We start from the raw sequence: 230,686 nt of genomic DNA, 5'->3' as shown, positions 1-230,686 counted from the left end.
GCTGCTCGGCGCCGCTGAGCATTCTGAACAGGGTCGACTTACCGGCACCGTTGGCACCGATAATACCGACGATGGCGCCCTTGGGAACGCTGAAGCTTAAGTTGTCTATCAGAATCCGGTCACCATAGCTCTTGGTGAGATTGCGCACCTCAATCACCTTGTCACCCAGGCGAGGACCGGGCGGAATAAACAGCTCATTGGTCTCGTTGCGGCGCTGATAATCTGAGCTGTTCAGCTCTTCGAAGCGGGCCATACGGGCTTTGCCCTTGGACTGACGTCCCTTGGCACCCTGACGCACCCACTCCAATTCCTTGGCAATCGTCTTCTGGCGGGCGCTTTCGCTGGCGGCTTCCTGCTTCAGACGGGCATCTTTCTGCTCCAGCCAGGAGGAGTAGTTGCCCTGCCATGGGATACCTTCACCCCGGTCCAGTTCCAGGATCCAGCCGGCGGCATTGTCGAGGAAGTAACGGTCGTGGGTAATGGCAACCACAGTACCTGAGTATTCCTGCAGGAAATGCTCCAGCCAGGCAACGGATTCGGCATCCAGGTGGTTGGTCGGTTCGTCCAGCAGCAGCATCTCCGGCTTTTCCAGCAGCAGACGACAGATGGCCACCCGGCGACGTTCACCCCCGGAGAGCACCTCCACCTTGGCGTCCCATTCCGGCAGACGCAGGGCGTTGGCGGCGCGCTCGAGAATATTGTCCAGATTGTGGGCATCCTGGGCCTGAATGATGGCTTCCAGTTCGCCTTGCTCCTTGGCCAGGGCGTCGAAGTCGGCATCCGGCTCGGCATAGGCCGCATAGACTTCATCCAGACGCTTGAGGGCGTTTTTGGCTTCGCTGACGGCTTCTTCTATGGTTTCCCGTACTGTCTTGTTGGGATCAAGCTGGGGCTCCTGGGGTAGGTAACCTATCTTGAGTCCCGGCATGGGACGGGCTTCACCTTCAATTTCTGTGTCCAGCCCTGCCATGATTTTCAACAGGGTGGATTTACCCGAGCCGTTGAGACCCAGGACACCAATTTTGGCGCCGGGGAAGAAACTCAATGAAATATCTTTGAGGATCTGCTTTTTGGGCGGCACTATTTTGCCGACCCTCAGCATGCTGTATACAAACTGAGCCATATTGTTTCTCTGTTGTCCTGAACTGAGTTTTCCTAAACTGGCGGCAGTTTACCAATTTGCCAGAGCTCCTGCCAGATGCGGCCGGATAGCGGCACCATTGTTCAGCAAATGAAACATAGTCATCTGCTGACACAAGGATTTTCATCATCCAGCGACTGGGATATTTGTCACACTCAGAGTAGAATACCGCGCAACCCTACCAATAAGATTTGCCAGCTGGAGTGACAGATGCTGAAGAAAAGTATGAACATTGCCGACTATGATCCTGAGCTGTTCAAGGCGATTGAGGATGAAACCCGTCGCCAGGAAGAGCACATTGAGCTGATCGCCTCCGAAAACTACACCAGCCCCAGAGTCATGGAAGCCCAGGGCTCACAACTGACCAACAAGTATGCCGAAGGTTATCCCGGCAAGCGTTACTACGGTGGTTGTGAGTATGTCGATGTGGTGGAGACTCTGGCAATTGAGCGTGCCAAGCAGCTGTTTGGCGCTACTTACGCCAACGTTCAGCCACACTCAGGTTCACAGGCCAACAGCGCGGTTTATATGGCGTTGCTGCAACCCGGCGATACCGTACTGGGGATGAACCTGGCTCACGGTGGTCACCTGACCCACGGCTCTCCGGTTAACTTTTCCGGCAAGCTGTACAACATCATCCCTTACGGTATCGACGAGTCCGGCAAGATTGACTACAGCGAACTCGAAACGCTGGCGCTGGAACACAAGCCCAAGATGATCATCGGCGGCTTCTCGGCCTACTCAGGCATAGTTGACTGGGCCAAGCTGCGCGAAATCGCCGACAAGATTGGCGCTTACCTGTTTGTCGATATGGCACACGTGGCCGGTCTTATCGCTGCCGGTGTTTATCCTAACCCTGTGCCGCACGCCCACGTGGTGACTTCGACCACTCACAAGACACTGGCCGGTCCCCGCGGTGGTGTGATTCTGTCGGCTGCCGACGATGAAGATCTGTACAAGAAGCTGAATTCCGCGGTATTCCCGGGCGGTCAGGGTGGTCCTCTGATGCACGTTATCGCCGGTAAAGCCGTGGCCTTCAAAGAAGCACTGGAGCCGGAGTTCAAAACCTATCAGCAGCAGGTGGTCAATAACGCCAAGGCCATGGTTGAGGTATTCCTCGAACGCGGTTACAAGATAGTTTCCGGCGGTACCAGCAACCATCTGATGCTGGTGGACCTGATTGGCCGTGAGCTGACCGGTAAAGAAGCCGACGCCGCTCTGGGCCGTGCCAATATCACAGTCAACAAGAACTCTGTGCCTAACGATCCCCGCTCACCCTTTGTGACCTCCGGGGTGCGTATCGGTACTCCGGCCATCACTCGCCGCGGTTTCAAGGAAGCCGAAGCCCGTGAACTGACCGGCTGGATCTGTGATGTGCTCGACAATGCTCACGATGACGCCGTTATCGAGCGTGTTAAGGGCCAGGTGCTGGAACTGTGCGCTCGCTTCCCTGTTTACGGTTAACCTTTTCAAGGGAATAGGATAAACTTCGATGGCCGCTGAATTCAGCGGCCATTTTTGTTTCTGCCATTTAGCAGCATCCGCTGCCGGCAACTGAGCACCAGGAGGCATAATGCATTGTCCATTTTGCAGTGCGACGGATACCAAGGTGATAGATTCCAGGCTGGTGGCAGACGGTCATCAGGTGCGCCGTCGCCGGGAATGTACTCTGTGTCATGAACGCTTTACCACCTTTGAAGGTGCCGAGCTTGTCATGCCCAGAGTGATCAAGCGCGATGGCAGCAGGCAACCGTTCGATGAGGACAAGCTGCGCGGCGGTATGCTGCGCGCCGCCGAGAAACGTCCGGTTTCCATGGATAAGATTGAAGAGGCGATCAGCAAGATTAAGTCTACCCTCAGAGCCACAGGCGAGCGGGAAGTGACCTCGGAAATGATCGGCAATCTGATGATGGATCATCTTATTGAGCTGGATAAGGTGGCCTATATTCGCTTTGCCTCTGTGTATCGTGCCTTTGAAGATGTGTCAGAGTTTGGTGAAGCGATTGCCAAGCTGGAGAAAAAATAGGCTGTCAGTCACAGCCAACTGTTAAGTAACGGAAACCCCCATGTGGTCCAATACTGATATCGCCATGATGAGCCGCGCCATAATGCTGGCTCGCCGTGGCCGTTATACAACCCGCCCCAACCCCAATGTCGGCTGCGTTATCATAGATGCCGATGGCAAGATTGTCGGCGAAGGCTGGCACCAGCGTGCCGGCGAGCCCCATGCCGAAGTTCATGCCCTGAAAATGGCCGCTGACAAGGCCCGCGGCGCTACTGCCTATGTCACCCTCGAACCCTGCAGTCACTATGGTCGCACGCCGCCCTGTGCCGAAGCCTTAATTAAACATGGCCTCAAGCGGGTGGTGGTGGCTATGACAGATCCCAACCCTCAGGTGGCCGGCCGAGGTATCGGTATGCTGCAGGAGGCCGGGATCCAGGTGCAGAGCGGTCTCTTGGCCGAGCAGGCCAGAGAGTTGAATCCGGGCTTTTTATCGCGGATGGAGCGAAATCGCCCTTGGGTCACCCTCAAACTGGCGGCGAGTCTCGATGGCAAGACGGCACTGGCCAACGGCGAGTCCAAGTGGATAACCGGCCCCGAGGCGCGCCGCGATGTGCAAAGGCTCAGGGCCCGCAGCTGCGCTCTGCTCACCGGCATTGAAACCGTATTGGCCGATGACCCCTCCCTGAATGTCCGGCACGCTGAGCTTGGCAGCCTGGGTGAAACCCTCAGCGAGCAACAGCTTATTCAACCGCTGCGAGTGATACTAGACAGCAACTGCCGTATGCCGCTCGATGCCAGGCTGTTGCAAATTGCCAGCCCGGTGCTCTTGGTCAGCTGCCGTCCCTATGAGGATGAATTCCTAGCCGCTTTGCCGCCTTATGTCACTACTTTGGTGCTGGCCGGTGAAGACAACAGAGTCGATATCGCGGCGCTGCTGCAACACCTGAACCAGAGCTGCAATGCGGTGTTGGTCGAAGCCGGGGCAACGCTTTGCGGCGCCTTTATTACCGCGGGGTTGGCCGATGAGATGCTGCTTTATCAAGCCCCGAAACTGCTTGGCGCCGCTGGCCGAAACCTGCTGGCCTTGCCAAACTATCAGCAGATAGCCGATACCCCGGCGATACGGGTAACTGATCAACGTAAGCTGGGCAATGATACCCGGCTTACTCTCAAGATAGGTGATTGAATGTTTACCGGAATAATTGAAGCTGTCGGTACAGTGCGGACGCTGGAGCGCCGTGGTGATGATATTCGTCTGACTGTGGCCAGCGGCAAGTTGGATCTCAGTGATGTGCGTCTGGGCGACAGCATTGCCACCAACGGCGTGTGTCTGACCGTGGTTGAACGCCTGGCGGAGGGTTATGTGGCCGATGTTTCGGCCGAAACTGTCAGTCTCACCGGCTTTGACCGCTACAGCGTCGGCACCAAAGTCAACCTGGAAAAGGCGGTCACGCCAAACACCCGCTTGGGTGGGCACTTGGTCAGTGGCCATGTGGATGGTATGGCGCGGGTCATCAGTGTGACTCCAAGGGGCAAGGCGCTGGAGTTTTGGCTCGAGGCACCCGCTGAGCTGGCCCGTTACATTGCCCATAAAGGCTCCATTACCGTCGATGGCGTCAGCCTCACGGTTAACGAAGTGGATGGCCGCAATTTCCGTCTCACCATAGTGCCGCATACCGCCAGTGAAACCACTCTGCTTGAGCTGCGCCCCGGCGATAAGGTCAATCTGGAGGTGGATCAGATAGCCCGCTATCTTGAGCGTCTGATGCAGCACAAAGAGGAAGCGCAGCCGAGCGAAGGTGTCACCCTGGCTATGCTCGCCAAGGCCGGCTTCATGCGCTAGATGTGCGCCAGCCCACTGGTTATCGCGCGCTAACAGGTTAGAATTCATTGATTACACAGAACAAGAGATAAAGGTCTTACAATGGCGCTACACAGTATCGAAGAGATCATCGAGGATATTCGTCAGGGCAAAATGGTTATCCTGATGGACGATGAGGACAGAGAAAATGAGGGCGACCTCATCATGGCGGCGGAGAAAGTTACCCCGGAAGCGATCAACTTCATGGCTCGCTTCGGCCGTGGTCTTATCTGCCAAACCATGACCAAGGCTCGCTGCCAGCAGCTGAATCTGCCGCTGATGGTCAGCAATAACAACGCCCAGTTTTCGACCAACTTCACCGTCTCCATCGAGGCCGCTGAAGGGGTGACCACAGGTATTAGCGCCCATGACCGCGCCGTGACAGTACAGGCGGCTGTGGCTAAAAATGCCACGCCGTCCGACATAGTTCAGCCCGGGCATATCTTCCCTTTGATGGCGCAGGATGGCGGAGTGCTGGTGCGCGCCGGTCATACCGAAGCCGGTTGCGATCTGGCGCGTTTGGCCGGTTTGGAACCTTCGGCTGTGATCGTGGAGATCCTTAACGAGGATGGCACCATGGCGCGCCGTCCGGATCTGGAAGTGTTCGCCAAGGAGCACGGCGTTAAGATGGGCACCATTGCCGATCTGATCAATTACCGCAATAACACAGAAACCACAGTGGTGCGTGAGGCCAGGTGCAAGCTGCCTACCCGTTTCGGTGAGTTTGAGCTACACACCTTTCGCGACACCATAGATAATCAACTGCACTTTGCCATGGTCAAGGGCGAGATTGTTGACAATATTCTGGTGCGGGTACACCTGCAAAACACCATTAATGACCTGCTGTTCTCTGAGCGCGATGAAGTGCGCAGCTGGCCGCTTGAGCAAGCCATGGCGCGGATTGCCGCCGATGGTGGCGTGCTGTTGCTGCTGGGTAACCAGGAGCCTAACGAGAGCATTATCGCCAAGGTCAAGGCTTTCGAAGCCGAAGACAAGGGTGAAGTGCCGGTGACCGCCAAATGGCAGGGAACCTCCCAAAGGGTTGGCGTAGGCTCACAGATTCTGGCGACGCTTGGTGTCAACAAAATGCGCCTGCTCAGCTCGCCCAAGCGTTATCACTCTTTGGGGGGCTTTGGTCTGGAAGTCACTGAGTATATTCCCGGCGAATGAGCCGACCAAATTAATTAACCATTTCCGAATAATTGCATAGGGCGAAGGGGTAAATTGCGTGCTATCATAGCGCCACTTTTTGCCCCCGGCCGGGTGCTTTAGCTAAGTTAGGTAAGATAATGAACATAGTTCAAGGTAATATCGAAGCAAAAAACGCCAAAGTCGCGATCGTTGTATCCCGTTTCAACAGCTTTGTGGTTGAAAGTCTGCTGGAGGGTGCCGTAGACACTCTTAAGCGTTTCGGTCAGGTAAGTGAAGACAACATCACTGTGGTACGCGTACCTGGTGCTTTCGAGCTGCCTTTGGCCGCCCGTCGTGTTGCCGCCAGTGGCAAGTTCGACGGTATCATCGCCCTGGGGGCAGTGATCCGTGGTGGTACACCACACTTTGATTTCGTTGCAGGTGAATGCAACAAGGGTCTGGCTCAAGTGGGTCTGGAATTCGATATCCCGGTCTCTTTCGGGGTACTGACCACAGACACTATCGAACAGGCCATTGAGCGTTCCGGCACCAAGGCTGGCAACAAAGGCGGCGAAGCTGCCCTGGGTCTGCTGGAAATGGTGAACGTGCTGCAACAACTTGAGCAACAGCTGTAATACAGGAAAAAGCATGAAGCCTTCAGAGCGCCGCAGAGCCCGCCGTTTAGCGGTTCAAGCCATCTATTCATGGCAACTGAGCGGGAACAATATTGCCGATGTGGAGCACGAGTTTCTGACCGAGCAAAACATAGACGGCGTGGATGTCGCCTACTTCCGTGAACTGTTCACCGGAGCGGCAACCAAAAAGGCTCAACTGGACGAGTTAATTGCCCCCCATCTGGATCAGCGTCCCATGGAGGAGGTGGATCCTGTGGAGAAGGCTATTTTGCGTTTGGCGGCTTACGAGCTGACTTTCCGCAAGGATACGCCTTACAAAGTGGTGATCAACGAGGCTATCGAGTTGGCCAAGGCGTTCGGCGCCGAGGACAGCCACAAGTTTGTCAATGGCATATTGGACAAGCTGGTAGCTCGTCGCTGAACCAGAAAGAAATTAGACAAACGGTATCGTAAGATACCGTTTTTTCATTGGAAAACCGGGAGGCTGCGAACTTGTGGCCAAGTCAACAGTGAAAGAATTTCAACTTATCGAGCGCTATTTTCATGGTCGTGGCCAAGCGCGCAAAGATGTCCGCCTCGGCATAGGTGACGATTGTGCCCTGGTGCACCCCGCCGAACACAAATCCATTGCCATCTCCTGCGATACCTTGGTGGAAAATGTTCATTTCTTGCCGGACATGCCGGCCCAGGCATTGGGCTACAAGGCGTTGGCGGTTAACCTATCCGATCTTGCTGCCATGGGGGCCGAGCCCGCATGGATGACCCTGGCACTGACCATGCCCAGTGTCGATGAAACCTGGCTGGAGCAATTCAGTGCAGGTTTATTTGAAGCGGCTGATTACTATGGTATTTCTCTGGTCGGAGGCGATACCACCCGCGGCCCGAGAGCCATCAATATCACGGTTCATGGCCAAGTGCCGGAAGGCAAGGCGCTCACCCGTAGCGGTGCCCGCGCCGGTGATTGGATTTATGTCACAGGTTCCCTGGGGGATTCTGCCCTGGGGCTGGATATCATCCGCGGTGAATTGAAGGCGAGGGCAGAGCACAAGGAATATCTGGTTAACCGCCATTATCATCCCTCCCCCAGAGTTCTGGCCGGTCAATCGCTCAGAGGCTTGGCATCGAGCGCCATAGATCTCTCTGATGGCTTGCTGTCGGATATCAAGCATATCCTCAAGGCATCGGCCGTCGGTGCGGTTATTGAAGTGGATAAGCTGCCGCTGTCCCAGGCGATGAAAGATACTGTCACAGCGGATGCGGCACTCGACTATGCCCTCTGTGGCGGTGAAGACTATGAGTTGCTGTTCACTGTGCCGGAAGCGCAGCGCGGCGCGCTGGAAACCGCCTTGGGCCATGCCGGAGTCAAGTTCTATCAAGTCGGCCAGATACTCGCCGGTAATCAACTCAGGCTGCAATATCATGGCGAGGTATTCGAGCCGCAACAGACAGGATTTGAGCATTTTTAGATGAAGTGGTTTGCTCATGACGAGGCGCTCGCAAGGGTCAGCCTCAAGAACCCGGTGCATTTTCTGGCACTCGGTTTTGGCTCCGGCCTCGCGGCCAAGGCGCCGGGGACCTTTGGAACCTTGGCTGCCGTGCCTGTATATCTGTTGCTGTCCCAGTTCAGTTTGGGGGTGTATATTGCCGTGACACTGCTGGCCTGTATTGGTGGCATCTATCTGTGCGGCAAGACTTCCAAAGATATGGGGGTGCACGATCACGGCGCCATAGTTTGGGATGAAGTAGCAGGGTTACTGATCACCATGATTGCAGCGCCCGCCGGTGTACTCTGGTTGCTGCAGGGCTTTGTGTTGTTCCGCATTTTCGATATCTTCAAGCCCTGGCCCATTCGGGTGCTGGATGCCAAGGTGCATGGCGGCCTTGGCATCATGGCCGATGATATTCTGGCCGGCATCTTCTCAATGTTGTCACTGCAGGCGATTGTTTGGGCGGTAGGCTGAAACAGCCTTGAGCTGAAATATATAAGCCTTGAGCTGAAATATATAAGCCTTGTGGCAGGTTTCAATCTCTTGATTCCTGCCGTTGACTCAGCATAGTCCGCTAACCCTCATTGAATACCAGGCGCCGTTGATTCGGCGCCTTTTTCATTGGTCTCTCCTTCTGCTCATTTTTACCGGCTCGGTTTAAGGCCGTCACATGAGTGCTTTATGCCTAATCCCCAAAGCCGACTATCCTTAAGGTATGGGGAAACCCACCCGGGGGCGTTATGAAAGGCTGGCCGGCCAATACTTTGTTCCGGCGCTGCGGCTGTGTAGGACTCTTGGCTCTGTTGTGGATCTTGCCTGGCTTAGGTGCAGACCACGTCCGGCCAAAGCCTTACTCCCCGGCCGCAGCGCCGACCATTACCCTGCTCAGTGTCAAAGGAGCCATAGGGCCCGGTGTCAGCGACTATCTGATCCGGGGGATAGAGAGTGCAGCTGCAACCCCAGGCAGTCAGTTGGTGTTGATCACTCTGGATACCCCCGGAGGCCTGGTATCCAGCCTGCGGGATATCAATCAAGCGATTCTCGGCTCCAGGGTGCCGGTTGCCTGCCTGGTCTATCCATCCGGTGCCCGCGCAGCCAGCGCCGGGACTTACATCTTATATGCCTGTCATATCACCGCCATGGCGAGTGCCACCAGTCTTGGGGCGGCAACCCCTGTGCAACTTGGTCCCATGGGAAATGAGCCACCGGAGCCCAAGCCGTCAGAGAATGAAGCCAAAAAACCAGTGGGCGACAGCAACAGTCAAAAACTTGAGCGCAAGCAGCTCAATGATGCCATTGCTTATATTCGGGCACTGGCGGAGCTGCGTCAGCGTAATGTCGAGTGGGCCGAGAAGGCGGTACGTGATGCGGCGACCCTGACGGCCTCGGAAGCGCTGGAGGCCAATGTTATCGACTATATCGCCGATACGCCGCAGCAACTCCTGGCCATACTTGATGGCAAGTCGGTAGCCATGCAAGGCGGCATTAGGATACTCAAAACCGAAAACGCCATAGTGCTGGATCGCAGCCCGGATTGGCGTGCCCGTTTCATCAATCTGCTCACCAACCCCAATATCGCTTACATACTGATGTTATTGGGGATCTACGGTTTGCTGCTGGAGTTTTACAGTCCTGGCGCCATGTTGCCCGGCGTAATAGGGGGGATCTGTCTGCTGTTGGCCTTGTATGCCTTCCAACTGCTCCCCATCAGCTATGCCGGTGGTGGTTTATTGCTCTTGGGAATTATTCTTCTGCTCGCCGAGGCCATGCTGCCGAGCTTTGGGATTTTAGGCTTCGGCGGCCTGGCCGCCTTTGTGCTGGGGTCGGTATTTTTGGTGGACAGTGAAGTTGAAGCCTTTCGTATCGCCTGGCCTGTGATAGCCCTGGTCAGCGTCGTGAGCCTGCTGTTTTTCCTGCTACTGATCAGCTTTGTGTTCAAAACTCGCAAATTGTCCGGAGTGGCCGGCGCCGAGGGGATGGTAGGGGAATATGCCAGGGTGATAGAGGGTTTTCCCGGGCGCGGCCGGGTGCATTTTATGGGAGAAGATTGGCAAGGTGACAGCGAACAGGCCTTGAGCCCCGGGCAACGGGTGCGGGTTTTGGGCCTTAAGGGGCTGGTACTCAAGCTGGCCGAGGTGAAAAGTGGTGATATCGAGCCGACTGAAAATCAACGCAGAGGAGACTGACATGGGCGAAGCTATCAGCGGTAGTTTGAATATTTCCTTTGGGGTGTTATTGGTGCTGTTTGCGGCCTTGCTTATCAGCATGTTCCGCATCCTCAGGGAGTATGAACGTGGGGTGATTTTCTTTCTCGGGCGTTTTTACCGGGTCAAGGGGCCTGGGCTTATCATACTGATCCCTGTGGTGCAGCAGATGGTGCGGGTGGATCTTCGAACCATAGTGATGGATGTGCCCTCTCAGGATGTGATCAGCCGTGATAATGTCTCGGTGCGGGTCAATGCCGTGCTCTATTTTCGGGTAGTCGACCCGCAAAAGGCGATTATCAATGTGGAGAACTTCCTCGCAGCCACCAGTCAACTGGCACAGACCACCCTGAGATCCGTGCTCGGTCAGCATGAGCTGGACGAGATGTTGGCCAACAGGGAGATGCTCAATGCCGATATTCAAAGGATCCTCGACTCCCACACAGATGCCTGGGGCATCAAGGTGGCCAATGTGGAAATCAAGCACGTGGATCTCAATGAGAGTATGATCCGCGCCATCGCCCGTCAGGCCGAGGCGGAGCGGGAGCGGCGGGCAAAGGTGATCCATGCTCTGGGGGAGATGGAAGCCTCGGAAAAACTGGTGGAAGCGGCGCAGACGCTGGGGAAAGAACCCAATGCCATCATGCTGCGCTATCTGCATACCCTGACGGAAGTGGCGGCAGAAAACAATTCGACTATCCTGTTTCCGTTGCCGCTTGAGTTACTGAGCAAATTAAATGGTGCATTTAAAGATTTAACCGAAAAATCAAAAAACTAGCCCGAGAGCTGTTTAAAATACCAGCTATTTACAATAAGTTTATATATTGTTACTTTGAGCAGTTATTGGCGTTTGTGATTTGCTCGGCAGTAGGCCCGCCGAGTCAGTGACTTGAAGTCACCAAGCGCCGATTATCCATAAAAGTGCTAGATACTCAGTGTTAAGGAAGACGCGCCATGTTCAACTTCTCGCAATCTACTAAATCTATCCCTGTTTCAGTATCCAAACTGTCGCTGTTACTGCTGCCTCTTATATTCGGTATTGCCCAAGCCGGGTTGGATGAAAGTTATCAGGCCTATCAACAAGCGTTGGAAAAGGGTGACAAGGCTCAGATAATTAGTGCTGCCGAGCAGGCCTATGCCGACGGTAAAGCCAAATTGGGTGCAACCGATAGGACGACTTTGGCGTTGTCGATGAATCTGGCCAAGGCGCTGCAACAGCCGCGTAATCTAATGTTGGATGAGCAGGGAATTGCCAATCAGCAAAGGAGCAAAGTCTTATATCAGCAAGCGTTGCAAAGCTATCAAGCGCTGTATGGCGAACAGGCTTTGGAAGTGCTCGACCCTATGATGGGGCTTGCGCACAGCAGCAATCCCAAAGAGGCGGCTAAGCTTTACCAGCAGGCCATAGCCTTGGCTGATGGCAAAAATGACCGGCTGCTGTCCGCCGCAGTGCGTCTCGAAGCTTTTAACGATCTCGTTGTGACTGAGGTTTATGACCGCGAGGCTCGTGCCTATGCCCTTGATGCCCAGAAGATTTACCACGAACTTGCACCAAAGGATTCATTGCAGAGGGTCAATGCCGATACAGCTGTAGCCGCCATCTATCTGGCGGAGCAAAAGTACGCCAAGGCCGAACCTCTGTTGCTGGAAGTGATAGAGCAGCTCAAGGTATTACCCTTTGATGCGCCTGTCGCGCTGTCGGCTCATGCCTATCTGGTCGAACTCTATTCCCGCAATGGAGAAGAAGACAAAGCGACTCAACACTGTCAGGCGATAGGCAATATGCGCCCCTGGAGTGTGGATCAGGAGCAGCGGCCCTTGTTTCGTGCCGTGCCCGGTTATCCAATTCAGTACGCCAGGATGAGCCGAGAAGGTTGGGTCAACGTGGAAGTGACTGTAAACGAACAGGGCTTTGTCAGCCATGTGGAAGTGCTGGATTCCAAGGGTGGCAAGCAGTTTGAAACCGAAACCGTCAAAGCCGTGTCAAAGTGGCGTTATGCACCCAAGTTTGTCGATGGTAAGCCCGTTAGTGCCAAGACGTGGTCAAAGATTTCCTTCACGCTTTAAGGCCGCAGAGCTGATTGTAGCCCAATAAAAACGCCGGCAGTTGCCGGCGTTTTTGTCTTCCTCATCCTGAGTTAGATAAGGAAGACATTCAGGCTACAGGCGCCGTGGGCACCAACCACCAGGGCCTGCTCAATGTCAGCCGTCTTGGATGGGCCGGCGATAAACACCCCAAACTCACCCGAGTCCAAGATTATCTTGTCGGCCGCTTCATGCATGTTGGCGACAATGGCATCGGCTTCCAGTACCAGGAACAGGTTCTCACAGATAAAGGGCGTGATCCTGTGGGACAGAGATTTCTGACTGACCCAGATGGCACCATTTTCGGCAACACCCACTTGACCCTTGATCACGGCATAATCGATATCACGCAGATCATGGCTGTCAGCGGGCACTTCACGGTTACCTGTTACCCCTTCCACCTGAGAAATCACTTGCTTGCCTTCGGCAATCAAGGCATCGACCTGCTGCTGCAGCTCGGTAAAACCACCACGCTTATGCAGCTTGCCGGCAACGGTTCCCAGATTGGTTTCAAACTGACCAATCAGGTCATCCAGTCGGGGGGCCACATCTATGGCCGGCATATTGTGTCCTTCAAGTGCACAGGACTTGAGGGCATCCAAAATAAGAGATTTGCTGGACATCTGATTAGCTCCTGTTTTTCTTGAACCAGGCCTCGAAACTGGAGGCGGGTGCCTTGGGCAGTTCACGGTACTTACCCCAGGCGCCGGAGAACGGCTTGAGCAGGCTGCCGGGCAGTATTCTCAAGCCCAGTCTTGCCATACTCATGGAGCAGTTCAGCATAGTGGTGCTGGCCATAAACTTACCGACCAAAGGCATATAACTGCCTTTGCCATATGGCAGTTGACCCGACTCGGCCTTGAGGCGACGCTGACGGAAGATGATCTTGTCCAATGGCACCTTGGTGGGGCACACATAGGAGCAAGAGCCGCACAGGGTACAAGCCCAGGCGATGGAGTTGGTGTCATCGTGCTGGGCGCCTACGGCGATGCCAATTGGGCCCGGGATGGTGTAGTTGTAGCTGTAGCCACCACTGCGACGATATACAGGGCAGGTGTTCAGACAGCCACCGCAGCGAATACACTTGAGCGACTCGGCAAGGATCTTGTCCTTGAGCATCTCGGTGCGGCCGTTGTCCACTATGATGACATGCATCTCGCCACCGGCTTGTGGGCCGCGGTAGAAGCTGGAGTAGGTGGTTACCGGTTGGCCCGTGGCGTTACGGGCCAGGGTGCGCAGATAAACCGAGGCACTTTCCACTGAAGGTACCAGCTTGTCTATCCCCATGGAGTGGAGTTGCAGTTTGGGAAGGTTACAGCCCATATCGGCGTTGCCTTCGTTGGTGCAGACCACTACCGCACCTTTGTCGGCGATAGCCATGTTCACCCCAGTCATGGCTGCATCGGCACTGAGGAATTGCTCACGCAGATGGGCTCGGGCGGCACGGGTCAGGTAAGTTGGGTCGCTGGCGCCGGCTTCTGTGCCCAGTTTTTCATGGAACAACTCGCCCACTTCCTCTTTCTTGAGGTGAATGGCGGGAACCACAATATGTGAAGGTGGCTGCTTTTTCAGCTGAATGATACGTTCACCCAGGTCAGTGTCTATAACCTCTATGCCCTTGCTCTCGAGAAAGGGGTTGAGGTGGCACTCTTCGGTGAGCATGGACTTGGACTTCACCAGTTTCTTCACCTGATGGCGGGCCAGAATCTCATGCACTATACGGTTATGCTCGGCGCCGTCTTTGGCCCAATGCACTTGAATGCCGTTCTGGATACAGTTGGCTTCGAACTCTTCCAGATACTTGGCCAGATTGGTCAGGGTATGCAACTTGATAGCCGAACCCAGATCCCTCAGCTGTTCCCACTCGGGCAGGCTGCCGGCGGCGCGGTCGCGTTTTTCCCGCAACACCCACAGGGCTTTGGAATGCCAATCGACTCTGGACTCATCACGGCAGAAGATCTCTGCCTGGCTGGCGTGGGCGTTGGCCCCTTGTGTCTGTGACATGGCTATCTCCCTAAATGGCAGCGTTGAGGATCTGCGCCAGATGGCGGGTTTCAATCGGCAGCTTCTGGCGGCGGATCATGCCATCCAGATGCATCAGACAGGATGGGTCGAAACCGACGGCAAAGTCTGCTCCCGTGGCCGCATGGGCCTGAGCCTTGTCTTTACCCATCTTGGCCGACACTGCACCTTCATCCACCGCAAAGGTACCGCCGAAGCCACAGCATTCGTCGCGGCGATCCGGATAGGTGATCTCTATGCCGGGAATGCGTTCCAGCAGGGCTTCCATCTTGTTGTAACGTGGGCCCATATATTCGCTGGGGCTGGCGAGATCCAGCATACGGATACCGTGACAGCTCAGCTGCAGGCTCACTTTGTGGGGGAAGGCCTTGGGGAAGCTCTCTACCGGGGCGACATCGTGAAGGAACTCGGTCAGTTCGTACAGCTTGGCGATAACGGCTGCGGCTTCCGGGCTGTCGTCAAATTCATGGAAGTTTTCCTTGGCTGCCACCAGGCAAGAGGCGGCAGGACAGACGATAGCGTCGCATTCGACTCCCTTGAAGGCGTTGAGCAGCTTCAAAGTGGTGTTGCGGGCTTCGTTAAAACAACCCGAGTTGGTCATGGGCTGACCACAACAGGTTTGGCCTTCAGGCAGGATCACCTGGTGCCCCAGTTTCTCCAGCAGTTCCAAGGTGGCGATGGCCACATCCGGCAGCATCTGGTTGACCAGACAGGGAATAAACAAGGCTATCTTCATTTGGTGTTTCCTAATTGGATGTTGCTTGCGTTAACCGACATCATCTATGTCCGGTGTGGTCAGATGCTTTCTGACTCTGTATTTGAACATCACCTGACATAGGGTAAATATGCTTGAATATAAGCCTATAACCACACAATAAATAGTGCTAATTCAGTAAATGAGTAAAATCTTTTTTGCAAAAATGAGAATATTGTAAATAGCTGATTTTTATTGATTAAATATCTTGTTTTTTGTTTCGTAATCCGAACGGAAATCCATTATTTGACACAGATGAAAAAAGAGGGAGCTTAGTGCTCCCTCTCTCGGTTATCAGCGGCTGCATTCCTCCAGCAGATAGGCCAGGTGGCGGTATGAGATGCCACTGTGGTGGCTCAGGCCCACCTCACACATACGGTTGGCATAGTAGCCTTCCTTGAAGTCTGTGGGGATGAGTTTCTTGATGTTCCGCAGTGCCGAAGCGTTGATCTCAGGTTTGTAGAGACCTTTCTCACCGGCATAACCACAACAATCGACGCCGGCAGGGCGCAGTACCTTGTCGGAGCAGGCATCGGCAATGGCTTGCATCTTGGGTTCCAGCTTCATTTTGCGCGCCGAGCACCCCAGGTGCAGTGCCACATTGACTTTCTTGGTGAGGGTGAGTTTCGGCAATACCTTGTCGTGCAGGAATTCGACCAGATCCAGTAGTTCAACCTTGGGATTACCGGAAAGGGCACGGTAGGTACAGGAGAGGGCATCGACAACCACGGGCAGCTTGCCGCCTTCTGTCATGGCACTAAGTGTATCGATAAGCTCATCACGCTTCATGTCGGCATTTTTGAAATCCCCTTTGGATTCCCACATCTGGCCGCAGCACAGATTGCGGGTCTTGGCCGGCGTAATCACGTTATAGCCGGCACGCTCCAGCAAGGTCACTACCACTTCAGGTAGGGTGCGGTCATCGGGATCCAGCGGTGTTGGGCCGAAGGTGCGGCCGCCGCAAGCGGCGAAGTAGACCACGGTTTCCTGGTTGGCTTTGGGCGCCGAAGGCTTGGGCAGCTTACCGCCTTTGGGGAAGTCAGGGTTCCAGTAAGGCACTTCTTTGGAAATCGCCCGGCCCATGTTCATCAGCCCTGAGGTGATACCCGTGCCCGTGAGTTTGTGTATTGTGCCCAGGGCATCAAAGCCTGTGCTCAGCACCTGGTTGACGGCGCCCCAGTGCTTGGCCTGGAAGTCCAGAACCTTCTGCTCTGTGGTGGTGATGTAGGGAGTACGCAGCTTGCGGACCAGTTGGCCCATGCTGTTGTCTACCGGGCAGGCAATGGTACAGAGCTGACAGGCGGCGCAGGTATCCACCACATCATACTTGGCGGCGGCACGCATTTTCTCGGCTGCTTCCTTGTCGCCGCTCTGTTCCAGACCCTCGATTTCACGCAAGGTGGCTATCCGCTGTCTGGGTGACAGGTTCAGCGCCGAGGTGGGGCAGGTCTTTTCACAGAAACCGCACTCGATACACTTATCTACCAGGTCGTCCACTTCGGGACAGGGCTTGATATTCTTGATGTGCACCTGCTTGTCGTCGTTGAGGATCACCCCAGGGTTCAGCAGTCCTTCGGGATCGAAGATCTGCTTGATGTTTTTCATCAGGGTGTAGGCGTCACTACCCCATTCCATTTCTACAAAAGGTGCCACGGCGCGGCCTGTGCCGTGCTCGGCCTTCATCGAACCGTCGTACTTGTTGATCACCATATCGGCGACCGCTTCCATAAATTGATGGAACTGTTCGATATCGGCCTGGGAGCCGAACTTAGGGGTAATGATAAAGTGGAAGTTACCGGCCAGCGCGTGGCCGTAGATCACCCCTTCAGGATAGCCGTGCTTATGGAACAGCTCGGTCAGATCGTGAGCGGCACTGGCCAGGTTTTCAACCCGGAAGGCCACGTCTTCGATGATTACCGAAGTGCCCTTGGGACGCTCACCACCGATAATGGGGAATAGGCCGGAGCGCATGGCCCAATATTTACCGTAAACGGCCGGGTCACGGCTGAAGCTGATGGGGCGCTCGGTCTCAATATGCGCCAGCTTGGCGATAACGTCCTGGGTATAGCGTTCCAAAGTTTCATCATCATTGGCGCGGGATTCTATCAGCAAAATCGCAGCGCCTTCCGGCAGTTCGGCCAGCCAATCCGGCATACCCTTTTTGCCTGTTACCGCCTTGATGGAGGCCCAGTCCAGCAGCTCGGCCGCAGCCACGCTTTCGCCCTGAATAGGGGGGATTGCCCGGGCTGCATCTTCCATATTGAAGAATACCGCCATGGCCGAGGCCTTGAATTTAGCTTCGTCCACTGTGTGATAGGTGACTTCGTTAACAAACGCCAGGGTGCCTTCGGCGCCAACTATGATGTGGTTGATGATATCGAAGGGATCTTCAAAATCCACCAGGGCGTTGAGGCTGTAACCTGTAGTGTTTTTAATGGCGAACTTTTTACGAATTCGCGCTGCCAGGGTCTCATTACCGCGAGCCATGGCACCCAAATCTGCCAGTGCCTTGAGCAGTTCGGGGTGTGACTGACGGAAGGCGTCCTTGGACTCTTCGCTGCCGGTATCAAGCTCTGTGCCATCGGCCAGCAGCAGTTTTACTGAGGAGATGGTTTGGTAGCTGTTTTGGGCCGTGCCGCAGCACATACCGGAAGCGTTGTTGGAGACGATACCGCCCACCATGGCCGAAGCCAGAGTTGCCGGATCCGGGCCTATTTTCTTATTCAAAGGTTTGAGGGCGGCGTTGGCGTCGGCGCCAATAACAGCAGCACCCAGGGTGACCTTGTTGCTGTCTTCACTGATATCCAGAGTGCGGAAACCGTCGAACCCCAGGATAAGCAAGATGCCTTCACCTATGGCCTGACCCGACAGACTGGTACCAGCGGCGCGGAAAGTTACCGGAGCGCCGTAGCTTCTGGCCACCGCCAGAGTACGTTTTACCTGCTCCAGCTCTTCGGCATGTACCACCACCTCGGGCACTATTCGGAAATAGCTGGCATCGGTTGACCAGGCAAAGCGGCGCACAGGATCATCACTGACGGCGGCTTCTCCCAACTGTTTACGCAGGTCGCGGATCACGGCTTCATAGTTGATAGACATAAGACATTTCTCTACACATTAAATTTGATAATAAAGGCAGCGCTAAAGGCGGCTGCCTTATCGAAGGATTATTATCGTTTTTAGAATCCGCCCCAGATCACCGCCAGGGTACCGGCCAGTAAAGCATAGCCAAGCGCCACGGGCATAGTCTTGCGGATGATTTCAGATTCGCGACCGGCCATACCGACCACAGTTGCCGCCGCGACCACGTTCATCACGCACATCATGTTACCGGCGTTGGCGCCAATACCTTGCAGTGCCAGGATCAGCGCGTGGTTGGCTCCTATATTATCGGCCACGCTGTATTGCAGGCCGGAGAACATCATGTTGGAGAAGGTAGCCGAACCCGACAGGAAGGCACCGAAAATACCGACTATAGGTGAAATCCAGGCCCAGACACTGCCGAGGCTTCCGGCCAGCATATCCGCCAGTGCTACCGGCATTGACTGCAGACCGGCACTGTTAGTGCCTGAGTTAAGGAAGATTTTCACCATGGGCACAGAGGCACCCAGAGAGATAATGGTTGGCACCATGGACTTGCAGGAAACCGTGACCGATTCTTTAATGGCCTTGGAGTTCATTCTGAACAGGAAGAAGCCCAGAATACACACGGCAACAAAGAAGGCGCCCGGTGCAAAGAAGGTGGCGAAGCTGGCCTTGAGCTCAGTGCCCAACAGGCCGGTCCAACTGATGTTGAAACCGTTCAGCCAGGCTTTCAGTGGCTGTACCACACGTGAAAGCACCAAGAGAGCGGCCATGATCAGGTACGGAGTCCAGGCGGCCAACTGAGAGAAGCGTGCCTTGGTTTCCACTTTGGCTGTTTCTGCTTCCTTGTCGTTTTCGGCAAAGTCATTCCAAGGGGTTTTCGGCAGTAACCAGCCTTTGCGGGCAACCGGGATAACCAGTGCCATACCGACCAGGGCACCAATCACGGAAGGGAACTCTGGGCCGGCGAAGAAGTTGATCAACCAGGCAGGAATGGTAAAGGCCAAACCGGCGAACAGGGCAAATTTCCAGATGGCAAAGCCTTCCTTGAAGGACTTATTGCGACCAAAGAAGCCTGTCAGCACAGACACCATTACCAAGGGGATCAGCGTACCTGTTATCAGATCTATGGTGATCATATGCATGGCAATGAACTGGGCATAATCGCTGAAGTGACCGCCATGTTCGGCAATTTGTGCCGCAGCCATGCTGGTACCGCCTTCGAGCAGACCCTGCTCCATACCAAAGAGTACCGGCAGACCGATAGCGCCGAAAGACACTGAAGTTGAGTCGGCAATCAGGGCTACCACGGCGGCCGCAACCGGTGGGATACCCAAGAGTACCAACAGAGGGGCGCCGATAGCGGCAGGTGTACCAAAACCGGCTGAGCCTTCAATAAAGGAGCCGAACAGCCAACAGATGATGATCACCTGGACCCTGGCATCTGCGCTGATATTGGTAAAACCGGCACGAATGGTATCCATGGCGCCTGAATATTTCAGGGTGTTGAGCAGGAAGACCGCACCGAAGATGATGGTCAAAGGAGTAATCGCCGACAGCAGGCCTTCAACCACGGAGGCGGCCAGCAGGGTAGTGTCCATCTGCCAGATAAAAACGGCGGCCAGGGCGGTGATCACCATGGAGATTGGCATAGCTCTGGATGCGGGCATCCGGAGCAACACCAGGAACAGCATGACGCTGATCACGGGTGTCAGGCTTGCGAGTAACTGTAGAAATGTCATGGTTGCCTCATCATTTCATATGTTGCTTGTGCTTATTGTGGTGTTGAGAAAGTGCTATCGCCTTTCCCTTTTGTTGTTGTGCGTGCTTATCATGGTTAATTTACCCGGAACCAAAATGATCTGGATCATCTTGCCTTTCGTATGCGGCTTAAGTTTTTGGTTATGGGAGCAGTATCTCCGCCACAAAATAGATAAATGTGATCAAGATCACCTTTGATAGGGCTCTTATATAACTTTGGGGAATAGAAATCTTGGAAATGACCCAAAACCCTTGGAATTATGGCTTTGTTTTGCTCAAAACGGTAATAAAGTGATCCTGTTATTTCATTTATGATGGAAACGCAGGCTTATATCGTAAAATTTGAATGTGATTCATGTCACACTAATTGAGTGTTTGGTGAAGTTGGATTTTATGTGATGTTGCTTATATCGTTAATAATCAACAGGTTGTGATTGTTCTGACTTTTGTTTATGAGTGATGCAGATCACTGTTTTATCGAGCGCAGTAAATTGTGATCTTGGTCACGTGAATGATGTTTTACATTTTTTGAAAATAAATAACAAAAAGCACCTTTATTCTCAGGTGCTTTAACTAAGTTGGATTGAGTGGCAAGCTGACATCGCACAAGCGCCGGCTTCAAAAGAGTTTACTGCCCCAGCCCAACTTGTTGCGCAAGACGTGAAAGTAGTTGTGCCCCTTTGGGTGGATGAGTTTGAGCCGTTCCTTGCTGCGCTTCAGGATAATTTCATCGCCCGGCATTACAGATAAGGTGACATGGCCGTCACAGCTCACTTCCAGGTTTTCGCCGTTTTCCGGTGACACCACCAGTTTGATGGTGCTGGAAGCGTCGACCACTATAGGGCGGCAGGAGAGGGTATGGGGAAACATGGGCACCAGGATCAGCGCCTCGAGATTGGGGGTCAATATTGCGCCGCCGGCCGACAGCGAATAGGCGGTTGAGCCGGTCGGTGTAGACACTATCATGCCATCGGCCCGTTGGCTGTACATGAACTGGTTGTCGATATAGACCTCAAACTCGATCATATGGGCTATCTTGCCCGGATGCAGTACGGCCTCATTGACGGCGGTATTGCTGGCTTTGACTTCGCCGTGGCGATAAACCTCGGCTTCCAGCAGGAACCTGTGTTCTGTGGCATATTCACCATCCAGCACCTTGGCCAGAGATTCTTCAAAGGCATCCGGCGGCAGATCGGTTAAAAACCCCAGATTGCCGCGGTTGACACCGATAACGCCGAGATCGAAGCGTGCCAGAACCCGGGCCGCGCCCAGCATATTGCCATCCCCCCCGACGACTATCGCCAGATCACAGTGTTCGCCGATATCCAGTAGGTCTACCGCGCGCACATCTTTCCCGAGTTCGGCCGCGACTCTCTCTTCCACCAGCACATCATAGCCCTGCATTTTCAGCCAATGATGCAGGCGCTTGAGGGTCAGGTTGGTCCCCTGATGGTGGGGTTTTCCTATCAGGCCTATAGTATGAAACTCAGTGGACATAGATTTTGGGAACTCTGGGGGTTGAAACGGTCAATTTGATCCCCATAATATGCCCAGAGTATGCAGAAACAAAGCATTTTTAGCTGGAGTAGAAATGAACAAAGAGTCATTTAAAGCAGAGCAGGAACAGGTCGAAGAAGTGGTTGACCAGGTTGAAACCACTGAGGGCATAGCTGAGGAAGGCGGCATTATCGACGAGCTGACTCAGGCGAACTTCCGTATTGAGGAGCTGGAGCAGGCTTTATCTGACGCACAGGCGACAGTTGAGGAGCAGAAAGATTCTGTCATCCGTGCCGCAGCTGAAGTTGATAACATCCGTCGCCGGGCGGCGCAGGATGTGGAGAAGGCGCATAAGTTTGCCTTGGAAAAGTTCAGCAATGAGCTGCTGCCGGTGATCGATAACATGGAGCGTGCTCTGGTGGGTGCAGATAAGGCCGATGAAGCCACCAAGCCTTTGTTTGAAGGTGTTGAACTGACACTGAAAAGCTTCCTGTCCGCGGTGGAGAAGTTCGGGGTCAAGCAGATAGATCCTATGGGTGAAGCCTTTAACCCTGAGCAGCATCAAGCCATTGGCATGCAGCCAAGCGCCGAGTTCCCGGCCAATACTGTGATGCTGGTTATGCAAAAGGGCTATCAGCTCAATGAGCGTCTGCTGCGGCCTGCCATGGTAATGGTGTCCAAGGGCGGTGAAGGTGTCGATACCCAAGCCTGATAGCGCACTAAAACGCCCATAGCGGCGAGACTAAAAAACCGCAGACTTATCTGCGGTTTTTTATTTGCAAGCAGGTTTCCAGCCATGAAAAAGCCGAGCTAAGCTCGGCTTTCTTGTTCCTGGGTTTTCTGGAGCCTGGGGGCTCTTGAATTCAGGAGCTTACTTCTGGCCAGCGGCCTTTTTGATAAAGTCCACTATCTCCGCCATAGGCACTTCCTGCTTTTCTCCGGTGCGGCGGTTCTTATATTCATAAACACCGGCATCCAGATTGCGATCGCCAATCACTATGGTGTGAGGCAGACCCAGGAGCTCCATATCGGCAAACATCACGCCAGGGCGCTCTTTACGGTCGTCAAACAGCACTTCGATACCTGCATCGGTCAGCTCTTTGTAAAGCTGCTCGGCAGTATCAGTCACTCTGTGTGACTTGTGCATGTTCATCGGCAGAATACCCACTGTGAATGGGGCAATCGCTTCCGGCCAAATGATACCGCGGTCATCGTGATTCTGCTCGATAGCTGCGGCAACGATGCGGCTGACGCCGACACCATAACAGCCCATCAGCAGGGTCTGAGACTTGCCATTCTCGTCCAGCACAGTGGCGTTCATGGCGGCAGAGTAGTTGGTGCCCAGCTGGAAGATATGGCCAACTTCAATACCGCGGGCGAAGGCATAAGTGCCTTTGCCGTCAGGGGTGGTTTCGCCTTCCACTACGTTACGGATATCGGCGGCGCTTGCCAGTGGCAGATCCCGCTCCCAGTTGATACCGAAATAGTGTTTGTCGTCTAGGTTGGCACCGGCGGCAAAGTCGCTCATCACGGCAACACTGTGATCTATGACCACAGGAATAGTCAGACCGACTGGGCCGAGAGAACCTGGCCCGGCTCCCAGCGCGTCACGAATTTCCGCTTCAGAGGCAAATTCCAGCGGCGCGGCAACCAGTTCCAGTTTGTCGGCTTTGACTTCGTTCAGCTCATGGTCGCCACGGACAATCAGGGCTACCAGCGGGGCCTCTTCGGTGGCGCCTTTGACTATCAGAGTCTTAACCGTCTTGGTGATATCCAGGCCAAACTGCTCAACCAGTTCGTCTATGGTCTTGGCATTGGGTGTGTCTACCAAGGTCATTTCCTGAGTGGGCGCGGCGCGCTCTGTGGTTGGCAGCGGCGCTTCGGCTTTCTCGATATTGGCGGCATAGTCGCTGCCATTGGAGTAGGCAATCAGATCTTCACCGCTGTTGGCCAGAACATGGAACTCGTGTGACATGCTGCCACCGATAGAGCCGGTATCTGCCAGTACAGGGCGGAAGGCCAGGCCCATGCGCGACAAGATGTTGCTGTAAGCCGTGTACATGGCCTGATAGGTATCATCCATGGTTTGCTGATCCAGATGGAAAGAGTAGGCATCTTTCATCAGGAACTCACGTGAGCGCATGACACCGAAGCGTGGGCGGACTTCATCACGGAATTTGGTCTGGATTTGATACAGGGTCAGCGGCAGTTGCTTGTAGGAGCTGACTTCTTTGCGCACCAAATCGGTAATCACTTCTTCATGGGTCGGGCCCAGAACGAAGTCACGATTGTGACGGTCTACAAAGCGCAGCAGTTCCGGGCCAAACTTGTCCCAGCGACCTGTTTCCACCCAGAGATCCCCCGGCTGTACCATGGGCATCAGAATTTCGATGGCACCGGCCTTGTTCATCTCTTCACGCACAATGGCTTCGACCTTGCGCAGTACGCGCAGGCCGGACGGCAGCCAGCTATAGAGGCCTGAGGCGTTGCGACGTATCATACCGGCGCGCAGCATAAGCTGATGACTGACTATCTCTGCATTGGCAGGGTTTTCTTTCTGTGTTGATAACAGGTATTGACTGACTCGCATTACCTTGGGTCCGAAATGAATTGAATGGCCGCCATTTTATCACTTGCTTTGATGATGTCACGCGGCCAGGGCGGATAAATTCCCCTTTCCTTGCTCGAATTTAGCCTGTCGGCTACTGATTGGCGCCGGCGCTGCAATTGCCGCCGCGGTTTTGGGCGCTGAGCAGGGCTTCTTCAGCCTGAAATACCAGGGTGTCCCAACCGAGTTGCCTGGCCGGTTGGATGTTGGCCACACCGATAGAGACTGTCAGTCTTGGGCTTTGGGCCTTGGCTCTCAGATTGGCCGCCAGCACAAATTGATTGAGGCTCTGGGCAATGCGGATACAGGCTTCCGGATCCCGGTCTGGCAGTAACAGTGCCAATTGAGATTGTTGTAATCGCGCCAGAAAATGTTCACCGCTAATTTCAAAGTCCAGCAGCCTTTGGGCCAAATGCAACAGGGTTTCGCTGGCAATGGCCTGATCGCTCTGAATGAGCAACAGGCCTATCCTGTGCTGTTTCACTACCGCTTTGTGCCAGGCCTGCTTCAACAGTTGGTTGAAGCTGCGGCGGTTATAGAGCCCTGTGAGTTCGTCCTGTTGTTGCTCGCTGGTCAAGGCACTCATTTGGGCCTCAAGGGACAACAGCGCATGGTTTATCTTGAGTGTTTCCCGATTCACGGCATTTGGGGAGTTGCCACCGAAGTTTTGTTCCGCCAATTCGCTGAGCTTGTGGCTGGTCTGCAACAAGGGTTTGAGCAGGTGGCGGCCAAGTACAGCCCAGGCCACAGTTTGACTCAGAACTATCAGCGCCAGTGATCCGAGCACCAGCCATAGCAAGGTTTGCATCAGCGATTTGCTGTTCTTTTGTGCCTGGGCATCCAGGTGGGTCAGCCCTATGCCGGACAGGCGCAGAGAAAGATTATCTATGGCACTTATCATGCCGGTCATATGTGGTGCTCTCAAAGGCTGACCACTCACCACTGACAGCTGTTGTCCAAGAGCCAGGGCCTCGTCATATTCTTTGGCCGCCAGGGTAAACTGACTCAGGGTGGTTATTATCTGTTGTTGTCTCTGCCTGGTTTCGTCGAGGATCGCCTCCCGCTCGTTGGAGGGATAGGTAGGCCAGTTGTTTTTGAGTTTCAGCAGTGCCAGATGCTGCATCTGGTTGGCTTTGATGGTTTGCAGCAGCAGTTTCTGATCCTGGAGCTCGGCGATATGGGCCTTGCCTGTACGCTCCATCACCCAGAGGCTGGCTCCGCCAAAAAACACTATCAGCCCCGCAAGCAGAAAAAAACTCAGCAGTAACCGGCTGCGGATCCCCGGTAAGCCAAGTGACATGCTTCTTGGTGTTTGTGTGTTTGGGCGGGTTTGGCAATCCATGGCGCTCAACTTCCTCTTATTGATTTTTTTCACTGCCCGTCAGTGGCTTATCGCGTCTATCTCCCACTACTCTAGCAGGATTTCCCGCCATTATGGCAAACGCGGGTACCGACTTTGTGACAATGGCGCCCATGGCAATGACGGCGCAGTCGCCTATGGTAACACCATCGACGATACCGGCCTGGGCGCCAATCCAGACATCCTCACCAATCACAATCCCCTTGGATTGGCTGCTCTGACGATAGATGGGCATATCCGGCGCCATACCATGATTGAAGGCGTAGATGGTGACATTGTTGGCAATACGGGTCTTGTCACCTATCACTATGCCGCGACTGCCGCCATCCAGCGAGCAGCCGTGGTTGATACTGACCTCCCGGCCTATCTGTATCGGCCCATGCAGAAAGCAGTTGGCGGCTATCATGGACTCATCGCCCAGGGTTATCGGCCTGCCGGGTTCGGCAAACAGCTCTGCCTCGGGGGCGATAAAGCAGTTTTGCCCTATGCTGATGGTTTCAAGGGCTTGGAGCCTGGCCTGAATCGCCTGTTGCCAGGGAAGGGCCCACTCGAGATGTTTGGGTTTGAGGCGATACCAGAGCCAGGGCATCCAGGAGAGGCGCCTCTTGTGTTGCGTCTGATAGTCATCAGCTGAGGGGGTAAAATCACTCATGCACCGGCGCCGGACGCTTTGGCACAAAAGGGCTGTATGGTTTCGACCTCAATGCCTTGCTCTTGGGCATGCCAGAAGATATCCAGATCATACAGAGCTACTTGATAGCGTTTGGGGTCCGGCTTGCCTTTCTTGTAGGCGGGTCTCGGATCCTGGGCCAGCACCGCCTGAATGAGCTTATCCAGCCCGGGATAGCGTTTCTCGAGTCGGATCAGTTGTTCTACTGCGAGATGGCTGAAGCTGACCTCAACCTGCTCGGGAGCTTGCTGCGCTATGCCGCCTATCGCCTCGGGTATCGCATCCGAGAAGGGGATGTAGGGCTTGATGTCGATTATCGGAGTGCCATCGAGCAGGTCCATGCCGGAGATCTCCAGGGCCACCTTGCCTTTGCCTTGGTGGATCTGATGCAGCTTCACCACAGATTGGCCAATGCCATTGGGTCTGAAGGTGGAGCGGGTGGCAAACACCCCGAGCTTTTCATTGCCGCCGAGCCGGGGAGGGCGCACCGTGGTTTTCCAGCCCTGGGCCAGATTTTCATGAAAGCAGAACAGTAACCAGAGGTGGGAATACTGCTCCAGCCCACGCACCGCATCAATATGATTGTAGGGCGCTGTCAGTTCGACAAAACCGCGAATAAAATCCACCAAGCCCGGCTGACGAGGAATACCAAACTTCTGTTTATATGGTGTCCGGCAATAGGCAACCGCTTCTATCTGAGTCGAAAACCCCATAACGTCAGGCTTACTCCTTCGGGGTTGCCAGGCGAATAGCCTGGCCGACACACATGGCGCTGGTGTAGCAACCGGCTGCGGCTTCCTGGGTTTCGACACAGTTTTTAATGATAAGACCATTGGCCTTCATGTCGGCGGCCGCCCGGCGCGCCTCAGTGCGGGCATCGGCCATGGAAGCCGGTACACCATCGAGCTCAGACTGACAGGCATTGCCTTCAACCAATCCCAGCACTTCATATTGGCCTGTTGGCCGGCTGCCATCGAACAGCTGTACTTCCGAGGGTTTGAAATACTCCTGGATAGCCTGGCTGTCCAGGTTGGAATTGAAGCTGTATTCCCCGGCGCAGCCGCCAAGCAGCAGTACCAGAGTGGAGAGGAAAATCGGTTTCATGGCCTGGCCTTATAGTTATTCGTCCATGCTCCCGGCCATCCCGGGAGCTGTATGGGAAATTCTATCGCTTCAAATACTTTTGATAAAGCTGCCGATGACGATTGTTGAGATCCACCTGTCTGCCGTTGATAAACATCAGCTCTATCCGGCTGCTCATGGGGTCGAGAATATCGCCGCTGCTGACCACAATATTGGCCTGAAACCCGGGCGCTACCGCCCCCAGGTTGTCTACCCCCAGTATCTTGGCGGCATCTTGTGTAATGGCCTTGAGCGCCTGCTCTTTACTGAGCCCCCAAGCCACGGTTTGGCCCGCGGCCAGCGGCAGGTTACGGCTGTCCCAATCGGAGCTGAAGCCGAGGGCGAAGGGAATACCAGCGCGCTTGAGCAATGCCGGTACTCTAAATGCCTGACCTATGGGCTCATCTTCTCGTAGCGGCAAGTCAAGCGTATGGGTATAGATGACACTTGCCTCTATTTCATTGAGCGCTGCGCCCAGGCGCCAGGCATCATAGCCACCGACCAGGGTTAACTTGAATCCATACTGACGGGCCAGGGCAATGGCAGCCTCTATCTGCTGCTGCCTGTCGGCATGAACAAATAGCCGCGCCTCCTGGCGATACAGAGGCAAGAGCGCTTGCCAGCGGCTGTCTTCAAGCGCGCCTTCACTGCCTTGCTGACTCAAGGCGTAGCGTTTACCCGCTTCAAAGTGTTTGTGTATCTGTGACAGAGCGCCGTGATAGGCCTTTTGTGCCTGCTTATTTGCCTCGCTGGTACCTTGTTTTTGCGGCGCAGTTGGCCAATAGAGGTGGAACTGTGGTTTGGATGGAACCTGGGCATCTTCTATGGTCCAGGCATCCAGTGAGACCAGCGCCGATTGCCCGGCAATGCCTGTGCCTCTTGGCACTATTTGCGCGTGGGTGATACCGTTGGCCCGCACACTGGGCAGCAATTCCGAATCCGGGTTGAAGGCGCTGGCGGCTTCAAGCTGCGGATTGGCACTGCCGACATCGCGGCTGTCGACTGTTGGTCTGGCCATGGCTATCTCTACCAAGCCCAGGGTGGTATCCAGTGCTATGAGGCCGGGATAAAGGTGTTTGCCACTGAGATCAAATTCCCGGGCATTTTCAGCCGTTAATCCTGGGCCTACGGCGCTGATAACACCTTGCTCGAGCAGCACATCGGTATTTTCGAGTGTGCCTTGGCTGACGGTGTGAACCGTGGCGTTTTTCAATAATATGGCTTGCTGCTGGCGCTCGGCCGGGATCAGGTTATGGGCCTTTGCCGGTGCGAACATCAATAGCAAACCACCCAGCAGCAGATGTGCCAGCATAGATGCCATGCGTGGCAATAGAGGAAACTTGGTCACAGGCGGCTCTCCTTATTCTGGCCCCAGGCGTTGAATTGGGTATCGCATTGCCACAAGGGCTCTATGATTTCTGACGTCGTTTCGCCTTGAAGCCGCGCCGGATCACTGCCAAGAATTTTCTGGATCAGCGCCTGGCGCTCGCTGGCGATAGCCTGGGTCATTTGCTTATCCTCAGCGCGGTCGAAGTAGCGTTTGCCGCCAATCCACACTGCCTGGCTCTTGGCATAAACCGATAGGGGGTTGGCATCCCAGAGCACCAAATCTGCCTGTTTTCCCTCTTCAATTGAACCTGTTATGGCGTCTATTCCGAGCTGTTTGGCGGGGTTGATGGTTACCATCTTCCAGGCATCTTCCTGGGACATGTCGCAGTATTTCACCGACTTGGCGGCTTCCTGATTCAGGCGCCGCTGCATCTCAAAGTCATCTGAGTTAATCGAGGTGAGCACGCCGGCATTCATCATCAAACAGGCGTTTTGCGGAATGGCATCATAGACCTCAAATTTATAGGCCCACCAGTCGGCAAAGGTGGAAGCACCGGCACCATGAGCCGCCAACTCGGGGGCCAGCTTGTAGCCTTCCAGTACATGGGTGAAGGCGGTGACCTTGAAATCGTAGGCCTCGGCGAGGCGCAAGAACATCAGGATTTCAGACTGGACATAGGAGTGAATATGCACATCGCGCTCGCCATTCAGCACTTGGGCAATCGCCTGTAAACGATAATCGGGGCGAGGGGAGAGCTGCTTACGTTTCTCCCGTGAGCGCAGCTCGGCATATTGGGCCTGGGCGTCTTTATAGTCTCTGGCGGCATTGAAAGCATCACTCATCAGGGCCTTCACTCCCATGCGGCTTTGCGGGAATCTGCGGGTATAACGCTCGCCCCAGTTGCTCTGTTTGACGTTTTCCCCCAAAGCAAACTTAATCCCCTGATGGGCCCGGGTGAACTTGAGTCCCTCGGCCGACTCTCCCCAGCGCAGTTGAATAACCTGCGACTGGCCACCTATAGGGTTGGCACTGCCATGCAGCAGATTGGCGGTAGTGACGCCACCGGCCAAGGAGCGATAGATGGCAATATCATCCGGGTTAAGCACATCGGCTATTTGTACTTCTGAGGTGATGGCATCGGACATCTCATTGAGGCCGCCGTTCACGGCAATGTGGGAATGCTCATCTATGATCCCGGCAGTCAGGTGCATGTCTGCTCCCTCTATGACCTGATAACCTGCCGGAGTGCTGAGATCTGTGCCAATCTTTTCAATCTTGCCGTTGGCCATAAGCAGGTCGCTGTTGCCAATAATGCCTGCCTCACTTGAAGTCCAGAGGGTGACATTGCGGATATGCAGTTTTTCCGTACCTGGCAGCTCACTGCGGCCATAGGCTTGCAGTGGACTCGTCAAACGACTGAGATACTCGGGTTCAGTCTTTGGCCCGGTCTTTGACACAGTTTTGGGGCTTGTTGCCTGAGTATTTGTCCGCGTATCCTCTTCTGTCTCTTGCATTAAAAGCGCTTGTGGCAATCTTGAGCCGGCCAGTTGAGTCACGGTGCCATCGGCACTCAAGAGTCTTCCTCTCAATCCTTCATCATCTTGCCATAGAGTCAATCTACTGATGCCATTTATGCCGGCACCCTGCAAATTGACGCTGAAACTCAGGCGTTTGCTGTCGGCTTTCAGGTGAGCAAGCGCTATCTGTTGATCGCCACTGCTGAGGTTGCCCCTGAGTTTTCGGGGCGTTTGCTGGGTCAGTTGCAGCTCAAGATCCAATTCCAGTTCAGCCAAATGCAGGCGATAACTGCCTTGCCACTGGAATTCCGGAGCCAGCTGTTTTTGCTCTTCGCCCTGCAACCATACGCTGACTATTTCGCCGTCCTGAAACAGATTGCCTTTGGCTATCACCAGATCGGCCATATAGCCGGGCGCCAGTTTACCGACCAAATTATCTATGCCGGCGGCCGCAGCGGCTTCTGTGGTCAGCGCTGCCAATGCGGTTTCTTCGTCGAGACCGGCTTGCAGCGCCATTCTCAACCTGGGCCAAAAGGCTTTACCGTCCATGCCGTATTGGGTGAAGGAGAAGGGGATATTGTTGGCGGCCATCACAGCAGGATTGCTCGGTGCCCGCTCCCAGTGTCTCAAGGTTCTGAGTGGTACTTCCCTGGCATTGTCTTCATCACTGACCTGAGGGGCAGCGGGGAAGTTCAACGGCAATATCAACACGGGTCGATATTCTTGCAGTTCTCTCACTCTTGCATATTCCTGGCCATTTCCCAGTAAGATTGGCTGGATATCTTCTTGGCTCAAGAGTTTGGCTGCACGCAACTGGTTATTGAGGTTTCGGGTGTCAAATATCGCACCACGATTTTTTATATCGTGCAAGCGCTCAAGGGCGATATTAAATTCCGGTGACAATAAATCCTCGCGGCCGGCTGCTTTCATTTTATTCTGGTTATACCAGTTGGCATCACTGAGAGTCTGTCTTATTAACGCTATGCTTCCCATCAGGGAGTTGGGGTAGTCCTGTGGTGAATTGCCTTTATCAAAAGCCATAAAATGTCGACTTTGGGGATTATATATCAGTTGATTGCTATTCTTGTCCGCCAAAGACAGTGAAACACCAATTCCCCTGAATATTCCGTTAAGATGAGCACTCTGAACGCTGGTAAAGCCATTGCTTATCCAATTTGACGCGGCTTCTTTATCTGCCAATACATAGGAAAACCATTCTTTCTCTGCGTGAATAGCCCCATTTGCAGCCACAGCCCCTTTGGGGTTTATCCGATAGACAGGGCCTTCAATAGTTGCCGGCGATTCTGAATACTCCAAGCCATATTCGGCAAAGGGATCGATAAACCCCGGATAGATGGTGTAACCATTGAGATCTATCTTATAAGCATTTTGTGGAATTTCATTATTGGAAATAACTTGCTTTATCCGGTTATTTTCAATAAGCAGGGTAGCGTTATCCAATTGCTTACCCGGGGAGAGCATGAGTTTGGCGTGGGTTAAGGCGGTCAATCTCGGAGTATTGTCTGTCAGTTGCGTTTCATCGGCGTAGGCGCTGCAGGCCACAAGGCTGATAAACAGCAGTTTTGCGGCGGGGAAAGAGGGTTTCATCTGTTGTGGCTACCTTGTCATTATTCTTTTGGGGAAAAGTCACAGCTATCAGTAAAAAGATATGAACATCAGTATATATTCACTACTTTTTTACCAAAGAGTTACAGATATCCATAATACAAAAAGGTATCTGAGGCCGACGGGATACATGGCTGTGCTGATGTCCATAAAAGTTAACCCAGTCAAAATGTAAATGCCAAGGCGTAATTGTAAGGCTTTTTAACAGATGCCAGACGTCTATCAGACATAAAAAAGCCCCGACACTGTCGAGGCTTAAGTAAATAGATGCCTGATTAGATCAGGAAATCATCCATTGAACGACCTTTGTCTACTTCGTTCTTGAATACAGTTGGCATACGGCCTTGACCGGTCCAAGTAATAGTTTCACCATCTACAACGATTTTGTATTTTGGTGGGCGAGGAGCACGCTTCTTGGGAGCAGCCTTGGCGGCAGCAACATTACCCAGATCTTCAACAGACAGGCCAACGGCTTCCATCTGCTTACGGATATCTTCTATTTTAGAAAGACGTTCAGCTTGTGCCTTTTCTTCTTCCTTGGCTTCCTCTTCACGATCAATAATGATCTTATCCAATTTGGCAGCCAGATCGCGCAGATCTGCAACGCTCAACTCTTTTACTGCGGCCTTAAAACGACGACCGTGAGTCAATATATCAAGAAAATCGCTCATAAGTATTTTGGTCCCACGCTAATTTATAAATTGGGTTATGGTGAACATCGCTATAAATAATAGAAACTATAAGAGTCTGGATCAAATATTTTTACGCCAATTGACATTAATTTCTTTATTTAACTCAATTCTATGACCATGAAAGTTGCCAAGTGTTCAAAAAACTGGCCTTAAAGTGTGACAGAAGTGACAAACGAGCGTTTAAGTTGCTGTTGACGTTAACGTCAACAGCACGTAAAGTTGAGCCATCCTGTACTGATGGCCCTGGTATCATCGGTACGCAACCCACATTAGATACAAGGTGTAGGAAGGAAACCCTATGAAAGTATTGGTGCCAGTAAAACGTGTGGTCGATGCCAATGTGAAGGTCAGGGTCAAGGCCGACAACACAGGCGTTGAAACAGCCAACCTGAAAATGGCGTTGAATCCATTTTGTGAGATTGCGGTAGAAGAAGCCGTGCGTCTGAAAGAAGCCGGCAGTGCTTCTGAAGTTGTCGTTGTCAGCATAGGTCCCAAGGCGGCACAGGAGCAGCTGCGTACCGCACTTGCTCTGGGTGCCGACCGTGCCATTCACATCGAAACCGATGAAGAGCTGGTGCCCCTTTCTATTGCCAAACTGCTCAAGGCGGTGCAGGACAAGGAACAGGCGCAACTTATTCTGCTCGGTAAGCAGTCCATCGACGGCGATAACAATCAGACAGGACAGATGCTGGCGGCGCTCGCCGGTATGCCTCAGGCAACCTTTGCATCTGAAGTGAAGCTGGAAGGCGAAACTCTGCTGGTCACCCGGGAAGTGGATGGCGGCTTACAGACTCTGTCCATGCCTCTGCCTGCCGTGGTCACCGCAGATCTGCGTCTGAATGAGCCTCGCTATGCTTCTTTGCCCAATATCATGAAAGCCAAGCGCAAGCCGCTGGAGACCATGAGCATTGATGACCTGGGAGTGGCGCTCAAGCAGCACGTACAGGTGTTGGAGGTAGCTGCACCGGCCAGCCGTCAGGCGGGTGTGATGGTGGCTTCCGTTGAGGAGCTGGTGGACAAGTTGAAAAACGAAGCGAAGGTGATCTAAATGGCCGTATTAGTAATAGCAGAACACGATAATGCCAGCCTGAAACAGGACACAGCCAAAGTTGTCGCCGCAGCCAAAGCCATAGGGGGAGATATTCACCTCTTGGTTGCCGGTCAGGATTGTAAGGCCGCCGCCGATGCTGCCGCCAAGCTTGAAGGCGTCAGTAAAGTACTGCTGGCCGATAACCCTGCCTATGGTGCTCATCTTGCCGACAATATTGGTGAACTCATCTTGTCTCTGAGTGGTGACTACAGCCACATTCTGGCTGCAGCTTCAAGCCAGGGTAAGGACATACTGCCACGAGTGGCGGCTTTGCTGGATGTGGCTCAACTTTCTGAGATCACCAAGGTGATTGACGCCGATACTTTTGTCCGTCCCGTTTATGCCGGTAACGCCATGGCAACCGTTAAGAGTCTGGACGATAAGAAAGTGGCTACAGTGCGTGCCAGCGCCTTCGACGCCGTTGCCGAGACAGGCTCAGCTGAAATCAATCAGCTCGATAGTGTCTTTGACGCCAAGAGCAGCTTTGTATCCCAGAGCCTGACCGAGTCGGCTCGTCCGGAGCTTGGCAGCGCCAGAGTCATTGTTTCCGGTGGTCGCGGTATGGGTAGTGGCGAAAACTTTGCCATGCTGGAAGCCTTGGCCGATAAGCTGGGCGCCGCCGTAGGTGCATCGCGGGCAGCAGTGGATGCCGGCTTTGTTCCCAACGACCTGCAGGTTGGCCAGACGGGTAAAATCGTGGCGCCAGAGCTTTATATCGCTGTGGGTATCTCCGGGGCGATTCAACATCTGGCCGGTATGAAGGATTCAAAAGTCATTGTGGCCATCAACAAAGATCCTGAAGCGCCTATCTTCCAGGTTGCCGATTATGGCTTGGAAGCTGACCTGTTTGATGTTGTGCCTAAATTGAACGAGTTGATTTAATCTGTGATCTAGGTCACGATAGGCGGCTTTGGGGTAGCATCCTCAAAGCCGCCTATGTTTTTATGTGCCTCACGCCTGACATCAGGCGTCCTGAGAAGTAGAGGCGCACTAAATATCAGTAGCGGTAAGCAGGGTGATTCCGTTTATGTATCGCGAAAGGATTTGGTGCCGAAGTGGTTGCGACTTATCAAGGTCCACCGCTGGGGCTGTTACCAAATAGGGGCAGCACTGCCATAGTATATTCTGTCGGGATGACAGATTGACGTTACTATGGAGCGCTACTGAAAGGACAGGTGCTACTCGGTATGCCATTGCCTTTTCCCACCAGTTCAGTTGCCCTCCATTCGTATTTAACGAAGAACAAGACTCAATGACACTAACAAGTTATGCCGATTCGGCACTCTCTTTGTTGCCGCCGGTTGTGGCAATTTTATTGGCGATCCTCACCCGTCGGGTGTTGTTATCGCTGGGGCTAGGGATATTGATTGGAGCCTTGTTGCTCAATCAATGGTCGGTATTGGACACCGGGGTTTATCTGGGGCAAAGGGTGCTTTCCCTGGTATGGGACGATGGTGCTTTCAATGCCTGGAACCTGTATATTCTGGGGTTCCTGGTGCTGCTGGGGATGATCACTGCGCTGATCACCGTCAGTGGCTCGGCCAGAGCCTTTGCCAACTGGGCCAGACAGCATATCCGTAATCGCCGTGATGCCAAGCTGCTGACCATGTTTCTCGGCTGTGCGGTGTTTATCGATGACTACTTCAACAGCCTGGTGGTGGGCAGTATCGCTAGGCCTCTGACCGACAGATATTATATCTCCCGCTCCAAACTGGCGTATCTTTTGGATTCTACCGCCGCGCCCGTGTGCGTTATCTCGCCGGTATCCAGTTGGGGCGCCTATATTATCGCCCTTATCGGCGGCATTCTCACCGCCCACGGTTTTACTGAAGTAGGACATCTGAGCGCTTTCGTGCAGATGATCCCGATGAACTTCTATGCCCTGTTTGCCCTGGCGCTCTTGCTGTGCGTCACCTTTATGGAGCTGGATATTGGCGCCATGCGCAAACACGAGCTCAACGCCCGCAAGGGCAATCTCTATGATGAGTCCAAGGGGTTGCCCCCCGGTGCCAATGCCGATCTGCCCGAGGCGGAAACCGGCCAGGTGCACGGCCTGTTCCTGCCCATAGGTGTCTTGGTGGTGGCAACCTTCTATTTTATGGTTTCCAGTGGTGCCGATGCCCTGGCGGCAGAAAGCCTGCCTTTCAGTATCATAGGTGCCTTCGAGAAAACCGATGTGGGCTCATCTCTGTTCTTTGGTGCTTCCATCGGTCTGGTGGTGACGCTGCTGCTGGCCTTTATCCAGAAGATTGAAGCCAAGATGATCCTCAAGGCACTCACCTCGGGTGCCCGTTCCATGTTGCCGGCCATCTATATTCTGATGTTTGCCTGGACCATAGCCGGGATCATAGGCTCACTGGAAACCGGCAAGTTTATGGCCAGCCTCGCCAGTGGCAATATTCCCTTTGCCTTGTTGCCGGCCGTGCTATTTATTTTGGCTGGGCTTACCGCCTTTTCTACCGGCACCAGCTGGGGCACCTTTGGTATCATGTTGCCGATTGCCGCCGATATGGCCATGGGCAGCCACAGTGGCATGATGTTGCCTATGCTGGCCGCCGTGCTTTCCGGGGCTGTGTTTGGCGATCACTGCTCGCCGATATCGGACACCACGATTCTGTCATCCACAGGTGCCAGCTGCCATCATATCGACCATGTGTTGACTCAGTTGCCCTATGCGGTCTTGGTCGCAGTTATTTCCCTCGGTGGCTATATAGTACTCGGCTTTACCGAGTCGGTATGGCTTGGGCTTGCCAGCAGTTGTGTGCTGTTCATGCTGGGGCTGGTGTGGCTCAAGTGGCAGCAGCCCAAAAACAGTGCTGCCTAACCGGCCAATTAAAAAACGCTGCCTTGGCAGCGTTTTTTGTTACCTATATTTCAGGGCCATTGGAGTTGGAGGCGTACTCTCGTCTTGGATATTCAGGCTAAATATCTATTGATTCAAACCGGCCTTGCCAATTATTTTTGTGACAGCTCTATTGAGTTTTCCGTGATGACGCGAGCCGATGCCGAGCGGGCAAACAGAGTCAAACTCGTCGCTATGGCCAGAACAATAACCGTTGGGACAATCCAAGCTGCATAGCAAGCGTATAAGGGTAGATACTGGTTCAAAATTGCATCCAGGCTGGCAGGCATACTGCCGAGAATATGCAAGGCGTCCAGAGCGCCAAAAATCAACGCTGCCGCTAAGGTTGCAAGTACGCCAGACATGGAGACAAGGCGCCGTAGCGGCGCAATCAACAACAAGGCAATCGCAATCGGATGCAGGGCTACCACGACGGGTTGGGTGATCTGTAAAAGTTGCTCCAGACCAATATTGGCAACCATCGCTCCAATTATCATGGTGACCAGCACACTGTTACGGTAAGACACTTTACTGAATGTGCGGCTATAAAACTCACTGCCGGCAGTCGTCACGCCGATTATCGTCGTCAGGCAAGCCAATATCATCACAGCCCCCAACAGCAAGGTACCTAAAATACCAAAATGTGTTGTGGTAAAGGTGGTCAGAATATCCCCGCCGTTACTGTATTCACCGACGCTGCTGGCGCCGATATAAGCCAGGGATATATATACCAGTGCCATAGCCACAGCGTACATCAAGGCGGCAATCAGGGTGTACCTGGTAATCGCCTTTGGCTGAGTGACACCCATACTTTTAATCGCGCGGAAGATAACCCATCCAAAACCGATAGAGCCCAAGGCGTCCATGGTCATATATCCTTGAGTCACACCTTCGGCAAATGCGCTGCTTACATAGGCGCCGGTCGCCTGGGAAATGCCTTGACTCGGAAACAACAGTGCGGCGATAGCCATTGCCAGTAGGATAGCCATTAGCGCCGGCGTCAACCACTTCCCCAGGTTGTCGACCAGTTTGCCCGGATACAGGGAAAACAGCACAGCGATAACGCAGAAGATAATTGAAAAAGGACCCAGTGCGTTGTCACCGAAAAACGGGCTAAAACCGAATTGGTAAGCGACTGTGATGGCGCGAGGAATGACAAATGCCGGGCCAATCACGATAAATACCATAATCCAGAACGTGGTAGCCAGAGGGCGGGGAAGTACTGAAGTCAGGTTATCGGAGCCCCCCACCAGGGCCACAATGACCAAAGCAAAGGCGGGTAAGCCCACACCGGCCAGTAGAAAGCCTGCCATGCCCTGAAACAGGTTTTCGCCTGCCTGATAACCCAAAAATGATGGGAAAATAAGGTTGCCGGCGCCCAAGTACATTGCAAAGGTCATAAAACCCAAAGCGGCGATATTGCGTGCACTTAACATAGTCTTCCTCAAGTATGTCAGCTTTGAAGTAACCAGCAAGTGAGCGTTTTGATGACTCTGCCAGCGACTCTCACTGACAGAAAATAAAAGATAATAGCCTGTCAGCCCCGGTTGAGTTCCAGAGAGAGCAGGAGGAGATTGGCGACGGTCACTTGTTGGCGACTAGGCTGCAAACAAATTGTGGAAGCGACCAATGACATACAAAATCCAGGTTGACAGAAAATACGGGAGGAGGCTCCTCCCTGCGTGGATCCCTTATAAACCTATCTCTTGGAACCTGGCAAGCCTTAAATAGTGGGTAGTGTGTATTTCAATATTTTCTCCACTCACAGGAACAAGTCACTAAAAATTCTTTAAAGAAACATTAACGATTCAGTCTCGCAGTGATGGAAATCGGGATCCCACCAGTACTTGGGGATAAATGCCTGCCACTCTCAATTAGGGAAGGTGCGAATAAGTCCTCGTGGCACTCTGGCTTACACAGCAATTGGCATTCAAGGCATCGGACTGAAGGCATGCCGGGGCCTGTCGAAGTCGGATAACGCAGAAAGCCGGCTGCTGTGAAAGCCCCGAAGGGCGTGGCTTACAGACCTGCCTGCTGTGTTGTGCTTCTTGCAAAGGACTTGGCCATTTGCTGCAAATCACGCCTTGCATTCAGGCCTGGAAGCCGACGCAGAGCACACATGGGACTTGTTTGCACCTTCCTTAGGTATCACGTGTCCATTTTCAAGGGGTTGCAAAATAGACCCGGCCCTGATTACGGGGAGAATGAGTGCCGGTGTTGGAAGTCGAATAGCTTGTCATAAAAAAACACCTGAGCCGGAAGACTCAGGTGTTTTTTATGCTTAAGTCCGAGGTGTAATCTCGCACCTCGGACTTAAACGGTTTTCAGCGCTCACTTATCAGAGCAGACCACGACGCTTGAGCAGGGCATCGGTTGTCGGCTCCTGGCCACGGAAGTTTTTGTAAGCTTCCATAGGGGGCACGCTGTTACCCACTTCGCGGATGGTCTTGCGATACTTCATGCCGATATCCCGCTTCAGGCCGCCTTGGGTCTGTACATAGGCAAAGGCATCGGCCGCGAGAATTTCGCTCCACATATAGGCGTAGTAGCTGGCACTGTAGCCACCCGGGAAGGCGTGGGCAAAGTAGGTCGACTTGTAACGTGGTGGCACGGCTTCAATGTTCAGGCCGTGCTTTTCAAGCGCCTTGGCTTCAAACTCGGCGACATTCTGCAGCGGTGCGTTTTTGTCCAGCGAATGCCATTCCATGTCGACCAATGCAGCAGCCATATACTCCAGGGTGTCGAAGCCCTGGTTGAAGCTGCGGGACTTCAGCAACTTGTCCAGCATCGCCTTGGGTAAAGGCTCGCCGGTTTGGTAGTGCTTGGCATAGTTGGCCAACACTTGTGGATGACCGGCCCAGTCCTCTTCGAAGGTGGATGGGAACTCGACAAAGTCACGGGATACCGCAGTACCGGACAGGCTGGGGTAGGTTACTTTGGAGAACATGCCATGCGTGCCGTGGCCCAACTCGTGGAACATGGTGGTTACTTCGTCATAGCTGACGAAGGTGGCTTCGCCTTCCGGTGCCTTCTTGATGTTCATCACATTGACCACCACAGGCTTTTCACCCTTGAGCAGGTTCTGGTTGACGAAAGAGCTCATCCAGGCACCGCCGCGCTTGCCTTCACGGGCGAAATAGTCGCCGTAGAAGATGGCCATGCTGCTGCCATCGGCATCGAACATTTCCCAGGCTTTGACGTCCGGGTGATAAACCGGCAGATCCGGCCGTGGCTTGAAGGTTACCCCATAGAGTTGGTTGAGGGTAAAGAAGACGCCGTCTTCCAACACTCGATTGAATTCGAAGTAAGGCTTGAGGCTGGCTTCATCCAGATCATATTTCTCCTGGCGCACCAGTTCGGCATAGAAGGCCCAGTCCCAAGGCTTGAGCTGGAACTTGCCACCAGTCTTGTCGATCATCGCCTGGATATCGGCGGCTTCTTTCTGGGTGTTGGCGACAACGGCCGGCACCATGGAGCCGAACATCTCATAGACGGCCTCGGGTGTCTTGGCCATCTGTGGGCTCAGGCGGTAACTGGCCCAGTTATCAAATCCCAGCAGGGCGGCGCGTTCGGCGCGCAGTTGCGCCAGGCGGGCCACCAGAGAGGCGGTTTCGTTTTCACCTTCAAGGCCGCGATAGGCCGAGGCTTCCCAAATCTGTTTTCTCAGCTCTCGGTTTTTCAGCTGAGCCAGCACAGGCTGGCGAGTGGTGTTGGTGATGCTGATCAGGTATTGACCATCGAGCCCAGCGGCCTTGGCATCGGCCGCGGCATTGCGAATGGCCGAGTCGGACAGACCTTCCAATTGAGCAACGTCAGTAACAGTTACGGCGATTTCTTTGTTCATCCGCATCAGTCGTTGCTGGAATTCGTTCACCAGCTTGGACTGCTCTTCGTTCAAGGCGCGGATCTGGGCTTTTTCGTTCTCGGTCAGCTTGGCGCCGGCGAGCACAAAGCGTTGGTGGTACACCTCAATAAGGCGCACTTCTTCGCTGCTCAGGCCCAATTGCTGCCGTTGAGAGTAGAGGCTGTCGATGCGGACAAACAGCTCCGGGTTGAGGTTGACGTTGTCTGAGTGGGCCGCCATCTTGGGCGCCATTTCACCCTGAATTTTACGCAGTTCAGGGTTGGAGTTGGAGCCGGTCAGATTATAGAAAACGCTTGAGGCGCGGCTTAGCAGTTCACCGGATTTTTCCAGGGCGACTATGGTGTTGGCAAAAGTGGGTTTCTCTGGGTTGTTGGCAATGGCCAACACTTCCTGGTAGTGCTCGGCAATACCGGCTTCGAGTGCAGGCTTGAAGTGTTCATCTTTGATCAGGCGAAAATCCGGGGCCTGATATTGCAAGGTGCTCTTGGCAAAAAGTGGATTGCTTTGAGTGGCTTCCGCACTTGCCAGATTTGTGTCCTGAGGATTGTGGGCGCTGCAGCCAGAAATAGCCAGTGTGGCGCCAACGGCCAGCGCCAGAAGAGATTTTCGCATTATTATGACTTCCATCTTTAGTTATGAGTTTTTTAGCGCAACTTAGCACTTGTTGCTTAAAAGTGGCTGAATTTAATGTTTATAGCCTACATAATCGCGACGTTTGCAGGCCAGCAGCTTATTGATAAAGAAGTGTAACAAATTGATTTTAATGGGTAGATTCAGCGAATGCTGAATCAATGCTCAAGTTTGGCTGCATGGGGCATGCATCCTGTATTTATGTGGTAAAAAGTGTAAAATTGCGGCCGGAATTTTTCTCAGGGGAGAGCCGTTTTGGCGCAACTTTATTTCTACTATTCGGCGATGAATGCCGGGAAATCCACCTCTTTACTGCAGTCATCCTATAACTATCGCGAGCGCGGCATGCATACCCTGGTGATGACCCCGGCGATAGATGACCGTTTTGGAGTGGGAAAGGTCGCTTCCAGGATCGGTATTGAATGTGATGCACGTATTTTTGCCCATGATGACAATCTGCTCGAGATGATCCGCGCCGAACATGAGCGTCAGCACCTGAATTGTGTGCTGTTTGATGAATCCCAGTTTCTCAGTAAAGAGCAGGTCAAACAGCTGGCCTATGTGGTCGACATCCTGGATATTCCTGTACTTTGTTACGGTTTGCGTACCGACTTCCAGGGCGAGCTGTTTGTTGGCAGTCAGTACCTGTTGGCCTGGGCCGACAAGCTGGTAGAACTGAAAACCATCTGTCACTGTGGTCGCAAGGCCAATATGGTGATCCGTCGTGATGGGGCGGGTAACCCGGTGCGCGAGGGTGAGCAGGTGGCGATAGGCGGCAATGAGAGTTATGAGTCTGTCTGTCGTAAGCACTACCGCGAATTGATTTGGGACTGATGCGAGGCATCGCGTTTGCAAGCCCAAAGTGACAAGTTCAATAGTAAAAGCCCAGGCGAACAGCCAAAGATATAAATAAAGAGATAAAGAAAGGAAGCTTATGTCGTCTATTTCCCCTGCTGGAAGCCGTATATCCAGAAAGCGGTTGCCGGGTTTGTTGCTGTTGTTGCTGGGCTCAGTTTTGCCATTGCAGGCCGTTGCAGATAAAGCCGTTCCCGCCTCAGAAATTAAAGTGATTCAAAAGCTTATTTTTGAAAGGAAGATGGCAGAGGCGGCGCCCAGACTGGATGCGGCCATAGAAAATTACCCGGACTCCGGGCGGCTGGCATTTTTGCTTGGGCAGCTTTATTACTTCAGCAATATCCCCAATTATCCCAAGGCGGTGGCGGCCTATGACAAGGCCGAGTCCGCGCTGTCCAAGGACTCTGAACTGTATTTTTTCCGCGCCGCGGCCAAGGCTCAGGTGCTGTCCGCTTATTCCCAACGCCTGCGTCCGGACTATAGCGGCGCACTGGCCGATTACCGCAAAGCCGAGGCTTTGGGATCGGAGCGTGATCTCAGGTTGGATATTGCCAGGACACTCTATGAAACCCGGGACTATCCGGCAGCGCTGGAGCAGATAAACCGCTATCTCAATAACAAGCCTCAGCTTTGGGCCGATGGCCAGATGCTCAAAGGCAATATCCTGGCACAAATGGGCCAGCATGAGGCGGCGCTCAAGAGTTATAAACGAGCCGCGAGACAGTATGACTATCTGGATAAGCTGCAGTTTTATCAGGCCGTCAGCTTGCGGGCGTTGGGACGATCCGATGAGGCTCTGGCGCAGCTCGATAAGGGATTAAAGCGTCAGGGCCGTGCGTATTTTCAGCTTGTCTATCTCAAAGCCATGCTGAGCTATGAGCAGAAACAATACCAAGAGGCCGCCCTGTTGTACCAGCAGCTGATTGAAAGGCGCCGCGGCTGGGCCTTACCCTTACTGGGCTATTACAACAGCTTAAGCCAGATGGGAGAGGGACCCATCAGCATCAGCCATATACTGGATCTGGCACTCGAGCTTGACCCTGAAGTGGTGATCCACTTTCATCAGCAGGACCTGTTGCGGCTGTAACGCCGGCGGCCAGTTACTCGGGAATATTCAACTGGCGCTGGGAAGATGCTTTGCGCTTATAAGCCAGATCCAGGCTGGCCAGCTCGCCATGAATGGCCAACAGCGCCTGGGCCAGTTGATAGATAAGCCAACTGTAACCGCTGAGTGCGAAACCTTGATGGGCCGATTCCGGCGAGTCGTCGCTCGGCTCAGATGGCAGTTGCTTAAGTAGCTGTTGCTGCAATTGATAGCCGAGTCCCAGGGGGAGTTTGGGGCAGTCGGGTGTGTTGCCGGCCACATAGTCCGCCAGATAGGCAAACTCTCGCTGCAGCCCGCTGGCCACCAGTTTGACTCTGGCATAGGCCTCATCTTCTTCGGCCTTCCAGCGGGTGAGCAGCAGTAGCTCCAAAAGCGTGATCACCCTTATCTGTTTGTTGGCCAGCTCGGTCAGAGTAGCAGCCTCTTTCTTCAAGGTTTGGCTTTCCCATTCCAGCGAAAACAGCAGTTTTTTCTGCGCCAGCACCGCCTTCATCGCTGTTTCCAGAGACTTACGGGCATTTTCCGGCTCTTCCTGGCCGGCATTGAGATGCTGCTCCAGCACTTGGGTCATGATTTTCAGTGAGCTTGCCAGCTGGGCCCGCCAGTCCTGTTTGGCCTTGATTGGCAGCACAAACAGGGATACCAGCACGGCAATCACGCAGCCGATGAGAATATTGGCGGTGCGCCATAAGGCTTCCGAGGTGTCGTGGTTGGCGTCACCTATCACTATGATCATGGTGAACCCAGCCACCAGGTAGGCATAGCTGTAGCGGCCGGCATTGATATAACAGACTATGCTGACCCCGAGGATCAGTAAGCCCATCAAGTCCCAATAGCCGCCCATGGTGATCACCAACAAGACCCCATAGGCCGAGCCCAAGCAGGTGCCTATGGCCCGCTGCAGCGATTTTTCGATAGCGCCGCCCACTTGTGGCAGGCCCATCATGATGATCACTATGGTGACCATGCTCCAGACAAAGTGAGGCAAAGACCAGATGGCGTTGATGGCGGCGGCAATAAACAGCGCCAAGGCCAGTTTTACCGTGTGTACGGCGCGGGAATGGCGATAGATGAAATCGGCGAAGGCGGAGGCTCTGGCAAACAGGGGCATGGCAGTGTCTCAAAAAGCGTATGGGTTGACCGTCAAGGGCAATTATGACAGAGATGAATCGCGATGGAGTCGGCGGTGGCCGCGAAAGGTGCAAACTGGGAGCCACAATTGCTTGACGGCAAAGCCTTTATGCGCTGGATCACAGCTTGTCCCCTGGTGGCATCATTCGAATGTGGTTTTTTGCCTGGGGCAGGTTTACAAGAGGAGGCCCGGGTTAAATCCAGCGTCTGACTCTCTGGCAATAGGTGCGGTAGGGTTCACCAAAGAGCTGCTGCATCGCCCGCTCTTCGGGAAGGATCTGAAAGCGCTGTAAATAGGCAATAAACAGGGCGACCAAGATCAGCAGCCAGAGTGAGTTGAGGAAAAATGTCTGCGCCAGCAGCAAGAACACAAATCCCAGATACATGGGATTGCGTGAGCAGCGATAAATCCCCGAGGTTACCAGCGTTGAACTTTGCTCCGGCACCCTGGGATCCGGTGTCGTCCCATGGCGTTTGAAACTGAGCACTCCCGCCAATGGGATAATCAGCCCGGCCGCCAACAGAGAAAAAGCAAGGCTCAGGCTGAGGGTGGAATGCAGGCCGGAAGAGGGCAGCCAATAGGACGTCAGTTGCAGCAAAAGAGCAAACAGCAACAAGAGAGCCAGGGGCGGCAGTTTCTTTTCCAGTCCAGACATGAATGATGCAGCTGTGAGTATCAGGTGCCGCTTAAGATGACACGGCCCAAGCTGTGAATACAAGCACTAAATACAAGTTGTTAACGCCTGGGGCTCTTGCCAGGGTGATAACACTGCATTCCTTGCTATGAAGCTATTTAGGCGCTGCGGTTTCCTTGCTTGAGCTGTTTCATAAACTGCATAAAGTGAGGCCGAAACTCATCGAAGAGTGGATTTTTACGTTGCTCCAGCATCACTTCACTGAAGAGTTTAAGGCCAACGGCAAAGGCGGCAGCCTGATCTTCATCGAAGTCCTGTCGCTGTTTGATTTTGTCCACTATGGCAAAGATATCGTCGTGATTGCCGACTTCGAATTTGAGCGCCTGTTGATAGCTTGATGGCATACCGTTTTGATCTTCGAGATGCTCGACACTGATACTGTATTTGTGTTGTTTCATTGAGGACTCCATTGACTAGAAGCCGCCGCGCGGCAGCGGCGTGGATATGAACCGGGACAGCATTGCAAAAGCGCTGCGAATAAACACTTTAACTGTCAGGGAGCTCTCAAGGATAAGGGATTTGCCTAAATTTACATGCCAGAGTGCCAGCAGCGGCCGGGCCGCGTGACATAGATTTCCCGGCAGCGGCTCTGAAACCGTTCAGGCAACAATGCTGGCAAGCATTGGCTTGGTGAGCCTGCCGGGATAGGTGCTGCCTATCTGTTTTTCATCGGGGTATCGTAGAGGCGCTTGGTGCAGGCAAAGTTGGGGCCTACGTCTTCCCGGGTGCCGTCTGAGCCGTGATCGTTATCCAGACGCCAACTGAACATGCCCCGCAAGCCATTGTGAATGGCGAACTCAGTCCACTGCTCAACTTGTTCGAGCGGAGTTTGTACCCGGGAGTTTTCACTGCAGACTCCACCCATCAATATCTCGGCTTTTAAACCGGCATCGAGCCAAACCGCAGCATCGCGGGCGGTATTGATGGAGGAGTAGTCCTGCATTTCCACCGCATCGACATTATCGTTAAAGGCCTGGATCGCTCCCTCTCCGTAGAGGTAACTCGGCCCTTCCCCGGGCCAGGGGACTGAAACGGCAATTCCGACACCGGCGGCACGAAACTCAGGCCCCAACTGAGTGACGAATTCGGCCACTTGCTTCATCGCCTCTCTTTCTTCGGCGTCTATGTTTATCCCTGTGTAGTGATTGTCCTTGAGCCAGGAGACAATATTGCGGGTCGAGAGATTGTTGTCACTCTTGTTACTGGCAACGCTTGCCTGTATGCCTTCACTGCCAATTCCGGCATAAAGCTCGATACCCGGCGCTTGAGAGAGCAGCTGATCTTTGATGGCATCGGCATATTTGCCACTCATTTCAATACAGTAACCACCAGAGTGAATTGCCGACAACTGGCCGAATGCCAGGCTGTAGCGACTGGCAAGGTGCAGTGGGACCAGGTTGTTGACCAGATTATTCAGGCCAACAGGATTCCAGGTATCGTACCAGGTAGCGATTTCAAAACCTTGGCTTATTTGTGAGTTCATAGGGTGTCCTCCATGACATGGCTGAAGTGGCGATAACCTTGGGCTTCCTTGTCCTTGTGGTGCTGTCGGTTGCCGGGGATATGCCGGGTCACAAATCTATAGTCGATGCTGTCCATTTAAGCAATCTGGTCCAGCCTGTAAGCCTTGCTTGTCAGTATCTGTGTCAGTTCATGGACTTACACAAAAAGACCCGGCCAAATGGCCGGGTCTGTCATTGATAGCTGCGTGAGTCAAGTGAGATCAGAAGGGGGCGTCGATATCCACCACATTGATCAGCTTGTGGTTGACGAACTCTTTCAGGCCTAAGTCGATCAATTCGCGGCCATAGCCGGAGCGGCGGATACCGCCAAAGGGCAGATCGGCCTTGACCATGGTGGGGTGGTTGACAAACATCATCCCGGTAGAGACTTGTTTGGCTACCGCCAGACCGCGTTGTTTGTCGGCGGTGAATACCGAACCACCGAGGCCGAAGGGAGAGTCGTTGGCAATGGCAATCGCTTCCTGTTCATCTTTGGCCTTGAGGATCATGGAGACAGGGCCAAAGAACTCCCAGTAGTAAGCCGGGTTGTCCGGGTTGACATTGGTGAGTATGGTCGGCTGCACAAAGGCGCCTTGCTCCGGCACTTTGGGGCCGACTTCGGTAGCCGTGGCACCATGCTCAACCGCTTCACGAATTTTCTGCTTCACTTCATCTGCTGCGCCCTGGGATGACAGTGGGGCCAGGGTAGTATTCGGATCCATGGGGTCGCCGGCTTTAAGCTTGGCCACACCTTGGGTATAGCCTTCCATAAACTTGTCATAGATGGCTTCCACCAGGATCATTCGCTTGGATGAAACACAAACCTGACCCGCATTCCAGTGACGGCCGAACACCGCCCAATCTATGGTTTTCTCGAGTTCGGCATCTTCCAGCACGATAAAGGCATCAGAGCCGCCCAGCTCCAGGGTGGATTTTTTCAGCGCCTTGCCGGCCTGGGATGCGATAACGGCGCCGGCACCTTCAGAGCCGGTCAGGGCCACGCCATGCACCTTGGGTGAGTTAATGATCTGTTCGATTTGATCCCGGGTGGCATACAGGTTTTGGAAGGCGCCCTGCGGCAGCCCGGCATCACGCATCAGGCTCTCAAAGGCGGCGGCGCACTGAGGCACATTGGAGGCGTGTTTCAGCAGCAGGGTATTACCGGCTGAAAGCTGTGGTGCCAGGATCCTGGCAATCTGGTAGTAGGGGAAGTTCCATGGCTCAATGGCCAACAATACCCCCAGAGGTTCATTGACTAAAAGGGCTTCCCCTTCGGCGGGATCGGCCACCGGCAGTTTCTGCGGTGCCAGCAGTCTCTCGGCATGCTCTGCATAGTATTCGAGGATTTGTGCCGACAATTCTACTTCGGCCTCCGCCTCTCCAATGACTTTACCCATCTCCAGAGTCAGCAGCTCTGCATAGCGGCGCTTGCTGTCTCTGAGCAGGGCTGCAGCCCGATTGAGTATTTCAGCCTTGGTGGCGAAGGGCGTATTGCGCCAGCTCAAGAAGGCCTGGTGGGCCGATTCAATCGCCTCGGTGACTTGGACGTCAGTGGCGTTGGGGAATTCTTTGATGAGCTCTCCCGAGAAGGGATTGATCGTTGCATATGCCATGTGTTCCTCCCAGCGTTGCAAGTAATAGGGTATTGATGCCAACTCCTGGCATCGGGTGAAAATGTTTGGATTTATCGTGGATTCCGGCCCTCAGAGGCGAGTGGCTGGAAATAAAGCTCAAACCTTTCTACTCCTTAAATGGCGATAGTTGTGTGATGAGTGTCACGCAAATCCCCGGGGTTCCGCCGGCCGGTGATTTTTAATCCTTTTTTGTTAGGTCTTTGTTTTTAAAAAACTTAAAAACATCTTTGACTAACAAAAATGTAACCTTGGGCCTTGCTGTTATTTAAAGAAGGCTGCAAACCAACTCGCGGAGGGTTTGCAGCTCTGGCTGTTGTCAGTCCTGGCGGCGATAGCGCTCGGCCATGGCGTTGGCGGCTATCATCGCCTGATAGACATCATCGGCGCTGATAGCCATAGGCATATTGCCCATGGTATCGCCTTCGGCGCAGGCGATTTCGGCGACCTTGCGCCACTCTTCTTCGCAAAAGTGCTTCAGCCCCATATCTGCCAGAGTCAGCGGCAATCCCGCGGTTTTAATGATGCGGACAACATTGTCTATTTCACTCTGTGGAGCGTTTTCCAGCACCAGTTGGGTCAAGAGGCCAAAGACCACCTTCTCGCCATGTTGGGCGCCATGCAGCTCGGCAACCGCTGACATACCATTGTTGACCGCATGCGCTGCCGCAAGGCCACCGGCTTCGGCGCCGACACCGCTTAAATAGATGGTTGCCTCTATGGTTTGCTCAAGCGCCGGGGTGACTATCTTGTTGTTTACCGCATCCATTGCGGCGGCAACGTTTTCACTCAGCAATTGATAGCACAGCTGCGCCAGTCCAAGGCCGGTACGCGAGGGCTTTTTCAACACCAGGTTAACGCCATCGGCCTGATAACAGGCCCTGGCTTCAAAGTAGGTGGCCAGGGCATCGCCTATACCCGCGGCAAAGAAACGCGCCGGTGCTGCGGCGATGATGCTGGTGTCGGCAATCACGGCATCCGGATTCTGTGGCAGGAATAGATAGCGTTCAAACTCACCCGCTTCGGTATAAATCACTGACAGAGCCGTACAGGGCGCATCGGTTGACGCTATGGTGGGGTAGAGAACGACGGGGTGCTTAAGGTGAAAGGCAACGGCCTTGGCGGCATCCAGTGTCTTACCGCCGCCGACACCCACTATTACGTTGGCATGAGCCTGCTCAGCCAGGGCGGCAAGCCGCTGGATCTCGGCTTCACTGCACTCGTAGTTGAATTTTTCCAGTTGGTTACTGATGTCATTTTGCTCAAGACCCGCCAGGGCTTCATCCTCAAGCCTGCCGAGAATAAACTCATCGGCAATAATAAAAGCATTGTCGCCGAAGTCATGCACATATTCGTGCATTTGCGACAATAAGCCTTTGCCAATAATGAACTTTTTGGGAGATGTGACGGTACGTGGAACTGCTGTGCTCATATGGCCTCCATTACATTCAGACTCGGATCCTTGTTCAAAGAGACTCTATCACAGCCAAGATTTAAAGCTATGGCGCAACTGTCTGGTTTTTGTTGTGTTGGTGGCAATAAAAACTGGCTTTTGGTTTGAATGGCTAATTGAATAACTGGGATTTTTCTTTTATCTGGTGAGTCTGTGGCGCCAGTGGTCAAGTCCTTGGCGGGCAAGGGGAGAGCGGCGGCAAGTTGGTTGCAGCCACCGTCTTTTGCAGGAATGACGTTCGGCCGCTATCCATTTCCTTTAGGAGGGGATTGACGGCATTGGTTCAGCAGGGTTTGCAAGTGGCCACCGAGCTGCTGATCCTTGATATCAGTGCCGTTTTTCAGTAGCTGTTCGACATCTGCCAAAGCCTTGTCTATTCCCTGGGATTCGATAAGTGTGCTGACATAGGCGGCGAGATCCGCTCCCTTATTCAGCAGTGCGGCTGCGTTTTCAAAACTGAAGCCCTGCTCCAGTAATTGCTGAATTTGGCCGAGCAGCTCGCTGACCCTGGCGGGCTCGGCCAATACGCCATCGACCTGGATCAGCTCACCAAGCGGATCGCGGCTGAGCTTTTCAGCGACGCAGGCGGTTACCGAGCTGACCTCGGCGCTGCGATTGATGGCATCCAGACCTTGAGAGCGGATCTGCTCAATGGCTTGTTGCAACTCTTGATCTTTGGCGAGCCACTGCTGCTCCAGTTGCGCCTTTTCATCTGCGGCAAACCAGCCGCAGCCGGAGAGTGTGCCAAGGGCCAGGGCCGAAAGCATCCAGAGAGCGGTTTTGGGGTTAGGGAAATACTTGCCTAAGGTGTTGGCTAGCTTCATCCACAGGACTCCTGAAAAGATTCTCAGAGTTCACAGTATCCGCCATCAGCCTTAAGCCGGGCTGAACAGCTTTGAGTCCTTGATACGGTTTGCGCGAACGCAGGCTTGGCAGTGAGGTCAAAAAGATAGACGGGGAGCCTTGGCTCCCTGCCTTAAAGATTAAAGCCCGGCGAACGTAAAGGGCTTGGCCGTGACAAAGTCCGACAGCGCGTTACCTGAGTAAATGCTGTTGTTGTTGATGGTCAGCTTTTTCACATCTTGCTGTTTATTGAAGTCGATGCCCTTCATATCGACCCAGAAGGTGTTGGGGGTTAAGGCGGTTTCAAAGTAATACACCCGATTTTTATGATCCGAGACCGAGCGCCACCGGGTCGAAGAGATATTCGGCTCAGTCTCGGAAGCTATGCCGAAAGGCACAGAGGCGTTACGAATGACGCTGAAGGCGCCGGCAACCGCCACCCGGGTATTGGCTGTCTTGGGAATGGCATCCATATAGAAAGAGGCCCTGACAAACCTGTCGGCGGCGCGGTTGGTTCCCGGCAACATGGTAAAGCCGCCAATCTGCTGCCAATACTGGTTCAGTGCCAGCTGCTGCTCGAAGATGGGGGAGTTGGTCATAACCCGGTACTTTTGGTCGTGATGGATCACCAGCTTGCCGTCTATGTACTCGAATATGGCACTGTCACCTACGGCATCGGAAATCGACAGATGCAGGGTGGCAAAGCGTTGGGTACCGGGAATATTGGCGGAAACCACTACAAAAGGCTCGGCTCTCAAAGCATCGACGGCTTCGGCGACAGTGGCAAAGTTATCCAGCACATATTGCACCCAGGCGGCGACCGACAGGCCTTTTCGTTTACCCTGGTACTCGGGATAGCTCGACTCTGCCAGCCATAACAGATTGGCCACCAGGCCCTTCTCGTTCATGCCGTCGGTGCTGGAGATATCAAAGGCGCTGGTGACCAGGCTGCCGTAGCGTGAAGTCCAGGCGACTGAGTTGTCGCCGACTGCCCCATGGCGCTGCATGCCGCGGGGAAACAGCCACAGGCTCGCCGGGATTTCGTCGCGCCAGTCCATGGAGCGGGCGGTGATCACCAACTGCTCTTCGCCGTGATAGACGGCGCGGGTGCAGGCCTGCGCCGTAGTGCCGATAACCAGCATTAAGGCGCTGCTGATTAAGGTGATGAGTTTCCGATTCATAGTGACTTCCCTGTTTGATTGCTAAAGAGAGTTAAAGGTGTTGAACGCGTAATGGCAAGCCGGGTTGTTAATCCTGGCAATTATCTCAAGTGAAACAGCGCCTCCAAACCTGGGTTTTCTGTGTCTTCCCCCGGATGATACAGGTAGCAGCTGATGCGGGCATAGTTATCCAGATCGCCGCGCCACAGGCAGCTGGCTTCAATATCCCGCTCTTGTTGCTGAAAACGGATCCTAAGCACCTTGGCATCGCCGTTCAGCACCGGCTCTATGGCTGCTGTTCCTTGAATGCTTAAGCCTTCTATCTCCCGGCGCACCTTAAGTTCGCCGCCCTGCTCATAAATGCTCATCTTGCCCGTGTAGCTGGCATCTGAGTCAATGGCTTTGCCAACCAGCTGATAATTGCCCTGCAGATACTGCTTAAAAAGCTCATCTACTTCGGCAAATGCCGCAGGCGCCAGGCAGAGGGAAAACAATAGTGCCAAACGGCGAATAAACGGGTTATTCATTGACCTTCCTTAGATTTGTATATCTATAGCTTGGTGCATCTTTGCTGCCGCTCTGGCAGCCTTTTTTACTGTTTCAGAGCCTTGTTGTGGTTGAAGTCGGCAGCGGCACGTATCAGTGCCTTGAAAGCCGTTTCATCCAAGGATTGGCCCTCGGTAATATCTATGGCTCTACGCTGTTTGCCCTCAAGACCTGCATTAAACAGCTTGTGGGGATCCGGCAGCGAAGCGCCATTGGCAAATGTCAGTTTCAATTTGGCTTTGTATGACTCGCCGGTACAGAGTATGCCTTGGCTTGACCATACAGGTACGCCGGACGGGTTCGTTGGCTTTACCCATTTGCATTCTTCAACTGCCTCGGGAATAGCTGCCTTGATAAGTTCGCGGATATGGCCAAGCATCTCGGCGCGCCAGCCGCCCAGGGCGGCAATCTTGTGGTCGATAGAAACACTACCGTCGGTTTGCTGCAATTTTTTGTCCATTTGTGTTCTCCCTGGCTCGCTTGCGAGTGCGAGCCTGACTCTGTGTTATTTGACAGCAGGATAGACCAAGATGGATAACGCTGCTCCAGCGAACGTCGATTCAATGGTCACTGCCCAACAGTCTTGCAATCGCCTGCTGCGCCGCCGGTGCACACTTGATGATACCCACCATGTCTATCCAGTCCAGGCTTTCTATCTCGGCGGCGGTAATGATGTCGCCACTAAAGCCCGCGCTGAAACAATGCATGGTCAGCTCAGTGTTCTCGAAGCCGAAGGCCTTATCCGTAATGCTGAACCTGTGGCAAATGGTGTCTTGCTGCAGATTTATGCTGAGCTCTTCCTTCAACTCCCGAGTCAGGGCTTGTTCAAGGGTTTCACCCGGTTCAGGTTTGCCGCCGGGAATAAAGTACTTATCTTTGCCCTTGGATTTGACACACAAGACTTTACCGTCTTTTTCATATAGCCAGGCTACACTTTGCAATTGTTTCATGGGGTTCCTTGTTTACAACTAAGTTTACAACTAAAACCAAATCAATAACTGCCAGACTTTCCCCAGCAGACTCGGGAAGAGTCGCGGCAGTAACAGCGCCGTCAGGGCAAATACTGCCAGTGTCAGCCACCAACCCTGGCTGCCGATAAAGGCTTGGCCGTTGCTCCACAGGGCCAGATGTTTATTGGTTGCCAACCAAAGCAGCGCCGCGGTCGGCACGGCAAACACCAGAGCGGCCAGTTGCCCCATGAGCAGGCCAACAAGCCAACCGGAGTTGGTCTTGCTGCGCGCAGTTGATGACCCTTTGCCGCTGTTTCTATTTCGTGAGCTATGTTTCATGGGCGATGCTTTATTGACCGTGTGTTATGGACAGTTCATGCTCTTTATCTGAGAGCAAGTGCTGTGGTGATTGCCCCTTTGGTGTCTTTGGGGCAGTAAAATACTGCTGCGGTTGGATCAGTTTAACCCCCAACATATTGGCCAAATATTGCTCCAGGAACACCTTGTGACTGGCACCGACTATCACCAGCACCCGGGCTCCAGGGTTAGCTGCCACCACGCGCATGATGTGGGAGCTCATGTTGAGATTGCGTATCTCCCAAAGGGCAACCCGGGAGAGCGCCGCATCCTGGGTTAAATCTTTATCGATAAACAGGCTCCACTCCTGGTCAATGACGGCCCTCTGGTACTCCTGGCTGTTTAGCCAGGAAAAGAGCGGCAACCAGTTGCCTGTCTCAAGCGCCTCTGTCTTTAGCCTTTGTGGCTTGTTGATATAGTCGCTTTTGGCCAGAGCGGCGGCATGAGGCGACTGATTGTAAGACTCCAGCAGCCGCGCTTCGATGGAGCGGTAGAGATCTTTATCCAGATGATCATCTATCGGATAAATGCGCTTGAGCTTCAGGGCCATGGCCAGGTTATTGCCAAGGGTGTTTTTCTCGTTATTGCTCGCGGCAAGTTGCTCCAGATAGTGCTGCAACTCGGTGGAAATAGTCTGGCTTGCCGCGGTTTTGTCCAAATAATGCCAGTGCAGCAGGGCTATCTCTTTGTGATAGGCGGCAACGGCCAACTTGATGAGCCTTGCTCGCTGCACAGGTTCAAGGCTTGTCTCGTCCAATAAGGGCTCCAGACTCTCAAGCGCCTTTTGCGCCGAGAGCCGCAACTCCTGCTGCTCCTTTATCGCCAGCGCCAGAAATCTTTGTCCCACAAAATGATCCAACACAGTTTGATACTCGCCTGAGCCGTTGATCATGGTGGCGATATCCTGTGGCCGCAGTGACTCTACAGCTATGGCCGTAGGCTGGTAACGGGAGAGTGGCTCAAGGATCGAGGATAGAGAGCAGCTGTCCAATTGCTGTTTGATATTGCTCAGGTGCAGGCTGCCAAGCACCATCACCTGGGTTTGCAGCTTACTCTTGGCACTGAGTTGTTGCAGTGCACTCTTTGTACTCTCTGTGCCTAAAGCGGCAGCTTCTGTGGCGGTTGCATGAACTTGGGCAATACTCGATGCCGCCAGGCAGGCAAGAAGAAGCAGTACTTTGGTGGCCAAATTGAGTCTCCAAATTATGATTGTTTTTTTTACCCTATATCCGTGTTGGATACGACCGGCATCGGACTAAGGGGCTTTGCAACATCGGCTGGGCAGTATTTTGGGGTTTCACTAAGAGGGGAGAGAGCCCGACTTTCCCTGTCGCATGCAGCTGCCTGATGTAACAGGCAGAGAATCGAGCCTTAGTCGTAGCATCCAAGCTCTAAAGTATAAAAGCGTTAGCCGCTCTTGACTGGCGTCAGATTCGCGTCAAGCCATCCATTGCCAATGCCGTTTCAGGTTAATGGATAGCCACTGTGTATACAAGAGGGGATACAAGAGGGGGAATACAAGAGGATATAAAAACTGTGGATGCTGGTGGGACAGAACAGTGAAGCTATAAGACTCAGTTAGTGCATTTATTTTCTAAGCGCAGGTGGAACTTTGCCCCTCCGAGGCATGGAGAGTAACGCATCGCGTTGGCTACGAACGAGATGCATGGACGCCGAGCTGGCTCATACCCGGGGAAGTGTATGGCCGAGACATAGCCTCGAGGGATAATGAGCCAGCTCACCCTCCTTGGTTTGTGCTCGAAGCACCTTGCTATGCAACTAGCTATGTAACTAGCTACGCAACTAGCTACGCAACTAGCTATGCAACTCGCGCCGCGTCACAGATGTGCCTGTGCGAAAATTTGCGGCAGGTAATAGGAAAATCCGCCGCTGTAAGCCCTGCAAGTGTTGGTGGGGGGGAATTGTCCCTGTTGACTGAATACAAAAACACCCGCAACGGCGGGTGTTTGGGATATCACATCTCTGCGGGGGCAAAGGGTCTGATTTACAGTGCCATCTCTGGCACATGTTCCGGGACGATAAGCTTGCCGGCGGTTTTGGCAACTATCTCCTCGACACTCACACCTGGTGCCCGCTCCAGCAGGTGGAAGGCGCCGTCCTTGATTTCGATAAAGGCCAGGTCTGTCAGTACCCGCTTGATGCAGCCGTAACCTGTGAGCGGTAACTCACATTTGCTCAGCAGTTTGGAGTTGCCGTGTTTGTCGGCGTGCATCATGGTGACTATGATATTGTCGGCGCCGGCCACCAAGTCCATGGCGCCGCCCATGCCTTTAACCAGCTTGCCGGGGATCATCCATGAGGCGATAGAGCCTTCGACATCCACCTCGAACGCGCCCAGTACCGTGAGATCCACATGCCCGCCACGGATCATGGCGAAGCTCTCGGCGCTGGAGAAGAAAGACGCGCCCTTGACGGCGGTAACGGTTTGCTTGCCGGCGTTGATCAGATCCGGATCTATAGTGTCTTCGGTGGGGAATTCACCCATGCCCAAGAGGCCGTTTTCCGATTGCAGCATCACCTGCATGCCCTCGGGGATATAGTTGGCCACCAGAGTCGGGATACCTATCCCCAGGTTGACGTAGTAACCGTCTTTGAGTTCCTTGGCGACGCGTTGGGCCAGTTGTTCTCTTGAAAGTGCCATTTTGCTCTCCTGCCCTTATGCCTGTTTGACTGTGCGCTGTTCGATACGCTTCTCGAACACACCCTTGATGACGCGATCCACATAGATGCCCGGGGTGTGGATATGATCCGGGTCCAGCTCACCCGGCTCGACTATCTCTTCCACTTCCACCACTGTTATCTTGCCGGCGGTGGCCATCATGGGGTTGAAGTTGGCGGCTGTCTTGCGAAATACCAGGTTACCCATGGTATCGGCCTTCCAGGCGCGGATCAGCGCGAAGTCGGCGGTCAGTGCCTCTTCCAGCACATAGTGGCGGCCATTGATTTCGCGGGTCTCTTTGCCATCGGCCACCGGGGTGCCGTAGCCGGTGGCGGTAAAGAAGGCGGGGATCCCGGCGCCGCCGGCGCGGATCTTCTCCGCCAGAGTGCCTTGCGGGGTAAGGATCACATTGAGCTCGCCGCTGAGCATCTGCCGCTCAAAGGTGGCGTTTTCACCCACATAGGAGGCGATCATTGTGCTTATCTGCTTATGTTGCAGCAGCAGCCCCAGCCCGAAGTCGTCCACCCCGGCGTTATTGGAGATGGCGGTCAGGCCGCTAACGCTCAGTTTGACCATTTGATTGATAAGGCCTTCGGGAATGCCGCAAAGGCCAAAACCGCCCACCATGACTGTCATATCATTGGTGAGACCTGCGAGCGCTTCGTCGTAGCTGCCGACGACTTTATTGAGTCCTGCCATAGTGATGTCCTTGCTGTTTATTATCTGTCGTTATACTGCTTATCTGTTGTGCCACCTGGAGGCCTTAAGCTCCCAGGGCTCTGGCTACTTTTGAACCGGTTTGCCGTCCAAGCTGCTGGCTTATCTGCCGTCCGGCCTGGGCCAGTTTGTTGAGATCTATGCCTGTGTCTATACCCATACCATGCAGCATGTAGACAAGATCTTCACTGGCCAGATTACCGGATGCGCCTTTGGCATAGGGGCAGCCACCGAGTCCGGCGACCGAGGTATCTATTACACTGACGCCGGTTTCCAGGCAGGCGAGAATGTTGGCCAGCGCCTGACCGTAGGTATCATGGAAGTGTAGCGCCAAGCGCTCTACCGGCACGCGCTCGGCCACGGTTTCCAACATTTTGCGGGCCTTGAGCGGTGTACCTACGCCTATAGTGTCGCCGAGGGATATCTCATAGCAGCCCAATTGATGCAGAATGTCGGCGACCCGAGCCACTTCTGCCGGGGCGATTTCACCATCATAGGGGCAACCCAGTACGCAGGAAACATAGCCACGAACCCGAATGCCTTGCTCCTTGGCCCGGCTCAGCAGGGGCTCGAAGCGGGCGATGGACTCTTCGATGGAGCAGTTGATGTTCTTCTGGCTGAAGCCTTCGGAGGCGGCGGCAAATACCGCCACTTCATCGGCGCCGGCATCCAGCGCCAACTCCAGGCCCTTGAGATTGGGAGTCAGGGCGCTGTAGCAGACGCCAGCGCGGCGTGAAATGCCGCGTAGCACCTCGCCCGAGTCTGCCATTTGCGGCACCCACTTGGGTGACACAAAGCTGGCGGCTTCGATGCGCTTCACCCCGGCATCGGCCAAGGCTTCAATCAGGGCTATCTTGGCCTGAGTGCTGACCGAGGTTTCATTTTGCAGGCCGTCTCTTGGGCCCACTTCAAACAGGCTTACCTTGGGAGGCAGCATTTTTAAGCCTCCTTGAGTTGTTCGCTGAGCTCCAGCAACTGGGCGCCATCGCTGACTAGTTCGCCGGGCTGGAAGAAAAACTCACTCACAGTGCCATCGAAAGGCGCGGCTATGGTGTATTCCATCTTCATCGCTTCCATCACCATCAGCCCTTGGCCGGCCTTAACGCTGTCGCCCACAGCCACCAGATGGGTGACTATGGTGCCATTCATCGGCGCCTTGAGCAGATCGGCGTGGTTGGCCTGCTCCTCTTCCAGCTCATTCTGAATGGCGCGAAAATGACAGGCGCTAAGCTCGCCGGAGCGGCCAAGTAGGGTAAAGTCCATGCCCTGGCGGCTGATTCGCTGGCTGCTGATATGCCCATCGACCACACAGCGAAGCGTGTCACCACCGGCTTCATCTGTGCTCAGCTCGCCTTCGATAACCAGGGTTTGGCCATCCAGTGTCAGTTGCCAGCTATCGGCCTTGGCCAGCTCAGTCAGCTGCAGGTGATGAATATGGTGTTCATCGTCCATCAGGGCAATATCGTGGCGCTTGGCGCTGTTGAGTCTAAAGCCACTGGCGCTGCCCCAGGGCGAGGAAGGGTCCTGACTGTTTGCCTGTTTGGCCCGGGAGTCGCGTTTGCGCCACAGCATTTCATACAGGGCGGCTTTGGCCAGCAGTGGCAAGGGCAGGGCACTGTCTTTCGCTTGAGGCAGCAGCTGTGCTTGATAACGCTCAATAAAATCTGTGCTGAAGTCGGCGCCGGCAAAGGCCGGGTGAGCGGCGATTTTACCCAGGAAACCGATATTGTGTTTCAGGCCGGTGAGCTGGAACTCATCCAGAGCCCTTTGCAGGCGCTGCAGCGCTCTTGGGCGTGACTCATCCCAAACAATCAGCTTGGCTATCATGGGATCGTAGAAGTTGGAGATTTCATCGCCTTCACGGACCCCTGAGTCGATACGCACATGGCGCGATGGTTTGGGCTCGCGCAGGAAGTTGAGCTTGCCGCTGGCGGGCAGGAAGTCGTTATCCGGATCTTCGGCATAAATTCGCACTTCAAAGGCATGGCCATTAATGGCAACTTGCTCCTGAGTGAGGGGCAGAGGCTCTCCGGCGGCGACCAGCAGTTGCCAGTGCACCAGATCTGTCTCTGTCACCAGCTCGGTAACAGGATGCTCTACCTGCAAACGGGTATTCATCTCCATAAAGAAGAAGCTGCCGTCTTCCTCTGTGGCATGGGTGTCCAGCAGAAACTCGACCGTGCCTGCACCCACATAGTCGATGGCGCGGGCGGCGGCTACGGCGGCTTCACCCATGCGGCGGCGCAGGGCGTCGCTGAGGCCGGGGGCCGGCGCTTCTTCCACCACTTTCTGGTGGCGGCGCTGAATCGAGCAGTCCCTGTCTGACAGATAGATGGCATTGCCCTGGGTGTCGGCAAATACCTGCACTTCTACATGGCGCGGCTGCTCCAGGTAACGCTCCATCAACAGCTTGTCATTGCCAAAACTGGAGGCGGCTTCACGGCGGGCCGAGTCGATGGCCGACTTGACTTCCGTCAGGCTGCGGACAATCCGCATTCCCTTGCCGCCGCCACCGAAGGCGGCCTTGATCAGCAGCGGGAAACCGATTTTCTCGGCTTCACTGAGCAGAACTTCATCGCTCTGGTCATCACCGTGATAGCCGGGCACCAGCGGCACTCCGGCGCGGCCCATGATGAGTTTGGCGGCGCTCTTGCTGCCCATGGCTTCTATGGAATCGGCCTTGGGACCGATAAAGGCGATATTGGCCCGTTCACAGGCAGCGGCAAAACCGGCGTTTTCCGACAGAAAACCATAACCAGGGTGGATCGCCTCGGCGCCACAGGCCTTGGCGATATCGATAATGGCATCGCCCTTGAGGTAGGAGTCGGCCGGCGCCGAGCCCCCCAGATAAAAGGCTTCATCGGCCATGGCCACGTGGGCGGCATGGCGATCGGCATCCGAGAACAGTGCGACAGTGCGTACACCCAATGACCTGGCGGTACGTATGATGCGACAGGCAATTTCGCCGCGGTTGGCAATCAGAATCTTGTTGAACATCTTACATCCTTCCTTAGTCACGGCGCTGTGGCGGGTTCGAGCTATTGCCTGGATTGCAACTGGAGTTGCTGCCCGTATTGTTACTTGTGCCTTGCCAGTTCGGCGGGCGTTTTTCGAAAAAGGCGTTCAGCCCTTCCTGGCCTTCAGCAGACACCCGGATCCGGGCGATGGCCTCGCCGGTGAGCGCCAGCGTCTGTTCATCTATCAGTCCGTGGCGGATATCGCTTATCAGCTGTTTGCACCAGTTGAGCGCCTGCGGACTGTTGCCCAGCAGCGACTCGATAAGGGGCGCTGCGGCGGCCTCGAGATCGTCTGCTACCTGATGCACCAGTTGCAAAGTCTTGGCGGCTTCGGCATCGAAACGCTCTGCGGTCAACATATAACGTCTTGCCTGACGTTCGCCCATGGCGCGGCGCACATAGGGGCTGATGACCGCCGGGATCAGGCCAAGCTTCACCTCTGACAGGCAAAAGCTGGCCTTGGGCGTCGCTATGGCGATATCGCAGCAACACACCAGCCCAAGCGCCCCGCCAAAGGCCGCGCCTTGTACCAGTGCCAATGACGGCTTGGGGAATTGATCCAGAGTGGCCATCAACCGGGCCAACTCGGCGGCGTCTTTGAGGTTGTCGTCAAAGTCCATCGCCGCCTGTTTGCGCATCCAGTTCAGGTCGGCGCCGGCGCTGAAATGTTTGCCGTTGGCTTTCAGCAGCAGCACCCGGCAGGCGGGATCCCGGGCCAGGGACTCCAGCGCATGAATGAGCTCGGCAATCATCACTTCATCGAAGGCGTTGGCCAGCTGAGGGCGATTCATCACCAGGGATGAAACGCCGCGGGAGTCGGTGGTTAAGGTCAGATATTGATAATCCATACCGGCCTCCATTACATGCGGAACACGCCGAAACGTGTGTCCTCTATGGGCGCATTCAGCGCCGCCGACAATGCCAGGCCGACTACATCCCGGGTCTGGGCCGGGTCGATAATGCCGTCGTCCCACAAACGGGCGCTGGCATGGTAGGGGTGACCCTCTTTATCGTACTGGGCTATCACCGGAGCCTTGAAGGCGGCTTCTTCCTCGGCGCTCATGGTCTGCCCCTTGCGGGCCAGGCCGTCTTTACGCACTGTGGCCAGTACTCCGGCGGCCTGTTCGCCCCCCATGACTGAGATGCGGGCGTTGGGCCACATCCACATCATGGTGGGTTCAAAGGCGCGACCGCACATGCCGTAGTTACCGGCGCCGTAGGAGCCGCCGATGATCACGGTAAACTTGGGCACAGTGGCGCAGGATACTGCGGTCACCATCTTGGCGCCGTGTTTGGCTATACCTTCATGCTCATATTTCTTGCCGACCATAAAGCCGGTGATGTTTTGCAAAAACAGCAGCGGGATCTTGCGCTGGCAGCAAAGCTCGATGAAGTGAGCGCCTTTTTGTGCCGACTCGGAAAACAGAATGCCGTTGTTGGCCACTATGCCTACCGGGTAGCCATGAATACGGGCAAAACCGCACACCAGAGTGGCACCGTAACCGGCCTTGAACTCGTCGAAGTCCGAGTCATCGACGATGCGGGCAATCACTTCTTTGACATCGAAGGGCTTTTTCAAGTCGGTGCCGACTATGCCGTAGAGCTCATGAATATCGTACTTGGGTGGCTTTACCTGGCTCAGAGTCTGGGCAATCTGTTTTTGGTGATTGAGGCGGGAGACGGCATTGCGGGCCAACTCCAGCGCGTGGTCGTCATTTTGCGCCAGATGATCGGCCACACCGCTTATCTTGGTGTGTACCTCGGCGCCGCCGAGCTCTTCGGCACTGACCTCTTCACCTGTGGCGGCTTTCACCAGCGGCGGACCGGCCAAAAAGATGGTGCCCTGTTCACGGACAATAATCGATTCATCGGCCATCGCCGGCACATAGGCGCCACCTGCGGTACACAGGCCCATGACCACGGCGATTTGCGGGATCCCTTTGGAGGACATGCGGGCCTGATTGAAGAAGATACGGCCGAAGTGATCCCTGTCCGGAAACACTTCATCCTGGCGCGGCAGGTTGGCACCGCCCGAGTCCACCAGATAGATGCAGGGCAGGTGACAGCGCTCGGCTATCTCCTGAGCCCGCAGGTGTTTTTTCACCGTCAGCGGATAATAAGTGCCGCCTTTGACTGTGGCGTCGTTGGCGATAATCATGCACTCGACTCCGCTGACCCGGCCGATCCCGGCTATGATGCCGGCGGCGGGCACTTCTTCGTCATAGACTTCGAAGGCAGCGAACTGGCTCAGTTCCAGAAATGGCGAGCCGGGATCCAGAAGTTTCTCTACCCGGGTGCGCGGCGCCAGTTTACCGCGAGACAGATGGCGCTCCATGGCCACAGGGCCACCGCCTTCGACTATCTTGTTGAGCTTTTGTTGGACATCGGCCACCAGGTGGGACATGGCGGCTTGTTTTTCCCTGAATTCATCGCTGCGGGCGTTGATTCTACTGCTGATTTGAGGCACGGCTTGTCATCCTTTTCGACTGAATGGGGGAGCGTGAAGGGCCGCTTGAACGGCCCCGGCATTCGCCATTACTTGGTTTCGTTGAACAGCTCGCGGCCGATGAGCATGCGGCGGATTTCCGAAGTACCGGCGCCGATTTCATAGAGCTTGGCATCGCGCAGCAGGCGACCTGTAGCGTATTCGTTGATATAGCCGTTGCCGCCCAGCAACTGAATGGCGTCCAGTGCCATCTTGGTGGCGAGCTCGGCGCTGTAGAGAATGGCACCGGCGGCATCTTTACGTGTGGTTTCGCCGCGATCGCAGGACTTGGCGACGTTATAGATATAGGACTTGGCGGCATTCATGCCTGTATACATGTCGGCCAGTTTGCCCTGCACCAGTTGGAATTCGCCGATGGATTTGCCGAACTGCACCCGCTCGTGCATATAGGGCATCACTATGTCCATGCAGGCGGTCATTATCCCAAGAGGGCCGCCGCTGAGCACCACCCGCTCGTAGTCGAGGCCGCTCATCAGTACCTTCACCCCCTGGTTGAGGCCGCCGAGAATATTTTCTTCCGGGACTTCGCAGTCTTCGAATACCAGTTCACAGGTGTTGGAGCCGCGCATTCCCAGCTTGTCGAGCTTCTGCGCCTGGGAGAAGCCTTTGAAGCCGCGCTCGACGATAAAGGCGGTAATCCCGTGCGGGCCCTTGTCCAAGTCGGTTTTGGCGTAAATCACATAGGTGTGGGCATCCGGGCCATTGGTGATCCACATTTTATTGCCGTTGAGAATGTAACGGTCGCCTTCCTTGCGGGCATGCAGCTTCATGGAAACCACGTCCGAACCTGCGTTGGGTTCACTCATCGCCAGTGCGCCTATATGCTCGCCGTTGACCAGTTTGGGCAGGTATTTTTCCTTCTGGGCCTGATTGCCGTTGCGGTTGATCTGGTTGACGCACAGGTTGGAGTGGGCGCCGTAGGATAAACCTATGGACGCCGAAGCGCGGGATATCTCTTCCATGGCCACTACGTGCGCCAGATAACCCATGTTGGCACCGCCGAACTCTTCTGGGACTGTTATCCCAAGCAGCCCCATGTCGCCGAACTGAGGCCAAAGCTCGTTGGGGAAGGCGTTGTCCTGATCCACCTTGGCGGCAATGGGGGCGATTTCATTGGCGGCGAAACCGTTGACTGCATCCCGCAGCATATCGATTTCTTCACCGAGTCCAAAGTTGAGGCTTGAGTAGAGAGAGTTCATTGGCTTGATGTCCTGTAAGTTAATATTTTTATTTTATTATTATGGTGTTTGGTCAATGGCTCAGGCTTTTTCCTGCTCCATGTCATCCAGCGCCTGACGGCACTGAAGTTCGGCAGAATTGAGTTCCATCAACACCACCTTGATATCGTCCATCTGCTGTTGCAGTGAGGTTTTCTTCTCTTCGATCAGGGCCAACATGGTATTGAGCTGTGCATGGCTGCTCTTGTCGGCATCGTAGAGTTCAAACAGTCGGCGGGTTTCCGCTAGGGAAAAGCCCAGACGCTTGCCGCGCAGAATAAGTTTCAGTCTGACTCTGTCCTTGAGACTGTAGATACGGGTCTGACCACGACGCCTGGGTTTGAGCAGCCCCTGATCTTCATAGAAGCGGATGCTGCGGGTGGTGATATCAAATTCCTTTGACAGATCACTGATGGAGTAAGTGGTTTGTGGATTGTGGTTTGCGCTCATCGATAACACCATAAAATGGAACTTGTTTGGCAAGATATATGAAGTTTACGTAAAGGTAAAGTTTGTTGTGGCATTTTGCGAACTGTGAGGTGTCAATCCCTGCTGCCATCGGCCTTTGCCCGTATTGAAACACTCGTTTCAGTTGGCTGTTCATTTATCTCACAGCAGCAGATAGCAATGCATGTCGCCCTTCGCTATGCCTATGTTTGCATTCCAATCATTTTGAAGGCAGGAGCGGATAAACAGCAAAATGCCCGCAAGCCAAAAGGCGCAGTTAGAGCAGGGTTTTAGGCTAACGTCTAATTGGGGACGGGGCCAAAAAAGACTATTAATTGTCCCAGGAAGGAAGGGAACGCAGTGCCGTCGCAGAACGGCGTCCTTTGGGAGGACAGATAATGATAGATCCGGGTTTAGCCCTGTATAAGGCGTCACTCGAGGACAAGACACAGTTTTGGGGCGAGTGTGCCCGTGCCATAGATTGGCAACAGCCCTGGGAGCAGGTGCTGGATGAGAGTGAGGCGCCATTTTACCGCTGGTTTAGTGGTGGCATGCTCAACACCTGCTATAACGCGGTGGATAGGCATGTGGCCGCAGGGCGTGGCGAACAGACCGCCATTCAATATGTCAGCCCGGTAACAGATACCGAGTACGGCATCAGCTATAACGAATTGCAGCAGCAGGTGAGCCGCCTGGCGGGCTGGATGCAATCTGTCGGTATCAATAAGGGCGATAGAGTCGTTATCTATATGCCCATGGTGCCGGAAACCGTGTTTGCCATGCTGGCCTGTGCCCGCATAGGGGCGATACATTCAGTGGTGTTCGGCGGTTTTGCCGCCAATGAGTTGGCAACCCGGATCAACGATGCCAAACCCAGACTGGTGTTGTCTGCCTCCTGCGGTATAGAACCCTCAGGCGTTGTGCCTTATAAGCCATTACTGGACAAGGCGCTGGAACAGTCTGAGCACAAGGTGGAAAATTGCCTTATTCTCGGCCGCAGCCAGTATCAGGCCGAGTTACAGCCCGGGCGGGATCATGACTGGCAGAATGCCATCTGTCAGGCGAGCCCGGCCGATTGTGTGGCGGTCGAAGCCACTCATCCCCTGTACATTCTCTACACCTCCGGCACCACAGGGCAGCCAAAAGGTGTGGTGCGCGACAATGGCGGCCACGCCGTGGCTCTGGCCTGGTCGATGAAGGCTATTTACGACATAGACGCAGGCGATGTCTTCTGGGCAGCCTCGGATGTGGGGTGGGTAGTGGGTCACTCCTATATTGTCTACGCACCGCTGCTGGTAGGCGCCACCACCTTGCTGTTTGAAGGCAAACCTGTGGGCACCCCGGATCCCGGCACTTTCTGGCGCACCATATCCAAGTACAAGGTCAAGAGTTTCTTCACCGCACCGACTGCGATTCGTGCCATCAAACGTGAGGACCCGGAGGCAAGCTATGTAGCTCAAAGCGATCTCTCTTGCCTGAAAAATGTGTTTCTGGCCGGCGAACGTTGTGATCCGGATACCCTCAACTGGGCGGCCGAGAAGCTGGCCAAGCCAGTAATAGATCACTGGTGGCAAACCGAAACAGGATGGGCGATTGCCGCCAACCTGATGGGTGTAGCCCCTATTCGGGTCAAAGCCGGGTCACCGGCCAGAGCCGTGCCCGGTTATCAGGTGGAAGTATTGGACGAAATGGGTGAGCAGGTGGCTCCCGGGCAGTCGGGCAATGTGGTGATCAAACTGCCTCTGCCGCCCGGAACCCTGACCACGCTGTGGCAAAACAATAAGCGCTACCATGACAGCTATCTGGCCATGTATCCCGGCTATTATCTCACCGGAGATGCCGGCTATATGGATGAAGAGGGCTATCTTTACATCATGAGTCGCATCGATGACATCATTAATGTGGCCGGTCACAGATTATCGACCGGACGTTTTGAAGAGGTGCTTTGTCAGCATCCGGCAGTGGCTGAAGCAGCGGTTATCGGTGTGGAAGATAAGCTCAAGGGCCAGGTGCCGCTGGGATTGGTGGTGCTCAAGATGGGCAATACCCTGAGCGAGGAGCAGCTACACAAGGAGCTGGTGGCCCTGGTGCGCAAGGAAATAGGCCCGGTGGCGGCGTTTCGTTTGGTAAGCGCCGTGCCCAAGTTGCCCAAGACCCGCTCCGGCAAGATACTGCGTGGCACCATGCGTAAAATTGCCGACAACCAGGAGTTCAAGGCGCCGGCAACCATAGAGGATCCCGCTACTCTGGATCTGGTACGCACCGCGCTGACCCGCATGGGCTATGCCGATTCTCTGGTGAAAGAGCACGCCTGAGGTTGACTTTCTCCTTTTGCGCCTGCCGTCGGCAGGCGTTTTTTTAGCTGTTTTTCATGTTGCAAAGGCGCGCCTCTTACACTTTGCCCTTTTAGTCGGCCTTTGCTAAGATGCCGCTGCTCCGTTCGGGGCAAGTAGTTACATTCAAAGTAGTTGCATCCAAGTTTTACATTCAGGCTTGCAACTTAAGCTACACTATGTAGCCTTATCATTCAGGCCGCAGGGACGACCCTGCAAGCGCCTTATCTATTACCGGGGACGACCCCTTTTTAAAAAGGGAAGGGTCCATGAACTGGATACTCTTAATCCTCGCTGGTTTGTTCGAAATCGGTTGGGCCATAGGCCTTAAATATACCCAGGGCTTTACCAAGTTAACTCCGAGTCTGTTGACCTTGGGCGCCATGGCCATCAGTGTCGGTTTGCTTGGGCTGGCGACCAAGTCATTGCCCATAGGCACGGCTTACGGTGTTTGGGTTGGCATAGGTGCCATGGGCACGGCATTGGTGGGTATCTGGCTGTTCGGCGAGAGCGCCAGCCTGATGAAAATCGGCAGTTTACTGTTGATTTTTATCGGTGTCTTGGGGCTGAAACTGGCCAGCTGAACCCAGAGGTTTGCCTGTTAATCGTGTTTTTCAAACAAGGTTATCGCCAAGGGTGACTGGTAATTAACTTTCGTTAATCAGTATAATTAATCCACTCAAGGCCGGCTGTTTGCTCGCAAAACGGCCGGCTCCTCTGCTACCCGTGGAATTAATAACAATGCAAACCCACAAGCATCTTTCTGACATCGGGGTCATAGGCCTGGGTGTTATGGGCAAGAATCTCGCTCTCAATATCATAGATAACGGCTATCGGGTCGCGGCGTTCGATCTGGACAGTCGCAAAGTGACAGCTGCCGAAAACCAGGCCAAGGCGGAAGTGACCGAGAGGGAACAATTGCTGTTTGGCTGTAATAATCTTACTGATTTGATGGCAAATTTAGCAACACCGCGCATCCTGCTGTTGTCCATCCCGGCCGGTACGGCAGTCGATGCCGTATGCCAATCCCTGCTCGATGCCGGAATTGAGCACGAGGATATAGTCATAGACACGGGCAATAGCCTGTGGACAGACACCATAGCGCGGGAGCAGCGCTATCGCGATCAGTTTATCTTCTTCAGCTCAGCCGTATCCGGCGGTGAGGTGGGGGCCAGATTCGGGCCCTCACTGATGCCAAGCGGTGATATCAAGGCCTGGGAGCGGGTTGCTCCCATTTGGCGGGCGATAGCTGCCAAGGTGGATGGTGACACCGGATTGCCGCTGGAGAGATTCGAGCCCGGCAACCCGGTTACCCAAGGGGAGCCCTGCACGGCTTACATAGGCCCGGCCGGTAGCGGTCACTATGTGAAGATGGTGCACAACGGCATTGAATATGCCGACATGCAGTTGATTTGCGAGGCTTATCATTTGCTAAGCCAAGTGCTGGGCTTTGATGCCTACGCCATTGCCCGGGTGTTCGAGCGCTGGAATACAGGTGTGCTCTCCAGTTATCTGATGGAAATCAGCGCCGAGGTCTTGCGGCAACAGGACCCATTGAGCGACAAGCCTCTGGTAGAGATGATCCTCGATAAGGCGGGGCAGAAGGGTACTGGCCTGTGGACGGCTGTCAGCAGCCTGCAGATAGGTTGCCCGGCGCCCACTATGGCGGAAGCGGTTTATGCCCGCGCCATCAGCACTCAAAAGGTTCTGCGCCAGAGTTTGGCCAGCAAGTTGGTCGGTCCCGAAGCGCGAGACACTCAATCGGCGGCCTCGGAGGAGCAACAAAGCTTTATTGATGGCCTGGAGAGTGCACTCTATTGCGCCAAGGTGAGCTGTTATGCCCAGGGGTTCCAGTTGATGGCGATGCAGGCTCAGGAGCAGGGATGGCAGCTGGATTTTGCCGCCATCGCCAGGATTTGGCGCGCCGGCTGTATTATTCGCGCCAGATTCCTGCAATCCATAGCCGCAGCCTACGACAGCGAGCCGGAATTGGCCAATTTGCTGTTGGCCGATGGCTTTGCTTCAACGCTTTCGGCGCGCCAGCAGGCATGGCGGCAAACGGTTGCCAAGGCGGTGCTTGCAGGTGTGCCTGTGCCCTGCATCTCATCGGCGCTTTCTTACTACGACAGTTATCGCAGTGAAACGCTGCCAGCCAATCTGTTGCAGGGGCAACGGGACTTTTTCGGATCGCATAGTTTTGAGCGCATAGACCAAGCTGCCAACGAGCGTTATCACCTGGATTGGAGTGACCCCAAGCGGCCGCTGATTAAGCTGGATTGAGGTAAAACCGAGTCGGGCAGAACATAATCGCCGAACAACAAAAAGGCTTCCAACTGTATGACAGTGGAAGCCTTTGTTATTGCTTCCCTGGGTTAAATGGTAAACACCAAGCCTAAGCTGAACAGGGCACTGAACATCATGGTCAGTTTGGCTGTACGTCCCAGCAGGGGATTCAGCGCCGCGCCCGATACTTGCGTGAAATCGCTGGACAGCCTGCGGGCCATCAGCAGCGCGAGGCCGGTCAGCAGCACAGGCAGCCCAGGCAGCAAACCCAGCAGGAAGCCTGCGATAATCAGGCCGAAGGGTAAGTAAACCAACGCCTGATACAGCACCTTGGACTGGGCCTCACCTATGCGTACCGCCAAAGTGCGCTTGCCGGCTTTCTCGTCGGTATAGATATCACGGGTGTTGTTAACCAGGCAGATGGCGGCATTGAGCAGGCCCACGGCGCTACCCAAAATCCAGGCTGCGGTGCTGGTATCACCGGCCTGCAGGTAGTAGCTGCCGACAACGGCTACCAAGCCAAAGAAGATAAAGGCCGCCACTTCGCCAAGGCCGTGTGAGGCCAGCGGGTATGGGCCGCCGCTGTAACCCAGGGCGCCCATAATGGAAGCCGCCGCCAGAATGGCGATTGGCCAGCCTCCGTGCCAAATGAGGAAAGACCCCACTACCAATGCCAGCAAGAGGCAAAAAATCATCGCGTTGCGTACTTTCTGCGGATCGAGCAAACCACTCTGGGTGACCCTTATCGGCCCCAGTCGCTCCTCGGTATCTATACCGTTTTTAAAATCAAAATAGTCATTGGCCAGATTAACTGCAATCTGCAGTAACAGGGCACAGACCATGGACGCCACTGCAATGGCCCAACTGAAGCTCTCCAGTTGCAGAGCCAGTATGTTGCCTATCAGCAAGGGTCCTATCGCCGCAGGCAAGGTGCGCGGCCGTGAGGCTAAAATCCAGGGGTTCATCTTGTCCTTTCTTCAGAGTTAAAGACGGAAAAACAAGCTAAGGATACCAATTTTCCACTTGAAAGTTAGCACAATCGGATAAATGCATTTAACAGAGTTTGAGTCAGCGCACATTTGTACCCGTGCGGATTAAAAAAATGCAGCCATAATCAAATTACCCTTGGGTTTTATGTGTTCTTATTGTTAAAGAATACCCGGTATTTCATGGGCTTAATGCTAATGCAGAGGTTAATATGATGGGGTTTGGGGGCAGGACAGCCCTTATCAGCGGTGCCGCCTCGGGCTTGGGGCGGGCTTTTGCCATAGGATTGGCACAAAGGGGCGCCAGCCTGGCGCTGCTGGATATCGACAGCTGTAAAGATACCTTGAATGCGCTTTCTGCTTTGGGGGCCGATGCCAAAGCCTGGCAATGTGATGTTGCCGACGAACAGCGGGTAGCCAAGGTGTTGCAGGAAGCCTGCGACCACTTTGGCACGATAGAGCTGCTGGTGGCCTGCGCCGGGATCCACCATCCCTGCTCATTTGAAAAGATGACTGCCAAACAGTGGCGACGGCAGTTGCAGGTGGATCTCGATGGCAGTTTCTTCCTTTGTCACGGCCTCTGGTCGCGAATGAAGGCACAGGAGTATGGCCGGATCCTGCTGCTCGGCGGTGTCAGCGGTGTTTTCGGCGATCTATTCGAAAGTGCCTGGGCCAGTGCCAAGATGGCTTTGCTTGGATTAACCAATAGTCTCAGTCGTGAAGGCAGTATTCACAATATCCGCGTGAACAGCCTCTGCCCCATGGTCACTACACCCATGACGGAAAAACATCTGGCACTGCCGGTGCAACCCCTGTTTGGGGTGAATGCACCTTTGGCGGCCGGGTTGTTTCTGCTCAGTGAGCAGGCGCCTAATGGCCAGCATCTTTTGGCGGCGGCCGGCAGTATCAGCCGAGTGAGAATGGCTGAAACCGAGCCGGGTTATTTCCATGCCGGCGCCTGTACGCCTGAGCTTTTGGCCAGAGCATGGCCGGAGCTGAGTGTGGCCACTCCGCTGGGATTCAGCGACAGCGGAGAGGCACAAATCGTCAAATGGGCCAGGCAGGCCGCTGCCGAGCATGATATAGAGATAGAATAAAGGCTTCTGGTCACGAAGGGCGGTTCTGGGTTAATCTTTGCGGTATATGTCAGCCAGTTAACAGAATTTTATGAGCCAGGTTTTAGATGATCTCTTGTCACTGCTCGCGCTTGAACAGATAGAAATTGGACTTTATCGGGGCCAGAGCCAGGATCTGGGTTTTGGTCATGTGTTTGGCGGTCAGGTCATGGGCCAAGCCCTCAGCGCTGCCCGTCGCACTGTGCCGCAAGAGCGCCAGGTGCATTCACTGCATTCCTATTTTTTACGGGCAGGCGATGAAAAGTTGCCGATAGTCTACGAAGTCGAAAACATGCGTGATGGCGGCAGTTTCAGTGCCCGTCAGGTGAAGGCGATTCAGAAAGGGCGGCCGATTTTCTACATGACCTGTTCCTTCCAGGAGCCGGAGGAGGGTTTCAGCCACCAGGCAGAAATGCCGGAGGTTCCCGGCCCTGAAGGGATACTCAATCAGCAGGAATTGGCGATGACCATGAGGGACAAGGTGCCCGCCAGAATGCTGGAGAAGTTTATGGCCGATGCCCCCATCGAGATGCGCCTGGTCAATCCGCTCAACCCTGTGGCACCTGCGGCGACTGAACCTGTACGCCATGTTTGGCTGCGGGCCAATGGCGCCTTGCCGCCTGAGCATGAAATGCACGATTACCTGCTGGCGTACGCTTCGGATTTCAACTTTTTGGTGACGGCAGCTCAGCCTCATGGGGTGTCATTTCTGACCCCAGGGATGCGGATGGCCACCATAGATCATTCACTCTGGTTCCATCGTCCGGTCAATATGGGCGAGTGGTTGCTGTATGCCATAGAGAGCCCCAATGCCAGTGGTGGCCGGGGTTATGTGAGAGGGCAGTTCTTCAACCAACAGGGAGAACTGGTGGCTTCGGCCACTCAGGAAGGCCTGATACGTATGACTGCCAAATAAGGGAATGAAAGATGATTAAATATGTAAAAGGGCTGGTCGTTGCCGCCGGGATAGTCTTTCTCGGTGCCTGTGTTACGGTTGACCCCAAGGCACCGGTTATCGTCAACGGGGCGGCGGGCTACCTGGAAAGAGTGGCCTTGCCTCAAGGTTCAAGTATCACAATTGCCATCATAGATTTGGATACCCCAGGGGTAATCGTGGCACAAAAGAGCTTTGATATTGCCAGGGCGCCGGTGCCGTTCAAATTCATTTTGCCGGCGGAAACCGTTGAGTCCAATGTCAACTATGGTGTGGTGGCCATGATCCAGTATCAGGGGCGAGTGATATTCCAGACCTATGACAGATACCCTGTGATCAACAATGACAAATTTACCACCGAAGTGCTGATGAAGGCGGTGCCTTTACCGCAATTGGATCAGCGTTAAGCGTTGCCGCAGGATATGAAAAGGCGCCACTTGGGCGCCTTTTTACTTGTTACACTCTGAAAATACTTATCTGTTTCTTCAAGGCGGCGGCCAGCTCGGTCAACTCTCTGGCGGAGTTGACGGTTTCTGTGGCGCGGATATCGCCTTCGCGGGCCAGATCTGTTATCTGGTGCAGATTACGGGTGACTTCATCGGCCACCGCGCTTTGCTGCTCTGTGGCACTGGCAATACTGCTGACAGATACCGCCAGATCGGCAATCCGCTGGGCAATGGCGGTCAACTGATTGTTGGCTTCCTCTCCCTGCTCGGCGGAGCGATTACCCAACTGATGACTCTGATCCATGCGTGTAGCCGTGTCCTTGACCTTGGCCTGCAGTGAGGTGATGGTCTGGCCGATTTCCGAAATCGATGCCTGAGTGCGGCTTGCCAGAGTGCGCACTTCATCGGCCACCACGGCAAAACCGCGCCCTTGTTCGCCGGCGCGGGCGGCTTCGATGGCGGCGTTCAGTGCCAGCAGGTTGGTTTGCTCGGCGATGCCATTGATAACTTCAGTGATGGTGTTGATGGCTTCACTCTCTTTGGCCACCCCTTCGACGGCGGTATGGCTCTCGCTCAACTGTCTGCTGAGGGTTTCCAGCCCTTGCACCACCTGGGTCAGTTGCTGGTGTCCGGCGCGGGAGGCTTCATCTACCTGTTGGCTCTGGTTGGCGCTTTCACCGGCGTGGTTGGCCACATCGCGTATCGAAGTGGACATCTCCTCAATGGCAGTCGCTATCTGATCGGTTTGAGCCATTAGAGCCTGAGCTTCGTCGCCGTTGAGACGGGCAACTTCCTGGGCCTGTTCGGCCTGGTATTCCAGAGTTTGTACTGAGCCTTGCAATGCCTGGATCAGCTGTTTTAGTCCCTGGGTCATTTCGGTGACGCTGTTGCTTATCCGTACCACTTCGTTTTCGCTGCGGCTGTCGAGCTTGGGCAGGTCATGGCTGAAGTCGCCTTTGCCCAGGTTTTCCATGTGGCGCTGCAAGGTTTGCAGTGGTCTGACAGTGCGTACCAGCACGACAGAGAGCAGGGCGGTGATCACCAGAATACCAATCACGGCAACCAGGGCGTTGATCAGTAAAAGAGTCTGGCTTTCCTCATTTAACTCGGCGGCTTTGACCTGACCGATAAGCTCCCAGTTCCAGCCGGGAATGGTAGCGCTGTAGGCAATCATCTCCACGCCTTTGCTGTTGTGATAGCTCTTGACCCCTTCACTGTTCATCAGCTCATCGAGTGGCAAGCCATCGAGCTCTGCCTCTGTCACGGTTTGTCCCTGAGCCAGGCTGGGATGAGCCACTACCACCTTGTCGGCGCGGCGCAGCAGCAGGTAGTTGCCGCTTTCTTCCAGGCGCAGCTGTTTGACCGACTGCTGCAACTGCACCAGAGAGTCACTGATGTCGAAGCCTATATAGAGAATACCTATCACTGAGCCCTGAACATCCTTGACCGGACGGTAAACCGTCATATAGTCGCGGCCGAACAACTTGGCATAGCCCTCATAGACCTGGCCCTGAATAAGTTTTTGATAGCCCGGGTGTTTTGTTCCCAAATAAGTCCCCAGAGCGCGGCTGCCATCGGCCTTTTTCAGTGAGGTGGCAATACGTAGAAAGTCATCGCCGTCACGAACGAACACAGTGGCATTCCCGCCTGTGAGGTTGGCATATCTGTCGACTTTACTGCGGGAGGAGTTGAGCTGTTCCTTTTCATGCATCAATGCCGGGGTATCTATCCCCAGGACTCTGACAGTTTTGTTTTCCGGTTTATGGAATTGGCCTGGATACATGGCCCTGAATACATCGGCATTGCGACGGGCCAGGGACAACAGGCTCTCGTATTGCAATGCCAGCAGATCATCGACCCCATGGATCTGTTGCTCCATGGCGGTTATCGCTTTCTCTTTCAAGGTCGATGAGGCTGTCAGGTAGGAGATGCTACTCAGGATGCCAAACACCAAAATCGTCAGCACAAAAGCCAGTGTGCCGATCTGTTTGGCGATAGGCCAGTTGCGGTAATTCATTATCGTTATTCCTGTATGACCGGTTTGTTGAACTTTATCTCATTCACGTTAAACAAGTTTTGACCTGAATCTAACTATGGGCTCGCCCCTTTATTTTAGAGGAAGCTTGATTACAGCAGTACAGTTTGGGCAAGTTTTTAGCTCTCTATATTGTATACAAAATAAAGTATGCGATATAAAAGTTGCGGTTTTGTTACCGCTACGGGTTAAAACAAAAGTGGGGCAAGCCAGGGAGTAGAAAGATAAATAGAGCTAACTGATTGATTAATATTAGAGGAAGGGAGAACGAGTATGAGAATGCAGCCATTGGCTATCGCCATTTCCTGCCTGTTGGGGGCTTCGGCATCGGCTTGGGCCGAACAGAGCGCGGCAGAACAGGTGGAACGGATTGAAGTCACAGGGTCGAGGATTAAGCGTGTCGATATGGAAGGCGCGACCCCGATCACCACTATCACCGCCGATGAGCTGGCCAAGTCAGGGTTTGCCACGGTCGGCGATGCCTTGCGTTCCTCCAACCTCAACGCCTTCGGTTCCTGGGGCGGTGGTTCCAACAATGGTTGGGGTTCCCAGGCCACGGTACAACTCAAAGGGGCTTCGGCCTTCAATACGTTGACGCTGCTGGATGGCAAACGTATGGCCAAGTCCCCTGTGCTGGATGGCGGTGCGGCCAATATCAATACTATTCCCATGGCGGCGGTCGAGCGAATTGAGATACTGACAGACGGCGCCTCGGCGATTTACGGTACAGACGCCATTGCCGGTGTGGTCAATATTATTCTCAAGAAGGACTTCGAGGGTATCCAGCTCGACGGTCGTATGGACAGGCCCAGCAATGAAGGCGGTGATTCCTCCAATCTGTCGTTCACCGGTGGACTCAATTCCGATAAGGGCCATCTGGTGTTCACCTTTGAACACTATGAGCAGAAACCCATCATGCAGTCGCAGCGCTGGTTTACCCAACCCTTTGTGGTACCGGGTGGCGATGCATCCGACTATCAGGATTGGGTCAATATTTCGCCCACCGGCAGGGTGCTGACCCAAGGGGCGGCAGGAAACTGGGTTTATTCGGCTCCCTTTGCCAACAGTGACAGAGACTGCGCCGATGTTTATGGTGATAAGTTTGTCGGTGTGCTGAACGACAGCGATTATCCCGGCGATACCCTGTGCGCCTATGACTATACCAAGGCCGCAGCCACTACAGTGGATCAGAGCCGCAACAATACCCTGTTGCACTATACCTATGAGCTGAGTGATTCGCTGCAACTGACTGCCAGAGCCTATTGGGCCGCCAATGAGACCCGGGATATTTCGGCGCCGGTCCCGGCCTGGATCAGCATTCCCAATGGTTTACCCGCCTATACCACGGCCGAGGGGCTCGAGTTGGTTGAGCTGATGGCCGACCCTTCTGCCGGAATGAACTTTCGCTTCGATACCGCGGGTGACAGGGTCGCCGAGCATCATGACAACATCTTTGACTATCTGCTGGCGCTCAACGGCACTGCCTACTTTATCAGTTGGGATCTTGCATTCAACTACAATAAATACAGCAACTTCACTTGGGGGACTGGCTATCAACTCAAGGGCGCCAGCTCAGATCTTATCGGCCATTGGGACACAAACAGCAACAACTTTGTCGGCTGGGACCCCAGAGACCCGAATTCCCCTATGCCCGGTGGCGCTACCGCCAACTATGATAAGCGCATGACGGCTACCTATCTGGATATCAATGGCGGCGCTTCCATGGATTTGTTTGAGTTGCCCGGTGGCTTCAGTGCCTTGTATGTCGGCGCTTCCTATCGTGAAGAATCACTGGATTCCAAGGTGGATGCCTTGGCTGAGGCCGGCATGATAACCGGCGGCAACGGTGGCAGTGGCGGCGAGGGTGAGCGTGAAGTTTGGGCTACCTACTTCGAGCTTATGCTGCCATTATTTGACTCGCTGGAGTTGAATCTGGCCGGGCGCTACGATGATTACTCGGATTTCGGCGGTACCTTCAACCCCCAGTTGTCGCTGCGTTATCGGCCGCTGGAGTCCTTGATGTTGAGGGCATCCTGGGGCACAGGATTCAGAGCGCCGACTCTGTCGGATCTCTATCAGGGCACCAGCGAAAGCTATGGCGATATTACCAACTACCTGAGTTGTTACGATAATCAGGAAGATATCGACTCTTGCAGCCGCACCGACAATGCACCGACCTTGACAGGCGGCAATCTGGAACTCAAAGCCGAAGAGTCTGAATCCTACAACCTGGGGCTGGTATGGGATATCAATGACAATTTCAATGTCTCGGTAGATTATTGGTCGCTGGAGATCACCAATATGATCGAAGAGTTGTCGGCCAGTGAAATCGTCCGCACCCAGGCAAGACTCTGGCAGGCGGCAGATGCCCAGGGGCAGCCCAGACCCGATGTCAGCGATATCTATCCTGGCACTGCGATTTCCCGTTTGGGTAATGGCCGTATCGATTATGTGCAGAGTCAGAAACTCAATCTCGGCCGCAGTGAGCGTGAGGGGCTGGATCTCAGCTTCAGTGGCACCCTGGAAACAGAGTTTGGTGACTGGAAGTTGGGCCTCGGCTGGTCACACTACTTCAAGTATACCTATACCTATGCCAGCGCCGGAGAACAGGTGCTGGGGGATGATGTCGCCGGGCGAGAGGGCACCCCGGAGGATAGATTGAATCTGACGCTGGACTGGAACTATGGCGACCATGCCGTCAGCTATTTCAGTAATTTTATCGGTAGTCAAACCAGCTGGGATGTTCTTGATGACAGTTGGGATCCGGCGACGGGGCAAACTATTGATGACGGCAAGCTCTATGAACTCGACAGTATCTGGTATCACAACCTCAGTTACACCTATACCTTACCCTGGAACAACAGCTTGTCGCTGGGGGTAACCAACCTCACCGATGAGGGCCCAGTGCTGGCCTACGACGGCAGCTATAACTCCAACCTGTACGATATCCGGGGTCGAACCTACTGGGCCGGCTTCCGTCAGGCGTTTTAACGCCGCTCCCTTGATCCTCGTTGGATCTTCAGGCACACCCGTTTGGGTGTGCCTTTTTTGATCAAAATTGGTTCGCCATTGCCAAATCGCGGGAGCATTCTGGCCGAGGTTTCAGCCATAGAGAGTAGACCACAGGTACCCAAACCAGAGACAAGAGGGTGGTCAGTGCCGTGCCTCCGGCAATGGCTATGGCAAAGGGGGGCCAAAAACCGCCGCCGCCCAGAATAAGTGGCAGAAAGCCGCCTACTGTAGTGATGGTGGTTGAACCTATATGACGACTGCAACTCATCACCCCGGCGAGAATGACTTCGGTGTCGCCGGCGCGTGCCATAGGCTCGGACTCGAGTTCGGCCAGGATCACTATCGCGGCATTGATAGCCAGGCCCATCAAGCCCAGCAGACCTATTATCACGGTAAAGCCAAAGGGATAACCCAAAGCCCAGACCGCCAGCAGCCCGAGCCCCGCCGATTGCAGGGCGCTGAGCAGAATGATTCCCGTCAGCCTGAAGGAGTTGAAAGAGAGTACCAGCACTGTCAGCAATGCGGTGATCACCAAGACGATATTGGAGAGCAGATTACCCACGGCTTCATCACGCTTGGCACTCTCACCGCCTATCTCTATTCGGTAGGAGGCGGGCAGTTTAAGCTCGGCCAGTTTGGGTTTGACTCGCTCCAGCACTTTTTGCGGCAGCACGCCAGAGGCGATATAGGCTTCGAGAATATTGACCCGCTGGCCATTATAGTGAGGAATGGCGCCGCGACTGGCATTGACATGGCTTTGACTCACGGCCGAAAGTGGAATCGACTCACCATTGGGCGACAGCAGACTTATCTGTGACAGCCTGGATTGCTGCTCGCCGACACCGGCACCCAGCTTGACTCTCACCGGCAGCGATTCGGTTTGCTCCAGCAGGCTACCGCCTGTGATGCCTGTGGTGGACATCTGAATCTGCGAGGCGATTTCTCCCAGATTCAGGCCGGCCATCAGGCTGGCATCTTCATCGAGCTGCAGCCACACCTTGGGCGCCCCCGGGCTCAGGGTTGCCCGGGTGTGGATCACATCCCGGGTCTCGGCCAACATTCGCCGCACCTCATCCCCAAGCTCGGCCAACCTGTCGAGGTTGGGGCCATAAAGCCTCAACTCCACAGGGGCGTTGAAAGGAGGGCCCTGCTCCAGTTTACGCACCAGGATCTGCGCATCCGGATAGTCCTTATCCAGCCGCTGTTGCAACTCGGGGATTAAGCGATTGGCGGTGCGAAAGTCGCGGGTTCTTACCATTGCCTGGGCGTATTGGCTGGCGCCTTGCTGCTTTTGAGTCAGGTTGTAGTAGAAGGAGGGCACGTTCCCGCCTATGACCCAATTGACGCTTTCTATGCCGTCAGTACTGCGCAGCTCACTATCGAGTTGTTTGACTCTCTGCTCTGTTCTCGCCAGGCTGGCATGGGGCGAGAGGTAGAGCTCCAGCTGGAACATGTTTCTGTCCGATGGCGGGAAAAACTGCTCTGTCATCTGCCCGGAGGCCACAAAGCCTGTCAGCGGCAAGATACCAATCAGCAGCGCGGCAGTTTTCGGGTAATCAAGCGCCAGTTGCAGAGTCTGGCGATAGGCTCTGGCAAGCCTTGGCAGATTCACTCCGTGGTGGTACCAGCGGTTGTTGTCCCTGGCGCGGCTAAAGCGCCCGGCGAGACCGGCTATCAGGGTGTGGGAGATGAGGTAGGAGCCGAGCAGGGCAAAGATCACCGAAATGGCAATGCCACCGACAAACTCGCCGGCGGCGCCCGGCATCAGCACTATCGGTGCGAATGCCAGCATGGTGGTGATGGTAGAGCCGGCGAGCGGCAGCCACAGGTGCCTGATGGTGGCATTGACCGCCTGCAGCTTGCTCATGCCTTCGCGGCGACGCTGGGCAATGGCATCGACAATCACAATGGCGTTATCCACCATGATCCCCAGGGCCACCACCAGGCCGGTGACCGACATCTGATGAATGGGCAGGCCGGTAAACTTCATGCAGGCCAGAGTAAACAGTGCTGTCAGTGGCAGCGACAAGGCGACAATAAGCGCATTGCGCATGCCGACAGTCACCAGTAGCACCAGGAGAATGAGCACAAACCCCTGCAGCAGGTTGACGAGCAACTCCTGCAGACGCTCATTGGTATACCCCTCTTGCTCAAACAGCCATTGCATGCGGATATTGGCGGGGAAGCCCTGTTCCAGCTCGGCAGCAACCTGGCGGACTTGTTCACTCCAGATATCCACCCGAGTGTTGTTGAGCATGCGGGCGGCCACCATGATGCCGGGCTCACCGTCCAGCAGCGCCAGATTATCCGGCGGATCCTTGGGCTGGCGGCTGATAACGGCGATATCGCCAAGGCGGATCAGTTGCCCGAAACTGTCGGTCTTCAGCGGCACCTGGCGGATACGCTCCAGCGAGTCCAGTTCACCGGAAACTTCCACCAATGCCCGGAAGCTCTGGTTGTTGATTTCACCGGCCGACACCTTGGTATCGGCCTGATTGAGAATTCCGGCAACGGCTCCCGGTGTCAGTCCGAGACGATTAATACGCTCGCCATCCAGCGTTACCAGAATTTCCTCCGTCGGCGCGCCATAGAGTTTGACAAAGTCTGTACCGCTCAAGAGCCGCAGTTTGCTTTGCAACTCTTTGGCGTAACGGCTGATAATGTCGGGGCGCGCTTCACCGCCGCCGTGCCATCCCAGGCCTATGATGGCGGTGTAGGCGTAACCCAGCTGATCGTCCAGTACCGGCGGATTGACACTCTGTGGCAGGCGGCCGCTGCTATCGGCCAGCAGATCTCTGGCTCTCGACCAGACCGGCTCGGTTTCTATGACGTTATCTTTGAGCTCGAGTTGAATCACCGAGACCCCGGGTCTTGAGGTAGACTGGATAAGCTTGAGTTCCTCAAGTCGCCTAAGCTCATTTTCCAGTACTTCAGTCACCAGTGCCTCGACCCGTTCGGCGGAAGCGCCCGGATAGCTGGTGATCACAGAGGCAAAGCGGTTGGTGATATGGGGGTCTTCGGTGCGTGGCAGGCTGGAAATGGCGCCGAGTCCGGCAACCAACAACAGGGCTATCAACAGGCTGGCGAGGCGGCCATTCTCGACAAAAGCCTTGATAACAGCGTTCATTGTCCACCTCTTGCGGTCAATGCCGCTCCCGGTGAGACCCTTTGCCCGGCAACCAGTTTATGCAGGCCTGTGGTGACAAACTGCTCTCCCGGGCTGATGGCACCGGTAATAAAGGCGTTGTCGCCTTCGGTATAGAGAATTTCCACATCGCGGCGCTGCAGTTTAAACCCTTCGACATCTTGCTTGAGCACGTACAGATTCCACAGACCGCGAATACCGTCGGTGAGCGCCGATACAGGAACCCAGTAGCCTTCACGGGGAACTTCACGGCGGTACTGCAAATAAGCCAATTCGCCATTGATAGGTGTCGTTTCCGATGTGGGGGTGATGCTGAACCTGAGCTGCACTGTGCGGGTGACGGGGTTGATTTGGCCGCTGATCCCTTGCAGTTTGGCCTGATAGTAGTGTTCGGCGACTCTGAGACTGAGAATGGCTCCCGGTTGCAACTGCTCGGCAATATTCAACGGTACACCTATCAGTGCCTGCAGATTGTCGCTCTGCACCAGGGTAAAGACCGGGCTGCCCAGGGCGATGACTTCGCCGAGATTATGCTCTCTTGCGGCTATCACACCGGCAAAGGGGGCGATGAGAAGCGATTTCTGCCGCTTAAGCTCATTGGCCTTCAGTGAGGCTTCCAGCCTGGCGTGCCCGGCTTCCAGGCTGGCTAGCTTGCCTTTGAGCTCGTCGAGTTGCTGCTCGGAAAGATATTGTTTAGCACTGAGCTCCAGTGAGCGTTTCAAGGTTGCCCGGGCCAGCGAGATATCGGCCTGATTCTGATCCAGTGCCGCCTGTAATTCGGTCTGCTCGGCTTCCAGCAAGCTGGTATCCAGCTGTGCCAACAATTGTCCGGGTTTAACTCTGTCACCTGTATCTACCAGGAGTTTTTGCAACTTGCCTGCGAGTTCGAAACCTATGCCTGTGGTATTGCCGGCCCGCACGCTGCCACTGAATTGCTGCAGCTTGGTGTAACCTGGCTTTAACACAAGATTGGCACTGTTGACCACTGGGGGTTTGGTTTCACTGTGCTCAGATGGCTGTGGTTGGCAAGCGGATAGGGATAATAACAAAGTGAGGGTGGCAACCAGCGCACCTTTGCCCAGGCTCCTGTGGCTGACGTATTTGGTTTCAGGCCGGGGTACCTTGGGTTTTCCGGCGTCCTTGATGGTCTGTTGCAACGTCCTCTCCCTGCTTTGACTGATAATTGTTATTGATAGGTTAAACTGGACTTACTAGTCTAGTTTGGTGGAACTGGACTGTCTAGTCTATTTTGTGGTCTAATGCATGCCAAGGCGTTGCCGAATTAGGTACTAGTTATAACGATATGAATACTCAGCAATTAAGTCGTAGTGAACAGAAGAGGGCTCAGATACTGGAAGCCGCAATCGAGCTCTTCTGCGCTCAAGGGTTTCCCAATACCAGCATGGATGAAGTGGCTAAAACCGCCGGGGTGTCGAAGCAAACGGTTTACGCTCATTTTGGTTGTAAGGATGAGCTGTTTGTGGCGGCCATTGAATCCAAGTGCGTGGTTCGCCAGATTGCTGAAGTGCTGTTGGCCGACGCAGCCCGGCCGGAGCAGGCGCTGGCGGTGTTTGCTGAGTATTTCGGCGAGCTGATCGTCAGTGAGGATGCCATTACGGTTTATCGCGCTTGTGTTTCCCAGGTGGATACTCATCCAGAACCGGCGCAGCTTTATTTCGATGCCGGACCCGAGTACATGTTGGGTCTGTTGGTGGATTTCTTTACCCAGGTTGAGCGTCATGGCGGGTATCACTTCGGCAACAAGCGTCAGGCCGCGGTGAGGCTGAGCCTAATGTTGTTTGGTGAGCTGCGGCTCAGAAAAGAGTTGGGGCTGGATACAGGGCAACTCGAGGCACAGCACAGGGATTATTGCATTGAGACGGCGAGATTGTTTCTCAAAGCGCACAGCTTGGAATAGCCTACGGTTATGGTGACTTTTCTTCAACGGCAAAAGGATATGAGATGAAAAAAACGGTCGCACTTATCATACTGGGCGCTATCAGTGCCAGCACCGGATTGTTGGCGGCAGAAGCACCAACCTCCCGCTATACCCTGAGCCTGGCGGCCATTGAAAATGCCGATTCGGATATTGACGGTGGTGGAGAGTTGGGGCGCCGCAGTTATCTTCTGGGGGTGCGGGGAGACTGGCAACTGGATCAACGTTGGGGACTGGGTGTCAATCTCAGCTATGACAAACTGGACTGGGATTTCTCTGCCTTGCCAACCAGTGGCGCTGCGGATATTGCCTTTGCCGCCAGCCGGTTTGATTCGGCCCAGCGTTACTCGGCTTCTGTCAGCCTGAGATACAGCCTGAATCGACATTGGAGTTTGATGCTGGCGCCTCAGTTGCAGTACGCCTACAGTGATGAGGTCTCCTCTTCAGACGCCAGGAGCTATGGTGTCATCGCCGGTGCGGTTCACAGGTTTGATTCGGGTAACATGTTGGGTTTTGGGGTTGCTTATCTCAATGATATCAATGAGGTACGTACAGTTCCTTACCTGCTTGTCGATTGGCAACTCAGTGACAGATGGCGAGTGGGTAACCCCTTCCAGGCCGGATTTACCGGTCCGGCAGGAATAGAGTTCAGTTATCGGATATCGCCGGAGATGGAGTTGGGATTGGGTACCTCCCAACGCACCGAGCGATTTTTGGTCGGGGAAGATGAGCAGACAATGGAACTGACCCAGATCAGCAGCTTTGTCCGTTTGGGCTGGCGGTTGGGGCAGGGGCTCAATCTCAATGCCTATGTGGGCTACTTCATCAACCCCGAGCTTGAGTTGAGTGAGCCTGAGATCAAGCGAGAGCTGGATAACTATCCGGCCGGGGCGATCCACCTCAGCTATCGTTTTTGATTGACCTGCCCGCGGTGGCGGGCAAGTTGTATTTCTCAGCTTATTGGTTTGAGGCGTTCAGGAGGCTCAGTTAGCCAACATCGCCTTTTTCAGGCTGCTCTGGGCCGGTTCATCGCCGAGCCAGATATTCAGCAGTGCGCGGCGAAAGTTCTCTCCGGCGATAGTGTCTTGCAGTTCGCCGTTCTTGTAGGCGCTGACGCCGTTTTTCTGGCTGGTATACAGGAGGAAGCTGTCACCCTCTTTGATCTCTTCCTGAAACAGGCTCATAAAGCGGTCGATATCGGCCTGTATGGCTTCGGTTTTACCGCCTGTGGCGTCATGAAAACCTTCGGTGATGGCCGAGCGCATCTTATCTGCAGTGATGAGACCCGAGACTATCTTCAAGCTGACCGCCGCCTGCGGCTGCTCCAATACTGCGGCTGTGGTCTTGGCTTGGGTTGGCAGATAGAGTCCCCCTATGTAGAGATCCATAAAGAACTTGCTGCGTACCCCGGCACCATTGAGCTTAAGCGGCGCGGCAGCTTGAATGCTGAGGGTTTCCGGGATATTTTCACCGGCAATTTCACGGGCATCGATTGTGGTGGATAGGGACAATCCCAACAGCAGGGCGGTTAAGGTTATTTTTTTCATCTTGTTCTCTTTGGTATTGGTCGTTTGTAAGTCAATGGTTCGACAACGGTTTATTCGAACATAGACGGCTGGTTGTTAGCTCCGCAGGCCCATTTTGAAATTGCCATCCTGACTGAACCAGACGGCTTGCTTGTGTTTCGGGCTTATCAGTAATGGGCCATCGTCGAAAAACAGAAAGCATTTCCAGTTACGGGCGAAGACTTCCCAGCGTGTTTGGATCACCTGATACTTTTCATAACAGAAATACACAGGGGCATCCGCCGGCCAATTGATAAATTCGGCCAGGGTTTCCGGTAGGCTGTTGTCTTCGCTGTCCCAATGGCTTTGCCAGTATTCCGTTTGGTGCCAGGTGGAACTACGGCTGGCCCAGTCTCCTTTGGTAAAATCCTCGGCACAGCTGCTTTTATTGCTTATCCAGCGATTCCACACTTCCATGGCACTCTTCTGATCCAGCGGCAATATGGCTGTCTTGTCCTGCTCACTCACTGGCAGGTCCTTATGATTGAAGATCCATTTACGGCGATACTGTTCGAGTGGAATATAGCTGTGATTCAAGTTCTGTCCTCCGGGACTGCGCTTATTTGCCGGGGCATTATAACGGGGGTGAAAGAGGAAAATAAAGGCCGCTTGCAGCGGCCTTTGGAGACTACTGACTGGTTTGCAATTCGCTCAAGCCTTGCTTGGCACCGAGATTGTCCGGATCGAGTTCCAGTACTTTGCGAAATGCTGTGACCGCCGCCTCATTTTGCTGCACTGCCCGCATAAACAGTGCCAATTTCAGCCATACCTGTTGGTCTTGCGGGTATTTACCGAGGTAATCCAGATAGATGTCCAGTGCCAGTTGCCCTTTACCGGCGAGGCGCAAAACATGGGCGTATTGCGGCAGAAAACTATCATTCAGCTGGCTGATTTCCGCCAGCGTGGTTTCGGCCAGTGGCAGCATGTTGAGCTGCAGCGCCAGCACTGAAATCATTCTGAGCTCGGTTTCGGTTATTTGTTGCTGATCTATCTGTTGCAGCGCATGCAGTGCTTGTTCAGGGGCTTGTTTAAGCACCTCCAAATTGGCTTTGGCCAGCCAATAGAGGCGTTTGAGCTCGGGTTTTTCCGGCAGTACGAATTCGAGGTTATTCACCATTTGCTGCAGACCGTGTTGATGCCGTTGACTCTTAAACAGCATTATCTTGTCAAATACTCTTTCCTGAGTATTACCATCATTCAGCACCTGATGATAGGCCTGACGTGATTCAGTCAACATCCTGCGAAAACTTTTCTCAAGTTCATCTGCCAGTTTTTTTTCCTGAGGTAATAGTGGATGATTTTTTTGCCAAATCCGCACTCTGCCGGGGGTGTTGTCCTGCTGCCACTGCTTGGCAAGTGACTCGAGCCTGGCATCCGGGTTGAGTTCTTCCTGACGGGATTTCACTCTGGTCAAGGCGTTGCCAACAAGATCTCTCAAGTGCCTGGCGATGACACAATAAGCCTGATAGTAGTCCAGGTTCATCTGTTGCATCTGGGCTTGAGTCCATTCGTCGCTGCTGCGAGCGGTTAAAAATGCTGAAAATTCCCGGTAACCATAGAATTTGATCAGTTGCCCCATGTCACTGAAGTCTTTGTTGAGTTGGGCCTCAGTTGTTTGCAGCTGTTTAAGCAGTTTTTTTGACGGATTTGGTGAGTTGATTTCAACTTGGCAGGCCTTGAATGCCTTATGGGTGATAGTTTCAATCCGGGTCAGTTTTTGCTGTGCCTGTTGCAGTTGCCGGAAGCACAAACTCAGGTCGGTGCTTTTGTCTGCTTGCTTTAATTGTTGGCTTGAAAGTAACTCCGACAGGGGTTTTTTATCCTGCGGCAGCTTTATCTCTTCACTGGCACTAAAGCCAATCCCCTTTATTTTTGCGGCGTCCTCAGCCAGGTTGATGTATTCAAGCTGAGGATGAGCGGCGACTTCATCTTCAATTGCCTGTTTGGCATGGAGTAATTGAATGGGAGTTTCCGCCAGATAGCCGCTGTAGGTTTCTACCCATTCACAGATATGTCCCAAGCTGGGTCCCAGCTTGGCTTCCTGAGAACCGGCTGCGTGGGAAACCCCTTGTCTTGAGTAGCACAGATCCATACCGATAAACAGAATTCGGCGAAAGCCCATCTCTATTGCCAATAACAGCGAACTGTTGGTCACAGTGGGCCCTTGAGTGATGATATTGCTGTGCTGGGTTTGCCAAGGGAAACGGTCTCCCAGATAAAGGGTTTCTCCGGCCCATTGAGCCACTATCCACGGGTGGGCGTGGTAGGAATGAACCAGAAGAAAATCCCGATAATATGGCATCATCTCTTTACTGACATCGAAGCTGAATGCCTGTGGATCCACGGTCACGACTATGTCCGGTTTTATCCCATGAGATATGAGTTTGGCGGCAATGCGGGAAACCGCCAGTATGGTCATTTTTGACTGATTTGCCTTGAGCCAGTCGAGCTGTTGATCCATTGATGGGCCGCCGGCGACTATGATGGCGGTTTCCCCTTCAAATTGCCCCCTCAGCACCTTGGCCGGTGAGTGATTGTCGCAGATATTTTCCAATTGGCGCTGGACAAACTCTTTCTGGTTGTAGTTGACGCCTTGATTGAAATACTCATGCTCCAGTGCCTGAGCGATGGCACTTTTCAGCAAGGAGTACTCGGGAAGCGTCTCGGCGGCCGCAGCCTGAGAGTGATAATGACGGTATTGGCCTTTGGCGATACAGATATCGTTACCCGCCTGCTTGAGGATGTTCGGCAACTCAGCTTCAGTGATAACCCAAAGCTTGCCTTCGAGCGACTCAGGAAGGTCAATATTCAGCAGGGTTAATATTTCGGGCAGTTCGACGAAAATGAAACGACTTCCGGCTGGCATTTCCATGGATAATACATAGTTGGCCAGTAGACCTGAATCCATGCCGGTGAAAATGTACAGGGTATCTTCGGCGCTTAATAGGTTGGCGAACTTATTGCGATATTGGCTCGCCGAGTTGAGTTGCTCAAACATCTGCCGGTTGATTGCCGGCAGATAGGTTTCGTTGAAACGACTAACGGCAAAGGTATTGAGCATGGCTGAAGGAGTACTTTGCATCCGGGCTCCTGATGGCTTGAACGTCAATTGTCTGACGTTTTACTGTGCTTGAGTCCATAGTCTCAAGATATGTGCCAGTTTTCAAAGAGGTGAAGTGATCTCGGTATTGAAAGCCGCTTTTAGAGTTTATGTGCTAAGTTTTTGTTATACAATGAAACCTGCACTGTGCATACTTTAAGTTATCTGTTAATGGCTTGGTTTGGCTCAGATTTTGTATATTGACCGGGATAAGAGAATGACGTTAAGCCATTTAGGGAAAGGTGCGAACAAGTCCCATGTGTGCTCTGCGTCGGCTTACGGACCTGGATGCAAGGCGTGGTTCGCAGCAAATGGCCCTAGTCCTTTGCAAGAAGCACAACACAGCAGACAGGTCTGTAAGCCACGCCCTTTGGGGCTTGCACAGCAACCGGCTTTCTGTGTTATCCGACTTTGACAGGCCCCGGCATGCCTTCAGTCAGATGCTTTGAACGCCAATTGCTGTGCAAGCCAGAGTGCCACGAGGACTTATTAGCACCTTCCTTAGGTTTATCGTCAGTGTAAAAACAGAGGACTGGATAATATATGTTCAACAACCAAACAATACTCATTACCGGTGGAACCGGGTCTTTCGGGCAGAAGTACACCAGAACTCTGTTGTCTCGTTATAAACCCAAGCGTTTGATCATTTTTTCCCGTGATGAACTGAAGCAATTCGAGATGCAGCAGCAGTTCAACGATCCCTGCATGCGCTATTTTATCGGAGATGTGCGCGATAGTGACCGTTTGATGCAGGCGATGCAGGATGTGGATTATGTGATCCATGCTGCGGCAATGAAACAGGTCCCGGCCGCTGAATACAATCCGATGGAGTGTATCAAGACCAATATCCATGGCGCCGAGAATGTGATTAAGGCAGCGATCAGCAATAAAGTGAAAAAAGTGATTGCGTTGTCGACCGATAAGGCTGCCAGTCCTATCAACCTTTATGGTGCCACCAAATTGGCGTCCGATAAGTTATTTATTGCCGCCAACAACATAGTCGGTGGCAGCAAGACCCGCTTTGCGGCGGTGCGTTATGGCAATGTGGTGGGTTCCAGAGGCTCTGTGGTGCCTTTTTTCAAGAAGTTGATTGCCGATGGTGCCGAGTCCTTACCGATAACCCATCCCGAGATGACCCGTTTTTGGATAACCCTGCAGCAGGGAGTGGATTTCGTGCTGAAGAATTTTGAGCGGATGCAGGGCGGTGAAATCTTTGTGCCTAAAATCCCTTCTGTGCGTATTACCGATCTGGCCAAGGCATATGCTCCAAACCTTGAGCATGACATTATCGGCATTCGTCCGGGGGAGAAAATGCACGAAATCATGTGTCCAGCAGATGACTCCCATCATACAATTGAATTTACTGATCATTTTGTTATATCTCCAAGTATTAAATTTTTTGGTATGGATATGGATTTCCGTACCAATGCGCTTGGCGAAAAAGGGCAAGTTGTTGCGCCTGGATTTGAGTATCACTCGGGCAGCAATCCTAGATTTTTAACGGCAGATGAGATTTTAAAAATGGAATCTTCAGTATGATTCCCTATGGCCAACAAGATATTAACCAGGATGACATCAATGCTGTCATTGAAGTATTGCAATCTGATTGGTTGACACAGGGCCCCAAGGTACCGGCGTTTGAGCAGGCGATATGTGGCTATACTGGCGCCCAATTCGCCGTTGCGGTAAACAGTGCCACCTCGGCTTTGCATATTGCTTGCCTGGCACTCGATGTCGGGCCTGGCGACAGGGTTTGGACATCCCCCATTACCTTCGTGGCTTCTGCCAACTGTGCTTTGTATTGCGGCGCTAGAGTAGACTTTGTCGATGTTAATCCCGAGTCCGGTAACATGTGCCCCGGGGCATTGAGGGCCAAACTTGAGCAGGCCAAACTTCAGGGAACCTTGCCCAAGGTGGTTATTCCGGTTCACCTCTGTGGTCACAGCTGTGATATGGCTGCTATTGCCGAGCTTGGTAAAGCGTATGGATTCAAGATCATCGAAGATGCCTCCCATGGTATCGGTGGCAGTTATCAAGGCCATCAACTTGGGAGCTGCGTTTACTCGGATATCACGGTTTTCAGCTTTCATCCGGTCAAGATCATCACTTGTGCCGAGGGGGGCATTGCACAGACGAATGATCCCGAATTGGCGCTTAGGCTGGGATTGTACCGAAGCCATGGGATTACCAAAGATCCACTCAAAATGCTGCGCCCGGACGAAGGGGGGTGGTACTACGAGCAGCATGCACTGGGTTTCAATTACCGTATGACAGAGTTGCAGGCAGCGCTTGGGCTTTCGCAACTCCAGCGATTGGATGAATTTGTCTGTAAGCGCAATCAGTTGGCCGCTTATTACACTCAAGAACTGGCTCAGCAGCCGGTAGTGAGTGTTGAACCCTTACCCAATAGTGTCAGCGCCCGTCATCTATATATGATACGTCTCAAGCAAGCCGAGCGGCGCCGAGAAGTGTTCGATGCCATGCGAGAGCAGGGGGTGCAGGTGCATGTGCATTACTTCCCGGTACACTTGCAGCCCTATTACTTGTCTCTTGGCTTCAAAACAGGAGATTTCCCCAAGGCCGAGCAGTTTTATGGACAGATCCTGACGTTGCCGCTGTATCCATCTTTAGCAGGGAAAGAGCAGGATTATATTGTCAAAGTCTTGGTTCATTCATTGGCATAATAGGTATGAATATGGGTCGATAACCTCTACTTTCCAGTTCATTGATATTCGCTTCATTTTTTCTCTGGTAGGGCCATAGATTGGGAGTATGATAACGGGATATTTGACATATTTGATTTCTGAACTGGACAGTATCTCCGCACCGGCAAAAATATGTCCAGCTAACTCATAATCATAGAGAGTGACTCTGTTACATGTTATCCACTGGATAAGTTCTGGGTAGCTTTGAGTCAGTTGATAAAAATCTCCACCCACTCCCCATAGGCCTATTTTTTTATTATCAATCAGTGCCTGCTGGAGCTGTTTAAACAGTGATGTCTGATAACTTTGATAGTCGTTAAAGCGTTTAGTGACTGCTTTTGACGCATCATGCTCTATGGATGATATAGCTCTTGGGGAAGCTGAGTTTGATTGCTTAAGCAACAATAACAGTCTTGGGATATCCCCGGTTGTAAGTTGCTGCTGCTTTACTACGCTCAAGCCTGCCAATCTTACTATTTGTGCCAAAGACTCTTTAGAGTAATAGTGAATGTGTTGTCCATGAACCAGATTGGTAAATGCTAAATGATCTGTGTAAGCGTCAGGACTACAATCCGGGACTTCAATAAAAATATATCCATTTTCGGCCATCATTTTTGCAATTTGTGATAGAAAGTGGATCGGTTCGACCACATGTTCCAGCACATGAGTGCTGATTGCCAGTGAAATTGGCTTAGCATCAAATTTGCCCTGTATGGCTTCAAGTTTATTCAGATCGGCGCCTAGGTATTTTATTGTCTCCGATTGAATATGGTTGTGAAAATCAACACTTGCTAAAGTCAGTGAGTACGCCTTACAGGAATCCTCAATGTATTTGAGTGTTATACCGGCACCCGCCCCAAAATCAACAATATGAGCTCCCTCTTTGATACTGGGTCGAATAAATTCAAGCATCTCCTCATAGGGAGATTTCTCACCTAAAGGGGTGTCACACCACATGTCCGGTTCAACTTGATTGGAAAAGTAGAGTGCTGCGAAGATTTCCTGGGTGTAATTTATGCTGACTTGTACATGGTGGCAATATCTACATCTACCGATAGGGAAGTGAAGTACTTGTCTGCATAACGCTGTCTGGCTTTTATCCCATATACCGGACATCAAGGTTTCTATCTCTTGCCATGACGATTCTCCGCATACTTTACAGCTTGTCTGTTGTTGCGTTTGATGAGTTGGCATTTAGTTACTTCCGTTGTAAAAGGGATCTATGACATTGGACCAATAACGACTGATGGCTCGCATCTTAATCCTGGTTTCTGCAAGTTGGGGAACAATAAAGACCGGATGGGGGAAGTGGGGTATTTCATCACTGCATAGAATGGACTGATGCTGAAAAGCTTTGCCTTTGAGAGCATAGTCAAATAACACCAACTTACCATTCGTGATGAACTCACCTAAAAGAGGATGTTCGTTTAGCAGGTTATAAAAATCGGCACCAAGCCCCCAAAGTCCGACCCGATTGTTTTCTTTAAGTGAGGAGCAGACTCTCTGTGCCAACTGACTTCTCAGGCTCCGACAGCCACTCTGATAGTGACGAATAACCGCTGCTGCATCATATGTTGAATTGACTTGGGCGGTGGATAAAACTCTCTCTGGTTTTAGCAGCACCTGCAGCCTGGGAATATATCCTGTGGTAACTTGAGCTTGCTTGACAACCGCCAGACTTGCCTGTTTGGCGGCAAAGGTTAAAGTGTCGATTGTATAGTAGTGAATGTGCTGAAGGTTAACTAAGTTACTCATGCCTATTGATTTTTCATCATGGTGATGCGTGAAATCAGGCACTTCAATGAATATTGCGCCGTTATCGCTGAGTCTGGATTTCAGGTGGCTCAAAAAGCTGACGGGGTCAATAAGATGTTCAAGCACATGAGAGGCCAGAGCCAGGTCGATCCCCTCTGGCCAATGGTCATTGGATAGGCTGCTCAGTTGATTGAGATCTAAGGTAAGATAGGTTACGTCTTCTTGCGTGAATCTGTTATTGAAATCTATTCCAATCAAGCAACTGCCTGGGCTTTTAGCTTTTGCTGCCGCCAGTAGTTTGCCTTCTCCACAACCAAAATCGACTATGGTCTGTGGTTGTTCACCATTGAGGGCAAAGTTCATCATCTCCTCGTAAGGGAGCTCGCTGCCAAGAAGGGATTCATGCCACATCACGGCTTCTTGAGTAGAGTGAAAGTAGAGCTGTTCAAATAGCTCCGGCGTATAAACGACATTGACCTGTACGTGCCCGCAGTTTTGACACCTCCCAAGTGGGTAGTCAGAACTTTGCCGGGAAAGCTGCATGCTTTGTTTATCCCAGAGACCAAAGGAGATTGTTGAAAATGTGAGCCAGTCTTGTTGTCGGCAAAGTTGGCACAAAGCCTTTTCCATAATTCTTCCCTAAGTGGTTATCCCGCCGTCTATGGTGAGGGTCTGCCCTGTAATAAAAGCGGCATCATCCGAGAGTAGGAAGCTGATTGCGGGTGTAACATCTTCAACCCTGCCGAGCCGATGCATTGGAGTGCGGCGTATGATCTGGTCACGCTTCTTATCTGACAGGGTTGATGACATCTCAGTATCCAAATAACCAGGAGCAATTGAATTAACGGTAATGTTACGACGGCCATTTTCTCTGGCTAAGGCGCGAGTCAAGCCATCCAGCCCGGCCTTGGACGCTGAATAGGCTGCAAGACCAGTGTAGCCGCGGCTTCCTATGATTGAACTGATGTTGATGATTCTGCCGGCACTGTTTTGTCTAAGAAAAACACGGAGTGCTTCTCTGGCCATATAGAGAGCACCGTGTAAGTTTATTTGTAGTAGAGTGTCAGATTCAATGTTGGGAAAGGTCGCCAATACTCCCTCTTTTGCAATGCCCGCATTATTGACCAAGCCCCAAAGTGATGAATCACCAGCCCAAGCGCAGGCCTCTTTGACAAACCATGATGTATGCTCCGGATTACCGATTTCGCAGGGAAACCATTTAAAATGAGGATTGTCCCGTTCCAGAGCCTTTAATGCCGGTGTTTGAGTCCGGCTACAGGTTGAGACTTTGTACTCCAGAGTCAAAAGGTGGTTGACTATAGCCAAACCCAGTCCCCGACTCCCACCGGTGACAATGATGTGCTTCATTGGCGTGTTCTCACTTTTTTGCCACTTTCTGACAGCGTAATCTGTTCGCGGAAGATTACAATACGTGGTGTTGCGGCAGGTTCTCGATTTGCCGACCAAGCTTTGAGTGCGAGCCTGGCTTTTGTTTCATCTTTTGCACAACACTCCAAACAGACTAGGGTACCTGTTATGGGGTTGGCTTTCGCAAACACCCTGGCATCCATGATATCTTCAAGGGCCAGGATCTCCTGCTCCAGTGTTTCAAGATTGACTTTAACGCCACCCACATTGACTAAATGATCTTCTCGACCTGAAAACAGAACTCTATCCTGGGTCAATTCGACACTATCACCTGTATCTATCTCAATATCATCTCTGTTCAGGTGTAGCGTGTTATTTACCGATATTTGCCAACCATTGATGGGCTTGTCTAACCAATTCAGTGGAAAGCCCGCCAGACCATCCTTTACTGAAAAAACCACGCCGGCCTCGGTTGTTGCATAGATGTGCCTTAATTGCGCTTCGGGAAAAGCTTGCTTAATGGCATTCAAGGTTTGCTGATCGGCTATTTCGCCCCCAAGGCTAATGATGGCAAGCGGTGGCCGCGTATCGTTCCAGCTCATTAACATGGCGCGCATCATGGATGGCGTTGCGCTGATGGCATTGATATCCAGTTCAATTGCAAGTTGTGCTTTAACGCGTAAACTTGCCTTGACATCAGCTACCAGAATATCTGAGCAAACTATAGCTTGTAAGATTACCTGTAACCCGGCAAAGCTCATGGGATGATAACAAAGCAACCAACGAGAGACTTCCCTGGCCCGGCTTTTTACATTGTGGGGGAGTAATCTGTCGAGTCGATGAAAAACCAGTTTGGGTTTACCGGTTGTGCCTGAGGTGAGTAGCCCTATTGCAAAATGTTCCGGCAGCGTTGCAATATCAATCTCTTGTTGAGTACGATTGAATATCACGGGAATATTGGCCGCTTGTCCGGTTATTATTGCCTGGATCATATCTTTAACCAGATACTGCCGAACTTCGGTGGCTTGTGCGGTGATCTCGATGAATTTAGGTGCCTTGGGGCATTGCTGAGAGTGAAACTTCTTACTGTCGAAGCGAGTTCCTTTTTCAATTAATGTGAAATCACGGGGGATAGTAAACATTAAACACTCGCACTTTCATATAGGGCAATTAGTTCGGCGACACTGTGAAATTGCTTGAAACCATCCCGAAATGGATCGATTCCTGTATTGAGTTCCAGACTGACAATCAGGGTGGCCAGATCCAGCGAATCCATCGGCAGGTCGGAAAGAAATTTGGCACTCAAATCAAAGTCAGGACAGGTTTCTCCTTTATTTTCGATGAGCTGCCTGGTTTCATTCATTATGATATCTGCGATTTTACTCATGCTTTATTCCAATCGTTAAAGGCGGCTGATATTTTTTCCAGGCTAAAATGTTGCTTTTGGTTGAGCCAGTCTTGCTTTAGTTGTTCAAAAATATGGACATCCAGAAACTCGCCATTCTTATAGATATGCTGCTTCAGGTAACCAACGAATCTTGTCTTGTGTAAGGCTTGGAGCTTGACCACTTTCTCATTGGCATCGAGCACATAGTTCACTATCTTATTGAGTTTCAGTTGGTGAAACACGTAGTTGCAGATATAAGTGTGCATGGTAACGCCATACTTCAATCTGGCTTTTCGCTCGTAGATATAAGAGCCAGTGCTGCAACGCTGATGAAAACGGTCGATATCAGAGAAACACAGGAAGCCGATAGAAATACCGTCGTCTTGTATCATATATGCACGATAGTCATCACGGGTTTCCAAAGATCTAATCCAAGCACGTTGTTTTTCGATCGAGGGGGTTTCCAGATCGGTAAACATATGTTTGGTGATCTCGGGTGTCGTACGCCATTTCAATAGGAGTTCGGCATCATTGATGTCTAAACGTTTAAAATTTAATGCCATATTCTCTTCTTAGTTTGCTAAATATCCACCTTCTACTGGTAAGGTCACCGCATTTATCCATTTGGCGGCATCACTCAACAGAAAGGCTACTGCATTGGCTACATCTTCCGGCTGACCTAAGCCCATGGGATGTTGATCCAACATATGCTGAAACTGTTCTTCAGTCATGCTGACTTGAGTACGCTTGGCCATCTCTGTCGCCACCAATGCCGGTGCAACACAGTTGACTCTGATATTGTCTCTGAGCAGTTCCATCGCGAGTCCTCTGGTCAGGGACATCAGGCCTGCCTTGCTCGCTCCATAGAGGGTATTACCTGTTTGGCCTATTAGTCCGGCGATAGAGGAGACAAAAACAATCGCACCTTGTTTTGAACGATCACGTTTAAGTCTGAATCCTTTACTGATGGCCATGGCACTGGCGAGATTGATGCGCATGGTTTCGTCAAAGAAGGCTTGATCGAAAAGACGTATGGGTTTGGTAACTTGTATGCCGGCGCAGTGTACGAAGCCATCTAAATAGCCATGCTCTTTAGCCAGTGCTTTGACCCACTCGCTAAGCTTGTCAGTTGCTGCCATGTCAAAAGGTGCGCATACATGTCCGTCACCCGATAGTTCTGCAGCCGTCTGTTCAAGTGCTGCGAGGTTACGACCATTGAGAATAACCTTGGCCCCGAGTTGGGATAGAAGTACAGCACATGCCCGTCCTATGCCTGCTGATGCACCAGTGACAAGGACACGCTTGTCACTGAGATCCATTGGATTAACATTTATCACAATAGCGATACCTGTTTATGCCGTTAGATGTTCTTCGACCAGGCTGATCAGATCGCCAACGGTATTGATCTCTTCTAACTTATCGCCTTGGATCACAATGTCAAAATGCTCGTCAGCCATTGCTATGACACTCAGAAAAGCCAGTGAGTCCCATTGTTCAATGTCCATTAATACTTCATCGCCTTTGAGAGTATTTTCATCCAGCTCAAGGATTTCTTCCAGGGCATTTAAAAATTCTTGTCTGTTCATCTTAGTTACCTCAAGTTACTTGTATTTTTAATATGATATCAGCCGTTATCAGTGTATCGGCAGTCGGGGAAAATGGTTTACGTTAATGTGCAATGCGTTGTGCTACATGCTTGTTGATGTTGGCTAATTGCGGTTGTTCTATCAGTAAATTACAAATTTTTTCAGGCCCGGCAGTGAGCCAATCTTCTCCTAAAAGGTAAATAAGCTGCTCTACCAGCCTTAGATCGTCTATTTCATCGACACAAAGCCTGAATGCCCCCCAAGACGTTTGGCCTGTTTCGATTGGAACTATTTTTGCACCGGGTTGACTATACAGATAAAGCGTAACGTGTTCGCGCTGGGCTTGACAATGGGCTTGATGATATGCCCGTTTCAGGTTGGCCATGCTAAAAACCTCTACATCGAAGCCCCTTGGGTAATAGGCCAAACTGATGTGAGTATATTGTTCGGCATCCCCTGCCTGATGTTTGCGAACCGCTTGGTCGATTAGTTCCGGGCAAATGAGTGGACAGTCACCTGTGAGGCGGATGATGAGATCATCATCTTTGGCCCCCACCGACATTGCGGCTTGGTAGAAGCGCTTCAGGACATCCTGCTCATCCCCTCTAAAACAGGTTAACTGCTTGGCTCGACAATAATCCGCAATTGCCTGATCGCTCTCTTGTTCTGTGGTAGCAATGATATGAGTATCAATGAGGGTCGATTGGGCAACCCTCTCAACGTGATATTCAAGCATGGGCTTACCTGCAATAGGTGTCAGTACTTTGCCCGGTAAGCGACCGGAGTTCATTCGTGCTTGGGTGATACAGATTACGCGCATTCAATCCTCCCGTTTTACCAAAGGCGTGGAGAGATATGCTTCTCTCATTGGCTCACCAAAGGCGATATCCTGTGAAGCTTTTTGCCCCAGAACCTGAGGAAGATAACGGGTATGTAATCCGTGAGCGGGTCTGACGGAGCGAATATTATCGGTGCTGAAAACTTCACCTTTCTTAATGGCCCGACTAACGTAAAGGGAGCGGCGAAAATCACGTCCACCCACTTCGCTTGGTTTGATTTCATAACCAGCAGTACCCAAGGCCAGGTAAGCTTTGTCCGCTTCTTGCTTTAGCTTGCTAAAGGCATCCGGTTCTAAAGAGAAGGCTGCATCTACAGAGCCATCATTTCGATCCAGTGTGAAGTGTTTTTCAATAATACTGGCTCCCAATGCAACGGCGGCAATTGCCGCTGTCGTCTCCAGAGTATGGTCACTCAGACCAATTGGGAAATCGAAGCGTTGGCGAAGGTCTGCCAGTGTGCGCAGGTTACAATCTTCAATAGGGGTCGGATAACCACTAATACAGTGGAGCAATGCCAGTTGATACCCTCCTGCATTGGCAACTGTCTCTACCGCCTCTTCAATCTCGGCCAAGGTGGCTAGTCCTGTGGAGATTATTATCGGTTTACCTGTTTTGGCAGCCGCAGTGATAAGGCCTATATCATTGATCTCGAAAGAGGCAATTTTATAGGCCGGACAATTAAGGGATTCAAGCAAATCAATCGCAGTCAGATCGAATGGTGATGAAAATAGAGTGATGTTATTTTGCCTTGCCCTTTCAAATAACGCCTCGTGCCATTCCCATGGGGTATGCGCCTCTTGATAGAGGTCGTACAGGGTTCTGCCCGCCCATAATCCCCCTTGCAGCAAAAACTCAGGGCCGTCATGGTCAAGCGTAATAGTGTCAGCACTGTATGTTTGGATCTTGATGGCATCGACCCCCGTGGCCGCTGCAGCATCAATCATCTTCAACGCCCGGGGAAGGCTCCCCTTGTGGTTACCCGACAATTCAGCAATCACATAAGGCTTCTGCTGAGGGCCAATTGACCGTCCGTTAATTGAAATACTGGGCGTAAACATCTTAGTCCCTTATTGATAAGTGGGGTTGAACATCGCTGCGCCAAGCGTTGTGAAAGTGATGGATCCTTTCTTCGCATCTGCCTAAAACCCCCGGCTCATCAATGTATTGCATATTTGCCTGACAGGACTCGGCAACGATGCGATCCTCTTCTAAGATAGTGTGGTTAAATTCAGTAAAGTTTGCCTGAATGGCTGCTTTGACGGCATCGCTGATCCTGCTTCCGTCGCGTCTTTGCATCATTCGCAGTTGAAAATTCAATTGGGATTGGGTTGCACCTTTAGGCTCATAAGTTTGCAATGACATAAGGGAACCATTGGTCAACCCTATGGCCAAATTCGGATAGATAAAGAAATGGTTGTACTCAGTAAAAGATTTATGTTGTTCAATTTTTAAGTGTTTTCTGGCACCCGCCCACCATTTTTTTGGTGTATCCAGCAGTGGAGTATGGCCTGTTGTGTGGCCATTAAAATGTGCCATTTCGACTTCAGGCTTGGCAAATTTTGCAAAGGTTTCCGGGTGGGTGCCTGCCACGTGGTAAACTTCGAGTACGGTTTCGCAGGCTAATTTCCAATTGGTATTCCAGTGAAAACTACCTTGCTGAACCGGATCCAGAAATGCTTGGGAGATCTCTTCCAGGATATTGAAGTAAGGCCCCAAAAAATCCTCTAATGTTGGTCCTTGATGCTTGATACGAACGAATAGCAAGTTCCCACAATGGGCCAACTGAAACTGTTTTAAGGCCAGTTTTTTCTTGGCTTCATCGTCTAAACCAAAGTCGGTACGATTTTGTGGTACACCGCTAAGAGCGCCATTACTCTTGTAACTCCAGCAGTGATATGGGCAAAGCAAGGGCCGATTGCCTCTGGATGCTGACTGCAGTTTTGCCTTGCGATGGCTACAGACGTTGAGTAGTGCACTGAGTTCACCATTAAAGTTCTGCACTACCACAGGGGTGTTGCCTACTTGCAAAGTAATAAAATCATGGTGTTGAGAAAGCTGATCTTTAAAACCAACGAATATCCAGTTTTTTTCGAATACCTGGGTGTGCTCGATGTCCAGGATCGCCGTTTGGTAGTAATGCTCCGGATGTATGGATTGTTTTGCGATCATTGATGTTCCGATTTCTCTTTCAGGCCAATGACAAGTCTCTTTATTATTCTCTGGCATCCATGGCTGTCAATCAGTTGACGTGCCTGGTCACTCATCTGTTCTCTTAAGCATTTATTATGCCAAATACTCTTGGCCTTTAAGGCTATTGTGTTGATGATATCTTGATTACTCTGGGTATCCCCCTCTGCCGGTGCATAATGCCGACAATCTAGCGTTTGGTACCAGGTATTATTCAGTGGTGAGATCATGGCAGGTACCTGATTGTCGACCGTTACCAGTGATAATGTTGGAACGCCTTGGCTGGCCAATTCTCCCAGAGTTCCTCCGGCTGCGGATACGGCTAGACCCGTTTGCATCATGACTTCGGCAACTGATGGAGGATCACATACAAGTGTGAAATTCCCATATTGTCCGGAGAGCCTCTGTAAGGAAGCTTGATCTTGGTGGGTTGTACCCAAAAGTAGCTTAATCTGACACTGAGGGAGAACTCTTAGCAGTGCTTGGGATAGTGGTAGTGCCAGTGATTTTACATCTGTACCACCTAAAGTGAGCAATAGCTGAGGGCGTTGAAGTACCGGAATGAATTGAGGCAATGCAAACTCTTTTCTCAAATAGGTAAATTGCGGTCCCAGACAGTAATTGGCCTGGGGAGCCCTCAAGCGGTAATCGGCAGACGTACAATTTGGCGCAGGATTAACAATTAAATCGGCTATAATCGGTGAATCATCAAGGGCATCATCGAGCTTGACAAGATAGGTGTTAAGTTCAGAAAGCTGGTGCCACTCACAGGGCGTTAATTCATAGTCATCGATGATAATTGCTTTAAAATCATGATGTTTTATTTCATTCGCCGTTAAAGTGTTTGAGACTTGAATGCTATTGAAATTTGCTTGCTTAAGCTTGTTCAGTAAAGTTTCGCTGCAAGTTTTATAGAGAAAGTTGATTTCGAATCTGTCCTCAGCCGCCTGAGCCAAGGCATAGAGGCGCATGATATGACCAGCGCCAATTTTGTCCGAGTTATTACCATAGAAAGCAATTTGGGGTTTAGCCTGCAAGGAATCCACCATCTACGGCGAGCGTGATGCCTGTTGTATTACGACTCAAGTCACTCAAAAGGAAGTAAACACTGTTGGCTACATCTTGTGGTTTACTGAGCCCCAGAGGGTGTGCATCTTTTAGTTTCTGGCTCTGTTCTTCGCCCAATGTGGCAAACTGTTGTTCGGCTTTTTTGCCGCTGACGACGGCAGGAGCAACACAGTTAACCCGAATCTGTTTAGCCGCCAGCTCCAAGGCTGCCGATTGTACCATTGAGGATAGTGCTGCCTTTGATGCGGCATAAAGAGTACGTGCCTTTAGCCCCCTCTGTCCTGCCGCCGAACCAATAAAGACAAGGCTGGCTCCCGGATTAACATGTTTAGCCTTCGATACGGCAGCCGTCAGCATCACGGCGGCAGAGAAATTGATATCAAAATATTGATTAATCTGTTTGGGGCTAATGCTTCTGAGCGGGCTGTAACCTTGATAGCTGGCACTGTGTACCAAACCATCTAGGGCACCGTGTTGTTTTATCAGTTCTTTTACCCAAGCGGCGATATCTTGGAGATGACTCAGATCAAAAGGGCTTACCACATGGTCTGAACCCTTGAGCTGATTAAGCGTTTCATTTAAGGCCTGTTCCCGACGTCCGACGAGAATAAGCCTAGCGCCACATTCATCCAGTTTTTTGCAGATTGCCAAACCTATATCTGAATCTGCAGCGGCGCCGGTAATGAGATAGCGTTTATTGGCTACACTCATCACTGCTGCACCAAGGTTAGCGGGGCAAAGTCGTCCGGGATCTCTATGATCTCAGGCACTATGATAGGACCTATATCTGTTATGATTGCCCCCCAGGACCAGCCTACACCGAACCCGCCCAGCATCACCTTCTTGGGACCATTAACGAAAAAGTGGGTGAGTTTATGACAGATGGCCAAAGGAACCGACGCGCTTGAGGTGTTGCCAAAGTCGGTCATGTCAATCAAGTATTTATCCTCAGCAATTTTGGCTTTTTTCCGAAGGTGTTCGAGAATAAATTGGTTAGCCTGATGCATCACTACCATATCTAAACGATCAGCTTCGAGCTGAGCCAAGGCTAAGGTTTCCTTGATGAGTTTGGGAACAACTTTTAGGGTAAATGAGAATACCGCAGCACCATTGAGATATAGCCGGGATTCTTTGTAGAGTCGCTCTTCCTCTTCTTTTGAACGAGGTTGTAATTCGGGCATGGTAGGTACCCGGCGCCCCCCTGCTTTGACTGCAATATGCTGACCACCCGTACCGTCAGTGCCAAAGACGGCATAAGAATCTGGCCAGTTTTCATCGTATTGGAGTGCGGTGGCGACACCCGCATCTCCAAACAGGGGGAGGGTGCCGCGATCGTCCGGCAGTAAGTGACGACTGGAAGTATCGCCGCATAAAACCAAGGCTCGTTGGCCGTTGGAACCATTAAGAAGTTGACTGGCTATCCAGGTCGCATAAACAAACCCTGAACAGCCCAAACTGACATCCAGGCAGGCTGCTGTCTGTGGCAGTCCTAGTCTGTGTTGCATCAGGCAAGCTGTTGCCGGCAGGGCGTAATCAGCATCCTGCGAGACATAAATAAGCACATCGACGGATTCCGGTGCCCAATTGAGTCGTTCGAGTAATCTTTGTGCAGCAGCGATGCACATGTCGGATGCACAGAGGTGTTTGGGAAGTATGCGTCGACTGTGGATGCCGGTACTGGCGTAAATTTTATCCGCTTCTTCCTGGGTAAAAATATCGGGCGTTTCTACATATGAATGCCTATGGGGAGGGACAGCGGCTTGCATACCTGCAATTTTGACTGACTTAATCACAGCTTCCATAAATAACCCTGTTGAAATAACGAATAATGTTGGTTTTGACTATAACATTGAATAATATAGCTTGAAAGTGTCATCCTTATGTCTAATGTAAGCTAACCTTTTGCTATTATAGTGAAAAATCCGGGATAAGAAATGGCTGTAACTACCGTGAACAAGGTGTCTATCACAGGCATTGTTTCTGTCTTACCTGAAACCTGTTGTGAAAATGTCGATGAATCCTCGGTAAGCGCCGGAGAGGAAATGGCTCGAATTGTTGCTTCAACAGGGATACGCTCAAGACGTATTGCATCTATGCAGCAGACAGCGTTGGCCCTAGGCAACATAGCTTGTGCATCTTTAATTGAAGAGATTGGATGGCAGCCTACGGATATCGGCCTTATCGTCTTTGTGACTCAAACCCCGGATTATCCATTGCCTGGCAATGCGGTGCAGCTGCAGCATAAACTTGGCCTAAGCAAGGAAACTATCGCCTTTGACGTCAACCTTGGGTGTTCCGGTTTTGTTTATGGTTTATGGCAGGTATCGCAGTTATTGAGCGGGTTATCAAAGGGCCGAGCCCTCTTGGTCGTTGGCGATACGACGAGTCATCAGTACAGCAAAAACAATCGTGCCGTTTCTTCGCTTTTTGGTGATGCGGTAAGTGCCATAGGGATTGAAAAAGATCCTCACGGTGAAGAGATGGTTTTTTCGCTTGGCACTGATGGTGCCGGTGCCCCTTATCTGATCCAACCCCAGGGCGGGGCACTGGCTCCCGGTGTTGCGCCTGAACTCTTTATGGATGGCATGCAGGTTTTTGTCTTTACTCTGAGGGAAGTCCCTTCATCCATAATGGCTTGCTTGGCTGAAAAGGGATGGCAGATCCAAGATATAGATTACTGTGTGTTGCATCAAGCCAATGAAATGATGCTCAAACGACTAGGGGATAAACTCTGCCTGAGCCCGGAACAGCTAATCATCTCCATGGGAGAGGTGGGGAATACCAGCTCTGCCTCTATTCCCTTGGCTTTATGTCTTAGCCTCAGTAAAAGGCTTTCGAGCGACAGGACAAAGTTGGTGTTATCTGGGTTTGGTGTTGGCTGGTCATGGGGGACGGTTGCCCTGACTTTGCCAAAATTGAAAGTCTGTAAGGTTATTGATCTTAAATTAGCTTAGAAGGGCTTTCAGTTCATACTCCAGATAGTCAGCCAATCCCAGCCAGTCATGTCGTTCCTGTGCCGCCAGCATATGGGGAAGTAATTGAATTATTGCCTCTGAATGAGGAAGTTCGGTGAGCAAAGGCTCTAATTGATCTAAACATTCGCGTAGCAGTTGGGAGCCTTCCGCCTCATGGCCCAACCGAAAGGCGTGCGCTGCAGTGATGAATTGATCCGTTAAGGTGACAGAGGCTTTACGCGCGATCATTTTACCTCCTTGTATTGGGCACCTGATATTCTGGCACTCTCTAAACTTGATTGATAGAACTTTACGTTAGGGTTGGCACAGATATAGTGCTCCAAGTTGCGAAGGTAAGCCCTAAAATTCAGATCTGTAGCCACCCGTTCTCCATGACCATTGATCACCCAATGTTTTTTATCTAACTGAGTGGAAGGTCCTAACAGACCCTCTTGCCAATGAGCGTGAGTCTTGTTATTGGGATAGCAGAAGTCGCAGCCGAATAGAATTATTTCCCTGATCCCCAAATGTACGGCTAAATCTATAGCGGGATGAATGACGCTTCCATTGGTATATAGCCTCAATTTGGGGTGTTTACGGTTCAATTCGTCATAAATAGGACTGGGGGAATAAGCCATGAACCTTGGACCTGGCCAGGCCGTGATGACCTCGCTCGACAAGGTTGGAAAGTAAACCAAGGTGAGGTTATTTGGCAGATCTTCAGGGAAATGTGCCAATGTGATCTTGCTATCGATGGAAACGACTATATCCGGTACTATCCCCTGCGCGAATAATGCCCTTACCGCAGTGTCAACGGCGATCATTAAAGGAAGTTGCTTTAAAGGCTGGCTCTGCTGTTGCAACAGGTATGGGTAATGCTCTTCAAGACTCGGGCCCGCGCCTATGATGTGTGCTTGAGGTTGACTGTGAGTCATGCGTAAAGCTGCGGCATCTGGATCTTGCTCAATGAAGGTGAGGTTTTCATCCAATCTCTGTCTAATCTCAGGATTGTCGATACCATGATGTTTATTGGCATATTTACGATTGTTTTCCAACACCAAGAGGTCTCTTAACTTAGCATTCTCATCTTTAATCAAGAGTAAATCTGGGGTTATAGCGATATAATCTTGCGCCAGTTTATTTGGTTCAAGTCGGTGTACCAAGGTAACACGCTGATCGAGCAACCATTCACTCTGATCCGTGTAGGAGAGCAGCAGTACAAACAAGTCTATATTCAGTGGACAGACCATAATTTTGCTAAATTGAGGTTTGTCGATGAGTAAACTGGGAACATCCCCCATTCCAATACCATACACAGTCACTTCTTTACAGTGCTCGGGGAGTTGAGTGATAAGGAGTCGAGCCTCTGCCAACCTGTCATATCGGCTACTGAGTTGAATGCCATTGACACTGATAGTCTGGTTTTGAGCGGTAACCAGACAGGCATCCAGATACTCAAAAGATGCATGTTTAAGCGCTGAAGCCACAATAGGCCATCTGGACTGGATAATTTGCAGATTGGCTGCAAACAGCTCTGTCATGGAGAATACCTCGTTGAAGAAATGTTTCAATTTTAAAAACGGGTTTGGTAACTCGTATCGGCATTGCCACTGAGCGTTTGGTTCGCCTCTAACCAGACTAGTGACTAAGACCATGATTTTAAAGTTTTACACTGAAGCTCAAAAAGCTTTTGGCCCCTAGGGCCATCATCCGGACAACAATAGCGTTAACCTGCCGCAAGGGTTGCAAAAATCCTCCCGCAAGCTGCCCAGCGACTGATTAACTTGGGTTCAAAGACTAAGCAAGTCGCGTTCCAGTTTCCACTTTGGTGGCCATTGGGTGGCTAGGATGCTTGCAATGGGAAGGTGGATCATCTTGCCGCAACCTGCTGCAATCCCCCTGGGTATGGGGTTTTAAGGCTGTTATTCGGCGTCGGTGGGGAAGGGATTTTATCTGTGCGCCTTGCTGTGGCCGGCTAGAGTAAACGCCAAAAAGCTGGCGCTGTCCAGGGATGGGTGAACTAAGGAAGATACGAACAAGTCCCATACGCGCCTTTCGGGACTTTCACTGCAACCGGCTTTCGGCGTTATCCGACTCAGGCATGCCTTCAGTCAGATGCCTTGAACGCCAATGGCTGTGCAAACCACTCTCTACATTAAGAGAAGGCCACGAGGACTTATTCGCACCTTCCCTAATACATTTGAATGCTGCTTGGTTTTTGTTATAGGCCTTTCTTGGATTTCAAATAAATTTCGTGAATTTTTTCTTTTCCTTGGATTGTTTTAGCCTATTACTTTTTGAAGCGCTGGCGGGGGCGCAGACCTTTTTTGCGCACAATAGGGACAAGTTTGCTCGTTTGCTGAAGTATCAACATTACGGCCTCGATCTCCGTCATGAATTCGGTCGGCAGGGTGTTCAGGTCGAAGTCCCCGGTTGTCCTTAACTGCTTATGCAAGAATTTTCTGATCTTGGCTTTGGGATAGCGTAGCCGCGCGTTCGTGACTTGTTTCAGAAGTACCCTACGACTATCCTCGTCATTGATTTGATGAATCTCCATAGTGACCAGCTCCAGCTTGCGTTCTATGCTGTTTCTGTTGACCTCGGATTCGATGGCGGCGAGATCGTCCTGCTGCTTTAAAGTGTTCCGGAGGTTTTCTACGAGGTCGTCGAGTTGGTGCTGGCAGGTCAGACAGGAGCGCACGTCTTCGTCACCACTGTATTCCTTCTCATGGCCGTCCACGTCCGGGATACTCGGCCCTCCTTCATTCGCTGAGACCCAGAGTTCCGTGATGGACAACGGGGTCGAACCCTTGAGAGAGCTGACCTTGATTGCAGAATTGCCCAAGGCTTGGGGAGCGGCACATATGCCAGCCTTCATGCCCGACAAAAAACAGGACAGCCATATCTTTTTGATGTTTCGCCCAGCCTTGACTAGGCTTTGAAATACCCATCAAAACTCAGTCGAGGTTGGTTATGACCACAGCCCGCCGCCAGTTGATAGATGCTGAAAGTACGTAATGCCGTTCACTTAGTGTGAACGGCATTTTTCTTAGGCTTAATGGGATACTTGTTTTTACTCATTTTTAACGCACGTGGATAGGCTCTATCCCGTTTCCCATCAAGCTTGAACTGCCTCGCATTACGCACTATGTCCAAGACCTCTCTCGGAACATTCCCAGGCATTTGAGATGACAGCTGAGTCAGTTTAAAAATGATATAACTCGATGCATCTCTAAAGCTTAATTGGTTCGGATGTAACGACGGTAAGCTCTTAGCCATCAACACCATCTTGTATCTGATGAGGTTATAGGCCAATAGTACCCCCCACAATTCTTGGATAACCAGCTCTGGCAATTGACTGCGTAACGTAAAGCGACTCTCCAGAAGATGCTGCTTCATCTCCCGATAGCCCACTTCTATCTCCCATCGATGGGCATATAAATCCGCTATCTCTGCCCCCGGATAACGCAGGGGGTCTGTTAATGACGTCAAAATGGAAACCGACTTACCTTTTATCGTCTTCGTCAGTAAGCGAGCTTCAATAGTGTCAGGCAGCATAGGCCACTTCTTTCTGGCTTGAGGCGTGGTGGCTAACTGCACCAGTTGGTCGTGTTTTCCTAAAGAGCGTACCACTTCATATTGTGTCCCTTTCTTCAATGGCAGCAGCCAGTGACTGTTCGGTTGAGCCTGCTGCCAGGCGTGCAAAAGTCCCAACGAATAAAAGCCTCTGTCAAACAGCGTCAGACTGTTATTGGGTATACTTGATATCAGTTCAGCGGCTAAATTCATTTCACTGACAGCAATAGAATCAAAGGCACTGTTCAATACCAAGTGGCTGCTTAACTCCATCATGCAAACCATGCGAATTTGAGGATAGGCAGCATCACCAGAAGCGTTGGCGGTTTTGGCGAACACCTGATTGTTTTGCTCACTATCAGGTGTTCGCCATACGATACCATCGACACCGTAGAGGTTGAGCCCACACCAATGCGAATGTTCTGCTCTTTCATGCCAGGTCTTGGCACTTCGCTTAAACACATCCTGAACAACGTCAGAGCCCAATCGCTTACGCGCTTGCGTGACAGCACTGCGCGCAACGTAATCCACCTCTTGCGGTAAGACGATATCAAGCTTATTGATGAGTGAACGGACGGACTCGCCTCTGAACAGAGCCATACCAATCACCGCCCAAATCATGGCATCCATAGGTAACTTACGTCGTCTTAAACTGGCAACACCATGTGAATCAAGGCACGACTGAATTAACTCAGGCTCAAGTACATCGGCCAGACAGGTGAATTCGGTAAGACGGTTGATATGAGTACGCGCCAAAGCTTCTGAAAGTTGCATAAAAAAATCCGATGACATGGGGTCATCGGATTTTGATCCTTTCAGTGAGATCGTCAAGCGATCTGTCTTAACTGATCGGCATTACTGAAAGTACGCCCTTTTACCACGTGATTAACCGTTGCGTGAGAAGGGCATTTTTGTGTGGTGAAGATGCACTGTCGGGGCGCAGTTACGAACATAGGCGTGGCTGGATAGTGGATAAAATCAGGCAGTTGTCGTCAATATTCTGCATCGACGTTTGCGCTTATGCGGTCATGAATAATCACTACCATTTGGTGCTCAAAATCGACCTTGCTGCGCAACAATCGTTGTCGCCATTTGAAGTCATTGAGCGTTGGACATTGCTCTTTAGTGGCAATCCTGTGGCGGCAAAGTTCCTCAAGGGCGATAGTCTCTCAGAAGGTGAGCGAATACTGTTGGATACGCTGATTAGCGATTGGCAGGAACGTCTTGGCAGTATTAGTAGGTTTATGCGCTGTTTAAACGAAGATATCGCTCGCAAGGCCAATCGAGAAGATGGTTGCAAGGGCGTATTCAGGGAAGGACGCTTTAAGTCGCAGGCGCTGCTCGATGAACAGGCGCTACTGGCCTGCATGATGTATGTGGATTTAAATCCCATTCGCGCCGGTATTGCAGATTCGCTGCAAACTTCTGATTACACATCCATTCAGGAGCGCATAGAAGAAGTAGCTGAGCCTGCAACTGCCAACGCTTCACTTAAGCCACTGCTGCAATTTGACGGTGCAGCAACTACCGCCGAACAAAGCGGTATCCCGTTTCACTTTGCCGACTATCTGGAGCTGATTGATTGGACAGGCCGGGCGGTGCGGGAAGACAAGCGTGGCTTTATTGCCTCTTCCAGGCCCAAACTACTGCTTGAGCTTGGTATCAGTGACGATGCCTGGATAACTTCCGCCAAGGAGTTTCGCCGTCAGTACAGTGGCATGAGTGGCCGATGGGATGCCATGTGTGCCATGAAGGCCAAATATGGCGGTAAGTGGTGCCGGGGTAAGCAACAAAGCCAAGCAATACATCCCCATTAACCTTAATCCGTTGGTGATGTTGCAGAAACAGGCTTAAGCCTGCCTTAGGCATGCCTAGCAACCGCAGTTTTTGTATGAAGCACGCAGATTACTCATCTCAGAGAGTCTCATTTCCAAAAATCCGTCGTTATTTATCAGAGACTGACCCCTGCAACGAGCTTCCTTGCAGCTCAGAAAGTGGTTTGGATGTTCTGTCTATTTAGATGGCCAAATTCACTATGCCACTACAGTTTTGGGCTTTAAAGCCACGATGAACACATCACCAACTCAACGTTTTCCCAAAGAGGAAACTATCAGAGAACAAAATCATTAATTTGAAGTGCCTGAATCGGCAGTGGATGGGTTCCAAAAAAGCTTGAGATTTGTGCTAGCAAGCACAAGAAGAAAGTAGTGGTCTCCCCACAGGGACTCGAACCCCGATCGGTCGCTTAGGAGGCGACTGCTCTATCCTGTTGAGCTATAGGGAGACGCCAGTGATTATACTGGTTTTCACCCGGATGAAAAGGCTTTGGATTTAATTGCTTAAATCTTAATCGCGATGTCATTCACCTGAATGTTGAGGGCGGCATTTTCACCGCTGAGCACTGCGATGGCACTTTCCTCTGTGACTTGATCTATGGTGATTTTTGCCCGGGTTTCTCCGGCCACGGCGCGCATCTGGTTCATGCGGTCGGGCAGGTTTTGTTGCAGCACGATTTGGAACTGATCGCCCACGCGGATGCCGTTGCGTCGCCCAAGGTTGAGTATCACTCTATCTTGTTGACGCACGACTATCTGTGCCAGCAGCGGTCTGCAGGCCAGTGCCATATCGATATCTTTACTGGCATTGGCCAGCACCTTATCTATGGCCTGCCCATAACTGGCACGCCAGAATCTGTCGCTGTTGGGGGCGACGGATTCATTTTTGGCAAACTCCCAGGGCGCGGAAATGCTGTAGTTCTGATACCAGATCTGCTCGCCGCTGATCCCATGATAGAGGCTGAGCTGCAGCTGAAACAGTCGCTGAGGCTCGCTGTCCCACAGGCCCATAAAGCCGGACTCGGCCGGTTCGGTGGAGATATCTATGATTTGCGGCAGCAACAGATACTGGCTGTCGGTAATTTCACTTATCCAGGTCGGCAAACGGTAACCCCGGATATTGATAAGCTCTTCTTTGATATCCAGCCGCTCTTTGGCATGCAGGTGGGCAAAACTGGTGGAAGATTGCTTATCCAGCGTTGCCGCTATCCGCTCGGACAGGCTTCGCTGGAAATTTTCCAACTGACCATAACGCAGTTGGCTTCTGTCCTTAATGCTGGCCTGTGGCACCAGGATAGCGGCCTTGATGGCTGAGCTTTGGCACTTGTTATCCGGGCCGTCGAGAATATCGAGCCGCATAACCACCTTGAGCTTGTCTCCCTGGCGCATTTCGCTGACCAGTTCGACACTGCTTATCTGCGCCTGGCTGGAGAGGCTGAAATCGTTTTGGGTCAAGCGCCCCTGGCTGACACTCTGGGTTGATTGGAAACTGCCGCCACGGGAGAGCAAGGCCATGTTGATGGCGTTGTCCATTGCCGCTTCCCGTGCCTGGGTCAGATTGCCATTGATTATTTTGGCTTCACCTCGGGCCTCGGTCCACTCTGCCATGGCGTTCAGGCTGATGCCTAGCAGCGGCAGCAAGAGCAAAGGGCGCAATCTCATAAGACGGTTCCTCAAAATAAGAGTCAGGGTGACGGAATTTTGCCGCCACTTAAACTGGTATCGCTTGCTATTCAAATTTTATGCCAGCGCCATCCATTCACAGCTGATGCAGCGCAGTTTGCGACCATGACTAAAGCGCGGCAAGAGTTTGCCGATAAGGGAACAGAGAATATAAGTTCCCATTGCCCGCCAGTGGATAAATTGAAGGGGCAAATGAAGGTGTGGGAAATGAAAAGGCGTAGATAAGCCCCTTAAACATCTTCGTAAAAGCCTGTAATAAGCTGCCAGGCAACCGGGTTTGTTCGCCGGTGTCATCTGTTTGTACTTGGTCTGCAGGCCTAACTTAGGTTGGTATTTTATTTGCATAGCTTTACCCCAGTGAAAGGAACTTGGCGCTAATCGAGTTAGCCGTGGTGCTTAATGACAACCTCGGAGAAAGCGCGGCATAAGTCAGGTAGGTCAAGGTTCACGCCAGGTCCAAGAGTCGCCAGGTTCCTCAATAAAGCAAGTGCCCGCCAGGGTACCAGTGGGATGGATATTATGTATAAAGCCCTGTGTATATTGCCTTTACTCTTGCTGCCTGCTTGCGGCATGACTTCGCCGCAACAGCAGGCCGAGGTCAAGTCTCAAGCGGCGCCAGTCAATCTATTGGCGCAGCAGTTGGTTGACGAGTTGGTAACTCATAATGACGCTCTCAAGCCGACCCAGCCGCTATTGGTGATGACACCAGTGATGGTGGAAGACATGCAGAGCAGCAATGCGCTCGCTTCACAACTGCAGCAGGGGCTGATGACGGCCTTTCATCAGCGCGGTTTTAACCTGGTGGATTTGAACCTGGCCGATGCGGTGCGGGTAACGCCACAGGGGGATTTCATCCTTACCCGTGATTGGCAGCAACTGCCGACCGATATTGCGGTGGAGCATGTACTGGTCACCAGCATGAGTCAGGCGAAAGGTGAAATGCTGTTCAACAGCCGAATTGTCAACGTCAACAACAACCGGGTGCTTTCGGCAGCCGGTGTGCGGGTACAGGAGCAAGAGCTGCCCGGCTACTTGGCGCCTTCCAATAAGGTGGTGTCAAAAGAAGGGCTGCTTTATCGCTACGAAAGCCGTGGTGAGGATAAGGGCCGGATAGTGGGAGACAAGTAATGAAGCATTGGAACAAAACACTGTCATTGGCCACGCTGGCGCTGGCGTTAATTCTGGGTGGCTGCGCCGATAAGGACAGATATGTGCAGTGGGAGACTGAGGCGCCGAGCAGTTTTCCCAAGTTGACGGCAATAGGCTATGCCCCGCTGGCCAGCCAACCGGCCAAGGAACAGTCGCAAAAGGTGCTGATGGCGATGCAGGCATCCAAGATTGCCGCTTATCGTGAATTGGCCGAACAAGTCTATGGTCAGCGATTGTCGGCCGACAGCAAAGTCAGTGACTGGATGCTGAAAGGCGATAATATCCAGGCCTCGGTTTCCGGGGTGATCCGCGGTGCTAAGGTAGTGCGCAGTTATCCGGCCGGAGATCATTATGTGACCGAACTGGAGCTGGATTTCGCCCGGGTGTGGGATCTGTATCAGCAGCAAAATCGCCCCCAGCGAGTCAAAGAGATCACTTATTTTTAGGAAGGTGAGAATAAGTCCCCGCGGCGTTCACTTTTGTAAATTTTGTAGAGAGTGGCTCGCACCTTCAATTGGCATAAGCAAAAAGCAGCCTTGTTTGGCTGCTTTTTTGTGGCCTTTTATGGCTTAAGATGCGTTGCTGAATTGAGGGCTGAGCTTTGCGTTCTGGGCTGAGCTTTGCGTTCCGGGTCGAGTCCCCTGAGTAACCACCTTGAGTTCAGACTAGGGCTGGGGGCCACAGGCGGTGATTCTGACTAAAGAGTTGAGCTTACACAATAAGCTATAAGCAACAGCAGTCGGGTCTTAATCAAGCCTTGAGATCGTTGCCCAGGGTGGCGATGGTTGAGGTTTTGCCCTTTCCATCATAGGTCAGGCTGGAGGCGTTACGGCTGACCTGCAGCGCTTGCGCCAGGCGATTGATACTGGCCATGCTCAGTTCTATCAGGCCGGCATTTTCCTGATTGCGTAGTTGGCAAGCGGCCAATAGTTCGCGAGCTTCACTGACCTGTTCGGCCAATGGTGGCTGACTGAGTTTGGCTTGTTCAGGATGAGAGGAGAGCGCTTCATCTACCGCCTTGACCTCATTGAGCAGGTCGCCCTTGTCTTTGGCCAGTTGCAGCAGATTATCGGCATTGCGATCCAGCAGGGCGTTTTTTTCCTGCTCGATCAAGTTCAGCAGACGCTCGAGTTGAGTCGTCTGCTGTGCTATCAGGCTGGTGATATCCGGGGTATCAGGCATCAGGACCCTTTATTGAGTTCGTTCAGTTCTGATTCGAATTGAGATATGTTGGCTGCCAGTTTTTCCGGGTCAACCTTATATCTGCCTTCGGCGATCGCTAATTTAATTTCGGTGATCTTCTTTTGATCTATTTCCGGCAGGGAGGCCATTTTACTCTGTACTCCTTGCAGTTGCTGCGCCTGTTGTGACACCACAACAGAGTCAGCTTTCTGCGGAGCAGCACCTTGCTGAGCTGTTTGGCTGCTCTGAGCTGTGTTCTTGTGGACTGAACCTGTGTTCACCCTGGGTTGATTTTGCAGTTGTTTAATATCCATAGCCATCTCGGCTCCAGCCTTTTCTCTGATTACCTTGCTGTCTTATCGGCACCGCCAAGGGGAACTTTAGCATTTTTTACATTCGAACTTCCACTTCGCCCACATTGGTGACAGTAGCCTCCAACACTTTGTCTGAGCGAGTGTTTTTTACCCGAATCTGTTCCCCAAGGTTACCATCATGCAGGGCTTCACCAACAGTTTTTATTTGAAACTTCTCGTTACGGGCATAGATGGAGACTCTGTCACCTTTGCAGACAAAGCAGAGATTGGCGGCAAATACCGGATAGTCTTTGGCTATGCGCCGCTTGAGGCGGGTACCTGTGACTGTGGCTATATCGTCAAATTGCGCGCCGCGCAAACTGGTTTCATCTATGTAACGCAGCGCCAGATTTTCCGGCCCAAGCACAGTGCCCGGGGCCAGTGTCTGGGTAGCCACTACCACAGGGTAACTGATATCCACCCGCACCGAGACATAGATTTGCCACGGGTAGCTGAGCTCCGGACTGTTACAACCTATGCGTACCGTATTGTTGCGGCTTATCTCTCTGTCGCTGGCAAGTTCGGCCGTCAAAGGCGAATTGCATCTGGGGGGCGTGAGCCTGGAATCCAGTCGCTGCGGCGTGATGGTAATTTGAGCATTCTCGGCCGCCAGCACTTTTTTGGCAACTGCCTCTTTAGCCAAGCTTTCTACGGCCGATATACTGGGAACAAAGCTATTCTCTGCCGCCACCGCTGGGATGGGCATTAAAATTGTAGCCAAAATGTACGCAAAATTTACTTTCATAATGAACGGGCTAGCTTGTCTCGCCAGATTACACCTATACTTTCAATGATTCGCGGATCCCAGTGCTGGCTTCACCACAGGTTTAGTCAGAAATTTGACTGAGACCCAGTGTCTTGGACAAAGCAAATAGTATGCCTGTCTGCGTGACAGCAGGTATTTATCAATACAAAGACAACAAGGCAGCCTTATGTCGAGCATTCTTGAATCAGTCAACAAGCGCACTCAACTGGTCGGACAAAACCGTCTCGAACTTCTGTTGTTCAAACTCAACGGCAGGCAAAGGTTCGGGATCAACGTGTTCAAGGTTAAAGAGGTTCTGCAGTGTCCACCGCTGACGGCACTGCCCAAGTTGAACTCCTTCGTTAAGGGCGTGGCCCATATTCGCGGCACCACAGTGTCGGTTATCGACCTCAGTGCGGCGACCGGCGGCAAACCCATAGATGATGTCAAGGATTGCTTCATCATTATTTCCGAGTACAACCGCAGCGTGCAGGGCTTTCTGGTGAAGTCTGTCGAGCGGATCATCAATATGAACTGGGAGTCCATCATGCCGCCACCGGAAGGGGCAGGGCGATACTCCTACCTGACCGCGGTGACCGAAATCGAAGGTGAGTTGGTTGAAATTCTCGATGTTGAGAAAATTCTCGATGAAATTTCGCCGGTTAAGACAGACATCAGTCAGGAAATCGATGAATCTCTCACAATCGACAGAGAGCAGCACTATCATATTATGGTGATTGACGACTCTTCGGTGGCCCGTAAGCAGATCATTCGGGCGCTGTCTTCGTTGAACCTGCAGATAGATACCGCCAAAGATGGTCGGGAAGCGCTGGATAAGTTGAAAAGTATCGCGTCGGAGATGGACAATGTCGCCGATGAGATCCCGCTGATTATTTCAGATATTGAGATGCCGGAAATGGATGGCTACACCCTGACCGCCGAGATCCGTGATGATCCCAAGCTGAAACATATCAAGGTGGTGTTGCATACCTCGTTGAGTGGGGTGTTCAACCAGGCCATGGTGCAAAAAGTGGGCGCCAACGATTTTATTGCCAAGTTCAACCCCGATGAATTGGCATCGGCAGTTAACAAGCATCTGAGTTTATAGTCGCTGTCTGCTGTGGATTTTTATGACTATAGTGAGTTTGATGTCTTGTGTTGCAAATGGGGCTGGGGTATAACGCTGACCCAGTTTTTAAATGGCGCTGCATTGAGTTGCAGCGACGTTTTCACGGATAGTTAGGACACTAAGGTGCCAGATAAATCTCTCGCAGAAACTGAGTACAATCAATTCAGGCTGTTTCTTGAACAGCACAGTGGCATTGTATTGGGTGAGAACAAACAGTATTTGGTTCGCAGCCGTTTGGCGCCTTTGATGGGGAAATATGGCTTGCCATCCCTGTCGGACGTAGTTAAGCAGTCGATGCGGCCCACCGAGCGTCAGTTACGCGCTGAAGTCGTCGATGCCATGACCACCAACGAAACCCTCTGGTTTCGGGACAAGTATCCTTTTGACCTGCTCGGCAATACATTGTTGCCCGGTTATGCCAAGCTGGGGCGGCCGTTGAAGATTTGGTCGGCAGCCTGTTCATCCGGCCAGGAACCCTATTCACTGGCGATGACAGTGCTTGAATATCAGCAGCGTAAGCCGGGTGCTTTGCCGGGTGGCGCCATGATCCAGGCTACAGATTTGTCACCGTCCATGCTGGAGCGTTGTAAAAACGCCGAATACGATAAGCTGGCGTTGGCCCGCGGCCTGTCTGAAGAGCGCAAGCGTCAGTTTTTTGAAGCCCTGCCCAACGGCAATATGCGGGTTAAAGACAATGTGCGCCGTTTGGTGAGTTTTCGGGCTCACAACCTGCTTGAAAGCTACACCTTGCTCGGCAAGTTCGACATTATCTTTTGCCGCAACGTGCTTATCTATTTTGCGCCGGAGGCAAAGGCAAAAATACTGCGGCAATTTGCTGCCGCCCTTAATCCCAAGGGGATACTGTTTTTGGGCGCCAGTGAATCGATTGCCGGGTTGACCGATGAATTCGACATGGTGCGCTGTAACCCAGGCATCTATTATCAAAAGAAAAACTAACCACCTAATCATTTGATTTTTAATTAGATAGTTTGAAAGGCTCGTCAACTTGGACGGGCCTTTTCTGTTTTACCTTTCACCCTAACGGCCATCATCTTCTTATCTGTTATCCTCCACTCTATATCTGGCACAAAGCTTGCTTTGTTTTTGTCGAGTCATTGGAGGAGGCGGTTTTATGGCGATCAGTTTCGATAAGGCCCTTGGCATACATCAATACACTCTGGGCATTCGCGCCCAGCGTGCCGAAGTGCTTGCCAGCAATATAGCCAATGCCGATACCCCACATTATAAGGCTCGGGATGTTGATTTTTCCTCGGCGTTGCAGGCGGCAAAAGGGCGGCAACAGGGGATGAGCATGGCGGCAACTTCTGAAAAGCATTTCGACCTCAAGGCGCTGACAGCCCAGCATGTGCAATATCGGGTACCGGATCAGCCGGACACGGGTGACGGCAATACTGTCGATATGCAAAAAGAGCAGCAGGCCTTTATGCAAAATGCGCTTGAATATCAGATGTCGCTTGGGTTCCTCGACGGTAAGTTCGCCGGGATGAAAAAGGCATTGAAAGGAGATTAATCATGAGCTTGTACAATATCTTCAATGTTGCGGGGTCGGGAATGTCGGCGCAGTCTGTGCGCTTGAACACCACCGCCAGTAACATAGCCAACGCAGATTCCGTCTCTTCCAGTATCGATAAGACCTACAAGGCGCGGCATCCCATTTTTGAGGCCGAGCTGGCCAAGGCCAATGGTCAACAGCAGCAAGGCGCTGCGGTAAAGGTCAAGGGCATAGTGGAAAGCGATAAACCCTTGTTGAAAGAGTATTCGCCGGATCATCCCATGGCCGATGCCGATGGTTTTATCTACAAACCCAATGTCAATGTAGTGGAAGAGATGGCCGATATGATTTCCGCCTCCCGCTCCTACCAGATGAACGTCCAGGTGGCCGATGCAGCCAAGTCCATGCTGCAGCAGACCCTGAGAATGGGCAAATAAAGGGAGACATAGCCCATGAGTGTAAGTTCAGTTAACCCCTTCCTCGACAGCATAAGCGTCAAAGGGGATTCGGAGACCAAGAAGAGCAACAATCAGCAGCTTACCCAGGAAGATTTCTTCTCGCTGCTGAGTAGGCAGTTGTCGATGCAGGATCCTTTCAAGCCTGTGGACAACGACCAGATGATTGCCCAGATGGCGTCGTTTTCTACCGTGGATGGTATCTCCAAGCTCAACGAGGAGATAGTGAATCTCAACACGGTAATGACCTCGAGTCAGGCATTGCAGGCATCAGGCCTGGTGGGGCAGAAAGTGTTGATCCCGGCGGGCACCGGCTATGTTTCCGAGGAAGACCCGACCCTCAAAGGGGTGATCACATCGCCAGAGAAAATGCCTTCCATCAAGGTGACCGTTGAGGATGAAGCCGGCCAGGTAATCAAGACCTTTGATGTTGATGGCAGTGCCGGCGGCAACATAGACGTGGAATGGGACGGCCTGGATAAGGACGGTAAACCCGTTGAGGCCGGTATCTACACCATGAAGGCCAGCGGGGTTGTCGATGGCAAGTCCCAGGATCTTATTGTCAGTGCCTATGCCCACGTGACTAGTGTATCGCTCAACTCGGCCAGTGGTGCCGTGTTGAACCTAAGAGGTATTGGCGGGATCAGACTGGCCGACGTGCTGGCTGTTTCCGAAGTTTAATTCTGTTTCTGCCCCGGCTGCGCCGGACAGTATCTGAAAATCATGAGGTGAATTATGTCTTTTAACATTGCTCTGAGTGGGATTGCTGCGGCGCAGAAAGATCTCAATACCACAGCCAACAATATTGCCAACGTCAATACCGTCGGCTTTAAAGAATCCCGGGCCGAGTTTGCCGATGTTTACGCCAGCTCGATTTTCTCCAACGGCAGAACTACAGTGGGCGGCGGTGTGACCACCACTCAGGTGGCGCAGCAGTTCCACCAGGGTAACCTGAACTCCACCAACAATGCGTTGGATTTGGCGATCAACGGTGGCGGTTTCTTCGTGACCTCTCCCAATGTGGGCAGTCAGGATTACTCTTTCACCCGCGCCGGTGCCTTCAAGCGTGATGAAAACGGTTTCCTGGTCGATGCCGCAGGTAACTTCCTGCAGAGCTTCCCTGTCGATAAAGACGGCAACTCCACCTCTGTGAGTTTGACCACTACCAAGCCGGTGCAGATCCCGGATACTGCCGGTAGCCCGCAGAAGACCAATAATGTCGGCATCAGCATGAACCTGGATTCCACCCAGACCACCAAAGATCCGGCGCTGTTTGACCCATCCAAGTCAGACACTTTCAACAACTCAACCGCAGTGACCATTTATGACTCCCTGGGTAACTCCCACACCTTGACCACCTATTTTGTGCGTCCGAACAATGGTGCCTACACGGGCGAGAGTAACTGGGTGGCTTATTATGCTATCGACGACAAGCCGGTCAATCTGGGCGGCGGCGCTGGCAGCTACCAGACAGATACTGATGGTGACGGTAACCCGGATGGTACAGGCACTGCGCAAACTGCTGGTGGCTGGACTGGCGCCGTGCTCAAGTTCAACGATGTCGGCGGTTATATAGGTTCAGATCCTGCGGTGATCACCACAGAGCAGTTGGGTGTTGGCGGTGCCAATGTTCTCGGCCCTGCGGCGGACGGAACCCAGACAATAACCATAGACTTCAACAACCCGACCCAGTTCTCGGAAAAGTTTAACGCCACTGAATTGACGCAGGATGGGGTGACTGTGGGTCGTCTGACCAATGTGGAAGTGGGTACAGACGGGTTGATCTCAGCCAAGTACAGCAATGGCTCGACCGTACCTTTGGCGCGGGTGGCTCTGGCGCGATTCTCCAATGAACAGGGTCTGAGCCAGGTAGGTAACACCTCCTGGAAAGCGAGCCTGGATTCAGGTGCAGCGCTGGCCGGTGAGGCCAACAGTGGCGTGTTCGGCAGTATCCGTTCCTCAACGCTGGAACAGGCCAACGTCGACCTGACCACTGAACTGGTGGACCTGATTTCGGCTCAGCGTAACTTCCAGGCCAACTCCCGTACTCTGGAAGTAAACAACACACTGCAGCAGACAGTACTGCAGATCCGCTAATGCTTCCTGCGCAAGACATTGCCGCTACGGCAATGTCTTGCCGCTTCTCCCCGTACATACTCCCAAGTTACTGAAGTTCTTCTGTTGTCACTGCGCTCGATTGCTCATTTTATTGGCACGATGTTTGCTTTTACCTGGATAGGTAAAAAGATTGACGGAGCAGCAGGTGGACAAACTTCTCTATGTCGCCATGACTGGCGCCAAACAAAACATGAATGCGCTGGCGGTTCGGGGTAACAACCTGGCCAATGCCAACACAGATGGTTTCAAGTCAGACATGGCTCAGGCCCGTGCGATGCAAGCCTTCGGTGAAGGATTGCCTACCCGGGTGTTTGCCATGACAGAGTCGCCCTCGGCCAACTTTCAGTCCGGCCCTATCAAATCGACCGGGCGGGATCTGGACATAGCCATCAAAGATCAGGGCTGGATTGCGGTGCAGGCAGCCGATGGCAGCGAGGCCTACACCCGCTCCGGCAGTCTGAGTTTTGACACCACAGGTTTACTGCGTAACGACAGGGGCAACCCGGTAATGGGCGATAACGGCCCGATAGTGCTGCCGTTGCCGATAGACAAAATCCAGATTGCCACCGACGGCACCATCTCCATTCGTCCCCAGGGCGCAACCGCCGAGGTGATTGAAGAGGTGGGCCGCATCAAGCTGGTCAACCCGGGCAATCAGAACCTGATGCGCGGTGAAGATGGCTTGTTCCGCACTCTGGACGGCAATCCGGCTGCCGCCGATCCCTTTGTGAATGTGGAAAGCGGCGCTGTGGAAGGCAGCAATGTCAATGCCGTGGATGAAATGGTCAACCTGATTGAGCTGCAACGTCAGTTTGAGCTGCAGGTAAAAATGATGAAAACCGCAGAAGAGAACGACAAGTCGTCCGCTTCATTGATGCGCATTAGCTAGGAGTAATTGATATGCATCCCGCGTTATGGATAAGTAAGACTGGGCTAGATGCCCAGCAAACAGACATCTCGGTGATTTCAAATAACGTCGCTAATGCCAGCACCATAGGCTACAAAAAGGGCCGGGCGATATTTGAAGACTTGCTGTACCAGACGGTCAATCAGGCCGGTGGTATCAGTGCTTCCAACACCAAGCTGCCCAATGGCCTTAACCTGGGCGCAGGTACCAAGGTGGTGGCCACCCAGAAGATTTTCTCCCAGGGTAATCTGCAAACCACAGATAACGCGCTGGACATGATGATTGAAGGCCCGGGATTCTTTGAAATCCAGCTGCCCGATGGCACCACAGCCTACACTCGCAACGGCCAGTTCACTCTGGATGATACCGGCCAGATAGTGACATCCGGCGCCGGCTATGTGCTGCAGCCTGCCATTACCATTCCGGACGATGCCACCAGTATTACCGTTTCCGCCGAAGGTGAAGTATCGGTTAAAACTCCGGGCGCCGCCGAAAACCAGGTGGTGGGCCAGCTGACCATCTCTGATTTCATCAATCCGTCCGGCCTGGATCCCATAGGGCAAAACCTCTATCTGGAGACGGGCGCCAGCGGTACCCCAATTCAGGGCACAGCTTCGCTCGACGGTTTGGGCTCCATTCGTCAGGGCTCGCTGGAAACCTCCAACGTTAACGTGACCGAAGAGCTGGTTAACCTGATTGAGAGTCAGCGGATCTACGAAATGAACTCCAAAGTCATTTCGGCCGTAGACCAGATGCTGGCCTACGTGAACCAGAATCTGTGATGAGGTGATGTGATGAAACCCTTGTTCCTTATCATTCCGGCTTTGTTTCTGGGGGCTTGCACTGCTACCCAGAATAAACCCATAGCCGATGATCCCTATTATGCGCCTGTGTATCCCGAAGCACCGCCAACCCGGATAGCGCCGACCGGCTCTATTTATCAGGATAGCCAGGCGTCTTCGCTTTACTCAGATCTGCGGGCGCACAGGGTAGGGGACATCATCACTGTGGTGCTGGTGGAGTCAACCCAGGCGAAGAAAAGCGTCGGTAACAAGATCAAGAAAGGCTCGGACATGTCGGTGAACCCGCTCTATATGGGCGGCAGCAATGTCACCATCAAGGGCAATCCGCTGGATTTCCGTTACGGCGACAGCATGGATACCAATCGTGAGGCCGATGCTGATCAGAGCAACAGTCTCTCCGGGCAGATCTCGGCCAATGTGATGCAGGTGCTGGGCAATGGCAACCTGGTTATTCGCGGTGAAAAGTGGATCACCATCAATAATGGCGACGAGTTTATCCGGGTAACCGGCATTATTCGGCCGCAGGATATTACTCCCGAGAACACCATAGATTCGCCCAAAGTCGCCAATGCCCGTATTCAATACAGCGGAACCGGCACCTTTGCCGATTCGCAAAAGGTGGGCTGGCTGAGCCAGTTCTTCCTCTCTGACTGGTGGCCTTTCTGAGGATAAGCTCATGAAAATCAAATTAATCATGGCACTTGCCTGTTTGCTGGTTTCCCTGCCGGGACAGGCCGAGCGCATCAAGGATATCGCCGATATCCAAGGGGTCAGGGATAACCAGTTGATAGGCTACGGTCTGGTGGTCGGTTTGCCGGGCACCGGGGAGAAGACCCGTTACACGGAGCAGACCTTCAAGACCATGCTGAAGAATTTCGGCATCAATTTGCCGGATAACTTCAGGCCCAAGATCAAGAATATTGCCGTGGTGGCAGTGCATGCCGATATGCCACCCTTTATCAAGCCGGGACAAACCCTGGATGTGACGGTATCGAGCCTGGGTGAAGCCAAGAGCCTGCGCGGCGGTACTTTGCTGCAGACTTTCCTTAAAGGGGTGGATGGCAATGTTTACGCCATCGCCCAGGGCAGTCTGGTGGTCAGCGGTTTCAGCGCCGAGGGGCTTGATGGCTCCAAGGTGATCCAGAACACGCCAACCGTGGGCCGCATTCCCAACGGCGGCATAGTCGAGCGTGAAGTGGCCAGCCCCTTCGGCAATGGCGATCACCTGACTTTTAACCTGCACAGAGCCGATTTCTCCACCGCCAAGCGCACCGCCGATGCCATTAATGGCTTACTCGGCCCGGGTATGGCACGGGCGCTCGATGCTTCTTCCATTCAGGTCAGTGCCCCCAGAGATGTGTCGCAGCGGGTATCGTTTCTGGCCACCCTGGAAAATATTCAGGTTGAGCCTGCCGATGAATCGGCCAAGGTGATAGTCAACTCCCGTACCGGCACCATAGTGGTCGGCAAGGACGTTAAACTCCTGCCGGCGGCAGTGACCCATGGCGGCCTTACCGTCACCATTGCCGAAGCGACTCAGGTTTCCCAACCCAACGCCCTGGCCGGTGGCCAGACTGCGGTGACCAGCAACAGCACCATAGATGTGGCTCAGGACAATAGACGTATGTTTATGTTCAACCCGGGCACTTCCCTCGATGAGTTGGTGCGGGCGGTGAATATGGTCGGCGCGGCGCCATCGGATGTGTTGGCCATCCTCGAAGCCTTAAAGATGGCAGGGGCTTTGCATGGTGAACTCATCATCATCTGATTAATGGCACATTGGTTTATCGACTATGAACAAAATGGCTGATGCTTCGCAATTTCTGGATCTCGGTGGGCTGGACAAGCTCAGAGCCCAGGCGCAGCAGGATCAAAAGGCGGCGCTTAAAGAAGTCGCGCAGCAGTTTGAAGGCATCTTTGTGCAGATGTTGATGAAAAGCATGCGTGATGCCAATGCGATATTTGAATCAGACAGCCCGATGAACAGCCAGTACACCAAGTTCTACGAGCAGATGCACGATCAGCAGATGTCGGTGGAGCTGTCCTCCAAAGGAATGTTGGGGCTGGCGGATCTCATGGTGCAGCAGTTGTCACCTGAAAACTCCGACATTACCCCGGCCTCAGTGCTCCGCGGTGATGTCGATAACCGCAGTGTCGCGGCCTTAAACGGCGGCCAAACGGAGAAGATATCCGGTGTTGAAGCAGCAGCGGCCAAAGCCTCCGCGCTGCCAAGCAATGACAGCCTGCAGCAGGTATTGAGCGGCAAAGTATTGCCGTCATGGCGGCAGGCGCGGCCGGCAATTGGCAGCCAGGAAGAGTTTGTCAGACAGCTTTATCCCCATGCCAAGGCCGCTGCCGATGCTTTAGGGACTCAACCCGAAGTGCTGCTGGCGCAATCGGCTCTGGAAACCGGTTGGGGCCAGAAAATGGTCCGTGGCCATAAAGGCGAGTCCAGCAACAACCTGTTCAACATCAAGGCCGACAGGCGTTGGCAGGGCGAGAAAGCGGCAGTGTCGACCCTGGAATATGAGCAGGGCACAGCTGTGCGGCAAAAGGCGGACTTCCGGGTGTATGACAGTTTTGAGCAGAGCTTTAACGACTTTGTCAGCTTTATCTCCGACAACGATCGTTATAGCCAGGCGCGCAAGATGGCCGCCAATCCCGGCGAATTTATCAAGGCACTGGCCGAGGCGGGATACGCCACGGATCCTCAATATGCCAACAAGGTGATGAAAGTGCTGGATACCATCAAGGCTGATTTTGGCCAATTGTTGCAGGAGTTCGGCTCAAAGCCGGGCCAGTAAAGGTGCAGGAGCGATAACCCATGTCTATGGATCTGTTCAGTATAGCCCGCAGCGGGATCCTGGCCGCCCAATCACAATTGGGGGTGACCAGTAACAATATTGCCAACGTCAATACCGAAGGCTATCACCGTCAGGTGGCAATTCAGGGCACCTCCACCTCAATGCGTCTTGGCAATAACTTCTATGGCACAGGTACCTATGTGCAGGAAGTTAAGCGTATTTACAACGATTATGCCGCCAGAGAGCTGCGTATCGGCCAAACAGGGCTCAGTGCCGCCGAGGCCAGTTACACCAAGCTCAGCGAGCTGGATCAGCTGTTTTCCCAGATAGGCAAGGCGGTGCCAGCCTCATTGAATGACTTTTTCTCCGGCCTCAACAGCTTGGCTGACTTGCCCTCTGATCTGGGGATCCGTGGCTCTGTGCTCAACTCGGCCTCGCAACTGGCGCAGAATCTCAATCAGATGCAGAGCCATCTGAGTGGTCAGGTGCAGCAAACCAATGATCAGATTGAAAGCATTACCACCAGGATCAATGAGATCAGTAAAGAGATGGCGCAGATCAATCTTGAACTGATGAAGACGCCGGGTAACGATGCGCAGCTGTTGGATAAGCAAGATGCCCTGATCCAGGAATTGAGCCAATATGCCGAAGTCAATGTGATCCCGCTGGAAAACGGTGCTCGCTCCATCATGCTGGGCAGCTCCTTTATGCTGGTATCCGGTGAAGTGGCCATGACCATGGGCGTGACCACAGGCGACCCCTTCCCTAATGAGCCTGAGCTGACCTATAGCCTTGGTGGCAGTGAATTGAAGGCAGACCCCGCCAAGCTTGGTGGTCAACTGGGCGCCTTATTTGATTTTCGTGACAATACCCTGATGCCCGCCAGCCATGAGCTGGGGCAGTTGGCGCTGGGGATTGCCGATGCCTTTAACGAGATGCAGTCCCAGGGCTTCGATCTCAATGGCGAGCTGGGACAACCTATTTTTACCGATATCAATGACCCTGTGATTGCCGCCGGCCGTGTCGGCGCCTATTCGGGTAATCCGGGCACAGCTTCCTTGAGCGTTAATATCGATGATGTCGGCGCCCTGTCCGGCAGCAGTTATGAGCTGAACTATACCAGCGCCGGTACTTATGAACTCAAGGATATGAAGACAGGAGCCGTGACCAACTTGACGCTCAACGGCAACACTTTGGAAGGCGCCAACGGTTTCAGTATCAATATCGACGCCGGTGCCATGGCCGCCGGTGACAGGTTTGAAATACGGCCAACAGCGAATGCGGCAGCCAACATAGGTGTAGTGATGTCAGATCCCAAGGGGATTGCCGCTGCGGCGCCGAAAATCACCGCCGGGACAGGTAATTCAGGCAGCACTTCAGTGAAGTTGGTCAGCATAGATGATAGAAGCGCGGCTAACTTCCCCGTGACTGACAGTGAGCTGACATTCACCCTGGATACCAGTGTCAATCCGCCTACCTATGAAGTCTTTGATGTCAACGGCGCTTCTTTGGCAACCGGGACGGCTGCGGGCACTCCGCCGCAAATCAGTGCCTTTGGCTTTACCTTCGAAGTTGATGGCAGCAGTGGCGGCAGTGAGAGTTTCACTTTTGATCTCAGCTTTGCGCCGGGGGATAACACCAATGCCGTGGCCATGGCCAAGCTCAGTGACAGCAAGATAATGAACAATGGTAAGTCGACCCTGGGAGATGTGTTTGAAAAGACCAAGCTGGATATTGGCAGTCAAACCAAATCCGCCCAGGTGAGGGCCGGTTCGGCGGAGGCCATTTACAACCAGGCCTATGCCAGGGTGCAGTCGGAATCCGGGGTTAACCTGGACGAAGAGGCGGCCAACTTGATGCAGTTCCAGCAGGCCTATCAGGCATCGGCACGGATCATGACCACGGCCAATACCCTGTTCGACACTTTGTTCAGTTCGGTTCGATAGGAGCTTGAGAGATGCGTATTTCAACTTCACAGATGTACCAACAGAACTTAAACAGCATTCTGCAGAAGCAAACGGATACCAACAGGATCCTCGAGCAGCTCTCCAGCGGTAAAAAGGTCAACACTGCCGGTGACGATCCTGTGGCGGCTATTGGCATAGACAATCTCTATCAGCAAAACGCGCTGGTGCAGCAGTATCTCAAGAATGTGGACTACAGCAAGAATCATTTGTCGATGGCGGAAAGCAAGCTCGGCAGTGCCGAAACTCTGGTTACCAGCATTCGAGAGCAGATGTTGCGTGCAGTAAATGGCACCCTGGCACCGTCAGAGCGGCAAATGATTGCCGACGAGCTGCGTGGCAGTCTGGATGAACTCTTGAGTATTGCCAATACCCAGGATGAGTCAGGCAACTATCTGTTCTCCGGATTCAGCACAGACAATCAACCCTTTGCCTTCGATGCCAGCGGCAACATGGTTTACAGCGGTGACAGCGGCGTTCGTGACGCCTTGGTGGCTCAAGGGGTTGCCATGGGCACCAACATCCCGGGGGACTCGGCCTTTATGAAGGTGCCCAATGGTTTGGGTGACTATGGCGTCAATTATTTGGCCTCTCAAACCGGGGACTTCAGGGTGCTCAGCGCCAAGATAGATAACCCCGCGGCCCATGTGGCCGATACCTACACCTTTAACTTTACCGACAATGGTGCCGGTGGGGTTGATTTGGAAGTGTTGGACTCGGGCGGCACTGCGGTGGCTAATGTGGCCAACTTCGATGCCAGTAATCCCGTGAGTTTCAATGGCATTGAGGTGAAGCTGGACGGCACGCCAGCTGGCGGGGATTCCTTCACCATGGAGCCCGATGCCGAGGTACCTATTTTCGATACCATTCAGCAGGCAATCGATCTGCTGGAGGATCCCAACCGGGTCAATACCCCGGAAGGAAAAGCTGAGTTGGCACAGTTATTGAATAACGTTGATAGCGGCTTGAATCAGCTCAGTGTGGCCAGAGGGGTGGCCGGGAATAATCTCAAAAGCCTCGAAAGCTACAGCTCCAATCATACAGAGGAAGAGCTGGTGAATAAGTCGGCATTGTCACTGCTGGAAGATCTCGATTACGCCTCGGCGATAACCGAGTTTCAAAAACAGCAGCTGGCGTTGAACGCCGTTTCAAATGTGTTCAGCAGAGTGGGTTCTGTTTCCCTGTTTGACTTTATTTAACAGAAAGCAAAGACCTACCCGTCTGTCAGATAAATTGTTAACAAATTTAGCCAAGCTCCGAGTCTTGGCGCTAAAACTAGGAAGAGGAACTCAACATGGCTATTACCGTTAATACTAACGTGACCTCGATGAAGGCACAGAAGAACCTGAACATATCCAGTGGTAACCTGGCGACCTCTATGGAACGCCTGTCCAGTGGTCTTAGGATCAACAGCGCCAAGGATGATGCCGCGGGTCTGGCTATCTCCAACCGGTTGAACTCTCAGGTTCGCGGCTTGGAAGTGGGCATGCGTAACGCCAACGACGCGATTTCCATCGCCCAGATTGCCGAAGGCGCGATGCAAGAGCAGACCAATATGCTGCAACGTATGCGTGACCTGGCCATCCAGTCTGAAAACGGTGCCAACAGTACTGCTGACTTGCAGGCGCTAAAAGATGAAATGGATCAGCTGCGTGATGAGATCACCGCTATCGGTAACAGCACAGCCTTTGGTAACACCAAGCTGATGACTGGTGAATTCTCCGGTGGCAAGCTGTTCCAGGTCGGTCACCAAGACGGTGAAGATGTGACAGTGACGGTCAAAACCAATAATGCCGCATCAATGTCGGTAAATGCGCTGACGGTGCTGACTTCTGCCGGTCGTGACTCTGCCATTGGCAAGATTGACGCCGCCATCAAGAACATAGATACCCAGCGCGCTGAATTGGGTGCGGTGCAAAACCGTCTGGCCCACAATATCAGCAACAGTGCCAACACTCAGGCCAACGTTGCCGATGCCAAGAGCCGTATCGTGGATGTGGACTTTGCCAAGGAAACTTCGGCCATGACCAAGAACCAGGTACTGCAGCAAACGGGTTCCGCCATGCTGGCTCAGGCCAACCAATTGCCACAGGTCGCGCTTTCCCTGCTTGGCTAAGCGAGAGGAAAGGGCAATATCGTCAGTGGTTTCATCACCACTGGCGATATTATTTTTCTCAAACAATCATTGAGTTAAGAAGAATTGATGATTTTTTGAAAAAAATGACTAAAGATCAAAACAGGGGTGCCGTTAAAGATACTGTAACCAGTAAGACCCGCCTGGCTCAAACGAAGACAGGCTAGTTTTCCAAGCCAGGTAAAGAGGAAATCATTATGGCTATTACAGTAAACACCAACGTAACATCACTGAAAGCTCAGAAAAACCTGAACATCTCCAACGGTAGCCTGGCTACTTCAATGGAGCGTCTGTCAAGTGGTCTGCGTATCAACAGTGCTAAAGATGATGCTGCAGGTCTGGCGATTTCTAACCGCCTGAATAGCCAGGTGCAAGGTCTTGAAGTCGGCATGCGTAACGCCAACGACGCTATCTCCATCGCCCAGATTTCTGAAGGTGCGATGCAGGAGCAGACCAACATGCTGCAACGTATGCGTGACCTGGCCATCCAGTCTGAAAACGGTGCCAACAGTACTGCTGACTTGCAGGCGCTGAAAGACGAAATGGATGCGCTGGCAACTGAAATCACAGCTATCGGTAACACTACCGCCTTTGGTAACACCAAGCTGATGACAGGTAGCTTCTCTGCCGGTAAAAAGTTCCAGGTAGGTCACCAGGATGGCGAAGATGTAACAGTTAAAGTGAAGACCACCAACGCTGGTACTCTCTCTGTTAACTCTCTGACTGTACTGACTTCTGCTGGTCGTGACTCAGCTATCGGTAAGATCGATGCCGCTATCAAGAACATCGACTCACAACGCGCCGAGTTGGGTGCCATCCAGAACCGTCTGGCACACAACATCAGCAACAGCGCCAACACTCAGGCCAACGTTGCCGACGCCAAGAGCCGTATCGTGGACGTGGATTTCGCCAAAGAAACCTCTGCCATGACCAAGAGCCAGGTGCTGCAACAGACAGGTTCGGCCATGCTGGCCCAAGCTAACCAGCTGCCACAGATTGCACTGTCACTGCTGTAATCTTTCAGGTTAGCTATCGCGTCAGTAAAAGGGAGGTTCGGCAACGGATCTCCCTTTGCTGCATTCATGGAAGGAAGATATTGAAGGCAGTTAGGTCAACTGAGTGGAGAATAGGCGATGGAAGTTACTACCTTATCCAATGCTGTCCCAGTGAGGACAGAAGTGAAGCCGGGACAGTTGAAAGAAGCTGCCCCCAAGAACGCGGAAACCGAGGCGACAGCCTTGCTCAAGCCGGTCGATGAGGCGGAGCAGAACAAGGAGGCGCAGCAAGATCCCGAGCAGCTGCAGCAGGTGGCGGAAGAACTCTCCAATACCATGTCTATGATGCGCAAGGGACTGGCATTCAAAGTGGACGAAACATCCGGCACTCACGTTGTCAGCGTGATGGATGTAGACTCAGGGGATGTGATAAGACAGATCCCCAGCGAGGAAGCTTTGGAGCTGGCTGCTAAACTTTCAGAAGTAGCAGGACTGCTGATGAAGACGGAAGCCTAAAAGGCTTAAGGTGAGATAGAGGTTGATATGGCATTAACAGCAACAGGTTTGGGGTCGGGGCTCAATATTACCGAGATCGTCAAGGTCTTGGTTGACGCCGAGAAAGTGCCTAAAGAGGCGATTTTCAATAAGACCGAAGATACGATAGATGCCAAGGTTTCTGCCATAGGAACCCTCAAGAGCCAGCTGTCCAAGTTCCAGGATGCGCTGAAAAAGCTCCAGGACGGCGGCGCCTTGAATCAACGTACTGTCACCTTGGGCAACGAAGATTTCTTTACTGCCACTGCAGGTAAAAACTCTTTGCCCGGCTCCTACAACATCAAGATTGAGGCCTTGGCACAGCAACACAAGGTTGCCGGTGCTGCCACCGCCGATGCCAGTGCCGCGGTCGGTGAAGGAAGCCTACAATTTGCGGTCAATGGCGAGAATTTCAGCGTCGATGTGGAAGCCACAGATTCGCTCGAAGATATTGCCAAAAAAGTGAATGCCAATGCTGATAATTCGGGGGTTACCGCCACTGTCATTACCAGTGATGCCGGCAGCCGTTTGGTATTCAGCTCCGACAAAGAAGGCACGGATAACCAGATAAGCGTAACCGCAACTGATACTTCAGGTACCGGGCTTTCAGATATGTTTGGTGCCGGTAATCTTGAAGAGATCCAGGCTGCCAGCAACGCCGTACTCTATATTGACGGCCAGAAGCTGACTTCCCAATCCAATGAAGTGAAAGACGCCATCCCCGGCGTGACGCTCAACCTCACTGATGCTGATGTCAACAAGACCACCAAGCTGACCATAGCTCAGGATACCGATGCGGTTAAAGAAAACGTCAAAGGTTTTGTTGATGCCTACAATAGCCTGATCACCTCGATAGAAAAGCTCTCGGCCTATGATGTAGACAAAAAAGAGGCTGCCGCGCTGCAGGGTGACTCCATGATCCGCTCACTGGAATCTCAGTTACGCTCCGGGATCAGTGACAGGGTGGCGACGGCCGACGGTACTATTGCACTCTATGATATTGGCATTAAAACCGACAGATATGGCAAACTCTCGATTGATGATGCCAAGCTTGATGAGGCCATCAAGACCAATATGGACGGGGTCGAAGCGCTGTTTTCCACCAAGGATACCGGCCTAGCCAACGCCATGGATGAATTGGCCACGACCTACGTCAAGGCCGGTGGTGTAATAGACACCCGCAATCAGGCCTATACCGGCGATAAGCAACGTCTTGCGGATCAGCGTGAGGCCTTTGCCCTTAAAATGGAGTTGCTGGAAGCCAGATTGACCAAGCAGTTCAACGCCATGGATCTGGTGGTTGGCCAGTTGTCAGCACAGGGACAGAACGTAATCGGTGCCCTGAACTCCTTGCCGGGTGTCGTCAAGAAGAGTAGCTGATTGGGATAAAAGATGCAGGTAACTGAAGAACTGAATCAGATCAACGAATTGTTGCGCCGGGCTCTGGATTGTTTACTGACAATTCCCGCCGAGGATGAAAAAACTGACGAGTTGGTCTCTAATTTGCAAGAGCTGGTAAGCAGGCGTCAAACTTTGCTCCAGACCCTGATAGAGGAAGTGCAGAGTCCTGAGTTGCTAGAGGAGCAATTGGAGCTGACTGCCACTTTTGAGCAGCATGCCAAAGCGATACGCCAACAAAGGCAGGAGCTATTGGCGCTCAGGAGTCAGAACAAACGTCAGGTCAATGTTTACAAGTCTATAGATGCAAATAGGTAGGTATTTATGAGAGGGTCGCTACAGTCTTATCGTAAGGTGTCATTGGAGAGTGAAATCTCAGTTGCATCACCGCACAGGATCATTCAGTTGATGTTCAACGGCGCATTGGAGCGTATTGCCCAGAGTCGTTACGCCATAGAACAAGGCGACCAGTCGTCCAAGGGAATTTTCATCAACAAGGCGATTGGTATTATCACAGGTCTCAGTAATAGCCTGAATATGGAAGCCGGTGGTGAGATAGCCAAGAATCTCAGCAACCTTTACGACTTTATGCTGCGGCGTATCTCTGAGGCCAATCTGAATAATGATGTTCAGGCGCTGGATGATGTTGCGGCCGTGCTGCGGGACATCAAAGAAGCCTGGGATGCCATTCCCGCTGATAAACATCACCTTACGGCTCACGAAGAAAACCGTTGAGTTATTAACCATTCGAGATAAAGGCGCCTTTGGCGCCTTTTTGACTTGCGCCATTTAATTGACGATATTGGCTCTTAAGTGCTGAATTTGGACTAAAATCAGGAAGGGTTAGGCAGAAAAGCCATCCTAGGCTTGCTTATATCGTGCCGATAATACAATATTCAGCATTGCTACAAATTTAGCTGAGTATGTGAAGAAAGCATTGCCAGACTTTCCAGAGCAACTAACACTAATAATTAATGCGAATCCATAATTGCCAAAGCTTAGCGGCCCACTGAATGATGCATACAGATCAACGAATTTTACTTGTCGGAAACCCCTCTGAGCGCATCAGTCGCTTATCTTGTGTTTTAGAGTTTATTGGTGAGCAAGTGGAAGTTGTGGCTCCCGAGGCTATCGACGCGCAATCTCCGGAAACTCGATGTCGGGCCATGATATTGGTCAGTGACGGCATAGAGGACGAGGCGCTGCAGTCACTGATGCTTAAACTGCCATGGCAGCCTATGTTGCTGTTGGGGCACAGCAATGCCAATCCTTCCAATCTACTCGGCAAGATTGAAGAACCTCTCAGCTATTCCCAACTGACCGAACTGTTGCATTTTTGCCAGGTCTTTGGTCAGGTCAAGCGGCCACAGGTACCAACCAGTGCCAACCAGACCAAGCTGTTCCGCAGCCTGGTAGGGCGCAGCGATGGCATTGCCAATGTGCGCCATCTGATTAACCAGGTTTCGGGATCTGATGCCACTGTGCTGGTGCTCGGACCCTCTGGTACCGGCAAGGAAGTGGTCGCCCGTAATATTCATTATCTTTCAGAGCGTCGCGATGGCCCTTTTATTCCGGTCAACTGCGGTGCCATTCCACCAGAGCTGTTGGAAAGTGAACTGTTTGGCCATGAGAAAGGCTCCTTTACCGGTGCTATCAGTGCCCGTAAGGGACGTTTTGAGCTGGCCGAAGGCGGCACCCTGTTCCTCGATGAGATAGGTGATATGCCGCTGCAGATGCAGGTCAAGCTGCTGCGGGTGTTGCAGGAAAGAGTATTTGAACGTGTGGGTGGCAATAAGGCGATTACCGCCGATGTGCGAGTGGTAGCTGCGACCCACAGAGATCTGGAAACCATGATTGAAGGCGGTGAATTCCGCGAAGATCTCTTCTATCGCCTCAATGTGTTCCCCATCGAAATGCCACCTCTGTGTGAGCGTCGGGATGATATTCCGCTGCTGCTGCAGGAGTTGGTCAGTCGGGTATTCAACGAAGGCAAGGGACGGGTGCGCTTTACCCAACGCGCCATCGACTCTCTCAAGGAACACGCCTGGTTGGGCAATGTCCGCGAGCTGTCCAATCTGGTAGAAAGGTTGACTATCCTCTATCCGGGCGGCCTGGTCGATGTTAACGACCTGCCGGTCAAGTATCGCCATATCGATGTGCCCGAGTATTCGGTCGAGGTCAGTGAAGAGCAACTGGAACGTGATGCCTTGGCATCCATCTTCAATGACGAAGAGCCGGTCGATTTGCCAGAGACACGTTTCCCCAGTGAGCTGCCTCCGGAAGGGGTCAATCTCAAGGATCTCTTGGCCGAATTGGAAATCGATATGATACGTCAGGCGCTGGATCAGCAGGACAACGTCGTTGCCCGCGCCGCTGAAATGCTGGGTATTCGCCGCACCACCTTGGTGGAGAAAATGCGCAAATACGGCATGAGTAAAGACTAAGCTACTGATAATTTAGATTTTTAAATTGGCATAAACTCTGCATTAACCCTGTCAGCATCGTATTTTTGACGGGGTTAATATGTCTGCAAGCCCACTGGCTCAGCTCGAAACCATCTCTCATCATGGCCGCGAATGGATCCCGGTAAGGGAAGCCGCCAATATGTCCAATCGTATGGAGCATATTCTGCAGGCCATGCCTTCGGGCGTCGTTATCCTCAATGGTGACGGCTTGGTCAGTGAAGCCAACCCGGTTGCCGAATCTTTGTTGGGTGTTCCTCTGGTTGGCCAGCGCTGGCTGACTATCATCAATCGCGCCTTTGCGCCGCAAAAAGACGATGGTCATGAAGTCTCCCTGCGTAATGGCCGCCGGGTGAAGCTGGCGATTACGCCTCTGACCCCGGAGCAGGGGCAGCTGATTATGCTGACCGATCTCACCGAAACCCGACTGTTGCAGCAAAACCTTTCCCACCTTGAACGCTTGTCTGCGCTCGGGAAAATGGTCGCCACTCTGGCGCATCAAATACGCACTCCTCTGTCTGCCGCTTTACTCTATGCCGCCAACTTGGGCAGTCCAAGGCTGGATGCCGGCTCCAGAGAGCGTTTTCAGGGCAAATTACTCGACCGGCTTTCCGAGCTGGAGCAGCAGGTCAATGATATGTTGTTGATTGCCAAAGGTAAGCAAGAGGAAGCCTGCGATAGAGTGCCGTTCTCGACGGTGCTGGAAAAAGTCATGGCCAACTGTGAGCCCATCGCTGCCAGGCAAAATGTTGAATTGAGCCTGCAAATTGAAGGCGATAGCGAGATGCAGGTCAATCTTCATGGCTTGAGTTCTGCCATCAATAATCTGGTGATCAATAGCCTGGAAGCCGGCGCCACAAGAGTCATTTTGCGCCTGAGCTGCGATCAGGCTCTGCGCCTCGATGTGATAGATAACGGCAAGGGCCTGGACAGCAAGATGCAAAAGCAGGTGCTGGAGCCTTTTTTCACCACCAAGCGTCAGGGCACAGGGCTTGGGCTGGCTGTGGTGCAGTCAGTGGTGCGCAGCCACGGCGGCAAATTGGACCTCAGCTGTAAGCTGGGTGCAGGTTGTACCGTCACGCTGACATTCCCGTTAACGACAGACTCTCAAGGAGGCGTGGCATGAGCGAAGCAAAAATTTTGTTGGTGGAAGACGATGCCGCGCTTCGGGAAGCACTGCTCGATACCTTGCTGCTCGCCAGTTATGAGTGTGTCGATGTCGCCAGCGCCGAAGAAGCGATAACCGCTTTGAAAGGTAATCGTTTTGATATGGTGATAAGCGATGTGCAGATGGAAGGTATCGGCGGTATGGGGCTGCTGGATTATCTGCGTCAGCAACATCCGCAGCTGCCGATCCTGTTGATGACAGCCTATGCCACCATCGACAATGCCGTCAGCGCAATCAAGCTGGGGGCCGTGGATTATCTCGCCAAGCCGTTTGCCCCTCAGGTATTGCTCAATCAGGTGAGTCGCTATTTACGTCCCAAGGTGGTTAGCGGCGGCCCAGTGGTGGCCGATGAAAAGAGCCTGGCCTTGCTGGCACTGGCGCAGCGGGTGGCCGCCTCAGAAGCCTCTGTGATGATAAGTGGCCCCAGCGGTTCGGGTAAAGAAGTGCTGGCTCGCTACATTCATCAGCACAGCCAAAGGCCTGACGGGCCTTTTGTGGCGATTAACTGCGCCGCCATCCCGGAAAATATGCTGGAAGCCACCTTGTTTGGTTACGAGAAAGGCGCCTTTACCGGGGCTTATCAGGCTTGTCCCGGTAAGTTTGAACAGGCTCATGGCGGCACTCTGTTGCTCGATGAAATTTCCGAGATGGAGCTGGCATTGCAGGCCAAGCTGCTGCGGGTGCTGCAGGAGCGTGAGGTTGAACGTTTGGGTGGGCGCAAGACCATCAAGCTCGATGTCCGGGTGCTGGCAACCTCCAACCGGGAGCTGAAAGAGATGGTGGCCAAGGGCGAGTTTCGCGAAGACCTTTATTACAGGATCAATGTGTTTCCGCTTGCCTGGCCGGCACTGAACCAAAGACCGGCGGATATCATCCCGTTGGCCAAACATCTGTTGGCGCGTCACGCTGAAAACGCGGCGATTAACCCGGTGCCAGCTCTCAGTGATGCTGCAGTGCGGCGTTTGTTGGCCCACCGCTGGCCGGGGAATGTCCGTGAGCTGGATAACGTGATCCAGCGGGCGTTGATCTTGAGTCAAGGGCAGATAGAAGCGGGCGATATTATTATCGATTTGCAGGATGTTGCTTTGGGAGATACCACAGCCCCGGAAACACCGGAGGCGCTTGGTGATGAGCTCAAGGCTCAGGAGCATGTGATTATTCTCGAGACTCTGGCCCAGTGTCAGGGCAGTCGCAAGCTGGTGGCCGAGAAATTGGGGATCAGTGCCCGCACTCTCAGATACAAGATGGCGCGCATGCGCGAGATGGGCATAGAGGTGCCCGCCTGAGTCATCTCCAAAGCGGCCGTTAGGCCGCTTTCCAATTCCAGTGTTTTTCCTCAGGCCCTGGGTGAATTCAGGGCGTTTACCTAGCTTAACTTTGACTATTCCATTTTTGGCAAACTAATTGCATAGAGTCTGGTAACCCAGATTTTTCGTCAATTCGCTGACGACAGGAGTGAGAAGATGCAAATAGGTGCCAATTCTTTATTGCAAGAAATGCAATCACTTAAAGGTGAAATTGCCCCAACGGGATTTCAGTCTTCGCCTGTACGCCAGGTGGGTAATACCACAGGAACTGATTTCGGCCAATTACTGGCCCAGGCCGTAGGCAATGTCAGTGAGTTGCAAAGCACATCATCCAATCTGGCCACCCGGCTGGAGATGGGCGACACCACAGTGTCTCTGTCTGACACTGTCATTGCCCGCGAGAAAGCCAGCGTCGCATTCGAGGCCACAGTGCAGGTGCGCAACAAGCTGGTCGAAGCCTACAAAGAGATTATGAGCATGCCTGTTTAAGGCCTGCTTGCATCACAGATCCCGGATAACAGGAACGCACCGTGAGCACAGAATTAGTAGCAGGATCCAATGTTTCCGCCGGTGGAACAACGCTGGAAGGGGTCCAACAGGAAAACAAGTCGGGTGTATTGGGCTCCCTCGGTGGAGTGGATATGCTGCGGCAGATCACCATGATCCTGGCATTGGCTATCTGTCTGGCTCTGGCGGTATTTGTGATGATCTGGGCCCAGGAGCCAGAATATCGGCCACTGGGCAAGATGGATACCCAGGAGATGGTGCAGGTACTCGATGTGCTGGATAAGAACCGGGTACCGTACAAGATTGAAGTCGATGTGATCACTGTGCCTGAAGACAAGTATCAGGACGTGAAGATGATGCTGAGCCGCGCCGGCATAGATTCCAGTGCCGAGGCCAAGGATTATCTGAGCCAGGATTCCGGCTTTGGTGTCAGTCAGCGGATGGAACAGGCCAGGCTGAAGCAGAGTCAGGAGATGAACCTGGCGCGGGCGATTGAAGAGCTCAATAGTGTCAGCCGTGCCAAGGTGATCCTGGCGCTGCCGAAGGAAAATGTGTTCGCCCGCAATCGCGCCAAACCCAGTGCCACAGTAGTGGTCAATACCCGTAGGGGCGGTTTGGGACAGGAAGAGGTTGATGCGATAGTCGATATCGTTGCCTCAGCGGTTCATGGCATGGAACCCAGCCGGGTTACAGTGACAGACTCCAACGGCCGCTTGCTGAACTCAGGCAGTCAGGATGGGGTGTCAGCCCGTGCCAGACGCGAGCTTGAGCTGGTACAGCAAAAAGAAAACGAATACCGCACCAAGATTGACTCGATTCTGATGCCGATCCTCGGTCCGGAAAACTTCACTTCCCAGGTGGATGTCAGCATGGACTTCACCGCGGTCGAGCAAACTGCCAAGCGTTTCAACCCGGATCTGCCATCACTTCGCAGTGAAATGACAGTGGAAAACAACAGCGTTGGTGGCAGCAGTGGCGGCATCCCCGGAGCCCTTTCCAATCAGCCGCCGATGGAGTCCAATATTCCTGAAAACGCTGCCGATGCCGCAGAAAGCAGCAGTGTTACTTCAGGCAACAGCCATAGGGAAGCGACCCGTAATTTTGAGCTGGATACCACCATCAGCCATACCCGTCAGCAGATAGGTGTGGTACGCCGGGTCAGTGTCTCAGTGGCGGTTGACTACAAGGCAGGTGCTGCCGGTGAAAATGGGCAGGTTGCCAGAGTGCCTCGCACAGGTGAAGAGATGGCCAATATCCGCCGCTTGCTGGAAGGCGCCGTTGGCTTCAACAGCCAAAGGGGCGATATGATAGAAGTGGTGACTGTGCCCTTTATGGATCAGCTGGTTGAAGACCTGCCTGAGCCACCGCTGTGGGAGCAGCCCTGGTTCTGGCGGGCGATGAAACTCGGCATAGGTGCCTTGGTGATTTTGGTGCTTATCCTGTTCGTGGTGCGTCCCATGCTCAAACGCCTCATCTATCCCGATGGCCAGAATATGCCGGACGAACCTGCGCTGGGGCACGAGCTGGCAGATATTGAAGATCAGTACGCTGCCGACACCCTGGGTATGCTCAACCGCCCTGAAAGTGAATACAGCTATGCCGATGACGGTTCGATTCTGATACCGGATCTGCACAAAGATGATGATATGATTAAGGCCATACGTGCTCTGGTGGCCAATGAACCTGAACTGTCCACCCAAGTGGTGAAGAACTGGTTGCAAGAAGATGCCTGAAAAAAAAGCGGATAAACCAGCCGAGAGCGGCTTCGACGTCAAGAATCTCAACGGGATTGAGAAGACCGCCATTTTGTTGCTGAGTCTCAGTGAAGCCGATGCGGCCTCTATTCTCAAACACTTGGAACCCAAACAGGTTCAAAAGGTGGGTATGGCCATGGCGGCCATGCAGGAGTTCGGCCAGGAGAAGGTGGTTGCGGTTCATAAGCTGTTTCTGGATGATATCCAGAAATACTCCTCCATAGGCTTTAACAGCGAAGAGTTTGTGCGTAAGGCACTGACTACCGCATTGGGTGAAGACAAGGCCGGTAACCTTATCGAGCAGATTGTCATGGGCAGCGGCGCCAAAGGCCTCGACTCGCTCAAGTGGATGGACGCCAGACAGGTGGCGACTATTATCCAGAACGAACACCCGCAGATCCAAACCATTGTTTTGTCCTATCTTGAACCGGATCAGGCGGCGGAAATCTTTGCCCAGTTCCCGGAAAACACCCGTCTCGATTTGATGATGCGTATCGCCAACCTCGAGGAGGTGCAACCTGCAGCACTGCAGGAGCTGAACGATATCATGGAGAAACAGTTTGCCGGTCAAGGTGGCGCCCAGGCGGCCAAGATGGGTGGCTTGAAGGCTGCTGCCAACATTATGAACTACCTGGATACCGGGGTGGAGAGCCAACTGATGGAAACTCTGCGCGAGTCCGACGAAGAGATGGCGCAGCAGATCCAGGACTTGATGTTCGTGTTCGAAAACCTGATCGATGTCGACGACCGTGGCATTCAGACGCTGCTGCGGGAAGTGCAGCAGGATGTACTGATGAAGGCGCTCAAGGGCGCTGACGAGCCATTGAAGGAAAAGATCCTCGGCAATATGTCCAAACGTGCCGCCGAATTGCTGCGTGACGATCTCGAGGCCATGGGGCCAATTCGTATCAGCGAAGTGGAAGTGGCCCAGAAAGAGATATTGTCCATCGCCCGTCGCTTGTCCGATGCCGGAGAGATTATGCTCGGTGGCGGCGGCAGTGAAGAATTCCTCTGACAGGCGAGTTTGAATGACAGACAAAAAGGTGTCCCACAACATTTTGCCGCCGGATGAAGCGGACGAGTTTGTTAATTGGCAGTTGCCCGATGTGGGTGACGCCATGCCGCTTAAGCCGAGTAATCTGTTTGGCTATAAGCCTGGACGTATAGAGCCCAAGACCGCCGAAGAGGCTGTATCACCACCGACTTTGGCTGAAATCGAATCTATCCGCGAGCAAGCCGAGCAGGAAGGTTTTGCCGAAGGCAAGGAACAAGGGCTGGCCAAAGGCCTGGAGGAAGGCCGTCTTCAGGGCTTGGAGCAGGGCCACAGTGAAGGTTTTGCCCAGGGACTTGAGCAAGGCCGGGAAGAAGGCTTGCAACAGGCCGCCGTCATGATAGAGCGTTTCGACGCCTTGCTTGCTCAGTTCGAGGCGCCGCTGGCGCTGCTGGATACCCAGATAGAAGAATCTTTACTGACCTTGGTCGACACTTTGGCGCGCAACCTCATAGCCCATGAGCTGAAGACCCACCCGGAACATATACTGGCGGCGCTCAGGCAAGGGATAGATGCCCTGCCACTCAAAGAGCAGAAAGTGAATCTGCGTTTGCACCCGGAAGATATGGCTTTGGTCAGCGAGCTCTACGGTGAAGAGCAACTGACACGTAACCGCTGGACACTGGAAGCCGATCCCGGCCTCAATCGTGGTGATTGTGTGGTGGATAGCCAACGCTCGCAAGTGGATATGCGCCTGGAAACCCGTTTGGAAGGGGTGTTTGCCAATCTTGAAGCCGAACAATCCATGTTGGCGAAAAAGGCCGCCCAGCAGCAGGCCGCAATAGACGATAGGCCAAGCCCGCCGCCACAGGACAGCGAGCAGGAGCAAACCCTTGCATATGAACAAACAGCCGCTGTGAGCGACAAGGCCGAGACCGCAAGCCAAGAGGGCGAACAGCCCAGCGAAGGAGACACTCATGATGCAGCAGCGCCGAAGCCAACTGCTGAGTGAACTCAAACACTTGGCCGAAAAGCTGGCGCCGTTTCAAGCGGTTGCCAGCGGCCAGTTGGTGCGGGTGGTTGGTCTGACGTTGGAAGCCAGTGGTTGCCGGGCGCCGGTCGGCAGTCTCTGTGCCATAGATACCATGGCGGGTAAGCTTATTGCCGAGGTGATAGGTTTTGACGATGAGCTATTGTATCTGATGCCGGTGGAAGAACTCAGGGGCGTGCTGCCCGGAGCCAAAGTGATGCCGCTCGGTGAGCAAACCGGGCTCAGCGTCGGTTTGAGTCTTCTTGGTCGGGTGCTGGACGGTAATGGCCAGCCACTCGATGGTATGGGCGCCCTGCACACAGACGAACAAGCCTCGCGCCATAGCCCGGCAATCAATCCCCTGGCCAGACGGGCGATTACCGAACCGCTCGATGTAGGCGTCAGAGCCATCAACGCCATGCTTACCGTGGGCAAGGGCCAACGTATGGGGCTCTTTGCCGGCTCCGGCGTGGGTAAGAGTGTGCTCCTTGGCATGATGACCCGTGGCACCACGGCCGACATTATTGTGGTTGGCCTAGTGGGGGAGCGTGGCCGGGAGGTGAAAGAGTTTATCGAAGAGATTCTGGGCGCAGAGGGGCGGGCCCGCTCTGTGGTCATAGCTGCCCCGGCCGATACCTCCCCTTTGATGCGCCTTCGTGCCTGCGAAACCTCGACTCGGATAGCCGAGTATTTTCGCGATCTCGGCTATGACGTCCTGCTGTTGATGGATAGCCTGACCCGTTATGCCCAGGCACAGCGGGAAATCGCCCTGGCGGTCGGTGAGCCGCCTGCAACCAAGGGGTATCCGCCTTCAGTATTTGCCAAGTTGCCCCGTTTGGTGGAGCGCGCCGGTAATGGCGGTGAAGGTCAGGGCTCGATCACTGCCTTCTATACTGTGCTTACCGAAGGGGACGATCAGCAAGATCCCATTGCCGATGCCTCGCGGGCCATTTTGGACGGTCACATAGTGTTGTCACGGGCCTTGGCCGACTCAGGGCATTATCCGGCGATAGACATTGAAGCTTCGATCAGTCGGGTGGCACCTATGGTGATAAGCGAGGCGCACCTGGAAGCGATGCGGCGCGTCAAGCAGGTTTATTCGCTCTATCAACAAAACCGGGATCTGATCTCCATTGGTGCCTATTCCCAAGGCTCGGATCCGCGTATCGACAACGCCATACGCCTGCAACCCGCCATGAACGCCTTTTTGCGGCAGGGGATGCGCGATGCCATTAGTTTCAGCGATTGCCAGCAAATGTTGGGGCAGCTTGCTGCCCAATGTAAGGTGTAATGCAATTCAGTGCGGGAGTTTGCGTGCTCGACAAAAATGCAGTGACAATAGGGGAGCCTGATCTCAATAGAGCGCCGGGTTAAGGCCCGTAAGGCAGGCAATTTTAAGGAATAATACTACAGATGGCGAAACCCGATCCTTTGCACACAGTGTTGAAACTGGCGGTCGAAGCCGAAGAGCAGGCGGCGCTGCAGCTTAAAGCCGCGCAAATGGAATGCCAGAGGCGTAAATCTCAGCTGCAGGCGCTGCAGGAATACCGTCTCGACTATATGAAGCAACTCGATGCCCAGCAGGGGCAGAGCATTGGCGCCTCCTATTACCAGCAGTTTCATCGATTTGTGCGTCAGGTAGATGATGCCATAGGGCAACAACTTGCCGTGGTCGCCGAGGCCGATAAGCAGCGGGGTTATAGACAGCAACATTGGCTGGAGAAGCAGCAAAAGCGTAAGGCGGTGGAGATGTTGTTGGAGAAAAAAGCCCTGCAGGCCGAAGCCAAAGCCGCCAAACAGGAGCAGAAACTCATCGATGAGTTTGCTTCCCAGCAGTTTTTCCGTCGCAAGCTCAAACACTAATTCCGACATCCATTCCCGGACAATTCCTTGAGAATCCATTCTATATTTTTATTGGCGTGAATTTTGCTTTGTTTGAGACAGAGACATTAATTCTGACTCGGCCTATCTTTATCTATTGAGGGCCTAGGTGCTGGAGGAAGGCATGCAGCAGTTATCCAATATCCTGATCGGCAATGCGGGCGGCAAGGGAGTTTCCGCCACAGATGCACTACAATCTACTGATAACGAAGCTTTTTTCGCCGCTTATCAACAGGCGCAGGCTAAGTTCTCGTTCGACTCGCAAGGCGCCAAGCCGGGATTTACCGGTGGCAGTCTTATCAGAGAAGGTGCCCAAGCTGAGCAGGCCGTCGATGTCTCGCTTATTCTGGGGCAAATAGCCATGGGCAAGAAATTGCCGTCTGAAGACGGCACCATAGTCACCGAAGTGGATGAGGTGAGCCTGCTGAAACAGATTGCCGCTCTCACCGGGCTCAAAGAAGATGAGATCAAGGCCATGTCTCCCGAAGAGCAGATGAAGCTCTTGGAAAACCTCAAGCAGGGGAGTGCCGAGCTTGGCATGGTAGTGACAGATAGTCTGGAAGGCGCAGAGGTGATTGCCGCTGACGAAGGCGACGAGAGTGAAGAAGACAGTGCCAAACTGGCCGATACTGATGATAAAGCGGCAAGCAAAGGCGATAGTAAAGCAGAGGATGAAACTATAGATGCTCCTTTGCTGGCTCTCGACAAGGCGGCTGCAACAGCGGAAAAGGCCAAGTCTCAGGAAGCCGAGCAACAAATGGGTTGGCCGGATGCTGATAAGTCAGCGCGTAAGGCGGCGACTCAGGATGGTATGGCTGCTGTGGTTCGTGAAGCTGTGCTCAATGCCGCTGAGGAAAAGAGTGACAAGATCTTGGCGCAAAGCGCAATTGCCGATAAGGCCAAGACAGATACTGCCGGTAAGTTGGGTGCTGCGGTGGCCGCGGCGGCAACGTCTGTTGGCGCTGACGGCAAGAGTGACAAAGCTGCAGCCAAGGATGTTCTCGCCAGCTTACTCAAGGCTGAGGTGAAAGGTGCTCAGACTGTTGCCGAGGTACGAAGCCCCGTGAGTGACGCCATACATCAGGCGCTCAAGGGCGATGCTGCATCAACCCAGACAGATATCAGCCCATTCCAGCAACAGCTGCATCAACAGGGATTACAGCCTCCCCAGAGGGGAGAGATGGCCCAATATCAACTGTCCTTGAGGCAGGGGATGGAGCAATCACTGCAAACCGCCGATATGGTGCAGCGTTTTGCCCCCGTGATGCGGCAGCAGTTGATTACCATGGTCAGTAATGGTGTGCAGCAGGCTGAGATTCGTCTCGACCCACCAGAGCTTGGAGCCATGATGGTCAGGGTTCAGGTGCATGGTGATCAGACTCAGGTGCAGTTCCATGTCACCCAACCACAAACCCGGGATATGCTGGAACAGGCCATGCCCAGATTGAGAGAAATGCTGCAGGAGCAGGGAATGAACCTGGCCGATAGCCACATCTCTCAAGGTGGTCGGGAGCAAGGCGAGCAGCAAGGTGGCAATGGCGGTGGTTTTGCCCAAGAGGGTGCCAATGGTGAAATTTCAGCCGAAGAAACGGCACAAAGCACAAATCACACAACAAGTTATGGCTCGGGTATAGATTATTACGCCTGAGCAGGTAACCTATAGGGATGGTATTTTCCGCGGGCATTGCGGTTGATTAAGGGAAAGGGTAGAGAATGGCAGAGCAAGAAGAGCTTGAGCTGCAAGAGGCGCCGGCGCCCAAAAGCAAAAAGAAACTCTTTATCTTCGGCGGCATTGGTTTGGTGGTGTTGCTGCTGGTCGGTGCTGGCTTGTGGTTTTTCCTGGGCGGTTCAGATGACACTGCGGTCGATGCGGCCGAAGGTGAGCAGGTAACCGAAGAAGCTCAGGCCAATAACAGCAGGGAAGCCTTCTATGTGGCCATGCCCAGACCATTTCTGTTCAATCTGCCGGGGGCTAACCGCTCCAGGCTGGTGGAGATAAAGGTACAGCTCATGGTGCGTGGCAGTGATGACGATGTCACTCTCAAGAAGCATATTCCCTTGATTGAAGATGCACTGCTGACCACTTTCAGCGGTGCCGATGTTGAAAAGCTCAGCAGCCAGGCAGGCAAGGATGAGCTCAGACAGTTGGCGCTGCTCAATGTACAAAACACACTGCAACCGGTTACCGGCCGTAAAGTCGTTGAGAAAGTGCTGTTCACCGGTTTTGTGATGCAGTAACAGGGACAAGAGGCGAAGGCAATATCGTGAGTGATTTATTAAGCCAAGACGAAATTGATGCGCTGCTTCATGGCGTGGACGACGTCGAAGAAGAGGATGCCCAGGAGTCGGGACACGACGCCCAATCCTATGACTTTTCTTCCCAGGATCGTATCGTCCGTGGCCGGATGCCGACCCTGGAAATTGTCAACGAGCGCTTTGCCCGTCACCTGCGGATCAGTATGTTCAACATGATGCGCCGGGCAGCCGAAGTCTCCATTAACGGCGTGCAAATGCTCAAGTTTGGTGAGTATGTGCACACTCTGTTTGTGCCAACCAGTTTGAATATGGTGCGCTTCAGTCCACTCAAGGGGACGGCGCTGATTACCATGGAAGCCAGATTGGTGTTTATTCTGGTGGATAACTTCTTTGGTGGCGATGGCCGCTTCCATGCCAAGATCGAAGGGCGGGAATTTACCCCGACAGAGCGGCGCATAGTACAGCTGTTGCTGAAGATTATCTTTGAAGATTACAAAGATGCCTGGGCGCCTGTGATGGATGTCGAATTCGACTATCTGGACTCAGAAGTTAACCCGGCGATGGCCAACATTGTCAGCCCGACCGAAGTGGTGGTGGTCAATTCTTTCCATATTGAAGTGGACGGCGGCGGTGGCGATTTTCACATTACCATGCCCTATTCTATGATTGAACCCATCCGGGAACTGCTGGACGCCGGGGTTCAAAGCGACAAGCAAGATACCGATATGCGCTGGTCTCAGGCACTGAAAGACGAGATCATGGATGTCGAAGTGGGGCTGGATGCACGTCTGCTTGAAAAAGAGATGACTCTCAGGGAAGTAATGGAGTTCAAGGCCGGTGATGTGATCCCGGTTGAGTTGCCTGAGCATATAGTGATGAAGATTGAGGACTTGCCTACCTACAGATGTAAGCTGGGGCGGGTAAGGGAAAATCTGGCGCTGAAGATCTGCGACAAGATCCCGCGTCCGGAAACGGTCAAGACCGAACTGCAGCTGGTAACCCGCAAGGGTAAATCCAAGGATATCTCGGATATATAAGGTGATAGAAAATGAGTACTGAAGAGATGGACGATTGGGCTGCCGCCATGGCCGAGCAGGCTGAAGAGGAGGCCAAGGCGGTTGATTTGGATGAGCTCAAGAGCGATGCCAAACCCTTGTCTGAAGAGGAAGCCGCCAAACTGGATACCATTTTGGATATCCCCGTGACTATCTCCATGGAGGTGGGGCGCAGTTTTATCAGTATCCGCAATCTGTTGCAGCTCAACCAGGGCTCGGTAGTGGAGCTGGATAGAGTCGCCGGTGAACCTCTGGATGTGATGGTCAATGGCACCTTGATTGCCCACGGCGAAGTGGTAGTGGTCAACGACAAGTTCGGTATTCGTCTGACAGATGTGATAAGCCAGACCGAACGTATCAAGAAACTCAAATAAGCCGGTGGCCATGACTCAAACGACGACCCAGGCGGCAACCGCCTTGACTCACGACGGTGGCAGCAGCCTGGCGACCATGGCCAGCATGATGGGCGGGCTTATTCTGGTGCTGGCGTTGATCTTTGTGCTGGCTTATCTGGTGAAACGCCTCAATCTGGTGCCGGGCAGCCAATCGGCTATCAAGACGCTGGCAGTTACCCCGCTCGGGCAGAAAGAGAAGCTGGTATTGGTAGAACTGGATGGGCAGCAATACCTGCTGGGAGTCACCGCGGCGCAAGTCTCCTTGGTCGATAAGCTGGAGCGGCCGGTGACCATAGACAATGAGAGCTTCGCCGCCAAGCTCAGGCAGGCCAGGGTGAAACCATCATGAAATATTGGCCACTGCTGCTATTACCTCTGATGCTGCTACCGGGCTTTGCCCAGGCTCAGGATGCACTGTTTCCGGCGGTAACCGTGACTACCGGGCCGGATGGCTCGACTCAGTATTCGGTGACCATGCAGATCCTGCTGCTGATGACCGCCATGAGTTTCCTGCCGGCCATGGTGATCATGCTGACCTCTTTCACCCGTATCATAGTGGTCTTGTCTATCCTGCGGCAGGCTATAGGCCTGCAACAAACCCCTTCCAATCAGGTTCTTATCGGTATGAGCCTGTTTATGACCTTCTTTATCATGGCGCCTGTGTTTGACCGCATCTATGATGACGCGGTGCAGCCGTACATGAATGACAGCATGACCTTGCAGCAGGCATTCGATGCCGGACAATCGCCGCTGAAAAAGTTTATGTTGTCACAAACCCGCACCACGGATCTCAACTCCTTTATTGAGATCTCCGGCTACCAGAACATCAACAACCCTGAAGATGCTCCTATGACAGTGGTGATCCCGGCCTTTATCACCAGTGAGCTCAAGACCGCATTCCAGATAGGTTTTATGCTGTTTGTGCCTTTTCTGGTGCTGGATTTGGTGGTGGCCAGTATTCTGATGGCCATGGGTATGATGATGTTATCCCCCATGATTGTTTCCTTGCCGTTCAAGATCATGCTGTTTGTACTGGTTGATGGCTGGACCCTGGTGATGGGCACTCTCGCCGGCAGCTTCGGTTTATAGGAGGCGCAGATGACCCCCGAGTCACTGATCGACATTTTCCGCGAAGCCCTGGCGGTGATCGTGATGATGGTTTCGGCCATAGTGGTGCCCGGGTTGATCATAGGCTTGATTGTGGCAGTGTTTCAGGCGGCTACCTCCATTAACGAACAGACTCTGAGTTTTCTGCCCAGGCTCTTGATGACCCTGTTTGCACTGATGTTTATCGGTCATTGGCTGGTGCGCACCATGATGGATTTCTTTATCGAGATGGTTCACAGGATCCCGCAAGTGGTGGGCTGAGCCATGGAGATACTGTTCGACAGCATTCAACAAACTCTGGCCGCCTACCTCTGGCCATTGTTTCGGGTGGCCAGCATGTTGATGGTGATGGCGGTTTTCGGTGCCAATACCACGCCTGCCAGAGTCCGTTTGTTGCTGGCGCTGGCCCTGACTGTGGCAATAGCGCCTGTCTTGCCGCCCATGCCCGGAGTGGATCTTTTCTCTCTCGCAGCAGTATTTATTACGACTCAACAGATTCTTATCGGTACCGCCATGGGGTTTGTTACCTTGCTCATTATGCAAACCTTTGTGCTGACCGGGCAGATAATCGGCATGCAAACCAGTTTGGGCTTTGCTTCCATGGTGGATCCCAGCTCAGGGCAGCAAACGCCTGTGATAGGTAACTTCTTTTTGCTGCTGACCACCATGATCTTCCTGGCGGTCGATGGCCACCTGGTAATGATACGTATGCTGGTGGCAAGCTTTGAAACCTTGCCGGTATCCAGCGAAGGGATCAAAATTGCCAACTATCGCACCCTGGCTGAGTGGGGCAGTTATATGTTCGGCGCCGCGTTGACCATGTCTATCTCGGCCATTATCGCACTGCTTACCGTTAACCTCTCTTTCGGGGTGATGACCCGGGCGGCACCCCAGCTGAACATTTTTGCCATAGGTTTTCCCGTTACCATGATAGGTGGCCTGATTATTCTTTGGTTGACACTGGGGCCTGTGATGGCTCACTTCGATGAGGTTTGGCATGCGGCGCAGCTGTTGCTGTGTGACATGCTGGAGCTGACCTGTAATCTGGATGGAGTCCCCTGATGGCAGAGAACGAAGACGGGCAGGAAAAAAGCGAGGAGGCAACCTCCAGGCGCTTGCAACAGGCCAGAGAGAAGGGGCAGGTTGCAAGGTCAAAAGAGTTGGGCACCTCGGCGGTATTGTTGGCCGCAGCCCTGGGTTTTGCCATGCTGGGGCCAAGTCTGGCCGCCAGTCTGGCCTCTGTCATGAGCCGTATCTTCTCCATGGAACGGGATCAGATATTCGATACCAACAGCATGTTCAATGTCTGGGGTATAGTTGCCGCCGAGCTGGGTTGGCCTATGGCCGGTTTTATTCTGTTTCTCGGTTTCGTGGCCTTTGTCGGTAATATTGTTCTTGGCGGTATCAGTTTTTCGACCCAGGCATTTATGCCCAAGGGCAGTAAGATGAACCCTATGACCGGCTTTAAAAGGATGTTCGGGGTACAGGCGCTGGTGGAGCTGGCCAAGGGGATCGCCAAGTTTTCCGTTGTGGCACTGTCAGCCTATCTGCTGCTGAGCTTCTACTTTGAAGATATTCTCAGATTGTCGCAGGATCACCTGCCGGGCAATATACGCCATGCATTGGATCTCTTGGTATGGATGTTTATTCTACTGAGTGCGTCCACCCTGGTGATAGTGGTCATTGACGTGCCGTTTCAAATTTGGAACCACGCCAAGCAATTGCGGATGACCAAGCAGGAAGTCAAAGACGAGTACAAGGACACCGAAGGAAAGCCAGAGGTCAAAGGCCGTATTCGCCAGTTGCAAAGGGAGATGGCCCAGCGGCGAATGATGAGTGAAGTGCCCAAGGCCGATGTGATAGTGGTTAACCCCGAGCACTTCGCGGTAGCGATAAAGTACGATGTCGACAAGTCACCTGCGCCCTTTGTGCTTGCCAAGGGCGTCGACGATGTGGCCTTTAAAATTCGTGAAATTGCCAGAGAGCACCAGGTTGCCATAGTGTCGGCGCCGCCTCTGGCGCGGGCGATTTACCATACTACCAAGCTCAATCAGCAGATCCCCGAAGGCCTGTTCACCGCTGTAGCCCAAGTGCTCGCCTATGTGTTCCAGCTCAGGCAATACCAAAAAGGCAAGGGCACTCGGCCCAAACCTATCCCTCTCAATCAACCCATCCCGGATGAATACAAGCAGTATTGAAGCTAACTTGGCGCGAAACTTGCTGAACTTGGTCTAAGTGTCAAACTTCAGGCTGATAGTGAATGGATGTTAAAGCGACGCTCGGGCAACTGAGGCAAGTAAAACCGGCAAACTTCAAGGGCGTAGGCACGCCGCTTCTGGTCCTGGCGACGCTGGCCATGATAGTTTTGCCTATGCCGGCCTTTCTGCTGGATATCCTGTTTTCCTTCAATATCGCCCTGGCGCTGGTGGTGCTGCTGGTGGCTGTTTACACCCAAAGGCCACTGGATTTTGCTGCTTTCCCGACCGTTTTGCTGGTAGCCACTCTGCTCAGACTGGCACTTAACGTCGCTTCTACCCGGGTGGTATTGCTCGAAGGTCATAACGGCGGTGATGCTGCCGGTAAAGTGATTGAGGCCTTCGGCTCAGTGGTGATCGGCGGTAACTATGCCGTAGGTCTGGTGGTGTTCCTCATTCTGATTATCATCAACTTTGCCGTGGTAACCAAAGGTGCCGGGCGTATTTCGGAAGTGAGTGCCCGCTTTACCTTGGACGCCATGCCGGGCAAACAGATGGCGATTGATGCCGACCTCAATGCCGGTATCCTCAATCAGGAGCAGGCCAGGGTACGCCGCGAAGAAGTCACCCGTGAGGCCGACTTCTACGGCTCTATGGACGGTGCCTCCAAGTTTGTGAAAGGGGATGCGATTGCCGGTATTTTGATCTTGGTGATCAACATCTTGGGTGGTTTCATCATAGGGATAGTTCAGCACGGACTGAGCTTTTCCCAAGCGGTAGAGATTTACACCCTGCTGACCATAGGTGATGGCCTGGTAGCGCAGATACCCGGGCTGTTGTTGTCCATCGCTGCCGCGCTGATGGTGACCCGTCAAAATGAGTCCGGCGATATGGGACAGCAGGTCGTGCAGCAGATGTTTGACAACCCCAAATCATTGCTCATCGCTTCTGCGGTACTCTTTGTGATGGGTATAGTGCCCGGCATGCCTCATCTGGCGTTTTTAACCTTTGCCTTGCTGGCCTCAGTGGGCGCCTTCTTTATCTACAAACGTAATGAAAAGAACAAACAGCAAGCGCTGGAGCTCGCCAAGAAAGGGCCCACCGAGAAGAGCCTCAACGAACCCAAAGAACTCAGTTGGGACGATGTACGTCATGTGGACACCATTGGCTTGGAGGTGGGTTATCGCCTTATTCCTTTGGTGGATAAAGGTCAGGGCGGCGAGCTTCTCGGCCGTATCAAAGGGGTGCGCAAGAAGCTGTCTCAGGAACTGGGTTTCCTGGTGCCGGCGGTACATATCCGCGACAACCTCGACCTTTCTCCCAATGCCTATCGCATCTCTTTGATGGGGGTGGCAAGTGGTGAAGCCGAAGTACGTCACGATTGCGAACTGGCGATTAACCCGGGACAGGTATTCGGTAAGCTGGATGGCATAGAAACCAAAGATCCCGCCTTTGGTCTGGATGCGGTATGGATTGCCCCCGAGCTCAGAGAGCACGCCCAGACTCTGGGCTACACGGTTGTGGATGCCGCCACAGTGGTGGCCACTCATCTCAGTCAACTTCTGACCAACAACGCCTCCAAACTGCTGGGCTACGAAGAAGTGCAACAGTTGCTGGATATGCTGGCCAAGCATTCGCCCAAGTTGGTCGATGGCTTTATTCCCGATGTGATGACCCTGGGTAATGTGGTTAAGGTGATGCAGAACCTGCTCAACGAAGGGGTATCGATCCGCGATCTGCGCACCATAGTCCAAACCCTGCTGGAGTACGGTCCCAAGAGCAATGATACCGAGGTGTTGACCGCCGCGGTACGTATTGCCCTTAAACGCATGATAGTGCAGGAGATAGCCGGTCCTGAACCGGAAATCCCCGTCATAACTTTGGCGCCAGAGTTGGAACAGATGTTGCATCAGTCAATGCAGGCGACAGGGGGCGAAGGTCCGAATATCGAGCCGGGACTGGCAGAGCGTATGCAGCAGTCACTGGCCGGAGCGGCCCAGAAGCAGGAAATGGTAGGTCAGCCCGCCATATTGCTGACATCCGGCATGCTGCGTTCTACTCTGTCACGTTTTGTTAAGCACACTATTCCCAATCTGCGGGTGATCTCCTATCAGGAGGTGCCCGATGAGAAACAGATACGCATAGTGTCAGCCGTTGGCCAACAGGGGTAACCGAAAGTGAAGATTAAACGTTTTTTTGCCAAAGATATGCGTGCTGCGCTGGCTCAGGTGAAAGAGACTCTGGGGGCAGATGCCGTAATCATGTCCAACAAGAAGGTTACCGGCGGCATAGAGATAGTGGCGGCGGTTGATTACGACTCTCCCAAGCCTGCTGCGGCGCCAACCGCATCGCCTTTTATGGAGCTGGGTGAGGACAAAGTCTCCCTCGGCAGTGGTCATGTGCGCAGCAATAGTAAGACCAATCCGGAACCTGTTGCCGATTCTCTGCAAGCTTTGCTTGAGCGGCAGCAGAGCCGTTTGAATGAACAACTGGGGCAGCAAAACAGTGCCAAAGATTTGGATATGCCTGCTTGGGCCAAAGGGCTTGCTGAAGAGCACAAGCCAGCGCCACAGCTGCGTGAAAAAACGCCTGAGCGGGCAAGCAAGGGCAACAGCGCCAAGCAACAGCAAGAGATGGAAGCCATGCGTGAAGAGCTGGCTTCCTTGCGTGGTTTGTTGACCCATCAGCTTTCCAGTTTGATGTCGGATCAGCGTAGCCGTACAGATCCTGTCGGTGCCATGTTGAAGCGTAAATTACTGGAAGCCGAGTTCTCCCCTGATGTTGCCGAGCGCCTGGCATCTTTAAGCCAGCACTATCAAAGCGCTGAACTTGGCCGCGCCTTGCCGCAAAGTCTGGCAAACCTGCTTGATAATCAAGGTGATGATTTAATGCGCCAGGGCGGCATTGTCGCGTTGGTCGGTCCTACCGGTGTTGGTAAAACCACAACATTGGCCAAACTTGCGGCCCGTTTCATTGCCCATCATGGCCCGGATTCTGTATTGTTGGTCACCATGGACCATTATCGCATCGGAGCCTTTGAGCAATTGGCAACTTATGGCAAAATAATGGGATGTCCGGTGAAGCAAGCTCATGATCTCAATGAGTTGGAGCAGATACTGTATCAGTTCCGTAGCCGGAAACTGGTTTTGATAGATACCGCAGGTATGGGACAAAGGGATATGCGCCTGTACCAACAACTGGATAACCTTGCCGCCAATACCCGTTTGCCTATTCGTAGCTATCTGGTGCTCTCGGCAACCGGTCAACGCCGGGTGCTTGAAGAGGCGGTAAGTCATTTCCAGCGAATTGATCTCGCAGGGGCGGTTTTAACTAAACTTGATGAGTCCGTCTCTTTGGGCGCCGCGCTGAGCGTGTTGATCCAAAGTGGGTTATCATTAAGTTATATTACTGACGGTCAAAGGGTTCCTGAGGATATGCAGGTAGCCGATACCCTGACCTTGGCCAAGCAGGCATTGGCCGTATTGAACAAGACAGAAGCAAGCCATTTTAATAATAAAGCCAGGTCAGAAGAGATGACCTATGCATTTGAGTAAAGCTATGACCCGGGACCAAGCGAGCGGTTTACGAATGATGAATCAACCAAATAACGAAAAAGTAAAAGTGATTGCCGTGACCGGAGGCAAGGGTGGGGTGGGTAAAACCAGCGTCTCCATCAATACTGCGGTTGCTCTGGCAGAGAAAGGCAAACGCGTCCTGGTATTGGATGCTGACCTTGGGTTGGCCAACGTGGATGTGATGCTCGGGCTGCGCGCCGAACGTAACTTATCCCATGTGCTCTCGGGTGAGTCTGAACTCGATGATATTATTGTTCGTGGCCCAAAAGGAATTGGCATTATTCCCGCCACCTCTGGCACCCAGGCCATGGTCGAGTTGACTGCGGCCCAACACGCCGGTCTTATCCGCGCCTTCAGCGAAATGAAAACCCAGTTTGATATTTTGGTAGTCGATACGGCCGCCGGGATCTCAGATATGGTACTCAGCTTCTCTCGTGCATCACAGGATGTACTCGTGGTTGTCTGTGATGAACCCACCTCAATTACCGATGCTTATGCACTGATTAAGATACTCAGTCGTGAGCATGGTGTGTTCCGCTTCAAAATTGTCGCAAATATGGTACGTAGTTTGCGGGAAGGTATGGAGTTATTTGCTAAGCTCAGTAAAGTAACCGACAGATTTTTGGATGTGGCACTGGAACTTGTAGCAACTATTCCGTTCGATGAGAACCTGCGCAAGTCGGTGCGAAAGCAGAAACTGATAGTGGAAGCTTATCCCAAATCTCCGGCCAGCATCGCCTACCATGGGCTGGCCAACAAGATTATGAGCTGGCCTATACCTCAGCAACCGGGAGGCCACCTCGAGTTCTTTGTCGAACGTTTGGTACAAAGAACTGAATACCAGGAGGAAGGTGCGAGTGAATAAAGCGGCTGCATACTCAGGTTTAAACGATAAGACACAGATCGTTGAGCAATATGCACCGTTGGTAAAACGAATAGCCCATCACCTGCTCGCGCGTCTGCCTGCATCGGTTCAGCTCGATGACCTGCTGCAGGCCGGCATGATGGGACTGCTGGAAGCTTCATCCAAATTTGATGGCAGCAAAGGTGCCAAGTTTGAAACCTTTGCCGGGATCCGTATACGTGGTGCCATGATAGATGAAATACGCCGTGGCGACTGGGTGCCACGCTCGGTTCATCGCAACAACCGACGTGTAGCTCAGGTGATGGATGAGCTCGAACAGGAGCTGGGCCGGGATGCCCGTGATAGTGAAATTGCCGAGCGACTGGATATGTCGCTGGATGAATACCATCATATTCTCAATGATGTTTCTACCGGCAAAATCATAGGGATAGAAGACCTGGGGGTAGCGCCCGATGTACTGGTGTCGGAAGATATGCCGGCCGACGACACTTTTGAGGATCTGGCCCAAAGCCAATTCCAATCAGCCTTGACCGATGCAATTAAGCGCTTGCCAGAGCGCGATGCCTTGGTTTTGTCGCTATATTATGATGAAGCACTGAATTTAAAAGAGATTGGTGCCATTCTTGAGGTAAGTGAGTCCCGGGTGAGCCAGATCCATAGTCAGGCCATGCTGAGGCTGAAAGCCAAACTCAAGCACTGGACACAAGCGTAATTAATGATTGAGCAACTTTTAAGTATGTCAGCTCACCGGAGGAAACCTTGGACAAGAATATGAAGATTCTTATCGTTGATGACTTTTCAACGATGAGACGGATCATTAAGAACTTGTTGCGAGACCTGGGGTTCAACAACACCCAGGAAGCAGACGACGGTTCAACAGCCCTGCCTATGTTGCAAAAGGGCGATTTTGATTTCGTCGTAACCGACTGGAACATGCCAGGTATGCAGGGGATTGACCTGCTCAAGGCGATTCGAGCCGATGAGCACCTCAAGCATATCCCTGTATTGATGGTGACAGCCGAAGCAAAACGCGAACAGATCATCGCGGCTGCTCAGGCCGGTGTGAATGGTTATGTCGTTAAACCTTTTACTGCCGCTACGCTGAAAGAGAAGTTGGATAAGATCTTCGAACGGCTCGGTTGAGTGGGGTGATGCGATGAAAGCAGAGACATCCGGGCTGGTGACACTGGAGCAGGCGCAGGAATTAGTGGCCTTGCTCAGTCAGGGCGAGCAGGAAAAGGCCGATGAATTACTTCGGGAACTGGCGGCTCCCCTGCAACGGGATCTGTTTGATGAAGTTGGCAAGTTGACCCGCCAGTTGCATAGCGCCTTGGTGGATTTTCAAGTGGATAGCCGGCTTATTGAGCTTGCCAATACTGATATTCCCGATGCCAAAGAACGACTGACTTATGTCATAGATATGACAGAGCAAGCCGCCAACAAGACCATGGACGCGGTTGAGGAATGTCTGCCGCTGTCGGATGCTCTGAGTACCAACCTGCAAAATGTTAAGCCCGCCTGGGACAAGTTGATGCGCCGCGATCTGGCCTTGCATGAATTCAAGAGCTTGTGTCATGACGTACAGCACTTTATGCAGCAGAGCGAAGCCGATGCCTGTCGCTTGCGGGAATTGCTGAATCAGATTCTGATGGCCCAGGATTTTCAGGACTTGACCGGACAGATGATTCGCCGGGTCATAGAACTGGTTCGGGAAGTCGAAAACAGCTTGGTTTCTATGCTGACAGTATTCGGTGAGCAGCCGCTGGATGAAATTCGCGGCAAGGAAGAGAAGAGCATAGAGGCAGAAGGGCCTATCCTGAACGCAGAGCAACGCGAAGACGTGGTGAACGGTCAGGATGAAGTAGATGATCTGCTTTCGAGTCTGGGTTTCTAATAGGAGTCAATTTAATGGCCTTTGATGTTGATGAAGAGATACTCCAGGATTTTTTAATTGAAGCAGGCGAGATCCTAGAGCTGTTGCAGGAACAGTTGGTGTCTCTGGAAAACAATCCGGAAGATACGGATCTGCTCAACGCCATCTTCAGGGGATTTCACACGGTCAAAGGCGGTGCCGGATTCCTGGGATTGGCCCCCATGGTGGATGTATGCCACGAGGCAGAAAACACCTTCGACTTGTTGCGTACCGGTAAGCGCAGCGTCAGCTCTGAATTGATGGACATCATTCTGCAGGCGCTCGACAGTATAAATACCATGTTCGGCCAAACTCAGTCCGGTCAGGAGCAAGAGCCCGCGGATGAAGTCTTGCTGGACAAACTCAAGTTGCTCAGTTCAGGGGCGCCTTTGCCCTCCGAGCAGGTTCAGGAGGAAACTCCTGTTGTAGCAGAAACCAGCGATGAGAGTGTTGATGAGCTGTTTGACGGCATGCTCGACAGCGCCGGTGTGGAACTGTTTGATGAGCCGGCCGCGCCAACTCCTGAAGCACCCAAGGCCTCGGCCCAAGGGGCTGAAGGCAGCATAGATGAAATCGATGAAGCCGAGTTTGAAGCCCTGCTGGATGCCCTGCATGGTTCAGGCAAGGGACCTTCTGCCAATAGTACACCGGCCCCGAGTGGTGATGCTCCCAAGCCCAGCGATAGTGCACCTGCCAACACCTCTTCCGATGACATTACAGACGATGAGTTTGAAAAGTTGCTTGATGAGCTGCACGGCAAAGGCCAGTTTGCTGCCGCACCCGCGGCCAACAGTGCCGTAGAGGAAGCGCCTGCTGCCAGTGTCGATGCCGATGAAATTTCCGATGATGAGTTTGAAAAGCTGCTCGATGAGTTGCACGGTAAAGGCGCCGGTCCTGGCGCTAACACCAGTGGTTCAGAGCCTGCTGCGGGTAATGCAAGTGCCAAAGCGCCTGCTGCATCTCAAGCATCCGCACCCAAAGCACCGGCAGCGAATGCCGCTGCTACGCCGAAGGCGGCTCCAGCAGCTGCCAAAGTCGAGGCACCTAAAGCGGCTGCCAAACCTCAGGCCAAGGCTCCTGCTGTTGCCAAAGACACAGCTCCAGCCAAGGCTGCGACCAGTGTGCCTCAGGGGGAAACCACTGTTCGGGTAGATACGGCTCGTCTGGATGAGATCATGAATATGGTCGGTGAGCTGGTATTGGTACGTAACCGCTTGGTCAGCCTCGGGATATCCCGCGAAGATGAAGAGATGTCCAAGGCGCTGGCCAACCTGGATCTGGTGACCTCCGATCTGCAGGGTGCCGTGATGAAGACCCGGATGCAGCCGATTAAGAAAGTATTCGGTCGTTTCCCTCGGGTGGTTCGCGACTTGGCCCGCAGTCTCAATAAAGAGATAGATCTGCGGATGATAGGTGAAGACACGGATCTGGATAAGAACCTGGTTGAAGCCCTTGCCGACCCTCTGGTGCACCTGGTGCGTAACTCAGTGGATCACGGTATTGAAATGCCTGATGTGCGCGAGGCCAATGGTAAGCCCAGAACCGGGGTTATTACTTTGGCGGCCAGTCAGGAAGGTGACCATATCCTGCTTAAAATTGAGGATGACGGCGCCGGTATGGACGCTGCCAAACTCAAAGAGATTGCCATAAGTCGTGGTGTGCTGGATGAAGACAGCGCCGCCCGAATGTCCGATCAGGAAGCCTATAACCTGATCTTCGCTCCCGGCTTCTCAACCAAGGTGGAGATTTCTGATATCTCCGGCCGAGGTGTTGGGATGGATGTAGTCAAGACCCGTATTACTCAGCTTAACGGCTCTGTGCATATCGACTCGGTCAAGGGTAAAGGCACCCGTCTGGAGATCAAGGTACCTTTAACCTTGGCGATTATGCCCACTCTGATGGTGGAAGTTGCCAAGCAGGTGTTTGCCTTGCCGCTCTCCAGCGTGAATGAGATTTTCCATCTGGATCTGACCAAGACCAATATTGTAGATGGGCAATTGACAGTGATCGTTCGGGACAAAGCTGTGCCACTCTTCTATCTTGAGCGTTGGCTCAGCCGTAAGCCGATGAGTTTCCAGCATGGTGACAAGAAACATGGCCATGTGGTCATAGTTCAGCTTGGCACCATGCAGATAGGTTTTGTGGTAGATGCCCTGATAGGTCAGGAAGAGGTGGTAATTAAACCTCTTGGCTCCATGTTGCATGGCACACCGGGCATGGCCGGGGCCACAATTACGTCGGACGGCGGAATCGCGCTGATCCTCGATGTACCAGGATTATTGAAGCACTACGCCAAATCCAAGCGTTGAAGTGCCGTATAAGGATTTAAATGACCATTAAAGTTTTGGTTGTCGATGATTCGAGCTTCTTTCGACGACGTGTCAGCGAGATAGTCAATCAGGATCCTGAGCTTGAGGTGATAGGTATGGCCAATAACGGCGCCGAAGCCGTTAAACTGGCCGCCGAGCTCAAGCCTCAGGTGATTACCATGGATATTGAAATGCCTGTCATGGACGGGATTACCGCCGTGCGGCAGATAATGGCCTCTCATCCGACACCTATCCTGATGTTTTCCTCCTTGACCCATGATGGAGCCAAGGCGACCTTGGATGCGCTGGACGCCGGGGCTCTCGATTTTCTGCCCAAACGCTTTGAGGACATTGCTACCAACAAGGACGAGGCGATTCGACTGCTTCAGCAAAGAGTCAAGGCGTTGGGACGCAGGCGTATATTCCGCCCTATAGTCCGTCCGAGTGTGGCGCCTACGCCGGCAACCACCCCAAGCCGACCCACGGCGCCAGGCACTCTGCAGCGTCAAGCCGTCACAGCTGAAAGTGCTGCCGCCAGTCGCCAGCCGGTGAGGCGCAGCGGCGGTGCGGCCCCTGCCAGAGCCAGTGGTAAACAATACAAGCTGTTGGCTATAGGCACATCCACTGGCGGCCCTGTGGCATTGCAGCGAATTTTGACCCAGTTTCCGGCAGATTATCCGCATCCCATCTTATTGGTACAGCACATGCCTGCAGCCTTTACTCCGGCCTTTGCCAGCAGGCTCAATGGCTTGTGCAAGATAGAAGTCAAAGAAGCGGTCAATGGCGATATGCTCAGACCAGGCTGCGCCTATCTCGCGCCCGGTGGTATGCAGATGATGCTCGAGCGCTCCGGCGCCGGAGGCCGGATTAAAATTCTTGCCGGCAATGAAGAGATGAACTACAAGCCCTGTGTCGATATCACTTTTGCTTCAGCCTCCAAGGCCTTTGGCGGAGATGTACTGGCGGTTATTTTGACGGGGATGGGTGCCGATGGCCGAGAAGGTGCGCGCATGCTCAAAGGTGTTGGTGCCACCATCTGGGCCCAGGATGAAGCCTCTTGCGTCGTTTATGGCATGCCACAGGCAGTGACGGCGGCCGGTATCTCCAGCCAGTCTATCTCACTGGATAATATGGCAGAGGCGATATTGAGAGAATCGGCTCGTGGCTGACAAAGAGACGCGCCTGCTGGGATACCGGTTGGCGCTGTTTTTGTTTTTGGTCGCCTTGGTGGTAGTGGCGGCGCTTTACTGGGACTTACGACAAAAAAATCGGCAACTGAGTGAGAAAGTCGCCCAGCTTGAATCGTCCCAGGTCCTCTTGATGGTGCCGGATGAACAGGCCGCGGTTATTGCCGATTGGATGAGTCGTCACCCACAACAGACCGCATCCTTATTGGATGTGATTCGACCTAAGGTGACATCCGGGACGGGGCCAGAGGCTCCGACTTCAGCCAAATTGTCAGTCCCGTCGGGTGATATTTCACCAGAGAGAACCCCGGGCGACGCTGGGGCCGCAGTGCCACTGCCTGCTCAGACTGAAGATACCAGGGTGACAGAGCTGGAAAATGGCGTAAAAGTAATACGTTTACCTCACGGTGGGATCCGTGTCACTACCCGTGAAGAGGGTAATGAGTAGCCGTACAAGACAAGAACGACAATAATAGTGGCTCGTTACACTAGTTGGCCGATAAGGCGAGAATAAGGGGCGGAAAGTGAAAGTCTGGACCATTGCAAACCAAAAAGGCGGAGTGGGCAAAACCACAACAGTTGCCAGTTTGGCGGGCACACTGGCCAAGCGTGGTCAGCGGGTTCTGATGATAGACACAGATCCCCATGCTTCGCTGGGTTATTACCTGGGCATAGATTCGGAAGAGGTGCCCGGTTCACTGTATGATCTCTTTCTGGCTCATAAGAATCTTGATACCTCTTTGGTAAAGCAACACGCGGTTCCCACATCTGTTGAGGGAGTCGATCTTTTGGCGGCAACCATGGCGTTGGCCACTTTGGATCGTGCCCTTGGTCATCAAGAGGGGATGGGGCTGGTGCTGCGTAATATTCTCAAGTCGATTGAGGATGACTACGATGTTGCCTTGGTCGACTGTCCCCCGGTGCTGGGTGTATTGATGGTCAATGCTCTGGCGGCCAGCCAACACATAGTGATCCCGGTTCAGACCGAATTTTTGGCGATTAAAGGCCTGGATAGAATGATTAAAACCATGGAACTGATGGGGCGCTCGAAAAAGACCCGCTACAGTTATTCCATAGTGCCAACCATGTATGACAGACGTACCAAGGCTTCACCTGCGGCGCTGCAACATCTTGGTGAGGTTTACGGCGACACGCTTTGGCCGGATGTGATCCCTGTGGATACCAAGTTTCGCGACGCCAGTTTGGCCCATCTGCCGGCGTCCCACTATGCCCCAAGCTCGCGCGGAGTGAAGGCCTACGAGCGTTTGCTGGATTATCTGCTGGCGGGGGAGTTTGACCATGTCAAAATCGGTTGATGAAACTGTTTTTGATTATTTCAGCATTCTGCTGACTGAGCCGGCACCCGAGGTTAAATCCGAGGCGCAATCTGCGATTAAGCCTGAACAAAAAGCGCAAGCTGTAGTTGAGGCAAGAACTGAGCAGACTCCGCCGGCAACGTCTAGGTTACGGGACGATATCGCTGTGCCAGTTGATACGGCACCCAAGAAAGCGCCGCTTTCTCGACCGGACGGTACTGCCAAGCAATACCCGGCAGAGCCAGATAAGCCGAGACTCGACCGTAATGCGCTGGAACAGCTACTGGCGCCGGTGTTTAAAGAGCAGGTTGCCGAGGTAACGCATACAGAGATGCCGACAGAAACTCAGTCGGAAACCATCTCAGCTGCCTCGCTGCAAAGCGAGGCCATAACCGGACAGGTGGATACTCAGACCGATGCGACTCAGCGCGAGCAGACTCAAGTCCAAGAGGTGACTGAGCCTGAGGTTCTGGAACAGGTTAAGCTCGAGACACAAGTTGGCGCGCCGGCGGCACCTATAGAACCGCTCAAGGAACAACTGGAAGATGAATTTCAAGTATTGTTCTTCAAGGTGGCGGGACTCACGCTGGCCGTGCCCCTGATAAGCCTGGGCGGCATAGTCAGAATAGAGCGCATCAATCATATCTTTGGGCGGCCAGGATGGTTTATGGGGGTTCAGGGTTATCGGGACTCTCAGCTGAATATCGTTGATACCTGCGCCTGGGTTATGCCGGAAAAATATGATGATAAACTGGCGCAATCCGTAAATTATCAATATCTTGTAGTATTAGAGAACAGTAATTGGGGTTTGGCTTGTGAATCTTTGGTCAATGCGGTCAAGATTGACAAGTCACAGGTCAACTGGCGTGGCAGTGAAGGTAAGCGCCCCTGGTTGGCCGGAGTAGTGAAAGAACAAATGTGTGGCATTTTGCACGTGCAGGCATTGATTGAAATGCTCAATGCCGGGTTAGGTTGTCAGGATCCGATAGACTGAGGTAAATATGACTGATTCAAGAAATGTAGCAGCGGTATCCGGAGGCAAGGACGATGCCGTTCTCCAGTGGGTAACCTTCAGGCTGGATAACGAGACCTATGGCATCAATGTGATGCAGGTTCAGGAAGTATTACGTTATACCGAAATAGCTCCGGTTCCGGGAGCTCCTCATTATGTGTTGGGGATCATCAATCTGCGCGGTAATGTGGTTACCGTTATTGATACCCGCTCACGTTTTGGTTTGCCCTCCTCTGAAGTGGACGATTCTACTCGAATCGTGATTATTGAAGCGGAAAAGCAGGTGATAGGTATTCTGGTCGACAGTGTGGCCGAAGTGGTTTATCTGCGCCGCTCTGAAATCGATAACGCCCCGAATGTGGGAACCGAAGAGAGTGCCAAGTTTATTCAGGGTGTCAGCAACCGTGGCGACGAACTGCTGATCCTGGTGGACTTGGATAAGCTGCTGTCAGATGATGAATGGGCCGAGTTGGCGCAAATCTGATAGGCTTTTGCGGGAAAAGGAGTTTTAACCGATGATGGGCGATGTTTTTTTTATCGCTGCGCTGGTATATGTCATTGCCTGTCTCGGACTGGTGCTGTACCTGCAAAAACAAAGCAACAAGCTTAGAAGCAAGGTTGAGGCGTTAACTGTTCTGGTCAAGGAAAGCGACAGGCAAAGAGATGCCTTCAAGCGGGAGTTGCAAGAACTGCGTAGTGGCACCATAGGCGTTGGCCGGCGGGTGTTGGAGCTTGAGAAACGCCTCGCGCAGCAAAATGCCCGTCTCGATGAATCGATGCAGCAGGACCCTCAGGCCAAGCTTTACAGCAGGGCCATGAAGATGGTGCAGTTGGGAGCCGGTGTCGATGAACTGATCCGCGAGTGCGAGTTGCCCAAGGCGGAAGCTGAACTCTTGATCCGTCTGCACGGTAAAACGGCCCGGGCTTGATATTTTGTCTGAGTAAAGAAAGAGCGCATTGAGATGCGCTCTTTCTGTTTCTATTTGAAAGGAATGCGAGAAACCTCAAGCCGTTTTGGCTCTCAGGGTAACGGCTTGTCTGTGTTATCCGTTACTAAAGGAAGGTGCAAAGCAAATAAGTCCTCGTGGGGTTCTCTTGTTTAGAAAGTTGCTTGCACAACAATTGGCGCTCAAGGCATCTGACTGAAGGTATGCCGGGGCCTGTCGAAGTCGGATTCCCTAAGGAAGATGCGAATAAGTCCTCGTGGTACTCTGGCTTGCACAGCAATTGGCGTTCAAGGCATCTGACTGAAGGCATGCCGGGGCCTGTCAAAGTCGGATAACGCAGAGAGCCTGTTGCTGTGAAAGCCCCGAAGGGCGTGGCTTATAGGCCTGCCTGCTGTGTTGTGCTTCTTGCAAAGGACTAGGGCCATTTGCTGCGAACCACGCCTTGCATCCAAGCCTGTAAGCCGACGCAGAGCACGCATGGGACTTGTTCGCACCTTCCCTAAGCCTTGTCGACAATTCTCTGATGCAGGTTATTCCACTGCTCGGGAAATTTCCCGTCCAACATATAGACAAAGGCTATCAATTCGGCGATTAGTTGATAGAGCTCCTTGGGGATCTCTTCCCCCAGTTCCAACATCTGCAGAAAGTCACTCAGGTAAGGGTCTTGATGTATATGAACCCCGGCCTCTTGTGCTAACGCAATGATCTCTTCTGCAAGCAGATCCTGGCCCTTGGCCGTTATCTTGGGCGCAGTTTTGCCATCATAACTCAGGGCCACTGCCTGACGAGGTTTGGCTTGCTTGTCGTTTGAATCCATGGACATAGTCTTTCCTCAGGCTTTCAGTTGCACCAGATAGTGATCGCCGGGCAACAGGGTGGCCGGCACAGGGGCAACGTGGGCGTTCAATTCATTGGGAGTGAGTCCTAACTGAACCAGCTTTTGTGACAAGGGGGGCAGGAAGTTGCTGACCCTGCTGATCAGCGCCTGGGTGCTGCCGATAAACTGCAGGTCGACCTTGGTATCCTTCACCTGCGCCTTGACGAGCAAGGAGCCCATTCCCAGATTAAACTTGAGTTGCAACTGCCAGGCCTTGTCTTTGTCTGCGTCCTTATCCTGATTGTTGTGTTCGAATTTGCCTTCCAACTGTTCGTTTCTTTGGTTGAGATAGTAGGGCAGCATGAAATACCAGCATTGGCCACTATTGTCTGTATTGGCTTGCTGGTATAGGGCGACAGCCTGGGACATCTGCTGCAGCGCGTCCAGAGTGCCGCTCTTCTCCAGTGAAGCTAACTGATGAGTTTGCAGGCCAGACCGGCTCTGAAGTCCTTCCAGGTATTGCTTCAGGCGTTGCGGAACACTCAGGTTTTGGTTACCAGCCCTAACGCCAAGCAACAGCTGAAACAAGGTGGTAATGGCACTGGCTTGAGTTGAAGGCTGGGATTGCGTTTGCTGACCGGTCAGTTGCAACCCTGTGAGCCCAAGCAGTTCACTTCGAAGTTGGGACGGCTCTGTCAGCTCGCTCAGGGGCACAGGCGACAGTGCCGGCAATTGCTTGAGCAGTTCAGCGGCCAGGTTATGTTTGACCTCCAGTGTCATAGCCTCAGCCCTTGGCATGGCGCCGGCCTTATTGAAGGCGCGCTGGAGAAAGTTCAGCTCGGGCGCTTTGGCCGTTTCGCCGGCAACTTTATTGGATGCACTTGTGCCAACAGGCTTATCTGCATTGGCTTGAGCCGCCTGCTGAAGTACTTGGCTACTGAATTTATCTGTCCCCGGCAGCGGGGCATTTTTCGGTTGCTGCAACTGGGCATTATCAACTGTTTGTGTTGACTGAGATAAGACAGAAGCTGGCAACTTGCTGCCGCTGGCAACTGTTTGAGACAAGCCTGCTTTGAGATCAACCGCCGTTTCCCTCAATGGTGCTGATTCCCCTTTACTTTGGGTTTGCTGCGCTTGGGATTGGGGTTGCTGCTCAAGGAGTTTTATCAACCTGGCGTAGGTTTGGGCGACTTCCGGCTTGGTTATCAGTTGCTCACTTTCCTGTGTTGGGGCAGCGGGTTGCAGATTTGCTACTGGCGTCAGTTTTACTTCCAATCTGGCATTGATGGGGCTTAATTGCAGCTGTAGCCCATGATTGTTGCTGACAACTTTGGCAACGTATTCTCCGGCAGGTAGTTGTAACTGCGGTGGGAAGGCTATGCTTGTACCATTGGCAAAACGCATTTCACCCTGGGAAACAGTCAACATGGGTAAGGGATAACCTTGTGGCCTGGCTGCCAACTGCTGCAGTGCTGTTTGACTGATGCCATTTTTGGCTGCCAGCTGCATCAAAGCGTCCGGCAGTTTTATCTGGACTTCACCGGCCAGCAACAGCAATTGGGCTGTTTTGCCCTGAACGATTTCCGGTAAGGGGCGAGTCAGCTCCAGCAGTGTAGTATTGGCCTGATGCAACAGGGCTTTGGCTTGAGCGTTGGACTCTTGATTAGCAAGCTGCAATTGATACTGTGCATTTTGCAGTTGTAGTCTGAGCTCGCTACCCACATCGACTGTGGTTACCGGAAGCAGAGGGATGGATGCATTTGCTTGAGGAGTTGGGCTTGACCCTGAGGGGGGGATTGTACCATTCACTGGATCCATTGTTGCAAACCCCACTCCTCAAGTTGCTTTATCTGTAGGCAATCGTAAATTTAAATTTGATCTATTTCCACAGCGAAGTATCCTTATCCGTCCAAATCGACATTAGACAGAAATTTGACTGTCGCCATAGGTATACTCAGGTTATCGGCCTATGGTAATCAAAGCTTTAACTGTTTTTCGGTTGGATTACAGCGGTACTTTTACAAAGAGAGCAATATGAAGTTTAAATGGATTCTGATGGTTATGGCTGCCCTGAGTGCGCATTCGGCAGTGGCTGCAGGGAGTGGCGAAAGCAACAATACACAGGATGTGCGCATCAGTTATAACGACCCGCGAGATCCGATAGAAGGGTTCAACCGTGTCATGTGGGACTTCAACTATCTGTATCTGGATAGATTTCTCTATCGTCCGGTTGCTCATGGTTACAACGACTATGTGCCTATGCCGGTCAAGTCAGGTCTCAACAATTTTGTTCTCAACCTGGAAGAGCCCCACAGCTTGGTCAACAACACATTGCAGGGCAAGTGGGGTTGGGCCTTGAATGCCGGTGGCCGTTTTACCGTTAACTCGACAGTGGGTTTGCTTGGTTTGATTGACGTCGCCGATATGATGGGGATGCCCCGTAAACAAGATGACTTCAACGAAGTGCTCGGTTACTACGGAGTGCCCAATGGTCCTTACTTTATGGCGCCATTCTTCGGCCCCTACGTCACCCGTGAACTCGCTTCAGATTGGGTGGATGGTCTATACTTTCCATTGTCAGAATTAACTATGTGGCAGTCAGTTATCAAGTGGGGCCTGAAGAATCTCCACGCCCGTTCTGTTGCCATAGATCAAGAAAGATTAGTAGACAACGCGCTCGATCCATACACTTTTGTTAAAGACGCTTATATACAGCACATGGACTATAAGGTGTACGATGGCAATGTGCCTTCGAATGAGGACGAAGACGAGTTGCTTGATGAATATATGCAGGAACTGGAGTAACCCACCATCTGTTTGCTTACCCGCAGGTGGTTGATACGGTCACTCGTTACCGGCGATTGAAACCTGCGGGGAATTGACCATGGCGCTGAACAGTCTCAATGTACTGCTGGTTGAGGATGATCCCGTCTTTCGCAATATCGTTGCCGCCTTTCTTACCGGGAGAGGCGCTAATGTTGTTGAAGCCGAGGATGGTGAACAAGGACTGCATAGCTTTAAAAGCCAAAAGTATGATGTGGTTGTAGCCGATCTCTCCATGCCCAGAATGGGGGGATTGGAAATGCTTAAAGCCATGTCGCGTATCAACCCTGCCATTCCTTCCATTGTGATTTCCGGAAACCAGGTTATGGCCGATGTTGTCGAGGCGCTGCGGATTGGTGCCAGTGACTATCTGGTTAAACCCGTATCGGATCTCTACAGCATAGAGCACGCCATTAATCAGTGTCTTACGGCTCCTGAGCAGGAACAAAATACTCTTAATCGAGATGTGGAAGAGCTCTCCTTTATGGAGTTGAACGAAAACCTGGCACTGCTGGAGCAAAACGCTGAAGCGGCCAGGTGTGTACAGCAACAGCTATTCCCCGCAAGCCGTATTGAATATCCCAAGGCCAGGTTGGACTATAGCTTGTTCAAACATGAGCAGGTAAGCCCTTACTTCATCGACTCGGCTATGGTTGGGAATAACCACCTCATCATGTACATGGCCCACTTTCACCCGGAAGACAACAGGGCCGCCTTTGCCAGCGTGTTGATGCGCAGTTTCGTCAATCAAAAGCTGAAACTGAATCGCAACGGTGTCAGTTCTGTGGTGATAGAACCTTTCAATATGCTCAGCTATTTGAATGATCGTTTGGTCAAGTCGGGGCTGGATCTCTATTGCGATATGATTTACATCGCGATTGAGCTTGATAGTTATCGGGCGGCTATTGCCCAGGCGGGCAGGGGGCTGAGATGCTACATTCGTAACCAGGATGGTCTTACACCTCTGGCGTTGGCAGATTCACTGCAGCTGGGGTTATTGGAGTGGGGCAAGCCGACGACTCAGTTCCGGAGTTTAATGCCAGGTGAAAGGCTCTGCATTGTTACCAGTGAGGCAGAGCACAGACAGCTGCTTCAGCAAGATAAATTCCTGGGGCTGACTTTTAACCCTAAAACACCTCAAGGTGGATTCCTGCAACTGGCCTTTTAATGGCCTTAATGCCTACTAGGTATTTCTCTGGCCTCCGTTTAAAGTCGTTTTTGAATGGAGAGCCGATGCTTGTCTCACTACTTTTAGTTTTGTCTCGACATTGTAAGAGTGCCATTTTTCATAGTGAGAGAAAGCACCTTCTGGTTTTCAAACTGAGGCTTAATTGGCTTGAACTTAAAACTGTGAAAAATTCCAATAAAAAAGGCTGCAGATTTTGCAGCCTTCTTTGTATATATCAGAATTAGCGTTTAATGGCTTCGTGCTCGCCGGTTACAGCCATTTCCTGTTCCAGAGCTTCTTCTTCAGAATGATCATGGATTTTGCTTTCAGCGCCGTGCATCCAGTCAACCAGCTTGTCAGCCATGAAATAAAGGATCACACCGGAAATAGCTGCGGTGATGGCAATGCCGGAGAAGATAGACATGGCGTTGGCCAGCTGTTCTTCTTTCTCGCCACCGTGGCCGATAAAAGAACCAACATAACCTGCTGTTAAGTTGGCGATAAAAATAAAGCAGAACCAAAAGCCCATTAATAGTGACATGATACGCAAAGGGGCCAGCTTGGTTACCATAGACAGGCCAATAGGGGATAGACAAAGCTCACCCATGGTGTGGAAGAAGTAGGCACCAACCAGCCACCACATGCTGGATTTGGCTGAGGCGTCGCCACCCATTTCCAGTACGGCACCAATCATAAACAGGAAGCCGATAGCCAACAGAACCAGACCAAGGGCAAATTTCACCGGTGAGTTAGGCTCCTTATTACCCAGACGGATCCAGATAGACGCAATAACCGGGGCAAAAACCACAATGAAAATGGCGTTCAGCGACTGGAAGTAGGTTGTCGGCACTTCCCAGGCACCGATAAAGCGGTCGGTAAACTCATTGGTGAATAGGTTCATCAAGCCACCGGCCTGTTCAAAACCCGCCCAGAAGATGATGGTAAACAGACCCATCACCATGATCACTTTAATGCGGTCACGTTCGACTTTAGTTAGTGGTTCTTTTCTTACTTCTCCACGCTCGGCAGCACGTTGTTTTTCAATCTTTGCCGCAGGTACTGTACCTATATCACCTAAAAGCTTCTGAGCAAAAAGGAACTGGATGAGCAGAGATATCAGCATACCAACACCGGCACAGAAGAAGCCGGCTTGCCAGTTATTGACAGTAATTTCAACACCATCGATGACTTCTTTATGGCCAAAGTTGGTATAGGCCCAGGCAACGACAAAACCAGAAAGCGCCGCGCCTAAGTTGATACCCATGTAGAAGATAGTAAAGGCGCCATCGCGACGATGATCACCTTCTTCATACAGATCGCCCACCATAGTTGAAATGTTAGGCTTAAACAGACCGTTACCTATGATGAGAGTGCCAAGACCAGCATAAAATACTATGGTTTCTATTCCCGGTACCCAGCTGTGCGGTGCCGCCAAGGTGAACTGGCCTACGGCCATCAAGGCACCACCGATATAAATCGCTTTACGTTGACCGAGAATGTTATCTGCTAACCATCCGCCTAAAAGTGGTGTCAGATAGACTAAACCTGTAAACCAAGCATAGAGTTTCAGAGCGTCGGCTTGACTCCAGCCCAAACCCCCGGCGCCTTGGGTCCTTACTTGATCAACCAGATACAGTACCAGAATGGCTCGCATCGCATAATAACTGAATCGTTCCCAAAGCTCTGTTGTAAACAGCAGGAACAATCCCTTGGGATGCCCGAGCATCGTCCCCTTGGGTTTTGCTAAGCTCATGAAGTCTTCCACCTTAAATTGTTAATTGGCCGTGTGACAAAAGTCGACACAGAAAGCGATTGTTTTTATCCCAGCTGTATTGCCGTTAACATCACACTGTTTTGTAAAGTGTTATGGGCATATCTTTTAATGCGCTGTGATTGAGGCTTTGGTTTTCTGTATTGTAATTTGTTCATCAAAAGCAACAAAGCCCACCCTATATACTCTGGATTCAACAACAAAGTCAATTTTAGGCCCCCGAGGCGGCTGCTTTGTGAACAATTGTTAGGCTAGTAGTGGTCGGAGCTGTCCTGGAATAGTTCACAATTTCAATTAGACTAAAGTGGGGTAAAGGCGCGGTCTGAAATTCGCTTTCAATCGCAAACTCATGTCTGATATGATTGCCCGCTGTGATAGGACGTCACCCGACGGAAACCAAGTAGTGAGAACACCATGAAGGCCTGGTACCTTTTGTACTGTAAACCTCGCAGCGAAGTGAGGGCACAACAGAATCTAACGCTCCAAGAGCTGGAGACTTATTTGCCGATGGTGCGGAGCGAAAAAAAAGAGAAAAACAAGACTGTCGTTCGTAAGCAACCTCTGTTCCCCAACTATATATTCATCAAGTTTGATCCTGAGCAGACCAGTGTTCGTCAGCTCAGATCTACTCGTGGTGTTGCTGATTTAGTCAACTGCCGCGAGAAACTACTGCCAATAGATGAACAACTGATCATTCAGCTTAAACAACGTGAATTGGCTACGCCTTTGATCACAGAAAAGCCCCTGCAGTCTGGTGATAAAATACAGTTCACCGAAGGGCCATTCGCAGACTTTGACGGAATTTTCGCAGAGAAGTGTGGTGATACCCGCTGCAAGGTATTGTTCACCTTCCTTGGCCAGCATAAGAGCATCACCGTTGAACAAAGTGCAATCAGAGCCGTATGTGCGTAATCAGCCATCTGGTATGTGAGATATTTGCCGTTGTTACACAAATCCAACGTTTGTTGATCTTGAAACCGGATTTCGTTTTATATGGAAATCAATTTGTTATGGATTCTGGTTGAGCAAGCCATTCCTGTTTTAGAATACAAATTGAATAATTACTCAGCGCTCTGAGAGTTGGGCATTTTTCGATCTGTGTCACACCTTGGTGTGGGGTATAATCCCCGGTTAAAGTAAGAACCGGTACAGGGTAGGAATGTTATTTTATTTGAATGGCATTCCTAACTTACTAAAAAATATAAATTTTTGCATTGCAAAGGGCAGTTTGGAGGCCGAAATCCATGGGCGGTAGCGTGTCTGAAAGACAAGAATATGAATAGTTTCATATTCTTAGTGAACGCCGAAGCCCTCTGGGCGCCACGCGGATCGGTAGCGTGTCTGAAAGACAAGAATATGAATAGTTTCATATTTTTAGTGAACGCCGAAGCCCTCTGGGCGCCACGCGGATCGATAGCGTGTCTGAAAGACAAGAATATGAACAATTTCATATTCTTAGTGAACGCCGAAGCCGTCTGGGCGCCACGCGGAACGGTTGTGTCTGAAAGCTATCAGTATGGACAATTTCCATACTCTCCAGCTGGCAACAAGTCCTATCTAATTACCAATGCTTGATATACAGAATCCACTTTTGGGGAACATTGACCTGAGATGAAGGCCTGGTTGGGGGAGTTACTACACCCGAACCGGTTTTTATTGTTGTAGCAAGGTTCATTTGATTTTTAGTGTTACTCACCATTACGGAGACAACTGGTGTTACAGAAAACCAAAAAACTCATCATAGCGAGTATAGGAGCACTGGCTTTGCTTGGCTCGCAAGCTCAGGCAATTACGCCATCTCCTCAGATGATTGAACAATTCAAAAATTTGCCTCGTGCTGAGCAGGAAAGGTTAGCCAAACAGTATGGTATTGATCCCGCCATGCTTAGAGGTAGCAGTAACAGCGGCAGTCAGAAACTGGAAAACCCACAGTTGGTTTACCCCAGAGGACAGCAGAATTTTCAAGGTAATGAGCAGGAAAATTGGCAATATCAGAATGGCCAAGGGCGAGAGGCGAATAATCGCCGCGGTCAAGATAAGCACAGCTTGGATTTTACCGCTGCGGCAGACAAGGCTGAGCTAGAACGATTTGGCTATTCCCTGTTTGAAGGTGAGCCTAGCACTTTTGCCCCCGTTTCAGATGTACCTGTTCCCAGTGAATACCTTATGGGGCCTGGAGACACTCTGAATGTACAACTCTTCGGTAAAGATAATCGGGAGTTTACTCTTACTGTTAACCGTGACGGTACAGTGCAATTCCCTGAGCTTGGCCCAATTAGTGTGGCGGGTTTGAGCTTTGCGGAAACCAAAGACACGCTGCAAAAGCGCATCAAGCATCAGATGATAGGCATTGAATCCAATATCACCATGGGAGAGTTGCGTTCTATCCGTATCTTTGTGGCCGGTGATGCCTATAAACCAGGCTCTTATACTGTATCCAGTCTGTCAACCATGACACAGGCGCTGTTTGTCTCCGGCGGCGTCAACGAAATTGGTTCATTACGTAAAGTGCAACTCAAGCGTGGCGGTAAGCTGGTTGGTACTCTTGACCTCTATGATTTATTGATGCGCGGCGATGCCTCCGGCGATATGCGTCTGCAATCTGGTGATGTGGTTTTCATTCCTCCAGTAGGTGGCCTGGTCAGCGTGGCCGGTGAAGTTCGCCGTCCGGCAATTTATGAGCTCAAAGGGGGAGAAACCCTTGGCGATGTCGTTAATATGGCTGCCGGGGCTAAACCGGGTTCCTATCCTAAAGGCAGTGTGGTTGAACGTTACAATGACCAGGGGCTTAAGTCGCTGCTCACGGTTGATTTGACGTCTGCTAAAGGGCAAAAAACGCTTGCCAAGGCCGGTGATGTTATTCGGGTTAAAGGCACCTCGGGCCAATATGATAATGCAATTACCTTGGTTGGTGCTGTGGTTCGGCCAGGGAAATATCAATGGCATGAAGGCTTAAAAGTCAACGACATCCTCAAGTCTATTTGGTCCGATTTACAAATTTCAGCAGATCTAGATTACGCCATCCTGCTTCGTGAAGTAGATGATTATGGCAATATTGAGGTCTATCAATTCGCACCTGGTAAAGCAATAGTGCATCAGGACGCCGGTGAGAACCTGGCACTACAGCCAAGAGATAAGTTGATCATCTTTAACTTTAGCGATGACAGCATCAACAGATATGAGCTGAACAAGCTGGTTAAAGAAAGAGTTGCTAAAGTCACTTCGCTTACCGGCGATTCGTTGCTGGGTTCTGATCTGTTCAAGGCGGGTTTCAACGACCTGCAAAACAAGCGCCTCAACAAGCGTACTGAACTAGCCGGCGTCGTAGTTAATGATGGAGCGACCGGTGATACAGAATTAGAAGAAGCACAAAAGGCTGAACAGGCAGCTGTTACAGCAGAAGTGAGCAAGATGCTTACCAATCTTTTTGATGATAGAGATCTGGTTAAGTACAGCTACATGATGAACCGCAGTGAACTCTTGTACCCGGTTATCAGCAAACTTAACGCCCAGGCTCGTGCCGGCAGCAGTGTTAAGATAGTCGCTGTCAGCGGCCAAGTGCGCCACGAAGGAATGTATCCTTTAAGTGTCAATGCATCTGTCAGCTCTTTAATTGAAGCCGCTGGCGGCCTAAAGGAAGGTGCATACACAGCCAGAGCTGAGTTAACCCGCACGATTACAGATGCTACTGGTTCATCAATAGTGCATAAGACTGTAGATCTGACTTCGGCTCTACAAGGTAACAAAGCAGCTGATCTGGCTCTCGAAGGGCGGGATATTTTGACAGTGATGACTACGCCTGATTGGCAGGAACATCAAACTGTTGAAATACGCGGTGAAGTGAAGTTCCCTGGCGTATACAACATCCGCCGCGGCGAAACACTGCAGGATGTTATTCAACGAGCTGGCGGCTTTACTGAATACGCTTATCTTCCATCAGCCGTGTTTGTGCGTGAGTCTGTTCGCAAACAAGAGCAGATGGAAATTAAAAAACTGGCCGATCAACTTCGGCGTGATATTGCCACTCGAGGCGTTTCCAAAGATGGCAATGTGGTCAACTATGCAGATGCTCAGTTGATGCTTAAAGATCTTGAAGGCATTAAAGCTGTTGGCCGACTGGTTGTTGACTTACCTGCTATCTCCGTGGGCATTACCCAAGCCGACCTTCAGCTCGAAGATCAAGATATTCTCTATGTGCCTTCAACCAAACAGACCATAGCTGTTATGGGAGAAGTTCAACATGCATCGACCCACAGATATAAGGAAGGTCTCACGTTAGACCAGTATCTGAATATGTCTGGCGGAGCCCGTAAGCGTGCCGACGAAGATAGAACTTATGTGATTAAAGCAGATGGTTCTGTGATGATGCCGAAGCGCTCCATGTGGTTTAGCAGTGAAGATAATCTGCAACCAGGAGATACCATCATAGTTCCGCTGGACACTGAGTATAAGGATAATCTGACGCTCTGGAGTCAAGTCACCCAGATCATTTACAACACGGCTGTGGCAGTAGCGACAATTTCAGGGTTGTAATTTTTAATAACAAACTTGTTCTAGAGCCGTGATTTCAGGCTCTAGAACAAAATTAATACAGTATAAAAATAGACATAAATATGACCTCACAAATTACTCCTCAACAGCATCCGGATGCACAGTTCGCTGTGAACACGATGAGAGATGACGAAATAGATCTCCGTGAGCTCTTTTCGGTAATCTGGCAAGGGAAATGGTTAATTGCCGGAGTCACTCTGGTATTTGCCGTTGCTTCTGTAGCTATCGCACTTATGCTGCCGAATATCTATAAATCGGAAGCTCTATTGGCGCCAGCATCTGAAGAACAGGGGGCTGGTGGGTTAGCCGGGCTTGCTTCTCAGTTTGGTGGTCTTGCCAGTATGGCTGGAATCAACTTAGGTGGTAAAGGCGGCACCGATAAGACGCAACTGGCTATTGAAGTACTCAAGTCAAGGCAATTTATTGGTGATTTTATTGAAAAACACCAAATACTGCCTGAGCTAATGGCGGTCGATAAGTGGAATATGACAGATAATGCCCTCTCTTTTGAGCCGGACATTTACAATAGTCAAAGTAAAACTTGGGTTCGGAAAGTTAATCCTCCATTTCAACCTAAACCTTCACTTCAAGAAGCTCATAAAAAATTCTTAAAAATTTTCAATGTGAATAAAGACAAAGAAAGCGGGATGGTAACTATTTCAATAGAACACCAATCGCCCTTTGTTGCTAAACAATGGGTAGATTGGTTAGTTGCAGATATTAACCTAACCATGAAACAGCGGGACGTAGCCGAAGCAACCCGTAGTACTGAATTTCTAAATAAACAGATTGAACTAACCAATGTTGCCGATATTCGAGCCATTCTCTACAAGCTGGTAGAAGAACAGGCTAAAACTATAATGTTCGCCGAGGTGCGGGATGAATATGTGTTCAAAACAATCGATCCAGCTTTTATCCCCGAAGAAAAGGCTAAGCCAAAGCGAGCGTTAATTTGTGTGCTAGGTACCATGTTAGGCGGTATGTTGGCCGTGATGATGGTTCTAATCAGACATTTTTTTAGAAAAGACTCTGAAATATAGCTAGAAAATGCGAAGGGTATATTGGGACTACTGCTGTTAAACAAAAAAACAGAAAAACGGTAAAACCTAGTATCCTCAAGAGATGACGAAGATTCGATGGTCATAAAATGGATAAAAAGTATCTCAGCTAGGTTTAAAAGGCTGAGGTTGTAAAATTGTAATCTAGTAACTTAATTCTAGGTAGAAGGTAATAAAAAGGTCCGATGTAATGACAAAAAAGAAAGTGCTTACCGTTTTTGGTACCCGGCCAGAAGCAATCAAAATGGCCCCTCTAGTTCATGCCTTAGCATCCGATGACCGTTTTGAAGCAAAGTGTTGTGTAACTGCCCAACACAGGGAAATGCTAGATCAAGTACTTGAATTATTCGACATAACACCGGATTACGATCTTGATCTGATGAAAGCCGGTCAGACACTTAATGATGTCACTGCTGGTATTATTCAAAAGTTAAAACCTGTGCTTCAAGAATTTAAGCCAGATGTCGTGCTTGTGCATGGTGATACAGCAACGACGTTTGCTGCGAGTCTTGCTGCATACTATGAACAAATAGCAGTTGGGCATGTAGAGGCAGGCCTTCGTACTGGTAATATATATTCTCCCTGGCCAGAAGAAGCAAACCGCCGTTTGACGGGAGTATTGACTACGTACCATTTTGCGCCGACAGAAACTTCGAAGAAAAATCTTCTCAAAGAGAACTTTGAGCCAAGCAATATTACAGTAACAGGTAATACTGTAATTGATGCGTTATTGATGGTGAAAGATAAAATTGATTCAGATACAGATCTCAAAAGTACAATAGCGGAACAGTTCCCTTTCTTAGATGAAAACAAAAAGCTGATCTTAGTCACCGGCCATCGTAGAGAAAGTTTTGGTGGTGGATTTGAACGTATTTGTGAAGCGCTCTCGACGGTTGCTAGAGCGCATCCTGAAGTACAAATCTTATATCCAATGCACTTGAACCCTAATGTTAGAGAACCTGTAAATCGTATTCTAGGTGATGTTGATAACATTTTATTGGTTGAACCTCAGCAATATCTTCCTTTCATTTATCTGATGGATAGGGCGCATATCATTCTTACGGATTCTGGCGGTATTCAAGAAGAAGCACCATCTCTAGGTAAACCTGTTTTAGTAATGCGGGATACTACAGAACGCCCAGAAGCTGTTGAGGCAGGGACTGTTAAGTTAGTTGGTACTAATGTTAACCAAATAGTATCCAATCTAGATGAGCTTCTGTGTGATGCAGATGCATACCAAAAAATGAGCTATGCACATAACCCTTATGGTGACGGTAAAGCATGCCAAAGAATTTTAGAAGAATTAGTTAAATAAGAATTTAGGAAAGAAAATGTCATTCGAAACGATTTCAGTCATTGGACTTGGTTATATCGGTCTTCCTACTGCAGCAATGTTTGCCTCCCGCAAAAAGAAAGTTATTGGTGTTGATGTTAACCAACATGCTGTAGATACAATCAATCAGGGAAAAATTCATATCGTAGAACCTGATTTAGATATAATTGTGCATTCAGCTGTTACAGATGGATACCTGAAAGCGGTTACTACAGCCGAACCTGCAGATGCGTTCCTTATTGCGGTTCCTACGCCTTTTAAACCGTGCAAAGAAGCTGAGGTTCCTGAGCCTGACTTAAGTTATATTCAATCTGCTTGTAATGGAATTGCACCAGTATTAAAAAAGGGTGATTTAGTTATTTTAGAATCTACATCCCCTGTTGGTGCGACAGAGCAAGTTGCAGAATGGTTGGCTACTGCTCGTCCTGATTTATCTTTTCCACAAAACGCAGGTAATGAAGCTGACGTAAACATAGCTCATTGCCCCGAACGTGTTTTACCTGGCCAAGTGGTTCGTGAGCTTGTTGATAATGACCGTGTAATTGGCGGCATGACGGCTAAATGCTCTGAGCGAGCAATTGAATTGTACAAAACTTTTGTAGAAGGTGAGTGCGTAGTTACTAATGCTCGTACTGCTGAAATGGCAAAGCTAACAGAAAATTCATGTCGCGACGTACAAATAGCTTTTGCTAATGAACTTTCTATTATCTGCGATAAGCTGGATATCAATGTTTGGGAGCTTATATCTCTTGCCAACCGTCATCCACGTATAAATATCCTCCAGCCAGGCCCTGGTGTAGGTGGGCACTGTATAGCCGTTGACCCTTGGTTTATAGTCAGTAAAACGCCTGACGAAGCAAAAATTATTCACACCGCCCGCCAAGTCAATGATGCAAAGCCAGAGTGGGTAATTAATAAAGTTAAGATTGCGATCGCTGATTTTTTACAAGCCAATCCTGGAAAAAGCGTTGAAGATGTAACAATTGCTTGCTTTGGCCTTGCATTCAAACCGGATATTGATGATTTGCGTGAAAGCCCTGCAATGGCAATTACGCGAAAAATCGCGCAAATGCACAAGGGTAAAGTGATAGCGGTAGAACCTAATATAAATGCCCTCGATAGTGAAACATTTGAATTAGTAAACTTAGAGGACGCTCAAAGAAAGACTGATATCGCAGTCCTGTTGGTTGATCACAAAGAATTCAAATTAATCGAAAAACCACAAGTAAGCTTTATTGTTGATACAAAGGGAGTTTGGTAGTGAAGATCCTCGTAACAGGTGGGGCTGGTTTTATTGGTTCAGCGGTGATTCGGCACATAATTGAGTCTACACAAGACTCGGTTATAAATGTTGACAAGTTGACCTATGCAGGAAACCTGGAGTCATTATCCATTATTGATAAGTCAGAACGGTATGTCTTTGAAAAAGTTGATATTTGTAACTCCGAAGAGCTAGAGAGGGTCTTTGAGACACATAAGCCTGATGCGGTGATGCATTTGGCTGCAGAGTCTCATGTCGATCGTTCAATTGATGGTCCTTCAGAATTTATGCAAACCAATATTATTGGTACATATAACCTCTTGGAAGCTTCCCGCAAATATTGGTCTTCGCTTGATGAGATAGATAAAAAAGCATTTAGATTTCACCATATCTCGACTGACGAAGTTTATGGTGACCTTGAAGGTACGGAAGATTTGTTCACCGAGACAACACCATATACACCTAGCTCTCCTTACTCAGCATCCAAAGCGTCAAGCGATCACTTAGTTCGGGCTTGGAGTCGCACATATGGCATGCCGACCCTTGTAACCAATTGCTCCAATAACTATGGGCCATATCATTTTCCTGAAAAATTGATTCCTCATATGATCTTAAATGCCTTGGATGGCAAGCCATTACCAATTTATGGAGATGGGCAGCAAATCCGAGATTGGCTTTTTGTTGAAGATCATGCCAAAGCACTGCACCTTGTGGTGACAAAGGGGGAAATCGGGGAGACATACAACATTGGTGGCCATAATGAGAAAGCCAATATTGAAGTTGTACATACGATATGTAACTTGCTCGAAGAACTTGTGCCTATTAAGCCACTAGGTGTTGAAAAGTATGCCGATCTCATTACCTTCGTGAAGGATCGGCCAGGTCATGATGTTCGCTATGCCATCGATGCTAGTAAAATAGAACGTGAGCTCGGTTGGACTCCTGACGAGAGCTTTGAAACAGGTATTCGTAAAACCGTTGAATGGTACTTAGATAATAAAAACTGGTGGCAGCGAGTTTTAGATGGCAGCTACAGCCTTGAGCGAATTGGTGGGAAAGTATAATGAAAGGAATTATATTAGCTGGAGGTTCAGGAACGCGCCTTTACCCTATTACCATGGGAGTCTCCAAGCAGCTTTTGCCAGTCTATGACAAACCAATGATTTACTATCCTTTGTCAGTATTAATGCTCGCTGGCATTCGCGAAGTTTTAATAATTACTACACCTGAAGATACCGATTCTTTTAAACGATTGCTTGGTGATGGCTCCCAGTTTGGTATTGCTCTTGATTACGCTGTTCAACCCAGTCCAGATGGCCTGGCTCAAGCTTTTATTATTGGCGAAGGGTTTATCGGTGATGACGACGTCTGCTTGGTTCTAGGTGACAACATTTTTTATGGTCAGTCGTTTTCTCAAACTCTTATAAGTGCAGTAGATAAAGTTAAAACCAAGAAAGAAGCAGTAGTTTTTGGCTATCAAGTTAAAGATCCAGAACGCTTTGGTGTTGTGGAATTTAATGAGGATAAAAAAGCGTTATCAATTGAAGAAAAACCGAAGTCACCAAAGTCGGACTATGCAGTGACGGGCCTTTACTTCTATACAAATGACGTTATTCAGCATGCTAAAAATGTGAAACCCTCTGAAAGAGGTGAGCTTGAAATTACATCTATAAATCAGATGTATTTAGAAGAAGATAAATTAAATGTGGAGCTATTGGGGCGGGGGTTTGCTTGGTTAGACACGGGTACTCACGCGAGCTTACATGAAGCTTCTTCTTTTGTTCAAACTATTGAAAATGTTCAAGGCCTTAAAGTTGCTTGCTTAGAAGAAATTGCCTGGAGAAATGGTTGGTTAAGTAACTCTGATATTAGCCGACTAGCAAAGCCTATGTTGAAAAATGATTATGGGCAGTATTTGAATAACTTGATAAGTACTGACAGGTAACTTAATGCATATTTTTGTTTTTGGCTCTAATGGTCAGATTGGCAGCGCTCTTGTATCCCTGTTAGAACAGCAGACAGAGTTTACATTTGATGCTTTTAACCGCCAGCAATGCGATGTAACTGATGAACAGAAGGTTAGAGAGTTAGTGCTTGCGAGACGGCCTGACATAATCATTAACGCGACAGCATATACCGCAGTTGATAAAGCAGAAGATGAGCCCGAAAAAGCTTTTTTGGTGAATGAAAAAGGCGCGTTATGCTTGGCCCTAGTCTCGAAAGAAGTTAATGCACTTCTTCTCCATATATCAACTGATTATGTATTCGATGGTGAGTCAGAGGGAGAATATAAAGAGAGTGATATCGAAAGTCCATGCAGTGTATATGGAGACTCTAAACTTGCCGGAGAAAGGGCAATATCAGGTGTGTGGAGTAAGCATATTACTTTACGTACAGCTTGGGTTTTCGGTGAGCATGGTCAAAACTTCGTAAAAACTATGCTGCGCCTAGCTGAAAATAGAGACGAACTCGGCATCGTTAATGATCAGTTTGGTGGTCCTACTTATGCAGGTGATATCGCAGCTGCGTTAGTGCGTCTTGCCCATCTATATTCGAAGAAAGAGCTGGATTTATATGGAATTTACCACTTTAGTGGTCAGCCATTTGTTAGTTGGTTTGAATTTGCCGAAGAAATTTTTAATAAAGCACTAGAACACAAGGTGCTAGAGGCAAAACCAGTTTTGAATAAGCTAACTTCCGCTCAATTTCCAACAAAAGCTAAAAGACCAAAGAACTCTCGTTTGTCATTGCAAAAAATTGGTAGGGATTTTTCAATCAGCCCTAGTAATTGGCAAAAAGCTCTCGATAATATTGCCTTATATAAGTAACGAATATGAAACTAATTCAGACAAAAGTACCCGATGTTGTAATTATTGAACCTACAGTGTTCGGAGATGAACGTGGCTGGTTTATGGAAAGCTTTAATGAAAATAAATTTCATCAGGAGCTTGAGAAACTAGGATTACCAACCCCACGAAAGTTTGTGCAAGACAACCACTCCATGTCCAAACAGGGTATATTGAGAGGGTTGCATTACCAAACAGAAAATACCCAAGGAAAATTGGTGCGAGTGGTTTCTGGTGAAGTGTTTGATGTGGCTGTGGACATTCGCAAAGATTCACCAACATTTGGTCAATGGGTTGGAGTTGTCTTATCTGCTGAGAATAAGCGGCAGTTATGGGTTCCTGAGGGGTTTGCTCATGGTTTTTATGTGATGTCAGAAAAAGCTGAGTTTTTATATAAAACAACAGATTATTATGCCCCTGAATTTGAGGAAAGTTTGGATTGGGCTGATAGTAAGCTGGCCATAGATTGGCCAATCACAAGAACCCCAGAACTTTCTAAGAAAGATATAGAAGCCAAGTCTTGGGCTGAATGTAAATTTTTATGAGTAAATATTTTGGCCTGCTAAATACGCTCTTTTTTAGAGGGGCTGGGGCGTTATTCAGTGTTTTGGCTATTTATCTCGTTCTTAATACTACAAATCAAAAAAACGCATCAGAATACTTTGTAGTGCTAAATGTTATAACTTTTTTAACTATGATTTGCTCTTTAGGTTTTGGTTCATTTTTAACTAGAGTGATATCAATATCAAAGTCAAAAATAGATGTTAAGAGATATAGCATAGGTGTTTTTTATCGAGCCGCTAGCTTTTTACTGTTATTTTTCTTTTTATATTACCTAGCAAAGGATGAGGTAGCTGAATATTTTGACAAACCTGTTATAAGTCAATTTTATATTTATATAGCTGTTTGTGTGGCTGTTTGGGCTTTTTTGCAGGTTTATAGTGGTGCTTTAGTTGGATTTGGGAGGGCGAATCTAGCCGCAGTTGTACAAAATATGCTGCCTTATGTTTTTATAATTATCGTATGCTCCATTGGTTACTTCTATGGTGTGGAGTTGACTACAGAAATTACATTGTCACTTTTAATTTTAGGTATCTTAATAGGTCTTATTAGTTCGATAGCTATAATAATGAAAGCTACTAAAGAGCTTCCAGAAGGTGAAAATAAAGATGTAGATTTTAAAGGAATTAGTCATTATACGTATGCACATATAACTCAATACCTTCTTTTTTCAGGTGTGTCATTTATAAATATGCGACATATTTCCAACCTAGATGTAGCTGCCGTGTATTCAATGCAGAAAGTTATTGGCGTTCTAACACTTCTGCTAATAGTAATAAATATGGTCGCTTCTCCTTATTTTGCTAGATTTTGGAGTGAGAATAAGTTGGATAGGTTGAAAGAAGTCGTGACTTTTTACTCTCGAGTTTCATTTTATTTCAGTTTGCCTTTGTTTTTTATCTTTGTTTTTTTTGCAAAAGAGGTTTTAAGCTTTTTCTCTGCGAGTTTTGTTTCATATGTTTATGAGTTTAGGGTTTTGCTCGTAGGAGTTTTTTGCTCTGTTTTATTTGGTCCAGTGACAGTTATACTCCAAATGATAGGAAGGGCAAAAGTTGTTTCTCAAATTAATTTCTACTTAGTCTTTCCTATTTTGTTAGGGTCATATTTTCTTACTCAAGAGTATAGTGTTATGGGGCTATGCTTTTCAATTTCATTTTTATTTTTCATTCAGAATTTTATTCTTGTTTTATATGTTAGGAGGACGTTGGGCTACTTCCCAATACTAGGACGTTAATTATGATAAGTGTATGTATGGCAACCTATAATGGTGAAAGTTATATTGAAGAGCAGTTGAACTCTATTCTAGAACAGTTAGGTGAGTTTGATGAGGTTGTTATATGTGATGACTGCTCGAGTGATAATACTATAAATGTAATTAATTCAATTGGTGACTCTAGGGTTAAGGTTTTTAGTAATGAAGAAAATCTAGGCTATATACGAAATTTTATTAAGTCTATCACCTTGGCTAAAGGGGAAGTTGTTTTTCTTGCCGATCAGGATGATATATGGATAAAAGGAAGGCTGGCTTTAATGCTCAAAGAGCTTGAAGTTAGTGGTAAAATGGTTGTTGTTGGAAACTATGATTGCTTTAACCAGTTGGATAGTGAGATCTTTAAACCAAATATAAGCCTTTCATCCAAAAGCAATGGGAGTTACCTTAAAAATATTCTTACTATGTTTAAAGGTGGAATCCCATATTTTGGCTGCTGTATGGCTTTCACCAAAGATTTTAAGGAAATTTTTTTAAATAAGTGCTCTTATGAAATTAGCCATGACATAATGATAGCCCTTATAGGAAATAGATTTGGGTGTATTCACCATATCGAAAGACCTGTTCTTTTGAGAAGGGTTCATAGTTTGAACGTAACTAACTCGAATAGGCCTTTACGTGATAAATTAATGACGCGATTGAAGTGGCTTAGCTTTATTTTACGAGTTTAGATATGAAACCATACTTGCTCATCCTATGCTTATTGTCAGTTATTATAGATACAAAATTAACATACCTTATTGTTTTTATTGTTCTATTATTTAATGCGCCAAAGGTTTTAATTAAAGCGAGGAAGGGAAGCTTTCATAACAAAGAGGCTGTTTTTGTTTTCTTTTTGCCTTTTTTAGTATTTCTTAGTTGGCTTTATGGAGGGCTAGTTGGTCTTCTCAATGGAAACGAACCAGCTTATGTATTGAGTAACTTTTTTGGATTGGCTGTTTACTTGTTGTTTTACACTTTTTGGGTTGCTAGTTATAAAGAACAAGATCTTAGTGAGGTTTATAATTGGCTGTCCCTTCTTGTTGTTGTATTAATTCTATTCAATGTTTACCTTTTCTTCGCTAAAGGATTTACTGTTGGTGAAGGTGATAGCTTATCATCGGGAAGAATTTATATGACATCCACGATGATGTATTTATATGTGCCTATAGCTTTAATTTTATTTAAAGTTAGGTATGGCTATTCTTATATTAAAGGTAGCAATACCAAGCTAGTATTTTATTTCTCAATTATTAGCTTCTGCTTTATAGTTCCGGCTCTATCTAAAGGGTTTATTCTTCTTTATGCGGTAGCTCTTTTGGCGTTTTTATCTTCGTTTTACTTTAGGAAGGTTGGGGTTAGCGGGGTGCTCTTTAATGTCTCTTTACTTTTTATGATTTTTATGTGTGTATTTTCTTTCTTTCAAAGTCAATACCTTGAAGTGTTGCAGGCAACATTTGGGTCAAGCAATGCCAGTAATAATCTGAGAAATGAGCAATTTCATTATCTTGTTAATGAGCTGACAATACATGGCTCAGGGCTTGGGGCTACCTTGGAATCTGGTTATAAACGTGATGAGACCGGTTATGGGTTTGAGCTGACTTATATTAACCTTGTTCATAAATTAGGTGTTTTTGCTTTGTTCATCTTTTTGACTCAGTTTTATACGGTTTTGAAAGGAGTTCAGTACCTCTTCTCTGGTGATAAGCTTTTTGGAGTGCTTGTTTTAAGTGCTATGGCATATCTTATTCCAGGTGCGGCTAACCCAATGTTACTTTCTCCAAATTTTGTTGCTATTCATTGCTTAGTGTTAGCTTTGATTTTTAATCGAGTAAACAAAAAACCATTAATAGGTAGGTAATTAAGCTATGTTATTTCTTGGCGATGTCGCCCATCCGTTTAGTGAAAAGCCCAAATGGCCGGAACAGTTAAAAGTCGGTAATCCTGTAGTAGTTAATTTGGAAGGGCCTATCCCAACAAAAGGCTGTACACCTGCACTGCATGAAGGGATTCTGTTCAATCACTCTTCCGTATTGGAAGAGTTGGAAGAATGCAATGTAGTTGCTGTTTGTTTAGCAAATAATCATATCACCGATATCGCCGGTGGTGTTGATTCAACTTTGAGCTACTTAAGTAGCAAAGAAATTTTGGGATTTGGTGCTGTGGTTAGTAAAGCACTCGATGTTGTGCCTAAGCCTGTTACTTATGGCGGTTTTGAATACGTCTTTTTAGGTTTTGGGTGGGAAGTTATTCAGTGTAAAGGCTATGGTAATAAGAAAGAAGGCGTGGTTCCTTTCAATAAATCCAGTGTTATTACTAAAGTTTGTGAGGCTAGATCTCTGTATCCAAATGCGAAAATAATTTGTAATTTTCACTGGAATTATGAACTTGAGTTATACCCTCAGCCCGCACACAGAGAATTGGCAATGCTAGCCGTTGATAATGGCGCTGACTTAATTATCGGCCACCATCCTCATATTGTTGGAGGAATCGAGTTATACAAAAATGTGCCGATAGTATACAGCCTTGGTAACTGGTGGTTGCCTCAGGGGGTGTTTTTTGACGGGAAAATTAAGTATCCAGAAGAGAGTTATCAGCAACTGGCGTTTGAATTTAGGCTCGATGGAAATCACCAATGTCATTGGTATAACTATCATCCCGAAATGCACGATTTAAACTATGAATTTGTAGAAAATTTGGCAAATTCTCAGCGAGTTGAAGCGCTAACCCCTTTTTCAGGTATGAACAGCCAAGAGTATTATGCTTGGTTTAAGGTTAATAGAAAAAAGAGCATAGCTCTCCCAATTTACAAGTCCATCGATTCAGTAATTACTAACAAGTTTAAAGATCTTTGGGTTCAAATTCGACATCCACTTATGATTTCAGCGAAAGCTATGATTTCTCTTTTTAGGAGGTGATGTGGTTCACCGTATTTATCTTGCTTTGCCTTACTTTTTACAAAACGTACTGCTCACTTTCTTTGCTTTTTTTAACGATAAAAGGAGGTATGGTGGGCGTTATAGGCATATTGAAGAAGAAGTTTTTAACCGTGGTAAATTTTCACCGAAAGAACTAAAAGCATATCAAATTAAAAAATTAAAGGAAGCTTTAGAACATGCTCAAAATTCTAAATATTGGGCTAAAAGATTTAATGAGTTTGGGGTGGATCCGAGTAGCGAAAATCCAATATCTGAATTACTGAAATTGCCAATTCTGACGAAGCATGAAGTCAGAAATTGTGCTTCTCAAATAAGAATAGATACAAATAACTCTATAAAAGTACACACTAGTGGTACAACAGGTGCCGGGCTTATATTTTATGAAACTCAGCAATCAGAAGCGGAACGCTGGGCTACATGGTGGAGATATCGAAATGATTTAGGGATCTATCGTGGTGACTGGTGTGTTTTATTTGGTGGTCGTTCAATTATAGCGCCAGACTATAAAGGTAAAAATTTCCATCGGGTTAATTATTATAGCAAGCAGGTTTTGTTTAGTTGTTACCATTTGAGTAATGAGAATATAAAGTTTTATATTCAGGAACTAAATAGTCGAAAGATAGAATGGATTCATGGTTACCCATCTGTCATTTCTGAGCTTGCGCACCTGGCTTTGGAGAATAATTACAGGCTGGATTATAAAGTTAAGAGTATTACATTGGGTGCGGAGAGTTTGAGTGCTAATCAAGCTCGAGTAATTGAAAGCTTTTTCGGTGTTCGGCCTAAACAACACTATGGACTTGCAGAGTCTGTTGCAAATTTGTCGCAGAAATCTAATGATGCACAGTTACATGTTGATGAAGACTTCGCCTATGTCGAGTTTATTCCTGTTGATGGTTCTGAAGGCTTAAGCAGAATAGTGGGAACAAATTTTACAAACAAATCCTTCCCTTTGTTTAGATACGATACCGGTGACTTAGCAAGTGGGTTAAATGAAAATACGTTTCCAAGGGTTGTAAGGGATATTGATGGGCGAAAAGAGGACTATGTACTGTTACCTAATGGCAGTAAAGTGGGGCGTTTAGACCATATTTTTAAAGATGCAGTGTATGTGGATGAAGCTCAAATAGTGCAACTTGAAGACTTTTCCTTAGAGGTGAAACTGGTTGTCAACCAAGCTTGGGATGATGACATTCACTTTCCAGAGTTAGAAGGCGAATTCCGAGAACGGCTAGGACGAGATATTAAAATTGTATTAAACAAAGTTGAATCTATAGAAAGAACTAAATCTGGCAAACTAAGATTCGTAATTTCAAAGGTAAAGAAATGAAACAAATTCTTCAAGACATGGCTGCCGGTGGTTCAGCTATAGTCGAAGCACCAGCGCCACAAGCTTCAAAAAATCATGTGGTTATCAATACCACTACAACACTTATATCCGCTGGCACTGAACGTATGTTGGTTGACTTTGGTAAAGCTAGCATGTTGGAAAAAGCACGACAGCAGCCGGATAAAGTCAAAATGGTTCTAGAGAAGGTTCAAACGGATGGTTTGATGACCACCGTTGATGCTGTGAAGTCAAAACTAGCACAGCCACTTCCTTTGGGTTATTGCAACGTTGGAATTATCGACTCTGTTGGTAAGGGAATAGACAACTTTAAAGAAGGGGATCGTGTCGTATCAAACGGCCCTCATGCAGATGTTGTTCGCGTACCAAAAAACTTATGTGCTTTGATTCCCGATAATGTATCCGATGAGGAAGCATCGTTTACAGTGGTAGCGAGCATTGGTTTGCAAGGTATTCGCTTGGCGGAACCTACGTTGGGTGAAGCGTTTGTCGTGACCGGAGTAGGTTTAATTGGTTTGCTGACGGTTCAACTGCTCCGTGCTCAAGGTTGTCGTGTTCTGGCCATTGATTATGACGATTCGAAACTAGAACTGGCTAAACAATTTGGCGCCCAAGTTTGCAACCCGGGCAGGGGCGAAGATCCTGTCGCCGCTGGTATGGCATTCAGCCGTGGAAACGGTGTTGACGGGGTTATTATTACAGCCTCAACAAAATCTAATGATCCAGTGACACAAGCTGCACGCATGAGCCGTAAACGCGGCCGTATTATTCTTGTTGGTGTGACAGGCTTAGAGCTCAATCGTGCCGACTTCTATGAAAAGGAATTGACATTCCAAGTTTCTTGTTCTTATGGTCCTGGCCGCTACGATGCAGACTACGAAGATAAAGGCAATGACTACCCTTACGCGTTTGTGCGTTGGACCGAGCAGCGTAACTTTGAAGCCATCTTAGATATGATGTCTTCGGGCCAAGTGGATGTTAAGCCTCTTATTACTCACCGATTCAAATTTGAAGATGCAGCTCAGGCATATGAGCTCCTGACTTCTGATAAATCGGCACTTGGCATTTTGCTTCAATACCAGAGCGAGTCCAGTACTCGCCATGAGAAATCCGTTACGCTCAACAGTGGAGTGATATTTGAGGCATCTAAGCCTGTCGTTGGTTTTGTCGGCGCCGGTAACTATGCTTCCCGCATGTTGATCCCGGCGTTTAAAGCGGGAGGCGCTCAATTACATACTATCGCCACTTCTGGTGGTATTAACGGTGTAACTCATGGTGAAAAAGCAGGTTTTGCTAAAACGACCACAGATACGAGTGCGATGATTTCTGATCCAGAAATTAATACTGTCGCTATTGTTACGCGTCATAACAGCCATGCTCACTTTGTATCTGAAGCGCTAAGCGTAGGCAAAAACGTATTTGTCGAAAAGCCTTTAGCTGTAACGCTAGAAGAACTAGCTAAAGTTGAGGCCACATATTACTCAAAGGCATCTACCGCTACTGCGCCAAAATTAATGGTTGGCTTTAATCGCCGTTTCTCCCCTCAAGTTCAAAAAATGAAAGAATTGCTTTCGTCGGTTAAAGAGCCAAAAAGCTTCATGATGACTATGAATGCAGGAGCTATCCCGGCTGATCATTGGACACAAGACAATGAAGTCGGCGGTGGTCGTATTATTGGAGAGGCGTGCCATTTCATTGATCTAATGAGATACCTAGCTGATTCAGAGATTGTTTCTGTACAGTGTCGTCGTATGGGTGACGTTGATAGTGTTGAGATCACTGAAGATAAAGCTGCGATTATTCTTGGTTTTGCTGATGGTTCTTTCGGCACTATTCATTACTTAGCTAATGGGGCTGCGAACTTTCCGAAAGAGCGCGTAGAAGTTTTTGCGGCAGGGAGAGTGCTTCAATTGGACAACTTCCGTAAGCTAAAAGGTTTTGGTTGGCCTGGTTTTAGTAAAATGAATTTATGGAAACAAGACAAAGGCCAAACAGATTGTGCGGCTGCTTTCCTTAGTGCTATTGAATCAGGTAAAGAGTCGCCGATTCCAGCTCGAGAGTTGTTTGAGGTAGCAAGAATTACAATTGAAATAGCAGAGCAATTGCGTAAACAACAATGAGTCTCAAACTAAAAGCACAGACTGCAATGAACTTAGGTGTTTTTAATTTAGCCAGAGTTGCAGTTTACCAACTAGGTGTACGTACTGGATTAAACCCAGTAAAGCGTCTTAACCAAGCCGCGATATCGGGGCTTTTGTTTCGTCCTTTGTCCGCTTCTGTTCAATGTAAGTCTAGTCAGCTGTACAAATTATCCCCTTTTGGTTGGAAGCCGAAACGATTAGTTGGTGAACTAAGATGGGCGGAAAGTACACTAACCGGACAAAGCTACTCCAACATGGAAAAGCCGTGGTTCTGTTTATCTGATTTTGATTCTAATGTTGGTGATATTAAGGGCATCTGGGAAGCATCTAGATTTGATTGGGTATTAGGCTTAGCGAAGGATTATCTTTCTGGGAGAGAGCAGGCACTTGACGAGCTGAATACAATAGCGAATGATTGGCTAGAGCATAATCCTCCTTATTTAGGGCCGAATTGGAAGTGTGGTCAAGAAGCCTCAATAAGAGTTATGCACTTGGCTATGGCAGCTAGATTACTGAATCAAGTGGAAAGGTCTGAACCCGCACTGTTGGCATTTGTTAAAGCTCACCTAAAACGTATTGCTCCGACGATCTCTTATGCCGTTGCTCAAGATAATAACCATGGAACTTCCGAAGCAGCCGCACTATTTATTGGTGGAAGTTGGCTTGTTTCTAATGGCGATAAAAGCGCTATTCGTTGGCAAAAAATGGGGCGTAAGTGGTTAGAGAATCGAGCAAAGCGTTTGATTGAAGGTGATGGAACATTCAGCCAGTATTCAGTCAATTATCACCGAGTTATGCTAGATACGTACTCAATGGCCGAGCTATGGAGGCGGGAACTCGATCTCAAGTCTTTTAGTCTGTCGCTATATAAAAAAATTGGCTTAGCAACTCAATGGTTATTTCAGTTGACTCAAGAAGTTAATGGGGATGCGCCAAATTTAGGACATAACGATGGTGCAAGGTTATTACCTTTAAGTGACTCTGATTATCGAGATTTTCGCCCAACGGTTCAGCTTGCGTCAGTCCTGTTCTTGAAGTCATCGGCTTGGGGAAAAGCCGGTAGCTATGATGAACCACTTGAACTTCTGGGGTTAAGCAAACCACAGCAAGTACTTAACAAACCAAGTTCATTCCATTTTGCGCAGGGGGGGTACGCTGGGTTAAGAAACAAAACTGGAGCGTTTGTACTATTTAATTACCCAATCTTCCGTTTTCGACCTGCTCAAAACGATGCCCTGCATGTGGACTTTTGGCTTGATGGCGTAAACCTGTTAAGAGACGGTGGTACCTTTAGTTATAATGCTGGTCAAGCATACATTGAATACTATGGTGGGACGCAAAGTCATAACACCGTTCAGTTTGATAATCATGAACAAATGCCTCGTTTGAGCAGGTTTCTCTTAGGAGCTTGGCTTAAGGCTGAAGATGTCCATTGGGATGAGGCTCGACAATATTGTGCTGCCAGTTACCGTGACTATCTTGGGTGCCATCACAAGAGGGAGGTTTCTCTTTCAGAAAGCACATTGCGAGTTGTTGATGATATCCACGGTGTGCAGAAAAAGGCGATACTACGTTGGCGCTTGAGTCCTGGGGAATGGACTATAGAAGGCAAGAGAATTACCAACCATATTCATTCTATAACGATAAATAGTAATACCTGCATTAAACGGCTTGAGTTAGTTGAAGGAAAAGAGTCGCGCTATTACTACCAAGAAACTTCCATTCCCGTTCTGGAAATAGAAGTTACGTCTGATGGAATGATAACGACAGAGTATAATTACAGCTAATGAATATTCTTTATTTTCACCAACACTTTTCAACACCTAAAGGTTCTACCGGAATACGTTCCTATGAGATGGCAAGGCGTCTTATATATCATGGGCATAGTGTTACTATGGTATGTGGTACATATGGCGGGGGAGCGACAGGCTTAGAATCAGAGTTTATTGCTGGAAAACGTGAGGGTGTGGTCGATGGTATCCGCATTGTTGAGTTTAATTTGGCGTATTCTAATTCCGATGGCTTTCTTAAAAGAAGCATGACTTTTGTTAAATTTGCACTTAAAAGTATCGGCTTAGCTTTTACGGAAAAATACGATGTATTGTTTGCAACAACAACACCATTAACAGCGGGTATTCCTGGTGTATTTGCACGTTGGTTACGTGGGAAACCTTTTGTATTTGAAGTGAGAGATTTGTGGCCTGAATTACCAAAAGAAATGGGAGTAATTAAGAACCCCTTAATTTTGGGTTTGATGTCATTATTAGAGTGGGTTTCTTATCGGAGTGCGCATCGCTGTATTGGTCTTTCTCCTGGCATTGTTGATGGAATTAAGAAGCGAGGTGTCGCGGAAGACAAGATCACAATGGTACCCAATGGTTGCGACTTGTCTATCTTTACTCAGCCTAGCGAACCCTGGAGACCAGACGGGGTTGCCGAAGAAGATCTCATGGCTATTTTTACTGGTACTCATGGTATGGCTAACGGTCTGGATGCTGTCTTAAACGCGGCGACAGAGTTACAAAACCGTGGTCGAGACGATATTAAGCTAGTTTTGGTCGGACAAGGTAAGTTAAAGCCGCTATTGGAGGCTAAAGCACAAGAGTTAAAACTCAAAAATGTGATCTTTCACCCTCCAGTCAACAAACAAAAGTTAGCGGGTTTAATGGCAAGTGCAGATGTAGGTATGCAGGTGTTAGCAAATATTCCAGCTTTTTATTACGGGACATCACCTAATAAATTCTTTGATTACATATCCGCAGGACTGCCTGTTATTAATAATTATCCAGGTTGGCTTGCTGGTATGATTGAAGACTTGCAGTGTGGTTTTGCCGTTGTTCCAGACAGCCCTAAGGCGTTTGCGAATGCGCTAGAGTTGGCAGCAGACAACCGAGAAGCACTTGTTACGATGGGGGAATCGGCTCGACAACTTGCTGAAAGTCAATTTGACCGTCAGGTGTTAGCTGATAAGTGGGTTCAGTGGGTAGTAGGGACGGTTCAATCAGATGAGAAATCTGCAGAGGTGAATGATGAAAAGATTATTTGATATCTTTGCCTCTTTATGCGGCCTCATTTTACTTTCACCTATTATCGCGTTTGTTGCGTGGAGAATACGTAAGAACCTAGGTGCACCCGTATTGTTTCGTCAAATACGTCCTGGTTTAAATGGTAAACCGTTTGAAATGATTAAGTTCCGTACCATGAAGGATGCGGTTGACCAGCAAGGGAATTCACTTCCTGATTCGGCGCGAATGACCCCGTTTGGAGACAAGTTAAGAAATTCAAGCCTCGATGAGCTTCCGGAGTTATGGAACGTGTTAAAAGGTGACATGAGCTTAGTCGGGCCACGTCCGTTATTGATGCAGTATTTACCACTTTATAGTAAAGAACAAGCAAGGCGTCATGAGGCAAGACCGGGGATCACTGGCTGGGCTCAAATCAATGGGCGTAATGCAATCAGTTGGGAAGAAAAATTTAAGCTCGATGTTTGGTATGTTGATAACCATAGTCTAATGTTGGATGTTTGTATTTTATTTAAAACAGTTAAAAAGATAATTGTGAAAGAAGGGATTGCTGCAGAAGGACATGTAACTATCGAGCCATTTAAAGGAAACAAAGATGATTAAGCGTTGTGCTATTTTTGGTGCAGGTGGTCACGGTAAAGTTGTTGCTGAGTTGGCTGAATTGAATGGGTATCAAAATGTCGTTTTTTTTGATGATAATTGGCCAAAATTGAAATCTGTTGAGCACTGGCCCGTTGTAGGTTGTTATGATTCTCTTTTGTCTACAGCCAAAAATTACTTATTAACAGTTATCGCTATCGGCGACAATCGTGCTCGATTAAAGATTCAAAATAAATTGCTTTTAAGCGGAGCGTGCTTTGGGGTGCTAGTACATCCTTCTGCCAGTGTAAGTCGTTATGCTAGTCTAGGGATAGGTACTGTAGTAATGGCTAATGCTGTGGTAAATCCCTTCGCGACGGTAGGTTGTGCGTGCATTATAAACACCTCTGCTACCGTTGATCATGATAGTAATCTAGCTGACGGAGTTCATATAAGCCCAGGAGCTAATCTCGCGGGAGCGGTATTCGTCGGCAAAAGAAGTTGGATTGGAATTGGAAGTCAAGTAAAACAGAGAGTTGAAATTGGAGATGATGTAACTGTTGGTGCTGGTTCCACAGTTATTAATAATATTCCAGAGCTTCAAATCGTAGTTGGTTCTCCAGCAAAACCTATTGCTGGCTAATTTTTAATATAGTTTCAGGTGATATCGTGCTTAATACTTCATTTTCTCCATGGCCTTCTTTCACTCAAGAAGAAGCTGATGCAGTTAGTCGTGTACTACTTTCAAATAAAGTGAACTACTGGACGGGTTGCGAGTGCCGTGAATTCGAAAAAGAATTCGCTGCTTGGGTTGGGTGTGAATATGCGGTTGCGCTTGGCAACGGGACTCTCGCGCTGGACGTGGCGCTTAAAGCATTGAGTGTTGGGGAGGGGGATGAGGTCATTACGACGCCTAGAACCTTTCTTGCTTCGGCATCATCTATTGTTACTGCTGGTGCTAACCCTGTGTTTGCAGATGTGGATCTTAATAGTCAAGCCATTACGGCAGAGTCAATCGAAGCGGTATTAACGCCCAAGACTAAAGCTGTGATTGTAGTGCACTTGGGGGGCATGCCTGCTGAAATGGATGCCATTATGGCACTTTCAGAAAAACATGGCTTTTATGTTATTGAAGATTGTGCCCAGGCGCATGGTGCAAAATACAAAGGTCACAGTGTGGGGACTATTGGTCACATCGGTGCTTGGAGCTTTTGCCAAGACAAGATTATGACTACAGGAGGCGAAGGTGGTATGGTCACCACAAACTCAAAAGAGCTTTGGGCCAAAATGTGGAGTTATAAAGATCATGGTAAAAGCTACGATGCTGTTTATAACGCGCAACACCAGCCAGGGTTTAGATGGTTGCATGAAAGCTTTGGTACTAACTGGCGTATGACTGAGATACAAGCTGTTCTTGGTCGAATTCAACTTACTCGTATGGAACAGTGGACAACTAATAGACAGTCGCACGGTAAAATGTTGGATGATGTTGTTAAAGGTTTTGCTTGCATTCGCGTGGTAGAAGTACCCGATTATATTGAACATGCAGAATATAAACACTACTTTTTCGTTCGCCCTGAAAAGTTGAACCTAGGGTGGGATCGTGATCGCATTGTAAATGCGGTGGTTGAGAAAGGCGTACCATGTATGCAAGGTAGCTGCGCAGAGGTTTACCTGGAAAAGGCATTTGATAATACGCCATGGCGACCAGCTGTAAGACTTGAAAACGCCAGACTTCTCGGCGAAACCAGTATTATGATGTTGGTTCATCCAACATTGGCCAAGGATGAGATGAGTAAAGCCTGCAAAGTGTTGGATGAAGTATTATCCTTGGCTTCTAAGTGAAGTTTTTGCCTTATCGATGGGGTCATAGGGCCCTTTTTAACATTAAACCAAGGTGTTGAAATGGACTTTTTTCAGTTTTTATTCTCACTTAAGCGGCCTCATAAGCGTATTGTGAGTGTCGCTGTTGATTCAGTTTTTCTTATCTTGGCATTTTGGTTTGCACTCTTCGTTCGACTGGACTCTGTTGCCATCGTATCTAAGGGACAGTACTGGTTGTTAATCGCATTGGTGTGCCCGGTAAGTATTCTGGCTTTTATTCGACTCGGTCTTTATCGAGCGGTGCTTAGATATTTGGGGAGCCAAGCGATGACGGCAATAGTGGCTGGCGTGATATTGAGCACGCTTGCTATGGTTACTCTCGCTTATTTCCTCAGTGTTGATTTGCCAAGAACCGTGCCTTTTATTTACGCTTCATTTGCCTTAGTCTTTGTTGGCGGTGCAAGAGCCTTAATGCGCTCCATGGTCGGTAGTGGTCTCAATCGTCGTGGTGAGCCGGTGATTATTTATGGGGCGGGTGTCAGTGGGCGCCAAACCGCGATCGCTTTGGCTCAAAGCCACGAATATCACCCTGTAGCTTTTGTTGACGATGATACCTCCTTACACGGCATTAATATGCAAGGGTTATATGTTCATTCACCATCAATTCTTAGAAAGTTAATTAAACAAAAGCAGGCATCAAAAGTTTTACTCGCGCTTCCAAGTGCTAGCAGAGCTAGGCGGCAAGAGATTATTCAATCACTCGAGCAACTAAGCGTTAAAGTCTTAACTTTGCCTGCTATGGCCGATTTGGTTAGTGGGGATAAGTTATTTACCGATGTTAAAGAAGTTGAAATTGAAGATCTCTTGGGACGTGACCCAGTTGCTCCCAGAGCAGACTTAATGGCAGCCAATATATCGGGAAAAGTAGTGATGGTAACCGGAGCCGGAGGCTCAATTGGTTCTGAGCTTTGTAGGCAAATTTTACGGCAGTCGCCATCAAAATTGGTTCTTTTTGAACTTTCAGAATTTGGACTTTATTCTATAGAAAGGGAACTGTTGGCGACTAAAAAAGAACTCGGATTGACAGTTGATATCTATCCAGTTTTGGGTTCTGTTCAGCGTCTGAATAGGGTCCAAGCTGTAATGGAAGCCTTTAAAGTACAAACTGTTTATCACGCTGCAGCCTACAAACATGTTCCCTTAGTCGAACATAATGTGGTTGAAGGTGTGCGTAATAATGTATTTGGAACCTTATATACGGCACAAGCGGCTATTGCTGCGGGCGTAGAAACTTTTGTCCTTATTTCAACTGATAAGGCGGTTCGTCCTACCAATGTAATGGGCACGACTAAACGAATGGCTGAACTGGCTTTGCAAGCCCTATCCCATAAAGATAGCTCGACACGTTTTTGCATGGTGCGTTTTGGTAATGTATTGGGCTCTAGTGGCTCGGTTGTTCCATTATTCCGAAAGCAGATAGCAAATGGTGGTCCGGTTACCGTCACTCATGCGGAGATAACACGTTTTTTCATGACAATACCGGAAGCCTCTCAATTGGTTATCCAAGCTGGCGCTATGGGTAAAGGCGGTGATGTTTTCGTATTGGACATGGGGAAATCCGTCAAGATTGTTGATCTCGCCAGAAAGATGGTTCGTTTAAGTGGCTTTGAGGTTAAAGATGAGCACAATCCAGGCGGTGACATTGAAATACTTTTTTCTGGTCTTCGACCAGGGGAAAAGCTCTACGAAGAACTCCTCATTGGCGACAATGTTGAAGGTACAGGGCACGAACGAATAATGACTGCCAATGAGGTATTTTTAACCTGGGATGAGCTCAAGCCAATTCTTGATAGATTGGATAAGGCATGTCATGACTTTGACCACGAGGCGATTCGAGATTTGTTGCTCAAAGCACCAACTGGATTTAACCCTTCAGACGGTATTTGTGATTTGGTTTGGCTGAGTAAGCACAAAGCACAAAATTCAAATGTAGTTCCTATCATCGCTTCCTAGTGATGTGAGCTGATGTAAATGAGTTTCACCAAGAACGGGTACATAATGTACGTTATCTAAGCGTGCTGTGCTCGTTTTTTATTTACCAAAATTGCGTACAGCATAAACCATTGGGCAATAAAATGAAGATAGTGGTTGTTGGTACGGGTTATGTGGGCTTGTCAAATGCGGTGTTGTTGGCACAACATAACCAGGTGTGGGCGTTGGATGTCTCCTCGAAGAGGGTGGCAATGGTCAATGCCGGGCACTCGCCCATCGCCGATGAGCTTATTGAACAGCACTTGGTGAGCAATAAGTTGCAGTTAACTGCCACAACGGACAAAGAAGTCTATCGCGGTGCAGATTATGTCATCATTGCAACACCAACGGATTACGACCCTAAGACTAACTACTTCGATACCAGTACCGTCGACGAGGTGACGCGGGACATTGTCGCCGTTAATCCCTCTGCTTGCATTGTAATTAAATCAACTGTGCCAGTTGGTTTCACCAGAGCATTACGTGAGAAGTACAACTCGGCCAATATCATATTCTCACCTGAGTTTTTGAGAGAAGGCAAAGCTTTATACGATAACCTCTATCCTTCGAGGATCATTGTCGGCGAACGTTCTGAGCGGGCAGAGCGCTTTGCTCATCTGTTAGCCGGAGCCGCGCTAAAACCAGATATTCCGGTACTTTTTACCGGCAGCACAGAAGCCGAAGCCATTAAGCTTTTTGCCAACACATACTTGGCCATGCGTGTGGCTTATTTTAATGAGCTGGATACTTACGCTGAAACCCATGGGCTGGATACCCGCCAGATAATCGATGGTGTGTGTTTGGACCCCAGGATTGGGAGTCACTATAACAACCCATCATTCGGTTATGGTGGCTACTGTTTACCGAAAGATACCAAGCAACTGCTTGCCAATTACAACCAGGTTCCCAACAATCTGATTGCGGCCATAGTGGATGCCAATAGAACTCGTAAGGACTTTATTGCGGACTCTATTATTGCCAGAAAGCCCAAATTGGTTGGCGTATATCGGTTGATAATGAAGTCAGGCTCAGATAACTTCCGCGCTTCTGCAGTGCAAGGCGTGATGAAGCGGATTAAAGCCAAAGGGATTGAAGTGGTGGTTTACGAGCCGGTACTTGAGGAGAATGAGTTTTTCCGTTCGCGAGTGATAAGCGACTTGGCAGAGTTTAAGCAGATCTCTGATGTGATTATTTCCAATCGCATGGTCGATGAGCTAAAAGATGTGGCCGATAAAGTCTATACCCGGGATCTGTTTGGAAATGACTGAATACGCCGCATAAGGGCTGCAAGTTGAATGAGACCAACAAAATGAAATATCTGGTGACCGGCGCAGCTGGCTTTATCGGTGCCCGAGTTTGCGAACGGCTTTGTGAGGCAGGGTGCGAAGTGGTTGGTATCGACAATCTCAATGATTACTACGATGTCAGTTTAAAACAGGCCAGATTGCAAAAGCTGGTTGACTTTAACCATTTCCAATTCCAAAAGCTTGATCTTGCCGACCTGGAAGCCATGGCTGAACTCTTTGCCAAAGGCAGTTTCAAGCGGGTTATCCACTTGGGTGCCCAAGCCGGCGTCCGTTATTCGATTGAAAATCCCTATGCTTATGCAGACAGTAATCTTGTTGGCACTCTTACTGTGTTGGAAGGTTGTCGCCATCACGGCATAGAGCATTTAGTGTACGCCTCTTCCAGCTCTGTTTATGGCCTCAATAAGAAGATGCCGTTTGCGACAACGGATTCGGTTGATCATCCGGTTTCTTTCTATGCGGCGACCAAAAAAGCCAATGAGATGATGGCTCATAGCTATGCGCACCTATATGGCTTGCCAACAACGGGACTGAGGTTTTTCACCGTCTATGGCCCATGGGGGCGCCCGGATATGGCGCCTATGCTTTTTGCCGATGCCATTACCTCTGGCAGGCCCATCAAGGTGTTTAATCAGGGGGATATGAGCCGTGACTTCACCTTTATTGATGATATTGTCGAAGGCATTATCAGAGTGGCCGATAAAGTGCCAAAGGCACAAAGTGATTGGACGGTAGAGCAGGGCACTCCGGCAACAAGCAGTGCTCCATATCGCGTGTACAACATAGGCAATGGCAGCCCGGTTCGTTTATTGGACTTTATCAGCGAGCTTGAAGTAGCGCTCGGGCAAAAGGCCGAAAAAATTATGCTGCCTATGCAAGATGGTGATGTCCAGGCCACTTGGGCAGATACCGAAGATTTATTTAAAGCTGTGGCTTACAAACCACAAGTTGGGATCAGTGAAGGGGTGAAGGCTTTTGCTGATTGGTATAAAGCCTTTTATTGATAAAAGAGTCATAGTGCACTTCAGATCTGAAGCGCACTATGACTTGACTTGGCTGTATTAGCTTAACTATGCGGCTCTACACTGTGCCAATTACTGTTCTTTACTCAACCTATAGTTATCCGCCAGGCTGCCGGTGATGCGGTTGCCTTCTCTATCCAGCATAAACAGCTGATTTTCCCCTACCAGATATTTACTGCCATCCTCTAGGGTGATTTTGCCGCCGCTGGCATCCCAGGTGAACTTGCCGCTTTCGCTGAATATGCTTTCGTCCTTACCTTGATACACTTGCTGCAGGCGATAGCTGTTGTCTCCCTTGAGCGTCAGCGTGGTTTCTATTCCTGAGCAATCTGCACAGGGCAGCAGCCCTTTATAACTTCCTTCCCAATCCAGCGCATTTTGGCTGGTATCACCCATTGGTACTTGCGCTGTTTGCTCAGCGGGGGCTGTAGCCGTTTCTGTTTGGCCGTTAGTGGCCGGAGATTGTGTCTCCTGGTCTTGGCAAGCCGCCAAGCCAAGCGCCATACCACTCGTCATCAATAACGCAAAAATAGTAGACTTGTTCATGGTTTATTCCCTTAAGTTACCTAAGTTGGCCTTCAGGCTAGCACAGCTGTTTTGGCGGGAGTAAGGCTTTTGTCACACCATCTGGGTTACGGTTCAGAGCATATTCAGTCACGTAACCGGCTTGTTTACGCAATGCAATGGAAAGGCTATCGTCCTATGACTGCGACTCCTGCTACAATCCCTCCAATTACCGTTTTTTGTGTCTCTTGATGAAAGCTCAATCTCTCCCTTTATCCGGTCTGATATTGTTTACGCCCGAGATCTTCAGCGATACCCGGGGCTATTTTATGGAGTGCTTTCGAGCCTCCGGTTTTGAAAAAGCCTTGATGGATTCCGGTCAGGTTGCTGTCACTTTGGTGCAGGAAAATCACAGTTGCTCTGGCGCGGGAGTGCTTAGGGGACTTCATTTTCAGCGCCAATATCCCCAGGGTAAGTTGATTCGGGTTATCAGCGGTGAGATCTACGATGTCGCCGTCGATATTCGTCCCCAATCTCCCACCTTTGGGCAGTGGCACGGTTTGTATTTATCGGCACAAAATCGCTGTCAGCTGTGGATACCACCGGGGTTTGCCCATGGTTTTTATGTGACCAAGGGGCCGGCCGAGGTGATATACAAGTGCAGCGATTATTATCAGCCCGACGATGAAGGTGCCATTGTCTGGAACGATGCTGACTTAGCGATAGACTGGCCGCTGAATACCGCACTGGGTGAGCCATTACTCTCTGCCAAAGACAGACAGGCCAAGCCCTTTTGCGCTCAAAAGTGGGGTTGAAAACGAATACTTGATAGCAATTACTGACTTCCAATCTTTGGCTTAGAGAATGGTTAAGCAGAATGGCTTAATAGCAGGTTTGTGTTTTTGAGATGGCTGAAATGGCGTCAATCTCACCGGGTTAGGAATGTACCGGAGATAGTTGGGTAACTACAGAATACCATTCTCTAAATTAGTTGATACTTCTTTTTAGATTACGATAATCTGATTTAATCGTTAGTCGCGAATAAGTTTTCTCACTACCTTGGAGTGAACAGCGGCAGGCCGTATTCGCCGCTGTTTAACTGTGCCCGTTTGTTAAGGCGCGCTAACCAAAGGCGCCGGCATTCGCGGCACCTGAATCGGGAGAGTGGCTTATTCCACGCCCTTCACCAAGGAAGAGGACTTCCAACATGAAATCAAGTATCCCATCCCTGACCGCGGTGGCGCTGTCTGTTGCCATGGTTTTTGGCGCAGCCGCTACCCAAGCGGCGCAGACGCAATCGGCTGCTGCTCAGCCTCAGGCCGCAACAACCAACGCCTATTGGTGGCCACAGCAACTGGATCTATCGCCACTGCGCCAGCACGGCGCTGAATCCAATCCCTACGGCGCCGATTATGATTATGCCAAGGCTTTTGCCTCTTTGGATTTGGACGCCGTCAAAGCCGATATCAAAACCACGTTGACCACTTCCCAGGACTGGTGGCCCGCCGATTATGGTCACTATGGCCCTTTCTTTATCCGTATGGCCTGGCACAGTGCCGGTGTTTATCGCATCTTTGACGGTCGCGGTGGTGCCAGTGGTGGCCAGCAACGTTTTGAACCTCTCAACAGTTGGCCCGATAACGTCAGTCTCGACAAGGCTCGCCGCCTACTTTGGCCAATTAAACAAAAGTATGGCAGCCAGATCTCCTGGGCCGATCTCATGGTACTGACGGGTAACGTATCCCTGGAGTCCATGGGTTTTAAAACCTTCGGGTTTGCCGGTGGCCGCACTGATGACTGGGAAGCCGAAAAGGTTAACTGGGGCGCCGAAAAACAGTGGCTCGACAATAAACGCCGCAATGAAAAGGGTGAGTTGGCCAAACCCTTGGGAGCCACCCAGATGGGGCTCATCTATGTGAACCCTGAGGGGCCCAACGGCGTGCCCGATCCCTTGGCATCCGCCCAGGAGATCCGCGATACCTTTGGCCGTATGGCCATGAATGATGAAGAAACCGTGGCGCTGATCGCCGGTGGTCACACCTTCGGTAAGGCTCACGGCGCCCATGATCCTGCCAAATGTGTCGGCGCAGAACCCGCTGCCGCCGGAATAGAGGAGCAGGGCCTTGGCTGGAAAAACCGCTGCGGTAAAGGTCATTCGGAAGATACGGTTTCCAGCGGCCTTGAAGGTGCCTGGTCTTCCAACCCCACCAAGTGGACCATGGAATACTTAACCTGGCTCTACACCTTCGATTGGGTACAAACCAAGAGTCCGGCCGGCCACATTCAATGGATCCCTGCCGATGGCAAGGCCGCCAATTTGGTGCCTGACGCCCATATCCCCGACAAGCGTCATGCTCCTATCATGTTCACCAGTGATATCGCGCTGAAGGAAGACCCGATTTACCGCGAAATCACGACCCGTTTTCTCAATAATCCGGCCGAGTTTGAGCTGGCCTTCGCCAAGGCCTGGTTCAAGTTGACCCACAGAGATATGGGGCCGAAGACCCGCTACCTGGGCAAAGACGCGCCTGCTGAAGATCTGATCTGGCAAGACCCTATACCAGCGGTCGATCATGTTTTGATCGACGCGGCCGATACCAAACAACTGAAAGCGGCTATTTTGGATTCAGGCCTCAGCGTGCCTGAGCTGGTGAAAACGGCTTGGGCCGCGGCGTCATCTTTCCGTGGCACAGATATGCGTGGCGGCGCCAATGGTGCCAGAATCGCCCTGAAGCCCCAGAGCGATTGGGCGGCAAATGACCCCAAGGCATTGGCGAAAGTCATTGGCAAGCTTGAGAAAATCCAAAAAAATTTCAACAAGAAAGCCGAGGGCGGTAAAAAGGTATCGCTGGCCGATCTCATTGTATTGGGCGGCAGTGCAGCCATAGAAAAAGCCGCGGCCGATGCCGGGGTTAAAGTCAATGTTGCCTTCCATCCCGGGCGGATGGACGCGACTCAGGCCCAAACAGATGTGAACTCCTTTGCCGTGCTTGAGCCCAAGGCCGATGGCTTCAGAAACTATTTCAGTGAACAAAGCCCGGCATCACCGGCCGAAGCTCTGATCGAAAAGGCGAACTTCCTTAACCTGACGGTTCCTGAAATGACGGTATTGGTCGGCGGTCTCAGAGTGCTGAATGCCAACAGCGGTGGTAGCAAGCATGGGGTGTTCACCCAAAGCCCTGGCAAGCTCAGCAACGACTTCTTTGTAAACCTGCTGGATATGTCCACTCGTTGGGAAAAGGGCAAGGGTCCAGGTCTCTATCAGGGCCTTGACCGTCAGTCCGGCAAACTCAAATGGACGGCTACGCCGGTCGACTTGGTGTTTGGTTCCCATTCAGAACTCAGAGCCGTCGCTGAAGTGTATGCCGCAGACGATGGCAAGACCCGTTTCGTTGAGGACTTTGCCAAAGCCTGGACCAAGGTGATGGAGCTGGATAGGTTCGATTTGCAGTAATCGTTGACGGCTGATGTAAATGAGTAAGAGAAGGGGATAATCCACCCCATGAAATTGGCGCAGGCTTTGGCTTTGCGCCGATTTTTCTTGGTGCTTTCCCAAGCGCTATTTCTATTGGATTTTGGGATAAGGTATTCGGCCAATAGAACAACTTCAGCTGCCGGCTCGTCGCATACGCCGTTAATTGTTTGGAACGAGACTCTATTGATTCACATATCAACTAGCGTGCAATCGAGTCAGATAAAGTTTAGCCCATGGCCAAACAACCAAATTGGCTGATTGGATTGATAAAAAGGGCATAAACCGTGTGGATAAAGCCATTCGCCGCTATTGAGCCAGATTGGGGGATTGCCTACAATATCGCGAGTTTTATTTACCCAAGATGAAGATTATGACCGATACCAAAGTACCACCCGCTCTGCCGGATCGCCTTTCTATCAACCCACGCAGCCCACACCATGTGGCCGAAGTGTTTGAGTTCGATGTGGGCATTCGCATCAATGGCAAAGAGCGCAATGACGTGGAAGAATACTGCATCAGCGAAGGCTGGATTAAAGTCGCCTCTCACAAAGCGCTCGACCGCCGCGGCCAGCCTCTGCTGATGACCATCAAAGGCACAGTCGAAGCTTTTTACAAGTAAACTTATCTGCTAATTAACCCCTGAGGGCTATCCGTAAGGATGGCCTTTTTTATCACTTGGAAATTGAACTGCCAAGGTCACAGACCTTCGGGAGTGCTGCCAAACCGTGAGCAGGAAGCGGTTGTAGCGGTCAACTAATTCCGGAACGAATGTTTGAACCAGCACTGGTTCAGAATCTTGGACGAGGCCAGATACGAAATCGAGAAGTGGCGTGAACACTACAACCATGTTCGCCCTCATAGTTCACTGAACTATATGCCGCCTATTGCGTATGCCAAGCAAGCAGCATAAGCTGGAAAATCTCATCAAGGGATTGGTACTAATCTCGGGGAAAGGTTACAGCCAAACCATTCGAGACGGGTAGTTTCTGGGATAGTAAAATCCCCCTGGCTTTGGCTTTATGAATGGCATATCCACGTCCCTGTAAACACTGAAAACCGTAAAAGAAGAACGATAATATAGTGGCTGAAGTGAATTTTGAATTAAAGAAGATAGATGTCTGTGAAGAAAACATTGTGAAGAAGTCTAAACCACGCTTTTAAAAGTAGGTGATGGGTTCAATCTGGCTTGCTACTGGGAGGTCAGAATTGCTATAGGTAGTTCCAAAAGTGTTTGTCCCATCAAACTAATACGCTGGCGAAGAAAGGATTTGTTGTGGCAAAATCACGACTTAACCTCATACCGAGTTTTGATTGGGAGTGCGCCCGGGATGGCCGACGAAAAGGATACTTTCAGTAACTTCTCTTTTCTTAAAGAACACGAAGGTGTTTTTTTTGAACTCGCCTATGGTGCCGAGCGCTCCTTCTCCTCCGATCCCAACGCTACCCTGGTCAAACTCAGGCAGCTGGCCGAAGCCTTCACTCAGGATATCGCTGCTCGTTGTTGTCTGACTTTCGATCAACAAACCACTCAGGCCGACTTGTTGTTTCTTGTCGGTCGGGAACTCCAGCTGGAACCTTTAGTGCTCAAACTGTTCCATGGTCTGCGTAAAGCGGACAATGTGGCGGTGCACCAATTAAAAACCCAACACAAAGAAGCGCTGGCCGGGCTTAAAGTGGGCCGTGATTTGGCGGTTTGGTTTCATCGAACCTTTGGCGCGGGAGGAGAGTCTTTTACGCCGGGGCCCTTCGTTACGCCTAAAGATCCCAGTGAAGAACTCAGCGCGCTGCAGGACCAAATTGCCCAGCTGAAAAACCAGCTGCTGGAAGCCAACTGCCAACTTGAGCAGAGTACCGAGCTGACAGGACTGTTACAGCAGGAGAAAGCAGAATACCAGCAACTGGCGGAATTGATGGACGCCGAGTCAAAAGCACTTGAGCTTCAGGCCAGGACTCACGAGGACGAACTCAAACGCCAACAACAGCAATTTGAGCAACGTTTAGCACAGCTGCAAAAGCAGCTGAAAACCCAAACTGAAGAGGCTGCTTCCCAGCAACAAAAAGACTTAAAGCAATTAAGCTACAAAGTTAAACGGGTAACTAAGTCCATTGATTTGGATGAAGAAAGTACCCGAATGCTCATAGACCTGCAGTTAATTGAAGCTGGCTGGGAGGCGGACACAATACAGCTGGACTACCGAAAGGGAGCTCGTCCGGAGAAAGGTCGCAACATGGCCATTGCCGAGTGGCCAACCAAGTACCAGGGTAAAAATGGCCGGGCCGATTATGTGCTGTTTATTGGCCTCACGCCCGTCGCCGTGGTCGAAGCCAAACGCGAAAACGTTAATGTTGCTGGTGCAATCCCTCAAGCAGAGCGCTATAGCAAGGGGTTTACCCTTCGCGGCCTATCAGAACCATGGGCACTCGAAGAGAGCACAGTGCCCTGGAGCGTTGATACCGACACCTTTTTTGTTCCCTTCGTTTATTCCTGCAATGGCAGGCCGTTTGTAAAGCAGTTAGCCGAGCAGTCCGGTACCTGGTTTCGGGATGTGCGTAGCGGGGCAAATATCGCCCGAGCGTTGCAAAGCTTCCACTCGCCGGACGGGCTTATCGATTTGCTCACACGAAATAGGGCAGATGCCGAAGCCAAACTCAAGCAAGAAGGCTTTGGTTACCTAAAGCTGCGTCCCTACCAGCAAAAGGCCATCGAAGAAGTTGAGATAGCGCTTGAGGCTGATCAGCGTGAATGTTTGCTGGCAATGGCTACAGGTACCGGTAAAACCCGTACCATCATTGGCCTCATGTATCGCTTTTTAAAGACCGAACGGTTCAAACGCATTCTGTTTTTAGTAGACAGAACCGCCTTGGGTGAGCAGGCCACCGACGCCTTTAAAGAAGCAAAGCTTGAGCAGAACAAGACTCTTTCCACCATCTACAATATCGCCGAACTCGAAGATATGGCTGCTGAGGCCGAAACCCGCGTTCAGGTCGCGACTGTGCAGGCCATGGTCAAGCGCATTTTTGCCAGTGATGAGCCGCCCACTGTGGATGAGTTTGACTGTATCATCGTCGATGAAGCACACCGCGGTTACACTCTCGACCAAGAGATGACCGACGGCGAAATCGAAACCCGTGATGCCGACCAATATCTGTCAAGTTATCGGCGGGTACTGGAGTATTTCGACGCCATCAAGATAGGCCTCACCGCCACGCCGGCAAAGCATACCAGTGAGATTTTCGGCAAACCCGTTTACCTCTATTCCTATCGTGAAGCAGTGGCCGAAGATTGGCTAATCGACCATGAACCGCCCATCCGTTATCAGACTCTCCTCAGCCAAAATGGCATCAATTTTGAGAAGGGCGAAACTGTCTCTTCAATCGATATGGCCACAGGCGCTATCGAGTCGGCAGAGCTGGAAGATGAGCTGAACTTTGACGTAAACGCCTTTAACAAGAGGGTGATTAACGAGAAGTTTAATCGGGTTATCTGCCAGGCGTTGGTGAAGGAGTTGGACCCCTTCGGTGACGAAAAAACCATGATTTTTTGCGCCACCGATCTGCACGCAGACATGGTTAAACGTATTCTGGATGAAGAGTTTCACGCCATCTATAACGGTGATTATAACCAGGCTGCCGTGGCAAAAATTACTGGTAAGAGCGATAAGGTCACCGAGCTAATCCGTCGTTACAAAAATGAACGTTACCCCAACATTGCTATTACGGTAGATCTGCTCACCACAGGTATCGACGTCCCCAAAATCTGTCATCTGGTGTTTATGCGTCGGGTTAAGTCACGCATTTTGTACGAACAAATGGTTGGCCGCGCCACTCGTCGCTGCGACGAAATAGGTAAAACCGTATTTAAAATCTATGACCCGGTAGACATCTACGCAGCGCTTGCCGAAGTCAACACCATGAAACCACTGGTGAAGAACCCCAATATCACGATTGAGCAGCTGATTGACGAGTTAACCGATGACACCCTGCTTACCAAGGCTATGTCGGTGCCGGGAGATATCTCGGGTGAATCCCAGGCTGACACAGTACTCAGTCAGCTTAGCCAAAAGCTGATGCGGGTACTGCGCAAGGCTGAAAGCAAGGCCGAGCGTTATCCAGCGCTGAGGCAAAAACTCGCAGACCTAGGCAATAGCTGGGGTGTTGAGCCCGGCAAACTACACCAACACCTGCACCAGATGGGGCCGAAACAGGCCAGTGATTTTCTCAAACAGCATGGCAGTCTTATCGCACAGCTCGAGCAGGTAAAGGCATTGGTTGGTAGCGAATATCGCCCAGTGCTGTCAGAACACGAAGACGAATTGACACTGCGCGAACAGGCCTACGGCACCTACAGTAGACCCGAAGACTACCTGAGTGCGTTCGATAACTACATCCGCGAGCAAGTGAACCAGCATGCCGCTTTAATGACAGTGGTTAACCGCCCCAAGGATTTGACCCGAGAGCAGCTTAAAGAAATCCGTATGCTGCTCGATGGCGCCGGTTACAGTGAGACAAATCTCAAAACCGCATGGCGCGGCAAAACCAGCCATGAAATCGCCGCCGGCATCATAGGTCACATTCGCCGCGCGGCATTAGGCGAGCCGCTTATTCCGTTTGACGAGCGTGTGTCCCGTGCGATGAAGAAAATCCTTAAGGCACATGACTGGAACCCCAATCAGCGCAAATGGCTCGATCGCTTGGCGAGGCAATTAGTCCACGAGATGATTATGGATCGCGAGACCATTAATCAAACTCCGGCATTTGAGGGTGGTGCCAGAAGGCTCAACCAAATATTGGACGATCAGCTCGATACCGTACTGCAAGAGTTGGGTGAGTATCTCTGGGAAGCCGTATGATCCAGCCGCTGGTCGTTCTGATGGCTTCGCGGCCGACGCTGGAATACTTGGTTTCGGCTTCTTTGCCGAGTGTTATCAGCCAATCCTGCCTGCCGGACGAAGTGGTTATCGTTGCTGACAAGTTGGCCTTTACCGATGTTCAACAGCAGGTTATAGCGCAATGCCTGCCTGGCATTCCGGTTTCATTCCTTCATAATCGCAGAGCCCCCGGGGCCGCAGGCGCCTGGAATACGGGGCTCGATTATTTGCAGGCCAACCATCCAGAAGCATGGGTCGCCATTCTGGATGATGACGACCTGTGGCAGACAAACCATCTGCAGAGCTGTGCTGAGCTGGTGGCTGATAATGTGGATGCCGTTATCTCGGGTATTGAAGTTCGCAGGCACGGTGAAACGCTTGCGTTAAATACCCCCAAAGATCTCAAATACACGGATTTTCTGGTAAAAAACCCCGGTTGGCAGGGCTCGAATACCTTCGTCCGCTTAAGCGCCATTCAGGCTGTTGGGGGCTTCACCGATGGTTTGGTGAGCTGTAACGACCGTGACCTTGCCATTCGTATGTTACTGCGTGCACCAGAGCGCTTCAGGTACACAGATACAGTCACAGTGGTATGGCACTGTAATCAATCTGAAGAGGCATTATCAGCACCCAATTCGCCGCAAAAACGTAAAGGATGTGCCCAGTTTTTAAGGTTGCACGAACATCGGATGTCGCCTGCTGATAAGCAAGCATTCTTCGGTCGCTTACAAACGCTGTTTAAGATTAGCGAGGCCGACATCATGGAAGAATATCAATCAATGGATAGATCAATTGTCACACTTTCAGCCCAAAGCTCCTGCGACGTTTCAAGAAATCCTCTGTAATCGCAATCAAAGCATTCGTCGGCAGGCCGAAGCCGAATACCGTGCTGCGCCGGTACTGATAGCTATCGCCCATAAGAACCAACCACTACAGCTGGTTCGGGCGCTAAAAAGTGCTGTTACGCAAACCCTCATCCAGCAAAAGAAAGCACAGATACTGGTGTTGGACGACAGCTCAGAACCCAACTGGCAAACGCATGCAAAGGCGTATCTGTTGCACCCGGCGGTCACCCTCATCAGCGCCGAGTGTGGCTCGCCCGCTCGGGCGCGGAATCTGATGCTTGATTGGGCCGACGACAATCCGGCAGTTCAATGGGTGGCAAGACTCGATGCCGACGATGAACTGGCTTATCCCGACAGTCTTGAACGCCTTTGGCTATCGGCCCATCGGGAGCAGTGCGTTGCCGCCATTGGCAGTAACTACCTGCGGATAGGCGATACAATCCTGGATAGCGCCAATATTGCAGACCCATACGAGCTTTTGTCACCCCAAGCTCTGGCGGGATTTATCGAGAGCTTTGCAGAAGGCAGGCAGCAACGGGAATTGCCTTCTTGTAATTTACTCCTCAAAACCGGACTTGGTCTCAGGTATCCCAATATTCGCAGCGCCGAAGATCACTGGTTACTAACCCGCCTACTGATGCGCTTTGGTAATCAAGTGGCGATCAATCCTTCACCCGTTTATGCCATCTATTCGCTGTCAGGTAACGATACAGCGGCAAATAAACAGCAATCGATTTGGCAGGAGCAAAGAACCCGTCTGGCCAGTGCTGCCAGTAGCTGGGCTGCGCTTATCACTCACCAAAGAGACTTGCTTGGGGTCGGTATGGAAGGCGCAGTCTGGCGCCAGCATAATCAGGTGGTAAAGGAATTTTATCCCTGGGCGATTGATGACGCCGAAGTCAGCCGCTTACAGCAACTCCTTAACCAAAAAAGCGTGCCTATTCCCAAGGTTCGCTGGCGTAAATGCGATGGACGCTGGCAGTATCAAACCCCCTATGCACCCGGCCATCATCCCGGTAAGCGCCTTACCGAATCACAGGTCCTTGGTTTTCTCTTGGCCATGTACCAAAACGGTATCAGCGCTCTCAACATCAAACGGGAAAACCTGCTGCTTACCCAATCCGGCGAGCTGCTCTACATCGACATAGGCAAAGACATTCAGCCCCTCACCAGCTCCAATTTTCAGGACATGTGTGCCCGTCTGTATTCAATCGGGATACTTGGCAATAAAGATGAAGAATGGGGGCGCAGGCACAGCTTTCGCCGCCAGGATGAAGCCCTTGAAGCCCTGCCGGGCTTTGCAACCTTCTACGCAGAGTTGGTGGCAAGTTTGCACCCGCATTGTCAGGTAGACTCCCAAAGCCACGATGCCCAATTCCTGAATATCCGGCAGCCCGATGCCCGGGCAACTGCTGACAATGTCAGTCTGCTGATAAAAGCCTGTGGTCAGGATGCCGAAAGCCTCACAGCGCAGGTTCAGCACATCGTCACTCACCTGCAATACCCGGTTCGGTTTGCCAAAAAGCTGCTGTTGATAGACACCCATGAGGGCGATTTTTTGAGGCAGTATGCGTCGGCAAACCTTACCGCGGTTATAGCGCAGGCCGAAACCCTAAAACAGGCCGGGCTTATAGATGAAATCCTGCTGTCTCCCAAGTGTCAGCGCACTATTCGGGCAAGCTATCAGCGCTGGTTTGAGCCCGAAGATAAGCTGGAGCAGGGCAGTGCAGAGGTTCTCCATACTCACACTAAAGATAATGCGCCGCTCTTTCCCCAAGTCTGGGCCTTTGAGAAAATTGATACCCGATATGTGCTCCAGTGCGATCTGGATGTCATCATAGGCAAGCGAGACTGGCAGCACGACTACCTGGCTGACATGCTCTATGCTGCCGAGCCCGCGTCTGTGTTGGCCGTAGGCTTTAACATTCCCAAATCCACCAACCAGTTTTTGCCTTACCACGGTGAGCCGGGCCAGTTTGCGCCAGAAGTCAGGTTGGGGCTGCTGGACCTTGAGCGAATCAAAGCACTGCTGCCCATAGCCAATCCCGTCAGTAATGGCAGGTACACAATGACCTGGCACAGGGCGCTGCAGGCCCACATGAAAACCAACCATCTTCGCGCTCTTCGTGGCGGCGATCCGGCAACCTTCTACGTCCACCCGCGCAATGAGCACAAACATCTGCCTTATATCGCCGTTGCGGCCGATATCATTGCCCAGGGCCGTGAGCCGATGGTCCAGCAAGAAGCGTTCGATTGGCAGCCGCAGGCTGACTGGCAATATTCCAAACGCAGCGAACCCCTGGTGTTCCTGCTCAAAGGCCGCTTTACCGACGTAAACCTGCTGGCTCGCTGCCTAAACTCCCTGCGAGCCCAGCACAATCAAAACTTCGGCGTCATTGTTATCGATGATGCCAGCACCTGGGCCCACAACTGGTGTTATCCGCTCCTGTTGAAGGAGCTTTGGCCGCGCACAACCCTGGTGCGTCATTTGAACCATCAGGGCCGCATGCCAAACTTTCTGCAGGGCATCAATGACCTGTGTGAGCACGACAACAGCCTGATAGCGGTATTGGATCAGGATGACTGCCTGATGCACCCAAGAGTGGTGGATTTGTTGCTGAAGGCGAGGGCCGAAGGGGCCGATTTGATTCAAATGCCCATGTATCGCCCCAACAAGCCACTCAGGTTATACCGGCCGGATTATCGTGCGCCAAGGCAGGCTGCAGGGGCCAATGTCTGGAGCCACCTTAGAGTGTTCAACAGAGGTTTGTTCCGTCAGGTGCCCTTAGCCCGTTTCAAACGGTCTGATGGACAATGGTTCGATACCGTCACCGACTATCTCACCATGTTGCCCATGGCAGAGCTTGCGTTAAACCCTCAGTATCTCGACGATGGCTACGCCTGTTGGCACCTGCGCCGTGATTATGGCAGCGAGGAGAAGGCGAGGGAGCAGCAGCTTATTGAGGAGATCCTGGCAAAGCCATCACTGAGTCCGGCGCCGCAAGACCCCGGGAGCGAGCCGACAGCGTCTGCCACAGCCAAGCCAGTGTGTAATGTACCTGACTGACCCAGGCCGACACCGCGTTATCGTAAAGCCACCACAGTGAGGTCTCTTGCGTATCCCGCGGCAGAACAAACAGCCTTTCTGCCGCAATCAGTTTATTAAGGCCCGAGTCTTTGTCGCCAGAGCCGTTCCCGTATGAAGCCGGAGCGTCTGAGCCGTTCTCGAATGAATCTTGGTCGCCGCTAACTGCCTCAAGCCATTGGTTGGTGTTGGTGTCGGCGAGTTGCTGCCACAGCTTACGGCCTTCGGCTTTGCTGCAGTGCTCAAGCTGAGCAAGCGCCTCAAAAGGGCATGTTTTGATAGACGGTCGCCACATATCGGGCGCTTGGCTTCTCGGCGCAGGCAACCAAAAGTCGGGCCAATCGATAACAGCATGGTCATTACCCTTGCCAAACAGCCATGCCATTGCCAGCCGCCGCTCACCCAGCCAGTTATGGAACACTGCTGCCAGCGGCATGCGCCCACTTAGCTCCGGTGCTCTTACCAGTGAGGGCAACAGGTTCATCTGGCATACGTGCACCTTAAGCCCCGCTTGGCCGTATAGGCACCCCAGCACTGCAAAGCCAGATGAGGGCCAGGCGCCAAGTATCCGCTCCTGCCTTTGCGCCACCCTGCTTAAGTCCCCAAGCAGCGCCATATCCCTGGCATCGGCGCCGACTGCTCTGAGTGCAAAGTGCCGTTCACTCGCTAATGCGGGCTCGGCCTGGGGTCTGCCAAATTCCCACTGCTCTTTAAGGTTAGGCTGACTGAGGTGCTTGTTCTTGTGTCCGGTGGACCTGGTATCGTCGATGGCCGCAGCGTCTGCTGGATTAGCCAGATATTCACGGGCAAGTTTGCCATTAAATACCGTCATTGCTCTGGTGCCGCTGAGCTGTTGCCGGCCGTTGAAACGGATACACAAGGCATCTTCCATGTGGGGGGCTTGCCCCGGGCCATTGCCAATGAGCAAAACCTGTGCGCTGTCTGTCAAAATCGGCTCCTGCAGAGGCAATTCCAGCTCCTGTATCGTTCACTTTGCCCAGCCAAAGGGATACCATAGCATCCAACGGATTTATAAGCACAATTCATCAGTTAAGTGCTCATTATTTACAAGCCATTATTTTAGTAGCCAGGGCAGGCCACCTGTCGCCTGTCCCGCCCGGGAAGTCCTCATGACCAATAACGATATCGTTCAGAAACTCTGGAACCTCTGTGATGTGCTGCGAGACGACGGCATCAACTACTCAGATTACGTCACCGAGTTGGTGCTCTTGCTGTTTATCAAAATGGTGCACGAGAACGAAGAGTCAGGCTCCCTCGCGGCCCACACCCTGCCGGAGCATTGCCGCTGGCCGCAGCTTTCTAAACTCTCTGGCCTGAACTTGTTGAACCACTACCGTCAGATGTTGCTCGATTTGGCCAAAGATGAAGACCCGCTCATTGCTGCCATCTATGCCGACGCCCAAACCCGTCTGCGTGAGCCGCGCCATCTCGAACAGCTTATCCGCTCACTGGATCAAATCGACTGGTTCAGTGCCAGCAAAGATGGCCTCGGCGATCTCTACGAGGGGCTCTTGGAGAAAAACGCCGGCGAAACCAAATCCGGCGCCGGTCAGTACTTTACCCCTCGGGCGCTCATCAACAGCATGGTGCGCTGTATCCGCCCTCAGGCGGGCGAGCTTATCCAGGACCCGGCTGCCGGTACCGCCGGCTTTTTGATTGCCGCCGATCAGTACATCAAGGCCCACACCGATGAGCTGTTTGATTTAACTGCCGACCAGCAGCGCTTTCAGCGCCAAAAAGCCTTTGTCGGCATTGAGCTTGTGCCCAACACCCGCCGCTTGGCGCTGATGAATTGTCTCTTGCACGGCATGGAAGGCGACGATGAAGGCGTGGTGCATCTGGGCAATGCCCTCGGCGATGCCGGTAAAAGCCTCAAAGCCGCCGACATCATCCTCGCCAACCCGCCCTTTGGCACCAGCAAGGGTGGTGAGGCCAGTATCACCCGCGACGACCTCACCTTCGATACCAGCAACAAGCAGCTGGCATTTTTGCAGCATATCTACCGTAATTTAAAGCCAGGTGGCCGCGCCGCGGTGGTGCTGCCCGACAACGTGCTGTTTGAAGCCGGCAAGGGCACCGATATTCGCCGCGACTTGATGGATAAGTGCAACCTGCACACTATCCTGCGCCTGCCCACCGGTATCTTTTATGCCCAAGGCGTTAAAACCAATGTGCTCTTCTTCACCAAGGGCAGCGCCACTGATAAATACCAACAGGAAAACTGCACCGAAAATGTCTGGGTCTATGACCTTCGTACTAATATGCACAGATTCGGCAAGCGCACGGTATTTGGCAATGCAACGATTGGATTTGCTCCAGAGGGTTTTGGCACAGATCCGCACTTGGGCCCATTCGAAAAGGTCTTTGGTGCTAATGCCGATGGCACCAGCAAGCGCACAGAGGGTGAGTACAGCTTCGGTGCCGAGCAGGTTGAAATTGCCGACGCGGACGAGAATCAAGGCGTAGATAACAGGCTGGCACATTCCCGTTGGCGCTGCTTCAGCCGCGACTGGATCCGCGACCACAAAGGTGACTCACTGGATATCTTATGGCTGAAAGACAAAGACAGCGTCGATGCCGCCAGCCTGCCCGAGCCCGATGTGCTGGCGCGGGAAGCCAAACAGGAGCTCAATGCCGCGCTTAAAGAACTGGATGCATTATTGGCTGCTCTAGAAGGAGCTGAGTGATGGCGCTAGATACTTTGCCCCAAGGTTGGTGTGTAACAACGCTTGAAAATGTTGCAGATTGGGGTTCTGGTGGAACACCGTCTAGGAAAGAGTCAGCATACTATGATGGGAAAGTTCCATGGATAAAAACTGGGGATTTAGGTCCAAAAACTCTCCATTCCTCAAGCGAATATATATCAGAGTTAGGCGTTAGGAACTCAAGTGCAAAATATTTCCCCAAAGGGGCTGTAGCAATAGCAATGTACGGTGCCACTATTGGAAAAACCTCAATTCTTGGTATCGATGCAACGACGAATCAAGCCTGCGGTGTCGGTAAACCAATACTAGGCCTGACGTTTAGTGAGTTTCTTTACTATTTCCTGCTAAATGAAAAAGATAGCTTTATTGCTAAAGGAAAAGGCGGGGCACAACCTAATATTTCTCAAACTTTGATTAAAGAGCATGAGATTCATCTCCCCCCCCTAGCCGAACAAAAAGTCATCGCCGACAAACTGGATACCCTGCTGGCGCAGGTGGAAACCACTAAAGCCCGCCTCGAGCGAATCCCCGAGATGCTAAAAAGCTTCCGCCAATCCGTCCTCTCCGCGGCAGTCAGCGGCAAGCTGACGGAAGAGTGGAGAGAAGGCCGTGGAATCACTTGGCAATCTTTGACGATTGAAGATATTGGCGAGGTAAAAGGCGGTAAGCGGTTACCAAAAGGCGATGAACTTTTGGAGGAAAACACAGGTTATCCTTATATTCGTGCCGGCCAGTTAAAGCTTGGTACAGTAATCAGTACCGATGATGCTCGTTCCAAGCAATTATTTCTCAAGCCTGAAACTCAAAAGAAGATCAGTCGGTATACTGTCAATTCCGGTGACCTTTATTTGACGATCGTTGGTGCATCAATTGGTGATGCGGGAGTAATACCAGCGAATTACGATAAAGCAAATCTAACTGAGAATGCAGCGAAAATTACAGATTTCAAGAGGCCGATTAACAGTGAGTTTGTATCTTACTGGCTTCGTTCACATCAGTTACAAGATCTAATAAAGCTTGAAATAAAGTCTGGTGCTCAAGGTAAACTGGCGCTAAAGAGAATAAAAGACCTTCCCGTACCCTATACAGATATTGAGGAACAAACCGAAATTGTCAGCCGGGTGGAGGAGCTGTTCGCCTTCGCCGATTGCATAGAGCAAAAAGCCACCGCCGCGCTGTCGCGGGTGAATAACCTGACCCAGTCGATTCTGGCCAAGGCTTTCCGTGGAGAACTCACTGCCGAGTGGCGCGCCGCCAACCATGAGCTTATCAGCGGCGATAACAGCGCTGCGGCCTTGCTGGAAAAAATTAAAACCGAGCGCGCAGCCTTGGCTCCCTCAAAGAAAAGTCGCGCCAGTAAAAAGGTTTGATGTTTTTATCGCGATAGCGGTGTTAACAAGGAGGTTATGTGAAGCTTATCAATGACAAATATCGCGCAATTTTACCGATGCAGGAGTATTTGACTGACGAAGTTGTGATGGCTCAGGCATGGAAAAAGACCCATGCCTATGTGCGCTCCTTTAATTGGTATGCCGATACCCTTGCACTTGATATTTCCGCATTAACGATAGAAGAGAATGCCAAAAAGTGGGCCCAGGCAATTGACGATGGCGAAGAGCTCTACGAGCTTGAGTTAGTGCCTGCGGCAAAAAGCGAGCCTTGGCGGCTGGATGAAAAAAAAGGATGGAGCCCTAAGCAAAGTAGGGATAAGGAAAAGCCGCCACTTAGGCCGCTGGCACACATATCCATTCGCGATCAAACCTGGGCAACTGCTGCAATGATGTGTTTGGCCGATGCTGTTGAAAGTCAGCAGGGTCGATGTGATTTGAGCTTTGCAGAAGCCCGCCGACAGAAAGTATACAGCTATGGCAATCGCTTGGTATGTGACTGGAAAGGCGAGCGCGAGGCTTGGTTTCGCTGGGGAAACAATGAAACTTACCGCAAATTCTTCACCGACTACCAAAGCTTTTTAAGACGGCCTCTGGAGCTGGGAAGGGAAGTTGCGGTCACAAAAGGTGTCAGTGAAGATGTGTATGTGGTCAATCTCGATATCACCCAGTTTTTCAATTCGATTGATAATCAGCTGCTGATTGAGCGGTTGCAGAAAATTGTTAAGGCACAGAAAAAGCTTACTGATGAAGCGTTTTGGGATAGTTTCAAGACGCTAAGCGATTGGCGTTGGTCCGCTGGTAGCGAACAACTGGCGAAAGAAGCTGGCTTGTTGAATCCCGCCCTCGAATTGGGGTTACCGCAGGGGCTGGTGGCTTCGGGCTTTTTTGCCAATGCCTATATGTGTGATTTTGATGAAGCCTTGGGCCGTGACATTTTTACAGAGATAGGGGGCAATAAAGGCATTGTATTGCACGACTATTGCCGTTATGTCGATGACTTGAGACTGGTGATCTCTGCGGAGAATATCGAGCCGGAAAATCTGAAAAAGCTTGTCAGTGAGTACATAAATAAAAAGCTGAAAGTATTTGCAGGCACAGCGTTGGAAGTAAATGCGAAAAAGACAAAAGTAACACTACTGCAGGATTTGGATAACGAAGGCAGTATGTCCAACCGTATTAAGGCCATTCAGTCTGAATTGAGCGGGCCCGGTGACAGAGATTCTATCGAATCGGTAACGGCTGTATTGGAAAATTTACTTGTCACCGAAGAGGCCGATTTACCTTCATATTCTGCAAGTTCGCCCGACGTAGATCTTCTGCAAATTGTTAGTTTTGATCATGATGTTCGAACTGATACCTTAAAGCGATTTGCTGCGAATCGACTCGAGTCCATCGCCAGAAGTAAACGTAAAATGTCGGCGTTCGAGGGCAGTGAGTTTTTACGAGAGGAAGCTGAAAACGAGTTACTGGCAAAGAAACTGATTTTTGCCTGGATGAAGGATCCCTCGCTCGGCCTGGTACTGAGAAAGGCGATGGAAGTCTATCCGGATTCAGACCTGTTCGAGCCTATTCTTAATGCGGTGTTCAATCGCAGCAGTTTTGCGGCCACCCCCAAAAGAGATAAGATCTCAAAAGCTATCATGGACTACTTACTGGCTGATATTTTTAGATCGGCCAGTGACTTTAATGGTTATTTTCAACGGGCAGATTACCCCGAGTCTCTGAAACCTGAACGACTGATAGAGCTGATTTCCCGATTTGCACAAAAGGCATTGGTAGCAGATAAAAATAAGGTCTTTGTTACCCGACAAGCTCTGATGCTATTGGCTGTGGTTAATAAACCGACACCACATCATAGTGCTGTGCCATTGCTGAAAATGCATCTTACCTTGCACAGGATCCTTGCTAACGATTTACCACGCTATCAGCCACAGCAGAGTGCATTGTTTGAAGTGGCGAGCCAAATTACCGGTAACTTTGACTCTTATGCATCACTTTATTTGGATTTTATAAGGCAACGCCGAATTGCAGTAGGTGTGGGCTTGGCCTTGTATGCCAAACGTGGCGGCCCATTTTGGTTGGCGCTGTGGAAACAGCTGAAAAAGCAGCAAGAAAAGCAAATGCTGCAGAAGTTTAAATGGGCTGAACCAAGCACTCCTGCAGTTTTGAAATCTTCTAGCCAACAGTTGTCACGGGTACTTTCATCGTCAGCAAATAGCTTTAATCTCGAGCATGGGTTATTGAAGCTGGCGCTAAAGCTGATAGAACTTGTGGACAGTAAGAACGAGGTGGTCGGCCAACCTCCGGCAGCTATCATCACCAAACTGGAGAAGGGCAGTTCATGGGAAGAATTGTGGAAGGGAGCTATTGCGAGTTGTTCATATGGCCGGAATAAAGCAGTAAATGACCCCCGGTTTGCGTTACCCGAGTGGATAGTAGACGACCATGATTATCAAGCGATTTACTGGATTGGCTGTATCCTGCGCACAGCGGTATTGGGCGGTGCCGATTATACCGGTACAAGATGGCGACAGTCAGCGACAGTGACTTATTCTGGTCTGAAAAGCAGTTGGTACAAACGCCGGATGGGGATGTTACACGCCCCAGAAGCGCTGGTTGGGGAATATGCCACTGTAAGCCAATGGACAAGTGAGCTTTTGATGCATTGTCTTCAGTGGCCGGGCTTTGAGTCAACGTACGTTAAAAACGAAGCCATTGCCGCTATCGCCAGTATTACAGATCTGAAAAAATGCATCGAAAGCAGATTGGATACTTTGCATCAACTCACTTGTACCATGTCTGATCTTCCTGCAATACCAACCGAGATTTACCGCCCGAAAAAGCAACGGGAGACATTCAGAATTGTTACCGTTCAGCAGCTTCATCCATCCGCCAGCATGTTCAGACGCCACGGCCCAACTCTCGATGACAGGGCTGCCAGAGTCGTGCATAGAGAGCATCTGGCGGCTATTTGTAAGCTGACACTGCGAACTCTGGAAACTAAAGTGAAAGCCGATGGAAACCATGAAAAACCCTACTGCGATTTGATAGTTTTTCCAGAAGTGGCCGTGCATCCCGATGATGAAGATTTGCTGAGAAGGCTGGCGGATAAGACAAATTCAATCATTTTTGCTGGGTTTGTTTTCACGGAGAAAGATGGGAAGTTGGTTAATTTTGCGCGCTGGTTGATCCCCAGTTATCGGGACGGCAAACGGCATTGGATTATCCGAGATCAGGGCAAGGAGCATATGACCAAGCCCGAAGTGAAAATGGGTATTTCACCTCATAGACCCTGCCAGCATATTTTGGAGGTTCACGGCTACGGTGAGGCACCTTTTAAGATGACGGGGGCTATTTGCTATGATGCCTCAGACATCAAATTGGCCGCAGATTTGAGGGACAAAACCGATTTGTTTGTAGTTGCAGCATACAACACCGATGTGAAAACCTTCGACAATATGGCGGCTGCATTGCAATGGCACATGTATCAGCATGTGGTGATTTGCAACATCGGTGAATATGGCGGTTCAACGATACAGGCGCCTTATAAACAGCACCATGAGAAGGTGATTTCCCACGTCCATGGTTCGGGGCAAATTTCTATAAACATGGCTGACATAGACCCTCTGGCATTCACCCGAGTCACGAAGACGTATAAAGAGGTAAAGACTCCGCCAGCTGGTTTTAGAAGGTAGGATGGTGAAGGGTAAATCTAAGGGATGTGACGTCGCATCTCAACTGGGTATGAAACCAGAGAAACTGAAAGCACGGATGGATGCGGCGGGGACGCTGATAACCAAGCCGGCGTGATGGGATAAACCTTGCTCAAGGATGGCAGAGATGAAATTTGGTGTACCCTTCGGAAAGGATGAAGCGACCGGCGACTGGAAGGATGTTGCCGAGGTTGAGCGCGGCCTGGCGTGTGGCTGTATTTGCCCCTCCTGTGGTTTGAGCTTGTCAGCCCGCCATGGCGATGAGCGCGAATGGCACTTTTCTCACCATACCCGCAATATCCCTAAAGAAGAGATAGTCGATTGCGAGTACTCGTTTGAAGTGTCGCTCAGGATGATGGCCCACCAGCTGCTGAATGATGGCGCAGGGTTAACCGTGCCTGAGTATCAAATTCCGGTCACCATCCCAGCCGTATTGCAGCACCGTTTCAAGCCTGAGGTTAAGTGTGCCAAAGAAGTCATGTTAACCTCTGCCATGGGGAAGCTGACCGTGGATGCCGACTTTATGGGGCACAAGGTTGATGCTCTGTATGAATTTCCCAAATCGTCTTTGATAGTATATTTCGTCTACCAGGGCCGTACTTTCCCGATCGAAAAAAGTCTGCTGCGGCAAATGAGGGCTGGGGCAATACTGCTGGATCTTGAGGCTTTATCCCACCACTTTTATCGCGACCCCATGGCCGAAGGGAGCGTGCTTGGCACTGCCAAAGCCCAGTTGCTCGGCTGGCTCAACACTGGCACCCGGGCCAAGTTTTGGCAGTACCATCCCAGAGAGGATGAACGCCTTGCCAACAAGCATCAACTGATACAAGCCGCACTCGAAGAGCAGAAATTGACTGACAGTCATATCCAGGAATCATCGGATTTGGGTGAGCTGATAGCGGAAGTGGCAGAGCAATCCAGTAATGGTTGTAGCATTGATCCTAAGAAGTTGGTGCGGTGCACCTGTGCTTGCGGCAAGAAGTTCACCGGCTTTAAAGGTAAAACCAATGCCTGTCCCATCTGCTGTACTCACCTATATGTTAGCCAACAGCGCTTTGGTCCCCCGAACTTTGGGCATTAAGGAGCTTGCAGGATACCGATAAAAATCAGTTTTAGTTGATAAGGAAATCACTACAGTGGAATAGCCATAGGTACTCCGTAATGTGCCATTATCTATCCTGCCACTAGGGCCATTTGTTGGTGTGAGGTTCTCAACTGGGCAGTAGTTAACCAGCAGAGGCAAACATAACTAACGGTCATCCCGCCGATAGTAATGCCACTTGCAGCAACTTATTGGAGAACATTGGGAACTAAAATTGAACACGTGGGCAATCGGTGGACAAAACCAAAATAAAAAGGGTTAGCATTTCTGCTAACCCTTTGTTTTATTTGGTGGGGCGGCGTCATCTGAATTTGCTTTTTATCTTTTTGTTTTTTAATGATTTATATTGATTTGACTTTATCTTTGGTACACCATTTGGAATACCAAGTCTTAATGTGCACTACTCTTTAAAATTTCTATTGATTTTTAATTAGTTATGAAGAATTCTCCTTTTGGAGTTGAGTTCAGCATCCTAAACGTTGATTTGGTTACTTTGGGGCTACTTGCTGAAAGCAGAGTAGTATAGCTTTGTTGCCTCAATCAACTTTTGAGTATCAATATATTGGTCTCGCTCATTTGCTAAATAGATAAGATCGTAAAGTGTGGTGATGCAGTGCTTTAGATCGTCATTTTGCACTTGTAATTCTTGGATTGCTTGAGAGTCTTTCTCTGTAGTTGGTGGCCTTTTCAACCGAAGCTCCAGTTTCTTATGTTCAAGGGCCATTTGCTTGATTAGATTTTTTTCTGCCTTTTTGGCTTTTAGCTCTTGTTTAGACGCTAAGAACTTTTCATACCCACCGTTTATCAACAGTGTAAGGATTTCCGCTTTCTTCTGCCCACGGCACATTTCGTCAAGTTGATTTAACACGGCTTTGGGCATGCTGACTGACAGAGTACCAATTTTCTTTTCCTTGCGATGTAGCATTACACGCCAAGCGTTCCCCATCGCTCGGGAAAGATTCTTGATGTCACTGGCACTTAAATGATGAGCCTGAATGTGATTTAAGAGTACAAGTTTAATGTTCTCCATACTGGGCGAGCACTCAGTAATCTGGATTTGTTTTTGCTTTAACAGATAGCGCCTGACCCACTCTCGCGCAGCAGGCGTGTCTACGTTGAGAAAATCGAATCGTTTAAGGATATCTGGAGGTGATAATTGGTGGTCTTTCAACATAAAAAGTAGCCCAAACTGAGTTATTACATGTAACATAACATGTGTTACATTTGCTGAACAATGGCTGTTTTATTGAGTTTTATGTGGTATATCTGACCAAATTCATAGGTAAGTGATAATTCAGTTAATGTATCTCCTAAGCTCAATGACTGGTGCTTCACCAGAAACTAGGTTTGTCCTGTTCGCTTGGGCTGCTCGCCTCGGCAATGGCTTTCAATCTGGGACTATGGAGGTACTCGCAACTCACCTGGGAATCTCAAAACGCCATCTTGGTGTGGCTTTGGATTACTTGGTTCGTGAGGGGTATCTTTGGAAAATTAAGAGCCCCTTGGAAGCGCTCAAAGGTGACAAAAGGAAAGTTCGCTTTGACTATTGCCTCACGCCTGAAGCGTGGCAAATGTGGTCTGATTGGGCTTGTGCAGAGTGTAATTGGAAGGACGAAATTGACCATGTGCTCAGGCTGCCACAATCAAATGAGGTAGTTGGATCTAAAAAACGGTCAGCCATAACAGCGCAAATGCGGTTGGTCTGGATAGCACTATTAATGGCGTCCAACAGGGCTGGATATGTTGTCGGTGTTGACTTTGGTACCTTAAGCAAGATGCTGGGAATGTCAAAAGAGCAGTTTTACCGAGCGGCTAAGGCATTATCCCGCAAAGGTGTAGTATCAATTGCAGTAAGCCACTTAGCACGCACTCCTCTGTTTGGACCAACACCTCCTGTATACAAACTCCAACCTCAGTCGACAAAATGGAAATTAATAAAGTTAGGGGTTTCGCTCGGGGATAGTCAATTAGCCCCTCTTAGATTCTTATTTAAGCTTGAGGATTTTTATCTGAAGGCTGCAAAGCATTCGCGAAAAGGACGATTGCCTTCCCAGTCATCTGATTTGCCAGATCATAGTTATTTTGAATTAGCGAAGATTTTTCATAATCAGAAGCTTCGGGCCTTGGTTTACCATGTTTGCAGGTCGGCAATTTTTTTACTCGCCCCATGCTATTCATCGATTAGTGAACGAGCTGATTTACAGGATGAGCCTAATCAGACGAGGAGATACTCGGAAGTAGCGCTACGTGAGCGGGTTAAGTCTATATTAGAAAATGGCTTGTCTTCCATGGATATGAAGAACTTTGCAAAGGCGAACAAGAAGCAGATAGTAGATGAATCATCTGATGTTGACGGCGCTGATTGGCTTGGAGTGTTTACCCTCCGTGAGTTGACGAACGAGGTGGCCAATTTAGTCCAACTAGTCTCACGGCAATTGCGAGTATTTGTTGGCTGTTTGGGTGGCGAACTACGTGTGTTGGAACACCAAAAGAATGAGCATATGGCCACTATATTACACGATCAGGCTGTATCTTTTTTGGAGCTTCACACAGAGCCAGGAAAAGAGGCGAAGCAGGTCTGGGTCACTTCCTGCGTGTTGAGTGTGCTTGTTCCTAATGAAGAAAAATACGACAACTGCTTGGTGCTAGGTGATGTGTTGTTGATGACTAACTCCAGAGTGACTCATCCTTCCATTCAGCAAGTGGACAAGCTCATTTGTTACTGATTTAGTGAGCTTCCCAAGCTTTGCTGATTCGGATTAGTAGTATATTAACAATAAAGGGGGATTCTATTTAGTATGCGTTTATTGGAAAGGGTATCTAGCAAGCAACAGTAAAACTCTACTGGCAGTAGTCATCATGTGAATCAATCACGAAGGATGACTATCATGTTCCATTTAAACGCTTTCTCAGCCATAGCCAATCGCTCCCTTTGGATTCCCGAGTACCTTGAGATTATTGAAAGGACACTGGATTTATCTTTGGCGCAATTTAACCGAGTGTGTGTGCTGAGATTTGACCTAAGGTTTCCTGAGTCAGAACAGTACTGTGACCCTAGGGTAATCTCCCGTTTTATTGACTCATTCAAAGCCCATATGACGCCATGGGATCGACAGCGAGCCAGCGAACATCCAATAGGTTTTGGCTATGTTTGGTGCCGGGAGAAAGAGACCTCGCAGAACTGGCATTATCACGTGGCATTCGTTTTCAACAAGGATGCTGTCTGTGGCTTTGGACAGACAGTGTTTGGCAGGAGTAACACCTATAACCGAATATTGAAGGCTTGGGCCAGTGCGATTGGGGTTCCAGTGGATAATGCTATTGGGCTGGTTCATGTCTGTGAGAACGGCGTGTATTGGCTAGATAGAAATTCAGATGAGTTCCCTCTGCAATACCAGGCTGTGATGCAGCGCTGCAGTTACCTCGCAAAGGCGGCTACCAAGGACATCTACGATGGTTGCCGCAATATAGGTTCGAGTCAGCAGTTGTTTATGGGATGAGCCGTATTCAGCATTGATGCTGAATACGCAAAGATGATTGCTCAATTTTATAAGTGGAGCATTCCATTCAGTACCGGTTATTGTTTTGTTGGCTTTGCTAGTGTTTTTTGCAGACGTGACGATAAAGACGTTGTTGATCATCTTTTCGTTATCGAAGAGCCATTATTGACCTAACAATGTTTACCATCCCCATGTCATCGACACAAATATTGAAGTGGCTCTAGGGCTTGGATATCCAAGCCCTAGAGCCAAAGTCTCAATGACGTAGCCAGCTCCAGATATCCTTGCCAATATCCACTATTGCCACAATACCGTCTCCGGTAACTTCAAGGGGTTTGACTATGGTGCAATCTACAGCCGTTTCCAATGAACCTTTGACGAGTGATGTTGCAGCTTCACTATAGTTTCCTGCTCTTAAATGCCTGGAGGACGTACTGAGTGTTTCACCGGTGCCATTGATAAAAGTCTCAAGTGGTTTGGCTACTAAATCGCCAGGGGTCCCAATGGCTCTATTCACTGCATCCGGTAACCCAATGTATTCACCGAGGGCTTTGGCTGCTGTTGATGCAAGGGCAATATTGGCCAGGCTCCCTTGTGCTGCACGTTGAGCGGCATTGCCAAGCAATCCGGCTCGTGCTGTCACTTGTGCGGTGAAATGGAGGTTGTTACTGACCTGGTTGGACGTTTCTGTTTCATCGATACACCAGTTGACGAAGTGTTCACAGTTATTGCTGAGCAGGTGATAGGGCCGATAACCGAGTAAGCTCTTTGCTCGCTCCACAGAGCTGTCTCTATCATATGCAATCGCTTTGCGACGAACCTTGGCCCCACCCGAGAATTCACTCAGACTGAGTTGCTCAACAAAACCATCTTTACGTTGGTGGATAACTTGGTCATTCCCAACACACAGACCATGGTGTTCAGTCAGTCCAAGCGGATCGATATTGGTAACCAGATGATCACCGGCTTTGAATTTCTTCATGTTGTACTCCAAATAAAAAGAGAGCAGCGCCCTTTTAGGCAACTGCTCTCAAGTGGGAAAGGTTTAGGGTTAGATTTCCAGTTCAATAAAGTCGCGGTCTATCTGTTGTTGGGTAATGCCGATGTAACGCAGCGTGACCGCTTCCGATTGGTGCCTGAGCATACGCATCACTCGGCCAATATCCTTGCAGGATTGGTACAAGTGATAACCGCGAGTTTTACGCATTGAGTGGGTCCCTAACGCAAGCCTGATGTCTTCACCAACGAAGGCAAAGGCTTTGGTCACGGCTCGACGACTGAGCGGCCTAGGCGCTGCATGTTGCATCTGCTGGCTACGATAGGATTGAAACAGATAGATGTGGTCAGGGTGACGCTGGCGGATAGCGTCGATCAAAGCCTTGGTTTTGGCGTTGAGTTTAATGTCGGCTCTTTTACCGGTTTTTTGCTCAATGATGCTGAGCCTGTCACCTTGGATATCACTGAATCTGATCGCCAGTAGATCTGAGATCCGCAGTGCCAGATTAAGACCGATATTCCAGACATCAGCCATCTGCTGACCAAAGTGACGTTCAAGCAGGTAGCTGATAAGCTTGATGGTATCGCGGCTTTTCACCGCCTCGACTTCTTTCATGGTGAAGTTCCCTCATTTGGCTATTTGATGAATATGGGAACCAGCCTCTTGCCAACCCCTATCGGGCCTGGGTTTGCTGGTGCCCACAATACCTTTTTGAGAACCACTTCAGTGGGCCTGCACTTTGACGACATAAGCGTCGATGGCGACATAGCTGAGGAAGTTCTTGAGCAGCAGTTGCACCAACCCCGCAACTTCCCGCAAAGGCCGAGTTCCGTAGAAGGTGCTGTAAACCTCCTGAGCCTGAAAATGTACGTCAATCTCCCGCTCCAATTCCGGCATGACCCGACCATAGAAAGCGAAGTCGGTAAAGTAGCTGAGTGCCCAGGCATCGCCCTGACGACTCAAACCTATCTCCACCGGATGGAAACCACCCCGCTCGGCGTTGTAATCCGGATCGGCAAAATTGAGGGTGATAAAGCGGGCTTCCTGGGTTTGATAGTCCTTGGCGTGCATCTTTAGCAGTTCATAAAAGTCGGCGGGTAAGGTCAGAGCCTGGTACTGGATAATGTTCATATCGATTCTCCAAAAACAAAAAGCCCGCTTGGTGGATGCCAAGCGGGCAGGGGATAGATAAAAGGTTTGGGATTCAGCTGTGGGCGCTCCAATTGGGTTGGGTATTGGAGCCGTGATTGAAATAGCAGCCGTTGATCACCTTAAGCCAAGGACCAAACGGCACGCCGTAAGTGTCGCAGCGCTGCAGGTAGCGACAAAAGCCGATTTCCCTGGGAATGTGACCATCCATATCTTTGTGAGACACATACAACACGGTTTTGCGCAGTGACGTTAATGGCATCACCTGGGGATCACCAATTACCTCGCCTGTGTCATTCAGCGGTCGCTCGAACGTGGGCAGGGTAAGCTCTCTGAGTATATACGCCCGCAATTCAGGGAATGCCTGACAGGCTTCAGCCACCGCAGCCTGCGAAAAGCTGTCGGTAAACTCAATCATGGTGCCTTCCCTCCAGCCAACCTCGCTCCGCAAACGACACACATTGGTCGCCCACCACAATGTGGTCCAGCACTGGCACATCTATGGTACTGAGAGCGTTGATTAACCGCTCGGTGATACGCCTGTCGGCCTGAGAAGGTTCGGCAACACCGGAAGGGTGGTTGTGAGTGAGGATAACTGCCGCTGCATTGCAGCTCAGTACCGCTTTAACAACTTCCCTGGGATAAACACTGGCAGCATCAATCGTGCCGTAAAACAGCTCGGTGAACTCAATTAATCTGTGCTGGCTGTCCAGCATCATGACCGCGAATACCTCGCGCTCATGTTGATGCAACTTGAAGCGCAGAAAGTCCATGGTTGCGCTTGGGTTGGTGAATACGCCATCTCGAACATAGCGCTCGGCGATGATGCCGGCAGCGGTTTCGAGGATTTGACTGGATGTGTGAGACCAGTTGTTGCTGGGTGCAGAAATGGTTCTGTGCATATCGCCTCCTTGATGATGACTCTGGTTTATGCACAGGGGTGATATATATCTGAAAATGTTTCGAAAAGCGGGCTGCAGAGTGAATGCGGAAAAGTTAAAAATTACTGACAGCGCTTATGTGATGAGTCAATAACAGGAGCTCATCATGAGACTAATTAAACTGAAAGAAGTACTGAACCTGACAGCCCTGTCCCGCGCCAGTGTATACCGCATGATGGCTGACGGAAAATTCCCAAGCTCTGTATCCCTCGGCGAGCGCTCCGTTGGCTGGGTAGAAGAAGAGATTTTGAACTGGATAGAAGAGCGAATTGCAGCAAGGGATGGCAGCTTGGCAGTGGGTAACATTTGAACTGGTAGAAGAAGGGGGACAGACTTTGCTGTCCCCCTTCTTCCCATATCTGACCGAATGTTGACTTTATCCACTGAATTGGGCGTAACCTAGTACATTGGACATAAACCCCTGTGTTGCCATAAAACCAATAAGGCCTCCGATAAACTGAGGGCCGATACTCCAAAATATGCGCTTGTAAAAAGCGTCTACAGCGCCGGTGGTTAGGTAAATATCGGGTCTGACAAAGTCCAGAAACAGGCGACCGATAAAAGCCCCTGTGCCGGTAAGCAAAGTGCCAGACACTAAAAAAGCCAACCATCCCCAAAAACCAACAGAGACATGGCTGTTGAATACAGTTACCAGCACCGTGATAAACATTAAGACAAAGCTAATTATCAAATATCGAACGTATCTATCCATTACAGCAACTCCTGAGTAAATCGGGCTCAGCCCTTTGATATTCGCTCCCCAATATGGCCGAAAATAAAATATCCCAAAATGGGATATTTTGCAACATGACTTACTATCCAGCCATGCAAAAAAGCTGGTTGGAACGCGAAGAATCGCTACGTAATGAACTGAAAGCAATGCGGAAAAGCGCAGGGCTTAGCCAAACTCAACTTGCGGAAAGACTCAACAAGCCTCAGAGCTTTGTTTCTAAATATGAAAGTGGTGAGCGACAACTGAGGATTTTGGAGTTGGAGGCTGTTTGCATCGCTTGTGGGGCATCAAGTGCTTCTTTCTTGGAGCGGTTTTTTAGAGTATATCCACTGGCCTAAATCCATTTCTTTCTCAGAGCTTTTGTACATATCTTGATTCAGTATCAAGAACAAGGCTCATGAGACTGAGGACCATTAAATTCTGTGGCCTGCCCACTGGATACCGTTCGCCGTATCTGGCACAATCATTTAGTTGTAGGACGTTAGAAGTAAGTCACTGGCGAACATTAATAAATAGCTAAAATACGCTTCTTCTCTGAACTGTGATCAAGTTACGCCAGAATAGTCTCGCTACCATTTGGCTCAATTAAGAAGAATCATCAAAAGGCTCAAGGATGGTCGAAGTAAAGCCAAGCAATACAACGATGCTGCCATTTCATAAGTCAGAAGCATTCTTGCTGGTTAGCAATGACGTTACTCAGTGTTACGGGTTTAACGAGTCATTGCTTCATTCTGACTTCCGTGAGAAACCTACCTGCTCGTGCCCCCATATTGGCGAGCCTGAAAGCAATTTTTTCGAATCAAAGCTTGGACTTGAGTCTAAGCATAGCGAATATCTCAAATCAACCATAGAGAAACGACTGCTTAAAGACGTCGGGTCATTTGAGAATTCCATAGCCAAGCCTGGTACCAATAAACCTCATTTTAACTGTTCTGACACTTACCGTTTGATGCAGCTTGCTGAGCACCGTCAAATGGCTATGAGCCGGGACTATCAATCAAAGTCGATAACATGAATAAATACCATTTTGCACCCGGTATGCGGGTAGTGATCAGAGATGCCGAGTGGCGTATTCGCCGCGCTGACAACAGTGGGGATGGTGGTTATCTGCTCACCTGCGACGGCATATCTGAGCTTGTTCGTGGCAAAGAAGGGCTGTTCCTGACCAAACTTGAACAGAACATCGAAATTCTTGATCCGGCAAATACCAAACTGGTCGAAGATGACTCGGCAAACTATCAGGCAGCACAGCTCTATATAGAAAGCCAGCTGCGTCAGCGAGTACCGACCGATAATTTGGTGCACTTTGGCCACCGTGCAGCAATGGACTCTATGCCATTTCAGCTCGACCCAACTCGCCTGGCATTGGCACAGCCCCGTCAGCGCATTTTGATCGCAGATGCAGTGGGTCTGGGTAAGACGCTTGAGGCCGGGATCCTTGTTTCTGAATTGATCCGTCGTGGTCGTGGTAAACGCATACTTGTGCTTGCGGTTAAATCGATGCTGACTCAGTTCCAGAAAGAGTTCTGGAGTCGTTTTGCCATCCCGCTCACCCGTCTGGATTCTGCGGGGCTGCAGCGCGTGCGCAATCGTATCCCAACCAATCACAACCCGTTTCATTATTTCGACAAGACAATTATTTCGATTGATACCTTAAAGCAGGACATCGAGTACCGTCATCATTTGGAAAATGCCTGGTGGGACATCATCGTCATCGATGAAGCGCATAACGTCGCAGAGCGTGGAACCAGTTCACTGCGCAGTAAACTGGCAAAACTGTTGGCCGGTCGCAGCGATACGCTGATTATGCTCTCGGCCACGCCCCACGACGGTAAGCCTGAAAGTTTTGCCAGCCTGATGAACATGCTGGACCCTACTGCCATCGCAAATCCGCAGCAATATGAGTACAGCGATTTTGCCGACAAGAATCTGGTAGTCAGACGCTTCAAAAAAGACGTTAAGGACCAAATGGTTGGTGAGTTCCCTGAGCGTCAAATCCACTCACTCAAGCGAAAAGCGACAGCCGCAGAAGAAGAAGTCTATCGACGTTTGATTGAAAGCAAGCTGCGTGATGATGACGACGATTCCCCTGCGACCAAAGGGCGTCTGTTTAAGGTCACACTTGAAAAAGCACTCTTTTCCAGCCCAATGGCCTGCGCCAGCGTTGTGCAAAACCGTCTTAAGCGCTTGCAAGCGCGCAAAGAGATAAACAGTCAAAGCCAGATCAACGAGCTGCAGTCGCTGCTGGCAGCCCTTAACAATGTCGATGCCAGTCAGTTCAGCAAGTATCAACTCTTGCTTGAGACCATCCGGGAAGACTTGCAATGGAAGCCCAACAAGGCTGATGACCGACTGGTCATTTTTACCGAGAGCATTAAAACCCTGGAATTTCTGGCTTCGCAGCTGCAGAAAGATCTCAAGCTTAAAGACGAGCAACTGGCAACATTGCGCGGCGATCAGGGTGACACAGTACTGATGGAAACCGTGGAGGCCTTTGGCAAGTCACAATCTCCGCTGCGACTGCTTGTCTGCTCAGATGTCGCTTCAGAAGGTATCAACCTTCACCATCAAAGCCACAAGATGATCCACTTCGATATTCCCTGGTCGTTAATGGTATTCCAGCAGCGTAACGGCCGTATCGACCGCTATGGCCAAAAACAGGTACCACAGATCCGCTACCTGCTGACGGAGGCGGCTGAGGAAAAAATTAACGGCGATATGCGTGTGCTTGAGGTGCTGATTAACAAAGATGAACAGGCGCAGAAAAATATCGGTGACAGCTCCGAATTCACCGGCAAATACAGTCAGGAAGAAGAAGAGCAACAAGTCTCTGACTTCATGATGATGGATGACGGCGCCAGCCTGTTCGAAGCGTTACTCAATACTAATGTTACCCAAAACACTGAGCATGATCTGTTTGGTGCGCTCTGCAGTGGTGTCAGTAGCGATAGCACAGCGGCTACAGCGAATGGGACCTCCCTGTTTGAGAGCGAACAGGCTTATTGCCAAAAGGCATTGGGAATGATCAAAGCCAGCGGTCAAACCATCCAGTACGATACCCTGCCCGATGGCACCTTATCGTTGGTGGCGCCCGATGACCTGCGTCGCCGCTTTGAGCGACTGCCACCAGAAATTGCGCCTGAGAATTGGGAGATTTACTTAAGTCAGGATAAGCAGGTAATCACCGATGCCATCATCCGGTCTCGCGGAGAACAGCACGCCTGGCCGTCGGTGCACTATCTGTGGCAGATAAACCCGGTTGTGCAATGGCTGGACGATAAGATGCAAGCCGCGTTTGGTCGCCATCAAGCGCCGGTGATGCGTTTACCCCATCTGTTTGATGCGGACGAGGACCACTACATCCTTTCTGGTTTGTTCCCGAACCGCAAATCTCACCCAATGGTCAACCCCTGGTGTGTGGTCAGTTTTAACCGCGAGCAATTAGTCGGCAGCGTGCCGTTCGCCCAATTTGTGTCGGAGCATCCGCAACTAGCTGGCAGACTGACCAACGCAGGGGGATTGCAGCGCAATCATCAAAGACAACAGCAACTGCTTGCAGCGGCAATAGACCATGCCAAAGAGGTGTTTGTGCAAGAGCGCAACGTCTTTGAAGCGCAGATAAATCAGCGCCTGACTGAGCAGCTGGCAAAGCTTGATGTACTCAAAGGCCGTCAGCTCACACAGCTTGAGTTGGATTTCGCAGAAAACAAGCAGCTCGAGTCGGTAAAACAAAATCGTAAAGAGCAGCGCCAGCGCGAAATAGAGCACAACTTCGAAAGTTATCTTGAATGGATCCAGGACACCATGACCACAGAAAAAGAGCCGTATATCCAGCTCATTGCAGTCATTACCGGGGCGGAGGGTTAACGTATGGCGCTGGTCGGCATCACTAACGAAAACGAATTCTACTCAAATCATTATCTGGGTGAGGTGTTCAGCAACGATATTCGCGATGTACTGGAACCCTGGACCGAGCAGGAAAGCGCAGCCCGGGAACTCGAACGCGTTGCCCGCGAAGCAGGAAAAGAAGTAGCCGCAGGCTACCGGGCTCCATGGAATCAACTGAGCTCCTTGGCCACGGCGTTTTTCCGGCAGCTAACCGAGCATGAAAAACAGCGTCAGCTCACGCAGCGTCTGAATGATCAGCGCAGTCGCTGGCAACCGCTGCTGCAGGCGCTGGGGTACGAGCTTACCCCACAAGTTCAGATGCTGGACGACAATGCGCCGCTGCCCTTGTTGGCGCGTTATAACAGCGCCGACGGCAGCCCCTGGCTGTGGATTGTTGAAGCCCACGATGCCGAAGAGGGAGAAAACGATCCGCTGTCGCTCTCACTGCTCAAGGCACAATTTCCGGCTGATGCAGAGCCTAAGCTGCGTGACGGCCTGCTTATCAACAGCCGTGGCGAGCCTCGCAGCTGGCAGGAGTTGCTCTCTGGCGTGGTGTTTACCCAGGCCGAGCCACCGCGTTTTGTACTCTTGTTGGGTAACCGGCAACTGTTGCTGCTCGACAGAACCAAGTGGGCGCAAAACCGTTTGCTGCGATTCGATTTTGAAGAAATCCTAAGCCGCCGGGAGACGGATACCCTCAAGGCGGTGGCGGCGCTGTTGCATAAGGACTCTTTGCTGCCAGGCAGCGGTGCGCCTTATCTCGACTCACTGGATGAGAATTCCCACAAGCACGCCTTCGGCGTTTCAGAAGATCTCAAATTCGCCCTGCGCGAGTGCATAGAGCTGCTGGGTAACGAGGCAATGAGTTACCTCATCGAGCGAGGGCTGGCCAGTTATACCGGCCAGAAGGCAGTCAGCCCGGATGAGCTGAGCCGTGAGTGCCTGCGCTACATGTACCGTCTGCTGTTCCTGTTCTATATCGAAGCGCGCCCGGAGCTGGGCTTTGCACCCATGACCGCCACGACCTACCTGCAGGGTT

At 51.0% G+C, this 230,686-nt stretch carries 203 protein-coding genes, 1 tRNA gene, 1 pseudogene and 1 riboswitch (2 of these 206 cut by a window edge); of the genes and pseudogenes, 125 read left to right on the top strand and 80 right to left on the bottom strand.

Annotated elements, in window-relative coordinates:
- Window positions 1-1,123, bottom strand: partial view of an energy-dependent translational throttle protein EttA gene (ettA, locus tag ACSHSR_RS15065; RefSeq protein WP_025887609.1) — the 5' portion only. 545 nt of this gene lie to the left of the window's left edge; only the first 1,123 of its 1,668 coding nucleotides appear in the window; it begins with the start codon at window positions 1,121-1,123; its stop codon lies beyond the left edge, outside the window.
- Between the two features lie 228 nt (window positions 1,124-1,351).
- On the opposite strand from ettA, the gene glyA reads away from it, so the two are divergent.
- The 12 genes from glyA (at window position 1,352) to ACSHSR_RS15005 (ending at window position 12,531) form a co-directional block, all read left to right on the top strand.
- Window positions 1,352-2,605: a serine hydroxymethyltransferase gene (gene glyA, locus ACSHSR_RS15060; RefSeq protein WP_025009435.1), complete on the top strand. Its 1,254-nt coding sequence runs from the start codon at window positions 1,352-1,354 to the stop codon at window positions 2,603-2,605.
- Between the two features lie 109 nt (window positions 2,606-2,714).
- Window positions 2,715-3,167 (top strand): transcriptional regulator NrdR, encoded by a 453-nt coding sequence (gene nrdR, locus ACSHSR_RS15055; RefSeq protein WP_025009434.1) that lies wholly within the window; start codon window positions 2,715-2,717, stop codon window positions 3,165-3,167.
- Between the two features lie 40 nt (window positions 3,168-3,207).
- Window positions 3,208-4,332: a bifunctional diaminohydroxyphosphoribosylaminopyrimidine deaminase/5-amino-6-(5-phosphoribosylamino)uracil reductase RibD gene (gene ribD / locus ACSHSR_RS15050; RefSeq protein ID WP_208170818.1), complete on the top strand. Its 1,125-nt coding sequence runs from the start codon at window positions 3,208-3,210 to the stop codon at window positions 4,330-4,332.
- Entirely contained in the window at window positions 4,333-4,989 is a 657-nt protein-coding gene (locus ACSHSR_RS15045) for a riboflavin synthase (RefSeq protein ID WP_208158350.1), read from the top strand.
- Window positions 4,990-5,070: 81 nt separating this feature from the next.
- Window positions 5,071-6,177: a bifunctional 3,4-dihydroxy-2-butanone-4-phosphate synthase/GTP cyclohydrolase II gene (ribBA, locus tag ACSHSR_RS15040; RefSeq protein ID WP_144191079.1), complete on the top strand. Its 1,107-nt coding sequence runs from the start codon at window positions 5,071-5,073 to the stop codon at window positions 6,175-6,177.
- Window positions 6,178-6,296: 119 nt separating this feature from the next.
- Complete coding sequence (ribH, locus tag ACSHSR_RS15035; RefSeq protein ID WP_025009431.1) at window positions 6,297-6,773, top strand: 6,7-dimethyl-8-ribityllumazine synthase; 477 nt, start codon at window positions 6,297-6,299, stop codon at window positions 6,771-6,773.
- A 13-nt stretch (window positions 6,774-6,786) separates the two neighbouring features.
- Window positions 6,787-7,194 carry a transcription antitermination factor NusB gene (gene nusB, locus ACSHSR_RS15030; protein ID WP_025009430.1) on the top strand — a complete coding sequence of 136 codons (408 nt, stop codon included), beginning with the start codon at window positions 6,787-6,789 and terminating at the stop codon, window positions 7,192-7,194.
- A gap of 88 nt (window positions 7,195-7,282) precedes the next feature.
- A complete protein-coding gene (gene thiL, locus ACSHSR_RS15025) occupies window positions 7,283-8,239 on the top strand; it encodes a thiamine-phosphate kinase (RefSeq protein WP_044735717.1) in 957 nt (318 codons plus the stop codon).
- A complete protein-coding gene (locus ACSHSR_RS15020) occupies window positions 8,240-8,734 on the top strand; it encodes a phosphatidylglycerophosphatase A family protein (RefSeq protein ID WP_144134436.1) in 495 nt (164 codons plus the stop codon).
- Between the two features lie 266 nt (window positions 8,735-9,000).
- The gene (locus ACSHSR_RS15015) at window positions 9,001-10,446 is read left to right on the top strand and encodes an NfeD family protein (protein ID WP_144191082.1); all 1,446 of its coding nucleotides are present in this window, start codon (window positions 9,001-9,003) and stop codon (window positions 10,444-10,446) included.
- Window position 10,447: 1 nt separating this feature from the next.
- On the top strand, window positions 10,448-11,242 hold the full coding sequence (locus ACSHSR_RS15010; RefSeq protein WP_025009427.1) for a slipin family protein: 795 nt from the start codon (window positions 10,448-10,450) through the stop codon (window positions 11,240-11,242).
- Window positions 11,243-11,418: 176 nt separating this feature from the next.
- Complete coding sequence (locus tag ACSHSR_RS15005; protein ID WP_335900754.1) at window positions 11,419-12,531, top strand: energy transducer TonB; 1,113 nt, start codon at window positions 11,419-11,421, stop codon at window positions 12,529-12,531.
- Window positions 12,532-12,602: 71 nt separating this feature from the next.
- Here the strand turns inward: ACSHSR_RS15005 and ACSHSR_RS15000 are convergent, their stop codons facing one another.
- The 6 genes from ACSHSR_RS15000 to nadK form a co-directional block, all read right to left on the bottom strand.
- Window positions 12,603-13,172, bottom strand: a complete 570-nt coding sequence (locus tag ACSHSR_RS15000; RefSeq protein WP_025009425.1) for a LutC/YkgG family protein — start codon at window positions 13,170-13,172, stop codon at window positions 12,603-12,605.
- A gap of 4 nt (window positions 13,173-13,176) precedes the next feature.
- Window positions 13,177-14,553, bottom strand: a complete 1,377-nt coding sequence (locus tag ACSHSR_RS14995; RefSeq protein WP_062793310.1) for a lactate utilization protein B — start codon at window positions 14,551-14,553, stop codon at window positions 13,177-13,179.
- A 10-nt stretch (window positions 14,554-14,563) separates the two neighbouring features.
- Window positions 14,564-15,307: a (Fe-S)-binding protein gene (locus ACSHSR_RS14990; protein ID WP_045282525.1), complete on the bottom strand. Its 744-nt coding sequence runs from the start codon at window positions 15,305-15,307 to the stop codon at window positions 14,564-14,566.
- A 312-nt stretch (window positions 15,308-15,619) separates the two neighbouring features.
- Complete coding sequence (locus ACSHSR_RS14985; RefSeq protein ID WP_479630883.1) at window positions 15,620-18,424, bottom strand: FAD-binding and (Fe-S)-binding domain-containing protein; 2,805 nt, start codon at window positions 18,422-18,424, stop codon at window positions 15,620-15,622.
- Between the two features lie 80 nt (window positions 18,425-18,504).
- Window positions 18,505-20,151, bottom strand: a complete 1,647-nt coding sequence (locus ACSHSR_RS14980) for an L-lactate permease (protein ID WP_044734016.1) — start codon at window positions 20,149-20,151, stop codon at window positions 18,505-18,507.
- A gap of 637 nt (window positions 20,152-20,788) precedes the next feature.
- The gene (nadK, locus tag ACSHSR_RS14975; RefSeq protein WP_062793309.1) at window positions 20,789-21,667 is read right to left on the bottom strand and encodes an NAD(+) kinase; all 879 of its coding nucleotides are present in this window, start codon (window positions 21,665-21,667) and stop codon (window positions 20,789-20,791) included.
- Between the two features lie 94 nt (window positions 21,668-21,761).
- Between nadK and grpE the strand changes: the two genes are divergently transcribed.
- Window positions 21,762-22,379: a nucleotide exchange factor GrpE gene (grpE, locus tag ACSHSR_RS14970; RefSeq protein ID WP_025009423.1), complete on the top strand. Its 618-nt coding sequence runs from the start codon at window positions 21,762-21,764 to the stop codon at window positions 22,377-22,379.
- 159 nt (window positions 22,380-22,538) lie between these two features.
- Here grpE and ACSHSR_RS14965 read toward each other — a convergent pair whose 3' ends face one another.
- The 8 genes from ACSHSR_RS14965 to ACSHSR_RS14930 form a co-directional block, all read right to left on the bottom strand.
- Complete coding sequence (locus tag ACSHSR_RS14965) at window positions 22,539-24,257, bottom strand: proline--tRNA ligase (RefSeq protein WP_045282524.1); 1,719 nt, start codon at window positions 24,255-24,257, stop codon at window positions 22,539-22,541.
- A gap of 112 nt (window positions 24,258-24,369) precedes the next feature.
- Complete coding sequence (locus ACSHSR_RS14960; RefSeq protein WP_181881359.1) at window positions 24,370-25,575, bottom strand: diguanylate cyclase domain-containing protein; 1,206 nt, start codon at window positions 25,573-25,575, stop codon at window positions 24,370-24,372.
- Between the two features lie 58 nt (window positions 25,576-25,633).
- Window positions 25,634-26,287, bottom strand: a complete 654-nt coding sequence (locus tag ACSHSR_RS14955; protein WP_071237880.1) for an acyltransferase — start codon at window positions 26,285-26,287, stop codon at window positions 25,634-25,636.
- Window positions 26,284-27,018 carry a tRNA (N6-threonylcarbamoyladenosine(37)-N6)-methyltransferase TrmO gene (tsaA, locus tag ACSHSR_RS14950; RefSeq protein ID WP_115388968.1) on the bottom strand — a complete coding sequence of 245 codons (735 nt, stop codon included), beginning with the start codon at window positions 27,016-27,018 and terminating at the stop codon, window positions 26,284-26,286. Before tsaA ends, ACSHSR_RS14955 begins: the two co-directional genes overlap by 4 nt.
- Window positions 27,019-27,028: 10 nt before the next feature.
- Window positions 27,029-27,409, bottom strand: a complete 381-nt coding sequence (gene rcsF / locus ACSHSR_RS14945; protein ID WP_028779067.1) for an Rcs stress response system protein RcsF — start codon at window positions 27,407-27,409, stop codon at window positions 27,029-27,031.
- 61 nt (window positions 27,410-27,470) lie between these two features.
- Window positions 27,471-28,748: an amidohydrolase family protein gene (locus tag ACSHSR_RS14940; protein ID WP_479631528.1), complete on the bottom strand. Its 1,278-nt coding sequence runs from the start codon at window positions 28,746-28,748 to the stop codon at window positions 27,471-27,473.
- 23 nt (window positions 28,749-28,771) lie between these two features.
- Window positions 28,772-31,882, bottom strand: a complete 3,111-nt coding sequence (locus tag ACSHSR_RS14935) for an amidohydrolase family protein (protein WP_345877338.1) — start codon at window positions 31,880-31,882, stop codon at window positions 28,772-28,774.
- 293 nt (window positions 31,883-32,175) lie between these two features.
- Window positions 32,176-32,571, bottom strand: coding sequence for an H-NS histone family protein (locus ACSHSR_RS14930; protein ID WP_025009415.1), 396 nt, complete (start codon window positions 32,569-32,571; stop codon window positions 32,176-32,178).
- Between the two features lie 319 nt (window positions 32,572-32,890).
- Here ACSHSR_RS14930 and ACSHSR_RS14925 point away from each other — a divergent pair, with 319 nt between their 5' ends.
- The 3 genes from ACSHSR_RS14925 (at window position 32,891) to ACSHSR_RS14915 (ending at window position 36,506) form a co-directional block, all read left to right on the top strand.
- Complete coding sequence (locus ACSHSR_RS14925; RefSeq protein WP_028779070.1) at window positions 32,891-33,640, top strand: electron transfer flavoprotein subunit beta/FixA family protein; 750 nt, start codon at window positions 32,891-32,893, stop codon at window positions 33,638-33,640.
- The gene (locus ACSHSR_RS14920) at window positions 33,641-34,564 is read left to right on the top strand and encodes an electron transfer flavoprotein subunit alpha/FixB family protein (protein WP_025009413.1); all 924 of its coding nucleotides are present in this window, start codon (window positions 33,641-33,643) and stop codon (window positions 34,562-34,564) included.
- A gap of 90 nt (window positions 34,565-34,654) precedes the next feature.
- A riboswitch (Lysine riboswitch) is annotated at window positions 34,655-34,853 on the top strand.
- 81 nt (window positions 34,854-34,934) lie between these two features.
- Window positions 34,935-36,506, top strand: coding sequence for a Na+/H+ antiporter NhaC family protein (locus tag ACSHSR_RS14915; protein WP_144167448.1), 1,572 nt, complete (start codon window positions 34,935-34,937; stop codon window positions 36,504-36,506).
- A gap of 131 nt (window positions 36,507-36,637) precedes the next feature.
- On the opposite strand, the gene brnQ is transcribed toward ACSHSR_RS14915, so the two are convergent.
- Complete coding sequence (gene brnQ / locus ACSHSR_RS14910; protein WP_479630882.1) at window positions 36,638-37,960, bottom strand: branched-chain amino acid transport system II carrier protein; 1,323 nt, start codon at window positions 37,958-37,960, stop codon at window positions 36,638-36,640.
- Between the two features lie 902 nt (window positions 37,961-38,862).
- The gene (locus ACSHSR_RS14905; protein WP_479630881.1) at window positions 38,863-41,001 is read right to left on the bottom strand and encodes a M3 family metallopeptidase; all 2,139 of its coding nucleotides are present in this window, start codon (window positions 40,999-41,001) and stop codon (window positions 38,863-38,865) included.
- Between the two features lie 273 nt (window positions 41,002-41,274).
- Here ACSHSR_RS14905 and ACSHSR_RS14900 point away from each other — a divergent pair, with 273 nt between their 5' ends.
- Window positions 41,275-41,853, top strand: a complete 579-nt coding sequence (locus tag ACSHSR_RS14900) for a thymidine kinase (protein ID WP_025009412.1) — start codon at window positions 41,275-41,277, stop codon at window positions 41,851-41,853.
- 262 nt (window positions 41,854-42,115) lie between these two features.
- Window positions 42,116-42,961, top strand: coding sequence for a tetratricopeptide repeat protein (locus tag ACSHSR_RS14895; RefSeq protein ID WP_475628463.1), 846 nt, complete (start codon window positions 42,116-42,118; stop codon window positions 42,959-42,961).
- Between the two features lie 13 nt (window positions 42,962-42,974).
- Here the strand turns inward: ACSHSR_RS14895 and ACSHSR_RS14890 are convergent, their stop codons facing one another.
- From ACSHSR_RS14890 to ACSHSR_RS14790, 21 genes are all read right to left on the bottom strand, one after another.
- Entirely contained in the window at window positions 42,975-44,090 is a 1,116-nt protein-coding gene (locus tag ACSHSR_RS14890; protein WP_123115974.1) for an FUSC family protein, read from the bottom strand.
- 214 nt (window positions 44,091-44,304) lie between these two features.
- The gene (locus ACSHSR_RS14885) at window positions 44,305-44,766 is read right to left on the bottom strand and encodes a methyltransferase family protein (protein WP_117200463.1); all 462 of its coding nucleotides are present in this window, start codon (window positions 44,764-44,766) and stop codon (window positions 44,305-44,307) included.
- Between the two features lie 137 nt (window positions 44,767-44,903).
- On the bottom strand, window positions 44,904-45,203 hold the full coding sequence (locus ACSHSR_RS14880) for a DUF3861 domain-containing protein (RefSeq protein ID WP_025009408.1): 300 nt from the start codon (window positions 45,201-45,203) through the stop codon (window positions 44,904-44,906).
- A 257-nt stretch (window positions 45,204-45,460) separates the two neighbouring features.
- On the bottom strand, window positions 45,461-46,288 hold the full coding sequence (locus tag ACSHSR_RS14875) for a glycoside hydrolase family 18 protein (protein WP_479630880.1): 828 nt from the start codon (window positions 46,286-46,288) through the stop codon (window positions 45,461-45,463).
- Window positions 46,289-46,528: 240 nt separating this feature from the next.
- Entirely contained in the window at window positions 46,529-47,920 is a 1,392-nt protein-coding gene (locus tag ACSHSR_RS14870; protein ID WP_208223459.1) for an NAD-dependent succinate-semialdehyde dehydrogenase, read from the bottom strand.
- Window positions 47,921-48,257: 337 nt separating this feature from the next.
- On the bottom strand, window positions 48,258-49,370 hold the full coding sequence (locus ACSHSR_RS14865; RefSeq protein ID WP_335900761.1) for a glycerol dehydrogenase: 1,113 nt from the start codon (window positions 49,368-49,370) through the stop codon (window positions 48,258-48,260).
- 266 nt (window positions 49,371-49,636) lie between these two features.
- Window positions 49,637-50,215: a hypothetical protein gene (locus ACSHSR_RS14860; RefSeq protein WP_313906573.1), complete on the bottom strand. Its 579-nt coding sequence runs from the start codon at window positions 50,213-50,215 to the stop codon at window positions 49,637-49,639.
- 159 nt (window positions 50,216-50,374) lie between these two features.
- Window positions 50,375-51,415 (bottom strand): linear amide C-N hydrolase, encoded by a 1,041-nt coding sequence (locus ACSHSR_RS14855; protein ID WP_335900762.1) that lies wholly within the window; start codon window positions 51,413-51,415, stop codon window positions 50,375-50,377.
- An 80-nt stretch (window positions 51,416-51,495) separates the two neighbouring features.
- Window positions 51,496-51,921: a hypothetical protein gene (locus ACSHSR_RS14850; protein WP_304715316.1), complete on the bottom strand. Its 426-nt coding sequence runs from the start codon at window positions 51,919-51,921 to the stop codon at window positions 51,496-51,498.
- Between the two features lie 65 nt (window positions 51,922-51,986).
- Window positions 51,987-52,400 (bottom strand): DUF1801 domain-containing protein, encoded by a 414-nt coding sequence (locus tag ACSHSR_RS14845; RefSeq protein WP_335900763.1) that lies wholly within the window; start codon window positions 52,398-52,400, stop codon window positions 51,987-51,989.
- A 100-nt stretch (window positions 52,401-52,500) separates the two neighbouring features.
- Window positions 52,501-52,890: an NUDIX hydrolase gene (locus ACSHSR_RS14840; protein ID WP_285699322.1), complete on the bottom strand. Its 390-nt coding sequence runs from the start codon at window positions 52,888-52,890 to the stop codon at window positions 52,501-52,503.
- A gap of 30 nt (window positions 52,891-52,920) precedes the next feature.
- Complete coding sequence (locus tag ACSHSR_RS14835; RefSeq protein WP_479630879.1) at window positions 52,921-53,229, bottom strand: hypothetical protein; 309 nt, start codon at window positions 53,227-53,229, stop codon at window positions 52,921-52,923.
- A gap of 10 nt (window positions 53,230-53,239) precedes the next feature.
- Window positions 53,240-54,436: a DUF5694 domain-containing protein gene (locus tag ACSHSR_RS14830; RefSeq protein ID WP_479630878.1), complete on the bottom strand. Its 1,197-nt coding sequence runs from the start codon at window positions 54,434-54,436 to the stop codon at window positions 53,240-53,242.
- A gap of 816 nt (window positions 54,437-55,252) precedes the next feature.
- On the bottom strand, window positions 55,253-55,909 hold the full coding sequence (locus ACSHSR_RS14825; protein ID WP_025009400.1) for a CoA transferase subunit B: 657 nt from the start codon (window positions 55,907-55,909) through the stop codon (window positions 55,253-55,255).
- A 15-nt stretch (window positions 55,910-55,924) separates the two neighbouring features.
- Complete coding sequence (locus tag ACSHSR_RS14820) at window positions 55,925-56,626, bottom strand: CoA transferase subunit A (RefSeq protein ID WP_208183252.1); 702 nt, start codon at window positions 56,624-56,626, stop codon at window positions 55,925-55,927.
- A 64-nt stretch (window positions 56,627-56,690) separates the two neighbouring features.
- Window positions 56,691-57,581 carry a hydroxymethylglutaryl-CoA lyase gene (locus tag ACSHSR_RS14815; RefSeq protein ID WP_208125677.1) on the bottom strand — a complete coding sequence of 297 codons (891 nt, stop codon included), beginning with the start codon at window positions 57,579-57,581 and terminating at the stop codon, window positions 56,691-56,693.
- A gap of 2 nt (window positions 57,582-57,583) precedes the next feature.
- Window positions 57,584-59,641 carry an acetyl/propionyl/methylcrotonyl-CoA carboxylase subunit alpha gene (locus tag ACSHSR_RS14810; RefSeq protein ID WP_317058798.1) on the bottom strand — a complete coding sequence of 686 codons (2,058 nt, stop codon included), beginning with the start codon at window positions 59,639-59,641 and terminating at the stop codon, window positions 57,584-57,586.
- Window positions 59,642-59,654: 13 nt separating this feature from the next.
- Entirely contained in the window at window positions 59,655-60,509 is an 855-nt protein-coding gene (locus tag ACSHSR_RS14805) for an enoyl-CoA hydratase-related protein (protein WP_234502894.1), read from the bottom strand.
- A gap of 11 nt (window positions 60,510-60,520) precedes the next feature.
- Window positions 60,521-62,128 carry a carboxyl transferase domain-containing protein gene (locus ACSHSR_RS14800; RefSeq protein ID WP_025009397.1) on the bottom strand — a complete coding sequence of 536 codons (1,608 nt, stop codon included), beginning with the start codon at window positions 62,126-62,128 and terminating at the stop codon, window positions 60,521-60,523.
- 68 nt (window positions 62,129-62,196) lie between these two features.
- The gene (locus tag ACSHSR_RS14795; RefSeq protein WP_025009396.1) at window positions 62,197-63,366 is read right to left on the bottom strand and encodes an isovaleryl-CoA dehydrogenase; all 1,170 of its coding nucleotides are present in this window, start codon (window positions 63,364-63,366) and stop codon (window positions 62,197-62,199) included.
- Window positions 63,367-63,426: 60 nt separating this feature from the next.
- Window positions 63,427-63,834 carry a MerR family transcriptional regulator gene (locus tag ACSHSR_RS14790; protein WP_025009395.1) on the bottom strand — a complete coding sequence of 136 codons (408 nt, stop codon included), beginning with the start codon at window positions 63,832-63,834 and terminating at the stop codon, window positions 63,427-63,429.
- 395 nt (window positions 63,835-64,229) lie between these two features.
- On the opposite strand from ACSHSR_RS14790, the gene ACSHSR_RS14785 reads away from it, so the two are divergent.
- The 3 genes from ACSHSR_RS14785 (at window position 64,230) to gndA (ending at window position 68,444) form a co-directional block, all read left to right on the top strand.
- The gene (locus ACSHSR_RS14785) at window positions 64,230-66,146 is read left to right on the top strand and encodes a propionyl-CoA synthetase (protein WP_208221963.1); all 1,917 of its coding nucleotides are present in this window, start codon (window positions 64,230-64,232) and stop codon (window positions 66,144-66,146) included.
- 287 nt (window positions 66,147-66,433) lie between these two features.
- Window positions 66,434-66,748: a quaternary ammonium compound efflux SMR transporter SugE gene (sugE, locus tag ACSHSR_RS14780; protein ID WP_025889847.1), complete on the top strand. Its 315-nt coding sequence runs from the start codon at window positions 66,434-66,436 to the stop codon at window positions 66,746-66,748.
- A 157-nt stretch (window positions 66,749-66,905) separates the two neighbouring features.
- Window positions 66,906-68,444 carry an NADP-dependent phosphogluconate dehydrogenase gene (gene gndA, locus ACSHSR_RS14775; protein ID WP_208136782.1) on the top strand — a complete coding sequence of 513 codons (1,539 nt, stop codon included), beginning with the start codon at window positions 66,906-66,908 and terminating at the stop codon, window positions 68,442-68,444.
- Between the two features lie 92 nt (window positions 68,445-68,536).
- Here the strand turns inward: gndA and ACSHSR_RS14770 are convergent, their stop codons facing one another.
- Window positions 68,537-69,412, bottom strand: coding sequence for a 1,4-dihydroxy-2-naphthoate polyprenyltransferase (locus tag ACSHSR_RS14770; RefSeq protein ID WP_025009392.1), 876 nt, complete (start codon window positions 69,410-69,412; stop codon window positions 68,537-68,539).
- 233 nt (window positions 69,413-69,645) lie between these two features.
- Here ACSHSR_RS14770 and ACSHSR_RS14765 point away from each other — a divergent pair, with 233 nt between their 5' ends.
- The 3 genes from ACSHSR_RS14765 (at window position 69,646) to ACSHSR_RS14755 (ending at window position 71,889) form a co-directional block, all read left to right on the top strand.
- Complete coding sequence (locus ACSHSR_RS14765) at window positions 69,646-70,530, top strand: SDR family NAD(P)-dependent oxidoreductase (protein ID WP_107005718.1); 885 nt, start codon at window positions 69,646-69,648, stop codon at window positions 70,528-70,530.
- Window positions 70,531-70,600: 70 nt separating this feature from the next.
- Window positions 70,601-71,464: an acyl-CoA thioesterase II gene (tesB, locus tag ACSHSR_RS14760; RefSeq protein WP_025889848.1), complete on the top strand. Its 864-nt coding sequence runs from the start codon at window positions 70,601-70,603 to the stop codon at window positions 71,462-71,464.
- Window positions 71,465-71,475: 11 nt separating this feature from the next.
- Entirely contained in the window at window positions 71,476-71,889 is a 414-nt protein-coding gene (locus tag ACSHSR_RS14755; protein WP_025889849.1) for a YbaY family lipoprotein, read from the top strand.
- Window positions 71,890-71,938: 49 nt separating this feature from the next.
- On the opposite strand, the gene ACSHSR_RS14750 is transcribed toward ACSHSR_RS14755, so the two are convergent.
- Window positions 71,939-73,945, bottom strand: a complete 2,007-nt coding sequence (locus ACSHSR_RS14750) for a methyl-accepting chemotaxis protein (protein WP_062793298.1) — start codon at window positions 73,943-73,945, stop codon at window positions 71,939-71,941.
- A 291-nt stretch (window positions 73,946-74,236) separates the two neighbouring features.
- Here ACSHSR_RS14750 and ACSHSR_RS14745 point away from each other — a divergent pair, with 291 nt between their 5' ends.
- A complete protein-coding gene (locus tag ACSHSR_RS14745; RefSeq protein ID WP_479630877.1) occupies window positions 74,237-76,954 on the top strand; it encodes a TonB-dependent receptor in 2,718 nt (905 codons plus the stop codon).
- A gap of 61 nt (window positions 76,955-77,015) precedes the next feature.
- On the opposite strand, the gene ACSHSR_RS14740 is transcribed toward ACSHSR_RS14745, so the two are convergent.
- Window positions 77,016-80,102 (bottom strand): efflux RND transporter permease subunit, encoded by a 3,087-nt coding sequence (locus ACSHSR_RS14740; protein WP_208184537.1) that lies wholly within the window; start codon window positions 80,100-80,102, stop codon window positions 77,016-77,018.
- Window positions 80,099-81,187, bottom strand: coding sequence for an efflux RND transporter periplasmic adaptor subunit (locus ACSHSR_RS14735; protein ID WP_413736113.1), 1,089 nt, complete (start codon window positions 81,185-81,187; stop codon window positions 80,099-80,101). The genes ACSHSR_RS14740 and ACSHSR_RS14735 overlap by 4 nt, the downstream gene beginning before the upstream one ends.
- Window positions 81,188-81,423: 236 nt before the next feature.
- On the opposite strand from ACSHSR_RS14735, the gene ACSHSR_RS14730 reads away from it, so the two are divergent.
- Window positions 81,424-82,038 (top strand): TetR/AcrR family transcriptional regulator, encoded by a 615-nt coding sequence (locus ACSHSR_RS14730; protein ID WP_413736060.1) that lies wholly within the window; start codon window positions 81,424-81,426, stop codon window positions 82,036-82,038.
- 44 nt (window positions 82,039-82,082) lie between these two features.
- On the top strand, window positions 82,083-82,973 hold the full coding sequence (locus tag ACSHSR_RS14725) for a DUF6268 family outer membrane beta-barrel protein (RefSeq protein WP_413736062.1): 891 nt from the start codon (window positions 82,083-82,085) through the stop codon (window positions 82,971-82,973).
- Between the two features lie 66 nt (window positions 82,974-83,039).
- On the opposite strand, the gene ACSHSR_RS14720 is transcribed toward ACSHSR_RS14725, so the two are convergent.
- The 3 genes from ACSHSR_RS14720 to ACSHSR_RS14710 all read right to left on the bottom strand — a co-directional run bounded on the left by ACSHSR_RS14720 (window position 83,040) and on the right by ACSHSR_RS14710 (window position 86,703).
- Window positions 83,040-83,603, bottom strand: coding sequence for a chalcone isomerase family protein (locus tag ACSHSR_RS14720; RefSeq protein ID WP_413736064.1), 564 nt, complete (start codon window positions 83,601-83,603; stop codon window positions 83,040-83,042).
- A 75-nt stretch (window positions 83,604-83,678) separates the two neighbouring features.
- Window positions 83,679-84,158, bottom strand: coding sequence for a DUF2947 domain-containing protein (locus tag ACSHSR_RS14715; protein WP_413736066.1), 480 nt, complete (start codon window positions 84,156-84,158; stop codon window positions 83,679-83,681).
- A gap of 91 nt (window positions 84,159-84,249) precedes the next feature.
- Window positions 84,250-86,703: a 6-hydroxymethylpterin diphosphokinase MptE-like protein gene (locus ACSHSR_RS14710; protein ID WP_413736068.1), complete on the bottom strand. Its 2,454-nt coding sequence runs from the start codon at window positions 86,701-86,703 to the stop codon at window positions 84,250-84,252.
- A gap of 561 nt (window positions 86,704-87,264) precedes the next feature.
- Between ACSHSR_RS14710 and pseB the strand changes: the two genes are divergently transcribed.
- Entirely contained in the window at window positions 87,265-88,260 is a 996-nt protein-coding gene (gene pseB / locus ACSHSR_RS14705; RefSeq protein ID WP_413736070.1) for a UDP-N-acetylglucosamine 4,6-dehydratase (inverting), read from the top strand.
- Window positions 88,257-89,405, top strand: a complete 1,149-nt coding sequence (gene pseC / locus ACSHSR_RS14700; protein ID WP_413736072.1) for a UDP-4-amino-4,6-dideoxy-N-acetyl-beta-L-altrosamine transaminase — start codon at window positions 88,257-88,259, stop codon at window positions 89,403-89,405. Before pseB ends, pseC begins: the two co-directional genes overlap by 4 nt.
- On the opposite strand, the gene ACSHSR_RS14695 is transcribed toward pseC, so the two are convergent.
- The 14 genes from ACSHSR_RS14695 to ACSHSR_RS14630 all read right to left on the bottom strand — a co-directional run bounded on the left by ACSHSR_RS14695 (window position 89,394) and on the right by ACSHSR_RS14630 (window position 101,418).
- Window positions 89,394-90,620, bottom strand: a complete 1,227-nt coding sequence (locus ACSHSR_RS14695) for a class I SAM-dependent methyltransferase (RefSeq protein ID WP_413736074.1) — start codon at window positions 90,618-90,620, stop codon at window positions 89,394-89,396. The two genes, pseC and ACSHSR_RS14695, sit on opposite strands and share 12 nt — an antisense overlap.
- Window positions 90,621-91,811 (bottom strand): class I SAM-dependent methyltransferase, encoded by a 1,191-nt coding sequence (locus tag ACSHSR_RS14690; protein ID WP_413736076.1) that lies wholly within the window; start codon window positions 91,809-91,811, stop codon window positions 90,621-90,623. It abuts the gene before it with no gap.
- A 9-nt stretch (window positions 91,812-91,820) separates the two neighbouring features.
- Window positions 91,821-92,549 carry an SDR family NAD(P)-dependent oxidoreductase gene (locus tag ACSHSR_RS14685; protein ID WP_413736078.1) on the bottom strand — a complete coding sequence of 243 codons (729 nt, stop codon included), beginning with the start codon at window positions 92,547-92,549 and terminating at the stop codon, window positions 91,821-91,823.
- Entirely contained in the window at window positions 92,546-93,691 is a 1,146-nt protein-coding gene (locus ACSHSR_RS14680) for an AMP-binding protein (RefSeq protein WP_413736080.1), read from the bottom strand. Before ACSHSR_RS14680 ends, ACSHSR_RS14685 begins: the two co-directional genes overlap by 4 nt.
- Window positions 93,691-93,936, bottom strand: a complete 246-nt coding sequence (locus ACSHSR_RS14675; RefSeq protein ID WP_413736082.1) for a hypothetical protein — start codon at window positions 93,934-93,936, stop codon at window positions 93,691-93,693. The genes ACSHSR_RS14680 and ACSHSR_RS14675 overlap by 1 nt, the downstream gene beginning before the upstream one ends.
- Window positions 93,933-94,499, bottom strand: a complete 567-nt coding sequence (pseH, locus tag ACSHSR_RS14670) for a UDP-4-amino-4,6-dideoxy-N-acetyl-beta-L-altrosamine N-acetyltransferase (protein ID WP_413736084.1) — start codon at window positions 94,497-94,499, stop codon at window positions 93,933-93,935. Before pseH ends, ACSHSR_RS14675 begins: the two co-directional genes overlap by 4 nt.
- A gap of 9 nt (window positions 94,500-94,508) precedes the next feature.
- Window positions 94,509-95,255, bottom strand: coding sequence for an SDR family NAD(P)-dependent oxidoreductase (locus ACSHSR_RS14665; RefSeq protein ID WP_413736086.1), 747 nt, complete (start codon window positions 95,253-95,255; stop codon window positions 94,509-94,511).
- 33 nt (window positions 95,256-95,288) lie between these two features.
- The gene (locus ACSHSR_RS14660) at window positions 95,289-95,522 is read right to left on the bottom strand and encodes an acyl carrier protein (RefSeq protein ID WP_413736088.1); all 234 of its coding nucleotides are present in this window, start codon (window positions 95,520-95,522) and stop codon (window positions 95,289-95,291) included.
- Window positions 95,523-95,604: 82 nt separating this feature from the next.
- The gene (locus tag ACSHSR_RS14655) at window positions 95,605-96,342 is read right to left on the bottom strand and encodes a cytidylyltransferase domain-containing protein (protein WP_413736090.1); all 738 of its coding nucleotides are present in this window, start codon (window positions 96,340-96,342) and stop codon (window positions 95,605-95,607) included.
- Window positions 96,343-97,419, bottom strand: coding sequence for a pseudaminic acid synthase (gene pseI, locus ACSHSR_RS14650; RefSeq protein ID WP_413736092.1), 1,077 nt, complete (start codon window positions 97,417-97,419; stop codon window positions 96,343-96,345).
- 1 nt (window position 97,420) lies between these two features.
- On the bottom strand, window positions 97,421-98,530 hold the full coding sequence (locus tag ACSHSR_RS14645) for an aromatic ring-hydroxylating oxygenase subunit alpha (protein ID WP_413736094.1): 1,110 nt from the start codon (window positions 98,528-98,530) through the stop codon (window positions 97,421-97,423).
- A complete protein-coding gene (locus ACSHSR_RS14640) occupies window positions 98,527-99,585 on the bottom strand; it encodes a PseG/SpsG family protein (protein WP_413736096.1) in 1,059 nt (352 codons plus the stop codon). Before ACSHSR_RS14640 ends, ACSHSR_RS14645 begins: the two co-directional genes overlap by 4 nt.
- A complete protein-coding gene (locus ACSHSR_RS14635) occupies window positions 99,575-100,327 on the bottom strand; it encodes an SDR family NAD(P)-dependent oxidoreductase (protein ID WP_413736098.1) in 753 nt (250 codons plus the stop codon). The genes ACSHSR_RS14640 and ACSHSR_RS14635 overlap by 11 nt, the downstream gene beginning before the upstream one ends.
- Window positions 100,327-101,418: a 3-oxoacyl-ACP synthase III family protein gene (locus ACSHSR_RS14630; protein ID WP_413736100.1), complete on the bottom strand. Its 1,092-nt coding sequence runs from the start codon at window positions 101,416-101,418 to the stop codon at window positions 100,327-100,329. The genes ACSHSR_RS14635 and ACSHSR_RS14630 overlap by 1 nt, the downstream gene beginning before the upstream one ends.
- Before the next feature lie 132 nt (window positions 101,419-101,550).
- Between ACSHSR_RS14630 and ACSHSR_RS14625 the strand changes: the two genes are divergently transcribed.
- Window positions 101,551-102,570, top strand: a complete 1,020-nt coding sequence (locus tag ACSHSR_RS14625; RefSeq protein ID WP_413736102.1) for a ketoacyl-ACP synthase III — start codon at window positions 101,551-101,553, stop codon at window positions 102,568-102,570.
- Here the strand turns inward: ACSHSR_RS14625 and ACSHSR_RS14620 are convergent.
- The 4 genes from ACSHSR_RS14620 to ACSHSR_RS14605 all read right to left on the bottom strand — a co-directional run bounded on the left by ACSHSR_RS14620 (window position 102,562) and on the right by ACSHSR_RS14605 (window position 106,920).
- Window positions 102,562-102,819 carry a hypothetical protein gene (locus ACSHSR_RS14620; RefSeq protein WP_413736104.1) on the bottom strand — a complete coding sequence of 86 codons (258 nt, stop codon included), beginning with the start codon at window positions 102,817-102,819 and terminating at the stop codon, window positions 102,562-102,564. The two genes, ACSHSR_RS14625 and ACSHSR_RS14620, sit on opposite strands and share 9 nt — an antisense overlap.
- Window positions 102,816-104,111 carry a motility associated factor glycosyltransferase family protein gene (locus tag ACSHSR_RS14615; protein WP_479630876.1) on the bottom strand — a complete coding sequence of 432 codons (1,296 nt, stop codon included), beginning with the start codon at window positions 104,109-104,111 and terminating at the stop codon, window positions 102,816-102,818. The genes ACSHSR_RS14620 and ACSHSR_RS14615 overlap by 4 nt, the downstream gene beginning before the upstream one ends.
- Window positions 104,112-104,860: 749 nt before the next feature.
- Window positions 104,861-105,367: a hypothetical protein gene (locus ACSHSR_RS14610; protein WP_413736108.1), complete on the bottom strand. Its 507-nt coding sequence runs from the start codon at window positions 105,365-105,367 to the stop codon at window positions 104,861-104,863.
- Between the two features lie 227 nt (window positions 105,368-105,594).
- Complete coding sequence (locus ACSHSR_RS14605) at window positions 105,595-106,920, bottom strand: IS4 family transposase (protein ID WP_208185183.1); 1,326 nt, start codon at window positions 106,918-106,920, stop codon at window positions 105,595-105,597.
- A 71-nt stretch (window positions 106,921-106,991) separates the two neighbouring features.
- On the opposite strand from ACSHSR_RS14605, the gene ACSHSR_RS14600 reads away from it, so the two are divergent.
- Entirely contained in the window at window positions 106,992-107,963 is a 972-nt protein-coding gene (locus ACSHSR_RS14600) for a transposase (protein WP_479631527.1), read from the top strand.
- 391 nt (window positions 107,964-108,354) lie between these two features.
- Here the strand turns inward: ACSHSR_RS14600 and ACSHSR_RS14595 are convergent.
- A tRNA-Arg gene (locus ACSHSR_RS14595) sits at window positions 108,355-108,430 on the bottom strand.
- A 55-nt stretch (window positions 108,431-108,485) separates the two neighbouring features.
- Window positions 108,486-109,643 (bottom strand): flagellar assembly protein FlgT, encoded by a 1,158-nt coding sequence (locus ACSHSR_RS14590; RefSeq protein ID WP_028779114.1) that lies wholly within the window; start codon window positions 109,641-109,643, stop codon window positions 108,486-108,488.
- A 531-nt stretch (window positions 109,644-110,174) separates the two neighbouring features.
- On the opposite strand from ACSHSR_RS14590, the gene ACSHSR_RS14585 reads away from it, so the two are divergent.
- Together ACSHSR_RS14585 and ACSHSR_RS14580 are read left to right on the top strand one after the other, a co-directional pair.
- On the top strand, window positions 110,175-110,792 hold the full coding sequence (locus ACSHSR_RS14585; RefSeq protein ID WP_251100890.1) for a FlgO family outer membrane protein: 618 nt from the start codon (window positions 110,175-110,177) through the stop codon (window positions 110,790-110,792).
- Window positions 110,792-111,259, top strand: a complete 468-nt coding sequence (locus ACSHSR_RS14580; RefSeq protein ID WP_051472584.1) for an LPP20 family lipoprotein — start codon at window positions 110,792-110,794, stop codon at window positions 111,257-111,259. The genes ACSHSR_RS14585 and ACSHSR_RS14580 overlap by 1 nt, the downstream gene beginning before the upstream one ends.
- 304 nt (window positions 111,260-111,563) lie before the next feature.
- Here the strand turns inward: ACSHSR_RS14580 and ACSHSR_RS14575 are convergent, their stop codons facing one another.
- From ACSHSR_RS14575 to flgA, 3 genes are all read right to left on the bottom strand, one after another.
- Window positions 111,564-111,995, bottom strand: a complete 432-nt coding sequence (locus ACSHSR_RS14575; RefSeq protein ID WP_037473786.1) for a flagella synthesis protein FlgN — start codon at window positions 111,993-111,995, stop codon at window positions 111,564-111,566.
- Window positions 111,995-112,315 (bottom strand): flagellar biosynthesis anti-sigma factor FlgM, encoded by a 321-nt coding sequence (flgM, locus tag ACSHSR_RS14570; protein ID WP_054744062.1) that lies wholly within the window; start codon window positions 112,313-112,315, stop codon window positions 111,995-111,997. Before flgM ends, ACSHSR_RS14575 begins: the two co-directional genes overlap by 1 nt.
- A 70-nt stretch (window positions 112,316-112,385) precedes the next feature.
- The gene (gene flgA / locus ACSHSR_RS14565; protein WP_025011044.1) at window positions 112,386-113,093 is read right to left on the bottom strand and encodes a flagellar basal body P-ring formation chaperone FlgA; all 708 of its coding nucleotides are present in this window, start codon (window positions 113,091-113,093) and stop codon (window positions 112,386-112,388) included.
- A 187-nt stretch (window positions 113,094-113,280) separates the two neighbouring features.
- Here flgA and ACSHSR_RS14560 point away from each other — a divergent pair, with 187 nt between their 5' ends.
- From ACSHSR_RS14560 to ACSHSR_RS14315, 50 genes are all read left to right on the top strand, one after another.
- Entirely contained in the window at window positions 113,281-114,201 is a 921-nt protein-coding gene (locus ACSHSR_RS14560) for a chemotaxis protein CheV (protein ID WP_025011045.1), read from the top strand.
- Window positions 114,202-114,345: 144 nt separating this feature from the next.
- Complete coding sequence (locus tag ACSHSR_RS14555) at window positions 114,346-115,179, top strand: CheR family methyltransferase (RefSeq protein WP_025889999.1); 834 nt, start codon at window positions 114,346-114,348, stop codon at window positions 115,177-115,179.
- Between the two features lie 175 nt (window positions 115,180-115,354).
- On the top strand, window positions 115,355-115,753 hold the full coding sequence (gene flgB, locus ACSHSR_RS14550) for a flagellar basal body rod protein FlgB (RefSeq protein ID WP_025011046.1): 399 nt from the start codon (window positions 115,355-115,357) through the stop codon (window positions 115,751-115,753).
- A 2-nt stretch (window positions 115,754-115,755) separates the two neighbouring features.
- Window positions 115,756-116,172, top strand: coding sequence for a flagellar basal body rod protein FlgC (flgC, locus tag ACSHSR_RS14545; RefSeq protein ID WP_025011047.1), 417 nt, complete (start codon window positions 115,756-115,758; stop codon window positions 116,170-116,172).
- Window positions 116,173-116,187: 15 nt separating this feature from the next.
- On the top strand, window positions 116,188-116,871 hold the full coding sequence (flgD, locus tag ACSHSR_RS14540) for a flagellar hook assembly protein FlgD (protein ID WP_025011048.1): 684 nt from the start codon (window positions 116,188-116,190) through the stop codon (window positions 116,869-116,871).
- A 54-nt stretch (window positions 116,872-116,925) separates the two neighbouring features.
- Entirely contained in the window at window positions 116,926-118,287 is a 1,362-nt protein-coding gene (gene flgE / locus ACSHSR_RS14535) for a flagellar hook protein FlgE (RefSeq protein WP_479630875.1), read from the top strand.
- 166 nt (window positions 118,288-118,453) lie between these two features.
- Entirely contained in the window at window positions 118,454-119,197 is a 744-nt protein-coding gene (gene flgF, locus ACSHSR_RS14530; RefSeq protein WP_028779120.1) for a flagellar basal-body rod protein FlgF, read from the top strand.
- Window positions 119,198-119,208: 11 nt separating this feature from the next.
- A complete protein-coding gene (flgG, locus tag ACSHSR_RS14525) occupies window positions 119,209-119,997 on the top strand; it encodes a flagellar basal-body rod protein FlgG (RefSeq protein ID WP_025011050.1) in 789 nt (262 codons plus the stop codon).
- A 12-nt stretch (window positions 119,998-120,009) separates the two neighbouring features.
- Window positions 120,010-120,684, top strand: a complete 675-nt coding sequence (gene flgH, locus ACSHSR_RS14520; RefSeq protein WP_025011051.1) for a flagellar basal body L-ring protein FlgH — start codon at window positions 120,010-120,012, stop codon at window positions 120,682-120,684.
- A gap of 10 nt (window positions 120,685-120,694) precedes the next feature.
- Window positions 120,695-121,786, top strand: a complete 1,092-nt coding sequence (locus ACSHSR_RS14515) for a flagellar basal body P-ring protein FlgI (protein WP_025011052.1) — start codon at window positions 120,695-120,697, stop codon at window positions 121,784-121,786.
- 25 nt (window positions 121,787-121,811) lie between these two features.
- The gene (gene flgJ / locus ACSHSR_RS14510; protein ID WP_025011053.1) at window positions 121,812-122,822 is read left to right on the top strand and encodes a flagellar assembly peptidoglycan hydrolase FlgJ; all 1,011 of its coding nucleotides are present in this window, start codon (window positions 121,812-121,814) and stop codon (window positions 122,820-122,822) included.
- A 20-nt stretch (window positions 122,823-122,842) separates the two neighbouring features.
- Window positions 122,843-124,768, top strand: coding sequence for a flagellar hook-associated protein FlgK (flgK, locus tag ACSHSR_RS14505; RefSeq protein WP_044734076.1), 1,926 nt, complete (start codon window positions 122,843-122,845; stop codon window positions 124,766-124,768).
- A gap of 11 nt (window positions 124,769-124,779) precedes the next feature.
- Window positions 124,780-125,985, top strand: a complete 1,206-nt coding sequence (flgL, locus tag ACSHSR_RS14500) for a flagellar hook-associated protein FlgL (RefSeq protein WP_062793629.1) — start codon at window positions 124,780-124,782, stop codon at window positions 125,983-125,985.
- 95 nt (window positions 125,986-126,080) lie between these two features.
- Window positions 126,081-126,902 carry a flagellin N-terminal helical domain-containing protein gene (locus ACSHSR_RS14495; protein WP_025011054.1) on the top strand — a complete coding sequence of 274 codons (822 nt, stop codon included), beginning with the start codon at window positions 126,081-126,083 and terminating at the stop codon, window positions 126,900-126,902.
- Between the two features lie 215 nt (window positions 126,903-127,117).
- Complete coding sequence (locus ACSHSR_RS14490) at window positions 127,118-127,936, top strand: flagellin N-terminal helical domain-containing protein (RefSeq protein WP_025011055.1); 819 nt, start codon at window positions 127,118-127,120, stop codon at window positions 127,934-127,936.
- A 162-nt stretch (window positions 127,937-128,098) separates the two neighbouring features.
- Window positions 128,099-128,431 (top strand): flagellar protein FlaG, encoded by a 333-nt coding sequence (locus tag ACSHSR_RS14485; RefSeq protein WP_371872775.1) that lies wholly within the window; start codon window positions 128,099-128,101, stop codon window positions 128,429-128,431.
- A 27-nt stretch (window positions 128,432-128,458) separates the two neighbouring features.
- Window positions 128,459-129,829, top strand: a complete 1,371-nt coding sequence (gene fliD, locus ACSHSR_RS14480; RefSeq protein WP_044734078.1) for a flagellar filament capping protein FliD — start codon at window positions 128,459-128,461, stop codon at window positions 129,827-129,829.
- A gap of 12 nt (window positions 129,830-129,841) precedes the next feature.
- Window positions 129,842-130,165: a hypothetical protein gene (locus tag ACSHSR_RS14475; protein ID WP_025011057.1), complete on the top strand. Its 324-nt coding sequence runs from the start codon at window positions 129,842-129,844 to the stop codon at window positions 130,163-130,165.
- A gap of 6 nt (window positions 130,166-130,171) precedes the next feature.
- Window positions 130,172-130,582, top strand: coding sequence for a flagellar export chaperone FliS (gene fliS / locus ACSHSR_RS14470; protein WP_025011058.1), 411 nt, complete (start codon window positions 130,172-130,174; stop codon window positions 130,580-130,582).
- A 278-nt stretch (window positions 130,583-130,860) separates the two neighbouring features.
- On the top strand, window positions 130,861-132,291 hold the full coding sequence (locus ACSHSR_RS14465) for a sigma-54 dependent transcriptional regulator (protein ID WP_479630874.1): 1,431 nt from the start codon (window positions 130,861-130,863) through the stop codon (window positions 132,289-132,291).
- 79 nt (window positions 132,292-132,370) lie between these two features.
- Entirely contained in the window at window positions 132,371-133,435 is a 1,065-nt protein-coding gene (locus tag ACSHSR_RS14460) for a sensor histidine kinase (RefSeq protein ID WP_144191345.1), read from the top strand.
- Window positions 133,432-134,763 (top strand): sigma-54-dependent transcriptional regulator, encoded by a 1,332-nt coding sequence (locus ACSHSR_RS14455; protein WP_342195587.1) that lies wholly within the window; start codon window positions 133,432-133,434, stop codon window positions 134,761-134,763. The genes ACSHSR_RS14460 and ACSHSR_RS14455 overlap by 4 nt, the downstream gene beginning before the upstream one ends.
- 177 nt (window positions 134,764-134,940) lie before the next feature.
- Window positions 134,941-135,273, top strand: a complete 333-nt coding sequence (fliE, locus tag ACSHSR_RS14450; protein WP_025011060.1) for a flagellar hook-basal body complex protein FliE — start codon at window positions 134,941-134,943, stop codon at window positions 135,271-135,273.
- Between the two features lie 41 nt (window positions 135,274-135,314).
- The gene (fliF, locus tag ACSHSR_RS14445; RefSeq protein ID WP_025887432.1) at window positions 135,315-137,024 is read left to right on the top strand and encodes a flagellar basal-body MS-ring/collar protein FliF; all 1,710 of its coding nucleotides are present in this window, start codon (window positions 135,315-135,317) and stop codon (window positions 137,022-137,024) included.
- Window positions 137,017-138,060 carry a flagellar motor switch protein FliG gene (gene fliG / locus ACSHSR_RS14440; protein ID WP_025011061.1) on the top strand — a complete coding sequence of 348 codons (1,044 nt, stop codon included), beginning with the start codon at window positions 137,017-137,019 and terminating at the stop codon, window positions 138,058-138,060. The genes fliF and fliG overlap by 8 nt, the downstream gene beginning before the upstream one ends.
- 13 nt (window positions 138,061-138,073) lie before the next feature.
- Complete coding sequence (fliH, locus tag ACSHSR_RS14435) at window positions 138,074-139,048, top strand: flagellar assembly protein FliH (RefSeq protein WP_345843798.1); 975 nt, start codon at window positions 138,074-138,076, stop codon at window positions 139,046-139,048.
- Window positions 139,017-140,357, top strand: a complete 1,341-nt coding sequence (gene fliI / locus ACSHSR_RS14430) for a flagellar protein export ATPase FliI (protein ID WP_144224032.1) — start codon at window positions 139,017-139,019, stop codon at window positions 140,355-140,357. The genes fliH and fliI overlap by 32 nt, the downstream gene beginning before the upstream one ends.
- Window positions 140,358-140,479: 122 nt before the next feature.
- On the top strand, window positions 140,480-140,929 hold the full coding sequence (gene fliJ, locus ACSHSR_RS14425) for a flagellar export protein FliJ (RefSeq protein WP_096141437.1): 450 nt from the start codon (window positions 140,480-140,482) through the stop codon (window positions 140,927-140,929).
- Window positions 140,930-141,071: 142 nt separating this feature from the next.
- A complete protein-coding gene (locus ACSHSR_RS14420) occupies window positions 141,072-142,595 on the top strand; it encodes a flagellar hook-length control protein FliK (protein ID WP_345843800.1) in 1,524 nt (507 codons plus the stop codon).
- Window positions 142,596-142,660: 65 nt separating this feature from the next.
- Window positions 142,661-143,185 carry a flagellar basal body-associated protein FliL gene (fliL, locus tag ACSHSR_RS14415; RefSeq protein ID WP_025011065.1) on the top strand — a complete coding sequence of 175 codons (525 nt, stop codon included), beginning with the start codon at window positions 142,661-142,663 and terminating at the stop codon, window positions 143,183-143,185.
- Between the two features lie 26 nt (window positions 143,186-143,211).
- Complete coding sequence (gene fliM, locus ACSHSR_RS14410) at window positions 143,212-144,240, top strand: flagellar motor switch protein FliM (RefSeq protein ID WP_025011066.1); 1,029 nt, start codon at window positions 143,212-143,214, stop codon at window positions 144,238-144,240.
- An 11-nt stretch (window positions 144,241-144,251) separates the two neighbouring features.
- A complete protein-coding gene (gene fliN, locus ACSHSR_RS14405) occupies window positions 144,252-144,632 on the top strand; it encodes a flagellar motor switch protein FliN (RefSeq protein WP_025011067.1) in 381 nt (126 codons plus the stop codon).
- Window positions 144,633-144,642: 10 nt separating this feature from the next.
- The gene (gene fliO, locus ACSHSR_RS14400) at window positions 144,643-145,002 is read left to right on the top strand and encodes a flagellar biosynthetic protein FliO (RefSeq protein WP_025011068.1); all 360 of its coding nucleotides are present in this window, start codon (window positions 144,643-144,645) and stop codon (window positions 145,000-145,002) included.
- Window positions 145,003-145,031: 29 nt separating this feature from the next.
- Complete coding sequence (gene fliP / locus ACSHSR_RS14395) at window positions 145,032-145,742, top strand: flagellar type III secretion system pore protein FliP (RefSeq protein WP_234506375.1); 711 nt, start codon at window positions 145,032-145,034, stop codon at window positions 145,740-145,742.
- Window positions 145,743-145,751: 9 nt separating this feature from the next.
- Window positions 145,752-146,021 carry a flagellar biosynthesis protein FliQ gene (gene fliQ, locus ACSHSR_RS14390; protein ID WP_025887440.1) on the top strand — a complete coding sequence of 90 codons (270 nt, stop codon included), beginning with the start codon at window positions 145,752-145,754 and terminating at the stop codon, window positions 146,019-146,021.
- Window positions 146,022-146,024: 3 nt separating this feature from the next.
- Entirely contained in the window at window positions 146,025-146,822 is a 798-nt protein-coding gene (gene fliR, locus ACSHSR_RS14385; RefSeq protein ID WP_025011070.1) for a flagellar biosynthetic protein FliR, read from the top strand.
- Window positions 146,822-147,958 (top strand): flagellar biosynthesis protein FlhB, encoded by a 1,137-nt coding sequence (gene flhB / locus ACSHSR_RS14380; protein WP_025011071.1) that lies wholly within the window; start codon window positions 146,822-146,824, stop codon window positions 147,956-147,958. Before fliR ends, flhB begins: the two co-directional genes overlap by 1 nt.
- A gap of 62 nt (window positions 147,959-148,020) precedes the next feature.
- Window positions 148,021-150,126: a flagellar biosynthesis protein FlhA gene (flhA, locus tag ACSHSR_RS14375; protein ID WP_028779136.1), complete on the top strand. Its 2,106-nt coding sequence runs from the start codon at window positions 148,021-148,023 to the stop codon at window positions 150,124-150,126.
- A gap of 6 nt (window positions 150,127-150,132) precedes the next feature.
- Window positions 150,133-151,509, top strand: coding sequence for a flagellar biosynthesis GTPase FlhF (gene flhF, locus ACSHSR_RS14370; protein WP_044734084.1), 1,377 nt, complete (start codon window positions 150,133-150,135; stop codon window positions 151,507-151,509).
- Window positions 151,510-151,513: 4 nt separating this feature from the next.
- The gene (locus ACSHSR_RS14365; RefSeq protein ID WP_025011072.1) at window positions 151,514-152,395 is read left to right on the top strand and encodes a MinD/ParA family protein; all 882 of its coding nucleotides are present in this window, start codon (window positions 151,514-151,516) and stop codon (window positions 152,393-152,395) included.
- Window positions 152,388-153,107, top strand: coding sequence for an RNA polymerase sigma factor FliA (locus ACSHSR_RS14360; RefSeq protein WP_025011073.1), 720 nt, complete (start codon window positions 152,388-152,390; stop codon window positions 153,105-153,107). The genes ACSHSR_RS14365 and ACSHSR_RS14360 overlap by 8 nt, the downstream gene beginning before the upstream one ends.
- Window positions 153,108-153,154: 47 nt before the next feature.
- The gene (cheY, locus tag ACSHSR_RS14355) at window positions 153,155-153,538 is read left to right on the top strand and encodes a chemotaxis response regulator CheY (protein WP_025011074.1); all 384 of its coding nucleotides are present in this window, start codon (window positions 153,155-153,157) and stop codon (window positions 153,536-153,538) included.
- Between the two features lie 13 nt (window positions 153,539-153,551).
- Entirely contained in the window at window positions 153,552-154,289 is a 738-nt protein-coding gene (locus tag ACSHSR_RS14350; protein WP_025011075.1) for a protein phosphatase CheZ, read from the top strand.
- A gap of 14 nt (window positions 154,290-154,303) precedes the next feature.
- The gene (locus ACSHSR_RS14345) at window positions 154,304-156,616 is read left to right on the top strand and encodes a chemotaxis protein CheA (protein WP_479630873.1); all 2,313 of its coding nucleotides are present in this window, start codon (window positions 154,304-154,306) and stop codon (window positions 156,614-156,616) included.
- A gap of 20 nt (window positions 156,617-156,636) precedes the next feature.
- A complete protein-coding gene (locus ACSHSR_RS14340; RefSeq protein WP_025011077.1) occupies window positions 156,637-157,785 on the top strand; it encodes a protein-glutamate methylesterase/protein-glutamine glutaminase in 1,149 nt (382 codons plus the stop codon).
- Complete coding sequence (locus ACSHSR_RS14335; protein WP_345858765.1) at window positions 157,778-158,251, top strand: membrane anchored protein in chemotaxis locus; 474 nt, start codon at window positions 157,778-157,780, stop codon at window positions 158,249-158,251. Before ACSHSR_RS14340 ends, ACSHSR_RS14335 begins: the two co-directional genes overlap by 8 nt.
- 76 nt (window positions 158,252-158,327) lie before the next feature.
- Window positions 158,328-159,119, top strand: a complete 792-nt coding sequence (locus ACSHSR_RS14330; protein WP_208140110.1) for an AAA family ATPase — start codon at window positions 158,328-158,330, stop codon at window positions 159,117-159,119.
- Complete coding sequence (locus ACSHSR_RS14325) at window positions 159,103-160,113, top strand: chemotaxis protein CheW (protein ID WP_479630872.1); 1,011 nt, start codon at window positions 159,103-159,105, stop codon at window positions 160,111-160,113. Before ACSHSR_RS14330 ends, ACSHSR_RS14325 begins: the two co-directional genes overlap by 17 nt.
- Before the next feature lie 7 nt (window positions 160,114-160,120).
- On the top strand, window positions 160,121-160,615 hold the full coding sequence (locus ACSHSR_RS14320; RefSeq protein ID WP_025011081.1) for a chemotaxis protein CheW: 495 nt from the start codon (window positions 160,121-160,123) through the stop codon (window positions 160,613-160,615).
- A gap of 34 nt (window positions 160,616-160,649) precedes the next feature.
- The gene (locus ACSHSR_RS14315; RefSeq protein ID WP_025011082.1) at window positions 160,650-161,060 is read left to right on the top strand and encodes a DUF2802 domain-containing protein; all 411 of its coding nucleotides are present in this window, start codon (window positions 160,650-160,652) and stop codon (window positions 161,058-161,060) included.
- 517 nt (window positions 161,061-161,577) lie between these two features.
- Here ACSHSR_RS14315 and ACSHSR_RS14310 read toward each other — a convergent pair.
- Both ACSHSR_RS14310 and ACSHSR_RS14305 read right to left on the bottom strand, forming a co-directional pair.
- Complete coding sequence (locus ACSHSR_RS14310; protein ID WP_096141626.1) at window positions 161,578-161,895, bottom strand: EscU/YscU/HrcU family type III secretion system export apparatus switch protein; 318 nt, start codon at window positions 161,893-161,895, stop codon at window positions 161,578-161,580.
- A 15-nt stretch (window positions 161,896-161,910) separates the two neighbouring features.
- Window positions 161,911-163,713, bottom strand: a complete 1,803-nt coding sequence (locus tag ACSHSR_RS14305; RefSeq protein WP_479630871.1) for a hypothetical protein — start codon at window positions 163,711-163,713, stop codon at window positions 161,911-161,913.
- A 216-nt stretch (window positions 163,714-163,929) separates the two neighbouring features.
- Between ACSHSR_RS14305 and ACSHSR_RS14300 the strand changes: the two genes are divergently transcribed.
- Both ACSHSR_RS14300 and ACSHSR_RS14295 read left to right on the top strand, forming a co-directional pair.
- Window positions 163,930-164,700: an MlaA family lipoprotein gene (locus ACSHSR_RS14300; protein ID WP_479630870.1), complete on the top strand. Its 771-nt coding sequence runs from the start codon at window positions 163,930-163,932 to the stop codon at window positions 164,698-164,700.
- Between the two features lie 79 nt (window positions 164,701-164,779).
- Window positions 164,780-165,886 carry a response regulator gene (locus ACSHSR_RS14295; RefSeq protein WP_335903855.1) on the top strand — a complete coding sequence of 369 codons (1,107 nt, stop codon included), beginning with the start codon at window positions 164,780-164,782 and terminating at the stop codon, window positions 165,884-165,886.
- Between the two features lie 241 nt (window positions 165,887-166,127).
- On the opposite strand, the gene ACSHSR_RS14290 is transcribed toward ACSHSR_RS14295, so the two are convergent.
- Entirely contained in the window at window positions 166,128-167,639 is a 1,512-nt protein-coding gene (locus ACSHSR_RS14290; RefSeq protein WP_107006234.1) for a peptide MFS transporter, read from the bottom strand.
- 432 nt (window positions 167,640-168,071) lie between these two features.
- On the opposite strand from ACSHSR_RS14290, the gene rfaH reads away from it, so the two are divergent.
- From rfaH to ACSHSR_RS14175, 23 genes are all read left to right on the top strand, one after another.
- Window positions 168,072-168,569, top strand: coding sequence for a transcription/translation regulatory transformer protein RfaH (gene rfaH / locus ACSHSR_RS14285; RefSeq protein ID WP_025011089.1), 498 nt, complete (start codon window positions 168,072-168,074; stop codon window positions 168,567-168,569).
- 801 nt (window positions 168,570-169,370) lie between these two features.
- Window positions 169,371-172,190 (top strand): SLBB domain-containing protein, encoded by a 2,820-nt coding sequence (locus ACSHSR_RS14280; protein ID WP_274626098.1) that lies wholly within the window; start codon window positions 169,371-169,373, stop codon window positions 172,188-172,190.
- 80 nt (window positions 172,191-172,270) lie between these two features.
- Entirely contained in the window at window positions 172,271-173,248 is a 978-nt protein-coding gene (locus ACSHSR_RS14275) for a Wzz/FepE/Etk N-terminal domain-containing protein (protein ID WP_274626099.1), read from the top strand.
- 208 nt (window positions 173,249-173,456) lie between these two features.
- The gene (wecB, locus tag ACSHSR_RS14270) at window positions 173,457-174,581 is read left to right on the top strand and encodes a non-hydrolyzing UDP-N-acetylglucosamine 2-epimerase (protein ID WP_274626100.1); all 1,125 of its coding nucleotides are present in this window, start codon (window positions 173,457-173,459) and stop codon (window positions 174,579-174,581) included.
- A 16-nt stretch (window positions 174,582-174,597) separates the two neighbouring features.
- Entirely contained in the window at window positions 174,598-175,860 is a 1,263-nt protein-coding gene (gene wecC / locus ACSHSR_RS14265; protein WP_342655931.1) for a UDP-N-acetyl-D-mannosamine dehydrogenase, read from the top strand.
- On the top strand, window positions 175,860-176,924 hold the full coding sequence (gene rfbB / locus ACSHSR_RS14260) for a dTDP-glucose 4,6-dehydratase (protein ID WP_479630869.1): 1,065 nt from the start codon (window positions 175,860-175,862) through the stop codon (window positions 176,922-176,924). The genes wecC and rfbB overlap by 1 nt, the downstream gene beginning before the upstream one ends.
- Window positions 176,924-177,805, top strand: coding sequence for a glucose-1-phosphate thymidylyltransferase RfbA (gene rfbA / locus ACSHSR_RS14255; protein WP_479630868.1), 882 nt, complete (start codon window positions 176,924-176,926; stop codon window positions 177,803-177,805). The genes rfbB and rfbA overlap by 1 nt, the downstream gene beginning before the upstream one ends.
- Before the next feature lie 4 nt (window positions 177,806-177,809).
- The gene (rfbD, locus tag ACSHSR_RS14250; protein WP_335916788.1) at window positions 177,810-178,688 is read left to right on the top strand and encodes a dTDP-4-dehydrorhamnose reductase; all 879 of its coding nucleotides are present in this window, start codon (window positions 177,810-177,812) and stop codon (window positions 178,686-178,688) included.
- 5 nt (window positions 178,689-178,693) lie between these two features.
- Window positions 178,694-179,251, top strand: a complete 558-nt coding sequence (rfbC, locus tag ACSHSR_RS14245; protein ID WP_342655928.1) for a dTDP-4-dehydrorhamnose 3,5-epimerase — start codon at window positions 178,694-178,696, stop codon at window positions 179,249-179,251.
- The gene (locus tag ACSHSR_RS14240) at window positions 179,248-180,501 is read left to right on the top strand and encodes a lipopolysaccharide biosynthesis protein (protein ID WP_479630867.1); all 1,254 of its coding nucleotides are present in this window, start codon (window positions 179,248-179,250) and stop codon (window positions 180,499-180,501) included. Before rfbC (ACSHSR_RS14245) ends, ACSHSR_RS14240 begins: the two co-directional genes overlap by 4 nt.
- Before the next feature lie 17 nt (window positions 180,502-180,518).
- Window positions 180,519-181,208, top strand: a complete 690-nt coding sequence (locus ACSHSR_RS14235; protein ID WP_479630866.1) for a glycosyltransferase — start codon at window positions 180,519-180,521, stop codon at window positions 181,206-181,208.
- 2 nt (window positions 181,209-181,210) lie between these two features.
- Entirely contained in the window at window positions 181,211-182,377 is a 1,167-nt protein-coding gene (locus ACSHSR_RS14230; protein ID WP_342655925.1) for a hypothetical protein, read from the top strand.
- Window positions 182,378-182,384: 7 nt separating this feature from the next.
- Window positions 182,385-183,434: a CapA family protein gene (locus tag ACSHSR_RS14225; protein WP_479630865.1), complete on the top strand. Its 1,050-nt coding sequence runs from the start codon at window positions 182,385-182,387 to the stop codon at window positions 183,432-183,434.
- 1 nt (window position 183,435) lies between these two features.
- A complete protein-coding gene (locus ACSHSR_RS14220; protein WP_479630864.1) occupies window positions 183,436-184,785 on the top strand; it encodes a phenylacetate--CoA ligase family protein in 1,350 nt (449 codons plus the stop codon).
- Window positions 184,782-186,923 carry a bi-domain-containing oxidoreductase gene (locus ACSHSR_RS14215; protein ID WP_479630863.1) on the top strand — a complete coding sequence of 714 codons (2,142 nt, stop codon included), beginning with the start codon at window positions 184,782-184,784 and terminating at the stop codon, window positions 186,921-186,923. Before ACSHSR_RS14220 ends, ACSHSR_RS14215 begins: the two co-directional genes overlap by 4 nt.
- Window positions 186,920-188,731 carry a heparinase II/III family protein gene (locus tag ACSHSR_RS14210; protein ID WP_342655921.1) on the top strand — a complete coding sequence of 604 codons (1,812 nt, stop codon included), beginning with the start codon at window positions 186,920-186,922 and terminating at the stop codon, window positions 188,729-188,731. Before ACSHSR_RS14215 ends, ACSHSR_RS14210 begins: the two co-directional genes overlap by 4 nt.
- The gene (locus tag ACSHSR_RS14205) at window positions 188,731-189,990 is read left to right on the top strand and encodes a glycosyltransferase family 4 protein (protein ID WP_479630862.1); all 1,260 of its coding nucleotides are present in this window, start codon (window positions 188,731-188,733) and stop codon (window positions 189,988-189,990) included. Before ACSHSR_RS14210 ends, ACSHSR_RS14205 begins: the two co-directional genes overlap by 1 nt.
- On the top strand, window positions 189,974-190,570 hold the full coding sequence (locus ACSHSR_RS14200; protein ID WP_208126144.1) for a sugar transferase: 597 nt from the start codon (window positions 189,974-189,976) through the stop codon (window positions 190,568-190,570). The genes ACSHSR_RS14205 and ACSHSR_RS14200 overlap by 17 nt, the downstream gene beginning before the upstream one ends.
- Window positions 190,563-191,189 (top strand): acetyltransferase, encoded by a 627-nt coding sequence (locus ACSHSR_RS14195; RefSeq protein WP_208125713.1) that lies wholly within the window; start codon window positions 190,563-190,565, stop codon window positions 191,187-191,189. Before ACSHSR_RS14200 ends, ACSHSR_RS14195 begins: the two co-directional genes overlap by 8 nt.
- A gap of 26 nt (window positions 191,190-191,215) precedes the next feature.
- The gene (locus tag ACSHSR_RS14190; RefSeq protein ID WP_208125714.1) at window positions 191,216-192,391 is read left to right on the top strand and encodes a DegT/DnrJ/EryC1/StrS family aminotransferase; all 1,176 of its coding nucleotides are present in this window, start codon (window positions 191,216-191,218) and stop codon (window positions 192,389-192,391) included.
- Window positions 192,392-192,451: 60 nt separating this feature from the next.
- Window positions 192,452-194,383 (top strand): polysaccharide biosynthesis protein, encoded by a 1,932-nt coding sequence (locus ACSHSR_RS14185; protein ID WP_208125715.1) that lies wholly within the window; start codon window positions 192,452-192,454, stop codon window positions 194,381-194,383.
- Window positions 194,384-194,505: 122 nt separating this feature from the next.
- Entirely contained in the window at window positions 194,506-195,669 is a 1,164-nt protein-coding gene (locus ACSHSR_RS14180; RefSeq protein ID WP_479630861.1) for a nucleotide sugar dehydrogenase, read from the top strand.
- 41 nt (window positions 195,670-195,710) lie between these two features.
- Window positions 195,711-196,712: an NAD-dependent epimerase gene (locus ACSHSR_RS14175; protein WP_335915599.1), complete on the top strand. Its 1,002-nt coding sequence runs from the start codon at window positions 195,711-195,713 to the stop codon at window positions 196,710-196,712.
- Window positions 196,713-196,802: 90 nt separating this feature from the next.
- Here ACSHSR_RS14175 and ACSHSR_RS14170 read toward each other — a convergent pair whose 3' ends face one another.
- Window positions 196,803-197,276 (bottom strand): copper resistance protein NlpE, encoded by a 474-nt coding sequence (locus tag ACSHSR_RS14170; RefSeq protein ID WP_243756960.1) that lies wholly within the window; start codon window positions 197,274-197,276, stop codon window positions 196,803-196,805.
- A gap of 209 nt (window positions 197,277-197,485) precedes the next feature.
- Here ACSHSR_RS14170 and rfbC (ACSHSR_RS14165) point away from each other — a divergent pair, with 209 nt between their 5' ends.
- From rfbC (ACSHSR_RS14165) to ACSHSR_RS14135, 7 genes and pseudogenes are all read left to right on the top strand, one after another.
- A complete protein-coding gene (gene rfbC, locus ACSHSR_RS14165; protein WP_159352279.1) occupies window positions 197,486-198,049 on the top strand; it encodes a dTDP-4-dehydrorhamnose 3,5-epimerase in 564 nt (187 codons plus the stop codon).
- A gap of 392 nt (window positions 198,050-198,441) precedes the next feature.
- A complete protein-coding gene (gene katG / locus ACSHSR_RS14160; protein ID WP_479630860.1) occupies window positions 198,442-200,688 on the top strand; it encodes a catalase/peroxidase HPI in 2,247 nt (748 codons plus the stop codon).
- A gap of 391 nt (window positions 200,689-201,079) precedes the next feature.
- Complete coding sequence (locus ACSHSR_RS14155; RefSeq protein ID WP_025011888.1) at window positions 201,080-201,328, top strand: DUF3297 family protein; 249 nt, start codon at window positions 201,080-201,082, stop codon at window positions 201,326-201,328.
- A 138-nt stretch (window positions 201,329-201,466) separates the two neighbouring features.
- A pseudogene (locus ACSHSR_RS14150) lies at window positions 201,467-201,619 on the top strand (integrase core domain-containing protein); the annotation flags it as partial.
- A gap of 418 nt (window positions 201,620-202,037) precedes the next feature.
- On the top strand, window positions 202,038-205,559 hold the full coding sequence (hsdR, locus tag ACSHSR_RS14145) for a type I restriction-modification system endonuclease (protein ID WP_479630859.1): 3,522 nt from the start codon (window positions 202,038-202,040) through the stop codon (window positions 205,557-205,559).
- Window positions 205,556-206,422, top strand: a complete 867-nt coding sequence (locus ACSHSR_RS14140) for a glycosyltransferase family 2 protein (protein ID WP_479630858.1) — start codon at window positions 205,556-205,558, stop codon at window positions 206,420-206,422. The genes hsdR and ACSHSR_RS14140 overlap by 4 nt, the downstream gene beginning before the upstream one ends.
- Window positions 206,370-209,489, top strand: a complete 3,120-nt coding sequence (locus tag ACSHSR_RS14135) for a glycosyltransferase family 2 protein (protein ID WP_479630857.1) — start codon at window positions 206,370-206,372, stop codon at window positions 209,487-209,489. The genes ACSHSR_RS14140 and ACSHSR_RS14135 overlap by 53 nt, the downstream gene beginning before the upstream one ends.
- On the opposite strand, the gene ACSHSR_RS14130 is transcribed toward ACSHSR_RS14135, so the two are convergent.
- Window positions 209,380-210,456: a hypothetical protein gene (locus ACSHSR_RS14130; protein WP_479630856.1), complete on the bottom strand. Its 1,077-nt coding sequence runs from the start codon at window positions 210,454-210,456 to the stop codon at window positions 209,380-209,382. The genes ACSHSR_RS14135 and ACSHSR_RS14130 overlap by 110 nt on opposite strands.
- Before the next feature lie 181 nt (window positions 210,457-210,637).
- Here ACSHSR_RS14130 and ACSHSR_RS14125 point away from each other — a divergent pair, with 181 nt between their 5' ends.
- The 4 genes from ACSHSR_RS14125 (at window position 210,638) to ACSHSR_RS14110 (ending at window position 218,418) form a co-directional block, all read left to right on the top strand.
- Complete coding sequence (locus ACSHSR_RS14125) at window positions 210,638-212,215, top strand: class I SAM-dependent DNA methyltransferase (RefSeq protein WP_479630855.1); 1,578 nt, start codon at window positions 210,638-210,640, stop codon at window positions 212,213-212,215.
- Entirely contained in the window at window positions 212,215-213,603 is a 1,389-nt protein-coding gene (locus ACSHSR_RS14120) for a restriction endonuclease subunit S (RefSeq protein WP_479630854.1), read from the top strand. The genes ACSHSR_RS14125 and ACSHSR_RS14120 overlap by 1 nt, the downstream gene beginning before the upstream one ends.
- A gap of 38 nt (window positions 213,604-213,641) precedes the next feature.
- Window positions 213,642-217,319: an RNA-directed DNA polymerase gene (locus ACSHSR_RS14115; RefSeq protein WP_479630853.1), complete on the top strand. Its 3,678-nt coding sequence runs from the start codon at window positions 213,642-213,644 to the stop codon at window positions 217,317-217,319.
- Between the two features lie 145 nt (window positions 217,320-217,464).
- Window positions 217,465-218,418 carry a hypothetical protein gene (locus tag ACSHSR_RS14110; RefSeq protein WP_479630852.1) on the top strand — a complete coding sequence of 318 codons (954 nt, stop codon included), beginning with the start codon at window positions 217,465-217,467 and terminating at the stop codon, window positions 218,416-218,418.
- A gap of 520 nt (window positions 218,419-218,938) precedes the next feature.
- Here ACSHSR_RS14110 and ACSHSR_RS14105 read toward each other — a convergent pair.
- A complete protein-coding gene (locus ACSHSR_RS14105) occupies window positions 218,939-219,613 on the bottom strand; it encodes a hypothetical protein (protein ID WP_317058447.1) in 675 nt (224 codons plus the stop codon).
- A 226-nt stretch (window positions 219,614-219,839) separates the two neighbouring features.
- On the opposite strand from ACSHSR_RS14105, the gene ACSHSR_RS14100 reads away from it, so the two are divergent.
- Together ACSHSR_RS14100 and ACSHSR_RS14095 are read left to right on the top strand one after the other, a co-directional pair.
- On the top strand, window positions 219,840-221,165 hold the full coding sequence (locus tag ACSHSR_RS14100; protein ID WP_160289599.1) for a hypothetical protein: 1,326 nt from the start codon (window positions 219,840-219,842) through the stop codon (window positions 221,163-221,165).
- A 162-nt stretch (window positions 221,166-221,327) separates the two neighbouring features.
- Complete coding sequence (locus tag ACSHSR_RS14095) at window positions 221,328-221,939, top strand: inovirus Gp2 family protein (protein ID WP_317058446.1); 612 nt, start codon at window positions 221,328-221,330, stop codon at window positions 221,937-221,939.
- A 256-nt stretch (window positions 221,940-222,195) separates the two neighbouring features.
- On the opposite strand, the gene ACSHSR_RS14090 is transcribed toward ACSHSR_RS14095, so the two are convergent.
- From ACSHSR_RS14090 to radC, 5 genes are all read right to left on the bottom strand, one after another.
- Window positions 222,196-222,921 carry a lecithin retinol acyltransferase family protein gene (locus ACSHSR_RS14090; RefSeq protein ID WP_317058445.1) on the bottom strand — a complete coding sequence of 242 codons (726 nt, stop codon included), beginning with the start codon at window positions 222,919-222,921 and terminating at the stop codon, window positions 222,196-222,198.
- Window positions 222,922-222,990: 69 nt separating this feature from the next.
- Window positions 222,991-223,551, bottom strand: a complete 561-nt coding sequence (locus ACSHSR_RS14085) for a site-specific integrase (RefSeq protein ID WP_144134361.1) — start codon at window positions 223,549-223,551, stop codon at window positions 222,991-222,993.
- Between the two features lie 108 nt (window positions 223,552-223,659).
- A complete protein-coding gene (locus ACSHSR_RS14080) occupies window positions 223,660-224,067 on the bottom strand; it encodes a DUF2787 family protein (RefSeq protein ID WP_051541625.1) in 408 nt (135 codons plus the stop codon).
- Between the two features lie 73 nt (window positions 224,068-224,140).
- Complete coding sequence (locus ACSHSR_RS14075) at window positions 224,141-224,503, bottom strand: hypothetical protein (protein WP_317058444.1); 363 nt, start codon at window positions 224,501-224,503, stop codon at window positions 224,141-224,143.
- Window positions 224,496-224,987, bottom strand: a complete 492-nt coding sequence (radC, locus tag ACSHSR_RS14070) for a RadC family protein (protein ID WP_144162414.1) — start codon at window positions 224,985-224,987, stop codon at window positions 224,496-224,498. The genes ACSHSR_RS14075 and radC overlap by 8 nt, the downstream gene beginning before the upstream one ends.
- A 145-nt stretch (window positions 224,988-225,132) precedes the next feature.
- Here radC and ACSHSR_RS14065 point away from each other — a divergent pair, with 145 nt between their 5' ends.
- Entirely contained in the window at window positions 225,133-225,336 is a 204-nt protein-coding gene (locus tag ACSHSR_RS14065; protein WP_044734129.1) for a helix-turn-helix transcriptional regulator, read from the top strand.
- A gap of 66 nt (window positions 225,337-225,402) precedes the next feature.
- Here the strand turns inward: ACSHSR_RS14065 and ACSHSR_RS14060 are convergent, their stop codons facing one another.
- Window positions 225,403-225,738, bottom strand: coding sequence for a hypothetical protein (locus tag ACSHSR_RS14060; RefSeq protein WP_123116656.1), 336 nt, complete (start codon window positions 225,736-225,738; stop codon window positions 225,403-225,405).
- Window positions 225,739-225,833: 95 nt separating this feature from the next.
- On the opposite strand from ACSHSR_RS14060, the gene ACSHSR_RS14055 reads away from it, so the two are divergent.
- The 3 genes from ACSHSR_RS14055 to ACSHSR_RS14045 form a co-directional block, all read left to right on the top strand.
- On the top strand, window positions 225,834-226,097 hold the full coding sequence (locus ACSHSR_RS14055; RefSeq protein ID WP_233962472.1) for a helix-turn-helix domain-containing protein: 264 nt from the start codon (window positions 225,834-225,836) through the stop codon (window positions 226,095-226,097).
- A gap of 673 nt (window positions 226,098-226,770) precedes the next feature.
- Entirely contained in the window at window positions 226,771-229,626 is a 2,856-nt protein-coding gene (locus ACSHSR_RS14050; protein ID WP_317058443.1) for a DEAD/DEAH box helicase, read from the top strand.
- Between the two features lie 3 nt (window positions 229,627-229,629).
- Window positions 229,630-230,686 carry the start of a DNA methyltransferase family protein gene (locus tag ACSHSR_RS14045; protein ID WP_317058442.1) on the top strand. It continues 3,899 nt past the right edge of the window, so only the first 1,057 of its 4,956 coding nucleotides appear in the window; its start codon is at window positions 229,630-229,632; its stop codon lies beyond the right edge, outside the window.

The sequence above is a fragment of the Shewanella sp. VK101 genome, assembly GCF_056497865.1.
This window is presented reverse-complemented; position numbering and strand designations above follow the sequence as displayed.

What these genes read in the sequence shown, in the direction of transcription:
- glyA (WP_025009435.1), top strand. Translation starts at nt 1,352, where the DNA reads ATGCTGAAGAAAAGTATGAACATTGCCGACTATGATCCTGAGCTGTTC.
- nrdR (WP_025009434.1), top strand. Translation starts at nt 2,715, where the DNA reads ATGCATTGTCCATTTTGCAGTGCGACGGATACCAAGGTGATAGATTCC.
- ribD (WP_208170818.1), top strand. Translation starts at nt 3,208, where the DNA reads ATGTGGTCCAATACTGATATCGCCATGATGAGCCGCGCCATAATGCTG.
- ACSHSR_RS15045 (WP_208158350.1), top strand. Translation starts at nt 4,333, where the DNA reads ATGTTTACCGGAATAATTGAAGCTGTCGGTACAGTGCGGACGCTGGAG.
- ribBA (WP_144191079.1), top strand. Translation starts at nt 5,071, where the DNA reads ATGGCGCTACACAGTATCGAAGAGATCATCGAGGATATTCGTCAGGGC.
- ribH (WP_025009431.1), top strand. Translation starts at nt 6,297, where the DNA reads ATGAACATAGTTCAAGGTAATATCGAAGCAAAAAACGCCAAAGTCGCG.
- nusB (WP_025009430.1), top strand. Translation starts at nt 6,787, where the DNA reads ATGAAGCCTTCAGAGCGCCGCAGAGCCCGCCGTTTAGCGGTTCAAGCC.
- ACSHSR_RS15020 (WP_144134436.1), top strand. Translation starts at nt 8,240, where the DNA reads ATGAAGTGGTTTGCTCATGACGAGGCGCTCGCAAGGGTCAGCCTCAAG.
- ACSHSR_RS15015 (WP_144191082.1), top strand. Translation starts at nt 9,001, where the DNA reads ATGAAAGGCTGGCCGGCCAATACTTTGTTCCGGCGCTGCGGCTGTGTA.
- ACSHSR_RS15010 (WP_025009427.1), top strand. Translation starts at nt 10,448, where the DNA reads ATGGGCGAAGCTATCAGCGGTAGTTTGAATATTTCCTTTGGGGTGTTA.
- ACSHSR_RS15005 (WP_335900754.1), top strand. Translation starts at nt 11,419, where the DNA reads ATGTTCAACTTCTCGCAATCTACTAAATCTATCCCTGTTTCAGTATCC.
- ACSHSR_RS15000 (WP_025009425.1), bottom strand. Translation starts at nt 13,172, where the DNA reads ATGTCCAGCAAATCTCTTATTTTGGATGCCCTCAAGTCCTGTGCACTT.
- ACSHSR_RS14995 (WP_062793310.1), bottom strand. Translation starts at nt 14,553, where the DNA reads ATGTCACAGACACAAGGGGCCAACGCCCACGCCAGCCAGGCAGAGATC.
- ACSHSR_RS14990 (WP_045282525.1), bottom strand. Translation starts at nt 15,307, where the DNA reads ATGAAGATAGCCTTGTTTATTCCCTGTCTGGTCAACCAGATGCTGCCG.
- ACSHSR_RS14985 (WP_479630883.1), bottom strand. Translation starts at nt 18,424, where the DNA reads ATGTCTATCAACTATGAAGCCGTGATCCGCGACCTGCGTAAACAGTTG.
- ACSHSR_RS14980 (WP_044734016.1), bottom strand. Translation starts at nt 20,151, where the DNA reads ATGACATTTCTACAGTTACTCGCAAGCCTGACACCCGTGATCAGCGTC.
- nadK (WP_062793309.1), bottom strand. Translation starts at nt 21,667, where the DNA reads ATGTCCACTGAGTTTCATACTATAGGCCTGATAGGAAAACCCCACCAT.
- grpE (WP_025009423.1), top strand. Translation starts at nt 21,762, where the DNA reads ATGAACAAAGAGTCATTTAAAGCAGAGCAGGAACAGGTCGAAGAAGTG.
- ACSHSR_RS14965 (WP_045282524.1), bottom strand. Translation starts at nt 24,257, where the DNA reads ATGCGAGTCAGTCAATACCTGTTATCAACACAGAAAGAAAACCCTGCC.
- ACSHSR_RS14960 (WP_181881359.1), bottom strand. Translation starts at nt 25,575, where the DNA reads ATGTCACTTGGCTTACCGGGGATCCGCAGCCGGTTACTGCTGAGTTTT.
- ACSHSR_RS14955 (WP_071237880.1), bottom strand. Translation starts at nt 26,287, where the DNA reads ATGAGTGATTTTACCCCCTCAGCTGATGACTATCAGACGCAACACAAG.
- tsaA (WP_115388968.1), bottom strand. Translation starts at nt 27,018, where the DNA reads ATGGGGTTTTCGACTCAGATAGAAGCGGTTGCCTATTGCCGGACACCA.
- rcsF (WP_028779067.1), bottom strand. Translation starts at nt 27,409, where the DNA reads ATGAAACCGATTTTCCTCTCCACTCTGGTACTGCTGCTTGGCGGCTGC.
- ACSHSR_RS14940 (WP_479631528.1), bottom strand. Translation starts at nt 28,748, where the DNA reads ATGGCATCTATGCTGGCACATCTGCTGCTGGGTGGTTTGCTATTGATG.
- ACSHSR_RS14935 (WP_345877338.1), bottom strand. Translation starts at nt 31,882, where the DNA reads ATGAAACCCTCTTTCCCCGCCGCAAAACTGCTGTTTATCAGCCTTGTG.
- ACSHSR_RS14930 (WP_025009415.1), bottom strand. Translation starts at nt 32,571, where the DNA reads ATGAGCGATTTTCTTGATATATTGACTCACGGTCGTCGTTTTAAGGCC.
- ACSHSR_RS14925 (WP_028779070.1), top strand. Translation starts at nt 32,891, where the DNA reads ATGAAAGTATTGGTGCCAGTAAAACGTGTGGTCGATGCCAATGTGAAG.
- ACSHSR_RS14920 (WP_025009413.1), top strand. Translation starts at nt 33,641, where the DNA reads ATGGCCGTATTAGTAATAGCAGAACACGATAATGCCAGCCTGAAACAG.
- ACSHSR_RS14915 (WP_144167448.1), top strand. Translation starts at nt 34,935, where the DNA reads ATGACACTAACAAGTTATGCCGATTCGGCACTCTCTTTGTTGCCGCCG.
- brnQ (WP_479630882.1), bottom strand. Translation starts at nt 37,960, where the DNA reads ATGTTAAGTGCACGCAATATCGCCGCTTTGGGTTTTATGACCTTTGCA.
- ACSHSR_RS14905 (WP_479630881.1), bottom strand. Translation starts at nt 41,001, where the DNA reads ATGCGAAAATCTCTTCTGGCGCTGGCCGTTGGCGCCACACTGGCTATT.
- ACSHSR_RS14895 (WP_475628463.1), top strand. Translation starts at nt 42,116, where the DNA reads ATGGCAGAGGCGGCGCCCAGACTGGATGCGGCCATAGAAAATTACCCG.
- ACSHSR_RS14890 (WP_123115974.1), bottom strand. Translation starts at nt 44,090, where the DNA reads ATGCCCCTGTTTGCCAGAGCCTCCGCCTTCGCCGATTTCATCTATCGC.
- ACSHSR_RS14885 (WP_117200463.1), bottom strand. Translation starts at nt 44,766, where the DNA reads ATGTCTGGACTGGAAAAGAAACTGCCGCCCCTGGCTCTCTTGTTGCTG.
- ACSHSR_RS14880 (WP_025009408.1), bottom strand. Translation starts at nt 45,203, where the DNA reads ATGAAACAACACAAATACAGTATCAGTGTCGAGCATCTCGAAGATCAA.
- ACSHSR_RS14875 (WP_479630880.1), bottom strand. Translation starts at nt 46,288, where the DNA reads ATGAACTCACAAATAAGCCAAGGTTTTGAAATCGCTACCTGGTACGAT.
- ACSHSR_RS14870 (WP_208223459.1), bottom strand. Translation starts at nt 47,920, where the DNA reads ATGGCATATGCAACGATCAATCCCTTCTCGGGAGAGCTCATCAAAGAA.
- ACSHSR_RS14865 (WP_335900761.1), bottom strand. Translation starts at nt 49,370, where the DNA reads ATGAGCACAGCAGTTCCACGTACCGTCACATCTCCCAAAAAGTTCATT.
- ACSHSR_RS14860 (WP_313906573.1), bottom strand. Translation starts at nt 50,215, where the DNA reads ATGAAGCTAGCCAACACCTTAGGCAAGTATTTCCCTAACCCCAAAACC.
- ACSHSR_RS14855 (WP_335900762.1), bottom strand. Translation starts at nt 51,415, where the DNA reads ATGAATCGGAAACTCATCACCTTAATCAGCAGCGCCTTAATGCTGGTT.
- ACSHSR_RS14850 (WP_304715316.1), bottom strand. Translation starts at nt 51,921, where the DNA reads ATGAATAACCCGTTTATTCGCCGTTTGGCACTATTGTTTTCCCTCTGC.
- ACSHSR_RS14845 (WP_335900763.1), bottom strand. Translation starts at nt 52,400, where the DNA reads ATGGACAAAAAATTGCAGCAAACCGACGGTAGTGTTTCTATCGACCAC.
- ACSHSR_RS14840 (WP_285699322.1), bottom strand. Translation starts at nt 52,890, where the DNA reads ATGAAACAATTGCAAAGTGTAGCCTGGCTATATGAAAAAGACGGTAAA.
- ACSHSR_RS14835 (WP_479630879.1), bottom strand. Translation starts at nt 53,229, where the DNA reads ATGAAACATAGCTCACGAAATAGAAACAGCGGCAAAGGGTCATCAACT.
- ACSHSR_RS14825 (WP_025009400.1), bottom strand. Translation starts at nt 55,909, where the DNA reads ATGGCACTTTCAAGAGAACAACTGGCCCAACGCGTCGCCAAGGAACTC.
- ACSHSR_RS14820 (WP_208183252.1), bottom strand. Translation starts at nt 56,626, where the DNA reads ATGGCAGGACTCAATAAAGTCGTCGGCAGCTACGACGAAGCGCTCGCA.
- ACSHSR_RS14815 (WP_208125677.1), bottom strand. Translation starts at nt 57,581, where the DNA reads ATGCTGCCTCCCAAGGTAAGCCTGTTTGAAGTGGGCCCAAGAGACGGC.
- ACSHSR_RS14810 (WP_317058798.1), bottom strand. Translation starts at nt 59,641, where the DNA reads ATGTTCAACAAGATTCTGATTGCCAACCGCGGCGAAATTGCCTGTCGC.
- ACSHSR_RS14805 (WP_234502894.1), bottom strand. Translation starts at nt 60,509, where the DNA reads ATGGATTATCAATATCTGACCTTAACCACCGACTCCCGCGGCGTTTCA.
- ACSHSR_RS14795 (WP_025009396.1), bottom strand. Translation starts at nt 63,366, where the DNA reads ATGAACTCTCTCTACTCAAGCCTCAACTTTGGACTCGGTGAAGAAATC.
- ACSHSR_RS14790 (WP_025009395.1), bottom strand. Translation starts at nt 63,834, where the DNA reads ATGAGCGCAAACCACAATCCACAAACCACTTACTCCATCAGTGATCTG.
- ACSHSR_RS14785 (WP_208221963.1), top strand. Translation starts at nt 64,230, where the DNA reads ATGATAGATCCGGGTTTAGCCCTGTATAAGGCGTCACTCGAGGACAAG.
- sugE (WP_025889847.1), top strand. Translation starts at nt 66,434, where the DNA reads ATGAACTGGATACTCTTAATCCTCGCTGGTTTGTTCGAAATCGGTTGG.
- gndA (WP_208136782.1), top strand. Translation starts at nt 66,906, where the DNA reads ATGCAAACCCACAAGCATCTTTCTGACATCGGGGTCATAGGCCTGGGT.
- ACSHSR_RS14770 (WP_025009392.1), bottom strand. Translation starts at nt 69,412, where the DNA reads ATGAACCCCTGGATTTTAGCCTCACGGCCGCGCACCTTGCCTGCGGCG.
- ACSHSR_RS14765 (WP_107005718.1), top strand. Translation starts at nt 69,646, where the DNA reads ATGATGGGGTTTGGGGGCAGGACAGCCCTTATCAGCGGTGCCGCCTCG.
- tesB (WP_025889848.1), top strand. Translation starts at nt 70,601, where the DNA reads ATGAGCCAGGTTTTAGATGATCTCTTGTCACTGCTCGCGCTTGAACAG.
- ACSHSR_RS14755 (WP_025889849.1), top strand. Translation starts at nt 71,476, where the DNA reads ATGATTAAATATGTAAAAGGGCTGGTCGTTGCCGCCGGGATAGTCTTT.
- ACSHSR_RS14750 (WP_062793298.1), bottom strand. Translation starts at nt 73,945, where the DNA reads ATGAATTACCGCAACTGGCCTATCGCCAAACAGATCGGCACACTGGCT.
- ACSHSR_RS14745 (WP_479630877.1), top strand. Translation starts at nt 74,237, where the DNA reads ATGAGAATGCAGCCATTGGCTATCGCCATTTCCTGCCTGTTGGGGGCT.
- ACSHSR_RS14740 (WP_208184537.1), bottom strand. Translation starts at nt 80,102, where the DNA reads ATGAACGCTGTTATCAAGGCTTTTGTCGAGAATGGCCGCCTCGCCAGC.
- ACSHSR_RS14730 (WP_413736060.1), top strand. Translation starts at nt 81,424, where the DNA reads ATGAATACTCAGCAATTAAGTCGTAGTGAACAGAAGAGGGCTCAGATA.
- ACSHSR_RS14725 (WP_413736062.1), top strand. Translation starts at nt 82,083, where the DNA reads ATGAAAAAAACGGTCGCACTTATCATACTGGGCGCTATCAGTGCCAGC.
- ACSHSR_RS14720 (WP_413736064.1), bottom strand. Translation starts at nt 83,603, where the DNA reads ATGAAAAAAATAACCTTAACCGCCCTGCTGTTGGGATTGTCCCTATCC.
- ACSHSR_RS14710 (WP_413736068.1), bottom strand. Translation starts at nt 86,703, where the DNA reads ATGCAAAGTACTCCTTCAGCCATGCTCAATACCTTTGCCGTTAGTCGT.
- pseB (WP_413736070.1), top strand. Translation starts at nt 87,265, where the DNA reads ATGTTCAACAACCAAACAATACTCATTACCGGTGGAACCGGGTCTTTC.
- pseC (WP_413736072.1), top strand. Translation starts at nt 88,257, where the DNA reads ATGATTCCCTATGGCCAACAAGATATTAACCAGGATGACATCAATGCT.
- ACSHSR_RS14695 (WP_413736074.1), bottom strand. Translation starts at nt 90,620, where the DNA reads ATGCCAACTCATCAAACGCAACAACAGACAAGCTGTAAAGTATGCGGA.
- ACSHSR_RS14690 (WP_413736076.1), bottom strand. Translation starts at nt 91,811, where the DNA reads ATGGAAAAGGCTTTGTGCCAACTTTGCCGACAACAAGACTGGCTCACA.
- ACSHSR_RS14685 (WP_413736078.1), bottom strand. Translation starts at nt 92,549, where the DNA reads ATGAAGCACATCATTGTCACCGGTGGGAGTCGGGGACTGGGTTTGGCT.
- ACSHSR_RS14680 (WP_413736080.1), bottom strand. Translation starts at nt 93,691, where the DNA reads ATGTTTACTATCCCCCGTGATTTCACATTAATTGAAAAAGGAACTCGC.
- ACSHSR_RS14675 (WP_413736082.1), bottom strand. Translation starts at nt 93,936, where the DNA reads ATGAGTAAAATCGCAGATATCATAATGAATGAAACCAGGCAGCTCATC.
- pseH (WP_413736084.1), bottom strand. Translation starts at nt 94,499, where the DNA reads ATGGCATTAAATTTTAAACGTTTAGACATCAATGATGCCGAACTCCTA.
- ACSHSR_RS14665 (WP_413736086.1), bottom strand. Translation starts at nt 95,255, where the DNA reads ATGGATCTCAGTGACAAGCGTGTCCTTGTCACTGGTGCATCAGCAGGC.
- ACSHSR_RS14660 (WP_413736088.1), bottom strand. Translation starts at nt 95,522, where the DNA reads ATGAACAGACAAGAATTTTTAAATGCCCTGGAAGAAATCCTTGAGCTG.
- ACSHSR_RS14655 (WP_413736090.1), bottom strand. Translation starts at nt 96,342, where the DNA reads ATGCGCGTAATCTGTATCACCCAAGCACGAATGAACTCCGGTCGCTTA.
- pseI (WP_413736092.1), bottom strand. Translation starts at nt 97,419, where the DNA reads ATGTTTACGCCCAGTATTTCAATTAACGGACGGTCAATTGGCCCTCAG.
- ACSHSR_RS14645 (WP_413736094.1), bottom strand. Translation starts at nt 98,530, where the DNA reads ATGATCGCAAAACAATCCATACATCCGGAGCATTACTACCAAACGGCG.
- ACSHSR_RS14635 (WP_413736098.1), bottom strand. Translation starts at nt 100,327, where the DNA reads ATGAGTGTAGCCAATAAACGCTATCTCATTACCGGCGCCGCTGCAGAT.
- ACSHSR_RS14630 (WP_413736100.1), bottom strand. Translation starts at nt 101,418, where the DNA reads ATGGAAGCTGTGATTAAGTCAGTCAAAATTGCAGGTATGCAAGCCGCT.
- ACSHSR_RS14625 (WP_413736102.1), top strand. Translation starts at nt 101,551, where the DNA reads ATGGCTGTAACTACCGTGAACAAGGTGTCTATCACAGGCATTGTTTCT.
- ACSHSR_RS14620 (WP_413736104.1), bottom strand. Translation starts at nt 102,819, where the DNA reads ATGATCGCGCGTAAAGCCTCTGTCACCTTAACGGATCAATTCATCACT.
- ACSHSR_RS14615 (WP_479630876.1), bottom strand. Translation starts at nt 104,111, where the DNA reads ATGACAGAGCTGTTTGCAGCCAATCTGCAAATTATCCAGTCCAGATGG.
- ACSHSR_RS14605 (WP_208185183.1), bottom strand. Translation starts at nt 106,920, where the DNA reads ATGCAACTTTCAGAAGCTTTGGCGCGTACTCATATCAACCGTCTTACC.
- ACSHSR_RS14590 (WP_028779114.1), bottom strand. Translation starts at nt 109,643, where the DNA reads ATGAGATTGCGCCCTTTGCTCTTGCTGCCGCTGCTAGGCATCAGCCTG.
- ACSHSR_RS14585 (WP_251100890.1), top strand. Translation starts at nt 110,175, where the DNA reads ATGGATATTATGTATAAAGCCCTGTGTATATTGCCTTTACTCTTGCTG.
- ACSHSR_RS14580 (WP_051472584.1), top strand. Translation starts at nt 110,792, where the DNA reads ATGAAGCATTGGAACAAAACACTGTCATTGGCCACGCTGGCGCTGGCG.
- ACSHSR_RS14575 (WP_037473786.1), bottom strand. Translation starts at nt 111,995, where the DNA reads ATGCCTGATACCCCGGATATCACCAGCCTGATAGCACAGCAGACGACT.
- flgM (WP_054744062.1), bottom strand. Translation starts at nt 112,315, where the DNA reads ATGGCTATGGATATTAAACAACTGCAAAATCAACCCAGGGTGAACACA.
- flgA (WP_025011044.1), bottom strand. Translation starts at nt 113,093, where the DNA reads ATGAAAGTAAATTTTGCGTACATTTTGGCTACAATTTTAATGCCCATC.
- ACSHSR_RS14560 (WP_025011045.1), top strand. Translation starts at nt 113,281, where the DNA reads ATGTCGAGCATTCTTGAATCAGTCAACAAGCGCACTCAACTGGTCGGA.
- flgB (WP_025011046.1), top strand. Translation starts at nt 115,355, where the DNA reads ATGGCGATCAGTTTCGATAAGGCCCTTGGCATACATCAATACACTCTG.
- flgC (WP_025011047.1), top strand. Translation starts at nt 115,756, where the DNA reads ATGAGCTTGTACAATATCTTCAATGTTGCGGGGTCGGGAATGTCGGCG.
- flgD (WP_025011048.1), top strand. Translation starts at nt 116,188, where the DNA reads ATGAGTGTAAGTTCAGTTAACCCCTTCCTCGACAGCATAAGCGTCAAA.
- flgE (WP_479630875.1), top strand. Translation starts at nt 116,926, where the DNA reads ATGTCTTTTAACATTGCTCTGAGTGGGATTGCTGCGGCGCAGAAAGAT.
- flgG (WP_025011050.1), top strand. Translation starts at nt 119,209, where the DNA reads ATGCATCCCGCGTTATGGATAAGTAAGACTGGGCTAGATGCCCAGCAA.
- flgH (WP_025011051.1), top strand. Translation starts at nt 120,010, where the DNA reads ATGAAACCCTTGTTCCTTATCATTCCGGCTTTGTTTCTGGGGGCTTGC.
- ACSHSR_RS14515 (WP_025011052.1), top strand. Translation starts at nt 120,695, where the DNA reads ATGAAAATCAAATTAATCATGGCACTTGCCTGTTTGCTGGTTTCCCTG.
- flgJ (WP_025011053.1), top strand. Translation starts at nt 121,812, where the DNA reads ATGAACAAAATGGCTGATGCTTCGCAATTTCTGGATCTCGGTGGGCTG.
- flgK (WP_044734076.1), top strand. Translation starts at nt 122,843, where the DNA reads ATGTCTATGGATCTGTTCAGTATAGCCCGCAGCGGGATCCTGGCCGCC.
- flgL (WP_062793629.1), top strand. Translation starts at nt 124,780, where the DNA reads ATGCGTATTTCAACTTCACAGATGTACCAACAGAACTTAAACAGCATT.
- ACSHSR_RS14495 (WP_025011054.1), top strand. Translation starts at nt 126,081, where the DNA reads ATGGCTATTACCGTTAATACTAACGTGACCTCGATGAAGGCACAGAAG.
- ACSHSR_RS14490 (WP_025011055.1), top strand. Translation starts at nt 127,118, where the DNA reads ATGGCTATTACAGTAAACACCAACGTAACATCACTGAAAGCTCAGAAA.
- fliD (WP_044734078.1), top strand. Translation starts at nt 128,459, where the DNA reads ATGGCATTAACAGCAACAGGTTTGGGGTCGGGGCTCAATATTACCGAG.
- ACSHSR_RS14475 (WP_025011057.1), top strand. Translation starts at nt 129,842, where the DNA reads ATGCAGGTAACTGAAGAACTGAATCAGATCAACGAATTGTTGCGCCGG.
- fliS (WP_025011058.1), top strand. Translation starts at nt 130,172, where the DNA reads ATGAGAGGGTCGCTACAGTCTTATCGTAAGGTGTCATTGGAGAGTGAA.
- ACSHSR_RS14465 (WP_479630874.1), top strand. Translation starts at nt 130,861, where the DNA reads ATGATGCATACAGATCAACGAATTTTACTTGTCGGAAACCCCTCTGAG.
- ACSHSR_RS14460 (WP_144191345.1), top strand. Translation starts at nt 132,371, where the DNA reads ATGTCTGCAAGCCCACTGGCTCAGCTCGAAACCATCTCTCATCATGGC.
- ACSHSR_RS14455 (WP_342195587.1), top strand. Translation starts at nt 133,432, where the DNA reads ATGAGCGAAGCAAAAATTTTGTTGGTGGAAGACGATGCCGCGCTTCGG.
- fliE (WP_025011060.1), top strand. Translation starts at nt 134,941, where the DNA reads ATGCAAATAGGTGCCAATTCTTTATTGCAAGAAATGCAATCACTTAAA.
- fliG (WP_025011061.1), top strand. Translation starts at nt 137,017, where the DNA reads ATGCCTGAAAAAAAAGCGGATAAACCAGCCGAGAGCGGCTTCGACGTC.
- fliH (WP_345843798.1), top strand. Translation starts at nt 138,074, where the DNA reads ATGACAGACAAAAAGGTGTCCCACAACATTTTGCCGCCGGATGAAGCG.
- fliI (WP_144224032.1), top strand. Translation starts at nt 139,017, where the DNA reads ATGCAGCAGCGCCGAAGCCAACTGCTGAGTGAACTCAAACACTTGGCC.
- fliJ (WP_096141437.1), top strand. Translation starts at nt 140,480, where the DNA reads ATGGCGAAACCCGATCCTTTGCACACAGTGTTGAAACTGGCGGTCGAA.
- ACSHSR_RS14420 (WP_345843800.1), top strand. Translation starts at nt 141,072, where the DNA reads ATGCAGCAGTTATCCAATATCCTGATCGGCAATGCGGGCGGCAAGGGA.
- fliL (WP_025011065.1), top strand. Translation starts at nt 142,661, where the DNA reads ATGGCAGAGCAAGAAGAGCTTGAGCTGCAAGAGGCGCCGGCGCCCAAA.
- fliN (WP_025011067.1), top strand. Translation starts at nt 144,252, where the DNA reads ATGAGTACTGAAGAGATGGACGATTGGGCTGCCGCCATGGCCGAGCAG.
- fliO (WP_025011068.1), top strand. Translation starts at nt 144,643, where the DNA reads ATGACTCAAACGACGACCCAGGCGGCAACCGCCTTGACTCACGACGGT.
- fliP (WP_234506375.1), top strand. Translation starts at nt 145,032, where the DNA reads ATGCTGCTACCGGGCTTTGCCCAGGCTCAGGATGCACTGTTTCCGGCG.
- fliQ (WP_025887440.1), top strand. Translation starts at nt 145,752, where the DNA reads ATGACCCCCGAGTCACTGATCGACATTTTCCGCGAAGCCCTGGCGGTG.
- fliR (WP_025011070.1), top strand. Translation starts at nt 146,025, where the DNA reads ATGGAGATACTGTTCGACAGCATTCAACAAACTCTGGCCGCCTACCTC.
- flhB (WP_025011071.1), top strand. Translation starts at nt 146,822, where the DNA reads ATGGCAGAGAACGAAGACGGGCAGGAAAAAAGCGAGGAGGCAACCTCC.
- flhA (WP_028779136.1), top strand. Translation starts at nt 148,021, where the DNA reads ATGGATGTTAAAGCGACGCTCGGGCAACTGAGGCAAGTAAAACCGGCA.
- ACSHSR_RS14365 (WP_025011072.1), top strand. Translation starts at nt 151,514, where the DNA reads ATGACCCGGGACCAAGCGAGCGGTTTACGAATGATGAATCAACCAAAT.
- ACSHSR_RS14350 (WP_025011075.1), top strand. Translation starts at nt 153,552, where the DNA reads ATGAAAGCAGAGACATCCGGGCTGGTGACACTGGAGCAGGCGCAGGAA.
- ACSHSR_RS14345 (WP_479630873.1), top strand. Translation starts at nt 154,304, where the DNA reads ATGGCCTTTGATGTTGATGAAGAGATACTCCAGGATTTTTTAATTGAA.
- ACSHSR_RS14340 (WP_025011077.1), top strand. Translation starts at nt 156,637, where the DNA reads ATGACCATTAAAGTTTTGGTTGTCGATGATTCGAGCTTCTTTCGACGA.
- ACSHSR_RS14325 (WP_479630872.1), top strand. Translation starts at nt 159,103, where the DNA reads ATGTCAAAATCGGTTGATGAAACTGTTTTTGATTATTTCAGCATTCTG.
- ACSHSR_RS14320 (WP_025011081.1), top strand. Translation starts at nt 160,121, where the DNA reads ATGACTGATTCAAGAAATGTAGCAGCGGTATCCGGAGGCAAGGACGAT.
- ACSHSR_RS14315 (WP_025011082.1), top strand. Translation starts at nt 160,650, where the DNA reads ATGGGCGATGTTTTTTTTATCGCTGCGCTGGTATATGTCATTGCCTGT.
- ACSHSR_RS14310 (WP_096141626.1), bottom strand. Translation starts at nt 161,895, where the DNA reads ATGGATTCAAACGACAAGCAAGCCAAACCTCGTCAGGCAGTGGCCCTG.
- ACSHSR_RS14305 (WP_479630871.1), bottom strand. Translation starts at nt 163,713, where the DNA reads ATGGATCCAGTGAATGGTACAATCCCCCCCTCAGGGTCAAGCCCAACT.
- ACSHSR_RS14300 (WP_479630870.1), top strand. Translation starts at nt 163,930, where the DNA reads ATGAAGTTTAAATGGATTCTGATGGTTATGGCTGCCCTGAGTGCGCAT.
- ACSHSR_RS14295 (WP_335903855.1), top strand. Translation starts at nt 164,780, where the DNA reads ATGGCGCTGAACAGTCTCAATGTACTGCTGGTTGAGGATGATCCCGTC.
- ACSHSR_RS14290 (WP_107006234.1), bottom strand. Translation starts at nt 167,639, where the DNA reads ATGAGCTTAGCAAAACCCAAGGGGACGATGCTCGGGCATCCCAAGGGA.
- rfaH (WP_025011089.1), top strand. Translation starts at nt 168,072, where the DNA reads ATGAAGGCCTGGTACCTTTTGTACTGTAAACCTCGCAGCGAAGTGAGG.
- ACSHSR_RS14275 (WP_274626099.1), top strand. Translation starts at nt 172,271, where the DNA reads ATGACCTCACAAATTACTCCTCAACAGCATCCGGATGCACAGTTCGCT.
- wecB (WP_274626100.1), top strand. Translation starts at nt 173,457, where the DNA reads ATGACAAAAAAGAAAGTGCTTACCGTTTTTGGTACCCGGCCAGAAGCA.
- wecC (WP_342655931.1), top strand. Translation starts at nt 174,598, where the DNA reads ATGTCATTCGAAACGATTTCAGTCATTGGACTTGGTTATATCGGTCTT.
- rfbA (WP_479630868.1), top strand. Translation starts at nt 176,924, where the DNA reads ATGAAAGGAATTATATTAGCTGGAGGTTCAGGAACGCGCCTTTACCCT.
- rfbD (WP_335916788.1), top strand. Translation starts at nt 177,810, where the DNA reads ATGCATATTTTTGTTTTTGGCTCTAATGGTCAGATTGGCAGCGCTCTT.
- rfbC (WP_342655928.1), top strand. Translation starts at nt 178,694, where the DNA reads ATGAAACTAATTCAGACAAAAGTACCCGATGTTGTAATTATTGAACCT.
- ACSHSR_RS14240 (WP_479630867.1), top strand. Translation starts at nt 179,248, where the DNA reads ATGAGTAAATATTTTGGCCTGCTAAATACGCTCTTTTTTAGAGGGGCT.
- ACSHSR_RS14235 (WP_479630866.1), top strand. Translation starts at nt 180,519, where the DNA reads ATGGCAACCTATAATGGTGAAAGTTATATTGAAGAGCAGTTGAACTCT.
- ACSHSR_RS14230 (WP_342655925.1), top strand. Translation starts at nt 181,211, where the DNA reads ATGAAACCATACTTGCTCATCCTATGCTTATTGTCAGTTATTATAGAT.
- ACSHSR_RS14225 (WP_479630865.1), top strand. Translation starts at nt 182,385, where the DNA reads ATGTTATTTCTTGGCGATGTCGCCCATCCGTTTAGTGAAAAGCCCAAA.
- ACSHSR_RS14215 (WP_479630863.1), top strand. Translation starts at nt 184,782, where the DNA reads ATGAAACAAATTCTTCAAGACATGGCTGCCGGTGGTTCAGCTATAGTC.
- ACSHSR_RS14210 (WP_342655921.1), top strand. Translation starts at nt 186,920, where the DNA reads ATGAGTCTCAAACTAAAAGCACAGACTGCAATGAACTTAGGTGTTTTT.
- ACSHSR_RS14205 (WP_479630862.1), top strand. Translation starts at nt 188,731, where the DNA reads ATGAATATTCTTTATTTTCACCAACACTTTTCAACACCTAAAGGTTCT.
- ACSHSR_RS14200 (WP_208126144.1), top strand. Translation starts at nt 189,974, where the DNA reads ATGAAAAGATTATTTGATATCTTTGCCTCTTTATGCGGCCTCATTTTA.
- ACSHSR_RS14195 (WP_208125713.1), top strand. Translation starts at nt 190,563, where the DNA reads ATGATTAAGCGTTGTGCTATTTTTGGTGCAGGTGGTCACGGTAAAGTT.
- ACSHSR_RS14185 (WP_208125715.1), top strand. Translation starts at nt 192,452, where the DNA reads ATGGACTTTTTTCAGTTTTTATTCTCACTTAAGCGGCCTCATAAGCGT.
- ACSHSR_RS14180 (WP_479630861.1), top strand. Translation starts at nt 194,506, where the DNA reads ATGAAGATAGTGGTTGTTGGTACGGGTTATGTGGGCTTGTCAAATGCG.
- ACSHSR_RS14175 (WP_335915599.1), top strand. Translation starts at nt 195,711, where the DNA reads ATGAAATATCTGGTGACCGGCGCAGCTGGCTTTATCGGTGCCCGAGTT.
- ACSHSR_RS14170 (WP_243756960.1), bottom strand. Translation starts at nt 197,276, where the DNA reads ATGAACAAGTCTACTATTTTTGCGTTATTGATGACGAGTGGTATGGCG.
- rfbC (WP_159352279.1), top strand. Translation starts at nt 197,486, where the DNA reads ATGAAAGCTCAATCTCTCCCTTTATCCGGTCTGATATTGTTTACGCCC.
- katG (WP_479630860.1), top strand. Translation starts at nt 198,442, where the DNA reads ATGAAATCAAGTATCCCATCCCTGACCGCGGTGGCGCTGTCTGTTGCC.
- ACSHSR_RS14155 (WP_025011888.1), top strand. Translation starts at nt 201,080, where the DNA reads ATGACCGATACCAAAGTACCACCCGCTCTGCCGGATCGCCTTTCTATC.
- hsdR (WP_479630859.1), top strand. Translation starts at nt 202,038, where the DNA reads ATGGCCGACGAAAAGGATACTTTCAGTAACTTCTCTTTTCTTAAAGAA.
- ACSHSR_RS14140 (WP_479630858.1), top strand. Translation starts at nt 205,556, where the DNA reads ATGATCCAGCCGCTGGTCGTTCTGATGGCTTCGCGGCCGACGCTGGAA.
- ACSHSR_RS14125 (WP_479630855.1), top strand. Translation starts at nt 210,638, where the DNA reads ATGACCAATAACGATATCGTTCAGAAACTCTGGAACCTCTGTGATGTG.
- ACSHSR_RS14120 (WP_479630854.1), top strand. Translation starts at nt 212,215, where the DNA reads ATGGCGCTAGATACTTTGCCCCAAGGTTGGTGTGTAACAACGCTTGAA.
- ACSHSR_RS14110 (WP_479630852.1), top strand. Translation starts at nt 217,465, where the DNA reads ATGAAATTTGGTGTACCCTTCGGAAAGGATGAAGCGACCGGCGACTGG.
- ACSHSR_RS14105 (WP_317058447.1), bottom strand. Translation starts at nt 219,613, where the DNA reads ATGTTGAAAGACCACCAATTATCACCTCCAGATATCCTTAAACGATTC.
- ACSHSR_RS14100 (WP_160289599.1), top strand. Translation starts at nt 219,840, where the DNA reads ATGGAGGTACTCGCAACTCACCTGGGAATCTCAAAACGCCATCTTGGT.
- ACSHSR_RS14095 (WP_317058446.1), top strand. Translation starts at nt 221,328, where the DNA reads ATGTTCCATTTAAACGCTTTCTCAGCCATAGCCAATCGCTCCCTTTGG.
- ACSHSR_RS14090 (WP_317058445.1), bottom strand. Translation starts at nt 222,921, where the DNA reads ATGAAGAAATTCAAAGCCGGTGATCATCTGGTTACCAATATCGATCCG.
- ACSHSR_RS14085 (WP_144134361.1), bottom strand. Translation starts at nt 223,551, where the DNA reads ATGAAAGAAGTCGAGGCGGTGAAAAGCCGCGATACCATCAAGCTTATC.
- ACSHSR_RS14080 (WP_051541625.1), bottom strand. Translation starts at nt 224,067, where the DNA reads ATGAACATTATCCAGTACCAGGCTCTGACCTTACCCGCCGACTTTTAT.
- ACSHSR_RS14075 (WP_317058444.1), bottom strand. Translation starts at nt 224,503, where the DNA reads ATGATTGAGTTTACCGACAGCTTTTCGCAGGCTGCGGTGGCTGAAGCC.
- radC (WP_144162414.1), bottom strand. Translation starts at nt 224,987, where the DNA reads ATGCACAGAACCATTTCTGCACCCAGCAACAACTGGTCTCACACATCC.
- ACSHSR_RS14065 (WP_044734129.1), top strand. Translation starts at nt 225,133, where the DNA reads ATGAGACTAATTAAACTGAAAGAAGTACTGAACCTGACAGCCCTGTCC.
- ACSHSR_RS14060 (WP_123116656.1), bottom strand. Translation starts at nt 225,738, where the DNA reads ATGGATAGATACGTTCGATATTTGATAATTAGCTTTGTCTTAATGTTT.
- ACSHSR_RS14055 (WP_233962472.1), top strand. Translation starts at nt 225,834, where the DNA reads ATGACTTACTATCCAGCCATGCAAAAAAGCTGGTTGGAACGCGAAGAA.
- ACSHSR_RS14050 (WP_317058443.1), top strand. Translation starts at nt 226,771, where the DNA reads ATGAATAAATACCATTTTGCACCCGGTATGCGGGTAGTGATCAGAGAT.